The sequence below is a fragment of the Rhizobium sp. C4 genome (assembly GCF_021026315.1).
Lineage (GTDB): Bacteria > Pseudomonadota > Alphaproteobacteria > Rhizobiales > Rhizobiaceae > Ensifer_A.
The window spans coordinates 1-228536 of record NZ_JAJNCX010000002.1; the positions used below are offsets into that span (position 1 = coordinate 1).

The window sequence follows — 228536 nt, forward strand, 5'->3', positions numbered from 1 at the left end:
CGCTGTCCTCAATCGCATGCTGGCCTGCGCACGCCCGAAATCCGTCCGCTGCACAAAAGCTAACCCATAGAAGCAGCATCAAAGACGGAGTTCCGTTCTTTCAACGACCCACGCACCAAAGCCTGTCTCTACGGCACGGACGCGCCGCCAATCGAGCCCCGCAAACAGCGCCTCGAACTGGGCATGCGTCAGTGTCATCAGCCCATCCTTGATACCGGGCCAGCTGAAAGTGTGCTCTTCCAGCCTTTTGTAGGCCAGCACAATGCCGCTACCATCCCAATAGATCAGCTTCAGCCGATCTGCCTTGCGCGACCGGAACACGAAGACCGTTCCGGTGAACGGGTCCTTGTGCAGCTCGTTCTTCACCAGCGCCGCCAACCCGTCGTGCCCCTTGCGGAAGTCCACGGGCTTGGTCGCCACCATGATGCGGACGCGGTTCGAGGGAAAGATCATGTCGCCCCCGCCAATGCGCGTGCAACAGCTACGAGTCTGGCCACAGACGCCCCTTCCTCAAGGCGGATCGTCACGGGACCGACGACAATCTCTGCGCGGGAAACCGCCTTGGTTGATGGCGCTTCTGGCGTAATGGTCTGAGGTGACTTCTCGACAACCAAGGCGGCGAATTCGACAGCATCTTCCGGCGCAGGTAAAACCAGCTTGCCGCGACGAGCCATGGTTCTCCACGACGACAGGTGGTTCGCCTTGAGCCCGTAGCGCTCGGCAACCTCATTCACCGTCGCGCCCGGCCGCAAGCTCTCCGACACGATCTGAGCCTTGATCTCGTCGGGCCATTGGCGATGGGCATCACGCCGCCCACGACGCGTTGTGAGAACCTCCATTGTAGTCTCCATGGAGAAACTCCTTCCCGCTCATCCATGCGACCTCGATCACAGATCAGACGGCGAAGGGCAACGTGGGGAGAGAACAGCTGTTACCACTTAACTTGAGATTCGCCGGTTCGGTTTCCGGCGTTTGACGCTCTCGGATTCGGAGATAACACTCTGTAATATCTCGAATTTTCTGATGAAGCTTGGCCATCGGTGGTCATCTTTTTCTATGCGGTGAATCTCACATTAAGTAGCCAAATCGAACCGGCGAATCTCAAATTGGGTGCCCGATCTCAAGTTAGGTGCTGCGCTATCTTATTGAAATTATTGGATGCGGGGTCTCGCGATTAAATGCAAAACGACAAATCAGTCGTCATCGATTTGGAATGCATTTTTGAGAGGGTCTGCAGGCAAAGGACCGGTGGAGTTTAGCAGTCTCGCTACCTCAGCGCTGTACTCTGGATTGTCTCGTACAAACTCGTTGATGGTCAGCGCATGATTTAGCCCTTCGACCACCGTGTACTGGTCTCCTTCCCGGAGCATTAGTGTCGGCACAAAACCATGTTGAGACATGGTATCGATTTTCGGCTCGTTACCCTGTGCACTAAATAAACTGGCGATAGTCAAAAACGGGCTGCCATAAGCCATTGTCATATTGGTCTTTGCTTCGTTCACCCCCGGGGACGTAAAACCATCCCAAAGATAATATCCTGCGAGCATACCAACCACCGTGTCCTTCCGCCGTACAGTGATCGCAAATTCGGATAGCGCCGCTTGGCAAGAAGCCGTCGCCTGGTAGATTGTGTAGAATATATTGCTCTTATGATATGCAATCAGCTCGACGGTTAGGTTGCCAGATGTGAGCTGGCCCAAGAATTCTTCGGCGCTCTTTCTCCAGCGAGGTTCAAACGAAAGGAAGCGCAGGAAGCTGTCCCGTTCTGATTTCCACGACGAGGAATATTTGGGATTCACGGTTGCGGAAAATACATGACGGCTGAGCTGGCCACTGCCGCTCATCGAAGACTGGGCTCGTATCTGCAAAATGAGGGTTTCGTCGTCATTCACGAATTCGGACGCCGGCCAGTCGCCTAGCCTCACTATTGAGTTGACCTGGTATATAGCAAGAAGCCTGTCAATCTTCTCAGGTGTTCCACGTCTTGATTCCGCGTCAATCCTCATAATATGCGGTGCGCCGTCGCCCTCGGCGATCCAGTCGCTTACGTCTGCTTCGGCTTCCCAGCCCGGAAAACCATAGGGGAAGAGCCAGCCAATCGAGTTGCCGATGACACGCTCTATTTCGTCATCGTGGGCCGGCGCGATCCTCCATGTGAAAACGATTGTCCGGTAAGTTGTGTATCGAGGCGCCGCATTGTCTGACGGGTCAAGTAGAAGCAACGCGATGCGTACGAAGGGAAGCCTCGAGCTTCGCTCCTTCGTATAATCGATGTGCGATGCCCTATCTTCACTGGTCTCGAATTCAAGTATGCTGATTTCAGGGCTCAGTTGAGGAAGGAATTCCATGGGCAGGAGTTCGACCGGCTCGAACATGATCCGACCGTCTTGCTCCGTTACCTTGATTCCTTGGACGTCTACTCCGACGAAAGTAGCGAAATATGAGAGCGGCAGCAGCAACTCATTCCAAGAGGTGGACGCGACGATGCAGCGGATTTGCTCACGTGGGACGCGGTCCTGCTTTACAAGCAGAGTTATATACTTGCTAAGCTCGTTGAGAGTGGTGCGTTCGCTTTTTTCGCTTCGTTTGACTTCTATGCAGGTGACATGCCTCAAGGCATCGCGAGCAAGGATATCAATTCGCCCCCCCGTGCCTCCTTCATCGTTCGCTAGCGTATACTCCGTCTTCAGGTGAGTGAGCCCAGGCTCGATGGCATGAAGGTTGGCAGCAATGTAATCGCGGAGACCGCCTTCGTCTTTGAATTTCCCTAGCACTGGTAGAATGTCAGTCATCATGTTTCTCGTAAATTTTATGGACGCACTGCACGTCTGAACGGGGTTTTTCATATGACTGCAACCTATAGGGGGAGTCATTTCCCGAAGTTTAATCACTTGGAAACTGCGTGCCGGAGGCGACTGAACCAATGTCGCATAAGTTTCACTGTTGAACTAAGTGGTGGGTTTAAAAGAATAAAAAAGTCGGCATTGTTGGACTCTTCTATCTTGCTGTGCGTCGCTTGTTCCAAGGCAGCGAATAGGCTTTGATCAATCCTAATTCGAGGCCGGCGCTTCCGTGAATTGAGAGGCCGTTCCACTCCAGAGCCGGAGGCGTCGCGACAAACACCTCGTTTGGATCAGGCCCCAACAGTTCGATTATGATCATTTGATTTAGCCTCTGGCTCGTTCGCTGCGAAATCCCCAGGGTGTTCATAGAAATAAAATCGCTTCGAAAGCCCCATGGTTGCGACGCCGACGTACACAGCAGCTCCTGCCTTCACGAAGGCAGCCGCACGGTCTGATGCGAGATAATGATGCCACGCGCTGGCAACAGACCCTCGACCATCCACAGGCTCAGGGGAAAGCGGAAATAGAGGCATACCGCGTGGGCAATGATGTCAGCGGTAAAGCGGTGGCGGCGATATAGCGGATCACGGGCTGTCATGCCCCTTCATCACCAAAAAAGCTCCAAGTTCCGTTAAATTTACGATGCTCTCTAATCTGCTTCCCCAATTCTCTCAGGTGATTAGCTCATTCCGCAATTTAAGGGTCGAGGGTTCGTTTCCTTTCAAGGCGAGAGAACCGAGGCCAATTATCAGCGGAGTTATTCCGGAGTGCGTGCGACGGGTCTTTCGCATGGACAGTCGGCGCAGAAAGTTCGACTCCTCCCCAGAGAGTGAGCGGCTAGCCATCGGGGATAAGTTGCGTCATCATATTACGCTTCGGGTCCTGGGTTAAGTAACTGAAAATGACTCATATTGTGCGCCGGCGGTGGGAGCGGGCTGGTTTGCGCCAGCTCATCCTCGATGATCCGCATCCGATTGTTGTCGTAGAAGGGCCGGCGGGCATGGGCAAATCGGTGCTGCTCGAAGAGATCGCTGCCCGGACAGGTGGGGTGGTCATCCGGACGGATGACATTGAGAATACACCCGGATCGCCCTTGATCTGGGATGTGCCGGCGCGGCTTGAGCAGATAGCCTTGCCCGAAAGCATGATTGCCGGGGAGCAGCGTATTATCCTGGCCAAGCGACCTGAGACGCGGATCGATGGGCTTCATAGAGCACTTGCCTATGGAACTGCGACCCTGATCGAGCCGGATCGGCTCCTGTTTTCCGACGCTGAAATGGAGCATATTGCCGCCTCGGGCGTGGATGTCGCGTTCCTGAAAGCTGCAGCCGGATGGCCCTTGGCGGCGGGCCCGCGGCCATCCTTCTTCAAGGAATTCCTGCGGACTGAGTACCTGGCGAAACTGCGAGACAGCCAACTCGTCGATCTGCGATCTCTTCTGGATGGCGCTGCTCTTTTGGAGGCCGAAGGGTGCGCACTTCTTCCCTTTGCCAGGCGATGGCAGGACGGACGAACATATGTTCTCGCCGCGCCCGCGCTGGTTGGCGACATCAGGCCGGCGCTTGACGCGGAAATTGCCGATCGGCTCCAGACCCCCGGCGGGGCACGTGAGATCGCTGCGGCATTTTCCGAGCATGGACGTGTTCCCGATGCGATCGCCATCTTCCAGAAGGCCGGTCTCTACGACAATGCGCTGAAGCTTTTCGCTGATGCGGGTGGCCCGTACTTTCTCTATCATTTCGGTCTTGAGGCGCTCGACCGCGTGCTGAGCGGCTTTCCCTACAGCTTCGCCCATCAGAGCGAGACGATTGTCCTGGCGCTCACCCTTCAAGCTCTCAAGCGCGGCGATATTTCGCGCGCCAAGCGGCTTCTCGTCGATCGCTATGGCGACTATGCCAACGATGCCGAGGTGGTCTTTGCGCCCGATACGGTCTATTCCCGAGACTTCCGGGCACTGCGTGTTCTCATGTTCATTTATGAGGATTTCCATTTCTCGGACGACATGCTGGCCCGTGTCTTCACCTTTCTCTCCGAGTTCCCCTCGGACGCGCATCTGTTCCGTGGCATGCTCTACAATGACGTGCTCGAATACTATATCCGCACCCAGCGCTACAGTGAGGCGGAGGATGTGGCCCAACGGGCGATGTTCCATTATCGCGCCGCCGGAATACCGCTGCTCTGCTTCTACATCAGCTTGCACCGCTCGATGATGGGCCTGCTCAATGGCGACGCCGTTGCTGCACGCCAGCACGCACAGGAAAGCGCGAGCCTGCTTGCAGAGGTCCCCTTCGAGACGCCCAACGATCAACGACTCCAGAAGCTTCTGGAGGCCTGCGTCGACTACGAAGGCGGCAGGGCGGAGCCTCTGGCCCATTTCCTCAATGTCGAGATGGACGATTTCTCCCACGGCGAAATCTGGCCAACCCTGCTCGAATTCGCCCTCCGCTATGGCGCGCAGGCGATGGCAGATCACTTCTCGATCGCCGCCGCGCGTGGATTTCTGGATCGCTGGAGGGTCTATCAGATCTCCAACCGGCAGTTTCAGGCCATGATCAGTCTGCGTGAGGTCAATGTCCTGCAAAACGGGCAGCGCTGGCGCGAGGCCATGGACGTGTTGCGCCTGCAGGGCGGCGCAGATCGCAGTTGGCTGGAGGCGAGCAGCGATATCGCTGCGCTTCTCAGGGAGCCGGACGAACTGGCGCTGGCGCTTGCCTGGGTGCGGCAGTCCCTCTTCGACCAGCCGGACCATCCGGGGCTTGAGCCCTTCCTGACCCGCGTCTTCGACAGCCTTCACATCACCGAGCGGCAGCGCATCGCTGCGGGCGTCTGGCTCGCCTATCTCCACAAGCTGGCGCGCAATCTCACCGAGGCGCGCTCGGTTCTGCAAAAAGCGCTGGAAACCGCCGCGCGTCTTGGCGCGGTGGCCGCGCTGGCGGAGGAGCGGGTATTTCTGGACGGCCTCATCGACAACCAGCGCATCGGCGGCTTCGTCCTGGCGACAGCCTCGATCCGCCAGATCGTGCGCAAGCTGCGCGACAGCAGCCGGCTCAGCGACATGACAGGTGTCGGGGGCAAGCTCTCGCGGCGTGAAAGCAAGATCCTGATCATGCTGACCGAAGGGGGCGCCAACAAGGAAATTGCCGCCAAGCTGGGCTTGAGCGAGGCCACGGTGAAGTTTCACCTTGGAAACATCTATCGCAAGCTTGGATGCCGAAACAGGCAGGAGGCCATCGGCTCCGCCCGCGCACTCGGCCTGTTGAGATAGACGCGAAAAACTGGCCCAAGGCTTAGCTATTCGGCGTAAAACCTAGACTATTAAATCCGAAACCTAGACCGGACATTCATTGTCCCTTCGCATCCTGCCATGCAACGTTCATGAACGAAGATGGGAAGAGCCGGAAAGCGCCGCCCACAAACGCCGGCAGGCAAAGCCGCCGGCACAGGGGTTCCTCGTTTCAAAAACTGGAGGCATGATGAGCAAGTTCGGTTTCAAATCCTCGGCATTCGCTGCGGTTCTTCTGGCAGGGTCGGCGCTGTGCGGCCCGGCGCTCGCCGATACGGTCGTGACCATGAACACGGTGCAGATTTTCGGCACGATCGATCCGGCCAAGATTTCCGACTACACCGACTATATGGCGGCGGTGAACCTCTATGACGGTCTCGTCAGCGTCGATTCCAAGGGCAACCTGATCCCGCAACTGGCTGAAAGCTGGACCGTTTCGCCGGACGCGAAGGAAGTTACCTTCAAGCTGCGCGCGGATGCGAAGTTTACCGACGGCACGCCGGTGACGTCCGCCGATGTCGTCTACACGGTCGAGCGGCTGCTCAAGATCAACCAGGGCCCGGCCAACCTCTTCGCCGGTGTCATCGGTCCCGGCGCGATCACGGCCGTCGACGACAAGACCGTCAAGTTCACGCTCTCCAAGACCTTCTCCCCCTTCCTGTCGACCGTTCCGGCCATCTTCATCCTCAATTCCAAAATGGTGAAGGAACATGCCGGCAATGACGAGGGGCAGACCTGGCTTGCCACCAACACCGCCGGTGCTGGCGCCTATTCGCTGAAGGAATGGGATCGCGGCGCGAAGATGACGATCACGCGCAACAAGGGTTATTACAAGGGTTTCGGCCCCGGCCCGATCGACGAGGTGCGCTGGATCATCACCAATGACGAAGCGACCGTGAAGTCGCTGGCTGCCTCCGGCGAGCTGACCATGTCCAGCCAGTTCCAGTCGCCCGAAACCTACAAGGCGCTTGAAGCCATGGGCCGCTTCAAAGTCGTGGCGCAGGATACGGCCGTCGCCTTCTATCTGAAGCTCAACACCAAGGTGCCGCCGACGGATGACGTTCACATCCGCAAGGCGATTGCGCTGGCGACGGACTATGACACGATCCGCCAGCAGCTGGTTCCGGGCGGCGAGTTGACCACCCCGCTGCCGAAGACCTTCGCCGACTTCCATGCGGGCGATGTGCCGGCGGCAAAATATGATCTCGAAGCCGCCAAGGCCGAGGTCGCGAAGTCGAAATATGCCGGCAAGGAAATCCCGATCACGCTCGGCTATGTCGCGGGCACGAAGTTCGAGGAAGAGATCAGCCTTCTCATGCAGTCGAACCTCGAGCAGATCGGCTTCAAGGTGACGCAGCAGGCCGATCCTTGGAACCGCATCACCGAGATCGCCAGCAAGGTCGACACCACGCCGGCGGTCAACCAGATCTTCTTCGGCCCGACCTATCCCTCGCCGGATTCCATGTTCTTCACGCAGTATCACTCCAAGGCGGCCGGCACCTGGGCCTCGATGGAATGGTTGCAGAACCCGGAAATCGACAAGATGATCGATGCCGCCCGCGAGACGGGCGACAAGGCCAAGCAGGTCGAGATCTACAAGGATCTTCAGCGCAAGATCGTCGAGATCCAGCCTGATGTCTTCCTGCTGACACAGAAGGTGCAGCATGCGATGGACAAGTGCCTGACCGGCTTTGACGCCGTGCCGATGCAGTCCTTCGACTACAACTTCACGCGCTACAGCTGGACCTGCAAGTAAGCCTCTCAAGGCGCCGGCGGGTTTCGACAGAAGCTCGCCGGCATGACTGGATGTCACAATTGCAACGCAGGCAACCGGCAGCGCTCCGCTTCGCCGGTCTGCGGGAGCCATGAACTTGGAATTCACACTCTTCCTCATACGGCGCATCTTGTGGTCGCTTCTGGTCCTGTTCGGACTGTCGATCGTGATTTTCGTCATTGCCCGCGCCATGCCCGGCGACCCGGCGCGTCTGGCGCTCGGCCCCCGCGCCAGCGCCGAACAGGTGACGCAATTGCGGGAAGAGCTCGGTCTGAACAAGCCGCTGGTCCAGCAGTATGTGCTCTATATGGAAGGGCTGGCGGAGGGTGATCTCGGCAAGTCGCTGCTGACGCGCCGGCCGGTGAACGACGATATCCGCGAGACCTTCCCGGCGACCTTCGAACTGGTGCTTTCGACCATTACCATCGCTTTCTTTCTCGGCGTGCCGCTGGGCGTGCTGGCCTCGCGCTTCAAGGATCGCTGGCCGGATAATGCCGTGCGCTTCGTGTCGATCCTCGCCGCTGTGACCCCGAGTTTCTTCCTGGCGCTGCTCCTGCAGATCCTGGCCGGCTATGTGCTCCACATCCTGCCGACGACGGGCCGTCTGCCGCATAATATCGGCTTTGTGGCCGACATGACCGGTCTTGTGACCGTCGATGCGCTGCTGCGTGGCAGGTTCGATGTGTTTCTGGAAGCCTGGCGTTATCTTCTTCTTCCGTCCATCGCGCTGATGGCGGCCACGATGGGGCAGATCGCCCGCATCACGCGCTCCTCGATGATCGATGTGTCCAGCCAGGACTATATCGAGGCAAGCCGCGCCTTCGGCGTGCCGGAGCCGGTGCGCCTGTTCAAATACATGCTGCGCCCGAGCTTCGTACCGCCGCTCACCATCATGGGGCTCGAATTCGCCTCGCTGATCGGCAATGCCTTCGTGGTCGAGCTTGTCTTCGCCTGGCCCGGCATGGCCGCCTATGGTGTGCGCACCATCCTCCAGAAGGATCTGAACGCGGTAATGGGCGTGGTCATCGTTTCGGGCGTCTTCTTCGTCGTGGTCAATCTCGTCATCGATGCTCTGGTCGGCTTCGTCGACCCGCGCGTTCGCATCCGTGGGAGGCGCGCATGAGCGATGTGGTGAACCCAAAGGCTGCCGAGCTTCCTCGCCTGTCGAACGCTTACCAGAACTGGTATCGCTTCAGCCGCAATCCGACGGCCGTCATAGGTGCTGTGATCGTCGTGCTGGCCATTCTTGCGGCGATCTTCGCGCCTTATATCACGCCCTATCCGCAGCATGCCGGCGCGGTAGTCAATTTCCGCTTCCGCCACCTGCCGCCGTCCGGCACGTTCTGGTTCGGCACGGACGATGTCGGGCGCGACATCTTCACCCGCGTCATCTTCGGGCTGCGTGTCTCGCTTACACTCGCGCTTGTGGTTCTGGGAACGGCCGTTCCCTTCGGCACGATCATGGGTCTCATCGCCGGCTATTTCGACGGCTGGACCGAGACGATCATCATGCGCCTGACGGATGTGGCGCTGGCCATTCCGCCGCTCGTCATGGCGCTTGCGGTTGCAGCAGTGCTGTCGCCCGATCTCACGCATTCGATGCTGGCGATTGCCGCGCTCTGGTGGACCTGGCACACGCGGCTTGTCTATTCGATGACGCGACAGATCCGGAGCCAGGAATTCATCGAGGCGGCGGAAACGCTGGGCGCATCGAAATTCCACATTCTGTTCCGGGAAATCCTGCCGAACTGCATTTCGGCGATCGCGGTCAAGACGTCGCTGGACTGCGGTTTCGTCATTCTCGTCGGCGCGTCGCTCTCCTTCCTCGGTCTCGGCATCCAGCCGCCAACGCCCGACCTCGGCACGATGGTGGCCGCCGGCTCGGCCTTCCTGCCGGAACATTGGTGGGAATCGATGATGCCGGGCTTTGCCATTCTGGTGCTGGCGCTCGGCTTCAATCTTCTCGGCGATGGTCTGCGCGACCTTTACGATGTGCAGGAGGTCAAATGAGCGAGAGCCTTCTGTCCATTCGCGGGCTGAACGTGCAGTTTTCAGCCTATGGTCGCAGCCAGCAGGTGTTGCATGACGTCTCGCTGGATGTGCCGGCCCATTCGCAGGTCGCCCTTGTCGGCGAGAGCGGTTCCGGCAAGACCGTCACCATGAAGGCGATCATGGGTCTGCTGCGCGATCCGCCGGCCCGCATTCTGTCCGGCGAAATCCGCTACGAGGGGCGTGATCTTCTCAAGCTGCCACCGCGCGAGCGCAAGAAGCTCAACGGGACAGAAATGTCGATGGTGTTCCAGGACCCGATGAGTTCGCTCAACCCGGTCTTCACCATTGCCGACCAGCTCGGCACGATCCTCAAATATGCCGATCGCCGTCTCGGCCGGTCGCGCTCCGGGCGCGAGCGCATGGCCCGTGTGCTTGAGGTTCTGGCGCAGGTGCGGATGCGCGATCCCGAGCGGGTGGCAGCCTCTTATCCAGTGATGCTTTCCGGCGGCATGCGCCAACGCGTCTTGATCGCCATGGCGCTGCTCAGCGAACCGAAACTGCTGATCGCCGACGAGCCCGGCACGGCGCTCGACGTAACCACGCAGGCGCAAATCCTGAAGCTCTTGAAAGACCTCGTCGCTGATCGCGGTCTGGCGCTGCTGATGATCACGCATAATCTCGGCGTCGTGCGGGAAACGTCAGACTATGTCTATGTGATGAACAAGGGCGTGGTGGTCGAACATGCACCGGCGGCTGAACTCTTCTCCGCGCCGCGCGAGGACTACACGAGATCGCTCATCGCTGCCGTGCCGCGCCTCACCGGCGGCATGCGCTTCGGCTCGGCGGGGGCGCGCGTATGACAGTTCCCGTTCTCGAAATCATCGGCCTCAACAAAGGCTTCCCGGTGAAAAACGGCTTTGGCCGTACCGTCGATGAAGTCCGCGCCGTGGATGACGTCTCCTTTTCCATCGCCAAGGGTGAGGTCTACGGCCTTGCCGGCGAAAGCGGCTCGGGCAAATCCACCATTGCCCGCATGATCATGGGGCTGGAGCGGCCGACCTCCGGCGACATCCTGATCGAGGGGCGCAATCTCGGCGGCGGCATGGCGGCGGCAGAAAAGCGCAAGCTCGTGCAGATGGTGTTCCAGAATCCGGGCTCGTCGCTCAACCCGCGCCGCACGATCGGCCAGTCGCTGCGCGTCCCGCTTGAGGCCATGGGCCTTGCCGGGCGGAAGATCGATGCGCGCATCGGCGAGCTTCTCGACATGGTGCAATTGCCGGCCAATTTTGCCGAGCGCTTCCCGCACGAACTGTCCGGCGGGCAGAAGCAGCGCGTGGCGATTGCCCGCGCCATCGCGGTTCAGCCGCGCCTTCTGGTGCTCGATGAACCGACCTCGGCGCTCGATGTTTCGGTTCAGGCCAAGGTGATCGATCTGCTGGTCGATCTCGGGCGCGAGCTGGAACTCTCCTATCTCTTCATCTCCCACGACCTGTCGCTGATGCGCAATTTCGCCGACCGGATCGGCGTGCTCTATCGCGGACGGATCGTTGAGACGGGTCGTTCGGACGCAGTCTTCGAGAACCCGGCGCATGACTATACGCGCCTTCTCATCGCTTCCGTTCCCGTGGTGACGGCGGAGGAGGAGGCCGTCCGCCCGAAAATTCCGCTGATCGATGGAGAAATCCCGACAGCCGAGGCGCTGCTTGCACTGCGCGAGCAGGAACGCCGCAACCCAACATCTGAGTGAGGACTGACATCATGTTGAGAATTGGAATCGACGTCGGCGGCACGAATACCGATGCCGTGGTCATGGAGGGGACAAAGGTCATTGCCGGCGTGAAATCGGCCACGACCGACGATGTGATGAGCGGCGTCGTCAATGCGCTGCGCGATGTGCTGGCCGCATCTGGGATCGCAGCCTCGGCGATCGACTTCGTGATGATTGGCACCACGCATTTCACCAATGCCGTCGTCCAGCGCCGCAATCTGGCCCAGACGGCTGCCGTCCGCCTCGGCCTGCCGGCTACCGCCTCGCTGCCGCCCATGGTCGACTGGCCGGAAGACCTGAAGCAGGCGATCGGCAACCATGCCTATCTCGCGCATGGCGGCAACGAATTCGACGGCCGGGTGATCTCACCGCTGGACGAGGAAGAGCTGAAGTCCATTGCCGCCGATATCAAGGCCAAGGGCATCCGTTCGGTTGCGATTACCTCCGTCTTTTCCCCTGTCAGCAGCGATTTCGAGAAGAAGGCTGGCGAAATTCTCGCCGCCGAAATTCCGGGCGTGCATGTCACGCTTTCCAGCGATATCGGCCGTATCGGGCTTCTGGAGCGCGAAAACGCTGCCATCATGAATGCCTGCCTGCGCGATCTCTCCGCGCATGTCATGAACGCCTTCCGCAATGCGATTTCGGAAGCCGGCATCAAGGGTAAGTTCTTCCTGACGCAGAATGACGGCACGCTGATGGATGCCGCCTTTGCCGAGAAATTCCCGGTCCTGACCTTTGCGTCGGGGCCCACCAATTCCATGCGCGGCGCGGCCTTCCTCTCCGGCGTCAAGGATGCCATCGTGGTCGATATCGGCGGCACGACCTCGGATGTCGGCTCGCTGCAGAAGGGCTTTCCGCGTCAGGCGACCGTGGCGGTCGAAGTGGGCGGCGTGCGCACCAATTTCCGCATGCCCGACGTGTTCTCGATCGGTCTCGGCGGCGGCTCGCTGGTGGTGGACGGTGTCGATGGCGTCAAGGTCGGCCCTGTCTCCGTCGGCTATCGCATCAAGTCGGAGGCGCTGATCTTCGGTGGCTCGACCCTGACGACGACGGATACGGCGGTCGCGCGCGGTCTGGCTGAACTCGGCGACAAGTCCAAGGTTGCCGGCCTTTCGCCCGATCTTCTGGCGCGGACCGGCGCGAAGATCATCGCCATGCTGGAGGATTGCGTCGAGCGCTCGCGACTTTCGCCCGAACCACTGCCCGTGATCGTGGTTGGCGGTGGCTCCATCCTCGTTGATGGTGACATTGCCGGGCTCGAAGTCATCAAGCCCAATCACTATGGCGTCGCCAATGCCGTGGGGGCCGCCATTGCCCAGGTCTCGGGCGAGATCGATCGCGTCTATGCGCTGGCCGAAATCGGTCGCGAGAATGCACTGGAAGATGCCAAGGCGCGCGCCATCGACGCCGCAGTGCAAGCCGGTGCGGCGCGGGAGACAATCGAGATCGTTGATGTCGAGGACGTGCCGCTTGCCTATCTGCCTGGCAATGCAACGCGCGTGCGCGTCAAGGCTGTTGGTGAACTCCATGCGCAGTGATGGTTATCTGATCGGCGAGGCGGATCTTGTGCCGCTGTCGCTCGGCGCAGCGCTGCTCGGGACGGGTGGCGGTGGCAATCCCTATATCGGCATGCTGCGCGCCCGCGAACTCGTGCGCAAGGGCGCCGAAATCCGCGTCATCCCGCTGGAAGCGCTTAAAGATGACGAATGGGTGTCGGAAGTCGGCGGCATCGGTGCGCCGGTCGTCGGCGTCGAGAAGGTCGAGGAGGGCGGCGAATGCCTGCGGGCCATGCGCGCTGTCGAAGAGGCGTCCGGCAAGCGATTTTCGGCTGTCATCTCTGCCGAAATCGGCGGGTCAAATGCCATGGAGCCGCTGATTGCGGCAGCCTTGGCCGGCATTCCCGCCGTCGATGGTGACGGCATGGGCCGCGCCTTCCCGGAAGTGCAGATGACGACCTATATGATCTATGGCGCGGATGTCTCGCCGGCGGCGATTGCCGACGAAAAGGGCAATGTCGTCGTCTTCCGCAATATCATCGACATGTACTGGCTGGAACGCTTCGCCCGCGACGTCGCGGTCGGCATGGGGGCGGGGGCAGGCCTTGCGGTCGCGCCCATGCGTGGTGACTTCGTGCGCCGCACAGCGGTTCCCGGAACGGTGACACAGGCGCTGTCGATCGGACGAACGATCCTGGAGGCCCGTGCAAAACGCCGCAACGTGGTGGATGAGGTTTGCGCCTCGACCGGCGCGCGCCTCTGCTTCACCGGCAAGATCACCGATATCGAGCGGCGACTGGAAGGCGGCTTTGCGCGCGGCAGCGCCAAACTCGTCGGTTCAGGCGCATGGAACGGATCGGAGGCGCGGATCGCCATCCAGAACGAAAATCTCGTGCTCTGGGTCGATGGCGAGCCAGTCGTGATGGTGCCGGACCTGATCATCAATCTCGAACTGGATACCGGCGAGCCGCTGACCACGGAAGTGTTGCGCTACGGCCAGCGCGTCGCCGTCATTGCTCTGCCGGTTCATGACCTCTTGAAGACCCCGCAGGCGCTGAAGGTCGTTGGACCGGCCGCCTTCGGTTATCCCGAACTGACATTCAAGCCGCTCGAAGCGCGCTGAGCCATTTTTGTTGTCGCGCCGGTTGAGTGAAAAACCGGACTCCACTTTTTCGCCCGGCGCTGTTGCGCGGAGGACAGACCATGAAGACACTCAAGACGATCTATGCCGAAGACCTCGAAGACATTGCCATCGGCGGCGCCATCCTCGGCACGGGTGGCGGTGGCGACCCCTATGTCGGCAAGCTGATGGCGCAGCAGGCGATCCTCAAGCATGGGCCGGTTCATCTGATTTCGGTCGAGGAGCTGGCGGACGATGCACTCGTCGTACCCGTCTGCATGATGGGCGCGCCGACCGTCATGACGGAAAAGCTGCCGCAGGGCGACGAGCTGATCAATGCCTTCCGGCAGCTCGAACAGCTGCTCGGCCGCAAGATCGATGCCGTTCTGTGCGGCGAAGCTGGTGGGGTGAACTCGACCACGCCCTTTGTGGTTGCCGCCGCCACCGGCCTGCCGCTGATTGACGGCGATGGCATGGGCCGCGCCTATCCGGAACTGCAGATGGTGACCTTCACCATGCACGGTGTTTCGGCCACACCGATGGTGCTGTGCGACGACAAGGGCAATTCGCTCGTTCTGGAAACGGTCAGCAACCAATGGACCGAACGGCTGGCACGTGCCGCCACGGTGGAAATGGGCGGCTCCGCGCTGCTGGCTTTCTATCCGATGAGCGGCGAGGTCGCCAAGAAGGCCGTTGTGCGCGGAACACTGTCGCTCTGCGCCAAGCTTGGGCTGACACTGCGTGAGGCCCGCGCCAATCATGGCAATCCGGTCGATGCGGTTGCCGAGACGCTGAAGGCGGTGACGCTGTTTCATGGTCGCGTTACCGACGTTGACCGCCGCACAGTCGGCGGCTTCGCGCGGGGCACGGCAACCTTTACGGGAGTGGAAGAGTTCAAGGGGCACAGCTTCAAGCTGGACTTCCAGAACGAATTCCTGATGGCCGCCCTCGATGGCAAGATCGTCTGTACGACACCGGATCTGATCACGCTTCTCGATGCCGAAAGCGGGACGCCCGTCACAGCAGACTCCCTGCATTATGGCCTGCGGCTGAAGGCGCTCGCCTTCCCCTGCAATCCGCAATGGCAGACTCAGGCCGGCATTGCGCTCGTCGGTCCGCGCTATTTCGGCTACGATGCGGATTATGTTCCCTATTTCGGCGCGGTGGATTGATCACTTGCACACTCAGATCTGTAGCCGTTATCCCTTCGCTCGGCGGCATGATCCAGCGCAAGCGCAATGAGGCGGTTGTGGAGATCGTCTGGGATGCGGCTTTACACCCATGACGGAGCGGACGGCCGATCTTCCGGTCCTTCCACGCCTTGGGTCAGGAAGCGGTCATATAAGCCATAAATGGTCGGCCTGTAGATGCCGATCTTTTCGAGGGGTCAACTGACAGATGCGACTACTCTACCAGCCAGATGATCTCAAGTTTTCCGGTGGCGGGATATCAAATTCGTCGCCGCCCCATCCCTGATCATGCTTTTTTGAACAGGCGGTTTTCCAGGGTAATGTCGGCAAGAGATAGCCTCCTTCAGATCGCGACTTTCCCGTTGAAGTGCCTTCACCTCGTCGCTGGTTGCTGAACAGTCGGTGCCACCGGCAAGGCGCTTCTTGCCCGCTTGGAGAAATTCCTTCGACCAGCTATAAATAATGGACATCTCATAGAACTTGACGATCTGTTCGCGGCCCAGACCGTCAAATTTCCCAGAAGTTAGCCGACGTCTCATATACGTAGCATTCCAAATCACAGGGTCGTAGGTTCTTACCGGTTCAAGAGCGAAACGGAACTTCCATAAGCTGGAGAGGAGCCGCTTCCGAAGATGCGGCTGTTTGACTACCAAACTTGCAAGCGATTCAAGCCAGTACGATCTCCATGAATGCCTCGATGGCAGGCAATCCTCTGGCTTCCTTGGCCATGACGACATAGACCCCGCATGTGGCGGGCGTGGTTCCGAAGGGCATAAGCCTGACCGTATCGTGTTGTCGGAGGGTGCCGTCGAAAATCGGTCCCACGCCGATCCCTGCGGCAATCGCCTCGCTGACGGCCTCGTTGCTGCCTGCAACGATGAACGGGGCCGGATCGAAGCCGGCCTCTCTGCAGGCGGTTTCGAAAACCTGTCGCGTCACCGAGCCGCTTTCCCGCAGGATCAACGGTTCGATCATTGTCGGCAAGTTTCCGAAAAGAACGAGTTCTGCTTCGGTTGGAACGCCCAGACCGGCGAATATGGAGACCTTTTCGCCCAGGGTGTGATCGACCCAGCCAAGGTCGTGCGCACCCCGCTTCAGGACGCCGCGTCTGTTGCCGGCCTTCTGGTGACGACGGAGGCGAGGATCGCTGAAAAGCCCAAGAAGGATGCCGCCCCGGCCATGTCCGCCAGCGCCGCCATGGACTTCTAAGGCGATCGAAATGGGCTTGCCCCACTCTCAAGGGGCAGGCCTCCCGTCATCTGCCTGAAAGTGCCATGTTTGTCCCCGTCAGACGGTGACGCCATAGACTTCGGACGCACGCTCGGCCGTCAGATAGCCATTCTTGACGTCGCTGCGAACCTTTTCCGGATCGCGCTTTTTCGGATCGCCCACGCCGCCGCCAGCACCGGTGATGATGCGGATGACATCGTCCTTGTCGACGCGAATGCCGGAGCCGAAGGCGAAGCGCTCGCTCGTCCCGTCCTTGCGCATCACGAGGGCGTAGTTCTGCGAGCCTTCCTGACCGCCGGCAATCGACCACGGCGCAATGCGCGAGCGGGTATAGCCGAGCGTGAGGAAGGAATTGTCGCGGCGGATGCGATAGTCGAGCCGGATGCCGCGCCCGCCGGTGAATTCGCCTTCGCCGCCCGCATCGGTGCAGAGTTCCAGCCGGTCGATGGTCAGACCGTTGCGCGCCTCGGAAATCTCCGCCGGGCAATTATAGGTCTCGCCATGCACGCCGGAGAAGATTGCCGAATTGCCGTCACGTCCGAAGGCCGCGCCCCAGCCGCCGATCTGCGGCTCGATGATCGTATATTGCCGGCCCGTGTCGGGATGGATGCCGCCGATGAAGGTTCCGGCGATGGAGGCGAAATGCCCGGCCGGCAGCTTCTCCGGCATATGCGGCGCGAGGCAGCGCCAGATCAGGTCGTACACGCGGATGCCGACTTCATAATAGAAGCCGACAGCGGCGGGCTCCTTGGCGTGGAAGAGCGTCCCTTCCTTCGTCAGCAGTTTCAGCGGGCGGAACGAGCCGCCATTGGCCGGCGAATGCGGCGAGGTCAGCGCCTTGAAAATGACCTGCGTGGAGACGAGCGTGTCGTCGTGACCGGCATTGAACGGCCCGGTGTCCTGATCCGGATTGTCGCGCAGATCGACCGTGAACTCGCTGTCGGAGATCGTCACCTTGACGTTGAAGAAGCGGCCATCGTCCTGCTCTTCCGTCATCTCGAACGTGCCGTGCGGCAGGTCGGCGAGCGCTTTCAGCGACACCTGTTCGCCGAAATTCATGAAGTCGCGCATGGCGGCCTCGAACGTGGCGATGCCGTATTTCGCTGCCAGTTCGACCAGACGCTTCGCGCCGATGCGCACCGATGCGATTGCCGCCCAGAGATCGCCCTCGATAAAATCGGGCATGCGCGAATTGACCATGATGATATCGAAAATGCCGGGGATCGGTTCACCCTTCGAGATCATCTTGATGGCCGGCAGGCGCAGGCCTTCCTGGAAGATTTCCGTCGCATCCGCCGAAAGCGAGCCGGGCGACTTGCCGCCGACATCGGAATTGTGGGCGATATTGGCGGTCCAGGCGATCAGCTTCCCATCGGCAAAGACGGGCATGGCCACGACAAGATCGTTCAGATGCGTGACGCCGCCATAATAGGGGTCATTGGTGATGAAGACGTCGCCGGGCTCGACATCGCCGGGCTTGTCGAATTTCTTCACCAGAACCTTCACCGACTTGTCGAGCACACCGATGAAGCCGGGAATGCCGGCGCCGCTGCTTGCCAGTTCCCCTTCCGCGTCGAGAATGCCGGTGCCCATGTCGAGCACTTCGTAGATGATCGAGCTCATGGCCGTCTTGCGCATGGCCGCGAACATCTCGTCGGCGGTCGCTTGCAGCGAGTTCTGGATGATTTCGAGCGTAATGGGATCGTGTGAAACTGCAGTCATCGCGAACGCTCCTCAAGCCTTGATGTGAATGTGGATATTGCCGAAGCCGTCGACCTCGACCCCGTTGCCGGGATGGATCACGACCGTGGTGCCGGGATCTTCGATGACGGCAGGACCTGAGAACGTCATCCCCGGCTCCAGCTTCGTTCCGTCGTAGATCGTTGCGGTGTGGATGCCTTCCAGCGCGTAGTCGACCTTGCGCTCGCCCTTGACGGCAGCCGAGACGGGTGTCGCGCTTTTCGGTTTTTCCTGCATGGTGAGCTTGCCGACTTCGGCTGAGGCCACGACATGGATGCCGACCAGTTCGACAGGGGCCTTCAGGCGATAGGTATATTCGCGCTCATAGGTTTCGTGGAAGGCAGCCTCGATCTCGGCAAGCTTGGCGTCGGAAATGTTGCTGCCGACCAGAACTTCGGTCGTGTGCTCCTGGTTCTGGTAGCGGAACTTGCCGTAGCGCAGGAACTTGACCTTGTCGGCTCCGATCCCTTCCGCACCAAACTGCTTGAGAGCCAGCGCTTCCGTTTCCGTAAACAGGCCCTCGATCACAGCCCCTGAGCCCGCCTTCAGATCGGCGAGCTTGGTCACGAAATAGTCGCGTCTGAGGTCGGACATCATCATGCCCCAGGCGGAGAAGACGGAGGCGCCGGCGGGAATGACGACCTTCTTCACGCCCAGCTCCTGGCCGAGCGCCACCGCATGCATTGCGCCGCCGCCGCCGAAGGCGACGAGGGTGAAGTCGCGCGGATCATGGCCACGATTGAGCGAGACGAGCTTCAGCGCGTTGACCATGTTGTTGTTGGCGATGCGGATGATGCCGCGTGCAGCGTCGTCCGGGTTGGTGCCCAGTTTTGTGCCAAGCTCGGAAAGGGCAGTTTCGGTCGCGGCCATATCGGCGATCACATCGCCGCCGCAGAAATAGTCGCGGTTGATGCGGCCAAGCCAGAGATTGGCATCCGTGGTCGTCGCCTTCGTGCCGCCACGGCCATAGGCTGCCGGCCCCGGCATGGCGCCGGCCGATTGCGGGCCGACATGCAGCTTGCCGAAATTGTCGACCCAGGCGATCGAACCGCCGCCATTGCCGATTTCGACGAGATCCACCACCGGCACCATGATCGGATAGCCGGCCGAGGTCTGGTTCCGCTCGATCCAGTAGTCGGTCATGATCTTGACCTGACCGCCTTCGATCAGCGAGCACTTGGCCGTCGTCCCGCCGATGTCGAGCGCCAGCACATTCTTCTCGCCGATGAGCTTGCCGAGTTCGGCCGCGCCCCAGAAACCGGAGGCCGGGCCGGATTCGACCATGGTGATCGGAATTTTCGAGACGGATTCCAGCGTATCGACGCCGCAGTTCGACTGCATGATGTAGAGGCTGCCGGCAAAGCCCTTGCCGGTCACGCCGTCCTTGAGCCGCGACAGATAACGCTCCGCGGTCGGCTGGACATAGGCTGAAAGCACGGCGGTGTTGGTGCGCTCATATTCGCGCCATTCGCGGGTGATCTGGTGTGAGGCGACGGTTGCCACCTCCGGCCAGAGCCGCTTCAGTTCGGCAAGCGTGCGCTCTTCATGCGACGGGTCGGCATAGGAATGCAGGAAGGATACGGCCACGGCCTGCACGCCCTCGGCCTTGAAGTCGGCAACAATGCCAGGCAGCGCCGAGAGATCGAGCGGACGCATTTCCTCGCCCTTGTAGCTCAGCCGACCGCCGACTTCGCGGCGCAGATAGCGCGGCACGAAGGGCTCGGGCTTCACATAATGCAGATTGAAGAAATCGGGCCGGTTGCCACGGGCGATCTCGATGGAGTCGCGAAAGCCTTCCGTCGTGATCAGGCCGACCTTGACGCCCTTGCGCTCGGTCAGCGCGTTGATGACGACGGTCGTGCCATGGGCGAGGAAGTCGATCGATTTCGGATCGACACCGCCCTTGTCGAGGACGTTCAGCACGCCCTGTTCGAAATTCGGCGGGGTCGTGTCCGACTTGGCGGTAACGATGCGCGCCTCGCCGGTCGCATGATCGGTCTCGAAGCAGACCAGATCGGTGAATGTGCCGCCGACATCGGTGGCGACGCGAATGGTCTTGCCGCTCATCACAGTGTTCCCTTCTTGGTTTCATGAAGCAACATGCAGATCGCGCCGGGCAGCTTCAGCGCCTCGGCGGCGGCCACGCGGTCCTGCGTGTAGAAGCCTTGGTCATGCAGGCAGTTGATGGTGCCGACCACAGTCCCGTCGATGATGACAGGCACGTTGATGACGGATTCGCAGCCGAGCGACTTGATCAGCTCGTGGTCATCGAAGACCTTCGCGATATCGTCGATCGTGTTGGCGACGAAGGTCTGCTTGTCGCGAAGCGTAATGTCCGACCAGACATTGTCGTGATAGGGCTTGGTGCCTGATACCGGATAGGCGTCGGGCATGTTGGAATAGACCCGTTCGGACGTTTTCGATGTCCCGCTGCTGGTCATGACCGTGAAGAGCTTCACGCCGACCAGCTCCTTCGTCAGGGCTTCCAGTGCTTCAAACGCCTTTGCCGGCTGGCCGGGTGAGGCCAGTGCGTTCAGGAATGAACCGTAGTCAGTCATGCGTCATCTCCATGATGTTCTGGCGCATCTCCGCCTCTGCGTCGCTGACGACAGGCACGGCGGAAATCAGCCGCCGTGTGTAGTCATGCGTGGGAGAGGAGAAGACGGCTTCCGTCGTGCCGATCTCGATCAAGCGCCCCCGTTCGAAGACGGCGACCCGATCGGCGATGTTGCGCACGACAGAAAGGTCGTGCGTGATGAAAACGTAGGTAAGGCCACGTTTTGCCTTGAGTTCGGCCAGTAGCCGCAAGACGCGCGCCTGGACCAGAACATCGAGCGCGGAGGTTGGCTCATCGAGAACGACAAGCTCGCTTTCGCAGGCAAGTGCGCGCGCTATGGCGACGCGCTGGCGCTGGCCGCCGGAAAGGGCGGCGGGCGACCGGCGGGCATAGTCCGGCTCCAGCCCCACTTCCTGCAGGAGCGCGCCGATGCGCTCCGCACGTTCGGCCTTCGGGCCGATATCGTGGACGTCGAGCGCCAGCCTGAGCGACGCGCCAACGGTCCGTCGCGGATTGAGCGAGGAAAGCGGGTTCTGCTGCACCAGCTGGATGGCACGGCGATGGCGCTTCTCCCGCCGCTCGGGCAGCGGTTCGCCGGCAAAGGCGATCGCGCCGGCGCTGGCGCCATAGATGCCGAGGATCATGTTGGCGATGGTCGATTTGCCGGAGCCGGATTCACCGACAATGGCCAGGCACTCGCCTTTTTCGACCGAGAAGGAGACGTTGTCGACGGCAAGTGTTCGCCGGCCGTTGGCGGCGAATTCCTTGCTGACACCACTGAGTTCGAGGATCGCGCTCATGAAAGCAGCTCCTTCTCGCTCGCGCCGGGATGGGCAATCAGCGGATCGTGGAAACCTGCCGTGTCCTCCGCAATATCGGGGATGCCGCCGCCGGTAATGCGTGGCACGGCGGCCAGCAGCGCCCGCGTATAGGGATGCTGCGGATTGGAGAAGAGCTGTTTCGTCAGGCCCTGTTCGACGATCCGGCCCTTGTAGATGACGTAGACGCGGTCGGCGAATTCGCGCACCACGCCCAGATTGTGCGAGATGAAGAGCACGGACGTTCCGTGCTGCTCGACCAGATCGGACATCAGCTTCAACGTCTGCGCCTGCACCGTCACGTCGAGCGCGGTGCCGGGTTCGTCGGCCAGCAGCAGGGACGGATTATTGGCGAGCGCCATGGCGATCATGACGCGCTGGTTCATGCCGCCGGAAAGCTGGAATGCGTAGCTGTCGAGAACGCGCTCCGGCTCGTTGATGGAAACATCGGCAAGGGCCGTTATGGCCTTCATGCGCGCTTCCGCGTCGCTGATCGCCGGATTGGCGCGTGCCAGCACTTCGCGGAACTGGGTGAAGATCGGATAGACCGGGTTCAGCGACGAGGTCGGGTCCTGGAAGATCATCGACATGCGCGTGCCGCGCAGGTGGTGGCGGTCGCGCGGCTTCAGCTTGTCGAGATCGATGCCTTCGAAGGTGAGCCCACCGGAAATGCGCGCCGAGCTCATCTCCTGCAGCATGCCGAGCACGATGCGAGCCGTCACGGACTTGCCGGAGCCGGATTCGCCAACCAGCGCGACCCGCTCGCCCTTGCCGATATGCAGCGAGATACCATGCAGCACCTCGATCATGCCCGACCAGAGCTTGAAGCCCAGCTTGAGATTTTCGATTTTCAGCGTCGGGGCGGTCATTGGTCGCCTCCCAGGATTTCGCGCAGCGCGTCGCCGATCAGGTTGAAGCCGAAGACGGCAAAGAGGATCGCAAGGCCGGGGAAGACGGTGAGCCACCAGCTGTCCGGCAGATATTTCGCGCCATCGGCGACCATGGAGCCCAGGTCCGGCGTGGGCGGCTGCACACCGAGCCCGAGGAAGGAGAGGGAGGAGGCAATGAGAATGACGAAGCCGAAATCGAGCGTCATCTTGGTGACGATGGACGGTACGCAGTTTGGCAGGATTTCGCGGAACATGATGTGCAGCTTCGAAGCGCCGATGACCTCGGCCGCCAGCAGATAGCCTTCCTCGCGCTCCGACCGCGTGATCGAATAGACAAGCCGCGTGTACCAGGGCCACCACATGGCGGTGACGGCGATCATGCCATTGGTCAGCGTCGGTTCCAGCAGGCCCATGATCGACATGGCGAGCACCAGCGGCGGGATCGACAGGAAGATATCTGTGATGCGCATCAGCCCATACTCCGTCCAGCCGCCGAGATAGCCGGCTGTCAGCCCGATGGAGACGCCGATCGGCACGGCGATGATGAGCACGACGGCGGCAAGAATCAGCGAAACGCGATAGGCATAGACGACGCGGGTGAAGAGATCGCGGCCGACGAGGTCGGTGCCGAAGATGTTCGGCCAATGCGGCGGCTGGTTGAAATTGGTGAAATCGACGACCGCGCCGACATGTTCGGGAAAGGGCGTGATGAAATCCGCGAAGATGGCCGCAAGGACGATGATCGTCACCAGAATGAGACCGAGAAGCGACAGCGGATTGCGGGTCAGGATGAGGAGCGTCTTCTTCATGCCGGGCGCTCCGAGAGGCGGATGCGCGGGTTCACGACCGAGACCAGCAGATCGACGATAATGTTCACGATCAGGAACATCGCCGAGATGATCAGCACCGTGCCGACAATGGCGTTCAGGTCTTTGCGCAGGATCACGGCGACGCCGTATTTCGACAGGCCCGGCCAGGCGTAGACGGACTCGACCAGGAACGCATTGCCCAGCATGGCGGCGAAGTCGAGCCCGATAATCGTCAGCGACGGGATGAGCGAGGGGCGGAAGGCGTAGCGATTGGCAATGCGCCGCGCCGAAAAGCCATAGGCTTCGACCATTTCGATATAAGGCTTGTTGTAGGTCTCGACCATGTTGGAGCGGACAAGGCGCGCGGCCTGACCGATGCCGGACAGCGCCAGCGCGAAGGCCGGCAGGATCAGATGCCACAGTGCATCGCCGAAGGCGCGGATATTGCCGCTGATCAGCGTGTCGAAGAGGAGGAAACCGGTGATCGGCTGGAAGCCAGACCCGTCGGAGAGACGCCCCGCCACGGGGAAGATCGGCACGAAATAGGCAAAAACAAGCATGAGGATGACGGCCCAGACAAAGCCGGGGGCCGAGACGCCGAGCAGCGTCACCAGCCGGATCGTGTGGTCGATCCATGTGCCGCGATAGCGTGCCGAGAGAACGCCGAGCGGAATGCCAAGCATCACCATCATCAGCCCGGAGACGAACACCAGCTCCAGCGTTGCCGGCAGGAAGTCGGCAATGTCACGGGTGACGGCCCGGTTCGTGTAAAGCGAGATGCCGAGATCGCCATGGAACAGGTCGGCGATGAAATAGCCGTATTGGGCAATGATGCTGTCATTGAGATGCAGCTTGTCCCGCAGCACCGCCACGGCATCGGCAGTCGCGTTCGGGCCCAGCGCAATGCGGGCCGGGTCGCCGGGAATGATCCGGGCGATGGCGAAGATCAGGATCGAAACGCCGATCAAAACGACAAGCGACGTCGCGAGCCGCCTCGCAAGGATGCGGACAATAGCTGGCATGGCAAAATTCCGGTTCAAGGTGTTACCGGGCCGGCATCACGGCCGGCCCGGGCAATCATCCACTCAGTCTTTCACTTCGATCAGACGGAAGGAGAAGCCGAAGCCGGCAAGGCCGAACGCCTTCTTCGGATCGGACAGCGCCGGCGCGGTGACGCGCTTGCTGGCGGCAAAGACGGCCGTCTGGTCCTGCGCGAAGATCGTCGGCGCGAGTTCCTTCAGCCGCTTGTTCAGCTCCTGATAGATCGCGGCGCGGTCCGCCTCGGGTGCAGCACGGCCCTTGTCGAGCAATTCGTCAACCTTGGCGTCCTTCAGATATTCGGGCGACATCCAGGTGCCGGCGGCGCTGGAATGGTACATGCCATAAAGCAGCGTGTCCGGGTCGCCGGTGACCGAATTGACGAAGACCTGCGAGACGTTCGGCGTGTTTTCTGGCTTCGTCACCATTTCCGTGAACAGCGCCCACGGAACCTTCTTCACTTCGGCCTTGACGCCGATTTGCGAAAGATTGGCCTGAAGCAGCAGCGCGAAACGCTCCTCAAGGGGCACTTCGCCGATCCAGGACAGTTCGACCTTCATGTCGGCCGGCTTGTACTTGCACTTGGCGAGATGTTCCTTCGCCTTGGCCAGATCCTGCTTGATCACATCGGCTTCGGGCAGAGAGCCGAGCATGCCGACCGGCAGCGCGCCGGTGGAGGGGCTGCCCTGCGCCACCTTGTCCTTGATTGCCACCATCTTGATGCCGGCGGAATAGTCGAAGGCATAGGAGACGGCGAGGCGGCATTCGGGATCGTCAAACGGTGCCTTGGCCGTGTTGAGCTTGATGTAGAATTCCGATGTGCCCTTTTCGGTAAACAGCTGTGCGCCATCGCCGGCCAGCGCCTTGAGGACTTCCGGCGGCAGCCATTGCGAGGAGATGTCGTGCTTGCCCTGGGTGATCAGCGTGCGGACGGTCGCGGCTTCGAGGCCGTATTTGAAGTCGACCTCGTCGGGTGCCGCGGCAGGAATGCCGAGGAAATAGGCCGGGTTCTTCTTCATGATCGTCTCGGACTGCGGATTGTGCGAGACGACCGTGTAAGCACCGGTGCCGGCGGCATGGGTATCAAGCCAGGCCTGTCCCCAGTCCTTCATCTCGCCATCGCCCTTGTCCAGATGCTCCATGACGAGCTTCTTGTCGACGATTGGCAGGCGCACCAGCGAGGCAATGAAGGGGGCGGAGGGCTTTTTCAGCGTGAACTTCACCGTGGACGCGTCAACGGCTTCTGCCTTGTCGACATCGGTGAAAAGGTAGGAGAGGCCCTGGCCGATCGCCTTCATGCGGTTGAGCGAGAAGACGACATCGTCGGCCGTCATCGGATTGCCGCTCTGGAATTTCACATCCTTGCGCAGCTTGAATGTGTAGGTGCTGCCTTCCGACGTCCAGCTTTCGGCAAGCATCGGGTCGAAGCCGGTCGCGCCCTGCTTCGGCATGACGAGCGTGTCATACATGTTGAACATGAGGATGGAGTCGGCATAGTCGGTCGCCTTCGCGGGGTCGAGTTCGCCGATCGGGGATTCATCAAGTCTGAGGACGCCACCGGCGGCGGCGTAACCGTGAATGGAGGCAGCGGCAAGCAAGGCCGCAGCAAGTGTGGTCAAGCGCTTATTCATTGTCGGTTCCCTTTTTGGATTTTGAAGGTTTCGGCGCTTTTCGCCGGTCTGCAGCCCTTGTTATGACCAGGCTGGTATTGGGGTCGCCCGAGGGTTCTCCGTCGCCGAAGACATCCATCGTGCAGGTGTGAAAAATCAGCGTCGGTTCCGTCGTATGGTTCCAGGTGGCGTGGACGACGGTGGACGGGAAATGGGCGGTGTCGCCCGGGTTCAGGATCGTGCGCGCGCCATCGAGCTCGATGGTCAGTTCGCCTTCGAGGATGAAATAGATTTCCTCGCCTTCATGCGACATGGGCTCGCTGCGGAACCCCGGCGGCTCATGGATCAGCGTGCTGCGCAGGATGTTGCCGGGGAAGGAAGCCGAGAGCCGCTCATAGGTCAGCTTGTTGTCGGCAAGCCCGGTGAGCCCGAAGGCCTGACGGCTCTGCTTTCTGGTAATCGGCTGGTCGTTTTTAGGCGGCGTGAAGAACGAACCCGCGTCCATTTTCAGCACCCGGCAGACGGAGATCAGCGAGGTCAGAGACGGAACCGTAATGCCGCGCTCGATCTGCGAGATAAACCCGACGGAAAAGCCTGACGCGTCCGCCACGTCCTGAAGCGTGAGCTTCAAGTCCTTGCGGCGATTACGCAAACGGATTCCCATCGGGCTGAGTCCGTCATCGGACTCGCCCGTTTCGGCGAGCGTCTTTGGGGTCATTTTTGTTCCCGTTTTTTAGTATTACTTCAATAGTGCACGTTTCCCGAAAGCCGTCAACGATTTTTAGTATGGCTAAAATTCACTGCTGAAATACGAGACGGGAATGGCACGCGGCACATGCCCCTGGCCTTTGAGAGGCTTTCGCATCAGGCGTTTGGCGGCCTTGGTATTTCGGCGGCTCTGCACCAGCACTTCGAGAACGAAGCCATCCTGATCGACAGCCCGCCACAGCCAGTGTTTCTTACCGCCAAGGGAGATGACGACTTCATCGAGGTGCCATTTGTCGCCGAGCTTTCCGGCTGAGCGTTGCCGGATGTCATGCGCAAAGTGCCGACCAAATTTCTCGGCCCAAAGGCGCACCGTCTGATGTGAAACGTTGATCCCTCGCGCCGCCAGCAGGTCTTCAACCATCCGCAGACCGAGTGGAAAACGAAAATAGAGCCACACATCATGGGCAATCACTTCGGCTGGAAACCGGTGGCGGCGATAAAGGCGATCACGAGTGACTTGGGTCATGTTGAAAGATCGCACAGGCCGATCGCCGGCGGGTCAACTTTACGGTGCCCTATGAGGCCATGTGACCTCGAAAAGGACCATAACCCCGGCAAGGACAAAGCAGACTTGATCAAGTCCCGCAGCTAGAGGGCCGATTTACCGGCGGTGTTATTTCCGGAGAGGACGCGCGGATCGGGGTGCGATCAGGCTGTTTCGAGCGCCCTGAGGCCGGCAAGCGAAAATTTCAGCAGCAGCTGATAGGTCACGTCCAGGTCCTCGCCCTTGAACTTGCCGGAAGACAGGGTATCGACGCGGCGGTTTTTCGAGACTGTCTGCACCATCAGGATCAAGACGAAAGAGAAGCCGCGGACAAGGTTCTCCTCGGGGACATGCGGTAGCAGCAGTTTCAGCTGGCCAAGGTAAAGATTTGCCGTCTCGTCGAAATTCGTCCGCAGGTGGTCGAGCCAGCGTTCGTTGGACGAGAGCTTGGCCAGCAGCATCAGATAGGCCTGCCAGCCATCGTCCTCACTCTGCATCTGCTCGAAAAGCGGTCTTATGAAGGTTTCGAGAAGGGTCTCGACCGTCATCCCGCCGCGATCGACCAGCGCCGCCAGCCGCTCACGGCGGATGCTGTTGAGAACGTTAGCCCGTCGGGCAACCACTTCGGTAAAAAGGTTTTCCTTTGTGCCGAAATGATAGCTCGCCAGTGCGAGCGTCACCTCCGCCTCATTGGTGATATCACGCAGCGACACCGCATCGAATGATTGCTGGCCGAACAGCTTTTCAGCCGCGGCCATGATCTTCTCACGCGTCTGGTCGCCGTTCGATCGTGTCTGTATGGACTTTCCACCGCGCTTTTTCATGTTTCCCCAGCCGATCCGCGTCATCCGCGACCTTCCCGATTTCAAGCAGTTTGCTAACTGCAAATCAACCAGACCACCCATCAATGCAATGGATACGGCAATTTATACCCGGGCACTTTACCTTGTCTGGTTGATTGCATGGCCAAATAATAAGCTCAGGCAAGCGTATTCTGGGCGCGCTGCTTCAAGGTTGGAACGGGAAGATGGCGGTAACCGAAGGCCCGCCCCTGACATGCGGGCCATCGGAATGCTTGGGAGGCCGATCTCAGGTCTCGATGTCGCCGAGTTTCAGACCCTTGAGACGCTCGACATAGTCCAGCATGAACTGAAAGCTCCAGCCGCCGTTCACCTGAATGGCGAAAGAGTAGAGCAGGAATGGATGGGCACCGAGCGAGAAGATGGCCCTGATATCCTTCCCCGCCAGAGCCGAACGCTCTGCCTCGGTGAGTTCTTCAGCGGCGAGTTGAGGCATGGGATCCGCGTCGAAATGTGTCCTGTAGGCCGGGTCACGACCATAGGTCCAAAGCACCTTGTCGATGGCATAACGGGTCATGCGCGCTCTCCCTTCAGGGTGGCCTCGTTCCAGTGGAGGAAGGCGCATGCCGGCTGCGCCGTGGTCGCCACCAATTCTGCAAAGCTTGGCTTGGAGCCGCGCGCCAGACCAAGGGCAAAGACATAACCGAGAAAACCGGGCGTTCCATTACCGATCGCATAGAGCTGGTCCCAGGTGCTGCGCTCGACGATGCCGTCGACATCGTTTTTCTGGATCAGGGACCACATGGTGCGATCCCATTCGGTCTCGGGTTCCTGCAGACTGCGCATCATGCCTGGACCGCCGACACTGTTCGACATATGCCCCGTCGCAATGACGGCTACGCGCTTGTCGCTACCATCATCTTCGATGGCCTCGGCTACGATGTTGCCCACCTGCCGGTAGCGCCAGCCCGGTGGGACCGGCGGCGCCAGCAGGTTGATGAACAGCGGCACGACCGGCAGGTCGCCCTGCGGGCGCAGGAAGTCGAGCGGAATCGTGAAGGAATGATCGGCGATGAACTCGTCCGAATAGGAGAAGTCGACACCGCGTTCCAATCCGCCCTTCAGAATTTTGCGGGCAAGCGCGCCGTCGATCGGCAGATCGCTTTCCTTGAGGCCCCAGGATCCCGTTTCCGCGGGGAAGGGGCCCTTGAGACGGCTGGCCTTGCCGACCATGAAGGTCGGCATGTTGTTCATGAACCACTGCCCGAAGTGGTCGGAGCCGACCACAACGATCGCATCCGGCGCGGCCTTCTCAAGCTCGAGCCGGAGGGTTTCCATGTGGGCGAGGGCCGGCAAGGCGCCGGGATCTGCCTTGCCCAGTGCCGCAAGGCGCTGGGAAATCGGCAGGGTCGGGTCATGCGGGACCGCGGTGAGGCTGACAATACGTGCCATGACGCAGGCTCACAGATAGATGCGGACGGCGTGCAGGCGTCCCGGGTTGGAACTGCGCTGATAGAGGGCAATCGCGGGACGGCCGCTGGGCATATAGACCTCGCCAACACAGGTCTTTCCGTCGTCGGTGAACTGGCAGTAGCGGACCTGGATGCCGGTTCTGCCCATCATCTTGGAGAAATCCTGGCGCAGTTCCTCCCGCCCCTTGAAAGTTTCGCCATTGGAATGGCGGAAATAGCCGTCCGTGTCGAACAAATCGAGGACATCTTCGAGCCGGTTCTCGCCCAGTGCCTTGAAATAGGTGAAGAGGACATCCTCTTCCGAAGTCCAGGGATGGATACTCTCGACAACCTCAAGGATCGGCCCTCTATCTTCAACGAGGTGGTGGTCCGAATAGACCCGCACCACGGAACCGCCGGTGCCGTTGCTCTCGAACATGAAGCCGACCGGAAGATAGGGCCTGCTGCCGTCGCTGGGGATGAAGTGATATTCCTCAAGGCGTCGGGTGCCGGCCTCCGTCGCACCCTGGAAGCGGATTTCGCTCCACAGCGCGTTGCCGGGCCACAGCTTGCTGGAGGCCTCAAAGGTTGCGGCATCGCTGTCGCCCGTGAACATGTCGTTGACCCGATCCTGAAGCCGCAGCTTTCCGATCAATGCGTCACATGCACTCAATTCCTTGCCACTCATTTCATCCTCCCAATATCGGTGTAGCACGCGCACTATAACTTGGTTGGTCGTTCAGTCAATATAGAGTTCCGAACGATCGCCATTTGAGCATAGGATGCCTTCTTCGATATCGGAGCGCATGCGGTCGCCATGTCCTGCAGGTCTTACACGAGGGCATCCTTTAATGGCGGCGAACCAAGGCGCGGGCTTCTGAAGGTACCCGAGACACGCTGCCCGCTTTGCCCAATCGCGCAAGGGCACTTGACAACGGGCAGATCGACTGAAATTAATTGTACGATCAACCAATAAAGAAAGTGACATGATGCTGTGTGATGAGCCCGGCATCGGACGCTTCCGGTCGGAGGGGGACGCGGAAATGGGTGAGGGGTTTCGTCTATTCATCTGGCAGGGGGGCGTCGTCCTGTTCCTTGTCGCCATCTGGGCGTTGGGGAACGCAACGGGTCTCATCGATATGGCGATCCTGCCGCCTGTCCAGATCGTCGGGTATCAGATCGCTGCGGTTCTGGTACGTCCGGAATTTGCTGCGGCCATGGGGCATACGATTTTCGATGCCCTGCGCGGACTGCTCATCGGGTCGATCCTGGCCATCCCAGCGGGGATCCTGATCGGCATGTTCCCGGCGGTTGAGCGCGCAACGCGCATGCTCATCGATTTCGGGCGTTCCTTTCCGGTGATCGCGCTGCTGCCGATCCTGGTTCTGCTGTTTGGCGCCACGTCGGAAATGAAGGTCGTCGCCATTGCCATCGCCTGCTTCTTCCCGGTTCTGATCCAAACGATTTCCGGAGCCCGGCGTCTTGATCGGACCATTGTCGACACGATCAGAAGCTACCGGATTCCGGCGCATCTGCGCTTCTTCAAGGTGCTGCTGCCGGCCGCGGGACCCTATATCAGCACAGGTCTTCGCATCGCGACCACCGTTTCCATTCTCGTATCCGTCGGCGTCGAGATCGTGAGCCTGACGCCGGGGATCGGGCGGGAGATTTCACTCGCCCGCAGCTACAACGAGACGCCGACGGCCTTCGCCTACATTTTCTTCGCCGGTCTTCTCGGCGTGTTCCTGACCTTTCTGTGGGATCGACTGGAAGCACGCCTTCTCGGCTGGCACTTGCGGTCCACGGCGGAATAGGAGGGATGTTCGTGCGTTACGTCTTCGTTGATATTTTCATCGACCTCCTGCGGTCGATCTGGCTGCCGGCATGTCTGGTTCTCCTGTGGCTCTATGCTTCCAGCGGCTCGACTTCCATCTATTTTCCGCCGCTTGCCGACATCGTCGCCACACTGGTTGGTGAAATCGTCCACGGCGATCTTGTTCGCCATCTGCTTCTCAGCCTGTCCAACCTGGCAGTCGGCATGGCTTTCGCGATCGTTTTCGGCGTGGCATGCGGCCTCGTCATCGGTCGGGCCGAGACATGGCGCAGGATCTGGTCGCCAACGCTGAATTTCCTGCGCGCGGTGCCGCCCGCCGCCATCGTGCCGATCATCATCATAGCGCTCGGCGTGGGAGCCGCGCCGAAGATATTCGTGATCGCGCTGGGCAGTTTCTGGCCCATCCTGCTGAACACGATCGACGGCGTACGGGGCACCTCAACCGCACTGATCGAGACGGCGCGCGCCTACCGTATCCCGTCCTTTCTCTTCATCTTCCGCGTGGCTCTGCCCGCCGCCTTGCCGCAGATCATGGCCGGCATCCGGGTCGCGCTGGCGGTCGGGCTGGTGCTGATGGTGATATCGGAGTTCTTCGGGGCGGAGGCGGGCATCGGGTTTTACATCACCGACGCTTCCACCCGCTTCGCAATCCAGGAAACGTGGGCCGGAACTCTGCTTGTCGGAGCGATGGGCTACGTTCTCAGCTCACTTTTCCTGCAACTCGAGCGGCGGCTCCTCTTCTGGTACTTCCAGGAAGACGGGCAAGCCGCCACCAAACGCAAGGGCCGACGTAACAAGGTCGGAGGAGGACAATGAACATCATGACCCCCGTGAAGCCTCCAATGCCTGCACGAGCAAAATCGCTGTCCGTTGAAGGTCTGAGCAAAAGCTATTGCAATATCAATGTCTTGTCCGATCTTAATCTGCGGGTTGAGCCCGGCGAGGTGATTTCCATCGTTGGCCCTTCCGGAGCCGGCAAGACGACGCTTTTGCGTTGCCTGTCGGGCCTGATGCCGCCGACATCCGGCGGGGTGAAAGTCGGCGACGAGCAGGTGCGAGAGCCGGTCGCCGAGATTGGCCTTGTATTTCAGGACTATCGCGGCTCGATGCTGCCCTGGATGCGCGCCGTGGAAAACGTTGCCTTTCCCCTGCAGGGCAAGGGCGTGCCGAAAGCGGAGCGTCTGGCCCGTGCGCATGCATGCCTGGCGGACGTTGGCCTGCCGGGCGTCGGCGAACGTTATCCTTGGCAAATGTCCGGCGGTATGCAGCAGCGCGTGGCGATCGCCCGGGCGATTGCCTACGACGCCCATATCCTGCTGATGGATGAGCCCTTTGGCTCTCTCGATGCCCAGACGCGCTTCGATCTCGAAGATCTGGTTCTGTCGCTGCGCAAGCAGCTTGCCATTTCCATCGTCGTCGTCACGCACGACATCGACGAAGCCGTCTATCTGGCCGATCGCGTGATCGTTCTCTCTGGCCATCCGGCGACCGTCATCGACAACGTCGATATCGAGCTTGGTGCAAACCGGGACCAGATCACCACCAAGGCCGACCCACGCTTTGCCCAATACCGGAGCCGGATACTCGAACAGATCCGGCGGCCCCCGGCCGCATGACTGACCATAACTGAGGAGGAGAGAATGAAAAACATGACTAGCAGAAGGTATGTTCTGGGAATGGCTGCGGCCGTTCTTGCAGCGGGAATCCTGCCGGGAACCATGGCCCAGGCAGCAGAGACGGTCGTCCGCGTCCTGCGGTCGCCGGTCGGCACCTTTCAAGGACTGTATATTGCTGAGCAGCAGGGTTACTTTAAGGAAGCCGGGCTGAAAGTCGAAATCACCGTAGGCGGAGCGCCCTCGCAGAATATCGCACAGCTGCAGGCCGGCCAGACCGACCTCATCATGTCGGGTTCATTCGACGTCGTGACGGCTGCAGCAAGGGGGCTGCCGGTGCTCGCCGTGCTGAACACGCAGGATCAGGGCGATGTGCCGACGACCGGTTTGCTGGTTCCGCCTGCAAGCACGATCAAGACGGTCGCGGACCTGAAAGGCAAGGCGGTGGGCCTACCCGGTGGCGCCCAGAGCACGCAGGGGCTGATGCTTTTCAGGGTGCTGGAAAAAGTCGGGATGACGAAGGACGACGTCCGTGTCGTTAACCTGCCTTTCGATGCGATGATCGAGAGTGCCGAGCGCGGAAGCGTAGATGCGATCGTACCGATCGGCATGTTCTACTCCCTGGCAGAGGCCAAGAAATTCCGCGTCATCGATGGTGTCTATCCGGAGATCAAGGGAAGCCCGGCTGTGATCTTCGTGTCGTCCAAGAGCTTCGTGACCGAAAAGGCAGACGCGATGAAAGGCTTTGTCGCCGCCATGCTGAAGGCTTACGACTACGGCAACGCGCATCCGGATGTGATCCGCGAGATCGATGCGGCGCAGACCAAAATGCCGCCGGATTACATCAAGACCCGCTATATCGCGCCATTCACCGGGGCTTTCCAAAGAGAGATCTGGGTGAAGGCGGCGGCAGACATGCATCGCTTCGGCTTCATTCCGAAGGCCGTGACGGAAGCCGACTTCATTTGGTCCGGCGCTCCAAAGTGACGCAATGAGATGGAACGGGCCGCACCGCTTCAGGTGCGGCCCGTTCACAGGTCATACGCCAGTCCGCGATCCAGTTGCGACCCGCGCCAAGCGGCAATCCGGCCATCAGCGCTGCGGCGCCGGAGGTTGCGATCTTCAATGGCCAAAGGGCGGCTGGCCCCAGACGCGCAACCCTGCCGGCCTCGAATCGCTGGCGTTCCCCGATCAGCCCCAAGGAAATGCCCATGACCCCATCGCTCGACGGCAAGGATTACCGAATGATGTTCAGCCTCAAGGGCCGAACATCGCTTGTCACGGGTGCCTGTGGCGGGCTCGGCTCGGCAATCGTCGATCTTTTTGCCTCTGCCGGTGCGCGGCTTATCCTGTCCGATATCGTCGAGCCGGCACTCGCCGACAGGCTTGCCGCAATCAATGCGCCGCGCTCGGGCCATGCATCACTTCCTCTCGACCTTTCGGATCTTTCCGCTGTCAGGGCACAGATGAGGGCGCTGGTGGCTCGAGGCGACGTGCCAGACAGTCTCATCCTGAATGCCGGCATGCAAGGTCCGGCTGGTCCGATCGGCGAAGTCAGCCAGGATGACTGGGATCGGGTCATGACGGTCAACCTCGCCAGCGCTCATGCGATCTGTTCGGAGCTCTTGCCCGCGATGGCGGAGAGGGGCGGCGGCTCAGTCATCTTCATGGCCTCCATTGCGGGGTTGCGCGGCAACAAAGCGATCGGCCTCTATGGCCTGACCAAGGCCGCGCTCTCTCAATTCGCGCGCAACCTCGCGGTCGAATGGGGTCATCGAAATATCCGCGCCAATGCGATCGCGCCGGGTCTCACGCGCACGTCGCTCGCGCGCGATTTGATGGCGGACGCGGCCTTCATGGAGCGTCGCCTGGCAATGACCCCGCTCCGCCGCGTTGGCGAACCTGAGGAGATTGCCGCAACGGCCCTCTATCTCTCCAGTCCGGCCGGCGCCTTTGTGACGGGTCAGACGATTGTCGTGGACGGCGGCACGGTGATCACCGACGGCGGCTGAGGGTTGGACAAGAACCCTGGCTTCAGACCCTCAGCCTTGCCGCGCACCAGCGTCGAGTGGATCGACGAGAGGCTTGTGTTGAGCAGCGCGACCACGCAACGCGTTGACAAGAAAATCGAAAAAGTATTTGGTCGAACGTATGACTAATTAAACTGCAGCAGGAGTGCTCCCATGTCGAACCCACTCAAAGGCTTCACGGTCGACCGTGCCGACATCCGTTTCACGGGGCGTGACCTGCAGCGCCCGGAATGCATTCTGGCGGAGCGCGACGGCACCCTGTGGTCAGCGGACGCGCGAGGAGGCGTGATGCGGATCGCGCCGGACGGCAGCCAGGAACTCATTGTACAGACGGGTCTCGAACAGGTCGGCGGCGGCTCCTTCGAAGACCGCTATGTCAACACGCAGGGCAGTCTGCCGAATGGTTTGGCATTTGATGCCGAGGGCAATTTTCTCATCGCCAATTTCGGCACGGACCGCCTGGAATTCATGCGGCGAAATGGTGAAAGCAAGGTCCTGCTCGACCAGATCGACGGCCGACCGCTCGGCAAGGCCAATTTCGTCACCCGTGACAGCAAGGGTCGCCTCTGGCTGACGGTCACGACGCAGATGATCCCGTGGACGGACCACGTCAAGACGAACAGCCGCGACGGCTATATTGCGCTGATTGACGACAAGGGCGTGCGCATTGTCGCTGATAATCTCTGCGGCACGAACGAGTTGCGTTTCGACGCAAGGGAAGAATGGCTATATGTCGCGGAAACGACCTCCCGTAATGTCACGCGTTTCCGCGTGAATGACAATGGCGACCTGACCAACCGGGAGATTTACGGTCCCAGCAATGTTGGCGGCTTCTGCGACGGCATCGCGTTCGATGTGTATGGCAATCTCTGGTCGACGCTCATCATGACCGATCGGCTGATCGCCATCACGCCCGAAGGCGACTTGCTGACCATCCTGGATGACGGCAACCCGGAAAAGACCGCAGAGCTCGACCGCGCCTGGGAAGAGGGCCGCGTCACGCCTGACATCATGGGCGCCGCCACCGGCACGCTGTGCCCATGGATGGCGAGCCTCACGTTCGGCGGACCGGATCTGAAAACCGTGTATCTCGGATCTCTCCGCGGCGACCGCATCCCTTACTTTCGCAGTCCCGTCGCCGGGTTGCCGCTGATCTACTGGTAAGGACGGTCTGCACCCTCGCGGCGAGGACATGGTCCCGATCCGTCGTCGAGACTATCGATAAAGCGAACTCTCAAGTGTTTTCAAGTCGCTGGGGTTTGGGTTTGGGAGGATCGTCGGTTCCAATCCCTTCAAGGCGCCAACCCGAGCTGTTAGTTCAACATAGGCCATTTCACTTATCCAGCTTTCAGTGTGCCAAAGCAGGCGGTAGGGCAACAATCGATCGGGAGGCAAGCTGTCAGCGCATCCGCCTGCACAGGTGACTAGTTCGATTATGGTAAGGAAGCTGGATCAGCCATGTTCGGCGATCGGAACGGATGTAATTGGCTACACTCACCCAAACGTGAAACACCGCCCTGGATATCTGCCGAGTACATGGCTGCAGGCGTCTGGAACGCTTGAATGTTCAAGGTCTTGTGCAAAAGATCTTCGGTAAGCGCGGGCAATCAGGCGTATGTTGCTTCAAATCTGCTCCAGATCGGCCACTGTCGATCCGGAGCAGCCGGCTGCGCTTAAGCGTAAAGCCTAAAGGGCATTCATCACTGGCTGCTTGAGCCTGAATCTCTGGATCTTGCCGGATTCGGTCTTGGGCAGTTCCTTCACGAATTCGATGGCGCGCGGGTATTTGTAGGGCGCGATCGTTGACTTGACGTGAAGCTGCAGCAGTTCGACCGTCGGATCGGCGGGGATCGCCTGTTCGGCCAGAACCACATAGGCCTTGACGATCTGCCCGCGCGCCTCGTCGGCAACGCCGATCACGGCACATTCCCGGACATAAGGATGCGCCAGAAGCGCTGCCTCCACTTCCGGTCCGGCGATGTTGTAGCCGGCAGAAACGATCATGTCGTCATTGCGGGCGGCGAAGTGGAAATAGCCGTCTTCGTCCTGAATGAAGGCATCACCCGTGACGTTCCAGCCATCGCAGACATAGTCGGTCTGGCGATAGTCGGCGAGATAACGGCAGCCGACCGGGCCGCGCACTGCGAGCCGTCCGACCGTTCCCCGCGGCAGCTCGTTCATGTTCTCGTCGACCACCTTCGCCTCGTAGCCGGTCAGCGGCTTGCCGGTGCAGCCGGGCTTGTAGTCCTCGAGCCGGTTGGAGATGAAGATGTGCAGCATTTCGGTGGCGCCGATACCATCGAGGATCGGCTTGCCGGTGCGCTTCACCCATTCCTCGAAGACAGGTGCTGGCAGCGTCTCGCCGGCAGAGACGGCAATGCGCAGCGACGAGAGATCGACGCCCTCGTTCATCGCAGACAGCATGGCGCGATAGGCGGTCGGCGCGGTGAAGGAGATCGTCGCCTTGTATTTGCGGATGATCTCGATGAGGTTCGGCGGGGTCGCGTTTTCGATGAGCGCCGCGCAGGCGCCGAAGCGCAGCGGGAAGATGGCAAGGCCGCCAAGCCCGAAGGTGAAGGCGAGAGGCGGCGAGCCGTCCAACAAGACTTCCTGCGCGGCGGCATCGGGGTCAGCTACAGGCTCGGCAATGGCGACGGGTTGATCATGCTCAACACCTCCAACCAGACCGGCCGGAATACGACGTGGCTCTCAGCCAGTTATCGCGTGACGTTCTGAACGCGGTGCACGCTTTCACTCAATTTGTCCGACAAGGACCTTTCAGAAAAGTTCGCGACAGAGCCCTGACAGGACGTATGCACCTATTGCAACGAGCTTGCGCCAGACGCCACTGACTCATCCATTCCGCTGTGGCAACCAGTGGCTTGGCGCATTGCGCGCTGAGCTATCGGGAGGAGCAATGACAAACTCGCAGAGCGTGACGGAATACTTCATTGCTGGCCCTCAGTCGCTCCAAAGCATTGCTGCCGGGACCAACCGCCACGGCGCTCGTTTCAGGCGAACAGGCGGCAAGTCGGTCTCGTCAAGGCGCCGCTCCGCGACTTTGAGGTCATCCATCACACGAGCTGCGGGACTGCGGTGCGGCCATCACCTTCGCTGCCAGCAGGCCCGAGCGCAAACGCCTTTCGCCGACATTGCGCGGCGGCTTCAGCAACTGAACGCTGCAGCAGTTCGCACAATGATGTCGAGTCACTCAGGCAGAGCAGAATTGTCTTTCTGCACCGGCGCGGGATTTTCTGCGGCCAGGAGATCATCATGACGCTGCGTAGAGTGGAAGAGGCTATCTCAATCGAAGACTTCAGAAAAATGGCCCGCGCCCGGTTACCGCGCGCCGTCTTTGACTTTGTTGACGGTGGAGCAGCGGACGAATTGACACTGAAAGGAAACCGGGCGGCTTTTGATCGCCTGTCGATCGTCCCTCGGATACTGACCGATGTTTCTGCGCCCGACATTTCGTCGACGTTCATGGGACAGGAATTTCCGACACCGCTTGTGATCTCGCCGATGGGATCTTGTTCGCTCGTACGACCGGATGCGGATCTTGCGATTGCGCGTGCGGCTGCCACTCGCGGCATCCCATACACGCTCTCCACCATGTCATCGACCAGCATCGAAACGATGGCCAGATCTGTGTCTGGCGTGCTCTGGTTTCAGCTCTACGTGCTGAAGGACCGAGCGTTTAATGAGAAACTGTTGCAACGCGCCCAGGAGAATGGTTACTCGGCATTGGTTCTGACACTCGACCTTCAGGCAGGCGGAAAGCGTGAAAAGGACCTTCGAAACGGGGTCTCTGTCCCTCTAAGGCCGTCACCTGGCTTGGCTTGGTCTGCGATCCGCAAACCAGGATGGCTTTTCCGCATGATGGTTCACGGAAGTCCGCAGTTCGAGAACGTGCGTGGCTATCTGGGGAACACCAGCGCCGGCTTGACGATTGCCGCCCGAGTTGGCGCGAATCTGGATGCGGGCTTCGCTTGGGAAGACTTCGACCGGATGCGGGAGATGTGGCGTGGCAAGTTGATCGTCAAAGGCGTCAATCATCCAGATGACGCAAAAGAACTGATCCGGCGCGGGGCGGATGGACTTTGGATTTCCAATCACGGAGGGCGACAGCTTGACGGCGCAATCGCGAGCATCGAAGCCCTGTCGAATATCCGAAAGGCAGTCCCGCCTCAGACCCCGATGCTGCTCGATTCCGGCATACGGCGAGGAACCGATCTGATGAAATTGCGTGCCTATGGTGCATCGCTTGGTGCTGTAGGCCGTGCGGCTCTTTATGCGGCCGCCATGGGACCGGAAGGTCCAGCGAGAGCTCTGGATATCCTTCTTGACGAACTCCGGCTTGGCCTCAAATTGTCGGGCGCGCCGTCATTTCGCAACATCAATGACGGGTTGTTCGGACAGCCAGTGAGATGACACGTCAGTATGGCGATCGAGGCGGCCAACCATCAGGCGGCGCCTCTCTGCCATCCACCCGGCATTCTCTCAATCAGACGCGTGTCTCCGTGGCGGCCTGCCGTTCTTTCGGTTGTAGGCGCGATAGAAGGTCGAGAGGTCGTTATAGCCGACCCGATAGGCGGCCTCCGATATGGGCAGGTCGGGGCGTTGCGTCAGCAGGCGATCGACGGCGCCGCAGCGTTCGTCGTTCAGTACCTCGGTGAAGGTCGTTCCGCATTGGGCGAGATGCAATTGCAGCGTTCGCGGGCGCATCTTCAGGAGCGCCGCCACGGTATCGATGGAAAGACCCGGATCGACCATTTCCGCGGAGACGACCGCCCGCGTCCGCCTCAGCGTCTCGTTCCATGAGGAGGGCTGCGCCGCCGAAACATCGGAGCAGAAGATCGAGCTCATGAGCGCCTGCAGCGCCGTCCCCAGCCCATCGATCTCGCTGTCGTCCCAGTCGGTCTGCCGGCGGTGAACGAATTGAAGCAGGTTGGCAACGGAGGCAAAGAGCGGATGGCGATTGAGGCTGTCGGTCAGCAGTTCCGGCCGCCTTGCCTTCGCCGCCATGCTGCGCGGCATCTTGCAGACCAGAAACTCCGTGCCCCGCCCGGTGCCAAGCTGGGCGGTAAAGGGGCGCGCATTGTCGACGAGAACAACGTGCCCGACATCGGTGAGGAAGCAGGCATTGTCCTGCGAAAACCGCATCTGACCGCGCAGGATGAAGTTGAGATAGAGGTTGTCGTCATCGGCCAGCGCGATGTCGCGCTGCGTGCGCAGGATGAGATGATCGGGGACCGACAGATAGGTGAAGGCGTGGTCGTTCGTCTGCGAAAGACGCACATGTGAGTTGAACCGTCGATCGTCGGAGGGGCGATCCGGGGTCAGCCGCACGAAGGATGTGCAAAGCGCATCGCGGTAATAGTCGAAACGTCGAAAATCATCGACGTCCTCGGCCGTCCACGTCATCGAAGGCATGGTGCCGCCTCCCTCTCCCATTGCTCCCGCGCCAATTTATGCGTCATCTCGCATGGGATGACAAGAATGTGTCATGCCGGGCGGCTGGCTTTGCGTTTCTTGCAATGCGCTTGCGCCTGACGCAACTGACTCCCTTTCGCTCCGGTGGCAACCTGATGATCTGGCGTCGTACACGCCGAACCATTGGGAGGAACCATGGATAACTTGCAGAACGTGCTGGCGCGCGCCGTAGAGCAGCGCCAGCTTCCCTATGTCGTTGCATCCGTCGCTGACCGCAACGGCGTCATCTTCGAAGGTGCGGCGGGCGAGGCCGCGCCGGGTCGGAAGGCAGATCAGGACACGCTGTTCCGGATCTTCTCGATGACGAAAGCCGTCGGCTCTGCGGCTGCCGCCATTCTCATCGATCGCGGCAAGCTCGCCCCGGAAACGCCGGTCGCCGACATCCTTCCGGAATGGAACCAGCTGAAGGTTCTGGAAGGCATCAAGGACGGCAAGCCGGTCATGCGTGCGCCGAAAACCCGTGCCACGGCCCGCCATCTGGCGACACACACGTCGGGCCTCGAATACGAATTCTGGTGCCAGGGTGTCGTCGACTACATGGAGGCGACCGGGCATCCCTCGGTTCTCTCCGGGACGCGCGACGCGCTGAACTATCCGCTGATGACCGACCCAGGTACGCGCTGGGGCTATGGCCCGAGCATCGACTGGCTGGGGATGATGGTGGAGAAGGTCGATGGCCGGCGCATCGATCAGTTCTGCCGCGAGGAGATCTTCGAACCGCTCGGCATGAAGGACACCTGCTTTGAGCCAGAGGGCAAGCAGGCGCGCCTGGCGACGCCCTATATCCGGGGCGAGAACGGCGCGTTCGATGCGATCGACATCTCGCCGCCCGCCCATCCGGAAGTCTACGGCATGGGCCATGCGCTCTATTCGACGACGCCGGACTACATGCGCTTCTGCCGCATGGTTCTCAATGGCGGCAGCCTCGACGGCCAGCGCATTCTCGGCGAAAAGGCCATGACGCTGCTTTCGACCGATCAAATGGGCGGACTGAGCTTTGCAAAAATGCTATCATCCTCTCCGTTGACGGCGGATGTCGACATGTTCCCCGGCCAGCCGGTGGGCCACACGTTCGGCTATCTGCAGAACCGTACCGACATTTCGGGCCGGCGGCGCAGCGGGTCGCTCTCCTGGGCCGGCGTGATGAACACGCATTACTGGATCGATCCCAGAACCGGTCTGGCCGCCGTGTTCATGACACAGTCGTTGCCCTTCGTGGAGCAACCGCTGATGGACTTCTACGTGGACTTCGAGAAGGCGGTATACGCCGCGCGCGGCTGATGCGCATCGATCAACCTGCCGGGGCGACAGAGCCGCGGCAGGCGCGATGTGGAACAAGCGTGATCCGGCCCATTGGGAACCGGATTCGATCAAATTGCGCCCAAATTGAAGATGCAAGCGACACCAAACGCACCGACAAAACTCTGTTGGTGCGTTTGACGTGATACATGGACCGATCCCCGGCGCGGAGGAGGCGCTGTGGAAACTGGGACTGAGCTTCTGAGGAGGAGAACACATGTCCATTCCGACCCCAACCGCGCCATCAGAGCGTGCGCCGTTCATGGCTGCGTCAGCGGGTCCCGGCTCAGGCCGCCCGATCGGCGGCGTTTCGCATGTTGCTGGCCGCACCGATAGTCCGCTTCTCGATGCCACGATCCCGGCGGTTTTCACCGACACCGTCAACCGGCTCGGGATGCACGAGGCTGCCGTCTTCACCAGTAGCGGTCTGCGTTTGAGCTGGCACGAGCTCGACCGCAGGGTCGATGCCTTTGCCGCCGGCCTTCTGGCGCTCGGGCTTGAGAAGGGCGACAGGCTCGGCATCTGGTCGCCGAACAGGCTGGAATGGCTGGTGACGCAATTTGCCACGGCCCGCATCGGCGTCATTCTTGTGACCATCAATCCCGCCTATCGAACGACGGAGCTTGAATATGCGCTGGCCAAGTCCGGCTGCAAGGCGCTGGTTCAGGCGGCAAGCTTCAAGACCTCCGATTATCTGGCGATGATCCGGGAACTCGCCCCGGAACTCGAAACCTGCCGTCCGGGTGCGCTGCGGGCGGCGCGGCTGCCAGCGTTGCGCTCGGTCATCCACCTGTCCGGCAATGCGCAGCCCGGCATGTTCTCATTCGAGGAGGTCCTCGGCTTCGGCGGACCGGTGCAGCATATGCGGCTCGACACGATCACCCACAGCCTCAATCCGGACGATCCGATCAACATCCAGTTCACCAGCGGCACGACGGGTGCGCCGAAGGGCGCAACGCTGACCCATCGCAACATCCTCAACAATGCCCGCTTCGTCACCGCGGCGATCGAACTCACCGAGGCCGACAGGCTCTGCATTCCCGTTCCGCTCTATCACTGCTTCGGCATGGTGATGGGAACGCTCGGCTGCGTGACAAAGGGGGCTGCGATGATCTTCCCCGGCGAAGGCTTCGAGCCCGGTCAGGTTCTGGCAGCCGTCGAGGCGGAGCGCGCCACCGCGCTTTACGGCGTGCCGACCATGTTCGTGGCCATGCTGGACCATCCGAGTTTTGCCGACCGCAATCTCTCGACGCTGCGCACCGGGATCATGGCCGGCGCCCCTTGTCCGATCGAGGTGATGAAGCGGGTGATCGGCGACATGCATATGCGCGATGTGACGATTGCCTACGGGATGACGGAGACAAGCCCGGTTTCCTTCCAGAGCGCGGTGGACGACCCTCTGGAAAAGCGGGTCTCGACGGTGGGCCGCGTGCATCCGCATGTCGAGGTGAAGATCGTGGGCGAGGACGGTTCGACCGTTCCGGTGGGCGAGGTCGGGGAACTCTGGACGCGGGGCTATTCGGTCATGTCCGGCTATTGGGACGAGCCGGAAAAGACCTCCGAAAGCATTGCCGAGGGCGGCTGGATGCGCACGGGCGATCTCGCAACCATCGATGCGGAAGGCTATTGCAACATCGTTGGGCGGCTGAAGGACATGATCATCCGCGGCGGCGAGAATATCTACCCCCGCGAAATCGAGGAATTCCTCTATCGCCATCCCGATGTCGCGCAGGTCCAGGTCTTCGGGATACCTAGCAAGCGCTACGGCGAGGAAGTCGTCGCGTGGATTGTGCCGCATCCTGGCCATTCCACCAGCGAAGCCGGCATTCAGGACTTCTGCCGTGGCCAGATCGCACACTACAAGGTGCCTGCTCATGTCAGAATGGTGGAAAGTCTGCCAATGACGGTCACCGGCAAACCGCAGAAATTCCTCATGCGCGAGGCCATGATGGCTGAGCTCGGCCTGGAGGTTGAGAAGACAGCGTGAGCCATGCTCTGGTCTGCCTGGCCGACCGCGCCGCATACGAAGTGGACGCGAGCAGGCCGGAGCCCGCCCGCGTCCGTCCGGGAGGATTTCAACGTATTTTCAAAGGAACAGCTTGCCGGGATTGAGAATATTCGTCGGGTCCAGCGCAAGCTTGAGGCCGCGCATGAGATCAAGGCTGGCACCGGCTTCTCTTGCCAGCATCGCCCTCTTGCCCTGACCGATGCCGTGTTCTCCGGTGCAGGTGCCATTCATGCGGATAGCGCGTTCGGAAATGCGATCAATGAAATGATGCGCGCGCGCCATCTCGTCGTGCTGCTCCGGTCTGACCATCAGGATCACATGGAAGTTGCCGTCACCCACATGGCCGAGAACCGTCCCGTCGAGCTGCATCTGCGTCATGTCGGCGCGAGTTTCCTCGATCGCTTCCGCAAGGCGCGATATCGGCACGCAGGCATCCGTCACCACCGATGTTCGGCCGGGATAGGCGGCCGTCACCGCCCAATAGGCCTGATGCCGTGCCCGCCACAAGCGGCTGCGGTGATCCGCGTCGGTCGCCCAATCGACGGAGGTCGCACCACAATCCTCAAGCAGCGACTGGAAAAGCGCGAATTCCGCAAGTGCGGCGGCCTCAATGCCTGCGAATTCGAAGAACAGCGTCGGGGCTTCCTGAAGATCCAGTTTGGAGTAGCTGTTGCACGCCTTGATCTGGGCCGCATCAAGAAGCTCAAGTCGTCCGATGCCAAGCCCCAGCTGGATAGCCGAAATCACGCAGTCACAGGCCGCCGCGACGCTTTCGAACGTGGCGACGCCTGCCAGCGTATAGTCCGGAACGCCACGCAGCTTGAGCGTGATTTCCGTAATCAGCGCCAGCGTTCCTTCCGAGCCGACGATGAGGCGGGTGAGGTCGAAGCCCGCAGCTGATTTGCGGGCGCGCGTGCCTGTCCGAATAATCTCGCCGGACGCCGTGACACATTCCAACGCCAGGACATTTTCCGCCATGGTGCCATAGCGCACCGCGTTGGTGCCCGAAGCGCGGGTGGCCACCATTCCCCCGAGGCTGGCATTTGCCCCCGGATCGATCGGAAACGAAAGCCCCGTGGCGCGAAGCTCCTCGTTCAGCCTCTCACGCGTGACGCCGGGCTGCACGACTGCCAACAGGTCTTCAGGAACCACCTCGATGACCTGCGCCATATTGGAGAAATCGATCGAGACCCCTCCAAGAGGCGCATTGATGTGGCCCTCCAGCGAGGAGCCTGCGCCAAATGCAACGATCGGAATGCTATATGCGCTGCAAATGCGGGCAATCTCGGCGACTTCCCCCGTGTTGTTGGGAAAGACGACCGCGTCCGGCGGTTCCGCCTTGTGCCAGGTGGTCGAATGCGCGTGATGGAGCCTGACAGCATCGCTGGTCTGGAGCCGGCTGCCGAAGCGTGCGGAGAGTTTTTCATATCCGGCGGCCCTGTCGTGCCCGGTATCCATTTTGTTGTCCATGTCTTGCTCCTCCTCCAGCGCTGTCTTCGAATGCAGCATTTTCTAGATATGCAGCGCCTTACCCAGGCCCTTCAACGCGGCTTCCTGCACGGCTTCTGATTGCGTCGGATGGGCCTGAATGGTTGCGGCGATGTCCGTGAGGGTCGCAGCCATTTCGATCGCAAGCGCGAACTGTCCGGCCATTTCCGACACGCCGGCCCCGACCGCCTGAATCCCGAGGACGAGCCCGGTGTCGCGAACGAAGACGATGCGGACGAAGCCGTCATCGCGATCCCGCGTCATCGCACGGCCATTGCCGACAAAGGGAAAGACCGCGACGCCGGCACCGTCTGCCTGCGCGGGCAGAAGACCGACGCTGACGATTTCCGGATCCGTGAAGCAGACGGCCGGCATGGCGCGTTTGTCCCAGGCGACAGGCTCGCCGGCAATAACGCGCGCGACCAGATCGCCCTGCGCCATGGCCCGGTGCGCCAGCATGGGTTCGCCCGTGACATCACCGATCGCATACACACCGCGCATCGAGGTGCGGCATTGCCCGTCGATGGCGAGATATCTGGCATTGCGGTCGAGCCCAAGGGTCTCGAGCCCGAAGCCGTCAAGATTGGGCGCACGGCCGACCGTCACCAGAACCTTGTCGGCGGCAATAAACTCACGCGTCTCCCCGACCTGAACTTCGAGCTGCCCACCGGCATAGCCCAGCGCGCGGGCGTCGGTCAGCACTCTCACGTTCAGCGCAGCAAGCCGCTTGGCTACGGGTTTGGTCAGGTCGTTGTCGTAAAGCGGCAGCAGTCGCGGGGCCGCCTCGACAATCGTCACCTCCGCACCGAGCTTTGCCATGGCCGTTCCGATTTCAAGCCCGATATAGCCGCCGCCAACCACGCAAAGGCGCTTCGGCACCGTTTCAAGCGCCAGAACCTCGGTGGAGGACAGGATATCTCCTCCGAAGGGCAGCGTGGGGATCGCCTGGGCGCGCGAGCCTGTGGCGATCACGAGGTTTTCGCAACGGATCGTCTCAACCGCACCGTCCATCCCTGCGACCTCAACGGTCTTGCCATCCACGACCCGCGCCCGGCCTTGCACCACGCGAACCCGCGCCTTGCGCAGAAGTGCCGCGACGCCGCCAGTGAGACGCGAGACGATGCCGTTCTTCCAGGCAACGGTGCGGGCGAGATCGATCTCAGGCGCGGCGGCCCTGATGCCGAACGGGTTCTCACCCGCAAGCGCCCGCGTCTCGGCAAAGACTTCGGCCGCATGGATCAGCGCCTTGGAGGGAATGCAGCCGACATTCAGGCAGGTGCCGCCAACCGCTGCTTCCTCAACGAGAACGGTGTCTAGCCCAAGCTGACCGGCGCGGATGGCCGCGACATAGCCGCCGGGACCGCCGCCGATGATCAGGACCTTGCAGGTTTTCTCAGTCACGCCTCATCCTCCATGAAGATCAGCGCCGGAGCCTCCAGCAGGCCGCGCAGACGCTGGACAAAACTCGCGGCATTCCAGCCGTCGATCACGCGGTGATCGAAGCTGGCGGAAATGTTCATCATCCGGCGCGGCACAAACTGGCTGCCGTCCCACATCGGCCGGATCGCCATCCGGTTCACGCCGAGAATAGCGACTTCGGGATGATTGATGATCGGCGTCGTGGCGATGGCCCCGAGCGGCCCAAGCGAGGTGATGGTGAACGTCGAGCCGGAAAGCTCCTCGCGTGTCGCCTTGCCGTGACGCGCCGCCTCCGCCAGCCGGGCGATCTCGCCGGCCGCGCCAAAGAGACCAAGCGCTTCGGCATGGCGCAGCACGGGCACGACCAGTCCGTTTGGGGTCATGGTGGCAATGCCGAGATGGATGGCATTGTGGCGTTCGACAACGCCATCATCATCAAGATAATGCGCATTCATTTCGGGGTGATCGACGAAGGCGCGCTTGAGCGCCGCGGCGAGGAAGGGAAGCAGCGTCAGCTTCGGCTTGTCGCCACGGCGCTCGTTCATCGCCGCGCGCAGGTCTTCCAGCGCGCTGACATCCACCTCTTCGACAACCGTAATGTGGGGAATGCGGGCATTCGCCAGCGCCATTCGGTCGGCGATCTTCCGACGCAGACCGATGACGGGGATGCGCTCGGTCCCCTCTTTGCGCGCGCGCCGGGTTTCGCCGGCAGGCGACGGAGGCGGCGCGGCAAAGACAGCGTCGAGATCGGCATCGGTAATCCTTCCGGCCGGGCCGCTCCCGGCCACGGCCCGCAGATCGATCCCGGCGCGGCGCGCCCGGTCGCGCACCGCGGGCGAGGCAAGCGGCGCTGCGCCTTCCGGCCGCGGGGCACGCGCCGATCCCACCTGCGTCTGGCGGATAGCAGGCGCTTCACTGGCAGCGGACTTCGCGACAACGGGTGCGGTTTTCGGCGAAGCCGCTGCTGCAACAGGTTCGGCCACGGCTTTCACCGGCTCTTCGGCGATAACTTTCGCCGGCTCGGTCTCCGGTGACGCGTCCGTGCCGGCATGTTCAATGCGGCAAAGCACGCCGCCCACGGCGAGCGTCTCGCCAACGGCTCCGCCGAGTTCAACCACCGTGCCGGCGAAAAGGCTCGGGATTTCGACCGTCGCCTTGTCTGTCATCACATCGGCGAGAAGATCGTCCTCGCGCACATGATCTCCCGGCTTGACGTGCCAGGTGACGATTTCCACCTCCGCCACGCCTTCGCCGACATCGGGAACCCTGATCGTGCTGATCGTCATTTATGCCTCCATGGCCTGCTGCAAGGCGCGGGCGATCCGATCCGGACCCGGGAAATAATCCCATTCCTGCGCATGCGGATAAGGTGCGTCCCAGCCGGCAACGCGCTGTATCGGCGCGCGCAGATGCCAGAAACACGCCTCCTGAACCTCGGCGATCAGTTCCGCGCCGAAACCGCTGGTGCGGGTTGCCTCATGGATCACGACACAGCGGCCGGTCTTTGCGACGGAGGCACGGATGGTGTCGAGATCGAGCGGCAGGAGCGTGCGCAGGTCGATGATCTCCGCATCGATCCCGGTCTGCTCGACCGTCGCCTCGGCCACATGCACCATCGTTCCATAGGCGAGCACCGTCACGGCCGAGCCCTGCCGGCGGATCGCGGCCTTGCCAAGCGGAATGCTGTAATGTTCCTCCGGCACATCGCCGGCCGGATGTGCCGACCATGGCACGGATTTGCCATGCGGATCGCCGGCAAAGGGGCCATTGTAAATGCGCTTCGGCTCCAGGAAGATCACCGGATCGGGGTCTTCGATGGCCGCGATCAAAAGGCCTTTGGCGTCGTAAGGGTTGGACGGAATGACGACTTTGAGGCCGGCGACATGGGTAAACAGCGCCTCCGGGCTCTGGCTGTGCGTCTGGCCGCCGAAAATGCCGCCGCCGGTCGGCATGCGCACCACAAGCGGGCAGGTAAACTGACCGTTGGAGCGATGGCGAAGGCGCGCCGCCTCCTGCGTGATCTGGTCGTAAGCCGGAAAAACATAATCGGCGAACTGGATTTCCACGCAGGGGCGCATTCCTTGCGCCGCCATGCCGACCGCCATGCCGACGATCGCACTTTCATTGATCGGCGTGTCGAAAACGCGCTCTTCACCGTAGCGCGCCTGCAAGCCGGCGGTGCAGCGGAAGACGCCGCCGAAATAGCCGACATCTTCCCCGAAGACGATAACGGACGGGTCATCGCCCAGTTTGACATCCATGGCGCTCCGCAGCGCCTCAATCATGGTCATGCGCGCCATGTCAGTACCCCATTTCCTGGCGCTGCCGGCGCAGATGCTCCGGCATATCCGCGTAAACATTGAGGAAAATTTCCGCCGGCGAGATCGGCTGCGGATCAACGAAGGTGCCATGCGCCTCCACGGCCTTCTGAACGGCGGTCACCTCATCCAGAATTTCGGCTTCGGCCTGCACATGCCGTTCCTCGGACCAGTCGCCGCGCGCGATTAGATGCGCCTTGAGCCGGTCGATGGGATCACCGAGCGGCCAGGCACGGGCCTCGTCGCGGGGGCGATAGGCACTGGGATCGTCGGAGGTCGAATGCGCCGCAGCCCGATAGGTGAACCATTCAATGAGAACCGGGCCGTGGCCCTGTCGCGCCCGTTCGATTGCCCAGCGCGAGACCGCCATCACCGCCAGATAGTCGTTGCCATCGACACGAAGTGCCGGAATGCCGTAGCCGAGCGCTCGCGCCGCATAGGTCTCGCTCTTGCCGGCGGCAATGCCGGTATAGGTGGAGATCGCCCATTGGTTATTGACGACGTTCAGGACAACGGGCGGCATGTAGACCGAGGCGGTGAGCAACGCGCTGTGAAAGTCGTTGGAGGCCGTCGCACCGTCGCCGATCCAGCCGGCAGCGATCTTGCCCGTGCCCGTCAGCGCTGCCGCCATGGCCCAACCGACGGCCTGCACATATTGCGTGCCGAGATTGCCCGAAATGGAAAAGAAGCCATAATCGCGCGCCGAATGCATGATCGGCAATTGTCGGCCTTTGAGCGGGTCGAGCTCATTCGAATAGAGCTGCCCCATCAACTGTTCCAGCGGATAATCCGCCGCCACGAGCAGCGTCTGCTGGCGATAGGTCGGGAAGTTCATGTCGCCTTGTGACAGCTCGCGCTGGAAACAGCAGCCGATCGCTTCCTCGCCGGTACATTGCAGGTAGAAGGAGGTCTTGCCCTGCCGCTGGGCATTCAGCATCCGGCGGTCGATGGCGCGCATTTTCAGCATGTCGCGCAGCCCGAGCCGCAGACGGTCGGCAGAGAGGTCTCCGAGATAGTCCGCCCAGGGGCCGACGGGCCTGTTGTTCTTATCCAGAACCCGCACCATGCCGACCGCCAGTTCGCGGCAGCCGCTAGCATCAATGTCCAGTGGCGGAACAGGCAGGATCCCGGCCTCCGGCACGACAATGGCGGAGAAATCCGCTTTCTGATCAGGCCGCGCGGGCGGATGCGGAAACTGGAGTCGCGCCCGCGTCCCCTGCCTGCTGGACATCGTCGCGGTCTCGTCGCGACGGGATGAGGACCCCGAGTCCTGCGGTGTGCTTGAGATGTCGGCCATTGCCTCTCTCCTCCCTTTTCGGAGTGAGAGACTAGCCAGAGTCCAGAGGATCGGCTTTGCTTTTTGAGCACGATTTGAGATATGAATTAGCTAGATCAGCCAATTTTATAAATTTTTACGAGGATTTCATGCAGAAAATCGACGAGACCGACTTGCGCATCCTGCGCGCGGTGCAGGCCGACGGCAATCTGACGGTTACGGAAGTGGCCGAACGCGTGGGCCTGTCCCAATCGCCGTGTTCACGGCGACTGGCGGCACTGGAAGATGCCGGCGTAATCAGGGGCAAGCGCACGATCCTCGATGCGAAAAGCCTCGGCTTCAACACCATCGTCATCGTCCGCATCAAGCTGCAGGCGCACGAACCCGAGGGGTTGGAGAAGTTCAAGCGCGCCGTGCGGGCGATCCCGGAGATCCAGATCGCGCTTCTGGTGCTTGGCGATTTCGATTTTCTCCTGCGCGTGGTGGTGCGCGACATCGAGCACTATCAGCACCTCCTGCAAAGCAAACTGGTCAGCCTGCCCGGCGTCCGTGAAATGCAAAGTTCGGTCATTCTGGAAGTGGTGAAGAACGAGGACGTCCTGCCGATCTGAGATCGGTTGTTGACGTGTTGAAAATTCAACTGACGCGCGGGCATTTCAGCCGGGGCGTCTCTGTAGTCTGGTGACCCGCCACATTGGTCAGACGGGACACCCCGTCTGACCAAATCACGTCTCTGTTGTCAAAGCGCGGAGACCGGCGGCACGCGTCCGGCCCAGGGGGCCGCGCGCTCCAGTTCGGCGGCAAATGCGTAGAGCAGGGGTTCTCCGCCGAAGGCCGCGGCGAAATGCGAGCCGATCGGCAATCCTTGCGAATTCCAGTGCAGCGGAACCGACATGGCAGGCTGACCGGTGGCATTGAAAAGCGCCGTGAAGGGTGAGAAGCCGTGAAAGGTTTCGATCAGATCACCGAGCGACTGGTCATCGCTGACGGTCAGGGTGCCTATGCGGGCGGGCGGCTGCGCCATGGTCGGCGTCAGTATGAGGTCGAATTGCGTCATGAGTGCCGCCATGCGGCGCCCGAAGGCGTGCATGTAATCGACGGCGGCGCTGTAATCGGCGCCTCTGACGTTACCCTTTTCGCGCAGGATCACGCGGTGGCGCGGCTCCAGCGCCTGTTCGTCCATCGGGTGGCCCGCCATGCGACCCATCATGTCGAGAAGGCTGCGGGTCTGGGAGCCGATGATGGTGAACACCGTGTCGTAGAATTCCAGCGCATCGACCGGGAGAACCACCTCCTCCACGTGATGGCCGAGTTCGGCGCAGAGTTTCGCCGTCCTTGTCACGGCCTCGACGCAATCGCCGTGTGAGGTCCAGGGGCTGAGATGGGTCACAAGGCCTATGCGCAGGCCTTTTCGAACCGGGCCCGTGGCAGCCTGCAGGAACGAACCATCGTAGCTTGGTGCAGCGTAGGGCGCACCAAGGTCCGCACCGGCCAGCTGGTCGAGCGCCGCAGCACTGTCGCGCACCGACAGCGAGATGACATGGCCGGTGCTCATTCCGGCCCAGCCTTCGCCGATGGCCGGTCCCATGGGGGTGAGGCCGCGCGACGGTTTCAGGCCGAAGACGCCGCAAGCGGAGGCCGGCACGCGCAGCGAGCCGCCGCCATCATTGCCATGCGCGACGGGAAGAACCCGGGCGGCGACCATCGCGGCCGCCGCGCCACTGGAACCGCCGGCTATATGATCGGTTGACCACGGGTTCCGGCTCGCGCCGAAAAGGCGCGATTCCGTGGTGTAGGACGTGCCGAATTCCGGAGATGCCGTCGTCCCGAAGATCGTGAATCCGGCCTTGCGAATTCGGGTGACGATTTCGGCATCGAATGGCACGACGACGTCTTTGCCAAGCAGGGAGCCGTTTGTCATCTTCGCACCGGCAACCGGCGTGAACAGGTCCTTGATGAGAATGGGCACACCGGCAAACGGGCCTGTCGGCGCCTTGCGGCGGAGTTCGTCCGCCGCCTGTTCGTAAAGATTTTCGGCGAGCGCGTTGATCTGCGGGTTGACCTTTTCCACCTTCGCGTAGGCCTCGTCGAGCGCCTCGCCTGGGGTCAGTTCGCCCTTGCGGATCCGGGCCGCCATGGCCAGCCCGTCTTCAGGTTCAGTCTTTGCGATCATGTTCATCGTCATGCCTTCTTGTTTTCGGTGCTCAATGCGGGTGCGGCGTGGAGGGCGGAGCCTCTGTGGGAAAGGCCGACGCCGGCCCAGAGGATGGAGAGCAACATCGTAAATCCGGCCCAGACCAGGATGGCGGGGGAAAGACCCAGCGGCATTCCGCCAAAGGGCACCGCGAGCGCGGTGACGAGCAGCGGGCTCGCAAACTGGCCGAGATAGAGGCAGGCGGTAAAGCCGCCGACCCCGCGGGCGCGCAGCCGCGGGGGCAGGGCGACCAGCAGCGGCAGCGAGGCGTTGGAAACGAGGAAGCCTGCTCCAAAACCCTGCATGACCATGGCAATCAGCGCGATCTGGTAGGACGGGGCCAGCGCAAGGATCGTCAGGCCGCCCGCCATCAGCGCCAGCAGCATGGCATTGACGCCGGCAACGCCGATCCTGTCACGCAGGGCCGGCCAGGCGATCGACCCGCCCAGCGTGGAGAGGATGGAGAGACCGGCGGCAGCGCCTATCAGAGAGGTGGAGTTGACGCCGATGGCAACCAGGACATTGGGCGTCATGACCGTCACGACAAAGCACGTCACCATGCCGGCAAAGATCAGGAAGTAGGAGGCAACGACCGTGCGGCCCAGCCCGGAAACGGGCGCGACAACCTGCGGCCCCTCCGGTTGCTCTGCCCGCCTGTCCGGTTCCCAGAGCAGGGTCACGATGGCCGGCAGCAGAAGCAGAGGTGCAAGATAGAGCAGGAAGGGCGTGCGCCAGGAACCCTCGCCGGCGATGCCGCCGATGACGAAGAACAGGGCTCCGACGACGCCGATGGTGACGACCTGCCGGTTTATGTAGCGCATACGCTGCGCCGGCGGCCAGTAATCGGCAATCAGCGTCGTGCAGCAGGTCATAATGATGGCTTCCGCGCAGCCGAAGGCGAGACGCGAAAATAGAATGAGATGCAGGTCCGCCAGAAATACGGGCATCATGCCGAAGAGCGCATAGAGGATGGAGCCGAGGATCAGCATGGCCTTTCGGCCAAAGCGGTCGGCTAGCAGACCTGTAAACGGCGCGAAGAGCGCAATCGCCAGGGCCGGACCGCCGACGATGATCGGAATGAGTTCTGCGGCGCCCGGTGTTGTCGGAGCAAATTCGGCGGTGATCTTGGGCAGCATCGGTGCAATCATCACCGAGCCCATGATCGTCAGGCTGCTCGCGAACTGGATGACCAGCCCCTGAGCGTTGCCTGCCACGCGGGATTGTGTCGAAGAATGTGCCATGACCATCCTCCTCAGAGCCGTGTTGCCAGGCACCAGGCCTGGTCTGGCCACGGTGTCGCAAGCAGGAATGCTGTGCGGGAAGAAGAGGGTGGCGTGGCCGCAAGGCAAGCGGTCGCGCATGCGAATGCACGTTCGGGTCTATACATTGTCGTTCCCCAGGTTTCTTGAATGAACCAGCGGAGGAACTGTAAAATGACAGTTTCGTGATGCGTTATCCGTTTTGGGAACTGGCCGGCGGATGCAGGGTCTCCGACGGCAGTTCGCCAAACATGTCGCGATAGTCACCCGCAAAGCGGCTGAGATGCCAGAAGCCCCAGAGTGCTGCAACGTCGCCGATGGACACGACCCGGTTTTCCCGCCGCGCCTGACAAAGCGCGCTGCGGACGCTGTTGAGGCGCTCTGCCCGCACGAATTCCTTGGCCGGCAATCCAACGGAGCGATTGAAGCAGGTCTGCAGGTAGCGGCGGCTGATGCCGAGATGGTTTGCCACTTCGGAAATGGTCGGCGGTTCGGACCGGTTCTTCATCAGCATAAGGCGCGCTCGGTCCGTGAGCCGCTTGTTATCCGTATCGGCGACGGCCTCGATCTTCCGCGCCAGGGTGAGGGCAGCCAGAAGCTTCTCCAACACGAAAAGTTCGAGCGCCGCATGATCCGCCTGACCGGAGCCGAGGCGAGTGTCCTCATCAAAGAGGCCGCTGAAGATCTGCGCGAGACCCGCATCGCGATCGTGCCAGAGCGCCAGCGACGGGCTGTGGAGAATGTGGTCGACAAGCCCGGCCTGGCCTCGCTCCGCGGCAAATGCCGCCAGATGCTGCCGGTCGATGGCCACATAGATCAGATCGAAATGCTGCGGCGTCAGGATTTCCGGCAGCATCCTCCCGTCCACCAGAAGGCTTATCTCCGGATCGACCTCGTGTCCGGAGAGCCAGCCCGTGCCTTGCGCATCGATCGGCAAGCTGAAGACAAGCGAACCCGGCCAGCTCAGGCCGCGTTTCAGCAATGCCTTGTCCGTTCGTTCCCGGAAGACCTGAATGGAGCCGAATTGCACGACCGAAAGCGAATAGCGGATCTTGCCCGGCGACATCTGAAACAGTTCGAGCCGCCATCCGCTCATCACGCCCATGGCGTCATCAATCGAATGGACGGTCGTTCCGCCGGCCATGCGCTGCCCGGTCGAAATCTGCCGGCTCGCTGTATCGATTGCCATTTCGGCTCTCCCGACGCTACGGCCCCGAAGGTTCGTTTGAAAGCGCGCCTCACTTGAAGGACATGTGAGCGCCATAACTGTCGTCTGTCAACTGCGCTCGGACTGACCAGTCGAACGACGTTGCCACCGAGATAGGTTGCCGTGACGCGGGGATCGGTCGCCATCAATGTGTAAACCAGCGCACGGACGGCAAGCCGGCGTTGTTGCCGCCGGCTTGCCGTCCGTATCTTCGAGGCGCCTACCAGCCGCTGAGCTTGGCGAGCGACACCTTGAAGGTCCGGCCCTTGCCGGCATCGCCGGAAAGGTTGTTCTGGTATGGCTGGTTGAACAGGTTGTCGACGCCGGCGCGCAGTTCCAGACCCTTCAGCGCCCCTTCATCCGGCTTCCATGCCACGAAGACGCCGTGCAGCTGGTAAGCCTGGAACGGGCCGGTCGTCGCGCCGGTTTTGATCGGGGCCGCAAAGAACGCGTTCCAGCCGAACTCCAGGTTCTTCTCCGGCACGCGTCCGCCGAGCGTCGCGCTGACACTGTTGGCGGGAATGGTGGTGAGTGCCTTGTGGTTCACAAGGTCAGTGCCCGTTATCATGCTCCAGGCCGCAGAGGCAAACACATAGTCGGAATCGTATGCCGCCTCGACCTCGATGCCGCGGATCAGCGCCTTGCCGATGTTCACATAATAGGGAACGGCCGACCTGCTGGTTGTCAGCGGGTTGGTACTGATCATGTTGGTGAGGTTGTTGTGGAAGGCCGTGAACTTCAGCCGTCCGCTATCGCCGCTCTGCACCAGATCGTCGCCTGAGAGCGCGAAGCCGAGTTCGTAGTTGTTCGACTTCTCCTTCTGTAGCGTCAGGCTGGGCGCGCGACCGCCCGGATAGGAACCTGCGCCGGTCCCTGCAGACCAGGAATAGAGCTCGTCCAGCGTCGGCATGCGCTCGGTATGGGCGGCGGAGCCGAAGACGGACACGGCGTCGTTGATGTCGTAGAGCGCTGCGATCTTCGGCGAGAGCGCCACGTCGTTCACATCGCGTGCGCCCGCAATCCGCTTGTCGGGCGACTGCCAGACGAAGTCGGAGCGGATGCCGGGGATGATCGTCAGCTTGTCCGCCCAGACGAATTCGTCCTGAACGTAGAGGCCCATGCGGGCATCCGTCCCCTGCGGATGAAAGGATATGGCACTGCCATTGGTCGTCGTTTCCCCCACGCGGCTCTGGTGCGAGAGCTGTATGCCGGTGGTCAGGTGGTTTTCAAAGCCATCGCCGGAGGTCTCGATCGTGTTCTCAAGTCGCGTGCTGAAGGTCTTGTAGGCGTATTTCGACGGGAGGAAGAGTGCATTGGTGGCAAGGGCTGCCATGCTTGCCGGCAGCTTGGCGTCCTTCTGCTCGACCGACGTGTCGGAATAGGCAAACGAGAATTTCAGGTCCAGCCACGGATTGTCGCTCGCCGGGTTTTCGTAGGAGAAATTGAAGGTCTTGTCGGTCGTGTCGCGGTCGATCGTGCCGAAGGTCAGCGTGCCGGTCTGCGAATAGTCGGTGTCGTTCAGCTTGCTCTGCCATTGCTGGTAGGAGAGGCGTATCACTTGCTCGTTGTCATCGGCAAAATGATGCGTGACCTTGGCAAGGCCCGACCAGGAATTGAAGTCCGAACCGGAAATGCTCTGGCCCGTTGCGGTCTGGATCTTGTCGGACTGGCGATAATTGCCGGAGAAGAGGAATTCTGTGTTCTCGCCCATGCGCTGCGCCCAGGTCAGCGACCCGAGCAGGCCATTGCCGTTGGAATCGTAGCTCGTCTTGGTGCGGATGGCGGTCTTCTGGCCGAGTTCCAGGAAGTCGGAGGCATCCTTGGTTGTGAAATTGACGGTGCCGCCCAATGCGCCCGAACCGTAGAGCGTCGATGAGGCGGGGCCGCGCAGCACTTCCACCTGCTTGTAAAGCTCCGGCTCGGTGAAGAGTGAACCCATGCGGTACTGCTCATAGAACTTGTTGACGCCGTCGATATTGATGAGAATCTTCGACTCGTCTGCGGCTTCCAGCGCGCCGATGCCGCGGATGTTGAAGGCCTGGCCGGTGACGCGATCGGACCCGACGATGGTGACGCCCGGAACGCTCTTGAAGAAATCTCCGATCGTTCCGGCCTGCTCGCGGTCGAGATCGTCCTGGTCGAGAACTGTCACGGCCTGGGGCGTGTCGATGGCAACCTTTTCCTTGCCGGCACCGACCACCAGCCGCTCAAGCAGCGTGACGCGTCCCTTCTTCCTGTCGGCTGCGCCGGTTGTATCGTTTGTCGCGTCCTGGGCGGCAGCGCCCTGTGCGACGAGAATTGCGGCGCAAGCCATCAGCCATGCCTTGCGGGCGTGAAGCGTCCCCATGAAAACTCTCCTGACAAGTGTGAACGCTGGCTTGCGGAGGAGGCTGGCTGGCGGGTCAATTAAACATGATTTTTTTAGTCATGTATTGCGCCGTGTAATTAATATGACTATACGAGTCAAGTATTGAAGAAAGGACGCCCAGCCAGCTCGAAGCCAGCCAGGCCCATGGAAAAGCAAGCCCAGGCAATGCAAAGAGCTGACACAACTCTCCCCGAGCGCGACGACCGCAGCGTGACCCCGCAACGAGCGACAGCCTATTCCACGGCCGCGCTGTTTCGTGGTGCCCGCGAGATCGAGATCGAGCACAACGGTGAGATCTACAGGCTCCGCATCACCCGTCAGGGCAAGCTTATCCTCAACAAGTGAGAGAGGCTTTGATGACTGGGGCAAGACCGAACGCAGCGGCAATCCGGCAGGCGAAGATTGACAATCCGAAGATGCGCGAACGCGAACTCGCGGCCTCGCTCGGCATTTCCGAGGCGGAATATGTGGAGGCGTGGACAGGCCGTGGCGTGTTTCGCATCACGACGGATTTCGCGCGCATCTTCCCGCGGATTGAAGAGTTGGGACCTGTCACGGCCCTGACGCGCAACGAAAATGCCGTGCATGAAAAGATCGGCATCTACGACAGTTTCCGCGCCGGCAAGCATGCGGCCATGATGCTGGGTGCTGAGATCGACATGCGCATGTTCCCGCGCCATTGGGCCTATGGTTTCGCGGTCGAGAATGACACGGGCGAAATGGCGAAGCGCAGCTTCCAGTTTTTCGATGCCCATGGCGAGGCGTTGCACAAGATCCATCTGCGCGCCGACAGCAATTTCACGGCCTGGAAGGCTCTGGCGGCAGAGCTTGCTGCTGGAGAAGACGTCCCGCCGCTCGCCATCACGCCGGCAAGCTCCGAAACCTTCGAGAATGACACCGATGTGCCATTTGAAGAACTCAGGACGCGCTGGTCTGCCATGACGGACACCCATCAGTTTCCGGGCCTTCTCAATACGCTGAAGCTCTCGCGTCACAAGGCGGTTTCCAGCATCGGGTCCGACTATGCCTGGAAGCTCGATCGTACGGCCATCCTGCCGCTGCTTGAGGGGGCTGCGGCCATGACATTGCCGATCATGTGCTTTGTCGGCAATCGCGGCTGCATTCAGATCCATTCGGGTCCGGTTCAGCGCATTGCGACGATGGGCCCCTGGCTGAATGTCATGGACGAAACGTTCCATCTGCATTTGCGGCAGGACCGCATTGCCGAAGTCTGGGCCGTGCGCAAGCCGGTGGACAAGGGGCATGTCACCTCCGTCGAAGCGTTCGACGTCAACGGCGAACTGATCATCCAGTTCTTCGGCAAGCGCATCGAAGGCCAGGATGAGCGCGGTCCCTGGCGTTCGCTTGTCGAGACCTTGCCCGTCAACAGCGCCTCGCAGGCCGCCTGATGCGCCGGTCTGTCAGTACACTTGCTGCGTGGGCCGCCGCCTGCGTCATCGGCCTTTGCGCCGCCGTCTCCGCCCAAGCGGCCGAGGCGAAGGCCAGCCGGATCGTTGCCATTGGCGGCTCGGTGACGGAAATCGTCTATGCGCTCGGCGAGGAAGCAAGGCTGGTCGGGCGCGACTCGACCAGTATCTATCCGCCGGAGGCCCTGAAGCTGCCGGATACGGGCTATATCCGCGCCCTCTCGCCGGAGGGCGTTCTCTCGCTCAATCCGGATCTGATCCTGACGCTGGAAGGCGCGGGGCCGCCGCCGGCGCTCGACGCGCTGAAGGCGGCCGGCGTGCGCAACGTAATGATCCCCGAAGGCTTCGACCGCAAGGCCATTGTCACCAAGATCGGGGCCGTGGGCGCGGCGCTGGGCGTCGAGGACAAGGCCAAGACGTTTTCGGCAAAAGTCGAGGCAGAGCTGGACAAGGCCGTTGCAGCGTCAGCCACGGCCTCGCAGAAGGCCCGCGTGCTCTTCGTGCTGTCGGCCCGAGGCGGTCGCATCATGGCAGCGGGCGAGCAGACCCAGGCAGACGGCATTATCAAACTAGCCGGTGCCGAGAATGTTCTGTCCAGCATCCAGAGCTACAAGCCTGTCAGCGATGAGGCGATCATAGAGGCGGCACCCGATGTCATCTTGATGATGGCCCCTCGGGGCGATCACTCGACCGGCAGCGAGGAGCTTCTGGCCTTGCCCGCGATTGCTGCAACGCCCGCCGGCAAGGCCAGGCGGGTCGTGCGCATGGATGGCATGTATCTGCTCGGCTTCGGCCCACGCACGGCCGATGCGATCGTGTCTCTGCATGATGCGCTTTACGGCCAGCGCAAGCCGGGAGAGTGATCATGACCGGGATCGCAGCCGCTGCGGATGCTGATGCGGGGATGAGGAAGGGTTTGCGCCTTGCCTTGCCGCAGATCGTGATTGTCCTGCTCGTCGTGGCCGTTGTTCTTGCCGCCGGCGTGTCGCTGACGGCGGGGGCATCGAACGCCTCGGCGCTTGCCGTTGCCGCGCATTGGCTGGGGCTTGCCGCCCCCGATGCGATTTCGGCGCGAGACCTTCTGATCGTCGAATCCATCCGCCTGCCGCGCGTAGTCATGGGCTTGCTGGTCGGGGCCGCACTTGCGGTCTCCGGCGCGGTCATGCAGGGCATTTTCCGCAATCCGCTGGCCGATCCCGGTCTCGCCGGGGTGTCGGCGGGGGCGGGGCTCGGGGCGGCGGCGATGATCGTGCTCGGCGGCTCTCTCGCATTGCCGATGGCGGGCGTGGTCGGCTATGCCGCGCTGCCGGCGGCGGCCTTCCTCGGTGGGCTGACGACGACCGTGATCCTCTATGTCCTGTCGACGCGGCTCGGGCGCACCTCGATTGCCACCATGCTGCTTGCCGGCATTGCGCTCGGCGCGCTTTCGGGCGCGGCCACCGGGCTTCTCGTCTACATGGCCGATGACAAGCAGCTCCGCGATCTCACCTTCTGGAGCATGGGCTCGCTTGGCGGCGCGACCTGGCCGCGTATCGTCACGCTTTCTGTCGTGCTTGCAGCATCCTTTGCCGTTCTGCCCTTTCTGGCACGAGGGTTGAATGCCCTGGCGCTGGGCGAGGCGGCGGCCTGGCATATGGGCATTTCCGTTGAACGCCTTAAGCGCTCGGCCATCGTCATTGTCGCGGCGATGACCGGCGTTTCCGTTGCCGTCAGCGGCGGCATCGGCTTTGTCGGCATCGTCGTGCCGCATGTCTTGCGGCTGGCGATCGGACCCGATCATCGCTTCCTCTTGCCGGCCTCGGCGCTGCTTGGCGGCGCGCTGCTGGTGCTGGCGGATGCGGTTGCCCGCACCGTGGCCGCACCCGCCGAATTGCCGATCGGCATCGTCACGGCGCTTGCCGGCGCACCCTTCTTCCTCTGGCTGCTGCTGCGCCGCCGCAGCATTCTCGACATGTAAAGGACGGGTCCCATGAGCACGATTTCCGCAAAAGACGTGATCGTCCGATACGGCCATGAGACCATCCTGCATGGTGTCGACTTCCTCGCCCGTGCCGGTGAAGTAACCGTCGTTGCCGGTCCGAACGGGTCGGGGAAATCGACCCTCGTCAAGGCGGTGTCCGGTGAGGTCGCCTCCTCAGGCGCGATTGCGATCAACGGGCGGGCGCTCGGGGCCTACGAGGGCTGGCAGCTCGCGGCGCAACGCGGCGTGCTGGCGCAGGAAACGACGGTCGCCTTTCCCTTTACCGCCGCCGAAATCGTCGGCCTTGGCGTGACGGCAGGGGCGACGCGCGTGGCAAGGCCGGCCGAGCTGATCGAGATGGCGCTTGATCGCGTTGGCCTTGCCGGCTTTGGTGCAAGGCGCATCCAGACCCTGTCCGGCGGCGAACGCCAGCGGGTCCAGCTTGCCCGCGTGCTCTGCCAGATCTGGGAGCCGTTGAGCGCGGAAGGGCCGCGCTGGCTCATCATGGACGAGCCGGTCGCGAGCCTCGATATCCGCCACCAGATCGGGCTGATGGAGCTTGCGCGCGACTATGCGCGGGCGGGCGGTGGCGTCGTTGCCGTCATGCACGACCTCAATCTCAGCGCCATGTATGGCGACCATGTCGTGCTGATGAAATCGGGCAGGGTCGCTGCCGCAGGCGCCCCGGAGGAGGTGCTGCGACCGGACATACTGTCTGCGGTCTTTGCCTGCCCGCTTCATCCCAATCGTGTCCCCGACCGCGGGGTTTTCGTCCTGCCGCAATCGGCGCTGGCTCAGCCGGCGCTGGCGCTTGCGGCCGAGTGAAAGGAGTTTTCCCGTGCCATTTCCGACAAGCCTTTGCCGCGCCCTTGTACTCATAGCCCTCGCGCCGATCTCGGCGCTGGCTCAGGACAAGCCCGCGCTGAAGGTCGAACTCAACGCGGTGGCGGACGTCAAGGAAAGCTGCCGCGTTACCTTCCTTTTGACCAACGGCATGCCGGGGGAGATTTCCAAGGCCGCGCTGGAATTTGCCCTCTTCAACAAGGCGGGTGGCGTTGAGCGGCTGACGGCGCTCAATTTCGGGCGATTGCAGAAAGGCCGGACAGTCGTGCGCCAGTTCGACATTCCGGGCGGGCCATGTGGCGCCTATTCGCGCATCCTCGTCAACGCGGTGAAGAGCTGCGACGGAATGGCCGGCGAGACGGACGCCTGCGAGGCGGCGCTGACGGCGGCAAACAAGACCGGCGTCGATTTCGGACTCTAGACGCCATAGCGCATGAGGTCGCAGGACATGACGGATCTGCATATCGACAGCAAAATCCGCCGGTCGGGCATGCTGCCCGGTGCCGGGGAGCTTCAAAGACGCAAGGAATTGCGAAACGGTCGCCGCACCTTCCGCTCATGGCCGTTGCTGCCGGTTCCCGCGCTCCTGCCCACCGCCGGTCCGCAGCTCGGTCCCTCTGTCGATTGGCCGCCGGGCCAGACCGTCCAAGGCGAAGATGATTGGCAGGACAGGCCGGACGAGCGTGATCTTGGGCGGGATTTCGCGCCGCTCTGCGAAGCCTCGCTCTCGGCGGAAAGCATTGAGCAACCGCAAGCCGCGGCGCAATCGCGAGCCCTGAAAACCTGCCTGCTGGCTTCCGTCGCGCTGCATCTCTGCTGCGCTGTCTTCTTGATGTCCATGCCTGCGCCGGAAACGGTCGAGATCGCCGGTGGCGGTGCGGTGTCGGTCATGCTTGTCGGCGAGCAGGCGTTCGACAGTCTCGCCGCCGGCACGGCGGATGGCGAGGCCATGACGCAGCCGGTGGAGCAAGCCAAGGTCGTCGAGACGGCTGACCAACCAGTGGAGGCAACGGCGACGGAACAGTCGGTCGAACCGGTCGAGGCCGAGAAGGCAATGTCCGAGCCGGTGACGGAAACCGCACAGGCCACTGCAAGCGTACCAACCGAGCCGACCGATGCCACGCCGCCACCGGAGCAGATGGCGCAGGCGGTTCCCGAAACGCAAGGCGACGTGCCGCCGGTGGAGACTGCCCCCACAGCCGAAAATTTCGCTCTCGACCCGACGGCGGTGTCTGAAAACGGCGAGCTGCAACCGGCACCGGAGGTCGCGGTGCTGGAGCCTCAGGCGCAACAGCCGGTGAGCGAGCCGCCGTCCGAGCCGTTAAAGGCGGCAGAGCCGAAGGCGCAGCCTGAGAAGAAGCGCGTGGAGAAGAAGGCTCCGAGCCCAAAGAAGGTCGAAAAGCCGAATGCGGATGAGAAGAAGGCCGCAGCGCGCAAACAAGCGGACACCGAAAGAGAAGCCAAAGCCGCCCCGGCAAAGAATCGCAAGGGCGAGGCGGGCGAGGGCACCGCCAATGCCCAGCGTGGCGCCTCGGCCACCGCTGACAGCGCGGCGCGCTCCGATCCCGGCAATGCCGCGATGTCCAACTATCCCGGCAAGGTCGCCGCCAAGTTGCGCCGCGCCTTGAAATATCCAAAGAGCGCCGTTTCTTCGAGCAGCGGCGAAGCGCAGGTCGCCTTCACCGTGCTCGCCGACGGGAGCGCCACCGGCATCCGTGTCGTATCAAGCTCGGGGTCGCCGGTTCTGGACCAGGCCGCCGTGGAGGCCGTCCGCAGAGCCTCTCCTTTCCCGCCGATCCCGGCCGAGGCCGGCCGGCGGCAGTGGCCTTTCGCAGTTCCGGTTCTTTTCAGGCGTTGAGGCGAGCGCTGTCTAAAACTTCGCGGGGCAGGGATGCAGACACTGGGAGAGACTCACATCACGTGGGGCGCTCGGTCCGAAGGCAATTCCGCAAGATTATCTTTGCCGATCCCGGCATCCGCACGGATCGACCAGGACGGGAGATCGCGTCTACCTCGTTGGCGATGATGACGATGCCAGGCTCGCGCGTCCCGAAGGCGAAGTTGATGATCGCCGGCATGACCAGGGTCAACGGATAGAAGAGGACGGGGACGAGCCACGGCAAGGCAACCCGGACTTTCGAAATTTGGCAATTTGTTACCGGGCGTTCACCCATCGGGCTTCCTGTGTTACTGACGACCTCTCTTCGTAAGCCCCGAAGCGGGCGCAACCGTCAGCCGCAGACCGCGAGGCAACATGTCAATCCAGCCGCAGCAGCGTATCTACGCCTGCTTCTTTTTGTTCGCGATCTCCATGGGCGCCATGCTTTCACGCCTGCCGGACCTGCAGGAGAGCCTGCAGGTCAATAAGTCGGAGCTCGGGCTTACGCTGATCGGTGCTGCCATCGGTGCGCTGGTGTCGTTGACATTTTCCTCACCACTCATCGCCCGTTTGGGCGCCCGCAAGACCGCGTTCCTGACGGTCCTTGGGACTTCCGGACTGCTGGCGCTTGTTCCGTGGGCGGGCAGTGCACCTCTCGTCTTTGCCATCCTCTTCTGCGAAGGGCTGCTGTCTGGCGCGCTCGAGATCAATCTCAATGTCGAGATCGACCGCGTGGAGGCCGGGCTCGGAAAGGGCGTGATGAACCGCGCCCACGGCTTCTGGAGCCTGGGTTTCTTCGTCACCGCGCTTGTCTCTGCCGCGCTGCGCCAGGCGGAGGTATCGGTCCACTTGCATCTCGGCCTGACCTTCGCCTTTGTCCTCGTCGTCGGCAGCATCGCCATCGCAGGCATGCGGAACGCACCGGCACGTCAGGAGGCTGAACATGCCGAGGCCGGCCACATCGCGTTTCCGACCCGTGGCCTCCTGCCACTCTGCGCCATCGGCATCGCCGCCTTCCTCGTCGAAGGCGCGGGCATTGACTGGTCAGCGATCTATATGCGCGACGTCTTCCAGTCCGTGCCCTTCATCGGCGGTCTCGGCCTGACGCTCTTTACCTTTTTTATGGCCTTCACGCGCCTCTTCGCTGACCCGTTTGTCGATCGCTTCGGCTCGCGCAACGTGGCCTTTGTGCTGCTTCTGGTGTCGACGGCTGGCCTCGCCGCCGTCTGGCTGGCCCCGCATGAATATGTTGCACTCCTCGGCTTCGCCCTGATGGGTTCGGGCTGCAGCGCAGTCTACCCGCTCGCCGTCTCGGCCGCCGCGCAGCGGAATGACCGCGCCTCGCATCTCAACGTCGCAGCACTCGCGCAGATGTCCTTCGTGGTGTTTTTTCTCGCCCCACCACTCCTCGGCTTCGTCGCCGAACATTTCGGCATCCGCTCGTCCTACCTCGTTTGCCTGCCGGTGATCGTGCTGGCGTTAACCTGCGTCAAGGCACTGTCGACCCAGCGTAAGCTGGCGGTTGCCTGAGGCGAGCGTCGGCCTGGGGCATTATCAATACCCTTCGTCCACGACCTTCCTCGCCTGCGCAAGGCCTGATTTAGACCGGTATGACCATGTCACGCAGCCCGGCAGCATTGCGGACCTCAGTCGCAGGGCTCACTGGCGCGAGCGTGTAATCCCGGCGCACGCCGCTCGCGGTTTCGAAGATATGCAGCGCTTCCGCGGGCAGGAGGAGACGGACTTCACGTCCTTCCTGGCCCCGGCCGTCGGTTGGCAGGACAACGGCAAGCGCGGTATCCGCCAGTGCGCAATAGGCAATACGGCTGCCGCCCAGTTCCTCAACGAGATCGATGGTTACGGGCAAGCCTTCGGACTGATTGCCGCTGAGCAGGATGGCCTCGGGGCGAATGCCGACCGTGACCGGACCTTCGGCAATGCCAGCCGCAACCTCGGCCAGAGGCGAAGCCGGCATTCCGGTTAGGCGAAGCTGGCCATCGCGGATTTCGGCCGGCAGGAGGTTCATGGCGGGCGAACCGAGGAAGCCGGCAACGAACATGCTCGCCGGCTCGTGATAAACGACGGAGGGTGTACCGATCTGCTCGATGCGACCGCCATTCATGACAATCAGGAGATCGGCGAGCGTCATCGCCTCGACCTGGTCATGGGTGACGAAAATCGAGGTGGCTTTCAGCCGGCGATGCAACTTCTTGATCTCGATGCGCATCTGCACGCGCAGCTTGGCGTCAAGGTTGGACAAGGGTTCGTCGAAGAGGAAGACGGAGGGCTCGCGCACGATGGCGCGGCCCATGGCGACGCGCTGGCGCTGGCCGCCGGACAAATGCGCCGGGCGGCGGTCGAGATAGGGTTCGAGCCCCAGAATGGCTGCGGCCTCGTCAACACGACGGCGGCGCTCTTCTTTGGAAAGACCGGCGATCTTCAGCGGATAATCCATGTTCCTGCGCACCGTCATATGCGGATAGAGTGCATAGTTCTGGAAAACCATGGCGCAGCCGCGGTCGGCCGGCTCGACATCGTTCATCAGCTCGCCATCGATCATGAACATGCCGGACGTGATGTCCTCAAGGCCGGCGATCATGCGCAGCAGCGTGGACTTGCCGCAGCCCGACGGGCCGACGATGACAACGAACTGGCCGTTTTCGATCTCGGCGTCGATGCCATGCAGCACTTCCTTGCCGTCATAGGCCTTGCGAAGCGAATTCAACGTCAGATGGGTCATTGCGCATCTCCCGTGAGCTTGGACTTGAGGCGGCCCGCGACAGCATCGCCGAGGCCAAGAGCATTCAGATAGTGGGCGATGGAGCCATGCCGTTCGCCGATATGGGCGAGCGTCGCGCGCATGGTTTCAGGCGCGCAGGCCAGCAGCGGTCGCATGGCCTCTTCGTCCATGCCCTGCTCGGCGGCATGTGCCAGAATGTCCTCCAGAAGCGGCGCAATCATCCGCCCCGTCAATGCGTAGTCCGCGATGATATCGTCGTCGGCAACACCCGCGTTCACGAGAAGAAGGGCGGCGATCAGTCCGGTGCGGTCCTTGCCTGCAGTGCAATGGAAAAGCACGGCACCCGCCTCTGCCTCGGCAATCACGGTCAGGATCGAGGCGATAACCTCCATACGCTCCTCAAGCGCCCGGACGTAAAGCGCATGCAATGTGTCGATCTGCGGCCCATAGGTTGGCGCGAGATTTTCGAACAGCGAGACATTGACGTAGCGCACGCGGGTGTCGGCGGCGAACGGATTGGGTTGCGCCTCAAGCTCGGCAGGGCGGCGCAGGTCGATGACGGTCCGGACACCTTCGGAAACGAGTGTATCGCGGCCGGCTTCGGTGATGCGGTGCAGGCCATCGGCTCGGAGAATGCGGCGCCAGAGCGTTTCAGCTGCGCCGGCCGAATAGCCGCCGAGATCCCGGATATTGAACGTGCCATCGATCGGCAGGTGGCGGTTCGGATGCATACCCATCAGCGGATCCCCGATTTCATGAAGGAGGAGACGACCTGCTGTTGCAGGACGATATAGAGGATGAAGATCGGCAGGCTGGCGAGCGTCGAGGCTGCCATCAGCGGCCCCCATTGCGTGCCTTCCGATGTCATGAACATCTGGATGCCGATCTGGATGACGCTATGCTCCGGTGTACGAGTCAGCAGTAACGGCCAGAAATATTCGTTCCAGGTCGAGATGAAGATGAGGATGGCGAGCGAAGCAATCGTGCCGCGCAGGTTGGGTGTTACGACCTCCCACAGCACCCGCCAGCTGCCCGCGCCATCCATGCGCGCCGCCTCCAGTACCTCGTTCGGGAAACTGCGCATGGCCTGAAGCAGCATGAGGACGGCAAGCGCCGAGGCGAAATGCGGCAGGATGAGCGCTGTCAGGCTGTCGAGCAGGCCGGCATTGGCGATCAGCAGGTAATTCGGGATCATCACCACCTGCAACGGCACAAGCCAGGTCAGCGCGATCAGCACATGCACCAGCTTGTCGAAGGGGAAGCGCCAGCGGGCGAAGGCATAGGCCGCGAGCAGGCCGGTTATGAGCTGGACGACGGTGACGATTGCGGCCACGATCAGCGTGTTGACGAGCATCTGGCCGATCGGGATGGCGTTCAGCGCATAGGTATAGTTGTCGAGCGAGGCGGCGGTGGGCCAGAGGCTGCGCTCGAACACCTTGTTGGCCGGGCGCAGCGACGTGACGATCATCCAGTAGACCGGAAACAGGCAGAAGAGTGACAGCAAAGCCATCACGACATGGCCACCGGCAAGGTCGAAGCCCTTCAGCCAGCCCGAAGCCGAGCTTGCCCGGCGGGCGCGACGGGGGAGGGCGAGCGCGTCAGTTGTCATGGAACGAAACCTTGTCGATCAGCCGGAAGAGGACGAAGGCGAGCGCGCCGAAGCCGAGGAAGAGAATGACGGCGGCCGCCGAACTCCACCCGACGGAGAGGCTGGAGAAGCCGAAATCCCAGAGCACGTAATAGATGTTGGTGGAGGAGCCGAGTGGGCCGCCGCCGGTGAGCACATTGATATAGGAGAAGCTCCATTGTGCGCCCAAGAGGATCGTCATCATGACGAGGAAGAGCACGGTGGAACTCAGGAGCGGCAGGCGGATATCGCGGATGATCTCCCACTTGCTTGCCCCATCCATCCGCGCCGCCTCGATCAGCGACGGATTGATGTTTGCGTTCGCCGCAGACAGGATCAGCGTCGAAAAGCCGATCAGCTTCCAGCCGGTGAGAACTACGATGGTCCAGAGGGCGAGATTGGGATCTTGCAGGAAGCGCAACGGACGGAAGCCGAAATCACGCATCATCATGTTGACCATGCCATGGCCCGGATCGAGCAGCCAGCGCCAGATGGCGGCGGCAACGACCGGGGCAACGATCATCGGCACGAAGATGATGCCGCGATAGACCATTCGGGCGCGCGGCGGCAGATCGGCGGTGAAAATGGCAATTGCCAGCGGCAGCGCGACAGCGAGTGGCAATAGACCCGCGATGTACCAGCCGGTATTGCCGAGCGCCTGCCAGAATTTGGGCAGGGAGAAGATGTTGATGTAATTCGTCCAGCCGACGGGCACGATGGGCGAGGTCGGCAGCATGTCCCACTGGTAGAAGCTGAGACGAAACGCATCGATCAGCGGCCAGTAGATCCAGACGATGAAGGTCGCGATGACCGGCGAGAGGTAAAGCCAGGGCAGAAGCCTGCGATTGGCCGTGCGGGTGCGGCGGCGGGCAAGCGGCTTCTCGGTGCTGCCCATGGTGGCGATGGCGGCGGTCATCTCATCGTCCCTTGAAACGTTCAGGATGGTCCCGGCGGAGATGGCCCCGCCGGGTATGGTCGTGTGCCGGTCAGTTCATCGCGGCGGGCATCAGCTTCTGGGCGTTAGCCTGTGCATCCTTCATCGCCTTGGCCGGGTCGCCGCCACCGAAGACGGCCTGTTCGGCGCCGTCCATCATCGTCTTGACGATCTGGCGATAGTTGGCGCCGGGGAAGGATTCCCAAGGCTCGAGAACTGCCAGCTGCTGCAGGTTCGGCTGGATCAGCGGATGATCCTTGACCCATTCACCGAGATATTGCGGGTCGTTGACGATGTCCGTGCGCAGCGGCAGGTAGCCGATCTGCGAGGTGATGACTGTGTAGGCATGCTTGGAAGTCATGAACTTCATGAGTTCCCAGGCGGCGCGCTGCTTGACCGGGTCATGGCTCATGATGACGAGTGCCGAGCCCGAGTTGTTCGGACGCACCGGCTTGTCGCCGAAGCGCGGCATGGTCGAGGCGCGAAGCTCGAAATTGCCCTTCGCACCCTTCACCAGATAGCCCTGCACGGCAGAGGTCTGCAGATACATGCCGACCGTGCCGGCAGCCATGGCGTCCATGGCGGCGGAGATGTCGAGATTGCTGTAGACGCCGGACTTGTAGAGGTCCTGCAGCATCGAGACAGCCTCGATGCCTTCGGCGGAGGCGAAGGTCAGCGTCTTGCGGTCCTTGGAGAGCACGCTCGCACCGTTGGAACGGATCAGCCCCTGGAACAGCCAGTCGCCGGCGGACGGTCCGAAAATGCCGGTGGCAATGCCTTCGGCACCGGCCTTGTCGACGATCGCCTTGGCGGCGACCTTCACTTCGGCCCAGGTCTTGGGCGGATTTTCCGGGTCAAGGCCAGCCTTGCGGAAGAGGTCGGCATTGTAGAAGAGAACCGGCGTTGAGAACGTGTAGGCGAGACCATAGGTCTTGCCTTCATAGACGCCAAGCGCCAGACCCTTGGGCGAAATGCCCTCGAAATGCGCCTTCAGCTCTGCCGTCGGAATGATGTCTTCGAGCGCCACGGCACCGAGGTTGTGGACCATGAAGTCGAAATCCGAAAACACCATCTGGGCGACATCCGGACCGCGGCCGGCAGCGACATCGGCTTGGACGCGTGTGCTGATTTCGGCAGACGTCACGCCGACGCCGTTGACCTTGATGTTCGGATTGGCAGCCTCGAATTCGGCGATCAGCTTCTTCGTCGCCTCGCCGCCGATACCAGCGGTGGCAAGGTTGTAGTTGTAGTAGCTGATCGTGACGGGTGCCTCGACCTTGGCCGGAATGTCACCGGCAAAGGCGAAGGCGGGCAGCGCAAGGGCGCCGAGAGCCAGCGAGACGCCGGCGGAAAGAAGCGTTCTGCGGTTCATCTGTCTCTCCATCACTCAGCAGCAGCAAGCGCTGCCTGATCTTCGTAGCGTTTCAGGATTTCCGCCATGTGGGCGAAGCTGAAGCTGTGGAGTTCGCGGCGCTCCGACGGCTGCGGCACGAAGGAGATCGTCAGGCCCGACGGGCGCAGCGTGCCGATGGCAAACGACGCGCCGGACACCATGCGGAAGGTTTCCGGGAAGGCGAGAATGTCGGTGGCCGCATGCTGGCCAACGCCAACGACGACCGGAATGCCATGCCAGTTGCTGACGCGGTCATAGTGGATATGGCCGGAGAGAATGCCGACGACATTGTGGCCCGCTACGAGCTGGCGCAGCGTTTCTGTGTCGGCAAAAGACAGAGATTCCCACTCCAACGAGGCGTCGTCATCCAGCGCAGGGGCGTGATGCATGACGAGGAGCTTCGGCAGATCGGCATGCTGGGCGAGTTCGCTTTCCAGCCATTCGGCCTGGCCGGCTTCGAAGATGCCACCGACCTTGAAGGGAGCGCTGGTATCCAGCACGATGATGTGCAGGCCATCGATGACGGTCGAATGGTCGTAAGGGGCGGTGAGGTTCTCGGTCTGGCCTTTCATGGCGCGGTAGAAGCCTTCGCGCTTGTCGTGGTTGCCGAGTGCGAAAAGCACGGGGATATCGAGGTCTGCTTCATCAAAGAGACGCGTCAGCTCTTCATAGGAACCTTCATCGCCCTGGTTCGTCAGGTCGCCGCTGGCGACGATGAAGCGGGGCTTCGGCGAAATGCGCTTGACGTCGGCAAGGATCGTGGCGAGCGTCTTCGAGGTTTCGGAATAGAGGCGCTCATCGACGATGTTCGGGTTGCCGACATGGAGATCAGTCAGATGCACGAAAGTAAGGAGTTCGGTCATGGCTGGGGTTCCTGGTTGGGTTCCAAGGTGGGGATCGTCCGATCCGCCTCTTGCCTTGATGCACGAGCATTGTTAGCTTTGCCCGATGACAGATGAATGAAGGTTCATTCAGAATGGAACTAGACCCAAAGCGGCGTGCCCGCATTCTCGATGCCGCCGCCAAACTGATCGTGGCAAACGGCCTGCAATGCTCGATGGCCGCGATTGCAGAACAGGCGGGCGTGGCCACAGGCTCGATCTACAACTACTTCAAATCCAAGGATGACATGGTACGCGGCGTCTATACGCAGCTCGCCGACACGATCGCCGAACGGCTGATCTTTCCGGACGCGGAGGCGTTGAACCCCCGCGACCGCATCTTCAGGTACATCTACGACTATATCGACTTCATGTGGGAGGATCATGACAGGGCGATCCTGTTCGAATATCTCTCCAACGTGCCCCTGATCTCGCCGCAGGAGCTGGTGGACATGTTCGAGGAGACGAACGAATATTCCATCGGCCTGATGACGGCCGGCAAGGCGGCCGGGTTTCTCAGCGACATTCCGTCCGGAACGCTTGCCGGCTATATAGGCGGCGGCATTCGCAACACGCTCAAATGGCGCCGCGCCGCGCCACCGCCGCTGACCGAGGCGGAGAAGCTCCAGATTGCCCTGATCAGCTGGAACACGATCGCTGTCCCGGGGCACACGCTCGACCTCACCACGCTCCCGGCCCGCGAGCTTGCAGCCGGGTAAGGGAGAGGGCTCACCCGGGTCGACAGTTCCAGCGGTTGTCGCTGGAGTGCCGGCGGCGCTATCTCACGAGGCGGAGAAATAGAGGCGGCGCGCGGTTCGCGCGTTGCGGTCGCCGGGCGTGAAATAGTCCTGCGTCCAGTCGCCTTGATCCTGCAGGAACCTCCGCTCGAAATCCTCCGGCGACGCGCCGGGATTCTTTTCGAGGAAGATGCCCACGGCCTGCCGGAAGGCGTAATGCGAGTGCAGGCGGAAGAACTCGCCCATGTAGATATCAGCGACGCGCGTGCTGCCCCGGATCACCACCATGTTCTCGTCATTGGTCTTCGTGCTGGCATCGCTGAAATTGGCCGATCCGGTGACGACGACCGGATCCGTACCGAGCGGATCGACGAGCATGAACTTGGTGTGGACCCAATGGACATTCACGCGCGAGGTGACACGTTCGAGTTCTCCCAGCCATTGGTCGAAGCCGGACAGCGGGATGCGGTTTCCGATGGCGATGACGACATTGGGAAGGGCCTGAAGGGCGCGAACCTTCGCGATCTGCGCCTCCTTGTTGCGACCGTTCCACTCCTGCTCCATCAGCGCCATGCGCAGAATACCGTCCTGCTGGCCATAGATATTGGCGAAGAGGTCGTTCATGCCGAAGGCAAAGGTCATGAACAGGCCCTTGTCGGCCTCGTCCGCCAGATCGACATACCATTGCAGCGCCTTGAGATCGGGCCGTGGCGAGAAGACGGGCGCGAGATGCTGCGCTTCGAGCTCGACCGGCGCCGGGCTGCGATCGACATTGTCCTGCTTGTAGCGCGATTCCCTCGTGGTCAGCGGGTCGCCGGTCAAGGCATCAAAATAGGCGAGATATTTGCGGGCCGGATCGTCGCCCTCGATCACATGCACGCAATTGGCGTGACCGAAAATCCCGTTCTCCGTGAGGTTCGTCGAACCGAAGAGCAGCGCCTGCGGCGTCTCATCCTTGCTCAGCACCAGAAACTTGTTGTGCATCAGCGTGCCATTCGTGCGCGGGATCACGATATCGCTGAGCTTTGCCGCCTTGATCGCCGTCTCGTTGTCCGTCCAGGGCCCGGTGGCACTCTCGATATCGTCGAACACGATCTTGACGGAGACACCGCGATCACGGGCGGCGCCAAGCTCTTCAAGCACGGATTTCCACTGAAACTCGTAGAACGCGCCGCGCAGGCTCCAGCCCTTGCCTTCGGCACGGCGGATGAAGGCGAGGATGCTTTCCTCCAGTCCGCGCGACAGCCATTGATAGGCGCCCGGTCCAGCCACGGACGGCTTCTTGTTCTGGAAGCGGCGCGCATATTCCTGGGTCGCAGGCGATCCCCGATTGAAGAACACACTGTGATCGGACCCATGGGTGGATTCGGTGTGCACGTCGACGGAAACTGATGGGTGGGCTTCCAGCGCATTCGGGTCGCCATACATGGGCACGAGTTCATAGGTATAGGGACGGTCCGGCTTGGCCGAATAGTCGGCCCACTGGAAGGACTGGAATGGGTGCTGCAGGCTCGAGAACTGTTCGCCGGGCGCTGGATAGGGATTAACGGACTTGAAGGTCTTCGCGCCCTTCATCCAGTAGGTCTCCTGCTCGACCGGGTCGGTGCGCTTGACCGCGAAGCCGCGCAAACCGGGGCGCAGCCGCTCCTCGATCGTCCAGCCCAGCAGCACGACATAGGTGCCGGCGACGGCGTTTACGGTAATGCCATTGTCAGTCTTGCGAGTTCTCATGGTTCCATCCGGGATCTGGGTGGCGCGGGGCCACGCGTTGCACGCTGTCGCATTCGCATCGGGACGCCGGAGAAGCCGGACGACATTCACGCATTCATCTCAATCGGACGACACCACCCGTTATGCGGAGTGGTCGCTTGCAGACCGGACGGCACAGCACATGACGCGCAATCGCGCGGCTTAAACCTGTCGGTGTGTCGGACTATAAATCTACCCTGGATTTATTTCAATGTTGTGGCAGTACCGATTTTTGCCGCCACTCAGCCCAGATAGGCGGCAAGCTCTTCCGGCGTGCCGTGGGGGAAGGCCTTCTTCAGATAATCGAGAAAGGCGGAGACGCGAGCACTCAGCAGGCGCCGCGAGGGGTAGAGCGCCCAGAGCGCGACCTGCATGCCCTCGACCTCGCCCCAGCGCACGAGCTGCCCGGAGGCGAGGGCACGGCTGACCAGCGAAAGCGGCAGACGCGCCACGCCAGCCCCCAGCAGGACCGCATCGCGGATCATCGTGTTGGACGACATGCTGAGCACCGGCAGAATTGTCAGCGCCTTTGGCCCGTCCGGTGTCGCCAGCGTCCAGGTCTCGGCTCTGCGGATAGGTCCGCGCACCACGGCGGGGACTTCCGCTCCGTCCTGCGGCCATGCAAGACCCGGGGCCGCGACGACGACCTGCCGGTCGTGCAGGAAGGGGCGGCCGACGAGATTGACGTCCGGCTCCGGATTGACACGGATGACGAGGTCATAGGCCTCCTCGATCATGTCCACCGGACGGTCCTCGACGACGATCTCCACCCGCACGTCCGGATATTGCATCACGAAACCCGCGGCGAGCTTGCCGAGCGCGGCCTGCGAGAACATCAGCGGCGCACTGATGCGCAGGCGGCCACGCGGCGACTGGCCGCCCGAGGCGATCGCCGTCGTCGTTTCCTCAAGTTCTGTCAGCAGCTGGCCGGTCCGCTCGAACAGCGCCTGTCCCTCTTGCGTCAGCTTCAGGTTCCGCGCGCCGCGCTCGAAGAGCCGGAGATCTAGACTAGCCTCCAGTTCGGCGACACGGCGGGAGAGGGTGGCCTTGGGTCGGCCGGACATGCGTGCGGCCTTTCCAAACCCGCCATGGCGGGCCACGAGATTGAAATCGGCGAGGGCTAGAAGATCCATATGTTCCACCTGTGAGACAATGAGTCCAGATATAGCGTCTATTGGAACGAATGTGGATCAGTAAATTGAGACGTGTCTTTCGACACCGCGCCGCTGGCCGGTTGTCCCGTTTCAAGTTTCGAACCGCATTCACAGGAGCACAAAATGACCGATCTCTGGAGCCCGATCACATTCGCCGGCAACACGCTGCCGCATCGCCTGGCCATGGCGCCGATGACCCGCAGCCGCGCCAAGCCTGACGGCACGCCGGGCGATCTCGCTGCCGAATACTATGCCCAGCGCGCTTCAATCGGTCTGCTGATCACCGAGGGAACCCAGCCGTCGGAAGACGGGCAGGGCTATCTCGCAACACCCGGGATCTACACGGATGCGCATGTCGCGGGCTGGCGCAAGGTCGCAGACGCCGTGCATGCCGGCGGCGGGCGCCTGTTCATCCAGCTCATGCATGTCGGCCGGCGGTCGCATCCCGACAACACGCCGCATCACCGCCAGCCCGTGGCGCCGTCCGCCCTCTCGGCAGGCGACGAGATGTTCACGATGACGGGCATGCAGCCGGTTCCGGTGCCGCGGGCACTGGAAACCCCGGAGGTCCGCCAGACGATTGCCGCCTTTGCCCATGCCGCCAAGCGTGCCGTCGAGGCCGGGGCAGATGGTGTCGAGATCCATGGGGCCAATGGCTATCTGGTGCACCAGTTCCTGGCGCCCAACGCCAACCGGCGGACGGATGAGTATGGCGGCTCGATGGAGAACCGGGCGCGTTTCGCCATCGAGGTCGCGCGTGCGGTCGACGAGGCGATCGGCCCAGATAAGACCGCGATCCGCCTCTCGCCCGGCGTGCCGACCGGCGGTATTGCCGAAGGCGAGGGTAATGACGATCTCTATCGCTATCTGGCGGCGGAACTCGGCAAGATGGACCTCGCCTATCTGCATGTCCTCCATGTCCGCAGCGATGCATTCCTGCAGGAGATCCGGGGCGCCTTTGGTGGCACGCTGGTGGTCAACCGCCCCGCCCGCCCGCGCGACCAGATCGGCGCAGACGTGGCGGCAGGTCGTGCGGATATCGAGGCGCTTGGCGCCATGGCGCTCGCCAATCCGGATCTCGTCAATCGCCTGAAGACCGGCGCCCCGCTCAACGAGCCGAACCGGGCCTTCTTCTATGCCGGCGGCGGTGCGGAAGGCTACACCGACTATCCCGTGATCGCCGCGGCCTGATCGCTGACCGCAACGTGCAGACTGCCGCGCCTGCCTGAAATTTAGGCAGTGCAGTTCCTCGCGCCGACCGCTCACACTCCGCCACCCCTGAAAAACAGGTGGCGGAGTGTGCTGGCATGCGGATTGCTTGTTCTTATCTGGTTCACCGGAGAGAGACCTTGGCAGCCTATTTGCCGTTCCTATGTCTTGCGATTGCCTTCAGCTGGTCAGCCTTTGCTTCGGGCTACAGGATGGAGGCTGCTGTTTCTCGGATGGAACTCGCCACGATCGTGCTGGGCTCCAGCATATTCCTGGGCGCCATCGCCATGCTTTTCGTGAACGGCACGGCTCTTGTTGCTGTGGCTCTGCTGGCCTGCGGCATCGCCCTTGCGCTTCTCGGCGAACGCTTCATCGCCTCGCGCTGGTCTCTCCTCGCCGCCGCGACCAGTTTCGGCTCCTACCTTGTCGGGACGGTGCATTGAGCGGGTCGAAGATCACCGCGGACCTGACGATCCTGGTGATCGACGAGAACGCGATCCGCGCCTCGATCATCGAGGAGGGACTGGCCGAGGCCGGCCATTGCAGGGTGACGGTCATTCACGAGGTCAACGGCGTGGCGCGGCTCATTGAGACGCTGCAGCCGGACGTCATCATAATTGATATTGAAAGCCCGAACCGCGACATGATGGAGCACATGTTCCAGCTCACCCGTTCGGTCTCGCGGCCGATTGCCATGTTCGTCGACCGCTCGGACACGGCTTCCATCGAAGCGGCCGTCGATGCCGGCGTCTCGGCGTACATCGTCGACGGTCTGAAGAAGGAGCGCGTCAAACCGATCCTCGACATGGCGGTCAGCCGTTTCAACGCCTTCAGCCGCCTGCAGCGCGAACTCGCCGAGGCGCGCAATGCGCTGGAGGAGCGCAAGATCATCGAGCGCGCCAAGGGCATTCTGATGAAGATGCGCGGCTTGAGCGAGGAAGAGGCTTTCGCGCTGCTGCGACAGTCCGCCATGAACGAAAAGAAGAAGATCGCCGACATCGCGCAGAGCGTGGTCACCGCAGCGGGGCTGTTGCTGTGATGGGCGAGGCGATCCGGAGACTTTGCGATGAGTGAGATGTTTTCCATGAGCGCTATAGGGTCTGTCGCTGCGCCGCCACGGGTGTCGAAAGAGCAGAAGACGCTGCGCGCCGGCTTCATTCCGCTGATGGATGCCTCGATCCTCATCGTGGCGGCTGAACTCGGCTTTGCGGAGAAGGAAGGGCTGCGGCTCGATCTGGTGCGCGATGTCTCCTGGGCCAATGTGCGCGACCGGCTGGCGTTTCGGCAGTTTGATATCGCCCATATGCTTTCGCCCATGCCCGTTGCCTCCATGCTCGGGCTCGGCTCCAACCCGTCGCCGACCATCACGCCCTTCTCGCTTGGGCGCGGCGGCAACGCGATCACGCTTTCCACCCGCATCTTCGAACGCATGCAGGCGCTGACTGGCCTGCCGGACGATGCGAGCGCGCTCGCCAACGCGCAGGCACTTGCGGCTGTGCTTTCAGACATGCGGGCGCGCGGCGAGGCCACGCCGACGCTCGGCATGACCTATCCCTTCTCCTCGCATAACTACGAGTTCCGCTACTGGCTCGCCGCCGGCGGCATCGACCCGGACCGGGACGTAAAGCTCGTCGTCGTGCCGCCACCGCTCACCTCCGATGCGCTGGCCGCGGGCGCCATCGACGGGTTCTGCGTCGGCGCGCCTTGGAACATGGTGGCGTCTGAACGCGGCATCGGCCGGATCGTGGCGGCAAAGCAGGATATCTGGCCTCTCGCGCCCGAGAAGGTGATCGGCCTGCGCCCCGAATGGGCCGAGGCGAATGCCGATACGGTCTCCCGCCTAATCGTGGCCCTCGACCGTGCGGCGCGCTGGTGCGATGATCCCGGCCATCACGATCAACTTGCCGAAATTCTCAGCTCGCCGCCCTATATCCCGGCTCCGCGCGACATTATCCGCCGGGTGCTCGATGGCGAGTTCAGCCTGGATGCGCGCGGCAACAAGCGGATCATCCCCGACTACTTCCTCTTCCATCGCGGCGCGGCCAATTATCCGCGTCCCAATCAGGCGCTCTGGATCTATAGCCAGATGATGCGCTGGGGGCAGGCGGGCTTTTCGGAAGAAAACTGCGCCCGCGCCGAAAACGCCTATCGCCCCGACCTCTATCGCAATGCGCTGGGCGCTGACGCTTCCCTCCCGGACGCCACGGAAGAGGTCGCCATGCTCTCCGCTTTCATGGATGAACAGGCCTTCGAACCGCAGCATATGCAGGACTATGTCGCCCGCTTCGCGGTGAAGACGGGCGCGTCGCCTGCCCCGAATGCCCAAGAGGACTGACCACGCTGCACTGCACAAAAAATACGCATGAAATCTGCACTGCTGAATTATTCATCGCTATTTGCGCCGTATCGGCCTGTGGCTGATGAGCCGGCCAGAACAGAAATTCGTTTCGATTCCAGCCAGATAGGGCAGTCGCCGACAAACTGGCACGGTGTTTGCATTGCTAATCACATCCGGTCAACGGCGACCGGACACAAGAGCGCCTGAAGCGCGCTCACCAGAGACATCGACGTCGCTTGGTTCTGCACACGGGAACACCTCCATCCCGTTGTTGCACTAACCAGCGGCGTCTTTTTGTTTTTCCGCATCTCCGTCACATCACCAGAGGGACACGAAGCAATGACGAAGACGACAGGAACAGGGATTGGCCGCCGCGATCTGCTCAAGGTCACATCCGCAGCAGCGCTGATCAGCGCAGTGAAAATGGCATTTCCGTCCGGAGCCTTCGCGCAATCGGCCGGCCCCGAAGTCAAGGGCCTCAAGCTCGGTTATATCGCGCTCACCGATGCCGCGCCGCTGCTGATCGCCAAGGAAAAGGGCATTTTCGACAAACATGGGCTCACCGAGGTCGAGGTCATCAAGCAGGCCTCCTGGGGCGCCACCCGCGACAATCTCGTGCTCGGTGGGGCCGCCAACGGCATTGACGGCGCGCATATCCTGACCCCCATGCCGTACCTCATCTCGACCGGCAAGGTGACGCAGAACAATGTGCCCGTGCCGATGTCGATCATCGCCCGCCTCAATCTCGACAGCCAGGGCATTTCGGTTGCGCAGGAATATGCCCAGACGGGTGTGCAGATCGACGCTTCGAAGCTGAAGGAAGCCTTCGCGGCCAAGAAGGCAAAGGGCGGCGAAGTGAAGGTCGCGATGACCTTCCCCGGCGGCACGCATGACCTCTGGATCCGCTACTGGCTCGCCGCTGGCGGCATCGATCCGGACAAGGACGTTTCCACCATCGTCGTTCCGCCGCCGCAGATGGTTGCCAACATGAAGGTCGGCAATATGGATGCCTTCTGTGTCGGCGAGCCGTGGAACGAACAGCTCGTCAACCAGGGCATCGGCTTTACCGCCTGTACGACGGGCGAACTCTGGAAAGGCCACCCGGAAAAGGCGCTGGGGCTGCGCACCGACTGGATCGAGAAGAACCCGAATGCGGCGAAAGCCCTGATGATGGCCGTGATGGAAGCCCAGATGTGGGCCGACAGCATGGACAACAAGGAAGAGATGTCGGCGATCCTTGGCAAGCGCCAATGGTTCAACGTGCCGCCAAAGGACGTCGCCGGCCGCCTCAAGGGCACGATCAACTACGGCAACGGTCGCCTCGTGGAAAAGACCGGGCTCGAAATGAAGTTCTGGAAGGACCATGCCTCCTATCCGTTCAAGAGCCACGACGCCTGGTTCCTCACCGAGAATATCCGCTGGGGCAAGTTTGCGCCCGACACGGATATCAAGGCGCTGGTCGACAAGGTGAACCGCGAAGACATCTGGCGCTCGGCCGCCAAGGATCTCGGCGTCGCCGCCGCCGACATTCCGGCCTCGTCCTCGCGCGGGAAAGAGACCTTCTTCGACGGCAAGGTCTTCGATCCGGAAAATCCCAAGGCTTATCTCGACAGCCTGAAGATCAAGGCGATGGCCTGACGGTCATGCGGCCCCGCCCGCTGCTTTCCCCTCGCAGCGGGCGGGGCTTTCACCCGAACCCAAAGCAATTCCAGCGAAAGTGGGAACCGGTTTCGCGTCCGGAATTGCGTAAAACCAAAGCGACGAAACAGGATGAACCCCATGACCGCAACTGCCCTCAAGGCTCAACCCGTGTCCGAGGCGACGCCCGCGACCAACACGGCGACGGTCGTCGTGATGCCGCGTGCCGCGCGCCGCACCTTCCAGCCGCAGGCCATGCTGGCCGCTGCTGCCCGCAATATCGTGCCGCCGTTTGTCGTGGTTCTGATCATCCTCGGCGTCTGGCAGCTGGCCTGTTCGCATCCGGGCGCCAGCCTGCCGGCCCCGTCGCAGATCTGGACCGACAGCGCCGATCTCATCACCTCGCCCTTCTTCAACAACGGGCCGCAGGACATTGGGCTTGCCTGGCGTGTGCTGATCTCGCTGGAGCGCGTGGCCATCGGTTTCGGCCTTGCGGCCATTGTCGGCGTTATCCTCGGTGCGGTCGTCGGCCAGTCGGTCTGGGCGATGCGCGGGCTTGATCCGATCTTCCAGGTGCTGCGCACCGTGCCGCCGCTCGCCTGGCTGCCGCTGTCGCTTGCCGCCTTTCGCGACAGCAGCCCGTCAGCCATTTTCGTGATCTTCATCACCTCGATCTGGCCGGTGATCATCAACACCGCCGTTGGCGTCCGCAATATTCCCGATGACTATCGCAACATCGCCCGCGTGCTGCGTCTCAACCAGCTGGAATTCTTCTTCCGCATCATGATCCCGGCTGCCGCTCCTTACATCTTCACAGGACTTCGCATCGGCGTCGGCTTGTCGTGGCTCGCCATTGTTGCGGCGGAAATGCTGACCGGCGGCGTCGGAATCGGCTTCTTCATCTGGGATGCGTGGAACTCGTCGCGCCTCTCCGACATCATCGTGGCGCTCGTCTATATCGGCGTCACCGGCTTCATTCTCGACAAGCTCGTTGCCTTTGTCGGGACCATCGTCACGCGCAGCAATTGAGGGAGGTCGTCATGACGAGCTATCTGAAAATCGACCATATCGACAAGAGTTTCGAGCGCGGCGGCGTGCGCACCGATGTCCTGAAGGACGTGTCGCTGACCATCGAGAAGGGAGAATTCGTCTCCATCATCGGCCATTCCGGCTGCGGGAAATCGACGCTGCTCAACCTCATCGCGGGGCTGACCCGCGTCACCACCGGCGCGATCCTGCTCAGCAATATCGAGGTCAACGCGCCGGGCCCGGAACGCGCCGTCGTCTTCCAGAACCATTCGCTGCTGCCCTGGCTGACGGTCTACGAAAACGTCAATCTCGCCGTCTCGAAGGTCTTTGCCGGCCGTAAGAGCAAGGCCGAGAAGCATGAATGGGTGATGCACAATCTCGACCTCGTGCAGATGGCGCATGCCAAGGACAAGCGACCTTCGGAAATCTCCGGCGGCATGAAGCAGCGCGTCGGCATTGCCCGCGCGCTTGCCATGGAGCCGAAAATCCTGCTGCTGGACGAGCCCTTCGGCGCGCTGGATGCGCTGACCCGCGCCCATCTTCAGGATGCGGTGATGGAAATCCACGCCCGCCTCGGCAACACGATGATCATGATCACCCATGACGTGGACGAGGCCGTGCTGCTTTCCGATCGCATCGTCATGATGACCAACGGGCCGGCTGCGCGCATCGGCGAGGTTCTGGAGGTTCCGATCCCGCGGCCGCGCGACCGCATCGCGCTTTCCGCCGACCGCACTTACCTGAAATCCCGCGAAGCCGTGCTGAAGTTCCTCTACGAACGCCACCGCTTTGTCGAAGCCGCGGAGTAAGCACCATGACGCAAAAGCTTGTGATCATCGGCAATGGCATGGCTCCGGGGCGCATGCTGGAAGAGCTCTTCGAAAAGGCGCCCGGTCTTTACGAGGTAACGATCTTCAACGCCGAGCCGCGCGTCAACTATGACCGCATCATGCTCTCGCCCGTTCTGTCCGGCGAGAAAGCCTATGAGGATATCGTCATCCACAATGACGACTGGTATGCCGCAAACAATGTCACGCTCCACAAGGGCGCGAAGGTGACGGAGATCGACCGCCACGCAAGGACCGTGACGTCTGCCAACGGTATCATGGCCGGATACGACAAGCTGGTCATCGCCACCGGCTCGCTGCCCTTCATCATCCCGGTCCCCGGCCATCAGCTGCCCGGCGTTCTCGCCTATCGCGATCTCGACGATGTCGAGCAGATGCTGGAGATCTCCAAGGGCAAAGGCCGCGCCATCGTCATTGGCGCAGGTCTTCTCGGGCTCGAGGCCGCCTATGGCCTGAAGCGGCAGGGCATGGATGTCACCGTTATTCATCTCATGCCAACGATCATGGAACGCCAGCTCGACCCCGCCGCCGCTTATCTTCTCGAAAAGGCGCTGACCGAGCGCGGCATCGACATCATCACCAAGGCCAACACCAAGCAGATCCTCGGCACGGACAAGGTCGAGGGCATCGAACTGGAAGACGGGCGGGTGATTGAGGGTGACATGGTCGTCATGGCCGTCGGCATCCGCCCGGCGTCGGGACTTGCCAAGGAGGCCGGCCTTGCGGTCAATCGCGGCATCGTCGTGGACGACGGCATGTTGACCTCGGACGCCTCGATCTATGCGCTCGGCGAATGCGCCGAACATCGCGGCCAGTGCTACGGGCTCGTAGCGCCGCTTTATGAAAGCGCCCGCGTGCTGGCGGATCGACTGACCGGCGGCGAGGCTGAATATCACGGCTCCGTCACCAATACGAAGCTGAAGGTGACGGGTATCAACCTCTTCTCCGCCGGCGATTTCGCCGACGCGCCCGACCGGCAGGAAATCGTGCTGCGTGATGCCGCCGCCGGCGTCTACAAGCGGCTCGTGCTGAAGGAAGACCGCATCATCGGCGCGGTACTCTATGGCGAGACTGCTGACGGTTCCTGGTTCTTCGATCTGATGAAGAAGGGCACCGACATTTCCGCCATGCGCGACACATTGATCTTCGGCCAGTCATTTCAGGGGGGCGCTCCGCTGGACCCTATGGCGGCCGTTGCAGCCTTGCCGGATGATGCGGAAATCTGCGGCTGCAACGGCGTCTGCAAGGGCAAGATCACGTCTGCCATCACCGGTAAGGCCCTGACGACGCTCGATGGCGTCAGGGCGCATACCAAGGCGTCCGCCTCCTGCGGCAATTGCACGGGGCTGGTTGAACAGCTGATGTCACTGACGCTGGGCGACGCCTATAATCCGGCCGCCGTCACGCCCATGTGTTCTTGCACCGAGCTTGGCCATGACGATGTGCGCCGGCTGATCAAGGCCAAGGGGCTGAAGTCCATTCCCGCCGTCATGCAGGAACTGGAATGGAAGACCTCCTGCGGCTGCGCCAAGTGCCGCCCGGCGCTGAACTATTACCTCGTCTGCGACTGGCCGGACGAATATGCCGACGACTATCAGTCGCGTTTCATCAACGAGCGCGTTCACGCCAATATCCAGAAGGATGGCACCTATTCGGTCGTGCCCCGCATGTGGGGCGGCGTGACGAATTCAGCGGAACTGCGCGCCATTGCCGATGTGGTCGACAAGTTCGAAATCCCAATGGTGAAGGTGACGGGCGGCCAGCGCATCGACCTTCTCGGCATCGAGAAGGAAGACCTGCCGGCCGTGTGGGCCGATCTCGGCAAGGCGGGCTTCGTCTCCGGCCAGGCCTATGCCAAGGGCCTGCGCACCGTGAAGACCTGTGTCGGCTCCGACTGGTGCCGTTTCGGCACGCAGGACTCGACCGGGCTCGGCATCCGCATCGAGAAATTCATGTGGGGCTCATGGACACCGGCCAAGCTGAAGCTCGCCGTCTCGGGGTGTCCGCGCAACTGCGCCGAGGCGACCTGCAAGGATATCGGCGTCATCTGCGTGGATTCAGGCTTCGAAATCCATTTCGCGGGTGCTGCCGGTCTCGACATCAAGGGCACCGACGTTCTGGGGCTGGTCAAGACCGAGGACGAGGCGCTGGAGCATATCGTGGCACTGACCCAGATGTATCGCGAGCAGGCCCGCTATCTGGAGCGCATCTACAAATGGGCGAAACGCATCGGCCATGACGAGATCCGCCGGCAGATCATGGAGGATGGCGACAAACGCCGCGCCTATTACGAACGCTTCGTCTTCTCCCAGACATTCGCCCAGGTCGATCCATGGTCGGAGCGTGTCTCCGGCAAGGACAAGCACGAGTTCAAGCCGATGGCGACCATCAGCTTTCATCAGGCAGCGGAGTGAGATCATGACCACCAACTGGATCGCCATTGGCCATATCGACGACATTCCGCTGCGCGGCGCGCGCTGCGTAAAAACGCCGGAGGGCAAGATCGCCGTCTTCCGCACGGCCGACAACGAGGTCTTCGCCATCGAGGATCAATGCCCGCACAAGGGGGGACCGCTGAGCCAGGGCATCGTCCACGGCAAGGCCGTCACCTGCCCCTTGCACAATTTCGTCATCTCGCTGGAAAGCGGCAAGGCGCTGGGGGCCGATGAGGGTGCGGTGCGGACGATCCCGCTGAGGAATATCGACGGGCAGCTTTCGATTGCGTTTGAGGCTGCGGCTCTGGTTGCGGCGGAGTGAGGCGGCGATGATGGTGGACGAGTTACCCCCCTCTGCCTTGCCAGGCATCTCCCCCGCAAGGGGGGAGATTGACCCGGAGTGGCCGTACCGCCCGGTTAAAGCCCTTGGAGCAGAATGCGAGAGCGTTAGAGGGGGAATGGCGCGCACGCTCCATCCAATCTCCCCCCTTGCGGGGGAGATGTCCGGCAGGACAGAGGGGGGTAGCCCCTCCAAACTCCGGAGCCATCCCCATGCCCACTGAAACCCGCACCACTTGCCCCTATTGCGGCGTCGGCTGCGGCGTGATTGCCCGTGTCGGGGATGACGGCAAGGTCAGCGTCAAGGGCGACCCGGACCATCCGGCGAATTTCGGCCGGCTCTGTTCCAAAGGCTCGGCGCTGGCCGAAACGCTCGATCTCGAAGGCCGCGTGCTTTACCCGCAGGTCGATGGCGCCCGCGCCAGCTGGGACGACGCGCTTGATCTCGTCGCGCAACGTTTCAGCCAAACGATTGCCGCGCATGGACCGGATTCGGTTGCCTTCTATGTCTCCGGGCAATTGCTGACGGAAGATTATTATGTCGCCAACAAGCTGATGAAGGGCTTCATCGGCTCGGCCAATATCGACACGAATTCGCGCCTCTGCATGGCCTCCTCGGTCGCCGGCCACCGCCGCGCCTTCGGGGCGGATACGGTTCCGGGCTGCTACGAGGATCTGGACGAGGCCGAGCTTGTCGTTCTCACCGGCTCAAACATGGCCTGGTGCCACCCAGTCCTCTACCAGCGGATTGTCGCCGCCAAGGCGGCCCGCCCGGCAATGAAGATCGTGGTGATCGATCCGCGCCGCACCGCCACTTGCGACATTGCCGATCTGCATTTGCCCGTCCGCGCCGATGGCGATGTGGCGCTGTTTACCGGCCTCTTCCACCATCTGGCCGATACCGGCCGGGTCGACGAGGACTTTGTCGGCGCGCACACATCGGGTTTCAGCGAGGCGCTGATGGCAGCAGCCCGGCTGAATATGGCCGATCTGTCCGAGGCGACCGGCCTTACCGGCATGGCGCTGCGCCAGTTCTTCCGGCTCTTTGGCGAAACGGAAAAGGTCGTCACCTGCTACAGCCAGGGCGTCAACCAGTCGGCGGTCGGCACGGACAAGGTGAATGCCATTCTCAACTGCCATCTCGCCACCGGCCGCATCGGCCGGCCGGGGATGGGGCCGTTTTCGCTGACGGGCCAGCCGAACGCCATGGGCGGGCGCGAGGTGGGTGGGCTGGCCAACATGCTCGCCGCCCATATGGAGATCGGCAGCGCGGCGGATTGCGACACCGTGCAACGTTTCTGGAACGCGCCCGTCATCGCACGCGCACCCGGCCTCAAGGCCGTCGAGATGTTCGAGGCGGTGGCGGATGGGCGGATCAAGGCGATCTGGATCATGTCGACCAACCCTGTCGTCTCCATGCCGGATGCCGATGCGGTGCGGGCAGCGCTGAAAGCCTGTCCCTTTGTCGTCGTGTCCGACATCCAGGCGGAGACGGACACCGCGCGGCTTGCCCATGTGCTCCTGCCCGCGACCGGCTGGGGCGAGAAATCCGGCACCGTCACCAATTCCGAACGTCGCATCTCGCGACAGCGTCCGTTCCTCTCGGCCCCCGGCGCGGCGCGGCCGGACTGGTGGCAGATGGCGGAGGTCGGCAAGCGCATGGGCTTCGCATCCGCCTTCGATTTCGCCTCGCCTGCGGCGATCTTTGCCGAACATGCCGCGCTCTCCGCCTTCGAGAATGAGGGCAAACGCGATTTCGATATCGGCCACCATGCCGGGATCGACGAGGCCGGCTATGAAGGGCTCATCCCGTTTCAATGGCCGCAGCCGACGGGCGCGTCTCCACGGAAGCGCTTCTTCGCCGACGGACGCTTCTATCACACGGACGGCAAGGCGCGTTTTGTGCCGGTGACGCCGCCGGCCCCTGCCGCACGGGATGCGGAGTTCCCCTTCACGCTGAACACCGGCCGCGTGCGCGACCATTGGCACACGATGACGCGCACGGGCAAAAGCGCGCGCCTTTCCGCCCATATGGCCGAACCGTCTTGCGAGATGAACCCACTGGACGCACAGGCGCTTGGCATTGCCGATGCAGACCTCGTGAGGGTCGCTGCTCCTTCGGGACGCGCGGTCATCGTCCGCGCACTCTTGACGGACAGGCAGGCGCAGGGCGCGGTCTTCGTTCCGATGCACTGGACGGGCGAGACGGCCGCCGCCGCGCGGGTCGATACGCTCGTGCCCGGCCGTGTCGATCCGATTTCCGGCCAGCCGGCGCTGAAACTGGCTGCCGTTTCGGTTGCCCGGTATGCGGCATCGGCTCATGGGTTTCTCGTTTCATCGTCCATGCCTTCGTCGCTGCCCTTCGATTACTGGGCCATTGCCAGGGCGGATGGCGGCTATCGTCTGGAACTTGCGGGCGATGTGCCTGGGCAGGGGTGGGAGGCCTGGCTGCGGGAAAGTCTGGCACTTGCCGGCGGGGTGGAGATTTCCGGCTATGCCGATGCCGAAAGCGGCGATCATCGCCTGCTTGTCTTCGAGGGAGACCGGCTTGTAGCGGCACTTTTCATCGCGCGTGGCCCGGTCGCGGTCTCGCGGCAATGGGCCGTCGAGCAATTGACGGTCAGCCACACAGACCCTTCGTCCCGCTTCATGCTGATCGCCGGGCGTCCGGCACCCGGCCGGCCGGACAAGGGCGCCATCGTCTGCTCCTGCTTCTCGGTCGGCATCAACGAGATTGCCTGCGCCGTGCGCGGGGGCTGCTGGTCGGTCGAAAAGATCGGCGAAAGCCTGAATGCAGGCACCAATTGCGGCTCCTGCCGCCCCGAAATCAGGAGGATCATCGATGCGACGCAAGTCCTTGCCGCCGAGTGACGGCAGGGAGCGCATCACGCGGCTCGCCTAGCTGCCGGTCTTCTGGCCGCTGACGACAGGCCGCCTTGCCGAGTTGCCGTGGGGCCTATGACGATCGTGGCATGGCTTGGGGAATGTCGGACATTCTGCCGCCGGCGTCGAGATCGACGGCGTGCTGCCAGATCGTGCGCGCTCGTTGAAGCGGAGTGTCGCGAAGCTTGATCGTCTTTCCCATGAGGTCGGTCACTGACAGGTCCCAATCGCCTTCGCTCAGGTCGCGCCATTCGACATTCAGATGAATGGCGGAATGTTCGAACAGGTAGCGCAGCGCGCGTGAGGGCTGGGTAACGCCGAATTCGAGATCATCGGGCGAAATGGCCGCCTGTTTGGGAAAAGGGCCGGTCTGTCCGGTTCTCGCCCAGGCGACGATTTCGCTCAGCAGCCTTGCCTGATAGCCCACCGAGGCAATCAGCCTTCGCCTGGAAAACCCGAGGATCCTGCTCGGCGCGTCCAGCGCCTCATCCGGCAGATTGTTGAGGAGGCGGGCAAAATAGGCGGTGCCGCGACGCGCCCAGTCGAGTTCGCGAGAGGGCGCGCCGGGCGCATCGTAACGCGCGCCCAGACCCTGACGCGCGCGCAGGGCTGCGCGCGCTTCGTTAAGCGCGGTGCTCATCGCTCCGGCTCCGCAACATGGGTGCGCATGAAGTTCAGCCGCTCCATGATCGGCGCATCGGAGAAGCGGAAGAGATCGAGCTGGGTCTCGGCCTGGAACGACCACGAGATCCAGGACGGGATGACGAACATATCGCCGACATCGAGCGTCTGCGTGACGCCGTCGATGACGACTGCGCCCTTGCCCTGAAACACCTGAAACACATTCGATCCCACTTCGCGCCGCACCGGCGTTTCGGTGCCTTCGCGCAGGCGATGGAACTCGCAGCGGATCGTCGGCATGACATCGCCGCCGGTCGTCGGGTTGACATAGCGGATTGCCGCATGCCCCTGTTCGACGGTTGCCGGCTGGCCTTCCTCTTCGAGCAGCAATTGTTCGGTCAGCGCCCGGTCAGTATGTTCCCAGCGATAGGCGCCGATCGGCGAATTGACGGTGTCGCGCAGACCCGAGAGCGGGCGCAGGCCCGGATGGCACCAGAGCCGTTCGCCGCGCGAGAATTTCGGCGTCGAATAATCCGTCACCCGGTCCGAGCCGAATTCGAAGAAGCCGACATCCATCTGCTGGCAGAAGGGAATGTCGAGCCCGTCGATCCAGGCCATCGGGTGGTCGGTGTCGTTATGGTGGCCATGGAAATGCCAGCCGGGGGTGAGCAGAAGATCACCGCGGCTCATGCGAACCGGATCGCCATTGACGACAGTCCACACGCCTTCGCCTTCGATGACGAAGCGGAACGCGTTTTGCGAATGGCGGTGTTCGGGCGCCGTCTCGCGCGGTCCCAGATACTGGATCGCGGCCCAGAGCGTCGGGGTGATATAGGCATTGCCGCCGAGGCCGGGATTGGCAAGGCCGAGTGCACGGCGCTCGCCGCCACGGCCGACGGGAACGAGTTCGCCCGCCTTCTGCGCCAGCGGCAGAAGATCGGCCCAGCGCCACAGATGCGGCACGGCCTTCGGCATCGGATGACGTGGCATCAGGTTGCCCACCTGCGTCCAGAGCGGCATCAGCTGCTGTTCTTCGAAGGCCTGGTAAAGGGCGCGCAGTTCCGGCGTGTCGTCGGGCATCATCGCATTGGCATGGGCTTTTTTGGCCTGATCGAGCATAACGAATTCCTCCTTGTTGACGGCCTCGGTCTCACGCCGCATCGGGCTGGTTGGGCGGGGCGGCCTTGTTGAATGCGGGGATTGCGTCGAGGCGCTTGAAGATGCGGTCGATCTCCGGCCAGGTGTCGGTTGCGATATCGAAGCGGCGATTGTTCCAGACCTGTGCATAGAGGCAGAGATCGGCCATGGTCGGCGTGTCGCCATGGCAGAATGCGCCGGTGCGGGGATTGGCGGCAAGTTCCGCCTGCAAGGCGTCGAAGGTGAGCCCGACCCAATGGGTGAACCACTCCTTTTGTGCGGCCTCGTCCGCGCCGAAACGCTCGCCGAGATAGCCAAGCACCCGCAGATTGTTGAGCGGATGGACTTCGCAGGCGATCATCAGGGACAGCGCGCGAACGCGTGCCCGCCCATCCGCATCAGCCGGCAGGAGAGGGGGCTCGGGATGCGTCTCCTCCAGCCACTCGATGATCGAAAGCGACTGCGTCAGATAAGACCCGTCCTCGCGCTCCAGAACCGGTACGAGACCGGCCGGGTTCATGGCGAGGTAATCCGGCTGGCGGGTATCGCCCCGGCGCAGCACATAGGGAATGTAGTCGTAATCCAGACCCTTCAGGTTCAGCGCCGCGCGCACGCGCACCGAGGTTGAAGAGCGGAAGAAATTGTGAAGCTTCAGCGTCATGCGCGCGGCCCTATCCTCGTTTCGATGGCGCCGAGCCCTTCGATCGACACGACGCAGACATCGCCGGGAACGAGAGGTCCGACGCCGGCCGGCGTGCCGGTCATGATGAGATCGCCGGGGGCGAGCGCAATCGAATGCGACAGGAAGGAAATCACGTCCGGCACCGACCAGATGAGTTCCGCAAGATCGGCATCCTGCTTGACCGTCCCGTTGACGGTGAGCCGGATCGAACCCTTGTCCGGATGGCCGACATCGGTCACCGCATGGATCGGGCCGATGATGGCGGAGCGGTCGAAGGCCTTGCCGAAATCCCACGGCCGACCCTGATCGCGGGCGGTGAGCTGCAGGTCGCGGCGCGTGAGGTCATTGCCAACGGCATAGCCCCAGACGTGATCAAGCGCCTGGTCAAGCGCGATGTCGCGTCCGCCCTTGCCGATGGCAACGACCAGTTCGGCCTCGTAATGGAAATTCTCCGTCTGCGGCGGATAGGCGACCGTCTCGCCGCTGTCGACCACGGCATCGGCGGGCTTCGAGAAGAAGAACGGCGGTTCGCGATCCGGATCCTTGCCCATCTCGCGGGCATGGGCCGCATAGTTGCGCCCCACGCAGAAAATGCGCCGGACAGGGAAGCGCGCGTCGCCACCGGAAACGGCAACCGTGGGCGTTGCGGGAGCGGGAAATACGAGCGTCATGACAAGTTCCTTCTGCATGTCCGGCGTTCCGCCTCGCCGTGCGGAACGCGCATTTTGTGAAAAGGTCGAGGTGGGAGGTCAGTCCCTGCCGGCTTCCATGATCTTCTGGGCCGTGAGCGCCGGGGCGGTGACGAATGTCGAGTGGCTGCCGGGCATCGACACCAGCCGGTAAAGCCCCAGCTTTTCGGAAAGGCGCGGATGGAAGGGCAGCGATTGCGGCAGCGACGTATCCTCGGTGCAATGCAGGAAGGACTTGCCGATCTGCATTTCCGCCGGGTTCTTCGACAGCGCTATGCGGTCGTTCATCGTGTTGAACGGTTGCGGGTTCAACGAGTCGAAAAGCGCCTTTGCATCCGCCTCGCTGCCATCGTTGAAGAAGGCTTCGCGCAGGATCGGAAGTGGGAACAGGACCTCGCCCGTGTCGCCGGCCAGCGCCGGGAACAGCGCCTGATAATGCGGCGGGCACATGTCCATCAGGCTCTCGCCATTGTTGGGAACGAAGGCGCAGTAATAGATCAGGCGACGGACGCGGCCGGGTGCCAGCCGGTCTGCGGCACCGGTGATCGGAAGGCCGCCCCAGCTGTGGCCGAGCAGGATGGCGTCATGGATATTGTTCTCGTCGAAATAGTCGACGAGCGAGTTGATTGCATCCTCAAGGGTCGTCGTCTTCCTGCTGTCGCCGGGACGGTTGCCCTTCAGGGTCGGCAGGAACACGGTGTGTTCGGCGGCGCGAAGATGCTTGGCGCATTCTTCGAAATGTTGCCCCTCATGACAGGCGCCGTGAACCAGTACGTAAGTTGCCATAAAACTCTCCTCCTGTTTATGACGTTGAAATTCAGGCCACGATCTTTTCGTCGCCTCTGATCGGTGCTGCCGCGATGGCTTGCCGGTCGATCTTGCCGGTGCCGGTCTTGGGCAGGTCGGTGACATATTCGACGATGCGCGGATATTTGTAGGGCTGAAGCTGCGACTTGATATAGGCGCGCAGCGCCTCGCTCTGCGCCTCATTGCCCTGCCGGCCCTCCCGAAGCCGGATCACGGCGCGCAGCGTCATCCGCCTGTCCTCCATCTGGTGGCCGAGCACTGCGCATTCGTGAACGTCCGGGTGCTCGTTGAGGCAGCGTTCGACCTCAAGCGGCCACACCCATTGACCCGACACCTTGATCAATTCGTCGGCGCGGCCCTGGAAATAATAGTAGCCGTCCTTCTCGATGAAGCGGTCGCCGGTATAGATCCAGTCGTCGCGCATGGTCTCGCGCGTCTTGTCCGGGCGGTTCCAGTAGGTTGGGGCGGAGGAATGTCCGCGCACGAACATCACGCCCTCTTCGCCCGGTCCCGGCACTGCGCCATCCGGCGTTTCCAGCCGGATTTCATAGCCCGGCACCCGCGCGCCGGCCGAGCCGATGCGGTGGTCTGTCAGGCTGTTCGACAGATAGATATGCAGAAGCTCGGTCGAGCCCAGCCCCTCCGTCGGTCCATGACCGGTCAGCGCCTTCCAGGCCGCGTAAATGTCCTCGGACAGAATTTCTGCCGCCGACATCGATTGGCGCAGCGAACTCAGGTCGCGATGCTTGGCCGCATCGGCGCGCGCCAGCGAGGTGTAAAGCGTCGGCAGCCCGAAGAGCACGGTCGGCCGGAAGGTCTCGATGGTTTCGAGCACAGCATCCGCACGTGGCTGGCCGGGCATCAGAACGGTGGTCGCGCCGATCGAGAAGGGGAAGGTGAAGGCATTGCCGAAGCCATAGGCGAAGAACACCTTCGGCACCGAGAAGCAGATATCGTCTTCCTTGAGCTTCAGCACATGGCGACCGAAGGAGGCCTGCGTATAGGCCATGTCGTGATGGAGATGAACGATGCCCTTCGGGCGACCTGTCGATCCGGAGGAATACATCCAGAACGCCATGTCGTCCGGGCCGGTTGCGGCTGAGGCGAGGCTTGTGGCGTGTCCGGCCACAAAATCGGTCGCAGCGATATGCTTGTAACCCTTGGCCGATCCATTGGCGACAACAATTGTCTTGAGCGATGTGCCCTTGAGGACATCTTCGGCAAACACGCCGAGGAAGGTTGCCTCGCACAGTGCGACCCGCGCGCCCGTGTCCTGAAGAAAGTAATTCAGCACGTCCGGCGGGGTCTGCGTGTTGAGGAGCACGGGGACGAAGCCCGCGCGCACCGCGCCGAAGAAGGCTGCCGGATAGACGGGCGTGTCATCGATGAAAAACGCGATGCGTTCGCCCTGTTCAAGGCCTGCTGCGGTAAAGGCATTGCCCCAGCGGGCGGCTTCCGCGATCAGGTCCGCATAGGTTATGGTGCCGGCGGGGCCGGTGACGGCGATCTTATGAGGGTTGCGCTCCAGATTGTCCCACAGGATGCTGGAACAATTGCGATGGGCGGCCTTGTCGAAGCCGATTTCGGCGCTGCCAGGCGTGTTGGCGGCAACCGGATCGGAGATGGATGTGGAGGGCTTGCGTCCCTCTGCCTCATATCGGGCCGCAAATTCCGGGGCCATGCGGCGCAGGCGCTCCATGTCGATCCGGCCCGAGCGGGTGATGTAGTCGAAGGCGAAATCGACCGGCGGCAGATCCATCTTGGCCGCGAAGCTCTCATACCATTTGGCTGAGGTGTTCGCCGCATCGACGATCTTCTTGGCAATCGGCTGGCGTTCGGCCTGATAGGCGGCGAGTGCTTCGTCGACGTCGTCATGGCTGGCGAGTGCCCTGACCAGTGCAATGGCATCTTCCATGGCAAGGCGCGTTCCCGAACCGATGGAGAAATGGGCGGTGTGGACGGCGTCGCCGAGAAGCACATGGCGGCCGGACACCCATTTATCGCACCAGAGCCGGGGGAATTGCCGCCACATGGACTTGTTGGTGATCAGCGGTGCGCCGGCCAGCGTATCGGCAAAAATGCCCTCGCAAAGCCTTGCGCTTTCATCCTCGCCCATATGCTCGAAGCCATAGGCCTTGAAGGTCTCGTCGTCGCATTCGACGATGAACGTGCTGCGGTTGGGCTGGAAGCGATAGTGGTGGGCGTTGAACGCGCCCTTGTCGGTCTTCACGAAGGTCTGCGTCAGCGTGTCGAACGGCCGTTCCGTGCCGAACCAGGCAAAATGATTGCTGAAATGGTCGAGATGGACGCCAAAGCCCGCTTCATCCGAGCGACGCACCAGCGAGTTCAGCCCGTCCGCGCCGATGACGAGATCCGCGTCGAAGTCGGCAAGCGAGTCGATATGCTGCGAAAACCGGATTTCGACGCCCAGCGCCTCGGCGCGCTTGCGCAGGATTTCGATCAGCTCGAGACGACCCACGGCCGAAAAGCCGACGCCATCGAGCACGACCTGACCCGCCGGCAGGTTGAGCGTCATGTTGCGCCAGCGCTCCATGGCCGGCGTCACCAGATCATGCGTTTCCGGATCGTCTGCTTTCAGGAAATCCAGTGCCTGATCGGAAAAAACGACACCGAAGCCGAAGGTCGCACCCTTGGCATTCTGCTCCGTCACGCGGAGCCGGACATGCGGCATCATGCGCCGCAGCAGGATCGCCGTATAGAGCCCTGCCGGACCGCCGCCCAGAATCTCAACTGTTGTCAGCTTTGACATGAAACCTCCCTAAATCCTCAAAACTCCCTGAAATTGAGAATATGCAATTTTCCATTCTGTGCAATAAGTTCCGTATAGTGAAATTCAAGAAAAACAGCATTTGCCTGAATCCATTCGATTTTCTTTTTCGAAAGCCGATGTGAAACAGGTGATTTGGAGGTCAAGTTGGCATATTCAGGCAGCGGGATTGACCGCAATCACCTCGGATCGGGCGGTCCGTGGGGACCTGTTCAAACCGGGCGGCGATGGGTATCGTCAAACAGGAAATTTGAAAGTTCGAGGCAGGATCTGTGGGCGTGATGGACAATGAAGATGACAGCGAACGCCAGTCCGGTGGCATCCAGTCCCTGGACGCGGCGCTGAAATTGTTGAACACCATGCAGGCCTATGCGGGGCCGGTTTCGCTGTCGGAACTGGCACGCGATTGCGGCATGCCGCCCAGCAAGGTCCACCGCTATCTGACGTCCTTTTCCAATGCCGGGCTGGTGGCTCAGGCCGGGCGTTCCGGCAAGTATGATCTCGGCCATGGCGCCGTCATGCTGGGTCTGGCGGCGCTTGCCCGGCACGACTTCGTCAACCGGGCGGCGGATGTGTTGCCGGAACTATGCCAGGAAACGGGCCTGACCGTGCTTCTTTCGGTCTGGGGCACGCATGGCGCAACGGTGGTTCGCTGGGAGCGCGCGGCAACGCCTGCCGTCACCTCGATGGGCCTGGGGACAATCCTGCCGCTTCTCAACTCTGCGACCGGGCGGGCGTTTCTGGCCTGGGCGCCGCAAGCGCCGCTTCAGAACATCCGCAATGCCGAACTGCGGGAAGCTCGCCGGACATCCACCACGGCGGATCAGCGGATCACGAGCGAAAAGGATATCGAAAAGCTGGTCGCCGAGACGCGCCAGCGCGGCTACGCCTCTGTCGAAGGCCGTTATATTCCGGGGCTGGTTGCCATCGCTGCGCCCATTCTCGACTGGCAGGGCGAGGCGCAGGCGGTTGTCACACTCATCGGAACCGATCCCGAGGTGATGCAGCCGGATTCACCCTTGACGAAATCGCTGATCGCCTGCTGCCAGCGCCTGTCCTACGCCAAGATCGGGTGAGTGAAGCACCTGCAAAAGCTGCGTGATCCCTTGAGCAGGGCGCGTTGGTGCCGCAGGACGCCTCGTCCACACTATACCTCAAAGGTATAAAAACGCACTTAAACGGTGTTGGACGCCGGGGCTGCGGTTTCGCAATATTTGCCCATGAACGTTACCTTTCACGCACCTTTCGCCACGCTGAGCAGTGGCCCTGTTATCGAACGCATCGAGACGATGCTGGTCGATCTGCCGACGATCCGGCCGCACAAGCTGTCTGTCGCCACGATGACCGGGCAGACGCTGATGCTGGTTCTGGTCCATTGCAGCGACGGCATTGTCGGCATCGGCGAAGGCACGACCATCGGCGGGCTGGCCTATGGCGGCGAAAGCCCGGAAAGCATGAAACTGGCGATCGACCGCTATTTTTCGCGGGTCATGATCGGTGAGGATGCGAGCCGGATCCAGGCGCTGATGGCGCGGATCGGCAAGATGGTGAAGGAAAACCGCTTCGCCAAGAGCGCGGTGGAAACGGCGCTTCTGGATGCCCAGGGCAAGCGCGTTGGCCTGCCTGTCAGCGAATTGCTCGGCGGTCGCCGGCGCGATCGGCTGCCTGTCGCCTGGACACTCGCCTCCGGTGATACCGCCCGCGATATTGACGAGGCCGAACGGATGCTGGCGCTGCGCCGCCACTCGATCTTCAAGCTGAAGATCGGCTTGCGGCCTGTGCGTGAGGATGTGGCACATGTTGCTGCCATCAAACGGGCGCTCGGCGACCGTGGCGCTGTTCGCGTCGACGTCAACATGGCCTGGAGCGAGACGGAGGCAAGCCTTGGTATCCCCGCCCTTGCCGATGCGGGTTGTGAGCTGGTCGAACAGCCCGTCCAGTCGACGGCGGCGCTCGCCCGTCTCGTCCGTCGCTTCCCGACGGCAGTGATGGCGGATGAATCGCTGCACGGACCCGAAAGCGCGTTTGAAATTGCACGCATCCAAGGGGCCGATGTCTTTGCGGTCAAGGTCGAACAGAGCGGCGGTCCGTTCAATGCGTTGCGGGTGGGTGCCATTGCCGACGCGGCCGGTATCGAACTCTATGGCGGCACGATGCTCGAAGGCGCGGTGGGTACGATCATCTCCGCCCATGTCTTTTCGACCTTTGCCCATCTGCATTGGGGAACCGAGCTTTTCGGTCCGCTTCTGCTGACGGAGGAGATCCTGCAGACGCCGCTCGATTACAGCGACTTCTCGCTCGGGGTTCCCGCTGGGCCCGGTCTCGGCATTGCTCTCGACGTGGAGAAGCTTGACCGTTTCACCCGGGATGGTTCCCGGTCGATCACCAGCGCGAAAGGCTGAGGAGAAACGCGCCATGCTCTTTCACGTCAGGATGAACGTCAATTTGCCCCACGATCTGCCCGCCGAGGAGGCGGCCGAGATCCTGAAGCGGGAAAAGGCCTATTCTCAGGATCTGCAACGCCAGGGCAAATGGCGGCATATCTGGCGGATTGCCGGACAATACGCAAATATCAGCATCTTGGACGTTGCTGATAACGACGAGCTGCATCAGCTCCTGTCCGGCCTTCCGCTTTTCAAGTTCATGGACATCGAGGTCATGCCGCTTTTGCGCCATCCCTCCGCTGTCCGCGATGACGACCGCTGAATTCAAAACTCCGGGGATCTCCCGGCTCATACGCACCATGTGAGGAGGACATGACATGACCGTACAAATCTTCAACCGGCCCGATATTCAGGAATTCCTGAAGACGCTGAGCGGCTTCGACCAGAGCGGCGGCAATTCGCGCGTCAAGGAAATCACCCACCGCATCGTCTCCGACCTTTTCAAGGCCATCGACGACCTGAACATCACGCCCGACGAATACTGGGCCGGCATTGCCTGGCTCAACGAAATCGGCGCGGCCGGGCAGGCGGGCCTCATTTCGCCCGGCCTTGGCATCGACCATTTCCTCGACGAGCGGCTTGACGCGATCGACGCCGAACTGGGCATCGAGAACCCGACGCCGCGCACCATCGAAGGTCCACTCTATGTCGCCGGCGCTCCCGTTTCGACCGGGTTTGCCCGTCTCGATGACGGCGCTGACGAAAACGGTCACACGCTGATCATGCATGGCACGGTCTATGGTGCCGATGGCAAGCCGATGCCGGGTGCGAAGGTCGAGGTCTGGCACTGTGACACGCGCGGCTTCTATTCGCATTTCGATCCGACCGGCAAGCAGGCACCCTTCAACATGCGCCGCACGATCATTGCCGACGACAAGGGTGGTTACAAGTTCCAGAGCATCCTGCCGAGCGGCTATGGCGTTCCCCCGGGCAGCCCGACCGAACAGCTGCTGTCGGCCCTTGGCCGCCATGGCCAGCGCCCGGCGCATATCCACTTCTTCATCAGCGCCGACGGTCACCGCAAGCTGACGACGCAGATCAATATCGAAGGCGATCCGCTCATCAATGACGACTTCGCCTATGCAACGCGTGATGGTCTGGTGCCTTCGGTGATCGAACGGACGGATGAAGCGAGCATCCATGCCAACAACCTGAACGGCCCCTTTGCCGAGATCGTCTTCGACATCCGCCTGACGGCGCTGATCGACGGCGTCGACAATCAGGTCAACGAGCTGCGCAAGCGCGCTGCCGCCTGAAGACTGCTTCCGATCGGCTCGGCCTCTGAGCCGGGCCGATCGGCCAAGCCTTCTGACATTGCAGACATTGTTACATCGGTCGAGCCGGACGCTCTGCCGGGGAGGGAGAAACCATGTCCAAAATCATCGACACCTATTCGGCCCTGCAGGACCTGCTCGCCAATGCCGTCGAGGACGACAAGGAAACCGGTGTTTTCCGGTGCCGTCGCGACATCTTTACAAATGCGGACCTGTTCGAGCTGGAGATGAAATACATCTTCGAAAGCAACTGGGTCTATCTGGCGCATGAAAGCCAGATCCCGGAGCCGAACGACTATTACACGACCTCGATCGGTCGCCAGCCCGTCGTCATCACACGCGACAAGACGGGTGTTCTTCACGCCGTGATCAATGCCTGCGCGCATCGTGGTGCGATGCTTTGCCGCCGCAAGCACGGTAACAAGAGCTCCTTCACCTGTCCCTTCCATGGCTGGACCTTCTCCAACAATGGCAAGCTGTTGAAGGTGAAGGACGAGAAGACGACGCAATATCCCGAACAGTTCGCCAAGAACGGCTCGCACGACCTGACCCGCGTCGCCCGTTTCGAGAACTATCGTGGCTTCCTGTTCGGCAGCCTCAATCCCGACGTTGCACCGCTTGAAGCGTTTCTCGGCGAGACCAAGGCGATCATCGACCAGATCGTCGATCAGGCGCCGGAAGGCCTGGAAGTTCTGCGCGGCAACTCGTCCTATATCTATGACGGCAACTGGAAGCTCCAGATGGAGAACGGCTGCGACGGCTATCACGTCAGCTCCGTTCACTGGAACTATGCCGCGACCATGGGCCGCCGCAAGGAAGAAGGCACCAAGGCCGTCGATGCGAACAGCTGGAGCCGTTCGGTTGCCGGCGTCTATGGGTTCGACAACGGCCACATCCTGTTGTGGACCAACACGATGAACCCCGAGGTGCGCCCCGTCTATCACCGCCGTGAGGAAATCAGCGATCGGGTCGGCAGCGACAAGGCCGATTTCATCATCAACCAGACGCGCAACCTTTGTCTCTATCCGAACGTCTTCCTGATGGACCAGTTCAGCACGCAGATCCGCGTGACGCGCCCCATCAGCGTCGACAAGACGGAAATCAGCATCTTCTGCTTCGCGCCAAAGGGCGAAAGCGCTGCTGATCGCGCGCTCCGCATCCGCCAGTACGAAGACTTCTTCAACGTCTCAGGCATGGGAACGGCAGACGATCTGGAAGAATTCCGCGCCTGCCAGAACGGCTATGCGGGAACCGCCGCGCTCTGGAACGATCTGTCGCGGGGCGCACCGCTCTGGATCGACGGACCCGATGAGAATGCCCGCCGCATGGGCATCAACCCGCTCCTGTCAGGTGAGCGCAGCGAAGACGAAGGCCTGTTTGTTCGCCAGCACGAATATTGGGCGACCGTCATGCGCAATGCGCTGACTGTGGAAATGGAAGGAGCCGAGGCATGAGCACGATCCAGGAATCCGTCTCGACCTTCATCTATCGCGAGGCCCGCTTTCTCGATGACAGGGAATGGGACAACTGGCTGACCTGTTATGCCGAGGACGCCACCTACTGGATGCCGGCCTGGGATGATGACGACAAGATCACCGAGGATCCGCAGAGCGAAATCTCGCTGATCTATTATCCGGATCGCGGCGGGCTTGAGGACCGGGTGTTCCGCATCAAGACGGAGCGTTCCGGGGCCTCCACGCCGGAGCCGCGCACGACCCACATGATCTCCAATATCGAGATTCTTGCGGACGCGCCGGCCGGGATCGAGCTTCGCTATAATTTCCACACGCTCAATCACCGCTACAAGGTGACGGACCATTTCTTCGGTACGGTGTTCCTGACGCTGCGCCGCAGCGGTGACACGTTCCTGATCGCGGCCAAGAAGATCGTGTTGAAGAACGACTACATCCGCCAGGTGATCGACGTCTACCACGTTTGACGTCGACCCCCGGTTTGATTTGCAGAGGAGGATGAACCATGAGCACTTACCGCATCGCACTGAATTTCGAAGATGGCGTAACGCGCTTCGTGGATTGCCGCGAGGGTGAAAAGCTTCTCGACGCGGCTTATCGCAGTCAGATCAATCTTCCCATGGATTGTTCGGACGGCGTTTGCGGAACCTGCAAATGCCGTTCGGAAACCGGAACCTACGATCTCGGCGACGACTATCTGGAAGATGCGCTGTCGGCGGACGAGGCGGCAGAACGCCTCGTTCTGACCTGTCAGATGCGGCCGACCAGCGACGGCGTGATCGCGGTGCCGGCCAATTCCTCCGTCTGCAAGACGGCACAGCAGAAGATTGCCACCACGGTCGTCCGGGTGGAGGCGCATAACGACGCCGCAGTCGTCCTGGAACTCGAGGTGGATGGCGGCGCGACGCCGGCATTTCTGCCGGGCCAGTATGTCAATATCGACGTTCCGGCAAGCGGGGCGACACGCTCCTATTCCTTCACCACGCCGCCCGAACAAAATCGCCTTGGTTTCCTGATCAAGAAACAGCCGGGCGGTTTGATGAGCAATTGGCTTGCACATGCCAAGCCGGGCGACCGCCTGTCGCTGACCGGCCCCATGGGCAGTTTCTATCTGCGCGAAGCAGCGCGTCCGCTGCTTTTCCTGGCCGGCGGAACGGGTCTTGCGCCCTTCCTGTCCATGCTGGACGTACTGGCACAAAAGCAGTCGCAACAGCCGATCCATCTTGTCTATGGCGTCACGCGCGACGAGGACCTCGTGCTGGTCGACGTGCTGGAAGCTCATGCGGCGCGCCTGCCGGGCTTTGCATTCACAACCGTCGTGGCCGACAAGGCATCCTCTCATCCGCGTAAGGGTTGGGTTACGGAACATATGCCTCAGGATCTGCTCGGCGCCGGCGAGATCGATGTCTATCTCTGCGGCCCGCCGCCGATGGTGGATGCCGTGCGCACCTGGCTTGCCGACAAAGGCGTCACGCCGGTGAGCTTCCACTATGAGAAGTTCACGCCGAACCTCGTCTTGAAGGAAAGCGCATGACCAGCCCTGTGTTCGAAGGTCGGTTCCGGGACAAGGTTCTCGTCGTCACCGGGGCTGCCCAGGGCATCGGCCTTGCGGTCGCCACCCGGGCGGTTGCGGAAGGGGGCCGTGTCCTCTTCGTGGATCGTGCCGAATTCGTGCATGACATCGTGGCCGATCTCGCCACCGAGAAGGCTGCCGCTTTTGTCGCCGATCTTGAGACCTATCAGGGGGCAGAGGCTGTCATGCGTCATGCCGCCGAGCAGTTCGGCGGCATCGACATCCTGATCAACAATGTCGGCGGCGCGATCCGCATGCGCCCCTATGAAGCCTTCGAGGCGGAGCAGGTCGATGCGGAAATCCGCCGTTCGCTGATGCCGACGCTCTATTGCTGCCACGCAGTCCTGCCGCATCTCTTCGAGCGCGGCGCGGGAACGATCGTCAACGTCTCGTCCAATGCCACGCGCGGCATTCATCGCGTGCCCTATTCGGCTGCCAAGGGCGGCATCAATGGGCTGACGCAGTCGCTCGCCATGGAAGTTGCCGAGCGCAACATCCGGGTTGTCGCAACGGCACCCGGCGGCACGGAAGCGCCGGCAAGGCGTGTACCGCGCAATGCGGCCGGCGACACTGCCGAGGAGCAGGCCTGGATGCGCGACGTCGTCGCGCAGGTGAAGCAATCGAGTTTCATGAAACGCTACGGCACGCTGTCGGAACAGGTCGCACCGATCCTGTTTCTGGCATCCGACGAGGCGTCCTACATCACCGGGTCCATTCTGCCGGTCGCAGGGGGCGATCTCGGGTAGGGACAGACCCGCAATATGCATCACACCTGGGAGGAGGAAACATGCGTAATATCGATATCAATGAAGCCATAGACGGAGGTCCGTTCGGGCGCTTCCAATGGATGATCGTCGCCCTTTGCGGGCTTCTGCTCATCGTCGACGGCTATGACGTCTTCGTCGCCGGCACCGTGCTGCCGAAGCTCATTGCCGAATGGGGACTGACAAAGCCGCAGGCCGGCGCGCTTCAGGCCTGGGCGCTTTTCGGCATGATGTTCGGGGCGCTGGTCTTCGGTCCGCTGGCCGACCGGATCGGCCGCAAGAAGGGCATCGCCATCAGCTTCGTCCTCTTTACCTGCGCAACGATCGCCACGGGCTTTGCCCGCTCGCCGCAGCAGTTTGAAATCTTCCGCTTCATCGCCGGTCTCGGTTGCGGCGGCCTGATGCCGAACGCGGTTGCGCTGATGAACGAATATGCGCCGAAGAAGCTCCGGGGTACGATGGTGGCCATCATGTTCTCCGGCTATTCGGTCGGTGGAATGGTGGCGGCCGGTCTCGGCATCGCGATCATCCCGGCCTTTGGCTGGCAGTGGATGTTTCTGGTGGCAGCGCTTCCGCTTGCCATGCTGCCGCTGATCCTCTGGAATCTGCCGGAATCGCCCGGTTTTCTCATCCGTCAGGACCGGCAGGCCGAAGCCCGCGTGATCTATGGAAAACTGTTCCCGAATGAACATCTGGCCGATGGCGACAGGCTTGTCTTCAGCGAGGCAAAGGGTGCGTCTGCTTCCGTGATGGAACTGTTCCGCCAGAAACGCGCGGTGCCCACCGTGCTGCTCTGGGTCGCCTTCTTCTGCTGCCTCCTGCTGGTCTATCTGCTGTCGTCCTGGCTGCCCAAGGTGCTTCAGGAAGCGGGCTATGCCGAAAAGGCGAGCTTGCTCAGCCTGTTCTCGCTGAATTTCGGCGGCATGGCGGGCGCGATTGTAGGCGGCTTCCTGGGAGACCGTTTCGGTCTGCCCAGGGTCGTGTTCTGCTTCTTTGCAGCGGCGGCCGTTTCCATCGGCCTGATCGGCAGCGGCCTGCCCGCAGGTCTGCTCTTCGTCAGCGTCTTCGTGGCCGGTGCCACGACAATCGGCACGCAGATCCTGCTCTATGCGAGCGTCGCCCAGCTCTACACGCTCTCCATCCGCTCGACCGGGCTTGGCTGGGCATCCGGGGTTGGACGTATCGGCGCGATCGTGGGTCCGACACTGGGCGGCTATCTGCTTGCGCAGGAATTGCCCCTGCAGCAGAACTTCCTGCTGTTTTCCGTGCCGGCCGTCGCTTCCGCTCTGGCAATGCTGGTCTATGCGGCGCTGAGCCTTCGGCCCGAACGTGAACTGGCAACGGCCTGAGGCTCACGCACGCGCAACACTCTGAGGCCCGCTCTGCGGGCCTCTTTTCCGGCTCACCATTGCCGGGCTTTCGCAATCACGCCTCGCCGGTATCCAGACGGAGGTTGGACAGCTGAAGCCAGGGTGGATTGTCGGCATACATTTCCCGAATGAGCTGCTTGATCGTGTCCATCCTGCTTTTGGCGTCGCTGCGCCGGTAACTCATGATGATCGGTGAGGTGGCTTTCTCATCGGCGATGATCCGGTAGACCACGTCGTCCGGGCGCTGGCGCTGCGAGGCCACCGGGATGATGCAGATGCCGGCGCCGGCAGCGACCATGCCAAGCGCCGTCTGAATTTCACGCACTTCCTCGACGCGGCGAAGGGGCACGCGGTTTTCCTCGAAGAGGTTCAGTACTTCATCGGCAAAACTCGGCCGCGGCATGCCGGGATAGACGATCAGGCTTTCCCCCTCCAGATCCCGAAGCGCAAGCGGCTCCTTGTCTCCGGCCTTGGCATGCGATGGCGGCAGGGCGACGGCAAGCCGCTCCTCACGAAGCGTGATGCGCTCCACCTCCTTGTCATTGAAGCGCACCCGGCCAAAGCCGAGATCGATATGGCGCTCCTTCAGCGCCGCAACCTGTTCCGTCGACATCATTTCCCGGATTTCGATGTCGAGATCGGGCCAATGCTGGCGCATTCGCCGCACAAGATCGGGAATGCCACCATAAAGTGTAGACCCGACGCAGCCGATCACAAAACGCTCGCGCTGGCTCTTGCCGATCCTCTGCGTTTGATCGCGCACATGGTCCAGCCGCCGCAGGATCTGCGAGGCTTGGTCGAAGAAGAAGCGCCCTGCCTGCGTCAGGGTCAGTGGCCGGTTCGTGCGATCGATGAGGCTGACGCCCAGCTCCTCCTCCAGCTGCTGGATCTGCCGGCTGAGCGGTGGCTGCGCGATATGCAGGATTTCGGCAGCGCGCGAGAAATTGCGTTCCGTGGCGACCGCGACGAAATACCGGAGTTGGCGAACTTCCATACGAGATGCCCTTGCTTCATTCCCCGGAACGACAGTCTTGTTTCCCGAGCCCTGCGGTGTTGATTTTCACTGAGAGCTGCCCCGGCGTTTCCACCGAGAATTGACCCGCCTTCAAATATCCTTCGTATTGATCGTCGCGGTCAAGTTCCTGCGTTTCTCCTTTGCTCGCTTCGGCTCACAAGCCGAGCTGTTCTCCAAGCGGAAGCTGCCGCTTCCGGCTTCCAGCAGGTGACAGTGGCGGGTTAGAACGTTTCCCCGTTTTTCTGAATCGGGTTGGATTCCCAAATCAGCTTTGTTCTGGGTCATTGATGCTGGCTGGATGGAGGCCAGCATCACATGACCGCACCGATCTCAAACGATCTTCGTGAGCGTGTTGTCGCCGCCGTGTCTGGCGGCGAGAGCATTCGGGCCGTGGCGGCGCGGTTCGGAGTGGCCGCGTCCTCAGTGGTGAAGTGGTCGCAGCGCCATCGCGCGACCGGATCGGTTCGCCCGGCCAAGATGGGTGGTTATCGAAAGCGCATCCTTGAGCCGCATCGCGACTTCATTGCCGAGCGGCTCGCTCAAAATCCACATCTGACGCTGCATGGACTGAAGGCGGAACTGGCTGCACGCGGCATTACCGTCTCCCATAATACGATTTGGGAATTCCTCCGCAGCCAAGGGCTACGCTTCAAAAAAAACACTGTTTGCCCTTGAGCAGGCTCGTGCCGACGTCGCCCGCAGAAGACAGCGATGGAAGGCCCTGCAGCAGCACCTCGATCCCGACCGACTGGTCTTCATTGATGAGACCTGGATCAAGACCAACATGACACCGATCAGAGGCTGGGGGCCAAAAGGCATGCGTCTGCGGGCGTTTGCGCCGCACGGTCACTGGCGCACACTGACATTCCTCGGTGCCTTGAGAAACGACCGGCTGACAGCACCTTGCGTCTTTGACGGACCGATCAACAGTCAGTGCTTCCGCGCCTATGTCGAACAGCAGCTGGTGCCCGTCCTCAAGCCCGGCGACATCGTCATCATGGACAACCTCGGCAGCCACAAGGCGGCTGCCATCAGAAGCGCCATCAAAGCTGCAGGCGCACGCCTCTGGTTCACGCCGCCCTATTCGCCCGACCTCAATCCCATCGAACAGGCCTTCTCGAAGATTAAGCACTGGATGCGTCATGCGCAGAAACGCACCATTGAAGATACCTGGCGACAAATCGGCGCGCTCGTTCAAACAATCCAACCAGACGAATGCGCCAACTCTCTCCAAAACGCAGGATATGTTTCTGTTAAAAGGTGAAACGCACTAGGAATGTGGAAGAGATTGGCGACCTTGGCATGGATGGGAGCCGGCCTCAGCCCCGGTTGCAGTTCTACTCAGAACTCCGCCACCTTGCCCCAGGCCGAGGCCGCGAAGCGGGACGGGTGGTAAGGCTTCGGATCAACGATCGGCTCCGCCCCCGTCACGATATCGGCGATGAGATGACCGGCGCCGGGGCCGATGCCGAAGCCGTGGCCGGAGAAGCCGGCGGCGAGGATGAAGCCCGGCAGGCTCTCGACTTCGCCGATCCCCGGCACGCCGTCCGGCGTGGAATCTATATAACCGGCCCAGCTTGCGGCGATCTTCGTCTTCTTCAGTTCAGGAAGCAGTTCCAGCGCGCGCTGATGCGTGAGGCGGATCGTCGCCTGATCCGGCGCGGGGTCGAGAATGCGCATCGCTTCCATCGGCGTCGGCCGGTCGAGCCGCCAGCGGGCCAGCGTCTCGTGGCCGCTTCTGAACCCTTCGAGCCCGCCGGGGGCAAGGCTCTTCCAGCGCTTGAGGAACATCGGCAGGAATTGCGGCGAGAAGCGGAGTTGCTGCGGCGTCACGTCGACGCGCCCGCGTCCGCTGATTGCCAGCGTATGCCCGCCATCGCCGCGCGCCGTGATGGAAATCTCGGCCGTGTGCAGGGCGGCCGGAATGCCTTCTGCCCCGCCCGAAACGGACAGGATGGAGGAGCGGATCGAGGCCTGCGGGAAGCGGATGCCCAATTGCCGGCAGAAGGATGAGGCCCAGGCCCCGCCGGCAAGGATGGCCGTCTTGGTCAGGATCGTGCCGCGTTCGGTGACGACGGCACTCAAGCGACCGCCTTCCGTCTCGATGCCGCGCGCCGCGCAATTCTGGATGACGGCACGGCCGAGCTTGACGATGGCGCGGGCCACGGCGGGCGCGGCACTGGCCGGATCGGCAATGCCATCGGTCGGCGAGAAGACGCCGCCCTTCCAGGAGCGACCCGTGGCGCGACCCTTTTCAGCGGCTTCCGATGCGGAGAGCATATGCGTGGTCACGCCGACGGTCCTGGCGAAATCGCGCCAGCGCGCCCAGCCGGCAATCTCGGCTTCGTTGTTGCTGAGATACAGGAGGCCGCATCGGCGGAAGCCGGTATTCTCGCCGGTCTCCGTGGCGAAGCGCTCCCAGAGATCGAGGCTCTTGGTCGAGATCGGCAGTTCGCGTGCATCGCGGTTCTGCTGGCGGCACCAGCCCCAGTTCCGGCTCGACTGTTCCGCGCCGATGCGGCCCTTCTCGATCAGCACGGTCTTGAGGCCGCGCTGCGTGAGATAATAGGCCGTGAAGACGCCGATGATCCCGCCGCCGATCACGACGGCATCGGCAGTCTTCGGCAGGTCGGACGGGGTGTCGATCAGGGCAAGCGGCGCGGGCATGGCAATCTCCAGTTCTTACCCCCACACTAGGCGCTCACCGCGCGCATGCGAAGCCGCAGTTTCTGTCGTGACGGCAGAAAATTGCGAGGCCCGCCCGCCCATCGCAATCTTCTGCGCCATTTCCGATTTCCCGGCTTGGTGGACAACGGATCAGTCTATGCTAACGTTGTTTGGGACAGGCGGCAGAATTTTATGCTGCAAGAGAATGGGGACACGGCAAGCCGATGATGAAACTCGACCGGACGGACATCAAGATCCTCTACGAACTGCAAAAGAACGGCCGCATCACCAATGTGGAATTGGCCGACCTCGTGCATCTGTCGCCGAGCCCCTGTCTCATGCGTGTGAAGCGTCTGCAGGCGGAAGGCTATATCGAGGGCTATTCCGCGCAGATCAATCTCGGCAAGCTCGGCCAGACGCTGACCGTCTTTACAGAGATCACGCTGAAGAACCACCGTCAGGTCGATTTCGCCCGCTTTCTTGCCGTGGTCGACAAGATCGACCAGGTGATCGAATGCCATCTGGTCTCGGGCGGCTACGACTATCTCTTGAAATTCGTCACCGCCGGCATCGGCGAATACCAGACGATCATGGAGCGGCTGACCGACATGGATATCGGCATCGACAAATATTTCAGCTTCGTCGTGCTGAAATCGCCGATCGTCAAATCGCACCTGCCGCTGACGAGCCTGTTTCCGGTGTGAGGTGCAGGTTGGTGGGCTAGAACCCCTCATCCGGCCCTTCGGGCCTCCTCTTCCTCTTCTCCCCAAGGGGAGAAGAGGAAGAGGAGGCCTCACGCCCCGCCATACTGCCGCACCAGTTCCGGCTCCAGCACGAGATTGTCGAGCCAGGTCGGATCGAGTTTCGGTACCGAGGAGAAGAGCAGCTTCGAATAGGGATGGGTGGGTGATTTCACATCTTCCCGCGTCAGGTGCTCGACCTTCTCGCCGCGGTACATGACCATGATCTCGTCGCAGATCGCCTCGACCACCGATAGGTCGTGGCTGATGAAGATGTAGGAGAGGTCGAGTTCGCGCTGCAATTCCTTCAGCAGTTCGATGATCGCAGCGGCGACAACCGTATCAAGCGCCGAGGTGATCTCGTCGCAGATGATCAGCTTCGGATTGGCGGCGAGCGCCCGGGCGAAGTTGATGCGCTGCTTCTGTCCGCCGGAGAGTTCGGCAGGGTGGCGGTAGCGCAGCGCCTTCGGCAGGCGCACCATGTCGAGAAGTTCATCGACGCGGGCGTCGCGCGCCTTGCCCTTGAGGCCGTGATAGAAGCTCAAAGGCCGGCCGAGAATGTCCTCGATGGGCTTGGCCGGGTTCAGCGCCGTGTCGGCATATTGGAAGACGATCTGCATTTCGCGCAGCGCGTCGCGTGATCGCCGCCGAGCGTTGTGGTCGAGTTCCTTGCCGTCGAAGACGATATTGCCGGCATTCGCGGGCAGGATGCCGGCGATGCAACGCGCCAGCGTCGACTTCCCGCAGCCGGATTCGCCGATGATCCCGAGATTGCGGCCCTTTTCGACCGAGAGGCTGACCGAGCGCACGGCCGTCATGAACGGCAGGCCATCGGCCTGGATCGGGCCATAGCCGGCAATGACGTTCTCGATCTCAAGCAGCGGGCGCGCCTTGTCGGTTCGTTTGCCGGCAAATTGTGTTTCCTTCGGCTCGAAGGCGGCCAGAAGTTCCTGCGTATAAGGATGGGTGGGCGTTGCAAGGATTGCTTCCGTCGTGCCTTCCTCCTGCACCTCGCCGCCCTTGAGCACGACGATGCGGTCGGCGATCTGGGCGACGACGGCGAGATCGTGCGAGACATAGACGCCGGCAATGCCGCCGGCTTTCATCACCGACTTGAACGCCTTCAGCACGTCGATCTGCGTCGTCACGTCGAGCGCCGTGGTCGGCTCGTCGAAGATCACGAGCTTGGGATCGCCGATCAGCGCCATGGCGGCGGCAAGCCGCTGCAACTGCCCGCCGGAGACCTGATGCGGATAGCGCCCGCCGATGGTTTCGGGCGAAGGGAGCGACAGGGCCTTGAAAAGTTCGATGGCGCGGGCGCGTGCCTGGTCCGGGGTCATCAGGCCGTGAATGCGGGTCACTTCGATGACCTGATCCATGATCGTCTGCGACGGGTTGAAGGCGGCAGCCGCACTTTGCGGCACATAGGCGACTTTGGTGCCGCGAATGTCGGCCCGCTCCTGCTCGGAAAGCTTCGCCATGTCCTTGCCGTCCACCAGCAGCGCGCCGCCGGAAATGCGGCAGCCGGGGCGGGTATAGCCCATCAGCGTCAGGGCGATCGTCGTCTTGCCCGAACCGCTTTCGCCAATCAACGCCACGATCTCGCCCTTCGCGATGTCGATATTGACGCCCTTGATGATCTCGATGCGGCGGCCGGCATCAGTCTTGGCCTCTACATGCAGGTTCCTGATTTCGACAAGCTTGCTCATATCAGGCGCTCCGGTCGCGGATCTTGCGGGGAAGGTTGTCGATCAGCAGGTTGACGCTGATCGTCAGGCTGGCAATGGCAATCGAGGGTGCAATCACCGCAGCCGAGCCAAAGGACAGGCCTTGAATGTTTTCATGCACCAGCGCGCCCCAGTCGGCGAGCGGCGGCTGCACGCCGAGGCCAAGGAAGGAGAGGCCGGAAAGCAGCAGTACGATGAAGACGAAACGGATGCCGAAATCGGCGAGAACCGGCCGGATGATATTGGGCAGGATTTCCGAGACGGCAAGATAGAGCGTGTTTTCACCGCGAATGCGGGCAACCGTGATGAAATCCATCGTGTTGACGTTCACTGCCAGCGCACGGGCGAAGCGATAGGAGCCCGGCGTGTAGATGAAGGCGAGTGTCAGGATGAGCGATGGCAGCGAGGAGCCGACGGCGGCCACGACAACGAGGCCGAACAGCTTGCTGGGAATGGAAATCATCGCATCCATGAAACGGCTAAGCGCTGCATCGAACCAGCCGCCGATGACGGCAGCCGCCATGCCGAGGATCACGCCGCAGGACGAGGCGATCAGCACGCCGGCCAGCGCAATGCCGAGTGTGTAGCGCGCGCCATAGATGATGCGGGACAGCATGTCGCGGCCGAGATAGTCCGAACCCAGCCAGAGCTTGGCGCTCATCGGGCCGAAATAGTCCATGTCAACGATCTTGCCGACCGGATAGGGGGCGAAATGCGGGGCGAAGAGCGCCACCACAGCCCAGAAGAGGATGACCGCGAAGGCGAGAACGCCAACGAGACTGAACGAGTAGCCGTAGAAGCCGGCGGAGGTCGACGGGGCGCTTTGCGTCATCAGCGGAGCCTCGGATTGGAGATGATGGCGATGATGTCGGCAATCGTGATCAGGATCAGATAGCCGGCGCAGAAGATCACCGCGCAGGTCTGGATCAGCGGCAGGTCGCGGGTGGCGACCGCATCGACCATGAGCTTGGCGATGCCGGGATAGTTGAAGATCGTCTCGATGATGATGACGCCGCCGATGAGATAGGAGAGCGAGAGCGCCAGCGCATTGACGATCGGCCCCAGCGCATTGGGCAGCGCATGGCGCAGCACGATGCGGCTGCGCGACGCCCCTTTGAGCAGTGCCATTTCGACATAGGGCGTCGAGAGCGTTTCGATCACGGCGGCGCGCGTCATGCGGATGATCTGCGCGGAGACGACGAAGGTCAGCGTGACGACCGGCATGGCATACATGCGCAACAGGTCGGAAAGCGAATGCACCTCGTTGACGAAGGAAATGGCCGGCAGCCATTTGAGATAGACGGCGAAGAGGAGAACAGCCGTCGAGGCGACCATGAATTCCGGCACGGAAATGACACCGATGGTCAGCACCGTAACGATGCGGTCGTAAACCGAGCCGCGCATGACCGCCGAGGTAATACCGAGTGTCAGCGCGAAGGGAATGGAAATGAGTGCGGTGATGCCGGCCAGCTCCATCGTGTTGACGAAGCGCCCGCCGATCAGCGTCGTGATCGGCATGTCGTTCGCATAGGACTTGCCCAGATCGCCGGTGATGAAGCCGCCACCCCAGCGCAGGAAGCGCAGGATGGCGGGATCGTCGAGATGCATGGCCTGGCGCAGGCCCGCCACGGCTTCGGGCGTTGCCGATTGGCCGAGCAGAATGGTCGCCGTGTCGCCCGGCAGCATGCTGGTGGCGAAGAAGACCGCGAAGGAGACGATGAGAAGGGTGATGACGGCAATCACCAACCGCTTGGCGATCATGTTTGCGATTTCTGAATTCATGTCAGACCTCCAGCCGCGTTGTCTGTTGACGGCAGCCACACCACTTTTTCATCAAATGGCCACTGAAAGAAGAGCCGTCTGCGGCCGGCGGCGAAAGTCTCGCAGGACCGGGTTCATGCGCAGTGTCAAAACGGCGATCGGGTCCGGAGGGCTTTGGCCCTCCGGACGGGGTCAAGGTAGTCAGGCCTCGAGCCAGATATATTCAGCCATGGCATAGCCCATCATGCCGCCGAGCGGGTTGGGCAGCAGGCCTTTCACCTTCGAGGAAATGGCGTCCGCATTGGTGATATAGGCCGGGATGATCGTGCCGGCTTCGTCCGAGATCATGGTCTGCATCTCGTTGTAGATCTCGCGGCGCTTGGCCTGGTCGAGCATGCCGCGGGCCTCAAGCAGCATGGAGTCGAACTTGGGCGACTTGTACTGGCTTTCGTTCCACGGTGCGTCGGACGAGTAGAGCAGCGAGAAATAGATGTCCGGCGTCGGGCGCGGGTTGATATTGCCGAAATGGATCGGCGCCTTCAGCCAGTACTTGCTCCAGTAACCGTCGGAGGGCACGCGCTGCACGTCGAGCTTGAGGCCGATTTCGGCAGCCGAGGCCTGCATGATCATCGCCATGTCGATGGAATTGTTGGCCGCGTCCGAGGCAATGACCGGGATCGTCTGGCCGAGAACGCCGGCCTTTTCGAAATAGTGCTTGGCCTTGTCGGGATCGTAGGCCTTCGGCTTCAGGTCCGCATTGTGGAAGAAATTGGCCTTGGAGATCGGCTGGTCGTTGCCGACTTCGCCGAAGCCGCGCAGCGCTGCCGTGACGATCTGTTCGCGGTCGACCAGATATTTCATGCCCGTGGCAAAATCGGGCTTGTTCATGTCGAGGCGGATGTTGAGGTTGGTATAGTTGCCGGAGGTCGACTTGGAGAGTTCAAAACCCTTCTGGGCTTCAACCAGCTTGGCCGAACGCGGGTTGATGGCCGAGGCGAACTGGATGTCGCCGGCCAGCAGCGCGTTGACGCGGGCATTGTCGTCGCCAATGGCGAAGAATTCGAAACTGTCGAGATGCGGCAGGCCCGGCTTCCAGTAGTTCTTGTTCTTCTTGACGATGGAGCGGACGCCCGGCTCGAATGTTTCGAGAACGAAGGCGCCGGTGCCGTTGCCCTTGGAGAAATCGGTTGTGCCGTCCTGGACGATCATGAAGTGATGCAGCGCCAGGATGAAGGGAAGGTCGGCATTGGCGGCCGTGAGAACGATCTCGACCGTGTTCGGGTCGATCGCCTTGATCTCCGACATCTGGGCGGCGATCTTGGCAACCTTGGAGCCGACATTCGGATCAAGGTGGCGTTTCAGTGCGAAGACGACGTCGGCAGAGGTCATCGTCTTGCCGTCATGGAAGGTGACGCCCTTGCGCAGCGTGATGGTCCAGGTCTTGGCGTCCTTGGTGTCCATCTTTTCGGCCAGTTCCATCTGCGGAACGCCGGCGGCGTCGATGAAGGTCAGGCGGTTGTAAAGCGAGCAGCAGCGCACATAGTCGGTGCCGAGCGACGCCTTGGCCGGGTCAAGCGTGTCGGCGTTGGAGGCGGAAAGGCCGGCCGCCTTGAAATGGCCGCCCGAAACCGGGGTTGCGGCAACGGCGCGCTCGGCGCGGCCGAAAACAGCGCCACCGGCGGTCAATGCAACGCCGCTTGCCAGCATCATCTTCAGGAGATCGCGGCGGGAGGCGCCACGACGGATGGCGTCTTCGACGCGGGCGTCGTCGGACTTCGTCCAGTTGGTAATCTTGTCGGTCATGTCATTCCCCTTCTTTGCTTCGGTTTGGGCGGGTATCCGTCTTTCGCGGACTTTCCGGCCCTGGTGATCGGTTCACTCGCGGCGTTTTTTGCCTTTTCTTAAAAATCAGTCTGGCATGTCCGCCGGGGCGTATCGTTCGATTTGGCCGTGGGCGGCAGCATAAAATTGCGAACTTGCTTCCTCCGGCGACATTTCGGTCAAATGCCGCCGGACTTCTTCGTTCCCGTCAGGCCATGGCCTTGCGGATATCCGCGTCCTGCAGCGTCTCATCGAGCGTCTTGCGGGTGCGCTCGACAATGGCGTCGATGTCGGCATCCGTGCAGCAAAGCGGCGGCGCATAGCCGAGCACGCCCTGCGGGAAGGCGCGGATGACGAGGCCATTGTCCCAGGCACGGTCGAAAATGCGGCGCGCCGGCTGGGCGGCTGCGGGAAGCGGCGTCTTCTTCGCCTTGTCCGTCACCAGCTCGACGCCATAGAGCATGCCGCGGCCGCGAATGTCGCCGACCAGCGGGTGGTCGCTGAGGCTCTGAAGGCCCGCCAGCAGACGCGCACCGGCCTTGCGGCCATTCTCCAGAAGCCCGCCTTCATAAAGTTTCAGCACTTCCAGCGCGACGGCGGCGCTGACCGGATGGGCGGAATAGGTGAAGCCATGGCCAACGGCCGCTTCGCCTGCGCCATCGGCAATCACGTCATAGACATGATCGGCCATGAAGACCGCGCCCATCGGCACATAGCCGGAGGTCAGGCCCTTGGCGACGGTCAACATGTCCGGCACGATGCCTTCGTCGGCACAGGCAAAGAGCGGGCCGGTGCGGCCGAAGCCGGTGATGACTTCGTCGGCAATGAAGAGAACGCCATATTCCTTGCAGAGATCGCGCATCGCCTTGATCCAGCCCTTGGGCGGCACGATGACGCCGCCGGAACCCTGGATCGGTTCGGCATAAAATGCTGCGACGCGATCCGCGCCGATTCCTTCGATCTTGGCCTTCAGGGCCGCAAGCGAAGCCGCGATGATCGCAGCATCGTCTTCGCCGACCGGGTTTCGATAGGGATAGGGCGAGGGGATCTTGTGCTGCCAGTCAAAGGGCAGGCCGAAGCCGGCATGGAAGGCCGGCAGTGCGGTGAGCCCGGCGCCGACCGTGGTCGAGCCGTGATAACCCTGCTGGATCGAGATGAACTGATCGCGCTGCGGCTGACCCTTGGCGTGCCAGTAATAACGGACGAAGCGGATGGTGGAATCCACCGCATCCGAGCCGCCGAGCGTGAAATAGACACGGTTGAGATCGCCCGGCGCGCGTTCGGCCAGTTCCGCAGCAAGCCGGATCGCCGGCTCGGAGCCGAGATCGAAATAACCGGTCGCATAGGGCAGCTCGCGCAATTGCTTCGTGGCCGCCTCGATGATGCTCTCATGGCCGTAGCCGGCATTGACGCACCACAGACCTGCAAAGCCATCGACCAGCTGATGGCCATTGGCCTCGGTGACGGTTGCGCCGGAGGCGGATTTCAGCACCCGCACGCCCTGGCGCTCATGCCCGCGATAGGACGAGACGGGGTGGATCAGGTGGGCGCGATCGAGTTCGATCAGGGAGTTGGCGAGCATGGGTGGTCTCCGGTTAAGCGTTTTGGGCCGGATCAGCGGCCGGATCGGGTTCAGCCGAGCGCCTGGTTGGCGAGCGCATAGACTTTTCGGCGTGCCTGTTCGGCATCCTCCTTGGGCGGCCGGCGCATGGCGATGCCGCCGCCGACATGGGCAAGGCCGATTTCGGTGAGCCAGGGCGCAATTCCGGTCTCGCTGCCGGTATCGACGCGCAGGAAGGCGCCGGGGCGGGAGGATGCGTGCCAGGCAATGAGCGCGCAGGCGGTCTTGGCATCCGGCGCGATGACCGGGCCGATGACCTCACCGCGGCCGAAGGGGCGGATCGCCGCCCAGGCCTCGATCGTCTCGCCCTTGCGGATGACGGCGATCTCGCCGCGCTCGACCAGGGCATCGATCAGCGCCGAGCGGTCCGCGCCATAGGCTTCCCTGTCGAGCGCCTTGAGCGCATCAAGGTCGCCGGCCTGCATCTCTTCGATGCCCTCGGGGCGCTCGAGCCGGCGAACCTCGCCCTGATGCTGGCGGATGAGACCGGTCGTCACGAAGCCGAGCTTTTCATAAAGCGGCAGGCCTTCCTTGGTGGCGACGAGGCGGAGCGGCCGGCCATCGGCAAGGGCGACCGCTCGTTCCATCAGCGTGCGACCCAGGCCCAGCCCGCGCATCGACTTGTCGACGATGACCATGTTGATCGTTGCGCAATCCGTGCCATAGGGCGTGACCAGCGTTGTGCCGGTGACGCGGCCGTCTGCATCCATTGCAGCAACGCCCTCGCTCAACGCATGCGCCAGGACCCAGTCCTCGCGGCGATGCGGCCAGCTTTCGGCGCGCGACAGCGCCACTGCGCCGTCAATATGCTCAGGCCCGAAGGCGACGATGTCGATTTGGCTCTTCTGCATGGCATTTCCTTTCCTGACATGAAGTCTCGTGCAGGATGGGGAAGCTAATCATCTGAATGGAGAGGCTGGCGCACTATCTTTCGCCGAAGCGTCGGGGTGGCGCCGCATCTTATGCTGTAGCCCCGGCAAGGCAGGGGGTTGAAAGGGGTGTGACCGGCGGCCGGACGAGGGCTTTCGTGCAATAGTGTGCCAAACCGGATGGCAGATTAAAAACTTTGTGCTTCCCGGACGGGTCAATTCGGCCCGCGAGCGTTGGCAGGCCCGTCCTATGATCAGGTCAACGAAACATCAAAGCCAGAGGAAGAACGTCATGGCCCCCATTCGTCCGAAATATGTGTCCTTCGACTGCTACGGCACGCTGATCAATTTCGACATGGCGGGAGCCGCCCGAGATCTCTATGGCGATCGTCTCGACGAGCAGGCCATGCAGAAGTTCATCAAGAACTTCTCCGCCTACCGTCTTGACGAGATCATGGGCGCATGGAAGCCCTATGCAGAAGTCGTTCACAACTCGCTGTCGCGCACCTGCAAGGCCAATGGCGTGACCTTTAAGGACGAAGACGCGCAGATGGTTTATGAGCGCGTGCCGACCTGGGGTCCGCATGCCGACGTGCCGGCAGGCCTTGCCAAGGTGGCCAAGGAGATCCCGCTGGTCATCCTGTCCAACGCGATGAACTCGCAGATCATGTCGAATGTCGAAAAGCTCGGCGCGCCCTTCCATGCCGTCTACACCGCCGAACAGGCGCAGGCCTACAAGCCGCGCTTCAAGGCCTTCGAATATATGCTCGACATGCTCGGCTGCGGTCCTGAAGACATGCTGCACGTCTCTTCTTCCTTCCGCTATGACCTGATGTCGGCCCATGATCTCGGCATCAAGAACAAGGTCTGGGTCAATCGCGGCCATGAGCCGGCCAATCCCTATTATGGCTATACCGAGATTGCCGACATTTCCGGCCTGCCGGGTGTTGTGGGTCTCTGAGAAAGCGTGAGCGCGATGAAATTCGTCTCCTATTGGCATGACACGGCACCGGCCTTTTCCGGTGCTGCGCAAGGCCCGGTCAGCGGGCATTATGATGTTGCCGTCATCGGCGCGGGCTTTACGGGTCTCGCGGCGGCGCGGCAGCTGGCGCGAGCGGGGGCGAAGGTCGTCGTGCTGGAGGCCGAGCGCGTCGGCTTCGGCGCGTCGGGCCGCAATGGCGGCCATCTCAACAATGGTCTGGCACATAGCTATCTCGGCGCGAAAGCCGAGCTTGGCAAGGAGCGCGCGATTGCGCTCTATCATGCGCTGGACGATTCCATCGATACGATCGAGGCGCTGATTGCCGAAGAAGGCATCGACTGCAGTTTCCGCCGCTCCGGCAAGCTGAAGCTTGCCTCCAAGCCGAAGCATTTCGAGGCCATTGCCCGCAATTTCGAGGCGCTTCACCAGGAATGCGATCCCGATACGGCGCTTCTCTCGCCGGAAGAGCTGACGCGCGAAGTCGGCTCGCCCTTCCATGGCGCGATGCTGTCGAAGAAGAGCGCCATGATGCATATGGGCCGCTATGTCGTCGGCCTGGCCGAGGCCGCCGCGCGCCATGGCGCGACGATTTTCGAAGGCACGACCGTTACCGAGCATCGCGAGACCAACGGTGTTCACTCGGTGCAAACATCGAGCGGCACCGTCACCGCCACCAATGTGATCGTGGCGACCGGGGCCTATACGACGAAGAATTTCAGCTGGTTCCGCCGCCGCATCATCGCGGTGGGCAGTTTCCTCATTGCCACGCGGCCGCTGACGGAAACGGAAGTGCAGGCGGTGATGCCCGGCAACCGCACCTGCGTCAACACGATGAATATCGGCAATTACTGGCGGCTTGCGCCCGACAATCGCCTGATCTTCGGTGGACGCGCCCGTTTCTCGGCCACATCCGACCAGCGTTCGGACGAAAAGAGCGGCGCGATCCTGCGCGAAAGCATGGAGCGCATCTTCCCGCAATTGAAGGGCGTCGATATCGATTATTGCTGGGGCGGCCTCGTCGACATGACGGCCGATCGCTATCCGCGCGCCGGCTTCCATGACGGGCTCTGGTACGCCATGGGCTATTCCGGCCATGGCGCGCAGCTCTCCACCCATCTCGGCATGATGATCGCCGACGCCATCCTCGGCCGCACCGACCGCAACCCGATGCGCGACTACCCCTGGCCCGCAGTGCCTGGCCATTTCGGCAAGCCCTGGTTCCTGCCGCTGGTGGGGCAGTATTACAAGATGCTCGACAGGTTTCAGTGACACGCCTCCCAAGGTAAACAGAAGGCGCGGATTGGAAACGATCCGCGCCTTCTTCTTTTCATGAGATCGAATGCAGAGGGCAGCCTTTCGACCGCCCTTTGCATGTTCTCAGGCGAGCCCACCCATGTGGAAGCTCTTCGTTTCCAGATATTCCTCGACGCCCATCTGCGCGCCCTCGCGGCCGAGGCCGGATTGCTTGACGCCGCCGAAGGGGGCGACTTCCATCGAGATGAGGCCGGTGTTCAGCGCGACCATGCCGAATTCCAGCGCTTCGCCGACGCGCCAGGCGCGTTTCATGTTCTCCGTGTAGAAATAGGAGGCGAGGCCGAAGGGCGTGCCATTGGCGATGGCGATGGCCTCTTCTTCCGTTTCGAAGCGGAAGAGTGGGGCGACGGGGCCGAAGGTTTCTTCGGTGGCAAGCTCCATCTCGGTCGTCGCACCCGTCAGCACGATCGGGGCCGTATATTGGTGGCCGTTCGGCATGGCGGGCGTTTCGGTGATGATCTTCGCACCCTTCGACAGCGCGTCGGCCACGTGGCGTTCGATCTTGTCGATGGCGGCGGCGTTGATCATCGGGCCGATGGTGACGCCGGCTTCCGTGCCGGGGCCGACCTTCATCGCGTCAACGCGGGCCTTCAACTTGGCGGCGAATGTATCGTAGACGCCGGACTGCACGAGAATGCGGTTGGCGCAGACGCAGGTCTGGCCGCCATTGCGGAACTTAGATGCAAGCGCGCCTTCAATGGCAAGGTCGAGATCGGCGTCATCGAAGACGATGAAGGGCGCATTGCCGCCAAGCTCCAGGCTCAGCCGTTTCACGCTGTCGGCAGCCCCACGCATCAGCAGCGAGCCAACGCGGGTCGAGCCAGTGAAGGAGATCTTGCGGACGGTCTCGTTGGCCATCAGCTCGTTGCCGATCTCGGTCGGCATGCCGGTGACGATATTGATGACACCAGCCGGAATGCCGGCACGTTCGGCAAGTACGCCGAGAGCCAGCGCCGAATAGGGCGTGAATTCGGAGGGCTTGATGACAACCGTGCAGCCGGCGGCAAGTGCCGGGGCCACCTTGCGGGTGATCATCGCATTGGGGAAGTTCCATGGCGTGATGATGCCGCAGACACCGACCGGTTCCTTCAGGACGATGATGCGGCGGTCGCGCGTGGGCGCGGGGATGGTGTGGCCGTTGATGCGGCGGGCTTCCTCTGCAAACCATTTGACGAAGGAGGCGCCATAGCGGATTTCGCCGCGCGCCTCGTCCAGCGGCTTGCCCTGTTCCGAGGTCAGGATCAGCGCCAGATCCTCAAGGTTTTCGATCATCAGACCGAACCACTTTTCGATGAGCTGCCCGCGCTCGGCATTCGTTTTCGCCTTCCAGATCTTGAAGGCGGCTTCGGCGGCGACAATCGCGGCGCGTGTCTCGTCACCGCCCATGTCGGGAACGGTGCCCATGACGGCCTGCGTTGCCGGATCGATGACATCGACCGTCTTGCCCGAGCGGGCGGCGACCCATTCGCCATTGATGAGGCCGGCCTGACGCAGCAGGCTCTTGTCCTTGAGGTTCAGCATGGAATTATCCTTCAGAAGAACTGATTGCATTGATGACCGCTGCCGTAATCGCATCGGTCGAGTCCTTGCCCGGCACGGTGCCGATGCCTTGCGCGGTGACGGTTGAAAGCGCGGTCATGAGGCGGGCGGCGGCATCCGTTTCGCCCAGATGTTCCAGCATCATCGCGCCGGACCAGATGGCTGCCATGGGGTTGGCGATGCCCTTTCCGGCAATGTCCGGGGCCGAGCCGTGGACGGGCTCGAACATGGAGGGGGCGGAGCGGTCGGGATTGATATTGGCGGAGGCCGCGAAGCCGAGGCCGCCCTGGATGGCGGCGCCCAGATCGGTCAGGATATCGCCGAAGAGGTTGGAGGCGACGATGACGTCGAGGCTTTCCGGCGCCATGACCATGCGGGCGGCGAGCGCATCGACATGATAGCTCGTGACCTCGACATCCGGATATTCGGCTGCCAGCGTCTTGGTGATCTCGTCCCAGAAGACCATGGAATATTTCTGCGCGTTGGACTTCGTCACGGAGGCAAGCTTGCCGCGCCGCGCGCGCGCCTGTTCGAAGCCGAAGCGGATGATGCGCTCGACACCCTTGCGGGTGAAGATCGAGGTTTCGACGGCGACTTCATTGTCCATGCCCTGATGGACACGCCCGCCGGCGCCTGAATATTCGCCTTCCGTATTCTCGCGGATGCAGAGAATGTCGAAGCCTTCCGCCTTCAACGGACCCTGCACGCCCGGCAAAAGCCGGTGCGGGCGGATATTGGCATATTGGACGAAGGCCTTGCGGATCGGCAGCAGAAGCCCGTGCAGCGAAACGGAATCCGGCACTTCCGCCGGCCAGCCGACCGCGCCGAGAAGGATGGCGTCGAAGGCGCGCAGCGTCTCGATGCCGTCTTCCGGCATCATCCGGCCGGTCTCCTTGTAAAAGGCGCAGGACCACGGGAATTCCGTACCTTCCAGCCCGAAGCCGGAGCTTTTGGCAACGGTTTGCAGCACGGCCCAGGCGGCGTCGGTGACGTCGCGGCCGATGCCGTCGCCGGGGATCAATGCGATCTTGTGGATTTTCATGGCTGTGGCTTCCTTAGAGGCTGATGAGAACACTCTTGCTCTTGCGATTGGCCTCATAGGCCTCGCGGCCGAGATCCTTGCCGATGCCGGAGCGCTTGTAGCCGCCGGTCGGCAGGATATGGTCGCGCGAGCGGCTGTAGCGGTTGACCCAGACCGTGCCGGCCTCCAGCGCACGGGCAAAACGCAGCGTGCGCGAGAGGTCCGAGGTGAAGAGGCCGGAGGCAAGGCCGTAGACCGGGTGGGCGGAGAGGGCGAGCGCCTCCTCTTCCGTCTCGAAGGTTTGCACGGTCAGCACCGGCCCGAAGATTTCCTCGACAATGGCCGGATTGTCCTGCGCCACGCCACCGATCAGCGTCGGCTCGTAGAAATAGCCGACCCCTTCCATGCTGTTTCCGCCCGTCAGGCATTCGCCGCCAGCGGCTTTTGCCGCGTCGACGATGCTGGCAATGCGGCCGCGCTGGCGATCGGAAATGATCGGCGAATATTGGGTCGCGGCATCCCAGGTCGGACCGGGGCGGGCGGTTTGCATCCGCGCGATGATCGCGGCGATGAGTTGGTCGGCGACGGATTTCTCCACGATCAACCGCGTGCCGGCCACACAGGCCTGGCCGGCATTGAAGATCACGCTGCCGGCAATGGCCGCCGCCGCCTTGTCGATATCGGCATCGGCGAAGACGAGTTGCGGGCTCTTGCCGCCCAGTTCCAGCGTCATCGGCTTGACGCCGGTGCGGGCGATATTTTCCATGATGGCGGAGCCGGCGCGGGTCGAGCCCGTGAAGCTTACCTTGGCGATGTCGGTGTGACCCGTCAGCGCATTGCCGGTCGTCGGGCCATCGCCGAGGACGACATTGATCAGGCCTGCCGGGATGCCGGCCTTGATGGCCAGTTGCGCCATGTAGACGGTCGAGAAGGGCGTCATTTCGGACGGCTTGATGACGACGGCATTGCCGGCGGCGAGCGCCGGCCCAAGCTTCCAGCCGGCCATAGAAATGGGAAAGTTCCACGGCGTGATGGCGCCGACGACGCCATAGGGCTCGCTGATGGTCATGCCGAAGGTCTGGTCGTCGGTCGGCACGACATCGCTGCCTTCCTTGTCGGCAAATTCGGCAAAGAAGCGGATCTGCTCGGCCGTGACGGCGATATCGCCGGCAACAAGCTGGCCGACGGGGCGGGTGGAGGATAGCGCCTCGATCTTCGCCAGCGTCTCGGCCTCAGCCTCGATGAGGTCGGCCCAGGCCTGCAGGGCCTTGGTGCGCTCGCGCGGGCGGACACCGCCCCAGTTGCTGGACTTCAGCGCCGCCTTGGCGTTCTCGATGGCGTGGTTCACCAGTTCGGCACCGGCGACCGGGCAGTGCGCATAGGCCTTGCCGTCGGAGGGGCGATGCATGTCGAGCCCGTCCGAAGCTTCAATCAGCGTGCCGCCGATGAAATGGCCGATCGGCAGGGCAAGCGTGTCGGGGTTGAAGCTCAGGCTCATGGCGGCAGGTTCCTTCTCGGTCTTTGAAAGGAGACTAGCCGGAACTGCCGAGCAGGAATGGTTGCGTCTGCCATCGCTGCCCGACGTTTCTTGCGTTTTAGGGGTGGGCGGCAGACAAATCTTTTGCCGCGCCGCCACGCCTTGGCATTGACCGGAAGGTGTCTTGCGTCAGTTGACGACGACGTAGATCTTGCGAACGGTCTCGATCGTCTTCCAGACGCCGACAAAGCCCGGCTTCATGACAAAGCTGTCGCCGGTCTTGTAGATGACCGGTTCGCCGCCATCGGGGGTGATTTCGACCACGCCCGAGAGGATATGGCAGAATTCGAAGACTTCGCCCTTGATCGATTTTGTTTCGCCGGGTGTTGCTTCCCAGACGCCGGAGAGCACCTTGCCATCCTTGGCCTCGTCCATTGCCCAGGTCTTGAAGGTGGGCGTGCCGGCAATCAGCCGTTCCGGCAGCGGGCCGGATTCGCGCGGCGTGGACGTCGGGTTCGGGTCGAGGGTTTTCAAGAGAGACATGTCATTCCTTTCAAGATGTTGGTGCAGTTCAATAGCCACGCGCCCGGTCGACAAGGCCGATCGGCTCCTGTCCGGCGAGATGAAGCTTGATGTTTTCGATGACGGCACGCGCAGCACTTTGCGGCTGCGTGACGCTGGCGATATGCGGGGTGAGTATGATCTTCGGATGTGTCCAGAAGGCGTGATCGGCCGGCAGTGGCTCCGGCTCGGTGACGTCGATCATCGCAGCAGAGAGCTGCCCGCTTTCAAGTGCCTCCAGCAGGGCGGCCTCATCCAGCTGCGGGCCGCGTCCGACATGGACGAGGGCGGCGCCCTGCGGCAGTTTGGCGAAGAGGTCGGCATTGAGAAATCCGCGCGTCTCCGGCGTCAGCGGCAGCAGGCAGACAAGGATGTCTGTTTCCGACAAGAGCGCCTCAAGCCCGGCCTCGCCGTGACGGCAGGTGACGCCGTCGATGGCGCGCGGGCTGCGGCTCCAGCCGGCAAGCGGAAAGCCGAGCGGCTTCAACCGTTCCAGAACCGCCTGTGCCAGCATGCCGAGGCCGAGAATGCCGATGCGTCGGTCTTCCGCCTGCATCTGCGGCAGGGGCGACCAGACGCCCTGCCGCTGCTGCGCAAGATAGGCCGGGAGATTGCGGTGGAGCGCAAGGGCTGCCAGCAGCACATATTCCTGCATCATCCGCACGATCCCGTCCTCGACCATGCGCACCACCTTCACATGGTCCGGAACGGCTGCGAGATTGAGCTGGTCGACACCGGCCCCGATGGAAAAGAGGATTTCGAGATTGCGATAGCGCGCGAGATCGGTGGGCGCTGTCCAGGTGATCAAGTAGCGCACCGCATCCGGATCGACCTGTGCTGCATCCATGTGAAAGGGCAGGTCCGGCAGCGCCTTGGCGAAAGCGTCGGCGAAGATCGCGCCGCGCCTGGCATCAGAGTTGAAGAGAAAGGTCATCCTGCTTTTCCCGTCACGCCGTGCAGCGGTCGCCGAGCGCTTCGATGAAGCGCTGGCAGGCAAGGAGCTCGGTTTCGAGGATGAATTCGTCCGGCTTGTGGGCGCGACCGATATCGCCGGGGCCGCAGATCAGGGCATCGATGCCGGCGGCCTGATAGAGCCCGGCCTCCGTGCCGTAGCTCACGGCGTCGAGCGGCGTCTCTCCGCTCAGTTCCGCGACGAGATGGGCGAGCGGGCTTTGTGGTGAAAGTGCCAGCGCCGGATAGGCGCTCATCTCTTCCCAGTCGACCTCGAAGCCCTCCGCGCGTAGCGCTTCGGCTCTCGTGCGGATCGGCGCGAGCAGATCACGGGGATTGACGCCCGAGATCGCGCGGGCTTCCAGCTCCAGCGTGCAGAGGTCGGGTATGATATTGATTGCCTTGCCGCCGGAAATCACGCCGGCCTGCAGCGACGAATAGGGGGGCTCGAAGGCCGCGTCGAAGGGGCCTTGCGTCAGCTTGGCTGCCTGTTCGATGGCGGCATTGAGGACACTGGCCATCGCATGGATGGCATTGAGCCCGAGGTCCGGACGCGAGGAATGGCCGGCGCGGCCGCGCACGGTCACCCGCGCGGCTGCCTTGCCCTTGTGGGCGAGCACGGCGCGCATGTTGCTGGGCTCGCCGATCACTGCGCCGGCTGGCGGCGCGCAGAGGTCGGGCAGGCGGGCAAGCAGATGCGGCACGCCGCGGCAGCCGGCCTCTTCGTCATAGGAAAAGGCGAGATGGATCGGCCGCGCAAGCTCCGCCTTCACCAGATGCGGCACGGCGGCGAGGGCTGCGGCGAGATAGCCCTTCATGTCGGTCGTGCCGCGCCCATAAAGCGCGTCGCCTTCACGCCGCAGGCGGAAGGGCGAGGTGGTCCATTCGCTCGCCGCGGCCGGAACGACATCCATATGTCCGGAGAGGATATAGCCTGGGACCTCCGCGGGCCCGATTGTCGCGAAAAGATTGCTGCGGTCGCCTTCCGGCCCGGCAAGCACCGTCGCCGTGATGCCATGGTCCGCGAGATAGGCGCTGATCCAAGAGACGATCGCGCCGTTCGGCGTGCCGACCACGCTTTCAAAGGAAACCAGCTTTTCCAGAATTTCGGTCGCGTTCATGAATTCCCCGGTGCGGCCTGCAGCCGTTTGTGACATGGTTCGGCAGGTCTTCAGAATGGCCGTTTTCAGCGGGATTCCATGCCGAACCTGTGCTCGTTTCGGTCGAATGTTGTGTGGGATGTGAATTTTCAAGCAAATTCTGCGGTAGCGCGGATTTATGATGGTTGTGCAGGCTTGCATGGTTGCATGCCGCGTTGTCTGAAATATTTCGAGGATTGATCGGTGGCCGAGACATTGATGCCGAGCGACAAACTCCAGATTGACGCCTTCGCGATGCAGATCGGCGATGTCGCGGAGGCGGATCTTGAGCAGCTTCACGCGTTGTCGATTTCAGTCGGCTGGCCGCATCGCGGCGCGGACTGGCAGTTCCTCCGTGAAGTCGGCAAGGGAGTCGTCGCCACTGACGAAATCGGCCGGATCATGAGCTCGGCCATGTGGTTTCGCCAGGCGCCGGAACTGGCGACGATCGGCATGGTCATCACCTCGCCGCGCCTGCAGACGCAGGGCACCGGTCTCTGGCTGATGGAATATGCGCTGAAGGATCTTGAAGGCGTCAATCTGCGCCTGAATGCCACGCGTGCCGCCCAGCGGCTTTATCTCTCGCTCGGTTTCAAACCGGAAAAGACGGTCTATCAATGTCAGGGCGTCGTCACAGATGCTCCTGCGGTGCAGACAGTTGCTGGCGAGTTGCGGGCCCTGACAGATGGTGATCTCGCGGCGGCGATCGCTCTGGACGCGGCCGCCTTTGGTGTGGCGCGAGCCTCTCTCTTGGAAAAACTATTCCAGCATTCGCGTGGCTACGGTCTTTTCCGCGACGGCGCGTTGAAGGCCTTCGCACTCTGCCGCCGCTTCGGCCGGGGCCATGTCGTCGGCCCGATCGTAGCCTCCGGCGACGAGGACGCCATCGCCGTCGTATCTTCGCATATTCGCGATCATGAGGGACGGTTCCTGCGTCTCGACACGCATTTCGAAACGGGTGATTTCGCACTCCTCGTCGTGCGGAGCGGCCTTGCGGTCTTCGATACGGTGCTGACCATGTCGCTTGGCAAGTCACTGAATGACTTTGCCGCCGAAGGAAGCGAGCCGCCCGTGACCTATGGGCTCGTCAGCCAGACGCTGGGATAAGCCTGTCGACATCCCTCGCTGAGCTGGTGAGGCATCATCGCGTAGTTCGTGAGCCCGGCTGTCCAAGCCGGACCCCATTTCATCGAGCATCTCACGGGAGGCGATAGGCGATGACGTAGTCGCCTGCCTTGGTCCCGATCGAACCGTGGCCGCCGGCCACCAGCACGACATACTGATTGTTGTCGCTTCCCGTATAGGTCATTGGAGTTGCCTGCCCGCCGGCGGGAAGGCGGGCTTCCCACAGCTGCTTGCCTGTCGTCAGGTCGTAGGCGCGGAAATAATTGTCCACCGCTGCCGCCAGGAAGGCAACGCCGCCCTTGGTGATGATCGGTCCGCCGATGCCCGGAACGCCGAGCTTGAAGGGGAGGGGCAGAGGCGTCATGTCGTAGACCGTGCCGTTCTTGTGCTTGTAGGCAATCTGGCCGGTGCGCAGGTCCGCGCCAGCCACATAGCCCCATGGCGGAGCCTGGCATGGGATCTGCAGAGGTCCGAGGAAGGGCTTCAGGATTACCGCGTAAGGCGCGCCTTCATTGCGGTTCAGGCCCTGCTCGCTTCCCTTGACCTGCCCCTTCGGCGGGACTTCGGCGCGGGGAACAAGCTTGGAAATGAAGGCGAGATAGGTTGGCATGCCGAACATCACCTGACGGGTCGGATCGACGGCGATGCTGCCCCAGTTGAAGGTTCCGAAGTTTCCGGGATAGACGATGGTGCCGGTGAGGGATGGCGGCGTGTAGCGCCCCTCATAGCGGTACTGATGGAACTCGATCCGGCAGGCAAGCTGGTCGAACAGGGTCAGCCCCCACATGTCGCGTTCCTGAAGCGGAGGCGGGTTGAACCTGAGCGTGGACACCGGCTGGGTGGGCGCAGCGTGGTCCTCAGGGATGGTGCCTCCGGGGGCCGGCACTTCCTTGACGGGCAGGATCGGCTCACCGTTGCGGCGATCAAGAACATAGATATCGCCCTGTTTCGTCGGCGCCACAAGCGCCGGAACGGTGGTTCCGTTCTTGGCCGTCAGGTCGATCAGGGATGGCTGTGCGGGGACGTCCATGTCCCACAGATCGTGATGCACCGTCTGGCGAACCCAGCGCGCCGCACCGGTGTTGATGTCGAGTGCGACAACCGAGGAGGCGTATTTCTCCACGCTTTCGCTCCGGCCCATTCCAAGCTGATCGGGAACCTTGTTGCCGAGCGGAATATAGACGAGACCGAGTGCTGGATCGGCACTGAAAACCGACCAGCTGTTCGGCGAATTTGTGGTGTAGGTCTGGCCCTGCGGCAGCGGGGCCGTCTGGTCGGGATTGCCGGAATCCCAGTTCCAGAGCAGGGCGCCGGTTGTCACGTCGAAGGCGCGGATCACGCCCGACTGCTCGGTCGTCGAATAGTTGTCGTTGACCGCACCGCCGATGATGATCTTGTTGTTGACGATGAGCGGCGGCGAGGTGGAATAATAGTAACCTGCAGGATCATATTTCATGCCCTGCTCAAGGTGCAGTTCACCGTTGGTGCCGAATGACCTGCAGACCTGCCCGTTGGTGGCATCCAGCGCGATCAGGCGCGCGTCCGAGGTTGGCAGATAGACACGTTGGGAGCAGGGCGCATCGGTAGCCGCTGCGGCATCGCGATAGTAGCTGACGCCGCGGCACGTCTGATGCTGACGGTTGCCATTCAGGCCAACCTTGGGATCGAAGCGCCATCTTTCCTTGCCGGTCGTGGCCTCAAGCGCAATTGCCTGATTATGCGGTGTGCAGAGGTAGAGCGTGTCGTCGATCTTGAGAGGCGTCACCTCATAGGTCGTCTCGCCGACGTCGTCCGGTCCCTTCATGTCGCCGGTCTGGACACGCCACGCCTCCTTGAGCGTGGCGACATTCGTGGCGTTGATCTGGTCGAGCGGCGAATAACGTTGTCCGAATTCGGTGCGCCCATAGGCTGGCCAGTTGCCGGTCTTCGTTTCCTCGCCGAGGTTCGGGTTCTGCGCGACGACATCGGTCGGCAGGATGCCGTCAATGGTGTGCGGGTCGTTGAACATCGCAACGACGGCAGCGACGATGGCAATCGCGACGCTGGCAACGAGAGGGACTGCGGATGCACTACGACGGGTGTGCTCGGGCTCGGTGCGCAGCGCGCGGGTAATCCACGGCATGGAAAGCCAGATGCCGAGAAGGATGATGATGCCGCCGCGCGGCAGCAAGGCCCACCAGTCGAGGCCCACTTCCCAGATCGCCCAGAGAAGGGCGAGGAGCACGAATACCGCGTAAATCCGCAGCGCCGCTGCGCTGCGACGCCACAGAAAAATGGCTGTCAGCAGGAAGAAGATGCCGGCAACGGCATAGAACCAGCTTCCTCCCAACAGAAGAAGCCAAACACCGCCGCCGCCGATCACGAGGCCCAACGCTGCGAGAACAAGGGATGTGACTGCAATGATCATGATCTGCCTCAGCCCTGATTGATCGCGTGGGGCGTCGGCCGCTGGTTTGCAGGCTGGTCGATGGTGGCGCTGGTGGGGAAATAGAAGATGGCGGCGACGATCAGAACCAAGGCGATCGCGGCCCATAGAAGCCTGTTGTCCATGAGGTGCTCCCGATTGGTTATCGGTAAAACACTCCCCAGGGGCAAATGTTCCTGAAACGGCAGCCGAGTTTAATTTAATATGGCATCAGGCATTTGAGGCACCCGTACGCTGCCTCGATATCAGGAATGAGAGGTAGGTCGGAGACCGGTTCGTCGCACCGGAGCCCCCTGCCGAACAAGCGCCGGCGCATGCCCGGATGCTAGATCACACCCATCCGCAGGATAAAGCAGCCATAGGGTCCCGGATCGGATGTCCGGACGATGGCGTAAGCCTTCTTCGCCGCCTCATAGAAATCGAAGCGCTCCAACGCGCCCATCCCGACGGATCGGCCTTCGACGCGATCAACAACCTGCTGGATGCTGGTGTGGATCGGCATGATCCGTTCCGGATCGTTCACGACCTTCATGCGCAGGACCGGGGTCTCTACAAACGTGTCCAGAGGCATCAGGGACAGGATGACTTCGGCGGCGCGGGGCAGATCGCACCCGGCCAGGTCAACCACCTTCCCATGGGTCGTTTCCCTGGCGATCGTTGCGGCGGGATGGTTGATGTCGCAGATGACGATATCGTCGCCATGGCCCATCGACATGAGCACCGTCATCAATTCGGCCGTCACCGCAGGATTGATGCCCTTGAGCATAAAGTCACTCCCCCCTTTTCGGCCTCAGGCGGTCGGGCCGGCTGACGCAGGCCCAACCTAGATCCGGTTGCCCGGCAGACGCAACCGTCAGGCGCCGTAGCGGTTCTTGTACCAGGCCTTGAACAGCTTGTACTGGTTCTCGATCTGGCGCTGCTGCGACGGGCTGAGCTTGTCGGTCTCGTTGAAGTGCAGTTCGTATTCGCGCTCGCCGTTCAGTACCATCAGGTACTTGTAGTGGAGCACGAGATCGGCGCCCTCGTCATAGGAAGAAAGCACCATCAGGGCTTCTTCCAGTTCGCGGGCTTCGGCACGCGCGGTCGCATCGCCCTTCGCCGCCTTTTCGCAGAGCGCGATCAGGTGGAGGACTTCCTTCGGGAGCGCGTTGCCCACGCCCGTGATCGCGCCGCCGGCGCCGCAATTGACGAAGCCGTGATAGACGCCGGTGTCGACGCCCACCATGAGCGTCAGGCTGTCATCGCCCGAGGTGATGTGCTCGGCGGCATAGGTCATGTCGGCCTTTCCGCCGAATTCCTTGAAACCGATGAGGTTCGAATACTTGGCGCGCAGCTCGAAGAAGAGATCGGCGCGAGTGGCAAAGCCATAGTAGGGGCTGTTGTAGATGACGCAAGGCAGGCCCTTCGCGGCTTCGAGAATGGCCGAGAAGTGGTGCTTCTGTGCGCTCACAGACGTGCCGCGCGACAGAACCCGCGGGATGACCATGAGACCGACCGCGCCAACCGCAGCGGCATGGGCTGCGTGGGCGGCTGCGGTCTTGGTGTTGACGGCACCTGTGCCGACAACCACCGGGACGCCGGCTTCCGCCAGACGTCGCACGCCTTCCTGACGATCGGCATCGGTGAGCAACGGCCAGTCACCCATGGAGCCGCAATAGACGACAGCGGACATGCCGAGATCGATCAGCTCGCGCCCCTTGCGGACCAGCGCATCGAAATTCGGCGTGCGATCAGGATTGCAGGGCGTCATCAGTGCCGGGATGCAGCCCTTGAAAACGGATTCGGTCATGTCGGCTTCCTCTGGATTGTGCAGGCCGGGACGGATGGCCTGTCGGATTTTGGTTCTATAGCAAGTCGGCTCGGATTTGTCGACAAATAAAATACAAAAAGGGATGGTCGTGAAAAACCGTCCTGAAAACGGGCATTCGGCCAGGAGGCGCAGAATCAGGAAGGCGGTTTCGGATCAGATCTTGAGGTCGGCGCTCTGGCGACCGTCGCTTGCGATGTAGGATCGGATTTGCCGCACGATCTGGTCGGCATGCGCCTTCGCCAGACGATCCGCCGCTTCGGCGTCGCGGTTGATGATCGCCTGGATCATGTCCTCATGCTCGCTCACATACTGGCGGGGCAGAACATCGTTGAACGATGAATAATAGAGCCGGAGAATGCGGCGCCCCTCATCGAGAAGGCGCGTGAAGAGATCGACATAATAGCGGTTCTTGCCGGCGCAGGCGATGGCGACATGGAAGTCGCGGTTGGTCGAAATCATGCCCAGCACGTCCCGCTCAGCGACCGCAAGCGCAAAGTCCTTTTGAAGCTCGCGGATCTTGGCGATATCGTCAGCCGTCCGGTTCAATGCGCCCAGACGTGTGGTCACGCGATACATCAAGGTAATGGCATCGAAAAACTCGGAAAGGCCCAGGAAGTCGATGTTCGAGACGATCGTCGCGCGATTGGTCAGCGTCGTGATCAGTCCCTCGGCGGAGAGGCGAACAAGGGCTTCGCGGATTGGCGTGCGGGAAAGCGAAAAGCGGTCCGACAGCTGCTGCTCGTCGATCGGGCTGCCCGGTGCGAGTTTCAGTTCGATGATCTCGTTGCGCAGCGTTTCATAAACCGTCGATACGCCATAGCCACGCCGGTGGGTCACTTTGTCAGTCTCTTCCACGCCTTAGCCCTTATCGCGACGGTTGTTTTTATGCATTTCTAATGCAATGAGTAGCGAAAGATGGGCACTACTGCAAACAGTATATTTCTTGTCGACAGAGAGAATTGAGGCCTAGACCAGGCTCTGGATGGTGTCGATCAGTTGCTGTTGGGCCGGCGTCGGCATCCAGCCGACGCGGGTGGTGATGCCGATCGGGCGCCGCGTCGTGCTGAGGTCAAAGCCGATCTCCCTCACGAGACCACGGGCCACCTCCGCGCGTGCCTGCCCGCCGGACGTAAAGCCGAGATAGTCGGTCTGGCTCAGGATCTCGCGCATGAGGATCAGCGAGCCGGTTTCCACCAGTTGCCTTGGGGCAAGGCCATTATCTGCAAACAGCCGGTCGAAATGGTCGCGGATCGGGGTCGACGGGGCGCTGACGATCCAGGGGTAGTGTGCAAGTTGGGTAAGAGTGGGCGAGGCGCTCTGAAAGATCGGATGGTTGACGCGCGCAATCATCATGGCCGTATCCTGGAACAGCTCGACTTGCTCGATGTCATCGACCGGCGCGGGGTGGCGCAATGCGCCGATCAGAAAATCGATCTCGCCGTGCCTCAAGCCCGAAAGAAGCTCCGCATAGGCACCTTCCGTGACCTGGATCGTCTGCAATGGCCGCTCCTGCTGGAACCGGACGATCGCGGTCGGCAGAATGTGTGAGCGGGAGAGCGGCATGGCTCCGATGACGATCTTGCCGGTGGCCTCCGCGCGCAGCTCGGCAAGTTCGGCTTGCGCCTGCGACAGTTCGCTTAAGGCAAGGCGGGCGGCCTGGGCGAGGCTGTGGCCGAGCCGCGTTGCCAGAGTGCCACGCGCCGTGCGCTCGAAAAGTGCTCGCCCCGCCTCTTCTTCCAACTGGGCGACGGCGCGGTGGACTGTGGGCTGCGCCAGACCCAGTTGTCGGGCGGCCAGCGAGATGTTTTCGGTGTCGCGGACGGCGATCAGGGCTTCGATCTGCGCGGCGGTCACGGTGAGGCGAAGGCGCGGCGCGATAGCGTTGAGCACCGGATCGAGAATGGCAAAGACGCGCGCCGCGCGGCGACGAAATACCTCGCCTGCCGGGTTGAGGAAAAGGCCATGCGGCGTGCGGGTGAAAAGCGCCGCGCCCAGCATCGCCTCCAGCCGGGAAAGCGCCTGCGTGACCGCCGGTTGCGAGACCCGCACAGCCTCCGCAGCGCGGGTGACCGAAGCGGTTTCCGCCACCGCGAGGAAGACGCGGAGATGCCTCAGATTATGGCGCATCGGATTGCATAGCCAGCGCGGCAAGGATGCGGTCGGCCCGCCCGGCAAGCGAGCTCTCGCCGCCCTCCAACTGCAGCGCGGCAATCTCTGCCTGCCAGTCGACAATCGCGCTGGACATCCGGTCGGGCAGGCCAAGTTCGCGCAGCGTCACGACCACCTCGCGCATTTCGGCGGCGCGGCGTTCGCCATGCACCATCATGCGCTCAAGATTGTAAGCGCTGCGCTTTTCCCAGTCGATGCCGGGGTCGGAGGCTTGCAGCGAGGCAATCACGGCGGCTTCGACGCCGGCCTTGCGCGCTGCGAGCATTGCTTCGGCGGTCAGCGCCTCCAGCCCCTTGATCATCACCGAGCGCAGCATCTTGATCGAGGAGGCCTCGCCGATGCGGGCACCCGCCACGCGCGGCTGCATTCCGAGGTCGGAAAGAACAGTGACGGCAGCTTCCGCGTCCGGGCCGCTCAACAGGAGCGGTGTTTCGTGCCGCTTCGGATGGACAGGTGCCATGACGGCGACATCGACATAGCGCCCGCCGGCCTTGCCGATGACCTCTGCCGACGCAAGTTTGGTGGCGGGGGAGCAGGAGTTGCAGTCGAAAAAGTAGGCGCCGGGGGCGATGGAGCGCGCAGTTTCGCGCGCGGCGTCATGCGCGCGGTCCGCAGTGACAAGGCTGAAGACCGCACGGGCGCTCGCCACGGCCTCCGTGTTGGAAGCAGCCAGTGTGACCTGCGCCGCCCCGGCGGCAGCCTCGAAGGCGGAGCGTGTCTCGGCCGCTTCTGCCTTCGGATCGAAGGCGGCGATTTCCATGCCGTCAAGCCGCCGCCAACCGGAGGCGAAGGCACGGCCGGCCTCGCCAAAGCCGATGACGGCGAGCTTCAAATGGTTGGTTTGCATGTCTCCTCCGGCCTCTCCCGATTTGCGGGAGGATGCGCCGGAAGGCACCGTAAATCCAGTGCCTATAGCAAAAACTTATGAGTCTTCACGCGCTTTGAAATTGGCAAAGGCGGCTTCAGGGTCGAGATTGATAGTGAGGATTTAGTCCCGGGAGGACACGATGGGAGAGAAGAAGACCGCGCTGGTCATCAGCGCACATGCCGCCGATTTCGTCTGGCGCTGTGGCGGTGCGATCGCGCTTCATGCGGCTCAGGGCTATGAGGTGACCGTTGTCTGCCTCTCCTTCGGCGAGCGCGGCGAATCCGCCAAGCTATGGAAGCAGAAGGACATGACGCTGGAGCGCGTCAAGGTGGCGCGTCGGGCCGAGGCGAAAAAGGCGGCGGAAGCGCTGGGCGTTCACGATCTCGTCTGCTTCGATCTGGGTGACTATCCGCTGCGGCTGACGGAGGAGGACAAGTTACGCCTCGTCGATGTCATCCGCGCCGTGCAGCCGGCCTTCATGATGAGCCATTCGCACTATGACCCCTATAATACCGACCACATGTATGCGACGCAGGTGACTCTGGAAGCGCGGATGATCGCGCAGGCCTGGGGCCACAAGCCGGGGGAGAAGGTGCTGGGCGCACCGCAGCTCTATCTCTTCGAGCCGCACCAGACGGAGCAGATGGGCTGGAAGCCGGATGTCTTCCTCGACATCACGCCTGTATGGGACAGGAAGCGCGCGGCGATCGAGTGCATGGAAGGCCAGGAACATCTCTGGGACTTCTACACCCGCGTTGCGCAGAACCGCGCCAACCATTTCCAGCGCAATTCCGGCGGCCAGTCCAGCGGGCGCGCCGCCCAATATGCCGAAGGCTTTCAATCCGTTTTCCCGCGCACGGTGGACACGCTATGACCGAACCCTGCTTTGACATCGCCCATCTCGCCCATGTCGAGATGTATACGGACCGGTTCGAGGAAAGCCTCGCCTTCTTTGTCAATGTCTACGGCCTCACCGTCTCCGGCCAGGATGAGACCTCCGCCTATCTCCGGGCCTATGACGACTATGAATTCCACACGCTGAAGCTCACCCGGCATCACACGACCGGCGTCGGCCATATCGCCTATCGCACCTCGTCGCCGGAAGCGCTGGAACGGCGCGTGAAGGCCATCGAGGCAAGCGGCTACAAGGTGCTCGGCTGGGTAGACGGCGATCTGGGCCACGGCCGCGCCTTCCGCTTCGAAGATCCCTTCGGCCATGTCTTCGAGATCTATTGGGATACGGTGCGTTATGAGGCGCCTGAGGGCGAGCGCCCGGCGCTGAAGAACATCGCCCAGCGCTATCATGGCCGCGGCGCAAACCCGCGTCGGCTCGATCATCTGAACCTTTTGGCCGCAGACGTCAGCAAATTCCGCGATTTCATGATCACCTGCCTCGGCTCGCGGGTGACGGAATATATCCAGCTCGACAATGGCCGGATCGGCGGCTGCTGGTTCACCATCAACAACAAGACCTACGATCTGGCCTGCACGGAAGAACATGGCGGGGCCTCCGGGCGGCTGCATCATGTGACCTATGCCACCGATACGCGGGAAGACATTCTGCGTGCCGCCGATATCTTCCTCGAAAACGGCGTTCATATCGAAACCGGGCCGCATAAGCATGCCATTCAGGGCACGTTCTTCCTCTATGTCTGGGAGCCTGCAGGTAATCGTGTGGAGCTCGCTAATTCCGGTGCACGGCTGATCCTCGCACCCGACTGGAAGCCAGTCTGCTGGACCGAGACCGAGCGGAAGAAGGGCCAGGCCTGGGGCCTGAAAACGATCGAGACCTTCCACACCCACGGCACGCCGCCGGTCGCGAAAAAGGATCACTGAACATGGGCGTCGTGGTGCAGAACATCCCACGCGCCACGCGTGAGGTCATCGACGGTCTTGCCCGTGCTGGTGTTGCGACCGTTCATGAGGCGCAGGGCCGGAAGGGCATGCTGGCGAGCTATATGCGGCCGATCTATCTGGGTGCGTCCGTCGCGGGCTCGGCCGTGACGATCTCCGCCCCGCCCGGCGACAACTGGATGCTGCATGTGGCCATCGAGCAGGTGCGCGAGGGCGATCTGCTCGTGCTGGCCCCGACCTCGCCCTGCGACAATGGCTATTTCGGCGATCTGCTTGCGACATCCGCCAAGGCGCGGGGCTGCCGAGGTCTGATCATCGATGCAGGCGTGCGTGATATCCGCGACCTGACGGCGATGGGCTTTCCGGTCTGGTCGAAGGCAATCTCGGCGCAAGGCACGGTCAAGGAGACGCTGGGCTCGGTCAATGTGCCGATCGTTTGCGCTGGCGCGCTGATCGAGGCTGGCGATGTGGTCGTTGCCGATGACGATGGGGTCTGCGTCGTCAAATCTGCCGAGGCGGCGGACGTGCTGAAGGCGGCGGAGAAGCGGCTTGCCAATGAGGAAATGAAGCGCAAGCGTCTTGCCTCCGGCGAACTGGGCCTCGACATGTACGACATGCGCGGCGCGCTCGCTGCCAAGGGGCTGACATATGTATGAGGATGGAATCCCCTGCCTCTGGATGCGGGGCGGCACCTCGAAGGGCGCCTATTTCCTCGGCGAAGACCTGCCAGCTGATGTAAGCGAGCGCGATCGGCTTCTCCTCTCCATCATGGGCTCGCCCGATCCGCGCCAGATCGATGGCATTGGCGGGGCGGACCCACTGACCTCGAAGGTGGCGATCCTGTCGCAATCGAGCCGGCCGGATGCCGATGTGGACTATCTCTTCCTGCAAGTCTTTGTCGATCAGGCGCTGGTCAGCGGTGCGCAGGGCTGCGGCAATATTCTGGCCGGCGTCGGGCCGGCGGCGATCGAGCGCGGGCTGATGAAGGCCGAGGATGGGGAGACCGAGGTTCGCATCCATATGGTCAATACGGGTGAGGTCGCCGTGGCGCGGGTGGCGACGCCGGGCGGCCGTGTGACCTACAGCGGCGAAACGGAGATCGCCGGCGTGCCGGGCAGACATGCAGCCGTGCCGCTTCTTTTTACCAATATCGCAGGCTCGATGTGCGGCGCGCTGTTGCCGACGGGGCAGGCAGTGGATGTCATCGACGGCATCGAGGCGACGCTGATCGATAACGGAATGCCTTGCGTCATCCTCCGCGCGTCCGATGTCGGCCTGTCGGGCGCGGAAAGTCGTGACGAACTGGAGGCGAATGCGGCGGTCAAGGCGCGTATCGAAGCCATCCGCCTTCAGGCAGGACCGTTGATGAAACTGGGCGATGTCACGACGGCGTCCGTGCCGAAGATGGTTCTGGTTGCCCCGCCGAGCGCTGGCGGTGCGATTTCGACGCGAAGCTTCATTCCGCACCGTGTCCACGCCACGATAGGCGTCTTTGCCGCGATTACGGTGGCGACTGCGACACGACTGAAGGACGGTCCTGCCGCGGCGCTGTCTGTTCAACCCGACGGCGGGCGCTATCTCATCGAACATCCGACCGGATTGACGGAGGTGTTTCTCGATCTCGACGCTGCGGGCAATGTCAAAGGCGCCGGCTCGATCCGCACGGCCCGCAAGCTTTTCGACGGGCGGGTTTTCCCGGTGGTGTGATCCCGTCTGCTGCCTGCGTCTCGCGCCACGGGGTGGCGTCGCCCCGCATTGTCGGAGGGGGCGGTTTCGGTGGCTGGATTTTCAGGCACCCATTGATTTGGTGGGCTGCCGTCATTCCCTCACAGCATGGGACACGATGTGCCGACGATCTGCTGCGGCCCGCCTTTTGATCAAGCCACCTTTCTTGGGGATGCCATCACCATATCAACGTGGATGTTTTCAAACGGGCAATTCAGCTGACCGCGCTCATTCTTCTCGATCAGCCCCAGTTCGATCAGCGCCGCTGCATCTTCATGGACACGCTTGACGTCCCGGCCCAATCGCCGCGCAAGTTCCCGTACGCCGACCGTACCGCTTCCCAAAAGCGCGTCCAGCATTTGCCAACGGCGTTCGGTCAGCCGCGAGAAAAATGCGCCCGGCGTCTCGAAATTGAGCGTTTCGCCCTGATACTCCCCGGTCTTGACACCGGTTTCAGCGCGTTTTCCGGCTGCACGCAATGCCGATTTCCAGTCTGGTTCCGTGGTGATCGTCAATGCTCTCATGACTGCCTCCGCTTTTCGACTTCGGATAGAAAGTCTTCGATAAGTTGTTCCAGCGTCGTGAACCGATAGGGAAATTCCTCACCGTCCAGATGCATATGATCGCCTTTTCCCCGCTCGTTGTCGAAGCGACGACACGAACACCGTTGCGAATGTAGGCCAATCGATATTTGAAGCCATACTCCGTCGGCGGAACGGGTGTTGGCACTTTCCAAACGACGAATTGGACAATGCTTCCGTCTGCCTGGACGCTCTTTTGTGTTCCGTGATCTTCTCCGCCTTCATGTTGTCTAAAATGCCAACAGGAACTGCCGTTGTCACGTTCGCCAACACCTGTTTCCCAAAAGTTAGCGTGGCAGATCGATGGTCTACGGCCTTCGCCGTCGCGCTGCCTTTACCCGATCGCCGCCTGGGGCTCGGCCGGCGTCTGCCGGTTCATCCAGTCGGTCGCATTGCGGATGCCGCCGAGCGGGAAGACATGGACCTGTGAAATCAGGCTTTCCGGATTGCGGGCCTTGTATTGCGCCAGACCGGTCACAACCTCCGTCGGCTCGTAGGGTGTGAGCAGGCGGGTGACATCCATGGCGCGCTTCTGCAAGACTTTCAGCGACGGACCGACGCCGCAGGACAGTGCAAACTGGATCAGCGTCTGCAGCTTCGCCGGCCCGGCAATGCCGACATGGATCGGCAGGCGGACGCCGAGATCGGCGATGCGTTCGGCCCATGTCGTGACGGCAGTAGCGTCGAAAGCAAATTGCGTCACGATGGCCATGTCGGCATCGGTGCGTGCGGAGAAATCCTGCTTCCATAGCAGGCTCGCATCGACCTGCGCGGTGGAACCATCCGCATCGATATCCCGATTGCCTTCCGGGTGGCCGGCAACATGCAGGTGCGTGAACCCGTAATGATCGAACAGGCCGGTCTCGATGAGCTGGATGGCGCTTCCCAGTGCGCCTTCCGGCTTGGCGATGCCGCCGCCCAACAGCAGCGCCTGCGTCACGCCGGCCTCTTCGCGATAGCGGCGGATCCAGGTTTCCAGCGTCGCGGTATCGGGAATGATGCGGGCGGGGATATGCGGCATGACCGGAAAACCTTCTTCGGTCAGTCGCCGGGCGGTGGCCAGCATGTCATCGAACGGCGTTCCGACGATATGGGCGACATAGACCCTTGTTTCGGGTGGCAGCAGGGCCTTGAAGCTCTCGATCTTGGCGGCCGTGCGCGGCATGACTTCGATCGACCAGTTGTCGAGAAAGCTGGCTGCCTCCGGCGTCACGCCGCCCGGCATGGCTCTGGAGTCCACGCGACTTCCGAAATTCAACAAAGCCATCTTGCTCCTCCTCGATGCCCTTCAAAATGTATACATCGCAATGCCATCGGCAATCAAGATACCAATGAATTTCGCGCAAAATGCAGCATATCCGGCAAGATTGCACAGTGAAATGTGTACGTTGGGTGGTCCGTGGACGTGTGATGTGTCAGCTTGGTGGCTTGAGGAAGGAGGGTGGTGGCTGATCAGCCTTTGTTGTCCAGCGCCGCGCGGCAGCCGCTTCGCAGTCGCGTTTTTGAATGCTATAGCGAGGGCGTGAAGGGGATTTGCCATGAAAGTCAGCGAAGCAGCCACGCATGGCCGCAGGGCCGTTATCGAACTGCGCGAAAAGATCGTCAGCGGCGAATTGCCGGGCGGCATGCGCCTGTTCGAGGTGTCGCTGGCTGAAACGCTGGAAATTTCGCGCACGCCGGTGCGTGAGGCACTATCCCGACTGGCCGAAGAGGGGTTGCTGGACCGGTTGCCGAATGGCGGCTTCGTCGTACGCCGTTTCGGCTATGCCGACGTGATCGATTTCATCGAGCTGCGCGGGGTCATGGAGGGCACGGCGGCGCGGCTTGCGGCCGAGCGCGGGGCCTCGACGGAGGGGCTGGCCCGGCTGCATGACATCGTCGCCCGCATCGATGCCTGTTTCGGCGAGGGTGACGACGTCGATTTCGACGCCTATTCGGACCTCAACGAGGACTTCCATCGCGAGCTCGCCGGACTGTCCGGCAGCGAGGTGATCCGCCGCGAGGTCGAGCGCGCCTCGGCGCTGCCATTCGCCTCGCCCTCGGCGTTTCTGCCCAACAGGCTGGAAATCGTCGCCTTCCGGCGCTCGCTCCGCTCGGCGCAGGAGCAGCACAAGGCGATCGTCCAGGCGATTGTGTGCCGGGAGGGCGCGCGGGCGGAATTCGTTGCACGCGAGCACGCGCGCACAGCCCGGCATAACATTGAATACATTTTCAACAAGGACCCGGATCTTCTGGCCAAGATCCCCGGTCTTGCGCTGATCCATCGCTAAGAGTCCGAAAACTCCGCGCCTTGCGCGGCGGTGGCTCCTGTCTCCACCCCATATTCGCCGTCTGGACCCTACGAGGCTCGTGAAGAACAGACTTGCATTCCGCGCGGCAATGCGCATGAATGTATACATAAGCGATATTGCCAATGGGAGGAACCACTATGGCTGCATCCAGTCTGTCCGACATCATGAAAGAAAACCCCGACATTGTCGGGCGGCTCCGCAATTCGAAGATCGGGATGTATGTATACCCGGTCGTCGCGCCGGAATTTGCCAACTGGCGCGATGAGCAGGCGGCTTGGCGCCATTCGGCCGTTCTGTTCGATCAGTCGCATCACATGGACGAACTGATCGTGGAAGGGCCGGATGCCGAGGCATTTCTCGCCTATCACGGCATCAATTCCTTCTCGAATTTCGATCTCAACCGCGCCAAGCATTTCGTGCCGGTGACCCCGAACGGCCATGTCATCGGCGACCACATCATCTTCCGCGAGCGCAAGGACAAGTTCATCCTCGTCGGCCGCGCTCCGACCTCGAACTGGCTGATGTTCTGCGCCGCCTACGGCAAGTGGAATGTCCGCATCAAGCACGATCCGCGCTCGCCGTCGCGGCCCGAGGGCGAGCGCGTGTTCCGCACGCATTACCGCTACCAGATCCAGGGGCCTGAGGCCTACAAGATCTTCGAAAAGCTGAACCGCGGCCCGATCCCGGAAATCAAATTCTTCCATGTTGATCAGATCAATGTCGGCTCCAAGAAGGTGCAGGCGCTGCGCCACGGCATGTCCGGCGCGCCGGGCCTGGAAATCTGGGGTCCCTATGACGACAAGAACTACATCCTGAGCTGCATTCTCGAAGCCGCAAAGGAAGCCAATGTCGATCTCGTTCGCTGCGGCAGCCGCGCCTATTCGACCAACACGCTGGAATCCGGCTGGATCCCGTCCCCGCTGCCAGGCATCTATACCGGCGACGGTATGCTGCAGGCCTATCGCGAATGGCTGGGTGCGGATTCCTACGAAGCCACGGGCGCCATCGGCGGCAGCTATGTCTCGAACAATATCGAGGACTATTACGTTAACCCGTTCGAACTCGGCTATGACTTCTATATCGGCTGGAAGAAGGACGACTTCATCGGCAAGCAGGCACTCCTAAAACAGAAGGAGCAGAAGAACCGCAAGAAGGTGACCTTCGAGTGGAACGCCGAAGACGTCGTCGAAGTCATCGCCTCGGCCTTCCGTCCGGGTGAGGATCACTACAAGTGGATCGACTTCCCGCAGCCGAACTATGCTTCCACCAGCGCTGACCTGATCCTCGACCAGAGCGGCAAGCGCGTCGGCATGTCGATGTTCAACGGCTATTCCTATAACGAACGCTGCCTGCTTTCGCTCGGCATCGTCGATCCGGATATCAACGAAGGCGACGTGCTGACGCTGGTCTGGGGCGAGCCCGATGGCGGTTCGGGCAAGACGTCGACCGAGCGCCACAAGCAGGCCAAGATCCGCGTCCGCGTTTCGCCGACGCCTTATGCCCGCGAAGCCCGCGAGAACTATGCCGATAGCTGGCGCACCAAGCGCTGATGCCTGAGACCGGCGCGCCGCGGGAGCGTTGCGCCGGGTCTTCTCATCGGGAAAAGACTGATAAAACGAAAACGCCGAAGGCAAGCGTTGCCTTCGGCGTTTTCGTTTCTGGCTGATCTCACGAAACGCTCAGCAGCGAATCCAGCCTCTCCGGATCGTCCAGCAGTGCCTGCGAGGTCCCGCGATAGGTGACTGCCCCGCGATCGAGCACGACGGCCTCATCGGTCAGCGGCAGGATCTTACGGGCCTTCTGCTCGATGATGATCGCCGACATGCCTTCGTCTCTCACGATGCGACGGAGTGCTGCCAGCAATTCGTCGACGATGATCGGCGCGAGGCCTTCCAACGGTTCGTCCAGCAGAAGCAGCTTGGGGTTCAGCATCAGGGCACGGGCGACGGCGAGCATTTGCTGTTCGCCGCCGGAAAGCTGGTTGCCCATATTGCGTCGCCGTTCTTTCAGGCGCGGAAACATCTGGTAGGCGCGCTCAAGTGACCAGGGGCCGGGCCGGGCGGTGGCGGTCAGGTTTTCCTCGACGGTGAGCGATGGGAAGATGTTACGCTCCTGCGGCACCCAGCCGATGCCGAGAGGAGCGCGCTGCTCGGGCCGCAGGCGTGCGATGTCGCGGCCTTCAAAATGGATTGCGCCGGCGTGGTGGGTCGTGACGCCGGCAATCGTGTCCACCAGTGTCGTCTTGCCGGCACCGTTGCGCCCAAGAAGGGCGAGCGACCGGCCGGCCTCCACGGTCAGATCGACATGCGACAACACGCGCGCCTCGCCATAGCCGGCAACCAGTTTCTCGATGCGAAGCAGGGCCGCCATCACGCGTCCTCCCCGAGATAGATGGCTTTGACCTGCGGGTCGCGCGCGATTTCCTCGACCGTGCCTTCGGCGAAGAGCGCACCGGCCGCCAGAACCGAAATGCGGTCGGCAAAGGAGAAGACGAGGTCCATGTCATGTTCGATCAGCACCACGGTCACGTCCTCAGGCAGAGACCGCACGATGGCGAGAACTTCCTCGCGCTCCTCTTCCGGCACGCCGGCAGCGGGTTCATCGAGCAGCAGCACCTTGGGCTTTGCGGCGATGGCAAGGGCGATTTCAAGCAATCTTTGCTTGCCATATGGCAGCAAATTTGTCGATACTGCCATAACGTGCGCGAGACGGAAGCGTTCCAGCGTCGCGAGGGCCTCTTCGGCAACATCGCGATCGGCAGCAAGCGTTCGCCAGAAGCGACGGCCATGCCCCTTGCGCTCGCCGATGGCCAGCATCATCGACTCAAGCGGCGTCAAGTCTCCGAAGAGCTGGTTGATCTGAAATGTCCGTGACAGGCCGCGCGCGACACGGGCGTGCGCGGGCAGCGTCGTGATATCCTCGCCGCCGAGCAGGATCTGTCCGCTGGTCGGTGCGAAGACCCCGGTGAAGAGATTGATCAGCGTCGTCTTGCCGGCGCCGTTCGGGCCGATGAGGGCGTGGCGCGCACCCTTCCGGATCGAAAGCGAGACGTCATGCGTCGCAGTAAAGCCGCCGAAACGCTTGACGAGGTTGCGGGTCTCCAGCGCCATCATCGCGCATCCTCCGCCGGTTTGCCCCGCAGGCGCGCGGCAAGGAGAAGAGGCCAGCCAGTCAGCCGTTCGCGGCCGATCATGACGATCGCAACGAGGATCAGGCCGATCCAGAACATCCAGTATTGCGGTGTGGCGACCGACAGCCAGTCGCGCAGCAGCGTGAAGATGATCGCTCCGAATATGCCGCCATAGAGATAGCCCGCCCCGCCAATGACGAGGACGAGGAGAACATCGGCGGAGCGGTGAAAGGCCAGCACGTCGGGCGAGACGAAATTGGTCGTCTGTGCGAGCAGCGCGCCAGCCATTCCCGCATAGGCCGCCGAGACCGAATAGATGGCGACGATCCGTCGCTTCGGCGAGATGCCCAGCATGGCGGCACGACGCGGGTTGCGCTTGATCGCCATCAGCGAGAGGCCGAAGGGCGAGTTGACGATGCGTCGCGCGACGAAAGTCAGGACGATCAGCACGGCGAGGCAGTAGATGTAGCCGTTACGTCCGTAGAGATCGAACTCGAAGAGGCCGAGAATGGGGCTCATCGAGATGCCCGAAAGCCCGTCCGCCCCGCCGGTCAGCCAGGTGGCCTGGTTGCCAAGCTCGGCCAGCAGCATGGCCACCCCGAAAGTCGTCATCAGCCGTGTGAGGTCCGAGCCGCGCAGCACGAGGAAGCTTGTGGCAAGGCCGAAGAGGCCGCTGATGAGACCGGCGAAGACAAGGCCGGTGACGGGTTCGCTGACATAATCGCGCGCCAGAATTCCAGCCGCATAGGCCCCGAGCCCGAAGAAGGCGGTATGGCCGAGTGAGACGATGCCCGCATAGCCGAGGATGAGGTCGAGCGACACGGCGAAGAGCGCCAGGATCGCAATCTCGGTCAGGATCAGCAATTGTGAGGGCAGGATGAAGATCGCGGCGACGGCCAGAAGCCAGAGTGCGATTTCCCAGAGGCGCCACCGGTGCCTGGCATTCAGGAATTCGGAGGCCTGTGTGTGGTGGGTCATCGACGGCCCTCCCGGCTGAAGAGGCCGTTGGGCCTCAGGATCAGCACGAGGATCATCACCGCATAGATGATGAAGGCGCCGGCCTGCGGCAGATAATATTTGCCGGCGACATCGGCGATGCCGAGAAGGAGCGCGGCGATGAAGGGGCCGGTGATGGAGGACGTTCCGCCGACCGTGACGACGATCATGAAATAGATGAGGAATTTCAGCGGGAAATTCGGATCGAGCCCCAGCATGTCGGCGCCCAGCGCGCCGCCGAGGCCGGCAAGGCCGGAGCCGAGCGCGAAGGTGAGCACGAAAATCGTCGAGACATTGATGCCGAGCCCGCGCGCCACGCGCCCGTCATCGACGGCGGCGCGGAGCTGGCTGCCGAAGCGCGTTCTGGTCAGCGCAAGCTGGAGCGCGACGACAAGAACGGCGCAGATGAGGATGACGAAAAGCCGGCTGCGGCCGATGCCGATGCCAAAAAGATCGAGCCGGCCGCGCAGTTCGGCGGGCAGGTTGATCAGCTGCTGCTGGCCGCCCATGAAGTAATCCGCCGCCGCAATCGCCATGAAGACGAGGCCGATGGAAAACAGCACCTGGTCGAGATGCGAGGCCCGGTAAAGCCGTCGATAGAGTGTGACTTCGAGGATGGCGCCGACGAGCGCGGTCACCAGAAAGGCCGCCGGCAGGCACCAGTAGAAGGAGATGCCATAGCGGTTCATCAGGATCACGGTGACATAGCCACCCGCCATGGCGAAGGCGCCGTGGGCGAGATTGACGAAATTCATCAGCCCCAGCGTGATCGACAGGCCGCAGGCCAGGATGAAAAGCAGCATTCCATAGGCGACGCCGTCGAACAGGATCGTCAGCATGGTCTCTCCCGGTTACACGGCGGGAGCTTCACTCCCGCCGCCGGTTTCGGAAAGATCAGTGACCTTCAGATCACTTGGCGACGAAGGGGTCGTGGATCTTCTTGAAGGTGTCGAACTCGATGTTGTAGAGCTCGCCGTCCTTCTTCTCGACCTTGCGGATATAGATATCCTGCACGATGTCGCGGGTGGCGGGATCGATGGAGATCGGCCCGCGCGGGCTTGTCCATTCCGCGCCCTTCATGGCCGTGATCAGCTTCGTTCCATCCGTGTCGCCATTGGTCTTGGCAAGCGCGGCATAGGCCAGATGCATGGCATCAAAGCCACCAACGGCCATGAAATTCGGCCTTATCTTGGCGGTGTCCTTCACCTGCTTCACGAAGGCCTTGTTTTCCGGGCTGTCATGGGCGGCCGAATAGAAATGGCCGGTGATGACCCCGAGCGCCGGATCGCCGATGGCGCCGAGCAGATCGTCGTCCGTCACGTCGCCCGTGGCGATCAGCTTGATGCCTGCATCCGCCAGACCGCGATCGACGAACTGCTTCATGAACAGCGAGCCGACGCCTGCCGGCACGAAGACGAAAACGGCATCCGGCTTGGCGTCGCGCACACGCTGCAGGAAGGGCGCGAAATCAGGGTTCTGCAGCGGCACACGCACCGCCTCGACAATCTCGCCGCCATCCTTCTTGAACTCGTCGGTGAAGCCCTTTTCGATATCATGACCCGGACCATAATCCGTGACGAGGGTGACGACCCGTTTCAGGCCATTCTTCGCCGCCCAGGTGGCGACGGGAACGGCCGATTGCGGCCCGGCCATGGAGGTGCGGGCGAAGTAATCCGACTTCGACATGATGGCCGATGTCGTGGCAGAGGTGATGATCGCCGGGACCTTCGCCTGGCTGATGACCGGGGCGACCGCCATGGCGAGCGGCGTGAGGCCGAAGCCCATCAGCATCGATACCTTGTCGTTGACAATCAGCTCCTGCGCGATGCGGCGTGTCTGGTCCGCCGTGCCGGCATCGTCGCGCAGCACGATCTCGACCTTCTTGCCGCCGGCCGTGTCGCCATTGAGTGCCATGTATGCACGAACGCCGGCTTCAACCTGCCGGCCTGTCGAGGCGAATGGTCCGGTCATTGGCAGGATCAGGCCGATTTTGACCGTATCGGCCGCCATTGACGGTGCTGCCGCCGACAGCATGGCAATTGCCGCTGCGCTTGCGATGAGATGACGTCTGGTGATCATGTGCATTTCCTCCCGTTTGTCGTTTCGACAAGCTGATCGCCAGCGGCAAATCCGGAACGGAAAGAGCGCTCCTCCAAGCACTTTCCCTGAGCGATCGCTCCATGATGGTTGTCAATGTATACATACATATCAGGGGTGCACAAGATACGTTCTTGAGCCACGGGCCGGTTGTGGGCGCCCCGCTGACCGGGCAACCTGCGAAGAATTTGCCGTCCGGCCGCCGTGTTCCACATTCAGGCCGCCCCTGCCGGCGGTCCGCAAGGCATGTGCTGGCAACATCGAGAAATCGGTGCCATTCCGGGGCGAGGGCCGGGGCGTTGTGTTGTGCTGGCAGGCAATTTGCCCGGATTGCATTGGATGCTGGCAGATGAGACTGTCAGGTCCGGAACACGCAACTCTGTTTGATGGAAGGTTGGCAGGCGCAATGGACCTCGGCTTGGATCGCAAAATCGTTCTGGTCACCGGCGGATCGAAAGGCATAGGACTGGCGACTGCGTCGCTGTTCTCCAGCGAAGGGGCTGCCGTTGCCATCTGCTCACGCAATGAGGCCAATATACATGCGGCACTGACCCGTCTTCCGGGCGCCCGTGGCTACGCCGCCGATCTCTCCCGCGACGAGGATGCCCGCCGCATGGTGGAAGCGGTCGAGGCCGAGATGGGACCGATCGATATCCTCGTCAACTGTGCCGGTGCGGCAAAGCGCACGCCCGTTGACGACCTGACGCCTGCCGCGTGGCGGGCGGCCATGGATGCGAAATACTTCACCTATATCAATGTCATCGACCCTGTCGTGAAGCGCATGGGAGCACGAGGGACCGGTGTGATCATCAACGTGATCGGCAATGGCGGCAAGACGGCCTCGCCCACACATCTCGCCGGTGGTGCGGCCAATGCGGCGCTGATGCTTGCGACCGTCGGGTTGGCAACGGCCTATGCCAGCAAGGGCGTGCGCGTCATCGGGCTCAACCCCGGCCTCACCGAGACGGATCGCGTGGCCGAGGGGCTGAAGGCCGAGGCACGACAGGGAAATGTCAGCGAGAAGGAGGCGCGCGAGGCAGCACTCAAGCGCATTCCCATGGGCCGTCTGGCTTCACCGGAAGAGATTGCGCAGATGGCTGTCTTCCTGGCCTCGGGGCAGGCGAGCTACGTGACGGGCGCCATCATCGGCATGGACGGTGCCCAGACTGCGACAGTCATCTGAGCGTCTGCGAGGCCATCGCGGATCTGGTCCGGACCGTCAGTCCGCCGTCCAACCCCCGTCGACGACGAGTGACGTGCCGGTCATGAGCGACGAGGCGTCGGACGCCAGGAAAACGACGGCGCCCATGATGTCCTCGACCTGGCCGAGCCTGCTGAGCTTGATCTTTTCGAGCACGCTTTGCAGGAAGGCCCTGTTCTCGAAGAAGGGTTTGGTCAGCGGCGTTTCGATGAAGGTCGGCGCGATCGTGTTGGAGCGGATCCCATACTGTGCGAGGTCCAGCGCCATGGCCTTGTTCAGGCCTTCGATCGCCCATTTGGACGCGCAATAGAGCGTCCGGTCTGGTCCGCCCACATGGCCCATCTGTGAACCCATGTGGATGATCGAGCCTCTGATGCCAGCCGTGACCATGCCTTTGGCGACGGCCTGGGCAACGAAATAGGCGGCCTTAAGGTTGAGATCGAGAACGGCATCGAAGTCGTCCTCGCTCGTCTCGGTCATCGGCTTGGGCCTGTTGGTTCCCGCGTTGTTGACGAGAATATCAAAGGGCCCGCAGGTTTCGATCCGCGCCGAGGTTTCCCGGATGTCCATGACATCGAGGGGCAGATGCTCGGCACTACCATTCGCCTCCCGAATGGCGTTGGCGGCTGCGGCAATCTCGCTCTCCGACCGTGCCGCAAGCACGACATGGGCGCCGGCTTCAGCCAGCGCTGCGGCCGCCGCAAGGCCGATGCCGCGGCCCGCCCCGGTCACCAGCGCCCGGCGGCCATCGAGCCGGAAGGACGGCGTTTTCGGCAGCGCGATCACGCTGCCCCCTTTTCTTCGGCGCGGCCAGCGTAGGGAACGTTGTCACCACCGTAGCGACGGACGCGGACGTTCGCCTGTTCGGCATGACCCTTGAAGCCTTCGAGATCGCAAAGCCGCGAGCAGTAGCGGCCGATCATCGCCGAGGCCTCGTCAGTCAGCACCTTCTGGTAGGTGCAGGTCTTGAGGAACTTTCCGACCCAAAGCCCACCTGTATAGCGCGCAGCCTTCTTCGTCGGCAGCGTGTGGTTCGTGCCGATCACCTTGTCCCCATAGGCGACGTTGGTGCGCGGACCGAGGAAGAGCGCGCCGTAGTTCTTCATGTTGGTGAGGAAATAGTCCGGATCCCGGGTCATGACCTGAACGTGTTCCGAGGCGATTTCGTCGGCGATCTTCACCATCTCCTCGTCGCTGTCGGCCACGATGACCTGGCCGAAGGCGGCCCAGGACTTCGATGCAATATCAGCCGTCGGCAGGATCTTCAGGAGCCGATCGATCTCTGCCATGGTTTCGCGGGCTAGCTTCTCCGAAGTCGTCAGAAGGATGGCCGGGCTGTCCGGGCCGTGCTCCGCCTGACCGAGAAGATCGGTGGCGCACATTTCGCCATCGACAGTTTCATCGGCAATCACCAGCGTTTCCGTCGGACCGGCAAAGAGATCGATGCCGACGCGGCCGAAGAGCTGGCGCTTGGCTTCCGCCACGAAGGCATTTCCGGGGCCCACCAGCATGTCGACGGGCGCGATCGACTTCGTGCCGAGCGCCATCGCGCCGACCGCCTGGATGCCGCCAAGCGCATAGATTTCATCCGCGCCGCCGAGATGCTGGGCCGCAACGATGGCAGGCGCGAGTGCGCCCTTGTAGGGCGGCGCGCAGGTGACCACGCGCGGCACCCCGGCGACCTTGGCGGTGATGACGGACATGTGCGCGGAGGCGAGGAGCGGGTACTTGCCGCCCGGCACATAGCAGCCGGCAGCCTGTATCGGGATGTTCTTGTGGCCCAGAATGATGCCCGGCAGCGCCTCGACCTCGACGTCCTGAAGTGCTGCGCGCTGGATCTGCGCAAAATTGCGCACCTGCGCCTGGGCGAACTCGATGTCTTCGATATCGCGCTTCGACAGCGAATTCAGACAGCCGTCGATCTCCGCCTTGGTCAGCCGGTAGTCGTCGCGGTCCCATCCGTCGAACTTGATGGACAGCTCGCGCACAGCCTCGTCGCCGCGCTTTTCGATGTCGGCCAGCGTCGCTTCGACGACCTCGCGAACCTTGCGATCGTTTTCGGCGACGCTGCTCGCCTCCATGCCGCGCTTCAAATATTTCATCGTCTTCCTCCTCAATGTGGTGGCACAGGCAGGCTGGTGTCAGTTGATGGGGTCCGGAACGTCGCGCTTCATGCGGCGCAGCGCCAGGATGCGTCCGTCGCGCCAGGCCTGACGGGCTGAAATGGCGTCGAGTGGTATCCGTTCGCAGAGGCTTGCATGGGCGCTTGCGATCTGTTTGTCGGTCCATTCATAATTTGTGCGGGCCGATTGTCCGAGATGGCGCATCATGGGACCCAGGCGATCCACAAATCCCTGCATCCCGTCCGGTGCATTGAGATGCGCGACCTCGAACGGACCGATCGAGGCCCAGCGCAGGGCCAGTCCGTCGGTGAGGACCGCATCGATATCTTCCGGATCGCAATAGCCCTCGCCGACAAGATGAAGCGCCTCTGCAACAAGGGTGAATTGCAGGCGATTGAGGATGAAGCCGTCGATTTCCTTCTTGAGCACGATCGGTTTCATGCCGATCTTGCTCATGAACGCCCTTGCCTTCGCAATGGTCTCGGCCGAGGTCCATGTCGTGCCGCAGAGCTCGACGAGCGGGATCAGCGAGGGCGGGTTCACCGGATGGACGACCAGCGCGCGTTCCGGATGCGCAATTGCGCCCATGAAATCCGAGCCGGGCAGGGCCGATGTGGAGGAAGCCAGAATGCACGCGCTGTCGGCAAGGGCGGCAATTTCGGCAAAGACTTGCCGCTTGACGTCGAGATCCTCGCGGACGCTTTCCTGAACGTAGGTCGCGCCGGAGACGGCCGCACCGATGGACGCGACCGGTTCAATGCGTGCCATCACGGTCTCCACGGGGTCGTCGAGAAGACCGTTTTCGGCAAAAAGTTCGAGGGTGCGCCGCGCGCCGGCAAGAGCCCGCCCGGCGGCTTCGCCGGGCAGACTGTCATAGAGGCGAACATCATGGCCGGCGCGGGCAAAGACGACGGCCCAGGCGCGCCCGACCGTGCCGGCCCCGATGCAGGCGACGGTCGTCATTTTGCCACCACGGCGTCGCGCGCCCAGCGACGTTCGAAGCTCCAGACATCCTCGAAGCCGATCAGCGAATTGAATTCGGAGAAGTTGAACAGGGGGGATTTCGGCGAGTCCGACGTGCCTTCGGTCTTCAGGATGCTCAATGCGTTCTCTGCAGCGGCAGCTGCGGCAAGGCCAGTGGCCGAAGGGTAGATCGCGAGCTTGTAGCCGATGTCTGCAAGTTCCTTTGCCGACCTGATCGGCGTGCGTCCGCCATCGGCCATGTTTGCCATCATCGGCTGCGGCACCCGGCGGCAGGCGTCGCGCATTTCCTCTTCGCTTTCCAGCGCTTCCAGGAAGACGATGTCCGCGCCCGCCTCGCCATAGGCGAGCCCGCGCTTCAATGCGCCCTCGAAGCCCTCGGGCTGACGCGCGTCGGTGCGGGCGATGATGAGCATGTCGGGGTTCTTGCGCGCCTCGACCGCAACCTTGATCTTTTCGACCATGTCGATGGTCGGCACGACACGCTTGAACGGCGTGTGCCCGCATTTCTTCGGGAATTCCTGATCCTCGATCTGGATCGCCGCGACGCCAGCCTCTTCGTAGCCGCGCACCGTGTGGTGAACATTGAGAAGTCCGCCATATCCGGTGTCGGCATCGGCGATGACGGCTGCATTCGTTGTCCGGCACAGGGTGGCGACGCGATCGAGCATCTGCGTATAGCTCGCAATGCCGGCGTCCGGCAGGCCGTAGGCCGAAGCGGTCATCCAGTAGCCTGACGCATAGACGAAGTCGAAGCCGACCTTGTTGGAGACCACCGCCGTGATCATGTCATGGATGCCCGGTGCGACCACGAACTGGCCGGATGCGAGGGCTGCTTTCAGATTGGGCTTGCTCATGCTGTCTTTCCTAGATTTGCAAGATAGGTGAGCACTTCGGCCTCCCGCACGACGTCGCCATACTTGGCATCCATATCGAACAGGTTGGCTTCGTGCGGCGCGGGGTGGCGATCACCGACCGCGTCGCGGACGATGATCGGGATGAAGCCGTGGGAGCAGCAATCGACGCAGGTGGCGCGGACGCAGCCGGAGGTCGAAACGCCGGTGTGAATGACCGTGTCGACGCCGAGCGTCGTCAGCGTGGACGCGAGCGATGTGCCGAAGAAGGCGGAAGGGTACTGCTTGGAGATGACGAGTTCGTCTTCCCGCGGAACCAGGCCCTTGGGCCAGGCGCCCATGGGGCTGCCCTCGACGAAGTTATGCAACGTCATCGATTTTTGATAAAAGCGACCGCCATTGAGCACGCTCTTGTTGTAGACGACATTGGTATAGATGACCGGCACGCCTGCATCGCGTGCGGCGGCCTGGAGCCTGAGCGCGGAGGCGAGTGCGTCCTCGACATCGGCAAAAAGCGCGCAGCCACGGTCGAAATAGGCCTCTACAAAGTCGATCATCAGGAGAACGGGCCGCTTTCCGAAGCCGATCCGCTTGCCGAAAGCGCCCTGATAATTGGATGAAAGGTCCTGGTCGGTCATTTGCCATCTCCCTGGCTCAAAAGCTGTTCCATCCGTCCGTCATCAAGGAAGAGCCACGGATTGTCGACGCGGTGGCGGGCCTCGAAGGCGGATATGTCTTCTGCATCATCGGCGAGAATGCCCCCGATCTCGTCCAGCCCGAGAAGAAGGGCCCGCTTGCGCCACGGATCGATGTCAAAGGAGAGTGCCGGGCCGTTTGGCAGCAAGACCGTCTGCGCTTCGAGGTCGACGGTGAACGGCTGGCCGGTGCGCGCCGCCGCCATGACATTGGCGTGGGCCTCTCCGGTGATGACGATGGGCAGAACGCCGTTCTTGAAGCAGTTGGAGAAGAAGATTTCGCCGAAGCTCGGTGCGATCACGCAGCGTATGCCAAAATCTGCAAGCGCCCAGACGGCCTGTTCGCGGCTCGATCCGGATCCGAAATTGGCGTCGGCGACGAGGATGCGGGCTTCGTTGAACGGGGGCGTGTTGAGAACGAAATCCGTCATGCCGCCATCGCGGCGATGACGCCGTTCATGAAACAGATGCTTGCCGAGACCTGCCTTGTCGAGCAGCAGAAGGAAACGGGCGGGAAAAATGATGTCCGTATCGACATCGGCCTCCGCAAGCGGCGCGGCGACGGATGTCAGTCGAGTGAACTTTTCCATCAGTGCATGGTCTCCAGTTTGCGGATGTCGATCAGGTGGCCCGCGATCGCGGCGGCTGCCGCCATGGCGGGGCTCATCAGATGCGTTCGCCCGCCGAGACCCTGACGGCCCTCGAAATTGCGGTTGGAGGTGGAGGCGCAGCGTTCTCCCGGTTTCAGCCTGTCGTCATTCATGGCAACGCACATCGAACAGCCCGAGTCGCGCCATTCAAAGCCGGCGTCCCGGAACACCCTGTCGAGACCTTCCGCTTCAGCCTGCAGCCTGACAGTGGCTGAACCCGGGACGACAATGGCGGCTACGTTGTCGGCGACCTTGCGCCCCGAAACCACGGACGCTGCAATGCGAAGATCTTCAAGTCGGCCGTTTGTGCACGACCCGATGAACACCCGGTCGATCGCGATTTCTTCCAGCGGCGTGCCGGGCTTCAGATTCATATAGGCGAGGCTGCGCTCCATCTTCTGCCGCTTCACCGGGTCGGTTTCCACGGTCGGATCCGGCACGAGGCCGGTCACGGAGGCTGTCTCGCCGGGATTGGTGCCCCAGGAGACCTGTGGTGCAAGGGCGGATACATCGAGATCGACCTCCCGGTCGAAGACGGCGCCCGTGTCGCTCGGAAGGCCCTTCCAGTACGTGATTGCCCGGTCGAGCAGCGCGCCGGCGGGCGCGAGCGGGCGGCCGGACACCCAGGCGATCGTGGTTTCGTCAGGGGCGACCATGCCCACCCGGCTGCCCGCCTCGATCGACATGTTGCAAAGCGTCATGCGCGCTTCCATCGACAATTGGCCAATCACGGGGCCCGCATATTCAATCGCATAGCCGACGCCGCCGTTCGTTCCGATGCGGGCAATCAGCGCCAGGATGATGTCCTTCACCGTCACGCCGTCACCGAGCCGCCCGACGAGATTGACGCGCATGGTCTTCTGTTTCCGCTGACGCAGAGACTGAGTTGCGAATACGCATTCACATTCGCTGGCGCCGATGCCGAATGCAATCGCCCCGAAGGCGCCATGCGTCGATGTGTGGCTGTCGCCGCAGACGAGCGTCGCGCCCGGCAGCGTGAACCCGAGTTCGGGACCCATGACATGCACGATGCCGTGCCGCGCGTCATTCATTCCAATATAGCCGATGCCGAAGCGTGCGCAGTTGTCCTTCAGGCGCGCGACCTGCCTGGCTGCAAGGCCTTCGGGCAGCGGCAGATGCCTGTCCGTGGTCGGGACGGCGTGATCCGCAACGGCAATGTGTGCGTCGGGGCGCCTGAATTTCCGGCCTTCTGCTGCCAGTCCTGCAAAGGCTTGCGGGCTGGAAACCTCCTGGACGAGATGGCGGTCGATATAGAGAAGCGACGTGCCATCCTCGTAGTTCTTGATGACGTGGCTATCCCATACTTTCTCGTAAAGCGTTCTTGCAGTCATTTCCGATGTGATGTCCGATGAGGCTTGTAAAGCAGGCGAATGAGCTGGCGCTTTGGCTGCTGTCAGAAAAACTGGCGAGACCCGAATGTTTCCTCTTGCAGAAGAGCCGGGAGCCAATTTATGCTGAAATGAATACGCATGCAATACGCTGTTGTGTGCGGATTGAAAAAAGGAGACAATGATGCGCGTAGGGGAACTGAAATGAGACTGGGCGTCGATGTAGGTGGCACGTTCACCGATCTCTTGCTTCATGACGAAAAGACCAATCGAACCTTCCAGGCCAAGACACCGTCGACGCCGGAAGATCAGTCGATCGGTGTTGCTGCGGGCGTGAAGCTGATTTGCGAGAAGGCCGGGATCTCTCCGTCGGATATCGATCTGATCCTTCACGGCACCACGGTGGCGACCAATGCAGTGCTGGAGGGCAAGGGATCTCGCGTTGGCCTGCTCGTCACCGAAGGGTTCGAATACACCCTGCATCTGGCGAAGGCCTGGACGCCGGGTCCGCTTTTCGGCTGGATCAACATGGAAAAGCCGGATCCGCTGGCATCTCTGGCCGATACCCGCGGCATTCCCGAGCGCATGAATGCGCGCGGCGAAGTGGTGCGCGAACTCGATCTCGATGTGGCGACCAGGATGATCGACGATCTCTGCTCGTCGGGCATCGAGGCGCTGACGATCTCTCTCATGCATTCCTACGCCAATCCGGCGCATGAACGGGCACTTCGCGAGATTGTCGCTGCCCGCTTCCCGAATATTCCCGTATCGCTCTCTTCCGAGATCCTGCCGGAATTCCGCGAATATGACCGTGCAATCACGACGGTGATGAACGACTATGTCCGCCCGATCATGAAGCGCTATCTGTCGCGCATCGAGGATCGGCTGAAGTCGGATGGCGTGCGCGCACGTCTCCATATCGTTCGCTCCGACGGCGGTCTCATGAGCGCCTCTGCTGCTTCCGAGCGGCCGGTGCACACGGTTCTGTCCGGTCCTGCCGGTGGCGTGACCTCGACCATGATGCTGTCGCGTCGGTCGGGCTTCTCCAAGCTGCTGGCCTTCGACATGGGCGGCACGTCGACCGACGTTGCGGTCATCATCGATGGTGAAGCGACGATTTCGCGCTCGACGGAAGTCGGCATGTTTCCGGCCAAGGTGCCGACGCTCGACGTCCGCTCCGTGGGTGCCGGCGGCGGCTCCATCGCCGACGTTTCGGAACTGACCGGTTCGCTGCGCGTCGGCCCGCGTTCGGCAGGTGCCCGGCCGGGTCCTGTCTCCTATGGTCGCGGCGGCACGGAACCTGCCGTTTCGGATGCCAACGTTGTTCTCGGCTATCTTCCGCCGGTCCTGCTCGGCGGCGACATGACTCTCGATGTCGAGGGCGCACGCGCGGCCGTCGCACGGGTCGGTGCGCAACTCGGCTTGTCGCCCGAAGACGCGGCCAAGGGCATCATCGACATCGCCAACGAGGTGATGCTCGGTGCCCTTCGCGTCATCACCGTGCAGCGCGGGCTTGACCCCCGCGAATTCGGCATCGTTGCATTCGGTGGAGCAGGTCCGCTCCATGCCAATGCCATGGCCGAACTGCTCGGCTGCTATCCGGTTCTGGTGCCGACCAATCCGGGCGTGCTTTGCGCACTTGGCTTCCTCGAAGCCGATTTCCGCAACGAATTCGTCCAGACCTATATCCGCTCGACCGTCGGGCTGGCCCCCGCGGAAGTCTGGTCGCGCTTCGATGAACTCGAAGCCAAGGCCCAGGAATGGCTGATCGAACAGGAAGTCTCAAAGGCCGATGCCTCGATCACCTTTGCTCTCGACCTTCGCTATGAGCAGCAGGGCTTCGAAGTGTCGGTGCCGGTGAGTGCGGATGACGTGCGCAAGCGCGGCGATCTTGCCCGCACGCTCGCCGACTTCCACGACATCCATGAGCGGCTCTACGGGGTTCGCTTCCATGTGCCGGTCGAACTCGTCGCCCTGCGTGTTGTGGCTCGTGGCGCCACGCCGCCGGTCGAAGAGGCAAAGCTCGCCTCTGCAGGCGGTGACGTCAAGAACGCCATTCTCGAGACCCGTCCGGCCTATTTCAACGGCGCCTGGGTTGATACGCCGCATTATGATCGCGCCAAGCTCGGTGCGGGCGCTCGCGTCGAGGGCCCGGCCATCATTCGCCAGTACGATACGACGACGGTGCTCCTGCCGGCGCACTACGCCGAAATCGACCCGCACGGCAATATCCTGATCTGGCCTGTTTCGAAGGGGGCATGAGCACCATGGCTGTCAAAGTAGATCCCATTACACTCGACATCATCGAGAACGCCCTGAAGAACGCCCGTTTCGAGATGGACGGCGTCGTGGTCCGCATCTCGCTGTCGCCCGTCATTCGCGAGCAGCATGATGAATTCCCGATGATCTGCAACGAGCGCGGCCAGATGATCGTCGGCCAGTTCGGCTCCTACATCCCGTCCGTCGTGGAGAAGTTCCAGGGCGACATCAACGAGGGCGACATCTTCGTCTGGAACGATCCCTATGCCTGCAAGGGCTCCATCTCGCACAACAACGACTGGTGCGTGATGATGCCGATCTTCCATGAGGGCGTTCACGTCGGCTTCTCGTCGATCTTCGGCCACATGGTCGATGTCGGCGGCTCGGTTCCGGGCTCGATGCCGGCAAATGCCCGCACAATATGGGAAGAAGGCCTGCGCATTCCGCCGGTCCGCATCTATTCCAAGGGCGTGCTGAACGAGGGCGTGCTCGACATCATGCTCAACAACACCCGCACCCCGGACATGAACCGCGCCGACCTCATGGCCCTGATTGCGGGCTGCCGCACCGCGTCGACCCGCGTGAAGGAACTCTGCGACCGTTTCGGCCGCGAGACCTACATGTCGGCCTGCGACATGCTGCTCGACCGGACGCGCGAAGCCATGCGCGTCGTCATCCGCAAGTACATTCCCGAGGAGCCGGTCAGCTTCACGGACTATGTGGATGATGATGGTCTCGGAAATGGCCCGTTCCGCATGACGCTGACCATTTCCCGGCGTGGCGATATTGCGGTGTTCGACTTCACGGGAACCGATGGGCAGGCAGAAGGCCCGATCAACTTCCACATCCATGAAGGTCTGTGCAAGCTGTTCTTCGGCGTCTACATGATCATGTCCTTCGATCCGTCGGTGCTTTTCAACGAAGGGTTCTACGACCTTTTCGAGATCGTGCTGCCGGAGGGAAGCCTGCTCAACCCGCGGTTCCCCGCCGCGCTGTCGAACCGGCTGAACACGCATACGCGCTTCTTCGACTGCCAGGCCGGCGCGCTCGGCAAGTTCGTGCCGCAGCTGTCCATGGCAGCCGGTTACGGCACCAGCCCGCACTTCATCTTCTCGGGTCACGACAAGGACAACAAGTATTTCCAGCTGATGGAGCTTCTGTTCGGCGGCGTGCCGGGTCGCCCGAAGGGTGACGGGTTCGACGGTCATGCGTGGTGGCCGCTTTTTTCCGCCACGCCGATCGAATACATCGAAAACTACTATCCGGTGCTGGTCGAGCGTTACCAGCCGATCCAGGACTCCGGCGGGCCGGGGCTCCATCGCGGTGGTGCGGGCATCGAGAAGGTCTATCGTGTCCTCGAACCGGGTCAGGTATCGATCCACGATGACCGCGAAGTGGTTCCGCCGTGGGGCATCAACGGTGGCCTTCATGGTGGCACGTCGAGCAAGTGGGTTATCCGTGCGGGCTCGGACGAGCCTACCCGGATCCCGTCCAAGATCGACAATCTCAAGGTAAAGCCCGGCGATCGCGTCGTCTTCAAGACGGCAGGGTCGGGCGGCTGGGGTGATCCTCTCGACCGTCCCGCAGCCACCGTTGCGCGCGACGTCCGCTATGGCCTGGTCTCGGCCAGGCAGGCTGAAGAGGGTTACGGCGTACTCCTGACCGTGGAAAACCTGGCCGACGAAAAGGCCACGGAGGCTCTGAGAGCGAAGTTGAAGGAGGAGCGCGGCGCACCGCCGCCATTCGATTTCGGTTTCACGCCGCCGGAGCGTCAGGCTGCGGAATGACGAAACGAAAATGGGGCCGAAAGGCCCCATTTTCATATGCTCGTTTCACGATAACGCGGCGGCTATTCACTATCCCGAGGCGCCGGGACGGTACTGCGCCAGATCAGGCGTCCGGGAATGCGCTTGTCGATGCCGCGCTCGATGGGGCGGGTCGGTTCATCCAGATGCAGGATCGCCAGAGTTTCGTCCACCATCTGATCGATCGGCTGTCGGACTGTGGTCAGATGATAGGGCGCGCGCCGTGCTTCCGGAATGTCATCGAATCCCCCGAGCATCAGATCCTCGGGGACCTTCATGCCCAGCCGCAACTGAAGGGCATCCATGACGCCCATCGCCATGATGTCGTTCACGCCAAAGATCGCGTCGGGACGCTTCACGTCGGGCGAGGAGAAGTACCGGATGGTGGCACTGAAAGCGCCCTCGTAGGACGAGTTGCCCTCGATCTGGCTGATGTCGCTGCGCTTGATGCCGCCCTCGATCAGCCGGTCCATGAAGCCGTGCATGCGGTCGCCGCTTGTCGTTGCCGTCGGATCGCCCGTGACGATCAGATAGCTCTTTGCGCCTGCAGCCAGGAAGGCTTCCGCGATCAGGCGTCCACCGCCGTTGTTGTCGCAGCGCACACCGGAGGCATCCGAGCCCGGAATGTAGCGGTTGAAGAGAACGATCGGGATGCCGCGGTCGTGGCACATGCTGGTCATGCGCGTCGACAGCTGCGCGGATGTGAGGATGACGCCGTCGACCTGATATTTCAGCACCTGCAGGATCGCGTCATCGCTTTCGGCGCCGGCATCCACCGTGAAAATCAGAACCTGCCGTCCGTGCTCCTGCAGTTTCCTGCTGAAGGCGTGCATGACATGAACGTAGAAGGGATTGGCAAGATTGCCGAGGATCAGCGCCACGATGTTGGACCGCTTGGTCGTCAGGCTGCTTGCGATCGAGTTTGGTACGTAGTTCAGCTTTCGCGCCGCCTCCAGAACCTTCTGGCGGGTTTCTTCGGCGATGCTGGAGCCAGGCGTGAAGGCGCGGGAGACTGCCGACTGGGAAACGCCCGCCAATGCAGCCACTTCAAACGATGTCGTCCTGTTTGAGCTGCGCGTCATTCCTGTCAAGACTCCTTCGGGTTGCTTCAGAATGCGTATTCAAAGCCTCGCTGCATTCCATGCAACGTAACCTTCCTGCCGGTCTCTTTCAATAGCAAAGCTCCGTGCATCCCCAGCGCCCGTGGTAACCGGCATATGGCGGGTCAATCTCGAAATCCGACAAAAAGGATGAGAGGCGCAATTGACTTATGGGCGACTTTGCGCAAACAATGCATACGCATTCAAGAATAATCCCTGCCGAGGGGGTAGGGCTTCACTAAAGTCTGGGAGACTACCGATGAAGAAAAGCGTTCTGCTGGCATCACTCACCTCCGCTGCCGCCCTGTTGTGTCTGGCGGCTCCTTCCTTTGCCGATGATGCCGCCGACGGCCTTGCCCGTGCGAAGGCCAACATTGCCAAGTATCAGTCCAAGCCGCAGTTCACGGCGCCGGGCGAGCCTTTCGATGCGAAATCCTGCGCGAAGGGCAAGAAGATGCTCTCGATCCCGAACAACAGCGGCAATCCCTTCCTCAAGGGCATCATCGACCGCATGAAGACGGCCGGTGCCGAGGTCGGGCTTGAGGTTCGCGAATGGGAAAACCAGGGCCAGCCGAGCCAGTGGGTCCAGGGCGTTGAGATGGCGACGCGCGAGAAGTACAACATCATCGACCTGATTTCAGGCATCGACCCGGGCACGATCGAGCCGCAGCTGAAGGCGGCGAAGGAAGCGGGTGTGAAGGTCATGACCTCGCACTTCTACGATCCGAGCTTCAAGCAGAACCCCGTCGTATCCTCCTCGCTGACGATCGGCTTTGGCGAGATAGGCACGATCCTTGCCGACTGGTCTGCCGTCGCGACCGAAGGCAAGGCCAACATCGCGCTGGTCATCTCCAAGGAAGTGCCGCCGACCATCCCGCTCGTCGAAAACTTCAAGAAGCAGCTCGCCGCCAATTGCCCGACCTGCAAGATCGTCCAGGAAATCAACGTGGGCGTGACGGAGTGGGGCACCAAGATCCAGCCGGCAGTCCAGTCGGCCGTTCAGGCCCATCCGGAAATCAACGTCGTCATCCCGATCTACGATTCGATGTCGCAGTTCGTCATTCCGGCGCTCCGTCTTGCCGGCAAGACCGGTCAGGTGAAGGTCGCGACGTTCAACGGAACGCCTTTCGTGCTGGATTATATCCAGCAGGGTCTCGCCGACATGGATATCGGCGAAAGCCTCGACTGGATCGCCTATGCGACGGTTGACGGCCATCTGCGCGATGCCTGCGGCCTCAAGACGCCGACGGCGCTGAATGTGCCCTTCTACATCTTCGACAAGAGCAATGCTGCCGAAGCCGGTACGCCTGCGAAGTTCGACACCGGCTACGGCGATGCCTACAAGGCCGGCTTCCGCAAGCTCTGGGGCATTCAATAATGACGTTGTCGTCTGGTCAGGCCGGACACGATCCGTCAACCGATCCGGGAGCGCCGCGCGCGCTCCCGGTCCTCTCCGTGAAGAACTTCTCCAAGACATTCGGCGGTGCCAGGGCGCTGCAGAATGTATCCTTTGATGTGATGCCCGGTGAAGTACACGGACTGCTCGGCAAGAACGGCTCCGGCAAATCGACGCTGGTGAAGATCCTCGCGGGGTTCCACACCCCGGACGAAGGCGGCAGCCTGTTCTTCAACGGCGAAAAGGTGAGCCTGCCGGTCCGGGGCGGCGATGCGCGTCGGCTGGGCATGGCCTTCGTTCACCAGAATCTCGGCCTCGTGCCGTCGCTGACGGTGCTCGAGAACCTGCGCGTCGTCCAGCTCACGGGCGGCGGCCGATCGTTCATCAACTGGGCCGCGGAAGAGGCGGCCGCCGTCGGCGCGCTGAAACGCTTCGGGCTCGACCTTGATCCGCACGAGCGTGTCGATCGATTGAGCCCGGTCCAGCGTGCGCTGCTGGCCATCGTCCGCGCCTTCGAGGAAATCGAGGCGGCACGCGCGATCACCGGCAAGCCGGGCCTCGTCCTGCTGGACGAGCCGACACCCTTCCTGCCGGCAAGCGGCGTGCAGCAGCTCTTTTCTCTCGTGAGATCGATTACGGCAGCCGGCTGCAGCGTCATCTTCATCTCCCACGATATCGACGAGGTGATGGAAATCACCGATCGCATCACCGTCCTGCGGGACGGCAGACAATCCGGTGAACTGGATCGCAAGGACGCCACCCACGAAAAGATCGTGGAGATGATTGTGGGCCAGAGCATGAGCCGGGCGGGCCACATCAAGCGGGATCCAGCGAGCCTGCCGGTCTATGCCCGTTTCCGCGACCTTGCCGGGCAGATGCTCCAGCCGTCGAACTTCCATGTCGGAAAGGGAGAAATCCTGGGCCTGACAGGGCTGATCGGTTCGGGCTATGAGGAGGTTCCCTATCTTGCCTTCGGTGCGCGGCCGGCTTCCGGCGGAACCATCCAGATTGCCGGCGAGCAGGCCTTCGATCAGGTCACGCTCACGCCGAAGGCTGCCATCGACCGTGGTTTTGCACTGCTTCCGGGAGACCGTCAGGGCGCCAGCGGCGTCGACAGCCTGTCGATCGTCGACAACATGTTCCTGCCCGATGTCGGACGCTTCTTCCGCGGCGGCTGGCTGAGAAACCGGGCGATGATCGACGAGGCCCATATCCTCGGAACGCAATACGAGGTCCGGCCGAACGATCCCTATCTCAAGTTGTCGGCGCTTTCGGGCGGCAACGCCCAGAAGGTGCTGATCGCCCGCTGGATGAACCGCTCGCCGCATCTGCTTATGCTTGATGAGCCCACGCAGGGCGTCGACGTCGGAACGCGCCAGCAGATCTTTTCAGCACTGCGCAAGGCTGCGGCGGAAGGCATGTCGATTATCTGTGCGAGCTCCGAGGCCGAACAGCTTGCCGACATCTGCGACCGTGTGCTTGTTTTTGCCAAGGGCCGGATTTGCCACGAACTCAGTGGCGACGCACTCACGAAGGAAGGCATCTCCGAGGCGTGCTACGCCTCTGCAGCGCTTCCCCATTCCAATCACATTTCGCAGCGAGCCGCTCCATGAACGACACTGCCAAGACCGGGCCGAGTGCCTCCTCCCGCCGTCATCTCCTGCGCCTGTTCGAGCGCTACGCGCTGTTGCTCGTCTGGGTGATCATCATTGCGCTGTTCAGCGCCGCCATGCCCAGTTCTTTCTTCAGCTGGGGCAATTTCTCGATCATGTTCGCCTCCTATGCGCCTGCAGCGCTGCTGGCGCTGGCGATCATCGTTCCGCTGACGGCAGGCGATTATGATCTTTCTGTCGGGGCGACACTGACGCTGTCCGCGTCCACCATCGGCGTTCTGAACGTCTGGCACCAGATGCCGATCCTGCTCGTGCTCCTGATCGTCATCCTGATGGGTGTGGTGGTCGGCTTGGTGCATGCGCTCTTCATCATCTATTTCCGCGTTCCCTCGCTGGTGGTTACGCTGGGTTCGACTTCGGTGATGAGCGGTCTGGTCCAGTGGATGACCAATTCGTCTACGATCGGAGGCATCGACAACAGCCTGATCATGGCTGCCGTCGGCTACAGGCTTTTCGGCATCCCTTATGCCTTCTACTACGCCATCCTGGCAGCTCTGATCATGTGGTACATTTTCGACTACATGCCTCTCGGACGCCGCCTCCTCTTCGTCGGGCGTGGACGGGAAGTCGCACGGCTCAACGGCATTTCCGTCGACAAGGTGCGGCTTGGTGCTCTGATCATGTCTGCGGTTCTCTCGTCGGCTGCCGGAATTCTCTATGCGGGCGTGCTCGGTTCGGCCGATCCGTATTCCGGTCTGAACTTCCTCCTGCCTGCCTTCGCGGCCGCGTTTCTCGGTGCGACCACGATCCAGCCGGGGCGCTTCAATCCCTGGGGGGCGATCGTCGCAGTCTATTTCCTGGCGACCGGCATCACCGGGCTTTCGATGCTCGGCATTCCTCTCTGGGTCACCAACGTGTTCAATGGCGGTGCGCTGATCCTGGCGGTGACGATTTCGCAGATCACGCGCGGTCGCGAGGCTTCGGACATCGGCTAAGAAGAGACCTCAGACCCCGGGGCCGTTCGTGGCCCTGGGGACTGCTCGATTGATGGAATTCAGGATCATGAACCAGTTTACGTTCAGCACGACGAAAAGTGTTGTCTTCGGCGCGGGCTCTCTCGGGCGTCTCGGGGAGGCGGTTGCCGCGACCATGGGGCAGCGTGTGATCGTCGTCACCGATCCGGGCATGATGACAACCGGGATCGTCGACCGCGCCCTGGCCGCGCTTGCCGGAGCCGGCGTCGAGGCGACCGTGTTTGCCGATGTTGAGGCGGACCCACCGGAAAGCGTCGTGATCGCGGCTGCGGAACTGGCCAGAGCAAACGGGGCAAAGGGTGTCATCGGCATCGGCGGCGGCTCGTCCCTGGATGTCGCGAAGCTCGTTGCTCTTCTTGCTATCGGGCAGGAGCGGCTGGCGGAGGTCTACGGCGTCGGAAAGGCGAAGGGCCCCAGGCTGCCGCTGGTCCTCGTGCCGACCACCTCCGGCACCGGATCGGAAGTGACGCCCATCGCCATCGTGACGACGGGGGCGTCGGAGAAGATGGGTGTCGTGTCGCCTGTCCTGCTCCCGGACATTGCCCTGCTCGATCCCGAACTGACTTACGGTCTTCCGCCCCATGTGACGGCTGCCACAGGTATCGACGCGATGGTTCATGCCATCGAGGCTTACACCTCGAGCAGCCCGAACAATAATCCGCTGTCGCGAACGCTTGCGGTGCAGGCGCTTGAGTTGATGGCGCCGGCCATTCTGTCGGCCGTTCGCGACGGGCGGAACGAGAAAGCAAGAGCCGACATGCTGCTCGGCTCGATGCTCGCAGGCCAGGCGTTTGCAAACTCGCCTGTGGCTGCCGTGCATGCGCTCGCCTATCCGCTCGGCGGGCATTTCCATATACCGCATGGACTTTCCAATGCGCTCGTCCTGCCGCATGTCCTGCGCTTCAATGCGGTGACGGCGCATCACGCCTATGTCGAGCTTGCGCCGCATGTCTTTCCAGACCTTGCCGCGCTTACGGGTCAGGAACGCGTTGCGGCCTTTTGCGACAGGCTCGCCCAGCTTTCGACCGATTGCGGTCTGCCGCAAACCCTGCGTCAAATGCAGATTACCGAGGACTGGCTGCCGAGGCTTGCGGCCGACGCCATGCGCCAGACCCGCCTGCTCGTCAACAATCCGCGCCCGCTGACGGAAGCCGACGCGTTGTCGATCTACAGGGCGGCCTATTGAGGCCGGATGCGGCCCTAGTCATGTGATCGTAGTTTAATCCATGCGAGTCCGGCAGCGTTTGCCGGGCTGGCGCCGGTGCGCGCCAATGCCATAATGACGGCTTCACCTACCTTGAAGATCCGCCCTTCCGACTTTCCCGCGTCGGTCCAGATTTTCGCCCGGCCGGTCTTGGATGATCCAACGGGTCGTCGAAGGCGTAAGCGTCAATAGTAGACGATCATTACAAGATGTGCATCTCGTCCGGGTCAGTGCGAGGGCAAGGCGGGCTCTTGCGCGAACCGGTGGATGAGTGCTTTGTTTGGGGGCATTCGGATTGTCGGCCGCTGGCACCGGGGCTCCGGATACGCTTCACGCCTCATGGTTCCCTCAGGATGGGGGGCGCGAACCACCAGATTGTCGAGACGCGCATCAACCGGATATCCGGTATTATTTTTAGCCCCCTCCCGTGAAAGCAAAGCATGTTCAGCTTCATATTTGGATTGCCCTGGGCGATTGTCGCCGTTCGTTTCATTCAGCCGCTTCCCTGGCACTGGTCGTTGAAGATCGCACTTGCCGTCCTGCTGCTGATTGCCTCGCAGTATCACCTGTTCAGCCGTCTCTCCTCCGGTTCCGTCTTCTCGCCGGAATTTCCCCGCCCGCTGGTCATCGCGTTCAACGTCGTCTTCGCGGCAATCATCTTCCTTGCGGTGTTTCAGATCGTGCTGGACATCGCCCTGCTTGTCCTTGCCCTCGTCAAAACCCAGTTTGTCTACCCTCCCGCAGCCCTGCGCTATTCGATGGGCGCGCTGGCACTGCTCCTTTCCGCCTATGGCGTCAGCCAGGCGATCAGGGTTCCGGCATTGAAGGACGTCGAGTTTTCCATAGCGGGCCTGCCGGCCGAATTCGACGGCTACCGTCTCGTGCAACTGACCGATCTTCACATCAGCCGTTTGTTTCCGGCTTCCTGGGCAGGCGAAGTCGTCGCGCGGACCAATGCGCTTGGCGCCGACCTGATTGTCGTTTCCGGCGACTTCATCGACGGCAGCCTGGAAAGCCGAACGGCTGACGTCGCGCCCCTCGCGAAGCTGCGCGCGCCGGACGGCGTCTTTGCCATCCCGGGTAACCACGAATATTTCTTCAGCTATGCGCAATGGATGAGCCACTTGAACTCTCTCGGCATGCAGATGCTGCCAAATGCCCATGTGGTTCTGACAAGAGGCGGGAGCCGGATCGTTCTTGCTGGTGTGACCGACCTTTCGGCCGCGCGCTATGGGCTGCCGGCACCCGATTTTGCGACCGCTCTTGCCGGCGCCCCGGCCGATGCGCCGGTCATCCTGCTTGACCACCAGCCCATGCGGGCGAAAGAAGCCGCCGCCGCGGGGATCGCCCTGCAGCTCTCGGGACATACGCATGGCGGAATGGTGGCTGGCCTGGACCGGCTGGTCGCGCGCGCAAACAATGGGTTCGTTTCCGGCGTCTATCAGGTCGGAAACATGTCGCTCTATGTCAATAACGGCACCGGCCTCTGGCCCGGCTTTGCGGTGAGACTGGGCGTGCCATCCGAACTGACCCGGATCACCCTGCGGCGCGTCTAAGCCCTTTTGACAGCGGGGTGGGCCTTACCGGGAACCACCTCCCGGCGCTTGGGCACGTCCGCTCAATGCGGTTCCAGCGGGTGGAAGGCCCGGTCGAACCAGACAAGGCCATTGGCCTCGCCCTCGGCGACTTCGGTCGTGTTCACCTCGCAGAAGAAGACGCTATGGGTTCCGCGTGACTGCTGATCGATGATGCGGCAGTCGAAGGCGACGGCAGCGTCGGCCAGAACCGGCGCGCCGGTTGCCCGCGTGTGCCAGTCCGTCGTGGCGAAGCGGTCCTCGCCGGTCCAGCGGGCAAAAGCGCGGGAGAGATCCTGATGCGCGGGGCTCAGGACATTGACGCAGATCGTGCCGTTCTGAACGAAGGCGTCATGCGAAAAGGCCTTGCGGTTGATGCAGACGAGCAGCGTCGGCGGCTGGTCGGTGACGGAGCAGACGGCCGAGACGGTCAGCCCGTGGCGACCCGCCGGGCCGTCCGTGGTGACGATGTTCACTGCAGCGCCCAGACGGCTCATGCCGTTGCGAAAGGCGAGCGCTTCAGGCGAAGGGGTGGCAGGCATGGCTTCTTGGGTCATGATCAAACATCCAATACCAGGGTGGGGGTGGCAGCACGCGAGCAGCAGGCACAGATCATCGTGCAGTCCTCGCGTTCTTCATCGGTCAGGAACTTGTCGCGGTGGTCGGGTATGCCTTCGAGCACGTCGGTGACGCAGGTGCCGCAGACACCTTCCTCGCATTTGACCTCGATCTTCACCCCGGCAGCGGCCAGCGCCTTGGCAATCGTGTTGCCGGCCTCGACGCGGACCGTCACGCCCGAACGCTTGGCGACAACTTCGAACCCGCCGCCGGACTGGTCGACCTCGGCGGAGAAATATTCGCGATGAACATTCGCCTTGGCATGGCCTGCAGCTTCTGCGGTATTGATCACCCAGTCCATAAAGCCCTGCGGGCCGCAGACATAGAGATGCGTGTCCGCTGAGGGGGCGGGCAGGTCCCGCGCAAGATCCAGCCGCTGGTCTGCCGCCTGATCGTCAAAGTGGAAGACCACCTTGTCCGCCCAGGGCGCTTTTTCGATCAGCGACCTGAACGCGGTGACACTTTCCGAGCGCGTGCAGTAATGCAGCACGAAATCCTGGTTCAGCGCGTGAAGGCGCTGGGCCATGGCGAGCATCGGCGTGATGCCGATACCGCCGCCGAGAAGCACGGTGGTGCCGGCCGTTTCCTCCAGCGGGAAATGGTTGCGCGGGCCTTCGACCTCGAACACGCCGCCCACCTGCGCAAGCTTGTGAACCGCCACCGAACCGCCGCGCGATTTCGGATCGCGCAGAACGCCGATCTCGTAGGCGCCGCGTTCTGCCGGATCGGAGCAGAGCGAATATTGCCGCCACAGATCCGTGGAACCATCGACGAGGCGCAGATCGAGATGCGCGCCGGCCTCGAAGGCCGGAAGGGCCGCCCCCGATGCCTCGACAAGCCGCAGGCGCAGGATATTGCCGGGCTCTTCGATGCGTTCGGCGACTTTCAGTTTCAGCGTGTTCGTGCCCATCGTTCTCCCCTCATCGCATGTAGATGCCGCCATTGACGTCCCAGCAGGCGCCATTGACGAAAGACGCTTTCGGCCCGGCCAGCAGCGCCACCAGTTCGGCGACGAAGACCGGATCGCCGAGTTCGCCGACCGGGATATTGGCGAGCGCCGCCGCCATCTTGTCCGGCGTGATCACCGAGCGGACCATGGGCGTATCCATGGGGCCGGGGGCAATCGCATTGCAGGTCACGCCGAAGGGGGCGAGATCGCGGGCAAACACCTTGGTCAGCGTCAGGATCGCGCCCTTGGAGGCGGCGTAATGCGCGCCCGTCGCCGTGCCGCCGTTCTGCCCCGCAAGCGAGGCGAGATTGACGATGCGGCCATAGCCGCGTTCCTTGAAATGCCGGCCAAAGATCTGGCTGCCGGCAAAGGTGCCACCGGCATTGGTGGCCAGGATCGCGTTGAAGTCGGCTGGATCAATTTCGAGCACCGGCTTGACGGCGGTGCGCGCCGCATTGTTGACCAGCACTTCCACCGAGCCCCAGCGCTCGACGCTTTTGTCGAGAACATCCTGGAAATCGCCCGGCTTGTTGACGTCGAGCGTCGCCGTCACGGCCGTCTCGCCGGCGAGATCGAGTTCGGAGGCGAGGTCAGCCCCCGCATCCGCCTCGATATCGGTAATCACGACCCGGAAGCCTGCGCGGTGGAGCGCGCGCACGATCTCGGCGCCAACGCCGCGTGCGCCGCCCGTCACCACGGCGGTCTGGATCTTTTCAGGCAGAGGGGCCACCATCAGAACAAATAGCTGAACGAATTCAGCATCCCATCCGAGTTAAGCAGCCGCACGACCTTGGCGCGGATCTTGAAGCCGTCGCCGGAGGCAACGAGCGTGTGGCGCATATTGCCGGCCCAGACGCGCTGGCGGCCGAACTTGTCCTCGATCACATGCTCGGCGCTCGAAACCGTCACCGTATCGCCCTCGACGCTTTCGATGACGAAGCGGGAGACGGTGCGCACGGTGCGGGCCGGGGGGGCCGACGAGATCGAGAAGCCCTGCTGGAAACGCTGGATGCGGTCGCGCCGCATCCGGTCATTGTCGTGGCAGAGGTTCAGCTGGTTGTCGAAGTCGTCGCCCTCGCCGATCGGCAGCGTGTAGAAGCCTTCCGTCAGCCAGAGCGCCAGCCACGTGTCGTAATCCTTGGCGTCGAGCAGGTCGGCCTCGGTCCAGAGGAAGGCGCTGACCTTCTGGAGAAGCGCCAGATCGTTGGTTTTTGTCATCATATTCATAGCGACATCATCCTCTTCCACATCTTGTAGGCAGCGCGCATGCCGGTTTCGGCGCTGATATGGCCGCGGGGGCCGAGTGCGCCGGGCTGTTCATCGATCAGGCCGCGATTGACGAGGATCGGCAGGTCCTCACCGCCCTTGGTGCCGCGCTGTACGCGCTCCCACACTTCCGCATCATCCGGCGAGCCGAAGCCCATCGGGCCCTGGAAATGCTCATGCAGACGCATGCGCATCCGGTTGGCCGCAGCCGGGCCGCCCTCCATGCCGAGGGCGATGTGACGGATATCGGTCCGCTCGACATTGACCGGGGTCAGCACGCGGAAGAAGGCAAGCGAGAAGGAGACATTGGGGAAGAGGTTGAGGTTGAAGCCCGCGCCGCCGACGGCGCGCACGATCTTCTTGACCTGATCTTCCGGATAGCCCTCGTCGCGCAGCTCCTTGGCGAGCGGCAGGAAGCGCTCTTCCATCGGGTCGTCCAGATGTTCGTCCAGATCGATGCGCTCGGGGATCATCACCATGACGGAATGGCCATTGCCGAGATCCTCGACATAGCCCTTGCCGGTCTCGAGGAACTTGAAGGCCTCTTCGGCATCGCCGTCGAGCGATTGCATGAAGCTCTTGTGGACGACCGGGAAGTGATAGGCGTCGGTCGTGTTTTCGAGCTGCACCTTCCAGTTCATCGGCACGGTGAACTGATGTTCGCCGAGAACCTTGACCGGGAAGCCGCCGCCCTGCTTCATGAACAGGTCGATATACCGGCAGACTTCGGTCCCGAGGAAATCGACAAGCGGCTCGACCTCGTCGTTGAAGGTCGCGAAGATCATGCCGTTATAGCTTTCGGTGCGCAGCCGCTTCAGGCCATGCGCGCCCTTGTCGAAATCATCGCCATACTGTTCCGGATAGGGCAGGCCGCGCAGCGACCCGTCCAGACCATAGCCCCAGCCGTGATAGGGGCACTGGAAGGACGAGGTCTTGCCCTTCTTCACCTCGCAGACGGTGGCGGCGCGGTGGCGACAGCGGTTGACGAGGACGTTCACATCGCCCTTGCGGTCGCGCACCACGATGACGGGTTCCAGCCCGACATTCGACAGTTTGAACGCGCCCTTGTCGGCGAGTTCGCTGTCATGGGCGACCCAGACCCAGGTACGCTTGAAGATGCGCTCCATCTCTTCGTTGAAGAGATCGGCATTCTCGTACATCGAGGTTGCGACCTTTGACTCCGGCGAATAGAGCGCGTCGAGATCGCTGAATTTCTCTGCGGTATGCAACATGGTTGCTCCTCTCAAGTCTCAAACTTCGGGAATGGTGAGCGCCCGGCCCATGCGGGCCTCGACGCGCATGTATTTCCACAGGCGGTGATCCTCGTCGTCGACGACGATCGTGCGCAGCAGGTTGCAGGCGGCAATCACCGACTGGCGGCTCGGGAAATCGCACAGCATGTACCAGGTCCAGGGGAAGGACGGCGAGGTGCCGACCTGCGTCTGGTCGTCGTCGAGCGTCCCGAGAACGGTCACGCCTTCGAGTTTCGCAACGCCGGACATGAAGGCCTCGGTTGCTTTCCAGACGCCGCCGATCTTGTTGAAGGGCAGGTCGAAAAAGGAAGGCTGAACGGCGAGGCAAAGAAGCGTGCGGATGGGTGTCGGTTCTGACATCAGTTTGTTCCTTTTCGAAAATTGTTCACGGATAGCCGGGTGGGGTCTGCTGGCCGAAGAGGGCGGCACCTGCCGCCTGCCAGCTGCCGGAATTGATGAAGGCATGCTGGGCGACGCAGGCGGCGTCGATCATCTTGCGGCCGAGCGGATGGCCGGTTGCCATGGCCTCCGAGCCGCCCATGACGAAGGCGAGGCGGGCGGCCTCTGCTCCATCCTGTGCTGCCTTGGAGGCGGTATGGCGCAGCCGCACCAGCGTCGGCCGATCGACCTCGCCATTCACCTGCATCTGCCGCCAGCCTTCCTCGATCGCATCGTAGAAGGCAGATCGTGCGCCCATCAGCAGGCCTTCGGCCTTGGCAAAATCGATCTGGATATAGGCACGGGCCGCAGGGCTCGGCGCGCCGGTGACGGAGGCGCGGGCAAGCGCGTTGGTGTGAACCCAGTCGAGCGCCGAGCGGGCGGTGCCAAGCGCCACGACAGCGAGCACCTGGGCGGCGAGCGCCATGGCGGGGTAGCGGAAGATCAGGTCGTCCTGCTGCGGCGTGCCGCCGCGAATGAAGGTCCATTCCTCCGGCACGATCGCCTTGTCGACGACGATGTCATGACTTCCGGTGGCGCGGAGCCCCACCGTGTCCCAGGTCTCGGCAACTGTTGCCTTGGCACGCGGCAGAACGGCGGTGCGGGGGAGCGGGCTGTTCTCGCCCTCGATCTTGATGCCCGCGCCGACGATATCGGCGCCCATGACGCCCGAGCCCCAGGGCCAGCGGCCCGAGACTTCCAGGCCGCCTTCCACGCGCCGCGCCGGCTGCGGCGGGAACATGGCACCGGCAAAGACCGTGTTCGGATCAGCGCCGTAGATCGCCGCATAGGTTTCCTTCGGAAGGGCTGCGAGATAGGTCGCCGAGACGCCGAAGCTTGCCACCCAGCCGGCGGATGCGTCGGCGGTGGAGATCTCCTCGATGAGGCGACAGAAATCCTGCGGAGCCAGTTCATCGCCGCCGAAACGCTTCGGCACGAAGGCGCGGTAGACGCCGATGGTCTGGAACTGCCGCACAATGTCCTTCGGAATGTGGCGCAGCGCCTGGAATTCCTCGGACCGCGCACGGATCTCGCCTTTCAGCGCGTCAAGCGCTGCGGCCGGGGCCGGAGGGGCATGATAATTCATCGTCTTATTCCTCCATCTGGAAAATCGGATTTGTGCTGGCGAGCCGGTGCGCCATGGCGATCAGCCGCGCATCAGCGCCTTTCGGCCCCACAAGCTGGATGCCGGAGGGCAGGCCGTCCGACGTTGCCGCCGGCAGCACGAGGGCCGGGTGGCCCGAGAGATTGAACGGGCGCAAATATTGCGTCAGCGTCAGCACTTTCGCCGGCTCGCCCGCTTCCGCCAGCAAAGGCGGCGCCAGCGGCAGGGCGGGCGTCAGCAGCAGGTCGAAACGCTCGAAAAGCGCATCGACATCCGCCGTGAAACGGGTCCGGATATCTTCCGCCTTTGCCATGTCGGCATCGGTGACGTTCCGCGCGCCCTCAAGGCGCTTGCGCACATCGTCGCCGAGCAGGTCGGGACGCTCCATCAGCGCCGCATTGGCGACAAGCGTTTCGCGGGCAATGATCGTCATGCCGGCCTTGAAGGCCTCAGCCAGCAGCGGCAGGTCGATATCCTCGATCACACCGTCTTCTCCGACCTCGACGGACAACATCGCCTCGGCCATGCGTGGCTCAATGCTTCCATCCAGCCGCAGGCGGGCGATGCGGAGCGGGCCGTTACATGTCTCTGCCTGAAAACTTGGATCGATGGCGCGCATGGCGCGCTCGATCATGGAAAGCGTGCGGGCGAAGGGGCCGATGCAATCGAGTGTCGATTGCGCCGGCAGCGCGCCCTTGCGGCTGACACGGCCAAATGCCGGCTTGAAGCCGATTACGCCGCAGCAAATGGCCGGCTGGCGCACCGAGCCGCCCGTATCCGTGCCGATGGCGAAATCGACGAGGCCGGCGGCAGTCGCGGCAGCGGACCCCGAGGACGAACCACCGGGAATGCGGTCGGGAAAGCGCGGATTGACCGGTGTTCCCTCGAAACCGTTAATGCCGGTCATGCCATAGGCCAGCTCATGCATCTTCGTTTTGCCGATGATGTGGCAGCCAGAGGCGATGAGGTTCGTGACGACATCGGCATTTGCGTTTGCGGGTGCGGCATCAGCCAGCGCTTGCGAGCCGCAGCGCGTCACCATGCCCTCGATATCGAGGCAATCCTTTATGGCGACCGCAGCGCCGTCCTTTGCGCCGATCGCAAAACGGGACACGAATGCGCCATGGGCGTCTTGATGGCTGGTTTCTTCTGACATTGCACAGTCGGACGTTTTGCCCGTTCCCCATTTATTACGTGAAGATTACCGTAACTTTGAGGACTGTCAATTGACGAAGTTGAGAAATTTAAAAATTATTATTCTAAATCAATTACTTGAAACACAGAAAGCGGCACCGCCTTTTTGGCGGAACCGTTCATGGAGTGCCTGATCATGCTCAAATTTCCTGCGCCACCGCTTCAAAAAGAGTAGCGCGCAGATAAATCTATAACACGCTTGCTGCGCGATCATTCTTGCAGAATCCGGAAAAGTGTTTTCCATCCGCCCGGCAAATTACGTGAATATTACCGCTTGACGCTTGTCATGCCGGGGCTAGGATTTTCGCGGAAGGCGCGCCCGCTGACGGGCCGAAGCGTCCGTGAACGGGATAACCATCATGACTCTTGAGACAGATATCGCGGCACTCGTGCGCCGCATCGAAACGCTGGAAGCCGAGGCTGATATCCGCCGCATTCAGGCGCGCTACATGTTCCTCTGCGATACGCCCAACCCGGAATTCGGCGTGGCGGACGATGCCGAACGCATCGAACTGATCATGCAGCTCTACACCGAAGACGCGGTATGGGAAGGTGTCGGCGAATATTACGACAACCAGTTCGGCCGCGCCGTGGGCGCTGCCGCCATCCGCAAGCATTTCCAGGGCTTCTGGGGCGGCAAGACCGATCCGGCCCTGATCCTGAACTGCCATTATCTGACCTCGGAACAGATCCACGTCCACGCAAACGGCACGACGGCGGACGGCCAGTGGGTGCATATGCAGCCCTGGCTCTTTTCCGACGGCAAGGCGCTGCTGCGCTCCTCGCGTCTGAACAACACGTTCCGCAAGGAGCCGGATGGCGTGTGGAAGATCACCCGCACCCGCACCGAAAACGTCTTCGTCGCGCCGCTGCCCGCCACCTGGGCCTCGGACTATCCGTCGAAATCGATGCTCATGAAGCCTTGATGAGGCAAGGGCCGCGCCCCGGAACGAACCGGGCGCGACCCTTCATCCCTGTATTCAGTGCGTTCCGTGACGTGCGGCCTTGATCATGTCTGCGGCCTTTTCCGCAATCATGATTGTGGGCGCGTTTGTGTTGCCCGATGGGACCGACGGGATGATGGAGGCATCGACCACCCTGAGACCCTTGACGCCACGGACCCGCAATTGCGGATCCACCACCGAATTGGCGCTGACGCCCATGGCGCAGGTGCCGACCTGATGGTGATAGCTGCCGACGGCCGAGCGGGCGTAATCGGCGAGGCTGGCATCGTCGTCACGCATTGGACCCGGATAGACCTCCTGTTTGACCCAGCTCTTCAGCGCTGGCTGGGCGACGATCTCCCGGATCTGGCGCATTGAGGTGATCAGCGTGCGCACGTCATAGTCGGTCGCCAGCAGATTGGGGTCGAGATGCAAGGGATCGTTGACATCGGCACCCGTCAGTCGCAATTCACCGCGCGATGTCGGCCGTATACCGGCGGCATGCAGGGTGAATGCGTTCATCGGCCCCTCCTGACCCGGCGCATAGGCGGGCACGGAGAAGAACAGCGGCTGAATGTCCGGGACCACCACGGACGGATGGGACTTCAGGAAGGCGTGAACCTGCATCGGAGGCACAGACGGATCCGTCGGGAAAGGATAATCCTCGCGCGATTCAAAGATCATCGGCAGGAAGGTGTGGTCGTGCAGGTTTTGACCCACGCCCGGCAAATCGACGATGGTTTCGATATCGAATTCGGCCAGATGCGCGGCCGGGCCGATGCCGGACAGCATGAGGATACGCGGGCTCTCCATCGTTCCGGACGAAAGCACCGCCTCGTGGTTGACGCCAACCTCGAAACTTTCATGGCCACGGCGGCATTTTACACCCGTCACCTGACCATTCTTGATCAGCAGCTTTTCGACCCGCGTCCCGGATGCGACGGTGAGGTTCGGTCGATCCCGGACCGGGTTGATGAAGGCTGCTGCAGTGGAGGCGCGCTCGCCATTGCGCGTGTTGAACTGGATCCGGCTGATGCCGTCCAAGGCAGCGCCGTTATAGTCCGGATTGTAAGGAACGCCCGCCTGTTGCGCCGCTTCGACCAGCGCATCCATGACGGGATGCGCGGCATAGTCGGTGGTGACGTGCAACGGACCACCGGCACCGTGCCATTCATCCGCACCACGATCAAAATCTTCCGACTTGCGGAAATAGGGTAGAACGTTGGCCCAGTCCCAGCCATGGCAGCCGGCATGCGCCCAGGCATTGTAGTCTGCCGCGTGGCCACGGACGTAAATCATGCCGTTCATTGCCGAGGAACCGCCGATGACCTTGCCGCGCGGCCAGTAGATCTGGCGGCCGTGACAATGCTTTTGCGGCGTCGTGGAGTAGCCCCAGTCATAATCCGAAAACCAGATTTCGATAACCCGCAGCGGTGTCGAGACCATGCCGGGCGTGTCGCCATGGCCCCCTTCCAGCAGGAGAACGCTGACATTCTCGTCCTCGCTGAGCCGTGCGGCCAGTGTGCAACCCGCAGAACCACCACCGCAGATCACGTAGTCGAATGCCTGCCCCGCGATAGGGGCCGGTGTAAAGTTGGCATTGTTTGTCATGATCGAGTTCCCCATTATGAACATGTTTCATCGAGCGCCTGGACGAACCAGCCGCTTGGAAATACCCGACCGGACTTGCCGGTCGGGCCAATGTTTCGGGTGTCAGCGGTAGGCGATGCAGACCGACTTGGTTTCCAGATAGTTCTCCAGCGCGCGGCTGCCGTGTTCGCGGCCGATGCCGGATTGCTTGAAGCCGCCGAAGGGCATGTTCTGGTCAGGGATATTGTGGCTGTTGACCCAGACCGTGCCGGCCTGGATCTTCGGCACATAGCGCATGACCTTGTTGAGATCGTTCGTCCAGATCGAGGCGCCGAGACCGTAGCGGGTATCGTTGGCAAGGCGGACCGCCTCATCGGGATCCTCGAAGGGCGAGATCGTGACGACCGGGCCGAAGACCTCGTCCTGCATGAGCGCCATGTCCTGCCGCACATCGGTGAAGAGTTCGGGCGCGACGAAGAAGCCCTTGTCAGGTGCGCTTGCGCCGAGCAGCGGCGTCGCGCCTTCATCGATGCCGCGGGCGATGCAGGCCTTCACATGGGCCTGATGCTTGGCGGAGACGACCGGGTTGATGTGGTTGCGCGGGTCGAGGCCGGAGCCGATGGAAAGGCTGCGCGTGACATTCGTAATGACGTCGAGCGCCTTTTCGTAAATGCCCTTCTGGATGTAGATGCGCGTGCCGGCACAGCAGGTCTGTCCGGTGTTGAAGAAGACGCCGATGCCGGCGGCAGCGCCCAGAAGCTCGAGATCCATGTCGTCGAACATGATCATCGGCGCCTTGCCGCCGAGTTCGAGCGTCACGCGCTTCATATCCTTCATGGCCTGCACGCCGATCAGCTTGCCGGTCTCGGTCGAGCCGGTAAAGGTGATCTTGGCGACGCCGGGATGGGCGACCAGAGCCGCGCCCGCCGTCTCGCCCATGCCGGTGACGACATTGACGACACCTTCGGGGAAACCGGCCTCGCGGCACAGTTCGACAAGGCGGATCGAGGTCAGCGGCGTTTCCTCGGCCGGCTTCAGCACGACCGTGCAGCCGGCAGCCAGCGCCGGCGCGATCTTCCAGCTCGCCATGTTGAGCGGGAAGTTCCACGGTGTGATGGCCGCGACGACGCCGACGGGCTCCTTGCGCGTCTGCGCCTGATAGCGCATGCCCGGCGGAATGGCGATCGAGACGTCGAGCGTCGTGCCTTCGATCTTCGTGGCGGCGCCCGCCATGTAGCGGAAATATTCGGCCGAAGACTGCACTTCGATCAGGCGCGACAGCATGATCGACTTGCCCTGGTTCAGCGTTTCAAGCTGCGCCAGTTCTTCGCCATTGGCCTCGATGAGATCGGCCAGCTTGAGCATGAGAGCCTGGCGCTGGACCGGCAGCATTCTGGACCACGGGCCTTCAAAGGCTGCGGCGGCTGCCTTCACTGCGCGGTCGACATCGGCGGCGTCGCAGGACGGTACATGGGCCAGAACCTCGCCCGTTGCCGGGTTGGAAACCGGATAGGTGGCACCGGACACTGCACCGGAAGACTGGCCTCCAATGAGGACCTGCGGCGATTTCAGAAAGTCGCCGACGGTTGCGGACACCGTTTCGACGACGCTGTCGGGTTGGGAAATATGCATGTTGGTCCCTCTGTAAGTTCTTGTTGTTTGATGTTTTCTTTGTTTTCAGGAAAGGCTTGAGCCCTTTCATGCTCGGGCTTTAGCCTCTCATTGTCTTGATGAGTGATAAATCACGTAAGTTGGAAAACTCTGTTGCGGCGTTCGCAAAAATTCCGCTGCTCTTCTCAGACAGCTCTTGCGCTTCATCAAAATTTAGATGAACATTACCGTAATAAAAGGGGAGCTAAGAATGCCATGGATCGCTTTACCGAACTGGAAGTGTTCACCCGGATTGCGGACGAGGCCAGCCTGACGCGGGCGGCCGATCTGCTCGGGCTCTCGGTTTCCGGCGTCAGCCGCTGTCTGACGAGCCTCGAAAACCGGCTGGGTGTGCGCCTCGTCCAGCGCACGACGCGGCAATTGTCGCTGACGCTGGAGGGCGAACGCTTTGCCTCAAAGGCGCGCGAAATCCTCGGAACTCTCAATGCCGCGGAAGAAAGCATCAGCGTCGTCAAGGCCGAACCGCTCGGCACGCTGAAGGTCGGCGCGTCGCTGGCCTTTTCACTCCTTCATCTTCTGCCTGTCATCCGGCAGTTCAAGATCGATCACCCGGCGGTGCAGGTCGATCTGCAGATCTCGAACCGCTATTGTGATCTCATCGAAAGCGGGCTCGATCTGGCGATCCGGACACGGCGTGTCGAGGCGGACAGTTCGGTCACCATGCGAAAGCTCGCCGAGGTGCCGCGGATCCTGGCTGCATCGCCGGCCTATCTTGAGGCCCATGGTGTGCCGGGCGATCCGGACGAGCTGGAGCATCATGCCATGCTACTCTACACGCTGTCCGACGACTGGGAGAATCTGACCTTTCAGCGCAACGGCGTGACCAGACGCGTGGCTGTGTGTGGCGAGATGACCTGCAATGATGGAGTGGCGCTGAAACATGCGGCCTTGGACGGCATGGGCATCATGGTCCAGCCTGCCTATGTCGTTCAGGCCGAACTGGAGGCCGGGCGGCTTGTCGAAGTCCTGCCGGGCTGGCGGCTGCAGCCGCTGACCATGAATGTAGCCTTCCCGACGCGCGCGCATCTGCCGGCGCGCACCCGGCTTTTCATCGACGCGCTGGTGCGCTACGTCCGCGAAAACGATCTCGAACAGGCTTGGAGCAGCGAACCTGACCTTCCGGCCCGCGCCTCCGCCTGACCTTGCATTCACAACCATTCAAAGGCCTGCCCATGTCTGCCACCACCGCCTATGTCGAACACACGGCTTTCTTTGTTCGCGATATCGTGCCTCTCATCGACTTCTTCGCCGAGGTGCTGGGCATGGGTGTCACCAAGCTTGATGGCGATCCGAGCGCCCCGAGCCAGGTCTGGCTGCAGGGCGGCATCCAATTGATCGCGGCCCCGGATTTCGCCGGCCCCGAAGGCCGCTTCGGCCATCTCGGCATTGTCTGCAAGGATGTCCCGGCGGCCATCGCAGCGGCGCGTGCGCGGGGAGCGGTCTCGACCGCCAAGGGCGATCACTGGCTGCTTCTGGAAAACGGCATCCTGCTGGAACTCCTGCCGGAGAAGAACAACGCGGTCGAGATCATCCGCAGCCTCGATCCGCGGATCTAGATCTATTTTCCTGTCCGTGACGGAGCATGGCCGGTCCAGGTCTTGAAGGCCCGGCCGAAGACGGCGCTGTCGGCATAGCCGAGCGTCTGGGCGACTTCGGCAATTGATGTCTTCTTGCCAGCCGAAAGCAGATGGTCGGCGAGATCGCGCCGATGCGCCTCTGTCAGGCTGCGCACGCTTGTGCCCTCGCGCTCAAGCTGCCGCTGCAGCGTGCGCGCATTCATCCCCAGTTCCTCCGCCAGAAAGCCGACCGTCACAGGGCGACGACCGACATAATGTTCGATCAGCGCGGTTACCTTCGACGTCAGGCTCTGCCCGACTTCCGTTTCCCCGATCAGATCCTCGACATGGCGCTCAAGGATGGCGGCCAGTTCTCTGTTGTCGCTGCGATAGACGCGGGTTATGTCTTCCTTGCGCATGATGATGCGGTTGCTCGACTGCCGGAACAGGACGGGCGCGCGGAAAATCCGGCGCAGGATATCGGCGTCCGCCGGCGCATCATGCTCGAAATGCACCTCTTCCGGCTTCCAGCCTGAGGAGAAGTTGGAGCGCACGAGCTGACAACTCGCGGCCAGCGAATATTCCGCATCCTGCCGACGTGGCCAGATCGACTGGTCGGCAATCCGGTAGGTCCAGACATAGCTCTCGCCGTCCTCGACGAAATTGGAGCTCGTGGAATTCTGCAATGAGTTGACGAATTTCGAGATCCGCTCGAAGCCATCCTTGATGGTCGGCGACAGCGAGAACAGCATGCCAAGCGGGCCGATGTCTGCCGGCTTGAAGGCCGAACCGAGCTTGGCACCGAAGAAGGGATCGTCCAGCGCCTCTGCCGCATCCTCGAAAAAGGCAATGAAGCGCTGCAGCGGGATCACGGCGTAAGGGTCTTCGAGCAGAGATTGCGAGAGCCTGTGGCGCGCCAGAAGCACGCGCGCCTTCTCCTGCCGCTTGTCAAACTGGTGGATCAGCGGCGTGATCGCGGCCACGCGAATGAAGGCGACATTTCCGGTCCGGCGGTGCGCTTCCTTCATGCCACGGCTCCAAGCCTGTATGAATAATACGTGAATGGTGACGTAAATTATCAAATTCACGGCATAGATTGCAATATTGCACCGCAAAAATCTTCCCTAGATTTCTCAAATAACAAATAAACACATAAAAGGGGTTCAACATGCAAACTGGTGAGAGTCCAACTGCGTCCAGCGGTAAGCTGGCGAGCAATTCCGTCGGCATTGCCCACATCGTCTTCTTCGTCGTGGCAGCTGCAGCACCTTTGACGGCCGTCGTCGGCGCCACACCGCCGGCCTTCGCCTTCGGCAACGGGGCCGGTGTTCCCGGTGCCTTCGTGCTGGCCGGCATTCTCTATCTGATCTTTTCCGTCGGCTACACGGCCATGAGCCGCCATATCACTGGCGCCGGCGCATTCTACACCTACATCGCCAACGGCATCGGCAAGCCGGCCGGCGTTGCCGGGGCCTTCATTGCCCTTCTGACCTACAGCGCCGTCCAGATCGCCGTCTACGGCCTGATTGGCGTCTTCACCAATGGCGCGATGGCAGCCCTTGGCCTTGATCTGCCCTGGTGGGTCTGGTCCTTCGTCGTGCTGGTCATCGTCCATCTGGCAGGCCAGCGCAACATCGCCTTCTCCGGTGCGATCCTCGGCGTCTGCATGCTTGCCGAAATGCTGATCCTGCTGTTGCTCGACATCGGCATCATCCTGCATGGCGGCGGGCCGGAAGGCATGACGGCCTCGGCTTTCATGCCCTCGACCGTGTTCACCCCCGGTCTCGGTGTCTCGCTCGTCTTCGTTGTCGGCTCCTTCATCGGTTTTGAAGCAACCGCCATCTTCGGCGAGGAAGCCCATCGCCCGGAAATCACCATTCCGCGCGCCACCTATGTCTCGGTTCTGCTGATTGCGGTCTTCTATGCCTTCTCGACCTGGGCGATCGTGCAATATTACGGCCCGTCCAAGATCCAGGAGACGGCAAATGGCGCGCTGAACACGCTCTATTTCGATGCCGCCTCGACCGTCATCGGCCCCTGGGCAGCGCATGCGATGAACATCCTGCTGATCACCAGCCTGTTTGCCTGCATCCTGTCCTTCCACAACACGCTGAACCGCTATTTCTTCGCGCTCGGCCGGGAAGGGCTTGCCTTCAAGGTTCTCGGTAAGGTGCATGAGATCCACGGTTCGCCGCACGTCGCCGGCATGCTGCAGTCGGGTATCGCTGCCTTCTTCCTCGCCGCTTTCGCGATCACCGGACAGGATCCCTTCGCGGTCGTCTTCTCCTACATGTCGGCGTTGGCCGTGCTCGGTATCCTTTCGGTGCAGGCGCTGGTGTCGATTGCCATCATCATGTTCTTCCGCAAGGACAACAAGGGCTACGGCCCGTGGCGGACCACGATTGCTCCGCTGCTGGCGCTGGTCGGTCTGGCTGGTGCCATCGTCCTCGTCATCTCGAACCTCGGCCTTCTGGCCGGTGCGTCGAACATCGTTGTCGACTCCTTCCCCGTGCTCGTGGTCGTGGTCGGCGTGATCGGTGCCTTCTTCGCCCTGTCGATCAAGAAGGCGAGCCCCGAGCGCTATGCGGCGCTCGGCCGGGTCTTCGCGGACTGAAACAGATCGGGCATGGCGAAAGCCATGCCCGCCACCCCTCCGGAACAAAGCCATCAACACGACCAGACTGACCCGCGGCGCATGCGCCGGACACGGGCAGACCGGCGAAGCCTTATCCAAGCGAGAGCAAGAACCATGACCGAGAACACCAAGATCGATTTCATCTATCTCTCCGAGCAGGACATGATCCGCGCCGGCGTCACCGAAATGCCGGCCTGCGTCGATGCCATGGAGGAAATGTTCGGCCTGCTCTATCACGGCGACTACCGCATGGCCGGCCCGAACAGCGACAGCCACGGTGCTGCGATCAGCTTCCCGGAAAATTCGCCCTTCCCGGACATGCCGAAGCCGACGGCCGACCGTCGCTTCATGGCCATGCCCGCCTATCTCGGCGGCCGGTTCCGCACCGCCGGCATGAAATGGTATGGCTCCAATATCGAGAACCGCGAAAAGGGCCTGCCGCGCTCGATCCTGATGTTCTGCCTCAATGACGCCGATACCGGCGCGCCGCTGGCCTTCATGTCGGCAAACCTCCTGTCAGCCTATCGCACGGGTGCGATCCCGGGCGTCGGCGCACGCCATCTGGCGCGCAAGGATTCCCGCGTCGTCGGCGTGCTCGGACCGGGCGTCATGGCCAAGACCACGCTTGCCGCCTTCATCGCGGCCTGCCCGAATATTGATACGGTGAAGGTCAAGGGTCGCGGCCAGAAGAGCCTCGACAGTTTCCTCTCCTGGCTCAAGGAAACCTATCCGCAGGTCACGAAGGTCGAACTCGTCGATACGATCGAGGACGTGGTGCGCAATTCGGATCTCGTCACCTATTGCAATTCCGGCGCGGTCGGCGATCCGTCCACCTATCCGATGGTGAAGCGCGAATGGGTCAGCCCCGGCACGTTCCTCGCCATGCCGGCGCTGTGTAATATCGATGAGGGCATGGAAAGCCCGGATGTCCGCAAGGTCGTCGACAATACAGGCCTCTACGACGCCTGGTTTCATGAACTGCCGAAGCCCGCGCATGTGCATGTTCCGATCATTGGCGTGAAATTCATGGACATGATCGAAGAAGGCAGGATGAGCCGCGATCAGCTCGAGGATATCGGCAAGATCGTTGCCGGCGATGCGCCCGGCCGCAAGAACGATGACGAGATCATCATCATGTCGGTCGGCGGCATGCCGGTGGAAGACGTTGCCTGGGGCACGATCGTCTACCGCAACGCCATCGAGCGCGGCATCGGCGTCAAGCTCAACCTCTGGGACGTTCCCGTTCTGCGCTGACCTCCAGCGCCAACTTGGCCGGGTGGCCTCGTGCTGCCCGGCCTCTCTTTCTTTCCGCATCAAGCAAGGAGTGATCATGACCAAGGTCGTGAAGATCAAGACCGGTTCGAAATTCGAGGACCATGGCAGCTATTCCCGCCTTGTCTCCGTCGACAACTGGATTTTCGTGTCGAACACCGCAGGGCGTAACCCCGACACGAAAGAAATCCCCGAGGATGTCGGTGCGCAGACGCGGCAGGTCTTTGCCAATATCGAACGGGCGCTTGCCGCCGTCGGGTCGAGCCTTGCCGATGTCGTCATGTCCCGCGTCTTCATTCAGGAGCCGAAGGACACCGAGACCGTCATGACCATTGTCGGCGAGACGTTCCGGGGTGTCGATCCGGCCTCGACCGTCACCTGCCCGCCGCTCGGCTCGACCGTCTACAAGGTCGAGATCGAAGTGACCGCCTATCGCGGTGCGGCAACCGCAGACATCGAAAAGCGCACCATTTCCCTCTGACGACGGGCCTTGCCCGTTTCTCAACCCTTACCCAAGGACACTGCCATGGCTCCCGCAACTTCACCCGTTCAGACCTCCACCGAACTTCCCAAGGAGACGACCGTCGTCGTCATCGGCGCGGGGATCGTCGGATTGACGGCGGCGCTGACGCTGGCGGAGCGTGGCATTCCGGTCGTCGTTCTGGAAAAGGGCAGGGTGGCGGCCGAGCAGTCGTCGCGCAATCTCGGCTGGTGCCGCAAGATGGGCCGCTCCGCCCCCGATGTGCCGATGGCGGTCGCCGCCGACCAGCTTTGGGCGGAGATGCCGCAGCGCGTCGGCGTCGATGTCGGCTATCGTCAGGCCGGCATCATGTATCTCGCCCGCACCGAAGCCGAGATGGAAATGCATCGTGGCTGGATGAAATCGGTGAGCGACCTTTCGCTGGATTCGAAGCTGCTCAGCGCCGGCGAAATCGACGGACTTGTGCCGGACGGCAAGGGCCAATGGGCCGGCGGCATTTTCACCGCCTCGGATGGCCGTGCCGAGCCGACGCTGGCGCCGAGCGCCATTGCCAATGCCGCTGCCCGTCTCGGCGTGCCGATCATCGAGAACTGCGCGGTCCGCACCCTGTCGCGCTCCGGCGGCCGGGTGACGGGCGTCGTCACCGAGCGTGGCGAGATTCGCTGCAGCGAAGTTCTGCTCGCTGCCGGCCTCTGGTCGCGCAAGTTCCTCGCCAATCTCGGCATATCGCTGCCGACGCTGCCTTTGGTCTCCTCCGTCATGCGCACCGCGCCGATGGATGGCCCGACGGAGATTGCCGTCGGCGGCCCGGATTTCTCCTTCCGCAAGCGACAGGATGGCGGCTACACGGTCACGCAGCGCGGGGCGCTCGGCGCGCCGCTGATGCTCGACCATCTGCTGATCGGCATGCGTTATCTGCATATGCTGCGCCAACAGCGCAGCCTTCTGCGCATCAGCCTTGGCAAGGACTTCCTCGACGATATCAAGATGCCGCGTCGCTGGGGCCCGAAGAGTGTTTCCCCCTTCGAGCGCATCCGCACCATGGACCCGCCGGCCGACGAAGGGATCAATGCGGAAGCGATCCGCAATCTCGTCGCCGCCTGGCCGGCCTTCAAGGACATGGTGGTGCAGGAAGTCTGGGCCGGCATGATGGATATCACGCCGGATTCGCTGCCCGCGATCGGCCGCATCGACAGCATTCCGGGCTTCACCATCGCCACCGGCTTTTCGGGCCACGGCTTCGGCACCGGCCCTGCCGCCGGTCAGCTTGCCGCTGATCTGGTGACGAACGCGCCGCCGATTGTCGATCCGAGGCCTTACAAGCTGGAACGTTTCGGTTGACGGATAGGGAGGTCCCGCCAATACCAGCGGGTCATCCCGTCAGAGCGGGTCCTCGCCATCCATGTCCGCGATCAATTGCTTGATGAGGTCGATATGTGGGGAGCGATCGCTCATCCGATGGCTGAGGATAACGGGCGACGTGGCGCGCTCCTCCGCGATGAGACGACAATGGACGTCGGCACGCATCTGTCTGGCAGAAGCCGGGATGATGCAGATGCCGGCATCGGCGGCCACGAGCCCCAGCGCGGTCTGGATTTCGCGCACTTCCTGCACCTCCGACAGGCGCACATCTTCGCTTTGCAGGAGGTTGAGAACCTGGTCAGCGTAGCTCGGGCGCGGTTCCTTGGGGTAGACGATGAGCCTTTGCCCCGCCAGCTCCTTCATCGAAATCGGACCTGTCTCCTGCGCAAGCGGCGTTCCCTTTGGAGTCGCGACGACAAGGCGTTCCTCGCGCACGACCGTCGAGGCAATGTTCGGATCATTGTGGCGAAGACGGCCAAAGCCGATATCGATGCGACCTTCCTTCAGCGCCGGGATCTGTTGAACGGAAATCATGTCCAGAAGCTGGATGTCGAGTTCCGGCGCATGCTGGCGCAACCGTCTCAGCAGCGAAGGCAATCCGCCATAGAGTGTCGATCCGACAAAGCCGATGGAAAAGACGCTGTTCTGGTTGAGGCCGACGCGCCGCGTCGCCGCTCGCACCTGGTCGACGCGGCCGAGAATCTGCAGGGCCTGCTCGTAGAAGAGGCGACCCGCCTCGGTGAGCTTCACGGGACGGCTCTTGCGGATGATGAGCTCGACGCCGAGATCTTCCTCCAGAAGCTGGATCTGCCTGCTGAGCGGCGGCTGCGCCATGTTGAGCACTTCCGCCGCGCGGGTGAAGTTCCGCTCGCGTGCGACCGCGACGAAATAGCGAAACTGGCGAAGATCCATCGTGTTTACGCCTCCTCTGAAACTCGCCCCAAGCCAACTCCCGCGATATGCTGTGGCGCAACGCCCCGGAATTTTTGTCAATTCGTACCAACACTATATCATTTCGGTATGGTTGTAGACGCAAATAATCTTGGACGAAGGTGGCGTCTGCAGCGCAATCTTCCGCACATGAACACAGCCGTTGCATCACCCGTTGCCGCATTGAGCGCCGCGCCCCTCGTGGAGCGGATCGAGACCATGCTTGTCGATCTGCCGACCATTCGCCCGCACAGGCTGTCGGTGGCGACGATGAACGGCCAGACGCTCATGCTGGTCCGCATTATCTGCAACGACGGTATTGTCGGCATCGGCGAGGGCACGACCATCGGGGGGCTCGCCTATGGCGGCGAGAGCCCGGAAAGCATGAAGGTTGCCATCGATACGCATTTTGCTCCGACGATGATCGGGCAGGATGCGACGCGCATTCAGGCGCTGATGGCGCGGGTCGGCAAGATGGTCAAGGAAAACCGTTTCGCCAAGAGCGCCATCGAAACCGCACTTCTCGACGCCCATGGCAAACGCGTGGGCCTGCCTGTCAGCGAATTGCTCGGCGGGCGCCGTCGCGACCGGCTGCCGGTCGCCTGGACGCTGGCCTCGGGCGATACGGCGCGCGACATCGATGAGGCCGAAAACATGCTCGATCTGCGTCGCCACAATATCTTCAAGCTGAAGATTGGCGCCAAGAGCCAGAAGGAAGACATCGCCCATGTCGCCGCCATCAAGCGGGAGCTGGGCGAGCGGGCGGCAGTCCGCGTCGACGTCAACATGGCCTGGAGCGAGACGCAGGCCGTCTATGGCATGGCGGCGCTGGCCGATGCGGGTTGCGAACTGGTCGAACAGCCGGTTGCCTCGGCCGCAGCCCTTGCCCGGCTGATGCGTCGTTTCCCCGTGGCGCTGATGGCGGACGAGTCCCTGAGCGGACCGCAATCGGCTTTCGAACTGGCGCGCGTGCATGGAGCGGATGTCTTCGCCGTGAAGATCGAGCAGAGCGGCGGCCTCTACAATGCCCAGCGCGTGGCGGCGATTGCGGATGCGGCGGGCATCGAACTCTATGGCGGCACGATGCTCGAAGCGGCGGTGAGCACGGTCGCCTCGGCACAGGTGTTTTCCACCTTCGCCAATCTGCAATGGGGCACGGAACTCTTCGGTCCGCTGCTTCTCACCGAAGAAATTCTGGCGACGCCGCTGGATTACAGCGATTTCGGCCTGACGGTTCCGACCGGTCCGGGGCTCGGGATCACACTGGATGAGGATCGCGTCGCCTTCTTCGCCCGCAACGCATCGCGCAAGTCCATTCACGTCGCGCTTTAGGGAGAGCCGAAATGCTGTTTCATGTCCGCATGGACGTCAACATTCCGCATGATCTGCCGAAGGCGGACGCCGCGGAGATCATTGCCAGGGAGAAGGCCTATTCGCAGGCGCTCCAGCAGAGTGGCAAGTGGCGCCATATCTGGCGCATCGCCGGCGAATACGCGAATTACAGCATTTTCGACGTGAGGGACAATGCGGAGTTGCACGAGGTGCTTTCGGGCCTGCCGCTGTTTCCGTTCATGAAAATCGAGGTGAAGCCGCTGCTGCGGCACCCTTCCTCGATCCGCGAGGACGATGCCTGACATCAGCGCCGCCGGGAGGCAGCGCATCCAAGTTTCAAGATAACCCATGTGGAGGAAGCACAATGACCGTAAAAATCTTCAACCGGCCCGATATCCAGGACTTCCTGAAGACGCTGAGCGGCTTCGACCAGAGCGGCGGCAATCCGCGCGTCAAGGAAATCACCCACCGCATCGTCTCCGACCTTTTCAAGGCCATCGACGACCTGAACATCACGCCGGACGAATACTGGGCCGGCATTGCCTGGCTCAACGAAATCGGCGCGGCCGGGCAGGCGGGCCTCATCTCGCCCGGCCTTGGCATCGACCATTTCCTCGACGAGCGGCTTGACGCGATCGACGCCGAACTCGGCATCGAGAACCCGACGCCGCGCACCATCGAAGGTCCGCTTTATGTCGCCGGCGCTCCCGTTTCGACCGGGTTTGCCCGTCTCGATGACGGCGCTGACGAAAACGGCCACACGCTGATCATGCATGGCACGGTCTATGGTGCCGATGGCAAGCCGATGCCGGGTGCGAAGGTCGAGGTCTGGCACTGTGACACGCGCGGCTTCTATTCGCATTTCGACCCGACCGGCAAACAGGCGCCGTTCAACATGCGCCGCACGATCATTGCCGACGACAAGGGTGGCTACAAGTTCCAGAGCATCCTGCCGAGCGGCTACGGCGTGCCCCCGGGCAGCCCGACCGAACAGCTGCTGTCGGCGCTTGGCCGCCACGGCCAGCGCCCGGCGCATATCCACTTCTTCATCAGCGCAGACGGTCACCGCAAGCTGACGACGCAGATCAACATCGAAGGCGATCCGCTCATCAATGACGACTTCGCCTATGCGACCCGCGATGGTCTGGTGCCTTCGGTGATCGAACGGACGGATGAAGCCAGCATCCATGCCAACAACCTGAACGGCCCGTTTGCCGAGATCGTCTTCGACATCCGCCTGACGGCGCTGATCGACGGCGTCGACAATCAGGTCAACGAGCTGCGCAAGCGCGCCGCCGCCTGACACCGCTGCGTTCCCTTCATGCCTCGGCGTGAAGGGTGCCCGATCAACAAGAAGCGCAACCGGGGACCCTGCAAGGCGTTGGGTCTTCGGTTGCGCAAATTGACTCCAGGACACCGGGTCAAGGCCCAGCTCCCGAGGAGTGACCTGCTGCGATCCGAACGAAATAGGTCGTAGAAACGGACTTCGGTCCCGACTGGCTAGTCACAGGTGGGGACTGCGGCTCTGCCGCTTTGACCTGACATTGCCGCATGCCTGCCGCCATGCCGGAAGGCGTCAGAAAACACGTCCTCGTTTTTTGCCGGCCGCCTGTCTCCATCCTTTTTTCTTCCTGTTAGGACCTGTCACAGTCGAGTGAAGGCGGGGCGACCTTATCGGTGCGCTGGCTGCAGCAGTTGGCTGCACAGATCAAAACAAGGAATTCAGGAGTTCACATGCGTCGAGCCGCGATCGTTTCTCCCAAGCGCACCCCAGTGGGAGCATTCGGTGGTGCAATGCGTTCTCTCAGTGTCGAGGCCATGGGTGCGGCCGTGGCAAAGGCTGTTGTCGCCGAGGCCGGCATTGATCCCGGTCTCATCGATGACGTGGTCTTTGCCCAGTCTTACGCCAATGGCGAGACACCGTGCGTTGGCCGGTGGATTGCGCTGGAGGCCGGATTTCCCATCGAGGTGCCGGGCATGCAGCTTGATCGCCGCTGTGGCGGTGGTCTGCAAGCTGTCATCACCGCGGCCATGATGGTGGAGACGGGTGCCGCGGACGTCGTGCTGGCAGGCGGCGTCGAGTCGATGAGCAACGTGGAATATTACACGACCGCCATGCGCTGGGGTGCGCGGGCCGGCACACAGGCTCTGCATGACCGGCTTGATCGTGGTCGCGAACGGTCGCAGCCGGTCCACAGGTTCGGCCAGATCTCCGGCATGATCGAGACGGCAGAAAATCTCGCAAAGGAATTTCAGATCTCCCGGGAGGAAGCCGACGCTTATGCCGCGCGTAGCCAGCAGCGGGCATCACAGGCCTGGGAAAATGGTGCTTTCGCCCGTGAAATCGTGCCCTTGAGCATTCCGCAGAAAAAGGGAGAGGCGATCACGGTCGACCGCGATGAGGGCGTTCGGCCCGGAACGACTCTCGAGACGCTTGCGAAATTGCGCCCCGTGATGAAGGACGGCACTGTCACGGCCGGCAATGCGGCGCAGCAGAATGATGCCGCAGCCGTTTGCCTTGTCGTGGCCGAGGACAAGCTTGCGGAACTGGGACTTGAGCCGCTCGCCTATCTCAAGGGCTGGGCTGCCGCCGGCTGCCATCCGGCGACCATGGGCCTCGGGCCTGTGCCTGCGGTGAAAAAGCTGCTCAAGAGAACAGGTCTGAGCCTCGACCAGATGGATCTGGTTGAAATCAACGAGGCTTTTGCCTGCCAGGTGCTTTCGGTTCTGAAGGGGCTTGAGTGGAACGATCCGGACCGTCTGAACGTCAACGGCTCCGGCATCTCGCTCGGTCATCCTGTCGGGGCGACCGGAGTTCGAATTCTCGCCTCGCTGCTTTACGAACTGGACCGTCGCAAGGGGCGGTTCGGGCTGGAAACCATGTGCATTGGCGGGGGGCAGGGCCTCGCTGCCGTGTTCGAGCGGCCGTAATCATGGTGGAGGCGGAACTTTCCGATATCGACTTTCGCCGTTTCGTGCCGCCGGGCGGGCTGGTCGCCTGGGGGCAGGGCTGTGCGGAGCCGGTCCCGGTGACGCAGGCCCTGATGGCGCAGCGGCGTCAGATCGGACGCTTTCGGGTCTTCATCGGCGGCAGTTTTGCCGACAGTGTCGATCCGGACCATGCGGACGACGTTGCCTACATGTCTTATATCGGGATGGGCCGGAATGCGGATCTGGCACGCGCCGGAAAGCTGGCCATCCTGCCTTGCGCCTATTCGCAGATTGCGGATGCGCTTTCGCCGGTCGACCTTCTGATCGTTCAGGCGGCGCAAGGCCCCGATGGCCGATTGCGCTATGCGATCGCCTGCGAATATCTCGGCGATCTGGAACGACGTGCCCGCGCGATCATCGTGGAGATCAATGCCGATGCGCCGTGGAGCCCGGATGCTCCGGAAATCGATAAGACCAGAATTGTTGCGGTCGTCCGCACGGCGCGCGCCCCCATTGAACTGCCCCCCAGCGAGCCGGACGATACGATGCAGCAGATCGGCGCGATTGTTGCCGGACTGGTCGAGGACGGCGCGACGTTGCAGATCGGGGTCGGCACCTTGCCCGAGGCCGTGTTGCGATCGCTCGGCTCCCATCGTGATCTCGGCATTCACTCAGGCGCCATCGGCGATGGCGTTGCGGCTCTGATCGAAGCCGGTGTGGTGAATAATGCGCGCAAGACCGTCGACACGGGCGTCAGTGTCGCGGGCGTCTTCTTTGGCGGGGCGCGGCTGAACCGTCTCGCACACGCCAACCGCGCCATCCGATTGGCGCCGACCTCCTACACGCATGATCCAAGGGTCATTGCGGGAATTGACCGGTTCGTCTCGCTCAACAGCGCCATCGAGGTCGATCTCTACGGCGCGGTGAATTCCGAGGTTGCGAATGGGGCCTATCTCGGCGGGGTCGGCGGGGCTGGCGAATTTACCCGCGCGGCCGCCCTCTCCCGGGGAGGCTGCCCGATCATCGCCATGTCGTCGACCGCCGCGCGCGGCAAGGTCAGCCGGATCACGGCGAAATTGTCCGGACCAACAACCATATCGAGGTCTGATGCAGGCATTGTCGTGACCGAGTTCGGCGCGGCGGATCTGCGTGGCCGGTCGCTCGAAGAGCGACGCCGCCTGATGGTGAGCCTCGCCCATCCCGATTTTCGCGAGCAGCTGGACGCTGTCTCAATGATCTGAACCCTTCGTCAACCAGGTGACACCATGAGCTTTGATAGTATTGGCGATCGTTATGCCCCCGAAATCCGCGAGGCTGTGCGGGCACTCTGTGCGGAATTTCCGCCGGAATATCATCGCAAGATCGATGAGGAGCGCGGCTATCCGGACGCATTTGTCGATGCCCTGACCAAGGCCGGCTGGATGGCAGCGCTGATACCCGAGGACTATGGCGGGTCGGGCCTCGGTCTGACGGAGGCCTCCGTCATCATGGAGGAGATCAACCGCTCCGGCGGCAATTCGGGCGCGATGCATGGCCAGATGTACAACATGAACACGCTGATCCGCCACGGATCGGAGGAACAGCGCAAGCGCTATCTTCCGAAGATCGCGACGGGTGAATTGCGCCTGCAGGCCATGGGCGTCACCGAGCCAACCACGGGGACGGACACGACCAAGATCAAGACGATGGCGGTGAAGAAAGGCGATCGCTATGTGATCAACGGCCAGAAGGTCTGGATCTCCCGCGTGCTTCATTCCGATCTCATGATCCTACTTGCGCGCACCACGCCGCTCGATCAGGTGAAGAAGAAGTCGGAAGGCATGTCCATTTTCCTGGTGGACATCAAGCAGGCCACCGGCAACGGCCTGACGATCAATCCGATCCGCAATATGGTCAATCACGAGACCAATGAACTCTTCTTCGACAATCTGGAGATCCCGGAAGAAAACCTCATCGGCGAGGAGGGGCAGGGGTTCAAGTATATCCTGACAGGCCTCAATGCGGAACGCGTGCTGATTGCGGCCGAATGCATCGGCGATAGCTATTGGTTCATCGACAAGGTCTCCAACTACGTCCGCGAGCGCGTGGTATTCGGCCGGCCGATCGGGCAGAACCAGGGCGTGCAGTTCCCGATCGCCGAGACCTATATCGAGACCGAGGCGGCCAATCTCATGCGTTTTGAAGCCTGCCGGCTTTATGACGAAGGTCTGCCCTGCGGGGCGCAGGCAAACATGGCGAAGTATCTCGCGGCCAAGGCCTCGTGGGAAGCGGCCAATGCCTGCATCCAGTTCCATGGCGGCTTCGGCTTTGCGGCAGAATACGATGTCGAGCGCAAGTTCCGCGAGACGCGTCTGTATCAGGTCGCACCGATTTCGACGAACCTCATTCTCTCCTATGTCGCAGAGCATGTGCTCGACCTGCCAAGGTCGTTCTGACGAGACCTGCGGGCGACTTGAGGGCGGGCTGAAAGGACAAAGATGAGCGAAGACGACAGCACACTCGACGAGGCGTTCCTGCGCACCTGGATCGGACGCGAGCAGGTGATCGAGGACACGATCTCGGCCGATCTGGCAAACCGGTTCGCGGCAACGTTCGACCTGAACGAGGATTTCTCGTTTGGTGATATCGTTCCGCCGCTCCTGCATGTCTGCCTTGCCCAGCCCATAGCCCCGTCGCGGCAGATCGGAGCGGACGGGCATCCCAGGCGTGGCGATTTTCTGCCTCCGGTCCCCCTGCCAAGGCGCATGTGGGCGGCCGGCAGCATGCGATTTACCGGAGACCTGCATGTGGGCGAGACGGTCAGGCGTGTGTCCCGGATCGCCGATCTGACGATCAAGGAGGGCCGATCCGGGACGCTTTGCTTCGTGGCCGTGGATCATCAGATCGAGGCGCGGGGTCGCGCCATCGTCACCGAGCGGCAGGATATCGTCTACCGAAGCGCGGAGACTGGGACGGCACCCCCGAAGGCCGCTCAACCCGCAGCCGAGGGCGCTTACCGCGAGACGTTCGATCCGTCTCCGGTTGTCCTCTTCCGATATTCGGCCGTCACCTTCAATGGCCACCGTATCCACTACGACAAGCCCTATGCGACGGACGTCGAGGGCTATCCCGGTCTCGTCGTCCACGGGCCGCTGCAGGCAACATTGCTGATGCATTTCGCCGCGAAGATCAGGGGCGGGCGGCCTGCACAATTTTCCTTCCGCAGCCAGTCCCCGCTTTTTGGCGATGGACCCATTGTCCTGCATGCTGAGGAGGCGGGCGATACCTTGAAGCTCTGGACGGCGGCCGAGGGCGGGCCTGTTGCCATGTCGGCGGAGGCCGGCTGGGCATGAAGACCTGGCTCGATTTCACCACCGCGCTTTTCGTTCCGGCGGATCGGCCGGAGCGATTTGCCAAGGCGGCCGCTGCCGGCGCAGATGCCGTGATCATCGACCTGGAGGACGCCGTGGCTCCTTCCAGCAAGGCGAGTGCGCGTGAGACGCTTTCTCCCGGCCAATTGAATGTGCCGCTCATCCTTCGGATCAATGGAGCGGGCACGCAATGGCACGCGCAAGACATTGCCGTGGCCGCCCAACTCGACCTTGTGGCCATCATGCTCCCCAAGGCGGAGATGGACGGCACGCTGGAGGCGCTGCAGCAAGGCCCGGCGCGTCATCTGCCGGTGATTGCCCTGATCGAAACCGCGCGCGGGCTTGATGAGGCGCGTGCCATTGCCGCCAGCCCCGGCATTGCCCGGCTGGCGTTCGGTTCCATCGACTTCTGCGCGGACCTTGGCTGCGCGCATCAGCGAAACGCCCTGCTGCTGGCGCGCTCCTCTCTGGTGCTGGCGTCGCGACTTGCCGGCCTTCCCGCGCCGATCGATGGCGTCACGACCGCGATCGATGATGACGGTCTGGTTGCGGACGACGCCCGTTATGGCCGCGCCCTCGGTTTCGGGGGCAAGCTCTGCATCCATCCCAGGCAGATCGGTCCGGTGAAAGCCGGCTACCATCCAGACGAAGCAGAGATCGCATGGGCCGAAAAGGTGTTGAACTCCGGCGATGCGGCGGTGGCTGTCGATGGGGCCATGGTTGACGAACCTGTGAGAATTCGAGCGCGGCGGATTCTGGCATTGGCGGCCGTCGGGCGCTGACCCGCAGGATTCTTTCTGTAAGTTGATCGCTACGGATTGCGGTCGCAGACTGCCCTGTCCACTTCCGGGATCGCATGTATGTGCGATCCGGCAGCTTCCTCCGCCGCCGCGATTGATTGAATGCCTCCGCCCTGTTTTCAATTGCCCCGAGGCTCCGTACAGCGACGTTCATCTTGGCGCTGTTCGGGGATGGGAACCAAAAACAGTGAGGAACCGCAATGAAAAAAGCTGCAATGTGGCTGGGTCTGGCGTTGGGAGCGCTCGCCTCGTCGACAATCGCTCATGCCGGTGAGGTTGATCCCAAAATCAAGGCAGTGTTGCCTGACGACGTGAAGGCCAGCGGCGTCATCAATGGCGGCAGTTCGTTTACGACTCCCCCGATGTATATGTTCGAGGATGACGGCAAGACGCCGACCGGTGTTCTGGTCAAGATCATCGAGAATGCTGCGACCTATGCCGGGGTCAAGATTGCATGGCAACAGACGCCCTATGCCGGGATCATCCCTGCGATGCAGGCCGGGCGCATTGACATCAGCGGCTCGCAATTCTCGGCGACCGAGGAAAATGTTCAGCGCACCGATATCGTTTCGGTCTACCACAGCACCTCGTCCATCGTGATGCTCAAGGCGAATGCCGACAAGTTCAAGAAGCTGACCGACCTTTGCGGCAAGGCCATCGCGCATTCGCGCGGCGAGGCCCAGGGCCTTGCGAGCTTCCAGCTGCTCAATGAGAAATGCAAGGCCGCTGGCCTGCCGCTGGTCGAAATGCGGGACTTCGCCGGCAGTCCGGACAGCCTCACCTCCGTGCGGGCCGGCGTCACCGATGGTTACGTCTATTCCGTCGGACCTGCGTCTTACATCGCGGCCAAGAACCCTGAATTCACCTATGTCTATGGGGGCGAGTTCCAGATCTTTAACGCCGGCTTCGCTGTCGCCAAGGGCAGGGACGGCATTGCCCAGGCCCTGATCATGGGCATCGACAAGAGCATTGCCGATGGCAGCTATGACAAGATCATGCGCCAGTTCAACATGCCGAAGACGGTCTACGTGGACGCGGCGACCTTGAACCTGAAGCCGCTCTAATCCTGCGAAAGGTGAGGTCGAGCCTGTGTCGGCAACGCATATCGAAGATCTTGCTATCAAACCCATCCGGGACTTGCCTGACGAGCACGCGCGCAAGCCGTGGCTCGGTCAGGCGGTCGGCTGGCTGGCGCTTGCCTTGTTCACAGTCTGGTTTCTGAGGCTGTTCCTGGCCAACCCGAAGCTGAAGCCCGAACTGATTTGGAAATATCTTTTCAATGAACGGATCCTGGAAGGGCTCTGGAGCACCTTGCTCCTTGCCTTCTACAGCATGATCGGTGCGCTGATATTCGGCACGGTCATCGGCTTTTGCCGGATATCGGCCAACCCGGTGCTCCGCGCCACGGGCTGGCTTTACGTCTGGGTGTTTCGTAGTACGCCGCTGGTGGTTCAGGTCCTGCTCTGGGGCAATCTTGCCCTTTTGATGCCTGTTCTGGGTATCGGTCCGTTCACGGTGAAGACAAACGACGTCATGACCCCGTTCCTGGCTGGCGTCATCGCCCTGATGCTGCACGAGGCCTCGTATGTCGCGGAAATCGTGCGCTCAGGCGTTCAATCCGTGCCGCGTCCGCAACGCGAGGCCGCTGACGCCCTGGCGCTCAGCTGGTGGGAAACGCAACGCTACATCATCATGCCGCAGGCTCTGAAGGTGATGATCCCACCGCTGGGCGGCGTCTTCGTCCTTCTCCTCAAGTCCACCTCGCTGGTCATCGTGATTTCAGGCGGCGATCTTCTGACGGAGGCGCAGAATATCGCATCGCTCAATCTCTACACGATCGAATTGCTTCTGGTTGCCACCGTGTGGTTCCTGATCATCACCAGCATTGCCTATGCCGGACAACATTACCTGGAATGGCGGTTCAACCGCCAGAACCACGCACATGCCGGAGGCGTCAATGAGCACGGTTGAACTGTCGGGTGTCCGGCTGAGCTACGGCGCGCTGGAAGTGCTCAAGGGCATCGAGACGTCTATCCCATCGGGCCAGATCGTCGGCCTGATCGGAGCCTCGGGTTCGGGAAAGAGCACGCTTCTGCGGCTTGTCAACGGATTGCTGCTGCCGAGCTCTGGCCATGTCCTGGTTGACGGCGAACTGGTGGGCAGAAAAGCCAAGAACGGAAAACTGCATCCGATGACGCTGGCCGAAATCCGCCGCCAGCGTCGGAAGATCGGCATGGTCTTCCAGCATTTCGAGCTTTTCCCCCACATGACCGTCGAGGAAAATCTCTGTCTCGCCCCGATCCTGCACAAGGAAATGGACAAGTCCGAGGCACGCCAACGGGCGATGCGGCTTCTCAGCCGTGTTGCCTTGAGCGACAAGTCGCGGTCCTATCCCGGCCAGCTTTCCGGCGGGCAGCAACAGCGCGTCGCCATTGCACGCGCCCTGATGCTCCAGCCGAGCATCATGCTTTTCGATGAGCCGACATCCGCCCTCGACCCGGAACTGGTTGGGGAGGTCCTGACCGTCATGCGCGAACTTGCAAATGACGGGATGACGATGATCGTCGTCACGCATGAACTTTCCTTCGTCCGCGAGGTCGCCGATCGGGTGATCTTCATGGACAAGGGCGTGATTGCCGAAGACGGCGCGCCCAAGGACGTCCTGGACAATCCCAAAACCGAGAGAGCAAAGGCGTTTCTGGCGCGGGCCTGATCGCGAAGATCGGACATCTCGACAGGGAGCGGCGTCGCCTTTGGTCGCATGCCCCCCGGAGCCATGTCCTTCGCCACCGTCACGGCGAAGCTGATCGACAAATTCATGCATTCTTTTGTCCGTCATTCCAACAGGGGGCCGGGCAGGGAGATTCTTGACCAAACTAAAACAGGAGGGGGCAATGAGCGAGCTGTCAGAGAAGCCAGAGGCCAGGAAGAAAGCGCTGCGTCCGCGTGATGCCGCGACGCTGATCGTCTACAGGCGCGATGCCGATGGCATTCGGCTTCTGATGGGCCGCCGGTCGATGAAGCATGTCTTCATGCCCGGCGCGCTGGTCTTTCCAGGCGGTGGTATCGAAAATCAGGATCGGTTTGCACCGGCGGTCGATGGTCTCGATCCCGCCGTCGAAGCCACGCTTTGCCGTCGGTCCAAGGTCACGCCTTCCCGTGCCCGCGCTCTGGCGCTGGCCGCCATTCGGGAAACCTTCGAGGAAACCGGCTACCTGATTGGTGTCGAGCAGAAAGCGGTGAAGTCGCCGCCGGGTAGCTCCTGGCAGAGTTTCGTCGGGCATGGCGTACTGCCATCTCTCAACGGCATGCGGTTTCTGAGCCGCGCCATCACGCCGCCGACCCAGCCGCGCAGGTTTGACGCGCGCTTCTTCGTGGTAGAGGCCGGCGCCATCGCCAAGCAGGTGGATGTGCCTGACGAGGAGCTGGAGAACCCCGCCTGGGTGACGTTCAACGAGGCGCGTGACTTCAAGAAACTGCCCGCCGTGACACGGATGGTTCTGGATGAACTGGAGCAGAAGCTGGCCGAGGGCGCTCTGGCCGCCGACGCGCCGGCAGTCCTGCGGCGCATGCGCCAGGGCCGATTGCAGGGCGAGCCGCTCTGACGCTGGCGGAGGTGTGTGGTGTCGGGGCTTTGAAAACACATTCTTGCGGAAGGTTCGAATTCAACCGGCTCGCATCTGATTTGGTTGGCCGAAGGCCCGTCGGGCCTGTTAGCTAGGGGAAATTGGCGGAGGTTGCGGCAAATGGCGATTGCCGGCGCTTATTTCGAGAATGGAACGAAGCGGCGTCGCGGTCCTCGTCTCCGGGAGGCAGAGCATGAATTTTGAGCCGGACTATGTGGATACGCAGTTTCGTGAAGAGGTGCGTGCGTTTCTGAAGGCGAAGTTGCCGGCGGAGATGGCCGCACGCGGCAGAAGCGGGTTTCTGACCGGCAGGGACGATGCGCTTGCCTGGCAGAAGATCCTGGCGGAAAAGGGCTGGTCGGTTCCGCATTGGCCGGCCGAGTTCGGAGGGCCGAGCTGGACCGCGCGGCAGCGTTATATTTTCGACGAGGAATGCTATCTCGCCGGTGCGCCCGTCACCAATATCGGTGGTGTCGGCCTTGTCGGACCGGTGATCTTTACATTCGGCACGGCGGAACAGAAGGCGCGCTTCCTGCCGGGGATCCGCAACGGCGATACGTTCTGGGTTCAGGGCTTTTCCGAGCCGGGTGCGGGCTCCGATCTTGCGTCGCTCAGAACAAGCGCGGTGCGCGACGGCGACCACTATGTCGTCAACGGCCAGAAGATTTGGACATCCTTCGGGATATTCGGCGACTGGAACTTCCTGCTCGTTCGCACCGATCCGGACGCCAAGAAGCAGGCAGGCATTTCCTTCCTCCTCCTCGACATCAAGTCACCCGGTGTGACCGTCCGCCCACTCGACAGCCTCGAAGGCTCGCATCACCTGGCGGAAGTCTTTTACGACAACGTCCGCGTTCCGGTTGAAAACCTCGTCGGGGAAGAGAACAAGGGCTGGAGCTACACCAAGTTTCTCCTGTTCAACGAACGCGCCTTCTATGGCGCCGAAGCCCCGGCGCTCAAGCGCTACCTGCAGAAGATCAAGCACATCGCCTCGATTGAGCGCGCGGGTTCGGAACCCTTGATCAAGCGGCCGACATTTGCCGCGCGGCTCGCAGAAATGGAAATCGAGGTCGCGGCCATCGACATGACGGTTTCGCGCGTCATCGCGCATGGGCTCGACCCTCGCAATGGTGGCGATGCCGTCGGTTCGATCCTGAAAGCGCGCGGCACGGAGCTGGCGCAGCGACTGACCGACATGCTGGTGGAGATCGTTGGCGACTACGGGGCCTATCATTACCCCGATACGAACGAAGAGCCGGACTTGCGCAATGATCCCTTCACCGGGCCCGATTACGCGCCGGGACTGATGGCCGAGCTCGTCTATCGGCGTGCTGCCTCCATCTATGGCGGCGCGAACGAAGTTCAGCGCAACATCGTCGCCAAGACACTTTTCGGCTTCTGACAGGAAAATTCGCATGGAACTGCAACTCAGTGACGAACAGAAGCTCATCCTGGAAAGCGCCGAGCGCTTCGCCTCGGAGAAATACACCTTTGCCGACCGACGCAGCCGTGTCACACGCGGGGAGACCTTCAACCGTGACACCTGGCGGCAGTTGGCCGACCTCGGCTGGTTTGGCATCGGCGTCCCGGAGGAAGCCGGCGGCTTTGGTGCTTCCACGATCGAAAATACGCTGATTGCCGAGGCACTGGCCAAGGCGCAGGCGCTCGAGCCCTACACGATGTGCGCGGTCCTGCCGGCGCGGATTCTGGCCGCCTGCCCGGAGGTCGAGTGCGCCCAGGCCGCGCTTGCCGCGCTCATTGCCGGCGAGCAGGTCTTTGCGCTCGCCTACTCGGAAACGATCTCTCGCGGCGATCCGGCAGCCATAACCACCCGGGCCTCGAAAACGGCTGATGGATGGGCGATCTCCGGCCGCAAGACGCTGGTTGTTGGCGGCGACGTTGCCGATCAGGTTCTGGTGACCGCGTTGGACGCCGAGACCTCGGCATTGCATCTGTTCCTGGTCGATGGTTCGGCTAAGGGCATCTCGCGCGAGGGCGACAAGCTGGTCGACTGGACCTCGGGTCTCGATCTCGTGTTCGATGGCGTTCAGGTCACGGAAGGCGAGCGGCTGGCATCGGGTGATGACGCTTTGGCCATCATTCGGGCAGCGCTCGATGACGCCGCTGTCGTTCTCTGCGCGGAGGCTGTCGGCGCCATCGAGGGCGCCATCGAGGTGACTGCGCCCTACATCAAGGAACGCCATCAATATGGTGTCTCCCTGTCGAGCTTTCAGGTTCTGCAGCATCGCATGGCCGACATGGCCATGGAACTGGTGCTGGCGCGCTCTGCGGTCATGTGCGCGCTGCACGCTCTTTCCAATGCCGAGCCGGTCGAACGCAGCGCCAGGGTGGCCGGCTGCAAGGCTTATGTCACCCGCATCGGAAAATGGGCCACCTCTCAGGGCATCCAGCTGCATGGCGGCTACGGTATTACCGAGGAATACAGCGTCGGCCAGTATTACAAGCGGCTGCTGGTGATCGATGCCCTGCTCGGGCGCCAGGATTTCCAGCTCGGCCGCTACACCGAGTGGATGACCGCGCAATTGCCGGCGGCATGAGCGCGGCGTCTCATTTCGAGCCGGGCAGAGAGCTTCCGCCCCTGTCGACCGGCCCGATCCTGCGGCATCACCTCGTCGAGTGGTGTGCCGCTGAGAATGACTATTTTAACATCCATTACGATGACAAAGCAGCAACCGCCATGGGCCTTGCGGGGTGCCCGATCCAGGGCACCTACAAGTTCGCGCTGTTTTCGAAAATGATCGAAGTCTGGCTTGCCGGACGTGGCCGTATTGTCGGGCTTTCCGCGCGCTATCGGATGCCTGATTTCGAGGGTGCCAGCCTGAGGATCGAAGGAACGGTCCTTAAGCGGGAAGCGCGCAGGCTGACGGTTGAGCTTTCCCTCACGAACGAGGCGGGTCAGCGGACGACGGACGGTCTGGCGCAGATCGAGCTCTATGACGAGTTGTGATTCAGGTGGATGAGGCGACAGCCCTGTCGCCGCCAAAGCCGGTACCCAATAATTGCAGAGACTGCCGAACGCTGCGCCTCAACGCGCCGCTGGGCCGTTTCTGCCGCTCGCCTATCCCGATCTTGCAACGACCGGAACGCTGGATTGACGAGATAGAGCCTCCGACGGTTGGGCTGCAACGCGCCGGAGGACTGTCTCTTCAGGCGTTCTTGTCGCCGCCGGTTCTGAATTCATCGGCCGTGCCATTGAAGACGATGCTGCCGCGTTCCATCAGCAAGGCACGGTCGGCAACCGTCAGGGCCAGGTCGACATGCTGCTCCACGATGACGATTGCTGTCCCGGTTTTTGCCCAGGTTCGCAGGAACTCCATGATGGGCGGCATGAGGGCGATGGCAAGGCCGAGCGAAGGTTCGTCGCAGAGCAGCACTTTCGGCTGCGACACGAAGGCTTGGGCCAGAGCGAGCATCTGCTGCTGACCGCCGCTGAGGCTTCTTGCCTTGTCGCGCGATTTCTCTTTCAGGATCGGGAACACCGAGAAGATCTGCTCGACAGCGCCATCGAACGTGGCCTTCGGCGTGTTGGACGCGACCGCGCCGAGGCGAATGTTGTCGAAGACGGAAAGCTCCGGAAACACACGGTGGCCGTCGAGAACGAGCCTGAGCCCGGCAGGCACCAGCTTTTCGGGGATCGTTCCGGCAACGTCCTTGCCCTCAAACCGGATGTTCCCGGCCGTGGGTCTGATGAGGCCCCCGATGGTCTGCAGAAGCGTTGTCTTTCCGGCGCCGTTCTCTCCGGCAATCAGCACGATCTCGCCCGCAGACACGGAGAAACTGACGTCGCGAAGGACAGGAAGCTTGCCGTAGCCGGCGCAAAGTCCAGATATTTCAAGCATGACGCACCGTTACGAAGAGGGGTTTCACTTTGGGGTCGTTCCAGACGCTGGCGACATCGCCGGACGCCACGACGCTGCCGCTTTCAAGCACCGTGACGCGATCGGCGACACGGGCCACCAGATCCAGGTCGTGCTCCACGAAGACGATCGTCAGGCCGAGCTTGTCGCGCAGGTCACGCAGCAGGGCCGCAAAGGCAATGCGTTCGTCGGGTGAAAGACCCGCGGCCGGTTCGTCAAGCAGCAGGATATCGGCATCCGTCAGGATGACGCGGATCACTTCGAGGAGACGGCGCTGCCCATGCGGGATCGATTCCGTCCGCAGACGGCTGAGCATGTCGCGCAGGTTGCCGACGAATGCAGGTGAAACAAGCGTCGGATTGTCGGAGAGCTTGGCATCCAGGCCGATCTGGACATTGTCCCAGGCCCCGAGCTGTTCGAAGATGCGCGGCGTCTGGAAGGTTCGGCCGACGCCAAGCTTTGCCACCTGGCGCGCATTCAGGCCGGTTATCTCCTTGCCATTGATCCTCGCCGTTCCCCCGTCGATGCGTGTGAAGCCGTTGAGCACGTTGAGCAGGCTTGTCTTCCCGGAACCGTTGGCACCAACCAGACCGTGGATCTCGCCACGGCGCACGTTCAGGGTCACATTGTTGATGGCAACGACGCTTCCGAAGGTCTTGCGAACGTCGACAAGCTCGATCGCGTTTTCATCTTTCACGCGTTCGACCGGCTTCACGTTGTCGACAATCTGCGAAAACTGCAGTGCCGGCATGGTTTGAGGCTTCTGGCGCAGGTTGATCCAGCGGACGATGCCGCCGACCACGCCGCTCGGCATCAGCAACATGACGACGAAGGCGACGATCCCGTAGACGAGTGCCCGATATTCGACGAGCTGCGCCAGGAAGACGTTCGGCACGAGATAGAGCAGGGTGATGCCGGCCATCGTGCCGAGCGGCTGTCCCTTGCCGCCGACGATCACGGCGAAGAAGAACAGGATCGACATGTCGAGATGGAAGGCATTCGGGCTGACAAAGCCGACGGTCGGCGGATATAGAACCCCGGCCAGTCCTGTGCCGAAAGACGCGATGATGAAGGCCAGGAAGCGCATTTTTCCGGGGCTGATTCCGAGCGATTGCGCCGCCTCCGGGCTGGCCGCCGCGACGCGCATCCGCCGGCCGAGTGTCGTCTTCGGAAAGACGGCGGAGGTGATGAGCGCGGCAATGCCGAGGATCAGAACCAGAAGAGAGAGCGTTGAAATCCCGATCGGCAGGTCTTCGCTCATCCAGGCAAGCGGGATCGAGATGCCGCTGATGCCCTTCGTATATTCGTTGAAGGCGAAGAGCATCTGCGGGAAGACCATGGCAGCGCTCAGCGTCACGAAGCCGAGATAGAACCACTGCACCCGCAGCGCCGGAAGGGCGAAAAGAATGCCGATGAACAGTGCCGCAACGATGCCGCAGAGCACGCCGACCGGAAACGGCAGGCCGTGCATGCCGCAGGCGATGCCGACCGCATAGGCGGCGGCTCCGAAGACGGCGCCATGTCCGAACGAGACCTGGCCTGCATCAACAAGCAGTAGGCTCATGAAAACGCTGGCGACGATGTAGATGATCGCCAGATTGACGATGCCGATCCAGTAGGAAATGCCGAAAATGTGCGGCACGATCGTTGCGACCACCATGGCGGCGATGCCGATGGCAAGTTGAACCACCGACGAGCGATCCAGAAGATGGCGAAGTTTGAATGTAGGGTTTGGTTCTGCAGTGTAAGCTGCGCTGGTCGATGTCCGGGTTGTCATACGCGCCTCGCTGCAGTGTCACCGAAAATACCCTGCGGACGAATGAGCAGGATCGCCACAAGCATCAGCATCGAAAACAGTCCCTGGAATTCACCGCCGATCTTGAACGTCGCCAGCATGGCGACGACGCCGACCAACGGACCGGCGATCAAGGCGCCGGTGTTGCTGGCAACGCCGCCGATGACGACGGCCACGAAGCCGTTCAGCACATAGGCAACGGCGGAATCCGAAGCGAGCGTGATGATCGGGGCGGCGACGAAGCCGGTCGATCCCACCACCAGTCCGGAAATGCCGAAGGCCAACAGCTGCAGGCGGCGCACCTTCAGGCCGGCGGCGCGCGCCGCAACGGGATCCTGCCAGAGTGCGCTGATCGCCAGGCCGACGAGCGTTTTAGACATGAATAGCTGCAGCGCGAAATACCAGAAGATCGCCAGCCCGATCGCCAAGAGAAACGGCGCGGGAACCCGCATGCCGAAAAGCGGAATGTTCGGAAAGATCGAACGGACCATCAGGGCATTGGGCCCCTGCGCCAGAAGAAGAACGGCGCCGATGATGATCGACACCGCCATCGTCGTAATCAGCCAAGACTGCTGGTCCTCGGAATGACTGAGGGGGAGAAGCGTCAGATAACCCTGGATCGTTACGACAACGCCGATGATCAGCGCGGATGCGATCATCACCAGAAACCAGATCACGGGCGAAAGCGCACCGAAATAGGCTGTTGCCGCATAGGCGATCATTCCACCAAGGACCAGCATGTTGCCTTGCGCGAAATTGAGGATCCCGCTCGACACCTTAACGATATTGAAGCTCATGGCCATGAGCGCATAGACCGATCCGAGGCCTATGCCGCGAACCAGAATAATGGCGTATTCCTGCCACATAGACGTCTCCCGAATTGAATAAAGGGCGGACCGGACGAAGCGCCGGTCCGCATGCTGGCGAAAGCCTATTTGCAATCTGCCCGCTTGAAGAGGCCCTGCTCGTTTGTCATGAGCGGGTCCAGGATCGGGGTCATGACGTCGCGACCCGCGAGGAAGTGGCTTTCTGCCGAAGCCTTCATCGGACCGGACACCGTGGCGACCTTGTCGGCGTTGCCCTCGATCCAGGTCTTGAGCTTCTCGGGATCGGTGCCGCCGGTCGCCTCGATCGCAGCCTTCATGATCATGATGCCGTCATAGGCATAGCTGGAGATCGTCGGCAGGAGGTCCTTGTACTTGTCAGGGTTGGCGGCCTTCAGCCTTTCCTTGAACTTGACGTAAGGACTATTGGCGACATCCTCGCCGGGGCAATAGGTCCAGCCGCGATAGGCAACGCCTGCGACCTTCGTAAACAGCGCCTTGTCGGCGATCTTTGCCGCGCCGGCAGCCTGCATCACGGTCGCGTTCGGCCCCGAGATCGGCAAGCCGTCCCAGCCCATGTCAGCCATGTTGTTGAGAACCACGCCGAGGTCTTCGGGCGTGTTGGTCCACAGGATCATCGCATCAGGGTTGCCGGCCTTGAGTGACAGGAGCTGTGCCGTCTTGTCTTCGGAGCGGAAGGGGAATTCCTGCGTGGCGGTAACAGTCGCACCGCCCTTTTCCAGTTCCTTCTTGATATAGGGAACGGCGGAAAGCGCCTGCGCGCCGTTGTCGGTCAGGATGCTGACTTTCTTGGCCTTCATCACATCCGTGAGGTAATGCGCCATGTGATAGCCCTGATCGGCGGCATTGCTCTGCGTCGAGAAGTTGTACGGACCGATCTTGGGATTGATGTCCAGCGAGCCACTGGTCGAAATCTGCGGGATTTTCGCAGCGGTCAGGACTGGCAGCACGGCGAGGGTACGCTGGCTGGCCTGTGGTCCGAAAATGAAATCGACCTTTTCCTGTGTTGCCAGACGGCGTGCTTCATTGACGGCTGCGGTCGGATCGCTCTGGTCGTCAGCGCTGACGATCACGATCTGGCGGCCAAGAACGCCGCCTGCCTTGTTGATCTCGTCGACAGCGAGGCGAACGCCTGCCCCCCCGTTCAAGCCGTTGATCGCATCGCCTCCCGTCAGCGCAATCAGCAGGCCCAGCTTGATGGGCTCCTTCGTCTGGGCCATCGACGGTGCTGCGGCCATCACCGCAGACAGCGCAACAGCGCTCATGAGTTTCACATGGCCAGCCTTGACCACACTTTTGTTTTTCAATCCCATCACGTTCCATCCTCCTCTTGAACTATGCGGATTGCTTGAGAGCACACATGAAGCGCGGATGATGTTCAACAGCCTCCCACCGCCTGAACCTCACACATCACATCCGTAGCGTTTGAAGCTCGGCAGGGCTTTGCCCGGCGACTGCGACATGTCCTGCATATCCGTGTTTTTCAATCGCACTTCTATGTTCCACCGCCGTCCTTGTCTTAAGGTGCCTTCATCTGCGAGGAGGAGCCAGCAACATGACGACAGCTCAACTGTCCGGTAAACGCGTCATCGTGACGGGAGCGGCCTCCGGCATAGGTCTGGCCGCCGCGGCTCTCTTCGAAGCGGAAGGCGCCATCGTCGCCCGCTTTGACCGGGACGCCAAAGGCCTGGAAGCCGCCAAGGGGCAGGGGCCGTGCTTCGTCGTCGACCAGACGGATGCCGAAGCGGTCAGACTGGGTGTTGCGCAGGCCGCCGAGGCCCTGGGCGGGCTGGATGGGCTGCTGAACGCCGCCGGGATTGCGGATACCACGCCGACGGCCGCGTTGACGCTCGAGCGATGGAATACGGTTCTGGCCGTCAATCTGACGGGCCCGTTCCTGATGTCTCAGGCAGCGTTGCCATTCCTGTCGCAATCGCCTGCGTCTGCCATTGTCAACATCGCGTCCGCAAGCGGGTTGCTACCCTCGGGTGCCGGTTCCGTCTACGGAACCTCCAAGGCTGGCGTGCTGATGCTGACCAAGAGCCTTGCTGCCGAGTGGGGACCTGCCATCCGTGTCAACGCCATCTGCCCCGGCACGGTCGATACGAACATGCTGAATGGCCTGTTCGAGAAGGATGAAGCCTTCTTCGAGCGGATCAAGAAGACCTATGCGCTGCAAAGGCTTGCCACGGCAGAGGAAATCGCCAAGGCTGCCCTCTTTCTCATCTCTGATCAGTCATCCTTCGTCACCGGCGTCAGTCTTGCGGTCGATGGCGGTCGGACCTTCCACTGACATGAACATGGAAACTCAAATGGACATCTCTGTTCGCGACGCAGCTCTCCGTCCCGTCCGTCTTGGCTCGACGGCTGCCACGGCCCGTGCGGGTGCGGACGGAAGCACGATCCTGTCGCTTGACCAGCCGCTTGACAGCTATCCCGCCAACCTGACGGACCGTCTGGTCAAATGGGCCAATGAGAAGCCTGAACAGGTCTTTCTGTCCATGCGGTACGAAGACGGGTCCTTGGTGGAACTGACCTATGCCGAGACCTTGAAACAGGTGGAAGCCATCGGCACCGCGTTGCTGGAGCGAAATCTTCCGCTTGATCGCCCCCTTGTCATCCTGTCCGAAAACGACATCGAGAACGCGCTTCTTGTGCTGGCCGCTCTCCATGTCGGCATCCCCTACGCACCGGTCTCTCCGGCCTATTCCCTGCTTTCGACGGATTTTCTCAAGCTCAGGGGCGTCTTTCAGCTGCTTGATCCGCCGCTCATTTTTGCGTCAGACGGCGAGCGCTATGGCCGTGCCATTCGCGCGGTTGCTCCGGCCGGGGCCGAGATCATCACGGTCCGCAATCACCTTCAGGCCCCCGCCTCGACGCCGTTCGAGACCTTGCTGGGGAACACGGATCGGGCGGCGATCGAACGGGCGCATGCCGCGATCAGACCGGACACGCTCGCCAAGATTCTCTTCACATCGGGGACAACCGGTGCCCCCAAGGGCGTTGTGTATCCGCATCTGATGATCGCAAGCCAGCGCCAGCAGGTCGCACAGACATTTGCCTTCACGATGGACGAGCCTGCCGTCATGGTTGACTGGCTTCCCTGGCATCACACCTTCGGCGGCACCCAGAATTTCGGGACGGCGCTTTACTCCGGTGGCAGCCTACGCATTGATATCGGCCGGCCGACACCGGAACTTGTCGGCCCGACCGTCCAGAATCTGCGCGAGGTCTCGCCCACGATCTATCTGAACACGCCCCAGGGTTTTGCGTCACTCCTGCCGCATTTCCGGCGCGACCCGGCCCTTCGCGAGAGCTTCTTCCGCCGGCTGAAATTCATCTATTACGGCGGTGCCGTGTTGCACGAGCATATCTGGGATGAGCTTGATCGCTTGGCACTGGAAACCGTGGGCGCCCGGATCATGATTGCTTCAGGGCTTGGATGCACGGAGGCGGGACCGGTGCCCGCAAGTGCCAACTGGGATCCCCAGCGCAAGGCGGTTGTCGGCCTTCCCGTTCCGGGCATCGAAATCAAGGTGGCGCCTGTCCAGGGAAAGCTGGAATTCAGGCTGAAAGGTGCGTGTGTCACGCCGGGATATTGGAAGAACCCTGATCTGACGAAAGCGGCCTTCGATGAAGATGGCTTCTACAAGACCGGCGATGCCGTCCAGTTCCTCGACCCGGATCATCCCGAGAAGGGCCTGCGCTTTGACGGCCGGATCGCCGAGAATTTCAAGATCGCCAACGGTACCTGGGTTCATGTCGGCGATCTTCGGGTTAAGATCGTGGATGCGCTTGCGCCGCTGATCGTCGATGCTGTGATCACGGCGCCGAACAGGGACTATCTCGGCGCCATCCTTTTCCCGAATGCGGATGCCTGCCGGAATCTTGCAGGCCTTGGGGACGATGCCTCCGTCGAGGCGGTGCTGAGCGCGCCGGCCGTCGTGGACAAGCTGCAGTCGGGATTGGACGCTTTGGCCCGATCTGCCTCGGGCGCGGCCAACACGGTGCAGCGAATGATCGTGACCGCCGAACCTGCCACGCTCGACACCGGTGAGCTGACCGACAAGCGATCGATCAGCCAGAGGGCGGTTCTCGAGCGCAGAGTGGATCTGGTCGAAAGCCTTTATCTTGAAGCAGCCGGAGCCGGTGTCCTTGTCGCCCGGATCTGAAGGGGAAGACAGGTCTCGCCAGCCGCATTCGGTGCGCGCGCAATCCTATGCCATGGTGTTTGGCAATCTGGGCGTGCTGGCCGGCGGCTTCATGATCGTTGCGTTCCTGCCGGATGTGCGGCGGGAGCTGAACCTCTCGGCCACACAGGCCGGCCTTCTCATGGCGATCTATGCGATCACCTATGCGTTGACGTCGCCGCTTCTGGGGTGGCTCGCAACAAGAGTGTCCTACGGTCTGGTTCTGCAACTTGCCACCCTCGTTGCCGCCGCCGGATGTTTCATGGCGGCCTATGTTGAAACACCTGCCTGGTTTCTGGCGAGCCGCATTGTCTCTGCGATGGGGGCTGCCGTCTTCACACCCACGGCCGCTGCCTATGCGGTGGCAATCCACCCGCTGGACCAGCGCGGAAAGGCGCTGTCGACGGTTGCGCTTGGCGTATCGCTGTCGCAGGTGCTGGCACTTCCGGCGGCCGCATGGGCCAGCCACATCTGGGGCTGGCGCGCCACGTTCGTGATCGGTGGCGGCTTTCTGATCTTCATGACGATCATTCTTCGTCTGTTCACCTCCGGTCGCGAGCGACCCGTGCCCCTGAAGTTTGACGTCCTGCGCGCCGCCCTGCTCGACAGGTGGCTGATGACCAATGCCAGCCTGACCATCCTGTTCAGCAGCGTTGCCAACATGATCTATGTTTTCCAGGCGGAGATCTTCATCCAGCGGGCCGCCCTGTCAGCATCGGTGCTGGGCTTCGTCCTGTTGGCTGTCGGGATCGGAACGATGGCCGGGACCTGGGCGACAGGCCGGGCGATCGACAAGATCGGGCCCTCGGCCACTCTGGTCGCACAGGAGACCATCGCCATCTGCACCGTGCTTCCGATGACGATGTTGCACTATGATTTTGCGGTTGCCTGCGTTCTGGCCATCATCGCGGGAGCGGCGCTCTTCAACCACATTCCGCCCCTGCAGATGCGACTGATGCGACTGATGCCGTCTTCCGTCGGCATGATCTTCTCGATCAACGCGTCATGTGTCTATGTCGGCGCGGCGATCGGGTCTTTCCTGTCCGGCTGTATCGTTGACCTGTTGGGCCTGTTCTGGCTTGGTCCAGCAACCGCGGTCATGGCGCTTTGCGCAATGCTGTTTCTCAGGCTGCTGGACCGGGAGCCTTAAAACGAGATGGTGTAGCCACCGTCCACGTTGATGACCTGGCCATTCACATAGGCACCCGCCGGCGAGCAGAGCATCACGGCAACGCCGGCAATTTCGTCGGGCTCGCCAAGCCGCTGCACGGTGTTCCGCCGCATTTCCTGCGCCATGAACTCTTCGTTTTCGGTCATGTTGCGTGCCATGTCGGTCAGGACCGTGCCCGGCGCGATCGTGTTGACGCGAATGCCGTTCCGGCCGTGCTCGACAGCAAGGGCGCGCGCCATCTGCATGTCGGCCGCCTTGGTCATCGAGTAGGAATAGAATTTGTCCGAACCGAAGTGACCGGCAATGGAGGCGATCAACACGATCCGTCCGAACCCCCGCTCCAGCATGCCGGGCAGCGCCTGCTGGATCAGCCAGTGATTGCCCATGATGTTGGCGTCGATCACCTTGCGCATCGCCTCGTCGCTCGTGCCCATGGCAGGGCCGACATAGGGATGGATGGCTGCATTGCAGACGAGGATGTCGATTTTGCCGAGCGCCGCAGCGCTCTTGGCATAGAGATCCACCAGATCCTCACGCCGCGAAACGTTTGCGGCAATCGGAACTGCGGCATCGGGTCTGCCCCGGCGCCGGTTGATGTCCGCGGCGGTGGCTTCGCAGGCTTCCAGCTTGCGGCTGGAGATGATCACGCGCGCCCCGTGCTGCACGAAGCGATCGGCGATCGCCCGGCCGATCCCGCGACTGGAACCTGTCACGAGGGCGTTGAGACCGGTGAGATCGAAAAGCGAATCCGTCGTCATCACGCAACCTCGTCAAGGATGAGCTTTGCCCTGCTGCGCATGATGTCGCGTGCTTCGGCGACCATGCGATCGAGGAGCTCGGCGCAGGACGGGATGTCCTTGATCAGGGAGGCCGCGAGACCCGCCGTCCAGACACCGGCTTCCATGTCGCCGTCTTCGTAGACCTTCCGGCCACGCTGTCCGTTCACCAGCGGTGCGATATCCGCGATATTCAGGGCAGCGCCCTTTTCCTGCTCGATCTGCCGGGCCTGCTCGGCGATCGAATTGCGGAAATAGCGGGATGTGTTCTTCAGCGTCCGGTAGAGATGGATCGTGTCCAGTTCGTTGGCTTCCACCAGGCGGTTCTTCACGTTTTCGTGGATGGGCGCTTCCTTGGTCGCCATGAAGCGCGTTCCCATGTTGACGCCATCGGCACCCAGGATCAGGGCCGCTGCCAGCCCTCTGCCGTCACCGATGCCGCCGGAGGCAATGATCGGGATGGTGAGCGCATCGGCTGCACGCGGCAGCAGGATGAGATTGGGAATATCGTCTTCGCCCGGGTGGCCGGCGCATTCGAAACCGTCGACGCTGACAGCCGCGCAGCCGATCTTCTCCGCCTTCAACGAATGGCGCACCGAGGTGCATTTGTGGATGACCTTGGCACCCACCTCGTTGAAGATCGGCATCAGTGCCTCGGGGCTCCGGCCTGCCGTTTCGATGATCCGGACGCCGCTTTCCATCGCTGCGCGGGCATATTCGTCATGGGCGATCGGCCGCAGGGACGGCATGATCGTGATGTTCACGCCAAAGGGCTTGTCGGTCATGTCGCGGCAGCGCGCGATTTCCTTTGCAAGGTCTTCCGGTGTCGGCTGCGTCAGCGCAGTCAGGATGCCGAGGCCTCCGGCATTGGAAACGGCTGCCGCAAGTTCTGCGCGGCCGACCCATTGCATGCCCCCCTGAATGATGGGGTAACGAATGCCGAGGAGTTCCGTGATGCGCGTTTTCATTTCAGTGCCTTTCTTTAAAATTCAAAATGCGGTGACCTTGCTTGGAATGCGTAAGGGCGGCGCCAAGCGATCTCCAGGACTGGCTCAGCCCTGGGCGGTGCCGTTGAAAGACGACAGCTGTGTCTCGACGCGGATGGTTTCGTGGAATGTGTTCATGCCGGTCACGAGCGCGCCGCGCAGAAGGGCAAGCGTGGTGGCCGGGGTTGCAGCCAGATCGCGCGCGCGGGCGATTGCGGTCGTCAGCGCTTCGCCTTCCGGGACTTCTTCGTCGACGACTCCGAGTTGCACCGCCTCGCTGGCGGTCATCATTCGGCCGGACAACATGAGTTCGCGTGCCCGGCCGGCGCCGGCGCGTTGCGAGAGCGTCCACATGACGCCGGTATCCGGAATGAGGCCCATCTTGACGAAGGTGCAGCCGAGCTTGCTGCCTGTTCCGACAATGGCAATGTCGGCAACACAGGCCATTGAGAGACCGGCACCGATACAGGATCCTTCGACTGCCGCCAGCAACGGCTTGCGGCCGGCGCAGATGATGCGGACGAGGTCACTGGCGACCGCGATCTGCGCGCGTTGCTGCAGAAAGGTCGGCGTTGCCGCCATGCCGGAAATATCGCCGCCGGCGCAGAAATGGCCACCCTTGCCGGTCAGCACGATGGCGCGGCTCGTCGTGTCCTGATCGAAGAGATAGCGAAACGCATCGGTCAGCGCATGGCGCATATGCACCGAGAACGGATTGCGTCGCTTCGGTTCGTTCATGGTGAGGATGGCGACGTCACCGTCGTGCTCGATCGTCACGAGATCTGTGGGGTGCTTGTACATGGGTCAGTTTCTCCGTTCAGTTCGACACGCTGCTTTCACTGGGCGGAAAAGCGGGGCGGGCGCTTTTCCAGGAAAGCATTCACGGCTTCCTTGTGGTCGGCCGTCGCGCGCAGCACGGACTGATATTCAATCTCGATATTGAGCGACTCGTTCAGCGAGTGGTTGAAGTTCGTCAGCGCCGACTTGATGAGCGCGGTCGATATCGGCGGGTTCGCCGACAGGCTCTGCGCCAGCGCCAGCGCATCATCCAGCGCCCGGCCTGTCTCCGAGAGCTGTGAAACAAGACCCATATGCATGGCCTCTTCCGCACTGAACTCGGTTGCCAGCGAAAGCAGTTCCGTCGCCTTTGCCCGGCCCACCTTCTGCGGCAGGGTCCACAGGATACCGATATCGGGGAGCAGGCCGATCTTCATGAAGGCGGCGCAGAAGCGTGCCGTGCGGGCGGCGACCACGAAATCGGCGGCACAGGCGAGCGACAGGCCGCCGCCGAAGGCAACACCCTCGACCGCTGCAATCACCGGCTTCCGGCCGGATGTCATCTGCAGGATCGGCAGGCTCGATTCGACATGAAGTTCGCGATATTCGGGAATGACGCGCTCGCGCATTTCCGAAATATCGGCCCCGGCGCTGAAATGCTCTCCGGCGCCGGTCAGGACAATCGCCCCGACCTCTTCGTTCTCCATCGAGGCTTTCAAAGCCTGATGCAGCCCCTGACGCAGGCTGCGCCCAATGGCATTGCGGCGGCTTGGATTGTCGATCGTGATGATGGCGACGCGGTTGAGGGTCTCGACCTTGATGCCCGGCTTGGTCGTGTCGGTCATGTGATCCTCCTTACTGGCCCACGAAATGGGGAGCGCGCTTCTGCAGGAAGGCCTGCACAGCTTCATTATGGTCCCTGGTGAAACGCAGGAGCGGCTGAACGTTTGTCTCGGTCTCGATCGCCTGGTCGAGCGTGTCGCTGCCTGTTGCCATGGCGGCCTTCAGTGCGGCCATGGCGACGGGTGGCATGACCGCATATCGGGCGGCAACGCCCGCGGCCTTCTCCAGTGCCTCTCCGGGCGCGGCCAGCTCATTGGCAAGTCCGATCTGCAGCGCATGTTCGCCGCTGATCAATCGGCCGGAGAGCAGGGCCTGCCGGGCACGCCCCGCGCCAATCCGCCGTGCAAGCGACCAGTAAATCCCGCCCTCGGGAAGCAGACCGGCGGTGCCGAAAGAGCAGGAGAACTGCGTCCTCTGCGTGGCGATCACATAGTCGCAGGCGGCGGCAAGCGACAGGCCCGGCCCGGCGGCAAGTCCTTCGACTGCCGCAACAACCGGTCTCCTGCCGGCTGCGAGGGCTCTGAACAGGCTGAGGGCAAGCGGCCCCGCACTTTCCTCTTCGTGGCCACCGGCACAGAATGTGCCGCCTGCGGAGGTGAGAACGATCGCCCGGCAACGGCTTGTTTCGCTGTCGAGGTCACGGAGCGTGGAAAGCAAAGCCTCACGCGTCGCGTTCGTCAGTCTCTGCGTCGTGGCCGTCATCGTGACGATAGCGACATGGCCCCGCCATTCGATGCCAATGGGGTCTGCGGCCGATTGCGGTTTGCTCATGGGGTCCTCAACAAGGTTCATCATCGAATGTGTCAGGGTTCGCTCTGGAGGGGTGGAACGACCACCACCGCCTTTGATTCAAGCAGCGGCTCCGGCTTGATGCCGAGTTCCGACAGGATGTCCGGCCCCTCCATGGAAGGTCTCAGCGGCTGTCCGGGAACGAGCGGCGTCCGCGACATGTTCGGAATGGGGCCGATTGTGATGCTGCGGCCACCGTCCGGATGGGGTCGGTCGAGATAGATGCCCCGCATCGCGGCGCTCGGGTCTGCCATCACCTGCTGCACGGTCTGAACACGATGGACGCCGATCTGGTGCGGCAGGAGACGCGCCGACCATTCATCGACTGTCGCGTGCTGCAAGCGATCCTCGAGGCATGTTTCAAGCGCGCCGGCTTCCAGCGCGCTCACACCTTCCAACCCCTCAATGTGTTTGAGCGCTGGAAGCTTTTCCGGACGCGCGGCCACGAACATCCAGCCGTCCGATGCCTTGTAGCAACGGTGCAGCGGGCTGCTGCCAAGGCTTTCCTGCCCGCGCGGCTCGCTCCAGCTTTTGCCGTCATAGGTGTTCATGACGATGGACTGGAGCAGCGAGGCCGTGAAGACGAGGCCGGTCGAGACCTGCTGGGCAGGTGCCGTCTTTCCCTCGGCTCTCAAGCTGTTGCGATGATAGACGGCGAGCGCGACCCCGAACGAGCCGGTGAGCGCCGTGCCATAATCGTTGACGGGGAAGGGTTCCATGGCCGGAACGCCGTCGCCGAAGCGTTCCATCATTCCGGTTGCCGCCTGCGCCTGGTTTTCATAGCCCGGACGCCAGGCCCAAGGGCCATCAAGCCCGTAGAGCGAATAGGAGATGTAGATCACATGCGGATTGAGCTCCCGCAGCTTGTCGAAGCTGATCCCCATCTTGTCGGCAACGCCAAGCCGAAAATTCTGCAGGAAGAGATCACAATTCCCGGCCAGCGCTTCCAGCACCGGCTGCGTGCCGGGTTTCTTCAGGTCGAGAAACATGCTGCGCTTGCCGCGATTGACATCGGGACCGGCGCCAACACCGTTTGGATCGTCTATCTTGATGACGTCAGCACCAAACTCGGCGAGTGTTCGCCCGCAGGCAGGGCCGACAAGCACGGAGCCAAGATCGACGAGCCGCAGCCCGGCCAGCGGCGGCCGGTTGTCCGGTTCAGTGGCAAGCGGAAGCGAGAGCGGCGGCCGTGTCTCGAGTTCAGACAGGATTTCATCGCGATGTTGATCGGGAAAGGGCGCCGGCCGCGTGATCGCTCCGGGCGTCTCACTCAGGCGCGCCTGAATGCCGGGTTGTAGCATCGGACCCAGCTCGGGGTCGTTGATCTCCACGATGCAGCCCGACTCGCGTGCCTCCTGAAGTTCCATCCACTCCTGACTGGTGCGAACCATGGCGATCGGGACGCCGGCGCGGTTCAGGGTCTCTTCCCACTCCACAGCCGGGCGCGCGGCGAAAAGGGCTTCCATGCGGGAAAGAAGTTCCCGGACCTTTACGGGGTCGGTGCGGAAGACCTTGTTGATATCGTTCATGAAGGGCTGGCCGAGCCAGTCTTCGACCCCGGCCCCCTTCAGGAAGGCGCGGACATGCTTGCCGTGATAGCAGAGCATATCGACCCAGCGGCCGTCAGCGCATTGGTAGCTTCGAACCCAGGGCGTTCCCGGCAGGCCTTTCCATTTCGGGCTGCCGATCGCCATGAATGTCGCGTCGTGGAGCGGAACCTCGATATGCTGCCCGCGCCCGTCTCTCTGACGCGCCACCAGGGCCATTGCGATACTGAGCGCGCCCATGCAACCGGCATATACGGAGGAAACGGGCGTCATCGTATAGATCGGACGCCCGTCATCGGCGGGGAGTTCACGCCTGCCGCCATCGGTGCGCAGCCGCTGGGCCTTGAGCAGGAAATTGCCGGTCGCCGCACCAAGCATGCCCTCCCACCCCGGCATGGCGGCGCGCGCGTCGCTGCTCGCGAATCCCGGCAGGCTGCACCAGACGAGATGGGGGTGAAGGCGCGTCAACTGATGCGGGTCGAGGCCGAGCCGGGTCATGACACCCGGCCGGAAGTTCTCGATGACGACATCGGCGCCTGCGATGAGGCGTCTTGCGATATGAAGATCGGCGACCTGTTTGAGATCGAGCACGATGGAGCGCTTGCCCCGGTTCCACATGGCGTTGCCGGGGCCTTTCATGAAAGGCCCGCCCGGCGGCTCGACGCGGATGACATCGGCACCGTGATCGGCAAGCTGCATCGCCGCCAGCGGTCCGGCGATATATTGGCCGAAATCGATGACCCGCAGGCCCTGAAGCGCTCCTGTCCCAACCATGGATTATCGATCATCCCCTGAAAGCTCGTGAGCAAAGATTAGTTGCTTCGTGAAGCGTGGCCAGTTCTTTGCGGGCGGGGCCTCCAACACGTCACATACATGTTGAAAGGCAGGATGCAGGCCTTCGAAGGTCGATTTGAGCAGCGTCCCGTCGCGCGCGTGATTAAGTCGGTAGCCAATGCGAAGCCGCTGCGAATGACGCCACGGCCGCCATGGTCATGACGAAAGGGTGACGGATGCCTGTGACATCGCGAGGACCGGATTTTTCTCTCAATACCGACTTTACCCGGCTCGTGGGTGTCCGCTTTCCCATCATGAACGCGGGAATGGGCTGGGTTTCGCTGCCGAAAATGGTAGCCGCCGTCTCGAATGCAGGCGGGCTCGGGATGCTGGGGGCGGGCGTTCAGCCGCCGTCGGTCGTCGCCGAGCAAATCCGCGAGATCCGCGCGCTGACCGACAAACCGTTCGGCATCAATTGCCCGCTTGCCCTGCCGAACGCGGTCGAAAACGCCAGGCTGGCGCTTCTTGAAGAGGTGCCGGTGATCAACTACTCAATGGGACGCGGCGACTGGATTGCCGAAGCGGCGGCGCGCTATGGCGGCAAGACGATTGCATCGGTCAACTCCGTCAAGCTTGCGCAGAGTGCCGAGCAGCGCGGGGCTGATGCCGTGATTGCAACGGGGTTTGAAGCCGCAGGTCATGCCGGCGAAATCGGCACCTTCGTGCTTCTTCAGAGGCTTCGCGAAGTGCTGACCATCCCGATTGTCGCCGCCGGCGGGGTCGCCAGCGGTGCGGGGCTCGTTGGCGCTCTGGCGCTGGGGGCAAGCGCCGTTTCTCTCGGAACCCGCTTTGCCGTGTCGGCGGAAAGCACCTGGCACGACAATTTCAAGCAGACCGCCCTTGGCAAGGATGTTCATGACACGCTTGTTTCGGAGAAGTTCGGCGGCTCGCCCAACCGTCTGATGCGCACGCCGCAGGCAGAGAAGATCCTTGCCTCGCAACTCAACCCGATCTCGGCCTTTCTCTATTCCTTCAAGATCGCCCGGCAGATGGATGTCTCCTATCTCAAGCTTGCCGCCGACACGTTGCGCCAGGGGCCGAAGCGGGCTTTCGACATGCTGAGCATGGCGTCCATGCAACGTTACAATCGCCTCAGTTTCGAGGGCGATGTGACGAAGGGGACGATCCATGCAGGCCAGAGCGTCGGCCTTCTGCATGACGTTCCGGACAGCGCCGACATCATTCGCCGGATCCTGTCCGAGGCAGAGGAAACGATGGCACGTCTCAACAGGACGTTTGCAGGTTGAAACGCGCTGCAGGTCAAAGGGGGGCGATCATGACCGATGTGATTGGGGAACGGTTTCTTTCCGAGCAGGAGAAGCGCCATGGCGCGCCGAAGACCGAGCGGGTCGAGGCCGGACGTGTCCGTGACTTTCTGGCGGCGATCGAAGCCGGACCATTCGATCCGGCCCTGCCTGTCCCGCCGCTTTTCCTGCTGACGCTCGGCCGAACGCGGCGACCCCATCTTGACCGTCTTCCGGGCGGAACGGTCAACGCCAATGATGCGTTCGAGTTTTACGAGGACGTCTTCGTCGGAGACGAAATCACGATCGAAACGAGAATGGTTTCGGTCGAGAAAAAGGCCGGCAGCAAGGGCGACCTCTATCTCATTACCGCAGAGAAACTCTATCGCAGAACGCCGAAAGGCGAGCTGGTTGCCAAACGCACCAACAGCGTTCTGCGCTGGGAATAGTGGCGGCAGCTCTTATCTGCTCTGCCGCCACCTGCCTTATTTTCCGGTGAAGACCGGCTTGCGCTTCTCGAGAAAGGCATGTGCCGCCTCTGCATGGTCCGCCGAGAAGTGGGACATCAGCTCAAGTCCGCTATGGGCCTCGATGACCGCTTCGAACTGGCTGCGCAACACCATGTTGATCGCCTGCTTGGTCGAATTGATTGCGAAGCTCGCGCCCGAGGCCAGGCGCTCGGCCATGCCATAGGCGGTTTCATCAAGCTTGTCGGCAGGCACCGCACGCGTGATCAGGCCGATTTCGGCTGCATCCTTGGCGATGATCGGATCGCCTGTCAGCAGATACTCGCGGGCCCGCTGGTAGCCGATCAATTGCGGCCATATCAGCGCGCCGCCATCGCCTGCGGTATAGCCGACAGCGACATGGGGATCGCCGAGCTTGGCGGTTTCGACGGCATAGGTCAGATCGCAGAAGAGTGCCAGGGTCGCGCCAAGGCCGATGGCATGGCCGTTGATCCGCGCGATGATGGGCTTTTCAAGCCGCAGCAGTCCGTAGAGCATGTCGGAGGCTTCGCGCATGGCAAGGACTGCAGCCATGGGCTGGTCGAGCAACCGGACCATCTCGTTGACATCGCCGCCGGCCGAAAACGCCCGGTCGCCGGCGCCGGTGACGACCACGACCTTGGTGTCCGGATCCTGGTTGATCGTGATGAAAACCGTCTTCAGGTCTTCATGCATGCCGGCGGTGACGGCATTGGTCGGTGGTGCGTCCAGGGTGATGGTCAGGACACTGCCGCGCGATGAGAACTTAAGGTGCTTGTATCTGTCGTAAACGCTCATGCTCATTTTCCGGTAAAGACCGGCCTCCTCTTTTCGATGAATGCCATCGACGCTTCCCTGTGGTCTTGCGAGCGCGTCAAAATGCGGCTGCCTTCCCGCTCCAGCGTCAGTGCCGCGGCGAGCGGCGCTTCGGCGCCATGGTTGACGACATCCTTGATCTGGCGAACGGAAAGCGGTGGTTGTTCTGCAATGCGCTGCGCCACGGCAAGAGCTGCGGCGAGGGCTGTTCCCGCTTCAACAACCTCGCTCACCAGCCCCATGTCGGCAGCCTCCCGCGCGGAGAAGCGGTCTCCGGTCAGCAGATAGCGCATGGCCTTGAATTTGCCGACCGCGCGCGGGAAGCGTTGCGTTCCTCCATTGCCGGGCAGGATGCCGAGCCGCACTTCCGGGAAGGCGAACTCGGCCTTCTCTCCGGCAATGATGATGTCGCAGAGCATTGCGAATTCGGCGCCGCCGCCAAGCGCGATACCGTCGACCGCCGCGATCAGCGGAACCCGGCAGCTTGAAAGCGGCGCCCAGATCCGTTGCGAGACAAAGGCGCTGTCCTCGCGGTTGGCCGATTCCGGAAACTCCTTGATATCGCCACCGGCCGAAAAGCAGGTCTCGTTTCCCGTGATCACGATTGCCCTTGTGTTGGGATCGCCATCGCTTTCCAGGATGGCCGCCGCGATCGCCTTGCGCAGTGCCAGGCTGAGCGCGTTGCGGGCCTGCGGTCGGTTCATCCGCAGGATGCGAACGTGGCCGACAATGTCCGTAATCAGGTCTTGCGTCATGGCGTCGGTGTCTCCTCCGCGAGGCGTTGGCGTCCAAGCCGGTGCTCGCGACGTGCGACCACGATGCCGGCTGCAATGATGAGCGCTGCGCCCGCGAATGTCGAAGCGCTTGGATGTTCCCCGAAGAAGAACATGCCGATCAGCGTGGCCCAGAGCAGGGTTGAATATTCGAAGGGTGCGATCAGTGAGATCGGCGCATATTTGTAACATGCCGTCAGCAGCAGCTGCCCGAGACCGCCCAACGCACCGATGCCGATGAGCATGAGCCACTGCAGCGGATCAGGCCAGAGCCAGCCGAAGGGCATGGTCGCAAGCGCCATGAGCGACGAGAAGAACGAGAAATAGAAAACGATTGAGGTCGGGGATTCCGTGCCGGACAATTGCCGGATCTGGATGAGCGAAAAGGAGAAACAGATGGCATTGCCGAGGCAGCAGGCGATGCCGATCAGGGCTGCGGTGTCATAGCTGCCGCTGAGCTTCGGCAGCATGATGATGAGAACGCCGACGATGCCGACAATGACGGCCGTGCCTCTCCAGATGCCGACAGTCTCTTTCAGAACCAGCATTGCGAGGATGACATTGAGGATCGGCGTCAGATAGAGAATGGCTGTCACATCGGTGAGCGGCAGGTAACGCAGCGCAACGAACCAGAAACCGAGCGCGCCGCAGCCGAGTATCGAGCGAACGAGATGGCCGTCTGGCCGTTTCGTCTTCAGGCTTTGCAGTTGGCCTCGAAACGCCAGTGACACGAAAAGAACCGGAACGATGACGAAGGAGCGGGCGAACAGGATCTGTCCGGTGGGCAGCGCATCGGCTGCTTTGACGAGGCCCGCCATGGCGACGAAACACAAGGCAGCCATCATGCGCATGCCGATGCCCAGATAGACACGGCCGGCCAGTTCGTGTCGCGTATTCATGCCACCAGTCGCTTCCACGCTGCGTGCCTCTCTTGATTGCCGGGGTCGACTAGCGCCCCTTGAAGCGGGGTGGGCGCTTCTCCCGGAAGCTGTCGACGCCTTCCCTGGCGTCTTCGCTCCCACGCAGCCGCACTCGAATATCGTCAAAGCCCGCGATAGCGGCCGCCGGTCCGTCTTCCAGTGCCGCGCGCGCGTTGGCCATGGTGGCTTCCACGGCAAGCGGTGCAACGGTGTGTGCGATCTTCAATGCGATCTCGCGGGCGCGATCGAATTCCTGCCCGGCGGGGACGACTTCCTGCACGAAATTGAACCGCAGCGCCGTTTCGGCGTCCCATTCGTCGCCGGTCAGGAGATAGCGCATGGCATTGCCCCAACCGGCCCGCTCGACCATCCGGATCGTCGCGCCGCCTGCCGCCATGATGCCGCGCTTCACCTCCATCTGGGTGAAGCGGCAGTTGTCTGCGGCAATCACGATATCGGCGGAGAGCATCATTTCCACGCCGACTGTGTAGCAGATGCCCTTGACCGCGACCACGAGCGGCTTCTTGCGGAAAGGCGGGCGCAGGTTCCAGACATCAAGCGCATCAGAAGGGTAGGGGGATTCTCCGCGCGCCCACACCTCGGCGAGCTTCGGAAGATCAAGCCCTGCGGTGAAATTGGCGCCTTCCGCGTAGACGAGCCCACAGCGCGCTTCAGGGTCCTGGTCGAACGCGGTGAGGGCGTAAGCATATTCGCGCAGCATTTTCGGCGTGAAGCCGTTGAGCTTTGCGGGACGGTCTATGCCGATCAGCCGCAGCGCACCTTCGCTGCACACATTGATCCGGCCATCGCTATTGTCATCGGTCATCAGATACCTCCCCAAATCCCTGCAAGACGATTTTTCCAACTGCCCGACGGGAGGCGATCTTTTCGGCTCCCTCGGCAAACTTCGAGAACGGCAGCACGCTGTCGATCTCTGCTTCCATTTTGCCGGCGGCCAGCGCCTCGAATGCGTCTTCAATGCCGGCGGCAAGTTCGGGGTCGCGCAGGCGGAAGAGCCGATCAAGGGTTGAGCCGAGCACGACGAGATCCTTGACCAGAACATAGTTGGCCGGAATTTGAGGGATTTGGCCCGACGCGAAGCCGACAACCACATATCTGCCGCCGGGCACGAGGCAGCGGATTGCACCTTCGAAGGCATCTCCACCCACGACATCCACCACGGCATCGACGCCCCTGAGCCCCTGCTCCAAAAGCGCCTCCTTCATGCCGTTGCGCGAAGGCTCCAGCTTGTCCGAGCGCAGCACGATTTCGGCCCCCAATCTCCTGGCGGCCGCCTCTTTCTGGTCGGACGAGACGAGTGCGACGACGCGGGCGCCGAGATGGCGGGCGTACTGAATGCCAGCCGATCCGACGCCCCCGGTTGCTCCCGTCAGCAGGACCCATTCGCCCGGTTTCAGCCTGGCGCGCAGGCGCATTGCGCCGACGACCGTCGCGATGACCGTGCCGCATGCCGCCCCGTCGGCGAAGCCGATCCTGTCCGGCAGGCGAATGCAGCTCCAGTCCGGTGCAGCAACATATTCGGCAAAGGCACCGAACTGAGGCTGCGCCGCGACGCGGTCTCCGACCTTGAAGCCCCGAACGTCGGCACCCGTGGCTATGATCGTACCGGCCACGTCGCGGCCCGGCACGAAGGGAAGGGCCGGCTTGACCTGATATTTGCCCTCGATCATCAGCAGATCGGGAAAGTTGATCGCGGCGGCCTCGGTGCGGATCAGGACCTGATCGGCCATGGGCTGCGGTCGGGCGCTGCGGCCGAAATGCGCCTCTCGCCAGTCGCCATAGGCCGAGACGATGACGGCGCGCATGTCTTCTTCGTCTGCCATGATCACTCAGCCTCGCCGGAAAAATTCGGCGCGCGCTTTTCCTTGAAACTGGCCGTGCCTTCCTTGAAGTCGGCGCTGACATTGCTGATCATCATGTCCTGATTGGCCATGCGGACCGCTTCGGCGAGGTCCTGGAAGGGCGCCTCGTAAACCTGTTCCTTCAGCACGCGCAGCGAACGAGGCGAGCACCAGACGGCCATTTCCTTCGCATAGGCATAGGTCTCTTCCGCCAGTTTTTCAGCGGGAAAAATGCGATTGACGAGGCCAAGTTCCTTTGCCTCCGGGGCGTGAAACTTGCGGGCGGAAAGGAGCAGTTCCAGCGCATTCGCGTGACCGACGATCAGCGGCAGCATCCATGACATTCCATACTCGCCGGAAAGGCCGCGGCGCGCGAAGGCTGTGGTGAAGACGGCGCTGTCGGCTGCAAAGCGGATGTCGCAGCAAAGTGCGTAGACGAGGCCGAGACCGGCGGTCGCGCCGTTCAGCATGCCGATCACCGGCTTGCTCAGCCTCGGGAAATAGGTGTGGCGGGTCTGGTAGTCCGGCCGCTTGTTCATGTCGAAAGGCCGGGGCAGTTTTGTAATCAGCTGCTTCGGCGTCTGGCCGCCGAAGCCGGAAATGTCGCCGCCGGCGCAAAAGGCACGACCGGCGCCCGTCAGCACGATGACGCGCGTGCCGCGGTCTGCATCCGCCTGCCACATCGCGTCATACAGTTCGGCGACAATCTCATCGTTGAGACTGTTCATCTGCTCGGGCCGGTTCAGGGTGATCGTCGTCACGCCGTCAGCGGTGTCGTAAAGAATTGTCTTGAAGCTCACAGTCTGCCTCCCGTCTTCGGACCCTTTATCGCTGCCCTTTGCGGAAACCGCCACCGGGTCGAGAGGTGGCCAACCGTCAAATTACATATGTGCAGCTTGGAAGGTCCGGATTTGCCGTCGCGGCAAAGCAATCCACTGTTGGGGGAAAGATACGAGGACATCATGCTTTCCACATCCATGACCGACATGTTCGGGATCGATTATCCGATCATGCAGAGCGGGTTTCGTTACATCTCCCGTGCGCCCTTTGTCGCCGCCGTTGCCAATGCGGGCGCGCTCGGCACACTTTCGGCGCATACGCAGCCGACGGGCGAGGCGCTGCGAGAAGAAATCCACGAGACGCGGCGTCTGACGGAACGCCCGTTCGCCGTGAACCTCACTCTGCTGCCGGCCAACATCGCCTCCTATCCCTATGACGATTATGTCGCGGTGATCATTTCCGAGGGTATCGGCATCGTCGAAACGTCCGGCGCAAAGCCGGCCGCCTATATCGAGCGATTGAAGAAGGCTGGCGTGAAGGTCATCCACAAATGCACTTCCGTGCGTCATGCGCTGTCAGCCGAGAAATATGGTGCCGATGCGGTCTGCGTGACGGGCTTCGAGTCGGCCGGTCATCCCGGTGAGGATGATGTTCCGAGCCTGGTCCTCGTTCCCCGCGTCGTCGACGAGGTGAAGATCCCGGTGATTGCTTCGGGGGGATTTGCCGATGGGCGCGGGCTTGCCTCCGCATTGGCGCTTGGCGCGGTCGGCGTGAACATGGGGACGCGTTTCCTCGTCACCCAGGAAAGCCCGATCCATGCGGATGCAAAGGCCGGTCTTGCCGCAGCCAGCGAACGAGACACGACACTGATTGCCCGATCGCTCGGCGATTCCGTCAGGGTGCTGAAGACCCCGGCGACTGAAGAGGTGCTGGAGCTTGAGCGCGCCGGTGCAGACAAGACCGCGCTCTTCCCATTGATCGCGGCGGACGTTTGGCATCAGGCGCTCACATCAGGGCGGCTCGCCGATGCGCCCGTGCCTTCCGGTATTGCGCTTGGGCTCATCCACGACGTCCCGACCTGCAAGGACCTCGTTCAGCGCATGATGGCGCAGACCGTTGCAACCATCGACCGGCTCGGCAATCTCAAAATCTGAAAGACGTTTTCGGTGCTGGAGCTGGATATTACAATCCGGCGCCGTAGCGCTCGCGCAGGATCACCTTGCTGACCTTGCCGCTCGGCAGTCGCGGAAGCTCTTCGACAAAGATAACCGACTTGGGGCATTTGTAGCGGGCGATCAGGCTGCGTGCGTGTTCGATCATCTCCTGCTCGGTCGCCTGCTGGCCGGGGGCCAGGACGGCGATTGCCTTGACGGATTCGCCCCATTTTTCGTCCGGAACGCCGATCACGGCGACATCCGACAAAGCCGGATGGGTGATCAGCGCTTCCTCGACCTCGCGGCAGTAGATGTTCTCGCCACCCGAGATGATCATGTCCTTCTTCCGGTCGACCAGAAAGATGAACTTCTCCTCGTCCATGTAGCCGATGTCGCCCATGTGGAACCAGCCGTCGCGCAGCGTTTCCGCCGTCGCCTTGTCGTTGTTCCAGTATCGCATGAGCGCCGTGTCGGACCGGACGACCACTTCACCGGCGACGCCCACAGGGCATTCATGGCCTTTTTCGTCGAGGATGCGGATGTCCGCGTCGGTTGCCGGCTGCCCGACGGAACCAAGCCGCCTGATGTCGTCTTCCGTGCCGTCGATCTTGTGCTGATGGGGATAATGACAGGAGCAATTCGTCTCGGTGGAGCCGTAGCCATTGGCAAAGACCGGCCCGAAAACCGCAAGCCCGCGCTTGAGAACCGGAACGGGCATGGGGGCGGCCGCATAAAGGATTGTGCGGACGCTCGACAGGTCGTGGTTGCCGATTTCCGGAGCGTCGAGCACGTTCTGGACCATGACGGGTGCCAGATGCAGATGCGTGATCCGCTCCGCCTCGATGGTTCTGAGGATACGCTGGGGATCGAAGCTGCGGTGCATGTAGACCGCGCCGCCTTTCCAGAAGGCGCCGACATATTGGCTTCTCGAGCCGGCGTGAAAGAACGGCATCATCAGCAGTTGCCGGCTTGCGCTGGTCGTCCCCAGCTGTCCCGCCATCACTTCGGCAAGCCGCGCCTCGCCCCATTGGGAGCGCAAGACGCCCTTCGGCCTGCCGGTTGTGCCGCTCGTATACATGATGAGCGCGCCATCGTCCTGCCTTGCGCGGAAGGGCGGACCGTCCGGCGATCCGGCGGCAATGACGTCTTCATAGGAGGCAGCCCAGGCCGGGATGTCCGGGCCGAGGCAGATATACTGCTCGATGGTGAGGCTGTCGCGCAAACCGTCGATCATCCCGGCATATTGCGCCTCGAAAATCAGCGCCTGCGGCGCGGCGTCGTTCAGAACGTAGAGGATTTCGGGGGCGGCGAGCCTGAAGTTGACGGTCGTCGTGATGTAACCAGCCCGCTCGCAGGCGCTGTAGACCTCGATATATTCCGGCGTGTTCATCGCCAGGATGGCAACGCGATCCTGCCGCTTTGCGCCACCTTGATGCAGCCCATGCGCCAGCCGGTTGATCCTGTCCCAATGCTGGCCGAAGGTCTTGACCTGATCGTCAAAGACGATGGCGGGTGCATTCGGAAACAGAGAGGCGTTTCGCTCGTGAACGTCGGCAAGTAGTTTCATGAAATCCTCCGGATCGCCCTTCTAGCATCGAAACGAAGGCTGGAATCCAGAAGTGCAGGCCGCTCTCCCGGCAGACAACACAAATGTAATGTGTTTGGGCGGGGTACTGGCTGCCGCCGCGGGACCGGCGGAAAACTGAGCCTCATCGACATGACGAGGGTGCCATGAGGCCGCAGATTTTCCAGACTTCCATCACCGAGCTTCTCGGGATCCGCCATCCATTGCTGTGCGGAGGGCTCGGACCCGGTGTCTCCGACGGCCGCTATGTCGCCGCCGCGGTCAATGCGGGCGGAATGGGGTTCATCGTTGCCACGGGCCATGACGACCCGGCCCAGTTCGAGGAAGAACTGAAAATCTGCCGCGATCTGACGGGTGGAAAGCCTTTCGGCGTCAACCTCTACATTTCCCGCTTTGCCGGCGGCGCGGACCGGGTCAGCAAGCAGCTTCCGCTTCTGGAAAAATACGGAGTGACCTGCGTGGAAACGGCGGGCGCAAGTCCTGAACCCATCATTCCGATGCTCAAGGACATGAACATCAAGGTGCTGCACAAGGTTCCAGCCGTCCGATACGTCCAGACGGCCGTGCGCGCGGGCGCCGATGCGGTCATCATCGTCGGCTCGGAATGTGGCGGCCATCCCGGCATCTACCAGATCGGTTCGATCGTGCAGGCGACGCGCGCCGCCGAGATCGCCGGCATTCCCGTCATCGCGGCCGGTGGTTTCGGCACGGGCCGCCAGCTGGTGGCGGCGCTTTCCATGGGATGCGATGCCATCCTCATGGGCTCGCGCATGATGGTCTCGTCGGATCTCTGGGTCCATGACGACTACAAGCGCCGCGTGGTCGCCGGAGACGGCACGGAAAGCAAGATCGTCAAGCAGCTCCTGGGCGATCACCACCGGGTCCTCGACAATGACAGCGCCAAAGCCGTGCTGGCACTTGAAGATGCCAAGGTCACCGATTTCGAGCAATATCGCCCGCATGTCTCGGGATCTCTCACCCGCGAGGCCTACCACACCGGCGATTTTTCGAAGGGCATGCTCGACTATGGTCCGGCGGTGGTGTTCGCCGACGAGATCAAGTCCACGGAGGCGATCTTCGACGAGATCCTCGACGACGCCGTGACGGCGCTTGATCGCGTCAATACGCTGCGCCTGCCGGCGGCGAACGCCGCGACGGCAGCAGAGCGGCACGCATGGCGCCTGCGAAACTGACGATGGGGCTCGCCTCAAGGGGTGAACCAGCAAAGTCGAGACCAATGGCAACCCAGATACGGAGCGGCAACGATATGAGCGCCATGCCAAACTTAACAACAACGACGGGCGAGCGCGCTTTCGATCTGGTTCGCCGCTGGGCACAAGACACACCTGACGCAGCGGCGCTTCTCAGCGGATCGAGCAGCCTGAGCTATGCCGATCTGGAGCGGGCTGTCGGAGAAACGGCGCGGTTTCTGACAGAGCAGGGGGCAAGGGCAGGCGACCGGATCTTCATCGTTGCGGAAAACGATCTCGTCGCACCTTTGATGATGTTCGCAGCCCAGGTGCTGGATGCCTGGCCCTGTATCGTCAATGCACGGGTGGCGGCCACGGAAATGGAGGCGCTGCTTCCGGTCGTCGATCCGCGCTTGGTCATCATCGCGCCGACGCCGTCCAGGGAAGCAGCCACGTTCAGTGGACGTGTCGGCACGACAGTGGTGGATGCCGGTGCTGCCGGCGAGGTTTCGGTGGCGACCCTGCGATGTGGGGAGCCCGAGCCGGTCAAGCAGGACCCTGCGGAGCAGACGGCGCTGATCCTTTTCACCTCGGGCACGACCGGCCTGCCGAAGGCGGTCATGCTCAGCCATGCGGCGCTCGTCGGCATTGGCAGGACACTGGCGCAAGTCCGACAGGTCCGGGCCGGCGGACGCTATGACGGCGGATCGCCGCTTTCGCATGTGATGGGGATCAGCACGCTGATGTCCTCAATGGCCGGAGGTGCCAGCCTGTCCTTCACCGGCAGGGTCAATGTGCCGGACGTGGTGCAGCGGATTGCCGACGGTTCGCTGACGCATCTGTCCTTCGTGCCAACGGTCTATGCGCGCATCGTCGATCACATCCTGACCGAGGGGGTCGACATTTCGCGCTCGCGCCTTGAATATATATCATCCGGCGGCGCACCCCTCGACCCGACCCTGAAGGCCGCAATCGAGCGGCTTTTCCGTGTCCGGCTGGTCAACGGATACGGCATGACCGAATGCTGCCCGGTAGCACGAACGAAACCCGATCGAGACTATGATCATGACAGTATCGGCTATGCGGAACCCGGCGCGGCGGTCCGCGTCGTCCGTGAGGATGGCAGTGACGCGGCAGCCGGGGAAACAGGCGAATTGTGGGCGCAGGCGCTTGGCATGATGCAAGGCTATTACCGCAATCCGCAGGCCACGTCGGAAGCGCTGCGCGATGGCGGCTGGATCGCGACGGGCGACCTTGCCACCCTCGCCGAGGACGGCGAAATCCGCATCGTCGGGCGCAAGAAGGAAATGATCATCCGCTCCGGCTTCAATGTCTATCCCGCCGAAGTCGAGGCCGCGATCAACCGGCATGCCGGTGTGCTGCAGTCGGCAGTGCTTGGCGTCAAGCGGCCTGATGGCAACGAGGAAGTGGTCGCGTTCGTCCAGCCCCGGCAAGATCTTGAGGTCGCGGAAGATGACCTGCTGCGCCACTTGCGCGCTGAACTCGCGCCTTACAAGATCCCGACGCGCGTCTTCATGCGTGAGGCGCTGCCGCTCGGGTCGACGGGCAAGATCCTGAAGCGCCAGCTGCTTGATGAATTGCTGGCGGGCTGACCTCGAAAGAAAACCGCCCGCCACGGCCTTTAAGGGCTCTGGGCGGGCGGTTTGATTCCTGGCAGGCTTTCAGAATTGCAGGGACTTTGTCTCGACGAATTCCTCGATGCCGAATTCACCCAATTCGCGGCCATAGCCTGATTGCTTGAAGCCACCGAAGGGCGCGAGTGCATTGAAGCGGCCGCCATTGATCTCGATCTGGCCCGTCCGGATGCGCCGTGCCGCTGCCGTTGCCCGTTCTTCGCTTCCAGCCCAGACCGAACCCGAAAGCCCGTAACGGGAATTATTGGCAATCGCCACCGCATCATCGTCGTCTCTGGCCGTCAGGATCGCGAGCACGGGACCGAACACCTCCTCCTGCGCCAGGGTTGCATCGGGGGAGACATCGGCGAAGATGGTGGGCTTGACGTAGTAGCCGCCGTCCAGTCCCTCCGGCGCGTCTGCCCCTCCCGTCACCAGCGTCCCGCCTTCATTCTGCGCTGTCTGGATCAGATGCCGGATACCTTCCCGCTGCTTGTGGGAAATCACCGGGCCGAGGCGGGTTGCCGGATCGAGCGGATTGCCAAGCACGAAGGCGCGCGTGGCCTCACGCGCGATTTCGACTGCTTCGTCTTTTCTGGCCTGCGGGACGATCAGGCGCGTCAACGCCGAGCAGGTCTGCCCGGAATTGAGGAAGCAGGCGTTCACGGTGGCTTTCACCGCTTTGGCAAGATCGGCATCCTCCAGCACCACGGCTGCGGACTTGCCGCCGAGTTCCAGCGAAATTCGCTTGATCTGGCTGGCCGCCTCGCGGGCGAGCATGGCGCCGGTCTTGGTCGAGCCGGTAAAGGAGATCATGTCGACATCGGGGTGCGTGGCCAGATGCAGGCCGATTTTCGCGCCGGGGCCGGTCACGACGTTGAAGATGCCGGCAGGCGCACCAGCCGCCTCGAAGAGATCGGCCAGAAGAAGGGCATTGAGGGGCGCGAGGTCGGCTGGCTTCAGGACCACCGTGCAGCCGGCGGCAAGGGCAGGGGCCACTTTCGCGGCGATCTGATGAAGAGGATAGTTCCACGGCGTGATCGCCGCAACGACGCCAACGGCTTCCTGGATGACGGTGGAATTGCCGACCTTTCGTTCGAAGGGAAACGCATCC

General features: G+C 62.1%; 203 protein-coding genes and 5 pseudogenes (1 of these 208 running past the window's edge). 96 read left to right on the forward strand and 112 right to left on the reverse strand.

The window, feature by feature from the left end:
- Window positions 1–78: 78 nt before the first annotated feature.
- The 4 genes and pseudogenes from tnpB to LQK84_RS03640 all read right to left on the reverse strand — a co-directional run.
- A complete protein-coding gene (gene tnpB, locus LQK84_RS03625; protein WP_230827291.1) occupies window positions 79–453 on the reverse strand; it encodes an IS66 family insertion sequence element accessory protein TnpB in 375 nt (124 codons plus the stop codon).
- Window positions 450–839, reverse strand: coding sequence for an IS66-like element accessory protein TnpA (tnpA, locus tag LQK84_RS03630; RefSeq protein WP_230827292.1), 390 nt, complete (start codon window positions 837–839; stop codon window positions 450–452). Before tnpA ends, tnpB begins: the two co-directional genes overlap by 4 nt.
- Window positions 840–1193: 354 nt before the next feature.
- Window positions 1194–2795 carry an endonuclease NucS domain-containing protein gene (locus LQK84_RS03635; RefSeq protein WP_230827293.1) on the reverse strand — a complete coding sequence of 534 codons (1602 nt, stop codon included), beginning with the start codon at window positions 2793–2795 and terminating at the stop codon, window positions 1194–1196.
- A 493-nt stretch (window positions 2796–3288) separates the two neighbouring features.
- Window positions 3289–3441, reverse strand: a pseudogene (locus tag LQK84_RS03640) (IS6 family transposase); the annotation flags it as partial.
- Window positions 3442–3783: 342 nt separating this feature from the next.
- Between LQK84_RS03640 and LQK84_RS03645 the strand changes: the two are divergent.
- The 8 genes and pseudogenes from LQK84_RS03645 to LQK84_RS03685 all read left to right on the forward strand — a co-directional run bounded on the left by LQK84_RS03645 (window position 3784) and on the right by LQK84_RS03685 (window position 15448).
- A complete protein-coding gene (locus LQK84_RS03645) occupies window positions 3784–6108 on the forward strand; it encodes a LuxR C-terminal-related transcriptional regulator (RefSeq protein WP_230827294.1) in 2325 nt (774 codons plus the stop codon).
- A gap of 208 nt (window positions 6109–6316) precedes the next feature.
- On the forward strand, window positions 6317–7882 hold the full coding sequence (locus LQK84_RS03650; RefSeq protein ID WP_230827295.1) for an ABC transporter substrate-binding protein: 1566 nt from the start codon (window positions 6317–6319) through the stop codon (window positions 7880–7882).
- 109 nt (window positions 7883–7991) lie between these two features.
- Window positions 7992–9023, forward strand: a complete 1032-nt coding sequence (locus LQK84_RS03655) for an ABC transporter permease (RefSeq protein ID WP_230827296.1) — start codon at window positions 7992–7994, stop codon at window positions 9021–9023.
- Window positions 9020–9910 carry an ABC transporter permease gene (locus tag LQK84_RS03660; protein ID WP_230827297.1) on the forward strand — a complete coding sequence of 297 codons (891 nt, stop codon included), beginning with the start codon at window positions 9020–9022 and terminating at the stop codon, window positions 9908–9910. The genes LQK84_RS03655 and LQK84_RS03660 overlap by 4 nt, the downstream gene beginning before the upstream one ends.
- Window positions 9907–11639, forward strand: a pseudogene (locus tag LQK84_RS25305) (dipeptide ABC transporter ATP-binding protein). The gene LQK84_RS03660 and the pseudogene LQK84_RS25305 overlap by 4 nt, the downstream one beginning before the upstream one ends.
- 11 nt (window positions 11640–11650) lie before the next feature.
- Window positions 11651–13198 carry a hydantoinase/oxoprolinase family protein gene (locus LQK84_RS03675; protein WP_230827300.1) on the forward strand — a complete coding sequence of 516 codons (1548 nt, stop codon included), beginning with the start codon at window positions 11651–11653 and terminating at the stop codon, window positions 13196–13198.
- On the forward strand, window positions 13188–14279 hold the full coding sequence (locus tag LQK84_RS03680; RefSeq protein ID WP_230827301.1) for a DUF917 domain-containing protein: 1092 nt from the start codon (window positions 13188–13190) through the stop codon (window positions 14277–14279). The genes LQK84_RS03675 and LQK84_RS03680 overlap by 11 nt, the downstream gene beginning before the upstream one ends.
- Before the next feature lie 80 nt (window positions 14280–14359).
- Window positions 14360–15448, forward strand: coding sequence for a DUF917 domain-containing protein (locus tag LQK84_RS03685; RefSeq protein WP_230827302.1), 1089 nt, complete (start codon window positions 14360–14362; stop codon window positions 15446–15448).
- A gap of 254 nt (window positions 15449–15702) precedes the next feature.
- Here LQK84_RS03685 and LQK84_RS03690 read toward each other — a convergent pair whose 3' ends face one another.
- Together LQK84_RS03690 and LQK84_RS03695 are read right to left on the reverse strand one after the other, a co-directional pair.
- Window positions 15703–16005, reverse strand: coding sequence for a hypothetical protein (locus tag LQK84_RS03690; protein ID WP_230827303.1), 303 nt, complete (start codon window positions 16003–16005; stop codon window positions 15703–15705).
- Window positions 16006–16132: 127 nt separating this feature from the next.
- Window positions 16133–16441 (reverse strand): LysR substrate-binding domain-containing protein, encoded by a 309-nt coding sequence (locus tag LQK84_RS03695; protein ID WP_230827304.1) that lies wholly within the window; start codon window positions 16439–16441, stop codon window positions 16133–16135.
- Here LQK84_RS03695 and groEL point away from each other — a divergent pair.
- Window positions 16431–16675: pseudogene (gene groEL / locus LQK84_RS03700) on the forward strand (chaperonin GroEL); the annotation flags it as partial. The gene LQK84_RS03695 and the pseudogene groEL sit on opposite strands and share 11 nt — an antisense overlap.
- A 78-nt stretch (window positions 16676–16753) precedes the next feature.
- On the opposite strand, the gene LQK84_RS03705 reads toward groEL, so the two are convergent.
- From LQK84_RS03705 to LQK84_RS03770, 14 genes and pseudogenes are all read right to left on the reverse strand, one after another.
- Window positions 16754–18418: a hydantoinase B/oxoprolinase family protein gene (locus LQK84_RS03705; RefSeq protein ID WP_230827305.1), complete on the reverse strand. Its 1665-nt coding sequence runs from the start codon at window positions 18416–18418 to the stop codon at window positions 16754–16756.
- Window positions 18419–18430: 12 nt separating this feature from the next.
- Complete coding sequence (locus tag LQK84_RS03710; RefSeq protein WP_230827306.1) at window positions 18431–20503, reverse strand: hydantoinase/oxoprolinase family protein; 2073 nt, start codon at window positions 20501–20503, stop codon at window positions 18431–18433.
- The gene (locus tag LQK84_RS03715) at window positions 20503–20994 is read right to left on the reverse strand and encodes a GAF domain-containing protein (protein ID WP_230827307.1); all 492 of its coding nucleotides are present in this window, start codon (window positions 20992–20994) and stop codon (window positions 20503–20505) included. Before LQK84_RS03715 ends, LQK84_RS03710 begins: the two co-directional genes overlap by 1 nt.
- A complete protein-coding gene (locus LQK84_RS03720; RefSeq protein WP_230827308.1) occupies window positions 20987–21793 on the reverse strand; it encodes an ABC transporter ATP-binding protein in 807 nt (268 codons plus the stop codon). Before LQK84_RS03720 ends, LQK84_RS03715 begins: the two co-directional genes overlap by 8 nt.
- Window positions 21790–22680, reverse strand: a complete 891-nt coding sequence (locus LQK84_RS03725) for an ABC transporter ATP-binding protein (RefSeq protein ID WP_230827309.1) — start codon at window positions 22678–22680, stop codon at window positions 21790–21792. The genes LQK84_RS03720 and LQK84_RS03725 overlap by 4 nt, the downstream gene beginning before the upstream one ends.
- Complete coding sequence (locus LQK84_RS03730) at window positions 22677–23510, reverse strand: ABC transporter permease (protein WP_230827310.1); 834 nt, start codon at window positions 23508–23510, stop codon at window positions 22677–22679. The genes LQK84_RS03725 and LQK84_RS03730 overlap by 4 nt, the downstream gene beginning before the upstream one ends.
- On the reverse strand, window positions 23507–24532 hold the full coding sequence (locus tag LQK84_RS03735; RefSeq protein ID WP_230827311.1) for an ABC transporter permease: 1026 nt from the start codon (window positions 24530–24532) through the stop codon (window positions 23507–23509). The genes LQK84_RS03730 and LQK84_RS03735 overlap by 4 nt, the downstream gene beginning before the upstream one ends.
- Window positions 24533–24595: 63 nt before the next feature.
- A complete protein-coding gene (locus LQK84_RS03740) occupies window positions 24596–26179 on the reverse strand; it encodes an ABC transporter substrate-binding protein (RefSeq protein WP_230827312.1) in 1584 nt (527 codons plus the stop codon).
- Window positions 26172–26876 (reverse strand): helix-turn-helix domain-containing protein, encoded by a 705-nt coding sequence (locus LQK84_RS03745; protein ID WP_230827313.1) that lies wholly within the window; start codon window positions 26874–26876, stop codon window positions 26172–26174. The genes LQK84_RS03740 and LQK84_RS03745 overlap by 8 nt, the downstream gene beginning before the upstream one ends.
- A 102-nt stretch (window positions 26877–26978) precedes the next feature.
- Window positions 26979–27392 (reverse strand): annotated as a pseudogene (locus tag LQK84_RS03750) (IS6 family transposase); the annotation flags it as partial.
- A 182-nt stretch (window positions 27393–27574) separates the two neighbouring features.
- Entirely contained in the window at window positions 27575–28258 is a 684-nt protein-coding gene (locus LQK84_RS03755; protein ID WP_230827314.1) for a TetR/AcrR family transcriptional regulator, read from the reverse strand.
- A gap of 241 nt (window positions 28259–28499) precedes the next feature.
- Window positions 28500–28787, reverse strand: coding sequence for a hypothetical protein (locus LQK84_RS03760; protein ID WP_230827315.1), 288 nt, complete (start codon window positions 28785–28787; stop codon window positions 28500–28502).
- Window positions 28784–29662, reverse strand: a complete 879-nt coding sequence (locus LQK84_RS03765; RefSeq protein ID WP_230827316.1) for a 2,3-dihydroxybiphenyl 1,2-dioxygenase — start codon at window positions 29660–29662, stop codon at window positions 28784–28786. Before LQK84_RS03765 ends, LQK84_RS03760 begins: the two co-directional genes overlap by 4 nt.
- 9 nt (window positions 29663–29671) lie before the next feature.
- Window positions 29672–30349, reverse strand: coding sequence for a nuclear transport factor 2 family protein (locus tag LQK84_RS03770; protein WP_230827317.1), 678 nt, complete (start codon window positions 30347–30349; stop codon window positions 29672–29674).
- Window positions 30350–30647: 298 nt separating this feature from the next.
- On the opposite strand from LQK84_RS03770, the gene LQK84_RS03775 reads away from it, so the two are divergent.
- From LQK84_RS03775 to LQK84_RS03800, 6 genes are all read left to right on the forward strand, one after another.
- On the forward strand, window positions 30648–31475 hold the full coding sequence (locus LQK84_RS03775) for an ABC transporter permease (RefSeq protein WP_230827318.1): 828 nt from the start codon (window positions 30648–30650) through the stop codon (window positions 31473–31475).
- Between the two features lie 11 nt (window positions 31476–31486).
- Window positions 31487–32311 carry an ABC transporter permease gene (locus tag LQK84_RS03780; protein WP_230827319.1) on the forward strand — a complete coding sequence of 275 codons (825 nt, stop codon included), beginning with the start codon at window positions 31487–31489 and terminating at the stop codon, window positions 32309–32311.
- A complete protein-coding gene (locus tag LQK84_RS03785; protein WP_230827320.1) occupies window positions 32308–33111 on the forward strand; it encodes an ABC transporter ATP-binding protein in 804 nt (267 codons plus the stop codon). The genes LQK84_RS03780 and LQK84_RS03785 overlap by 4 nt, the downstream gene beginning before the upstream one ends.
- Window positions 33112–33144: 33 nt before the next feature.
- Window positions 33145–34095, forward strand: coding sequence for an ABC transporter substrate-binding protein (locus tag LQK84_RS03790; RefSeq protein WP_230827321.1), 951 nt, complete (start codon window positions 33145–33147; stop codon window positions 34093–34095).
- A 224-nt stretch (window positions 34096–34319) separates the two neighbouring features.
- Complete coding sequence (locus LQK84_RS03795; RefSeq protein WP_230827322.1) at window positions 34320–35120, forward strand: SDR family NAD(P)-dependent oxidoreductase; 801 nt, start codon at window positions 34320–34322, stop codon at window positions 35118–35120.
- 171 nt (window positions 35121–35291) lie between these two features.
- Complete coding sequence (locus tag LQK84_RS03800; protein ID WP_230827323.1) at window positions 35292–36302, forward strand: SMP-30/gluconolactonase/LRE family protein; 1011 nt, start codon at window positions 35292–35294, stop codon at window positions 36300–36302.
- Window positions 36303–36824: 522 nt separating this feature from the next.
- Here the strand turns inward: LQK84_RS03800 and LQK84_RS03805 are convergent.
- A pseudogene (locus LQK84_RS03805) lies at window positions 36825–37763 on the reverse strand (AMP-binding protein); the annotation flags it as partial.
- A 648-nt stretch (window positions 37764–38411) separates the two neighbouring features.
- Here LQK84_RS03805 and LQK84_RS03810 point away from each other — a divergent pair.
- Window positions 38412–39569 (forward strand): alpha-hydroxy acid oxidase, encoded by a 1158-nt coding sequence (locus LQK84_RS03810; RefSeq protein WP_230827324.1) that lies wholly within the window; start codon window positions 38412–38414, stop codon window positions 39567–39569.
- Between the two features lie 69 nt (window positions 39570–39638).
- Here LQK84_RS03810 and LQK84_RS03815 read toward each other — a convergent pair whose 3' ends face one another.
- On the reverse strand, window positions 39639–40571 hold the full coding sequence (locus LQK84_RS03815) for an AraC family transcriptional regulator (RefSeq protein ID WP_230827325.1): 933 nt from the start codon (window positions 40569–40571) through the stop codon (window positions 39639–39641).
- Between the two features lie 195 nt (window positions 40572–40766).
- Here LQK84_RS03815 and LQK84_RS03820 point away from each other — a divergent pair, with 195 nt between their 5' ends.
- Both LQK84_RS03820 and LQK84_RS03825 read left to right on the forward strand, forming a co-directional pair.
- Window positions 40767–41912, forward strand: coding sequence for a serine hydrolase domain-containing protein (locus tag LQK84_RS03820; RefSeq protein ID WP_230827326.1), 1146 nt, complete (start codon window positions 40767–40769; stop codon window positions 41910–41912).
- A gap of 280 nt (window positions 41913–42192) precedes the next feature.
- Window positions 42193–43917: an AMP-binding protein gene (locus LQK84_RS03825; RefSeq protein ID WP_230827838.1), complete on the forward strand. Its 1725-nt coding sequence runs from the start codon at window positions 42193–42195 to the stop codon at window positions 43915–43917.
- Between the two features lie 99 nt (window positions 43918–44016).
- On the opposite strand, the gene LQK84_RS03830 is transcribed toward LQK84_RS03825, so the two are convergent.
- The 5 genes from LQK84_RS03830 to LQK84_RS03850 are packed head-to-tail and all read right to left on the reverse strand — an operon-like array spanning window position 44017 to window position 50394.
- Window positions 44017–45408 carry an FAD-binding oxidoreductase gene (locus LQK84_RS03830; RefSeq protein ID WP_230827327.1) on the reverse strand — a complete coding sequence of 464 codons (1392 nt, stop codon included), beginning with the start codon at window positions 45406–45408 and terminating at the stop codon, window positions 44017–44019.
- A 42-nt stretch (window positions 45409–45450) separates the two neighbouring features.
- Window positions 45451–46827 carry a dihydrolipoyl dehydrogenase gene (gene lpdA / locus LQK84_RS03835; RefSeq protein ID WP_230827328.1) on the reverse strand — a complete coding sequence of 459 codons (1377 nt, stop codon included), beginning with the start codon at window positions 46825–46827 and terminating at the stop codon, window positions 45451–45453.
- Window positions 46824–48131: a dihydrolipoamide acetyltransferase family protein gene (locus tag LQK84_RS03840; RefSeq protein WP_230827329.1), complete on the reverse strand. Its 1308-nt coding sequence runs from the start codon at window positions 48129–48131 to the stop codon at window positions 46824–46826. Before LQK84_RS03840 ends, lpdA begins: the two co-directional genes overlap by 4 nt.
- A complete protein-coding gene (locus tag LQK84_RS03845) occupies window positions 48132–49145 on the reverse strand; it encodes an alpha-ketoacid dehydrogenase subunit beta (protein ID WP_230827330.1) in 1014 nt (337 codons plus the stop codon). It lies immediately after the preceding gene.
- A gap of 1 nt (window position 49146) precedes the next feature.
- Window positions 49147–50394 (reverse strand): thiamine pyrophosphate-dependent dehydrogenase E1 component subunit alpha, encoded by a 1248-nt coding sequence (locus LQK84_RS03850; protein WP_230827839.1) that lies wholly within the window; start codon window positions 50392–50394, stop codon window positions 49147–49149.
- Between the two features lie 194 nt (window positions 50395–50588).
- On the opposite strand from LQK84_RS03850, the gene LQK84_RS03855 reads away from it, so the two are divergent.
- Window positions 50589–51050 (forward strand): Lrp/AsnC family transcriptional regulator, encoded by a 462-nt coding sequence (locus LQK84_RS03855; protein ID WP_230827331.1) that lies wholly within the window; start codon window positions 50589–50591, stop codon window positions 51048–51050.
- A gap of 128 nt (window positions 51051–51178) precedes the next feature.
- On the opposite strand, the gene LQK84_RS03860 is transcribed toward LQK84_RS03855, so the two are convergent.
- The 4 genes from LQK84_RS03860 to LQK84_RS03875 form a co-directional block, all read right to left on the reverse strand.
- Window positions 51179–52618: an amidase gene (locus LQK84_RS03860; protein WP_230827332.1), complete on the reverse strand. Its 1440-nt coding sequence runs from the start codon at window positions 52616–52618 to the stop codon at window positions 51179–51181.
- Window positions 52619–52620: 2 nt separating this feature from the next.
- Complete coding sequence (locus LQK84_RS03865; protein ID WP_230827333.1) at window positions 52621–53874, reverse strand: MFS transporter; 1254 nt, start codon at window positions 53872–53874, stop codon at window positions 52621–52623.
- Window positions 53875–54085: 211 nt separating this feature from the next.
- Window positions 54086–55081: a helix-turn-helix domain-containing protein gene (locus tag LQK84_RS03870; RefSeq protein WP_230827334.1), complete on the reverse strand. Its 996-nt coding sequence runs from the start codon at window positions 55079–55081 to the stop codon at window positions 54086–54088.
- A gap of 238 nt (window positions 55082–55319) precedes the next feature.
- Entirely contained in the window at window positions 55320–57446 is a 2127-nt protein-coding gene (locus LQK84_RS03875; RefSeq protein WP_230827335.1) for a TonB-dependent receptor domain-containing protein, read from the reverse strand.
- A gap of 186 nt (window positions 57447–57632) precedes the next feature.
- Here LQK84_RS03875 and hemP point away from each other — a divergent pair, with 186 nt between their 5' ends.
- From hemP to LQK84_RS03915, 8 genes are all read left to right on the forward strand, one after another.
- The gene (gene hemP, locus LQK84_RS25310; RefSeq protein WP_230827336.1) at window positions 57633–57812 is read left to right on the forward strand and encodes a hemin uptake protein HemP; all 180 of its coding nucleotides are present in this window, start codon (window positions 57633–57635) and stop codon (window positions 57810–57812) included.
- 11 nt (window positions 57813–57823) lie between these two features.
- Window positions 57824–58876: a hemin-degrading factor gene (locus LQK84_RS03885; RefSeq protein WP_230827337.1), complete on the forward strand. Its 1053-nt coding sequence runs from the start codon at window positions 57824–57826 to the stop codon at window positions 58874–58876.
- Window positions 58876–59757, forward strand: a complete 882-nt coding sequence (locus LQK84_RS03890; protein WP_230827338.1) for a heme/hemin ABC transporter substrate-binding protein — start codon at window positions 58876–58878, stop codon at window positions 59755–59757. Before LQK84_RS03885 ends, LQK84_RS03890 begins: the two co-directional genes overlap by 1 nt.
- A gap of 2 nt (window positions 59758–59759) precedes the next feature.
- Entirely contained in the window at window positions 59760–60851 is a 1092-nt protein-coding gene (locus LQK84_RS03895; protein ID WP_442966879.1) for a FecCD family ABC transporter permease, read from the forward strand.
- 12 nt (window positions 60852–60863) lie between these two features.
- On the forward strand, window positions 60864–61679 hold the full coding sequence (locus LQK84_RS03900; protein WP_230827339.1) for a heme ABC transporter ATP-binding protein: 816 nt from the start codon (window positions 60864–60866) through the stop codon (window positions 61677–61679).
- Window positions 61680–61692: 13 nt separating this feature from the next.
- A complete protein-coding gene (locus LQK84_RS03905; protein ID WP_230827340.1) occupies window positions 61693–62118 on the forward strand; it encodes a hypothetical protein in 426 nt (141 codons plus the stop codon).
- A gap of 27 nt (window positions 62119–62145) precedes the next feature.
- Entirely contained in the window at window positions 62146–63555 is a 1410-nt protein-coding gene (locus tag LQK84_RS03910; RefSeq protein ID WP_230827341.1) for a cell envelope integrity protein TolA, read from the forward strand.
- 396 nt (window positions 63556–63951) lie between these two features.
- On the forward strand, window positions 63952–65106 hold the full coding sequence (locus LQK84_RS03915; protein WP_230827342.1) for an MFS transporter: 1155 nt from the start codon (window positions 63952–63954) through the stop codon (window positions 65104–65106).
- Window positions 65107–65176: 70 nt separating this feature from the next.
- Here the strand turns inward: LQK84_RS03915 and LQK84_RS03920 are convergent, their stop codons facing one another.
- The 6 genes from LQK84_RS03920 to LQK84_RS03945 all read right to left on the reverse strand — a co-directional run bounded on the left by LQK84_RS03920 (window position 65177) and on the right by LQK84_RS03945 (window position 71133).
- Window positions 65177–66316 carry an ABC transporter ATP-binding protein gene (locus LQK84_RS03920; RefSeq protein ID WP_230827343.1) on the reverse strand — a complete coding sequence of 380 codons (1140 nt, stop codon included), beginning with the start codon at window positions 66314–66316 and terminating at the stop codon, window positions 65177–65179.
- Window positions 66313–67053, reverse strand: a complete 741-nt coding sequence (locus LQK84_RS03925; RefSeq protein ID WP_230827344.1) for a tyrosine-protein phosphatase — start codon at window positions 67051–67053, stop codon at window positions 66313–66315. The genes LQK84_RS03920 and LQK84_RS03925 overlap by 4 nt, the downstream gene beginning before the upstream one ends.
- On the reverse strand, window positions 67053–67925 hold the full coding sequence (locus LQK84_RS03930; RefSeq protein WP_230827345.1) for a carbohydrate ABC transporter permease: 873 nt from the start codon (window positions 67923–67925) through the stop codon (window positions 67053–67055). Before LQK84_RS03930 ends, LQK84_RS03925 begins: the two co-directional genes overlap by 1 nt.
- Window positions 67915–68859 carry a carbohydrate ABC transporter permease gene (locus tag LQK84_RS03935; protein ID WP_230827346.1) on the reverse strand — a complete coding sequence of 315 codons (945 nt, stop codon included), beginning with the start codon at window positions 68857–68859 and terminating at the stop codon, window positions 67915–67917. Before LQK84_RS03935 ends, LQK84_RS03930 begins: the two co-directional genes overlap by 11 nt.
- 70 nt (window positions 68860–68929) lie before the next feature.
- A complete protein-coding gene (locus LQK84_RS03940; protein WP_230827347.1) occupies window positions 68930–70249 on the reverse strand; it encodes an ABC transporter substrate-binding protein in 1320 nt (439 codons plus the stop codon).
- Window positions 70250–70260: 11 nt separating this feature from the next.
- Window positions 70261–71133, reverse strand: a complete 873-nt coding sequence (locus LQK84_RS03945; protein ID WP_230827348.1) for a metallophosphoesterase — start codon at window positions 71131–71133, stop codon at window positions 70261–70263.
- Window positions 71134–71246: 113 nt separating this feature from the next.
- Here LQK84_RS03945 and LQK84_RS03950 point away from each other — a divergent pair, with 113 nt between their 5' ends.
- Window positions 71247–71870, forward strand: a complete 624-nt coding sequence (locus LQK84_RS03950) for a TetR/AcrR family transcriptional regulator (protein WP_230827349.1) — start codon at window positions 71247–71249, stop codon at window positions 71868–71870.
- 63 nt (window positions 71871–71933) lie between these two features.
- On the opposite strand, the gene LQK84_RS03955 is transcribed toward LQK84_RS03950, so the two are convergent.
- Both LQK84_RS03955 and LQK84_RS03960 read right to left on the reverse strand, forming a co-directional pair.
- The gene (locus LQK84_RS03955; RefSeq protein ID WP_230827350.1) at window positions 71934–73619 is read right to left on the reverse strand and encodes a phospholipase D-like domain-containing protein; all 1686 of its coding nucleotides are present in this window, start codon (window positions 73617–73619) and stop codon (window positions 71934–71936) included.
- A gap of 260 nt (window positions 73620–73879) precedes the next feature.
- On the reverse strand, window positions 73880–74770 hold the full coding sequence (locus LQK84_RS03960) for a LysR family transcriptional regulator (protein ID WP_230827351.1): 891 nt from the start codon (window positions 74768–74770) through the stop codon (window positions 73880–73882).
- Window positions 74771–74914: 144 nt separating this feature from the next.
- Here LQK84_RS03960 and LQK84_RS03965 point away from each other — a divergent pair, with 144 nt between their 5' ends.
- The 10 genes from LQK84_RS03965 to LQK84_RS04010 all read left to right on the forward strand — a co-directional run bounded on the left by LQK84_RS03965 (window position 74915) and on the right by LQK84_RS04010 (window position 87498).
- Entirely contained in the window at window positions 74915–75982 is a 1068-nt protein-coding gene (locus LQK84_RS03965) for an alkene reductase (RefSeq protein ID WP_230827352.1), read from the forward strand.
- A 158-nt stretch (window positions 75983–76140) separates the two neighbouring features.
- Window positions 76141–76443, forward strand: coding sequence for a hypothetical protein (locus tag LQK84_RS03970; RefSeq protein ID WP_230827353.1), 303 nt, complete (start codon window positions 76141–76143; stop codon window positions 76441–76443).
- Window positions 76440–77039 carry an ANTAR domain-containing response regulator gene (locus tag LQK84_RS03975; protein ID WP_230827354.1) on the forward strand — a complete coding sequence of 200 codons (600 nt, stop codon included), beginning with the start codon at window positions 76440–76442 and terminating at the stop codon, window positions 77037–77039. The genes LQK84_RS03970 and LQK84_RS03975 overlap by 4 nt, the downstream gene beginning before the upstream one ends.
- Window positions 77040–77075: 36 nt before the next feature.
- On the forward strand, window positions 77076–78335 hold the full coding sequence (locus LQK84_RS03980) for a CmpA/NrtA family ABC transporter substrate-binding protein (protein WP_442966892.1): 1260 nt from the start codon (window positions 77076–77078) through the stop codon (window positions 78333–78335).
- Window positions 78336–78677: 342 nt separating this feature from the next.
- Window positions 78678–79976, forward strand: a complete 1299-nt coding sequence (locus tag LQK84_RS03985) for a CmpA/NrtA family ABC transporter substrate-binding protein (RefSeq protein ID WP_230827356.1) — start codon at window positions 78678–78680, stop codon at window positions 79974–79976.
- Between the two features lie 141 nt (window positions 79977–80117).
- Entirely contained in the window at window positions 80118–81005 is an 888-nt protein-coding gene (gene ntrB, locus LQK84_RS03990; RefSeq protein WP_230827357.1) for a nitrate ABC transporter permease, read from the forward strand.
- Between the two features lie 11 nt (window positions 81006–81016).
- Window positions 81017–81814, forward strand: coding sequence for an ABC transporter ATP-binding protein (locus LQK84_RS03995; protein ID WP_230827358.1), 798 nt, complete (start codon window positions 81017–81019; stop codon window positions 81812–81814).
- Between the two features lie 5 nt (window positions 81815–81819).
- The gene (gene nirB, locus LQK84_RS04000) at window positions 81820–84267 is read left to right on the forward strand and encodes a nitrite reductase large subunit NirB (protein WP_230827359.1); all 2448 of its coding nucleotides are present in this window, start codon (window positions 81820–81822) and stop codon (window positions 84265–84267) included.
- Between the two features lie 4 nt (window positions 84268–84271).
- The gene (gene nirD, locus LQK84_RS04005) at window positions 84272–84610 is read left to right on the forward strand and encodes a nitrite reductase small subunit NirD (RefSeq protein ID WP_230827360.1); all 339 of its coding nucleotides are present in this window, start codon (window positions 84272–84274) and stop codon (window positions 84608–84610) included.
- 230 nt (window positions 84611–84840) lie between these two features.
- Window positions 84841–87498 carry a nitrate reductase gene (locus LQK84_RS04010; protein ID WP_230827361.1) on the forward strand — a complete coding sequence of 886 codons (2658 nt, stop codon included), beginning with the start codon at window positions 84841–84843 and terminating at the stop codon, window positions 87496–87498.
- 85 nt (window positions 87499–87583) lie between these two features.
- Here LQK84_RS04010 and LQK84_RS04015 read toward each other — a convergent pair whose 3' ends face one another.
- The 6 genes from LQK84_RS04015 to LQK84_RS04040 all read right to left on the reverse strand — a co-directional run bounded on the left by LQK84_RS04015 (window position 87584) and on the right by LQK84_RS04040 (window position 94216).
- Window positions 87584–88150, reverse strand: a complete 567-nt coding sequence (locus LQK84_RS04015) for a maleylpyruvate isomerase N-terminal domain-containing protein (protein WP_230827362.1) — start codon at window positions 88148–88150, stop codon at window positions 87584–87586.
- Complete coding sequence (locus LQK84_RS04020) at window positions 88147–89250, reverse strand: cupin domain-containing protein (RefSeq protein ID WP_230827363.1); 1104 nt, start codon at window positions 89248–89250, stop codon at window positions 88147–88149. Before LQK84_RS04020 ends, LQK84_RS04015 begins: the two co-directional genes overlap by 4 nt.
- Before the next feature lie 31 nt (window positions 89251–89281).
- Window positions 89282–89929: a maleylacetoacetate isomerase gene (gene maiA, locus LQK84_RS04025; protein WP_230827364.1), complete on the reverse strand. Its 648-nt coding sequence runs from the start codon at window positions 89927–89929 to the stop codon at window positions 89282–89284.
- Window positions 89926–90621 (reverse strand): fumarylacetoacetate hydrolase family protein, encoded by a 696-nt coding sequence (locus tag LQK84_RS04030; protein WP_442966893.1) that lies wholly within the window; start codon window positions 90619–90621, stop codon window positions 89926–89928. The genes maiA and LQK84_RS04030 overlap by 4 nt, the downstream gene beginning before the upstream one ends.
- Before the next feature lie 78 nt (window positions 90622–90699).
- Window positions 90700–91425, reverse strand: a complete 726-nt coding sequence (locus LQK84_RS04035; RefSeq protein WP_230827366.1) for an alpha/beta hydrolase — start codon at window positions 91423–91425, stop codon at window positions 90700–90702.
- A 31-nt stretch (window positions 91426–91456) separates the two neighbouring features.
- Window positions 91457–94216, reverse strand: coding sequence for a benzoate-CoA ligase family protein (locus LQK84_RS04040; protein WP_230827367.1), 2760 nt, complete (start codon window positions 94214–94216; stop codon window positions 91457–91459).
- Between the two features lie 299 nt (window positions 94217–94515).
- Between LQK84_RS04040 and LQK84_RS04045 the strand changes: the two genes are divergently transcribed.
- The 9 genes from LQK84_RS04045 to LQK84_RS04085 all read left to right on the forward strand — a co-directional run bounded on the left by LQK84_RS04045 (window position 94516) and on the right by LQK84_RS04085 (window position 103110).
- Window positions 94516–95310, forward strand: a complete 795-nt coding sequence (locus LQK84_RS04045) for an IclR family transcriptional regulator (protein ID WP_230827841.1) — start codon at window positions 94516–94518, stop codon at window positions 95308–95310.
- A 144-nt stretch (window positions 95311–95454) separates the two neighbouring features.
- Window positions 95455–96636: a muconate/chloromuconate family cycloisomerase gene (locus LQK84_RS04050; RefSeq protein ID WP_230827368.1), complete on the forward strand. Its 1182-nt coding sequence runs from the start codon at window positions 95455–95457 to the stop codon at window positions 96634–96636.
- 13 nt (window positions 96637–96649) lie between these two features.
- Complete coding sequence (gene catC, locus LQK84_RS04055) at window positions 96650–96940, forward strand: muconolactone Delta-isomerase (protein ID WP_230827369.1); 291 nt, start codon at window positions 96650–96652, stop codon at window positions 96938–96940.
- Window positions 96941–96995: 55 nt separating this feature from the next.
- The gene (gene catA / locus LQK84_RS04060; protein ID WP_230827370.1) at window positions 96996–97934 is read left to right on the forward strand and encodes a catechol 1,2-dioxygenase; all 939 of its coding nucleotides are present in this window, start codon (window positions 96996–96998) and stop codon (window positions 97932–97934) included.
- A gap of 113 nt (window positions 97935–98047) precedes the next feature.
- Window positions 98048–99406 (forward strand): Rieske 2Fe-2S domain-containing protein, encoded by a 1359-nt coding sequence (locus LQK84_RS04065; RefSeq protein ID WP_230827371.1) that lies wholly within the window; start codon window positions 98048–98050, stop codon window positions 99404–99406.
- Complete coding sequence (gene benB, locus LQK84_RS04070) at window positions 99403–99891, forward strand: benzoate 1,2-dioxygenase small subunit (protein ID WP_230827372.1); 489 nt, start codon at window positions 99403–99405, stop codon at window positions 99889–99891. The genes LQK84_RS04065 and benB overlap by 4 nt, the downstream gene beginning before the upstream one ends.
- 38 nt (window positions 99892–99929) lie before the next feature.
- Window positions 99930–100958, forward strand: coding sequence for a benzoate 1,2-dioxygenase electron transfer component BenC (gene benC / locus LQK84_RS04075; protein WP_230827373.1), 1029 nt, complete (start codon window positions 99930–99932; stop codon window positions 100956–100958).
- Window positions 100955–101743: a benzoate diol dehydrogenase BenD gene (benD, locus tag LQK84_RS04080; protein ID WP_230827374.1), complete on the forward strand. Its 789-nt coding sequence runs from the start codon at window positions 100955–100957 to the stop codon at window positions 101741–101743. The genes benC and benD overlap by 4 nt, the downstream gene beginning before the upstream one ends.
- A gap of 41 nt (window positions 101744–101784) precedes the next feature.
- Window positions 101785–103110 (forward strand): MFS transporter, encoded by a 1326-nt coding sequence (locus LQK84_RS04085; RefSeq protein WP_230827375.1) that lies wholly within the window; start codon window positions 101785–101787, stop codon window positions 103108–103110.
- Window positions 103111–103186: 76 nt separating this feature from the next.
- Here LQK84_RS04085 and LQK84_RS04090 read toward each other — a convergent pair whose 3' ends face one another.
- On the reverse strand, window positions 103187–104125 hold the full coding sequence (locus LQK84_RS04090) for a LysR family transcriptional regulator (RefSeq protein ID WP_230827376.1): 939 nt from the start codon (window positions 104123–104125) through the stop codon (window positions 103187–103189).
- A gap of 336 nt (window positions 104126–104461) precedes the next feature.
- Between LQK84_RS04090 and LQK84_RS04095 the strand changes: the two genes are divergently transcribed.
- Window positions 104462–105410, forward strand: a protein-coding gene (locus tag LQK84_RS04095) for an IS630 family transposase (RefSeq protein ID WP_230827377.1) whose coding sequence is annotated in 2 segments (ribosomal slippage) — window positions 104462–104797 and window positions 104799–105410 — 948 coding nt in all. Because the reading frame shifts where the segments join, the coding sequence is not laid out codon by codon here.
- Between the two features lie 77 nt (window positions 105411–105487).
- Here the strand turns inward: LQK84_RS04095 and LQK84_RS04100 are convergent.
- The gene (locus LQK84_RS04100; protein WP_230827378.1) at window positions 105488–106813 is read right to left on the reverse strand and encodes an NAD(P)/FAD-dependent oxidoreductase; all 1326 of its coding nucleotides are present in this window, start codon (window positions 106811–106813) and stop codon (window positions 105488–105490) included.
- A 227-nt stretch (window positions 106814–107040) separates the two neighbouring features.
- Here LQK84_RS04100 and LQK84_RS04105 point away from each other — a divergent pair, with 227 nt between their 5' ends.
- Window positions 107041–107517, forward strand: a complete 477-nt coding sequence (locus LQK84_RS04105; protein WP_230827842.1) for an Lrp/AsnC family transcriptional regulator — start codon at window positions 107041–107043, stop codon at window positions 107515–107517.
- Between the two features lie 89 nt (window positions 107518–107606).
- On the opposite strand, the gene LQK84_RS04110 is transcribed toward LQK84_RS04105, so the two are convergent.
- From LQK84_RS04110 to LQK84_RS04135, 6 genes are all read right to left on the reverse strand, one after another.
- Entirely contained in the window at window positions 107607–109262 is a 1656-nt protein-coding gene (locus LQK84_RS04110) for an ABC transporter ATP-binding protein (RefSeq protein WP_230827379.1), read from the reverse strand.
- Between the two features lies 1 nt (window position 109263).
- Window positions 109264–110112, reverse strand: a complete 849-nt coding sequence (locus tag LQK84_RS04115; RefSeq protein WP_230827380.1) for an ABC transporter permease — start codon at window positions 110110–110112, stop codon at window positions 109264–109266.
- On the reverse strand, window positions 110112–111062 hold the full coding sequence (locus LQK84_RS04120; protein ID WP_230827381.1) for an ABC transporter permease: 951 nt from the start codon (window positions 111060–111062) through the stop codon (window positions 110112–110114). The genes LQK84_RS04115 and LQK84_RS04120 overlap by 1 nt, the downstream gene beginning before the upstream one ends.
- Before the next feature lie 180 nt (window positions 111063–111242).
- The gene (locus tag LQK84_RS04125) at window positions 111243–112844 is read right to left on the reverse strand and encodes an ABC transporter substrate-binding protein (protein ID WP_230827382.1); all 1602 of its coding nucleotides are present in this window, start codon (window positions 112842–112844) and stop codon (window positions 111243–111245) included.
- 226 nt (window positions 112845–113070) lie between these two features.
- Window positions 113071–114444 (reverse strand): aspartate aminotransferase family protein, encoded by a 1374-nt coding sequence (locus tag LQK84_RS04130; RefSeq protein WP_230827383.1) that lies wholly within the window; start codon window positions 114442–114444, stop codon window positions 113071–113073.
- 50 nt (window positions 114445–114494) lie between these two features.
- On the reverse strand, window positions 114495–115334 hold the full coding sequence (locus LQK84_RS04135) for a GNAT family N-acetyltransferase (protein ID WP_230827384.1): 840 nt from the start codon (window positions 115332–115334) through the stop codon (window positions 114495–114497).
- A gap of 310 nt (window positions 115335–115644) precedes the next feature.
- On the opposite strand from LQK84_RS04135, the gene LQK84_RS04140 reads away from it, so the two are divergent.
- Together LQK84_RS04140 and LQK84_RS04145 are read left to right on the forward strand one after the other, a co-directional pair.
- Complete coding sequence (locus LQK84_RS04140; protein WP_230827385.1) at window positions 115645–116313, forward strand: haloacid dehalogenase type II; 669 nt, start codon at window positions 115645–115647, stop codon at window positions 116311–116313.
- A gap of 15 nt (window positions 116314–116328) precedes the next feature.
- The gene (locus LQK84_RS04145) at window positions 116329–117603 is read left to right on the forward strand and encodes an NAD(P)/FAD-dependent oxidoreductase (RefSeq protein ID WP_230827843.1); all 1275 of its coding nucleotides are present in this window, start codon (window positions 116329–116331) and stop codon (window positions 117601–117603) included.
- Between the two features lie 108 nt (window positions 117604–117711).
- On the opposite strand, the gene LQK84_RS04150 is transcribed toward LQK84_RS04145, so the two are convergent.
- The 6 genes from LQK84_RS04150 to argE form a co-directional block, all read right to left on the reverse strand.
- Window positions 117712–119169 (reverse strand): NAD-dependent succinate-semialdehyde dehydrogenase, encoded by a 1458-nt coding sequence (locus LQK84_RS04150; RefSeq protein WP_230827386.1) that lies wholly within the window; start codon window positions 119167–119169, stop codon window positions 117712–117714.
- Window positions 119170–119173: 4 nt separating this feature from the next.
- Window positions 119174–120229 carry a tartrate dehydrogenase gene (locus LQK84_RS04155; RefSeq protein WP_230827387.1) on the reverse strand — a complete coding sequence of 352 codons (1056 nt, stop codon included), beginning with the start codon at window positions 120227–120229 and terminating at the stop codon, window positions 119174–119176.
- Window positions 120230–120242: 13 nt separating this feature from the next.
- Window positions 120243–121706 (reverse strand): aldehyde dehydrogenase family protein, encoded by a 1464-nt coding sequence (locus tag LQK84_RS04160; protein WP_230827388.1) that lies wholly within the window; start codon window positions 121704–121706, stop codon window positions 120243–120245.
- 168 nt (window positions 121707–121874) lie between these two features.
- On the reverse strand, window positions 121875–122228 hold the full coding sequence (locus LQK84_RS04165; protein ID WP_230827389.1) for a cupin domain-containing protein: 354 nt from the start codon (window positions 122226–122228) through the stop codon (window positions 121875–121877).
- A 28-nt stretch (window positions 122229–122256) separates the two neighbouring features.
- Window positions 122257–123180 carry a 2-hydroxyacid dehydrogenase gene (locus LQK84_RS04170; protein WP_230827390.1) on the reverse strand — a complete coding sequence of 308 codons (924 nt, stop codon included), beginning with the start codon at window positions 123178–123180 and terminating at the stop codon, window positions 122257–122259.
- Between the two features lie 13 nt (window positions 123181–123193).
- Window positions 123194–124318, reverse strand: coding sequence for an acetylornithine deacetylase (argE, locus tag LQK84_RS04175; protein WP_230827391.1), 1125 nt, complete (start codon window positions 124316–124318; stop codon window positions 123194–123196).
- Window positions 124319–124555: 237 nt separating this feature from the next.
- Here argE and LQK84_RS04180 point away from each other — a divergent pair, with 237 nt between their 5' ends.
- A complete protein-coding gene (locus LQK84_RS04180) occupies window positions 124556–125443 on the forward strand; it encodes a GNAT family N-acetyltransferase (protein ID WP_230827392.1) in 888 nt (295 codons plus the stop codon).
- A 91-nt stretch (window positions 125444–125534) separates the two neighbouring features.
- Here the strand turns inward: LQK84_RS04180 and LQK84_RS04185 are convergent, their stop codons facing one another.
- The 7 genes from LQK84_RS04185 to LQK84_RS04210 all read right to left on the reverse strand — a co-directional run bounded on the left by LQK84_RS04185 (window position 125535) and on the right by LQK84_RS04210 (window position 132712).
- Window positions 125535–127868, reverse strand: coding sequence for a glucose/quinate/shikimate family membrane-bound PQQ-dependent dehydrogenase (locus LQK84_RS04185; protein WP_230827393.1), 2334 nt, complete (start codon window positions 127866–127868; stop codon window positions 125535–125537).
- 8 nt (window positions 127869–127876) lie between these two features.
- Complete coding sequence (locus LQK84_RS25065) at window positions 127877–128011, reverse strand: hypothetical protein (RefSeq protein ID WP_269071803.1); 135 nt, start codon at window positions 128009–128011, stop codon at window positions 127877–127879.
- 200 nt (window positions 128012–128211) lie between these two features.
- Window positions 128212–128652, reverse strand: a complete 441-nt coding sequence (locus LQK84_RS04190; RefSeq protein ID WP_230827394.1) for an RbsD/FucU family protein — start codon at window positions 128650–128652, stop codon at window positions 128212–128214.
- Between the two features lie 87 nt (window positions 128653–128739).
- A complete protein-coding gene (locus tag LQK84_RS04195; RefSeq protein WP_230827395.1) occupies window positions 128740–129675 on the reverse strand; it encodes a dihydrodipicolinate synthase family protein in 936 nt (311 codons plus the stop codon).
- A 174-nt stretch (window positions 129676–129849) separates the two neighbouring features.
- On the reverse strand, window positions 129850–130533 hold the full coding sequence (locus LQK84_RS04200) for a GntR family transcriptional regulator (RefSeq protein WP_442966881.1): 684 nt from the start codon (window positions 130531–130533) through the stop codon (window positions 129850–129852).
- A gap of 129 nt (window positions 130534–130662) precedes the next feature.
- Window positions 130663–131823, reverse strand: a complete 1161-nt coding sequence (locus tag LQK84_RS04205; RefSeq protein ID WP_230827397.1) for a LysR family transcriptional regulator — start codon at window positions 131821–131823, stop codon at window positions 130663–130665.
- Window positions 131813–132712: an NAD(P)-dependent oxidoreductase gene (locus LQK84_RS04210; RefSeq protein ID WP_230827398.1), complete on the reverse strand. Its 900-nt coding sequence runs from the start codon at window positions 132710–132712 to the stop codon at window positions 131813–131815. The genes LQK84_RS04205 and LQK84_RS04210 overlap by 11 nt, the downstream gene beginning before the upstream one ends.
- A gap of 160 nt (window positions 132713–132872) precedes the next feature.
- Here LQK84_RS04210 and LQK84_RS04215 point away from each other — a divergent pair, with 160 nt between their 5' ends.
- Genes LQK84_RS04215 through LQK84_RS04230 form a run of 4 tightly spaced genes read left to right on the forward strand, consistent with a single transcriptional unit; the run spans window position 132873 to window position 136294 of the window.
- On the forward strand, window positions 132873–133607 hold the full coding sequence (locus LQK84_RS04215) for a PIG-L deacetylase family protein (protein ID WP_230827399.1): 735 nt from the start codon (window positions 132873–132875) through the stop codon (window positions 133605–133607).
- The gene (locus LQK84_RS04220) at window positions 133604–134569 is read left to right on the forward strand and encodes a VOC family protein (protein WP_230827400.1); all 966 of its coding nucleotides are present in this window, start codon (window positions 133604–133606) and stop codon (window positions 134567–134569) included. Before LQK84_RS04215 ends, LQK84_RS04220 begins: the two co-directional genes overlap by 4 nt.
- A gap of 2 nt (window positions 134570–134571) precedes the next feature.
- On the forward strand, window positions 134572–135243 hold the full coding sequence (locus tag LQK84_RS04225; RefSeq protein WP_230827401.1) for a 4-carboxy-4-hydroxy-2-oxoadipate aldolase/oxaloacetate decarboxylase: 672 nt from the start codon (window positions 134572–134574) through the stop codon (window positions 135241–135243).
- Entirely contained in the window at window positions 135236–136294 is a 1059-nt protein-coding gene (locus LQK84_RS04230) for a 4-oxalomesaconate tautomerase (RefSeq protein ID WP_230827402.1), read from the forward strand. Before LQK84_RS04225 ends, LQK84_RS04230 begins: the two co-directional genes overlap by 8 nt.
- A 170-nt stretch (window positions 136295–136464) precedes the next feature.
- Here LQK84_RS04230 and LQK84_RS04235 read toward each other — a convergent pair whose 3' ends face one another.
- The 3 genes from LQK84_RS04235 to LQK84_RS04245 form a co-directional block, all read right to left on the reverse strand.
- Window positions 136465–136836, reverse strand: a complete 372-nt coding sequence (locus LQK84_RS04235) for an HVO_A0114 family putative DNA-binding protein (RefSeq protein ID WP_230827403.1) — start codon at window positions 136834–136836, stop codon at window positions 136465–136467.
- Entirely contained in the window at window positions 136833–136931 is a 99-nt protein-coding gene (locus tag LQK84_RS04240) for a hypothetical protein (RefSeq protein ID WP_230827404.1), read from the reverse strand. The genes LQK84_RS04235 and LQK84_RS04240 overlap by 4 nt, the downstream gene beginning before the upstream one ends.
- A 296-nt stretch (window positions 136932–137227) precedes the next feature.
- The gene (locus LQK84_RS04245; RefSeq protein ID WP_230827405.1) at window positions 137228–138160 is read right to left on the reverse strand and encodes a methylenetetrahydrofolate reductase; all 933 of its coding nucleotides are present in this window, start codon (window positions 138158–138160) and stop codon (window positions 137228–137230) included.
- 271 nt (window positions 138161–138431) lie between these two features.
- Here LQK84_RS04245 and LQK84_RS04250 point away from each other — a divergent pair, with 271 nt between their 5' ends.
- Entirely contained in the window at window positions 138432–139163 is a 732-nt protein-coding gene (locus LQK84_RS04250) for a GntR family transcriptional regulator (protein WP_230827406.1), read from the forward strand.
- A 158-nt stretch (window positions 139164–139321) separates the two neighbouring features.
- Window positions 139322–140734 (forward strand): vanillate/3-O-methylgallate O-demethylase, encoded by a 1413-nt coding sequence (gene ligM, locus LQK84_RS04255; RefSeq protein ID WP_230827407.1) that lies wholly within the window; start codon window positions 139322–139324, stop codon window positions 140732–140734.
- 118 nt (window positions 140735–140852) lie between these two features.
- Here the strand turns inward: ligM and LQK84_RS04260 are convergent, their stop codons facing one another.
- From LQK84_RS04260 to LQK84_RS04280, 5 genes are all read right to left on the reverse strand, one after another.
- The gene (locus tag LQK84_RS04260; protein WP_230827408.1) at window positions 140853–141554 is read right to left on the reverse strand and encodes an ABC transporter ATP-binding protein; all 702 of its coding nucleotides are present in this window, start codon (window positions 141552–141554) and stop codon (window positions 140853–140855) included.
- On the reverse strand, window positions 141554–142297 hold the full coding sequence (locus LQK84_RS04265; RefSeq protein ID WP_230827409.1) for an ABC transporter ATP-binding protein: 744 nt from the start codon (window positions 142295–142297) through the stop codon (window positions 141554–141556). The genes LQK84_RS04260 and LQK84_RS04265 overlap by 1 nt, the downstream gene beginning before the upstream one ends.
- Window positions 142294–143292 (reverse strand): branched-chain amino acid ABC transporter permease, encoded by a 999-nt coding sequence (locus LQK84_RS04270; protein WP_230827410.1) that lies wholly within the window; start codon window positions 143290–143292, stop codon window positions 142294–142296. The genes LQK84_RS04265 and LQK84_RS04270 overlap by 4 nt, the downstream gene beginning before the upstream one ends.
- Entirely contained in the window at window positions 143289–144149 is an 861-nt protein-coding gene (locus LQK84_RS04275; protein ID WP_230827411.1) for a branched-chain amino acid ABC transporter permease, read from the reverse strand. The genes LQK84_RS04270 and LQK84_RS04275 overlap by 4 nt, the downstream gene beginning before the upstream one ends.
- A 70-nt stretch (window positions 144150–144219) precedes the next feature.
- Window positions 144220–145389 carry an ABC transporter substrate-binding protein gene (locus LQK84_RS04280; RefSeq protein ID WP_230827412.1) on the reverse strand — a complete coding sequence of 390 codons (1170 nt, stop codon included), beginning with the start codon at window positions 145387–145389 and terminating at the stop codon, window positions 144220–144222.
- 436 nt (window positions 145390–145825) lie between these two features.
- Here LQK84_RS04280 and LQK84_RS04285 point away from each other — a divergent pair, with 436 nt between their 5' ends.
- Entirely contained in the window at window positions 145826–146590 is a 765-nt protein-coding gene (locus tag LQK84_RS04285; protein WP_330166395.1) for an SDR family oxidoreductase, read from the forward strand.
- Between the two features lie 36 nt (window positions 146591–146626).
- Here the strand turns inward: LQK84_RS04285 and LQK84_RS04290 are convergent, their stop codons facing one another.
- From LQK84_RS04290 to leuC, 7 genes are read right to left on the reverse strand one after another with little or no spacing between them, the layout of a single operon-like run.
- Entirely contained in the window at window positions 146627–147394 is a 768-nt protein-coding gene (locus LQK84_RS04290; protein WP_230827414.1) for an SDR family NAD(P)-dependent oxidoreductase, read from the reverse strand.
- Window positions 147391–148710: a histidinol dehydrogenase gene (gene hisD / locus LQK84_RS04295; protein ID WP_230827415.1), complete on the reverse strand. Its 1320-nt coding sequence runs from the start codon at window positions 148708–148710 to the stop codon at window positions 147391–147393. The genes LQK84_RS04290 and hisD overlap by 4 nt, the downstream gene beginning before the upstream one ends.
- Before the next feature lie 39 nt (window positions 148711–148749).
- The gene (locus tag LQK84_RS04300) at window positions 148750–149694 is read right to left on the reverse strand and encodes a 3-hydroxyacyl-CoA dehydrogenase (RefSeq protein WP_230827416.1); all 945 of its coding nucleotides are present in this window, start codon (window positions 149692–149694) and stop codon (window positions 148750–148752) included.
- Window positions 149691–150569 carry an isocitrate lyase/PEP mutase family protein gene (locus tag LQK84_RS04305; protein WP_230827417.1) on the reverse strand — a complete coding sequence of 293 codons (879 nt, stop codon included), beginning with the start codon at window positions 150567–150569 and terminating at the stop codon, window positions 149691–149693. The genes LQK84_RS04300 and LQK84_RS04305 overlap by 4 nt, the downstream gene beginning before the upstream one ends.
- Complete coding sequence (locus LQK84_RS04310) at window positions 150566–151204, reverse strand: isochorismatase family protein (protein WP_230827418.1); 639 nt, start codon at window positions 151202–151204, stop codon at window positions 150566–150568. The genes LQK84_RS04305 and LQK84_RS04310 overlap by 4 nt, the downstream gene beginning before the upstream one ends.
- Complete coding sequence (leuD, locus tag LQK84_RS04315) at window positions 151201–151851, reverse strand: 3-isopropylmalate dehydratase small subunit (RefSeq protein WP_230827419.1); 651 nt, start codon at window positions 151849–151851, stop codon at window positions 151201–151203. The genes LQK84_RS04310 and leuD overlap by 4 nt, the downstream gene beginning before the upstream one ends.
- Window positions 151851–153263, reverse strand: a complete 1413-nt coding sequence (gene leuC / locus LQK84_RS04320) for a 3-isopropylmalate dehydratase large subunit (RefSeq protein ID WP_230827420.1) — start codon at window positions 153261–153263, stop codon at window positions 151851–151853. The genes leuD and leuC overlap by 1 nt, the downstream gene beginning before the upstream one ends.
- A 201-nt stretch (window positions 153264–153464) precedes the next feature.
- Here leuC and LQK84_RS04325 point away from each other — a divergent pair, with 201 nt between their 5' ends.
- Together LQK84_RS04325 and LQK84_RS04330 are read left to right on the forward strand one after the other, a co-directional pair.
- Window positions 153465–155522 (forward strand): hydantoinase/oxoprolinase family protein, encoded by a 2058-nt coding sequence (locus LQK84_RS04325; RefSeq protein ID WP_230827421.1) that lies wholly within the window; start codon window positions 153465–153467, stop codon window positions 155520–155522.
- A 5-nt stretch (window positions 155523–155527) separates the two neighbouring features.
- Window positions 155528–157306: a hydantoinase B/oxoprolinase family protein gene (locus LQK84_RS04330; RefSeq protein WP_230827422.1), complete on the forward strand. Its 1779-nt coding sequence runs from the start codon at window positions 155528–155530 to the stop codon at window positions 157304–157306.
- 62 nt (window positions 157307–157368) lie between these two features.
- Here LQK84_RS04330 and LQK84_RS04335 read toward each other — a convergent pair whose 3' ends face one another.
- On the reverse strand, window positions 157369–158406 hold the full coding sequence (locus tag LQK84_RS04335; RefSeq protein WP_230827423.1) for a LacI family DNA-binding transcriptional regulator: 1038 nt from the start codon (window positions 158404–158406) through the stop codon (window positions 157369–157371).
- 277 nt (window positions 158407–158683) lie between these two features.
- Here LQK84_RS04335 and LQK84_RS04340 point away from each other — a divergent pair, with 277 nt between their 5' ends.
- From LQK84_RS04340 to LQK84_RS04360, 5 genes are all read left to right on the forward strand, one after another.
- On the forward strand, window positions 158684–159802 hold the full coding sequence (locus LQK84_RS04340) for a sugar ABC transporter substrate-binding protein (protein WP_230827424.1): 1119 nt from the start codon (window positions 158684–158686) through the stop codon (window positions 159800–159802).
- Complete coding sequence (locus LQK84_RS04345; protein ID WP_230827425.1) at window positions 159802–161433, forward strand: sugar ABC transporter ATP-binding protein; 1632 nt, start codon at window positions 159802–159804, stop codon at window positions 161431–161433. Before LQK84_RS04340 ends, LQK84_RS04345 begins: the two co-directional genes overlap by 1 nt.
- Complete coding sequence (locus LQK84_RS04350; RefSeq protein WP_230827426.1) at window positions 161430–162428, forward strand: ABC transporter permease; 999 nt, start codon at window positions 161430–161432, stop codon at window positions 162426–162428. Before LQK84_RS04345 ends, LQK84_RS04350 begins: the two co-directional genes overlap by 4 nt.
- A 67-nt stretch (window positions 162429–162495) precedes the next feature.
- Window positions 162496–163653, forward strand: coding sequence for an iron-containing alcohol dehydrogenase (locus LQK84_RS04355; RefSeq protein ID WP_230827427.1), 1158 nt, complete (start codon window positions 162496–162498; stop codon window positions 163651–163653).
- 458 nt (window positions 163654–164111) lie between these two features.
- Window positions 164112–165227, forward strand: a complete 1116-nt coding sequence (locus LQK84_RS04360; RefSeq protein WP_230827428.1) for a metallophosphoesterase — start codon at window positions 164112–164114, stop codon at window positions 165225–165227.
- A 62-nt stretch (window positions 165228–165289) separates the two neighbouring features.
- Here the strand turns inward: LQK84_RS04360 and LQK84_RS04365 are convergent, their stop codons facing one another.
- Genes LQK84_RS04365 through LQK84_RS04400 form a run of 8 tightly spaced genes read right to left on the reverse strand, consistent with a single transcriptional unit; the run spans window position 165290 to window position 172030 of the window.
- On the reverse strand, window positions 165290–165802 hold the full coding sequence (locus LQK84_RS04365; RefSeq protein ID WP_230827429.1) for a flavin reductase: 513 nt from the start codon (window positions 165800–165802) through the stop codon (window positions 165290–165292).
- A 2-nt stretch (window positions 165803–165804) separates the two neighbouring features.
- Window positions 165805–166773 carry a PDR/VanB family oxidoreductase gene (locus LQK84_RS04370; protein ID WP_230827430.1) on the reverse strand — a complete coding sequence of 323 codons (969 nt, stop codon included), beginning with the start codon at window positions 166771–166773 and terminating at the stop codon, window positions 165805–165807.
- Window positions 166774–166783: 10 nt separating this feature from the next.
- Complete coding sequence (locus LQK84_RS04375) at window positions 166784–167545, reverse strand: SDR family NAD(P)-dependent oxidoreductase (RefSeq protein WP_230827431.1); 762 nt, start codon at window positions 167543–167545, stop codon at window positions 166784–166786.
- Window positions 167545–168039, reverse strand: a complete 495-nt coding sequence (locus tag LQK84_RS04380; RefSeq protein WP_230827432.1) for an aromatic-ring-hydroxylating dioxygenase subunit beta — start codon at window positions 168037–168039, stop codon at window positions 167545–167547. Before LQK84_RS04380 ends, LQK84_RS04375 begins: the two co-directional genes overlap by 1 nt.
- Window positions 168036–169310: an aromatic ring-hydroxylating oxygenase subunit alpha gene (locus tag LQK84_RS04385; RefSeq protein WP_230827433.1), complete on the reverse strand. Its 1275-nt coding sequence runs from the start codon at window positions 169308–169310 to the stop codon at window positions 168036–168038. Before LQK84_RS04385 ends, LQK84_RS04380 begins: the two co-directional genes overlap by 4 nt.
- An 18-nt stretch (window positions 169311–169328) precedes the next feature.
- Window positions 169329–169691 carry a hypothetical protein gene (locus tag LQK84_RS04390; protein WP_109855150.1) on the reverse strand — a complete coding sequence of 121 codons (363 nt, stop codon included), beginning with the start codon at window positions 169689–169691 and terminating at the stop codon, window positions 169329–169331.
- A 25-nt stretch (window positions 169692–169716) separates the two neighbouring features.
- Complete coding sequence (locus LQK84_RS04395) at window positions 169717–170856, reverse strand: acyl-CoA dehydrogenase family protein (protein WP_230827434.1); 1140 nt, start codon at window positions 170854–170856, stop codon at window positions 169717–169719.
- A 4-nt stretch (window positions 170857–170860) separates the two neighbouring features.
- The gene (locus LQK84_RS04400; RefSeq protein ID WP_230827435.1) at window positions 170861–172030 is read right to left on the reverse strand and encodes an amidase; all 1170 of its coding nucleotides are present in this window, start codon (window positions 172028–172030) and stop codon (window positions 170861–170863) included.
- Window positions 172031–172427: 397 nt separating this feature from the next.
- On the opposite strand from LQK84_RS04400, the gene LQK84_RS04405 reads away from it, so the two are divergent.
- Window positions 172428–172994: a nuclear transport factor 2 family protein gene (locus LQK84_RS04405; protein WP_230827436.1), complete on the forward strand. Its 567-nt coding sequence runs from the start codon at window positions 172428–172430 to the stop codon at window positions 172992–172994.
- Window positions 172995–173048: 54 nt separating this feature from the next.
- On the opposite strand, the gene LQK84_RS04410 is transcribed toward LQK84_RS04405, so the two are convergent.
- Entirely contained in the window at window positions 173049–174623 is a 1575-nt protein-coding gene (locus tag LQK84_RS04410; protein ID WP_230827437.1) for a GMC family oxidoreductase, read from the reverse strand.
- Between the two features lie 102 nt (window positions 174624–174725).
- Window positions 174726–176234 (reverse strand): aldehyde dehydrogenase family protein, encoded by a 1509-nt coding sequence (locus LQK84_RS04415; RefSeq protein ID WP_230827438.1) that lies wholly within the window; start codon window positions 176232–176234, stop codon window positions 174726–174728.
- A 234-nt stretch (window positions 176235–176468) separates the two neighbouring features.
- Here LQK84_RS04415 and LQK84_RS04420 point away from each other — a divergent pair, with 234 nt between their 5' ends.
- Window positions 176469–177413: a LysR family transcriptional regulator gene (locus LQK84_RS04420; RefSeq protein ID WP_230827439.1), complete on the forward strand. Its 945-nt coding sequence runs from the start codon at window positions 176469–176471 to the stop codon at window positions 177411–177413.
- A gap of 32 nt (window positions 177414–177445) precedes the next feature.
- Window positions 177446–177829: a VOC family protein gene (locus LQK84_RS04425; RefSeq protein WP_230827440.1), complete on the forward strand. Its 384-nt coding sequence runs from the start codon at window positions 177446–177448 to the stop codon at window positions 177827–177829.
- 2 nt (window positions 177830–177831) lie between these two features.
- Here the strand turns inward: LQK84_RS04425 and LQK84_RS04430 are convergent, their stop codons facing one another.
- A complete protein-coding gene (locus LQK84_RS04430; protein WP_230827441.1) occupies window positions 177832–178857 on the reverse strand; it encodes an AraC family transcriptional regulator in 1026 nt (341 codons plus the stop codon).
- A gap of 140 nt (window positions 178858–178997) precedes the next feature.
- On the opposite strand from LQK84_RS04430, the gene LQK84_RS04435 reads away from it, so the two are divergent.
- The 4 genes from LQK84_RS04435 to LQK84_RS04450 all read left to right on the forward strand — a co-directional run bounded on the left by LQK84_RS04435 (window position 178998) and on the right by LQK84_RS04450 (window position 183558).
- Window positions 178998–180443, forward strand: coding sequence for an APC family permease (locus tag LQK84_RS04435; RefSeq protein ID WP_230827442.1), 1446 nt, complete (start codon window positions 178998–179000; stop codon window positions 180441–180443).
- 135 nt (window positions 180444–180578) lie between these two features.
- Window positions 180579–181718, forward strand: a complete 1140-nt coding sequence (locus tag LQK84_RS04440; RefSeq protein WP_230827443.1) for a tyramine oxidase subunit B — start codon at window positions 180579–180581, stop codon at window positions 181716–181718.
- A gap of 76 nt (window positions 181719–181794) precedes the next feature.
- A complete protein-coding gene (locus LQK84_RS04445) occupies window positions 181795–182217 on the forward strand; it encodes a RidA family protein (protein ID WP_230827444.1) in 423 nt (140 codons plus the stop codon).
- Between the two features lie 45 nt (window positions 182218–182262).
- Window positions 182263–183558 carry an NAD(P)/FAD-dependent oxidoreductase gene (locus LQK84_RS04450; RefSeq protein WP_230827445.1) on the forward strand — a complete coding sequence of 432 codons (1296 nt, stop codon included), beginning with the start codon at window positions 182263–182265 and terminating at the stop codon, window positions 183556–183558.
- A 39-nt stretch (window positions 183559–183597) separates the two neighbouring features.
- Here LQK84_RS04450 and LQK84_RS04455 read toward each other — a convergent pair whose 3' ends face one another.
- Entirely contained in the window at window positions 183598–184491 is an 894-nt protein-coding gene (locus LQK84_RS04455; protein WP_230827446.1) for a LysR family transcriptional regulator, read from the reverse strand.
- A 168-nt stretch (window positions 184492–184659) separates the two neighbouring features.
- On the opposite strand from LQK84_RS04455, the gene LQK84_RS04460 reads away from it, so the two are divergent.
- The 15 genes from LQK84_RS04460 to LQK84_RS04530 all read left to right on the forward strand — a co-directional run bounded on the left by LQK84_RS04460 (window position 184660) and on the right by LQK84_RS04530 (window position 199516).
- Entirely contained in the window at window positions 184660–185841 is a 1182-nt protein-coding gene (locus LQK84_RS04460) for a muconate/chloromuconate family cycloisomerase (protein WP_230827447.1), read from the forward strand.
- 11 nt (window positions 185842–185852) lie between these two features.
- Window positions 185853–186143: a muconolactone Delta-isomerase gene (catC, locus tag LQK84_RS04465; protein ID WP_230827448.1), complete on the forward strand. Its 291-nt coding sequence runs from the start codon at window positions 185853–185855 to the stop codon at window positions 186141–186143.
- Window positions 186144–186205: 62 nt separating this feature from the next.
- Complete coding sequence (gene catA / locus LQK84_RS04470; RefSeq protein ID WP_230827449.1) at window positions 186206–187144, forward strand: catechol 1,2-dioxygenase; 939 nt, start codon at window positions 186206–186208, stop codon at window positions 187142–187144.
- Window positions 187145–187575: 431 nt separating this feature from the next.
- Entirely contained in the window at window positions 187576–188772 is a 1197-nt protein-coding gene (locus LQK84_RS04475; RefSeq protein ID WP_269071804.1) for an acetyl-CoA C-acetyltransferase, read from the forward strand.
- Between the two features lie 2 nt (window positions 188773–188774).
- Window positions 188775–190013, forward strand: coding sequence for an acetyl-CoA hydrolase/transferase family protein (locus tag LQK84_RS04480; protein ID WP_230827451.1), 1239 nt, complete (start codon window positions 188775–188777; stop codon window positions 190011–190013).
- Window positions 190014–190037: 24 nt separating this feature from the next.
- A complete protein-coding gene (locus LQK84_RS04485) occupies window positions 190038–191207 on the forward strand; it encodes an acyl-CoA dehydrogenase family protein (RefSeq protein ID WP_230827452.1) in 1170 nt (389 codons plus the stop codon).
- A gap of 42 nt (window positions 191208–191249) precedes the next feature.
- A complete protein-coding gene (locus LQK84_RS04490) occupies window positions 191250–192104 on the forward strand; it encodes an FAS1-like dehydratase domain-containing protein (protein ID WP_230827453.1) in 855 nt (284 codons plus the stop codon).
- Window positions 192101–192904 carry an HpcH/HpaI aldolase/citrate lyase family protein gene (locus tag LQK84_RS04495; protein ID WP_230827454.1) on the forward strand — a complete coding sequence of 268 codons (804 nt, stop codon included), beginning with the start codon at window positions 192101–192103 and terminating at the stop codon, window positions 192902–192904. The genes LQK84_RS04490 and LQK84_RS04495 overlap by 4 nt, the downstream gene beginning before the upstream one ends.
- A gap of 218 nt (window positions 192905–193122) precedes the next feature.
- Window positions 193123–193986, forward strand: a complete 864-nt coding sequence (locus LQK84_RS04500; RefSeq protein WP_230827455.1) for a transporter substrate-binding domain-containing protein — start codon at window positions 193123–193125, stop codon at window positions 193984–193986.
- Between the two features lie 73 nt (window positions 193987–194059).
- Window positions 194060–194893, forward strand: a complete 834-nt coding sequence (locus LQK84_RS04505; protein WP_230827456.1) for an amino acid ABC transporter permease — start codon at window positions 194060–194062, stop codon at window positions 194891–194893.
- Complete coding sequence (locus LQK84_RS04510) at window positions 194880–195635, forward strand: amino acid ABC transporter ATP-binding protein (protein WP_230827457.1); 756 nt, start codon at window positions 194880–194882, stop codon at window positions 195633–195635. Before LQK84_RS04505 ends, LQK84_RS04510 begins: the two co-directional genes overlap by 14 nt.
- 181 nt (window positions 195636–195816) lie before the next feature.
- The gene (locus tag LQK84_RS04515; protein WP_230827458.1) at window positions 195817–196527 is read left to right on the forward strand and encodes an NUDIX hydrolase; all 711 of its coding nucleotides are present in this window, start codon (window positions 195817–195819) and stop codon (window positions 196525–196527) included.
- A 214-nt stretch (window positions 196528–196741) separates the two neighbouring features.
- Window positions 196742–197950, forward strand: coding sequence for an acyl-CoA dehydrogenase family protein (locus LQK84_RS04520; RefSeq protein WP_230827459.1), 1209 nt, complete (start codon window positions 196742–196744; stop codon window positions 197948–197950).
- A gap of 13 nt (window positions 197951–197963) precedes the next feature.
- Window positions 197964–199106, forward strand: a complete 1143-nt coding sequence (locus LQK84_RS04525) for an acyl-CoA dehydrogenase family protein (protein WP_230827460.1) — start codon at window positions 197964–197966, stop codon at window positions 199104–199106.
- Window positions 199103–199516, forward strand: a complete 414-nt coding sequence (locus LQK84_RS04530; RefSeq protein ID WP_230827461.1) for a MaoC/PaaZ C-terminal domain-containing protein — start codon at window positions 199103–199105, stop codon at window positions 199514–199516. The genes LQK84_RS04525 and LQK84_RS04530 overlap by 4 nt, the downstream gene beginning before the upstream one ends.
- Window positions 199517–199715: 199 nt before the next feature.
- Here LQK84_RS04530 and LQK84_RS04535 read toward each other — a convergent pair whose 3' ends face one another.
- The 4 genes from LQK84_RS04535 to LQK84_RS04550 all read right to left on the reverse strand — a co-directional run bounded on the left by LQK84_RS04535 (window position 199716) and on the right by LQK84_RS04550 (window position 204379).
- Window positions 199716–200408, reverse strand: coding sequence for a branched-chain amino acid ABC transporter ATP-binding protein (locus tag LQK84_RS04535; RefSeq protein WP_230827462.1), 693 nt, complete (start codon window positions 200406–200408; stop codon window positions 199716–199718).
- Window positions 200401–202116 (reverse strand): branched-chain amino acid ABC transporter ATP-binding protein/permease, encoded by a 1716-nt coding sequence (locus LQK84_RS04540; RefSeq protein WP_230827463.1) that lies wholly within the window; start codon window positions 202114–202116, stop codon window positions 200401–200403. The genes LQK84_RS04535 and LQK84_RS04540 overlap by 8 nt, the downstream gene beginning before the upstream one ends.
- Window positions 202117–202199: 83 nt before the next feature.
- Complete coding sequence (locus tag LQK84_RS04545; RefSeq protein WP_230827464.1) at window positions 202200–203087, reverse strand: branched-chain amino acid ABC transporter permease; 888 nt, start codon at window positions 203085–203087, stop codon at window positions 202200–202202.
- A 65-nt stretch (window positions 203088–203152) separates the two neighbouring features.
- A complete protein-coding gene (locus LQK84_RS04550) occupies window positions 203153–204379 on the reverse strand; it encodes an ABC transporter substrate-binding protein (RefSeq protein ID WP_230827844.1) in 1227 nt (408 codons plus the stop codon).
- A gap of 242 nt (window positions 204380–204621) precedes the next feature.
- Here LQK84_RS04550 and LQK84_RS04555 point away from each other — a divergent pair, with 242 nt between their 5' ends.
- Genes LQK84_RS04555 through LQK84_RS04565 form a run of 3 tightly spaced genes read left to right on the forward strand, consistent with a single transcriptional unit; the run spans window position 204622 to window position 208406 of the window.
- Window positions 204622–205359, forward strand: a complete 738-nt coding sequence (locus tag LQK84_RS04555) for an SDR family NAD(P)-dependent oxidoreductase (RefSeq protein WP_230827465.1) — start codon at window positions 204622–204624, stop codon at window positions 205357–205359.
- A 19-nt stretch (window positions 205360–205378) separates the two neighbouring features.
- The gene (locus LQK84_RS04560; protein ID WP_230827466.1) at window positions 205379–207238 is read left to right on the forward strand and encodes a feruloyl-CoA synthase; all 1860 of its coding nucleotides are present in this window, start codon (window positions 205379–205381) and stop codon (window positions 207236–207238) included.
- Window positions 207222–208406, forward strand: coding sequence for an MFS transporter (locus LQK84_RS04565; protein ID WP_230827467.1), 1185 nt, complete (start codon window positions 207222–207224; stop codon window positions 208404–208406). The genes LQK84_RS04560 and LQK84_RS04565 overlap by 17 nt, the downstream gene beginning before the upstream one ends.
- Here LQK84_RS04565 and LQK84_RS04570 read toward each other — a convergent pair.
- The 6 genes from LQK84_RS04570 to LQK84_RS04595 form a co-directional block, all read right to left on the reverse strand.
- Window positions 208403–209185, reverse strand: a complete 783-nt coding sequence (locus LQK84_RS04570; protein ID WP_230827468.1) for an SDR family NAD(P)-dependent oxidoreductase — start codon at window positions 209183–209185, stop codon at window positions 208403–208405. The genes LQK84_RS04565 and LQK84_RS04570 overlap by 4 nt on opposite strands.
- The gene (locus tag LQK84_RS04575) at window positions 209185–210171 is read right to left on the reverse strand and encodes an NAD(P)H-dependent flavin oxidoreductase (protein WP_230827469.1); all 987 of its coding nucleotides are present in this window, start codon (window positions 210169–210171) and stop codon (window positions 209185–209187) included. The genes LQK84_RS04570 and LQK84_RS04575 overlap by 1 nt, the downstream gene beginning before the upstream one ends.
- 84 nt (window positions 210172–210255) lie before the next feature.
- The gene (locus LQK84_RS04580; protein ID WP_230827470.1) at window positions 210256–210990 is read right to left on the reverse strand and encodes an enoyl-CoA hydratase/isomerase family protein; all 735 of its coding nucleotides are present in this window, start codon (window positions 210988–210990) and stop codon (window positions 210256–210258) included.
- A gap of 35 nt (window positions 210991–211025) precedes the next feature.
- On the reverse strand, window positions 211026–211811 hold the full coding sequence (locus tag LQK84_RS04585) for an enoyl-CoA hydratase/isomerase family protein (RefSeq protein ID WP_230827471.1): 786 nt from the start codon (window positions 211809–211811) through the stop codon (window positions 211026–211028).
- 10 nt (window positions 211812–211821) lie between these two features.
- Complete coding sequence (locus LQK84_RS04590; RefSeq protein ID WP_230827472.1) at window positions 211822–212580, reverse strand: enoyl-CoA hydratase/isomerase family protein; 759 nt, start codon at window positions 212578–212580, stop codon at window positions 211822–211824.
- Window positions 212581–212612: 32 nt separating this feature from the next.
- Window positions 212613–214919 carry a CaiB/BaiF CoA transferase family protein gene (locus LQK84_RS04595; protein ID WP_230827473.1) on the reverse strand — a complete coding sequence of 769 codons (2307 nt, stop codon included), beginning with the start codon at window positions 214917–214919 and terminating at the stop codon, window positions 212613–212615.
- Window positions 214920–215155: 236 nt separating this feature from the next.
- Between LQK84_RS04595 and LQK84_RS04600 the strand changes: the two genes are divergently transcribed.
- Window positions 215156–216226 carry an NAD(P)H-dependent flavin oxidoreductase gene (locus tag LQK84_RS04600; protein WP_269071805.1) on the forward strand — a complete coding sequence of 357 codons (1071 nt, stop codon included), beginning with the start codon at window positions 215156–215158 and terminating at the stop codon, window positions 216224–216226.
- Between the two features lie 29 nt (window positions 216227–216255).
- The gene (locus tag LQK84_RS04605; protein WP_230827475.1) at window positions 216256–216672 is read left to right on the forward strand and encodes an FAS1-like dehydratase domain-containing protein; all 417 of its coding nucleotides are present in this window, start codon (window positions 216256–216258) and stop codon (window positions 216670–216672) included.
- Between the two features lie 36 nt (window positions 216673–216708).
- On the opposite strand, the gene LQK84_RS04610 is transcribed toward LQK84_RS04605, so the two are convergent.
- Genes LQK84_RS04610 through LQK84_RS04635 form a run of 6 tightly spaced genes read right to left on the reverse strand, consistent with a single transcriptional unit; the run spans window position 216709 to window position 221879 of the window.
- Window positions 216709–217506, reverse strand: coding sequence for an enoyl-CoA hydratase/isomerase family protein (locus LQK84_RS04610; RefSeq protein WP_230827476.1), 798 nt, complete (start codon window positions 217504–217506; stop codon window positions 216709–216711).
- A 2-nt stretch (window positions 217507–217508) separates the two neighbouring features.
- A complete protein-coding gene (locus tag LQK84_RS04615) occupies window positions 217509–218279 on the reverse strand; it encodes an enoyl-CoA hydratase-related protein (RefSeq protein ID WP_269071806.1) in 771 nt (256 codons plus the stop codon).
- A complete protein-coding gene (locus LQK84_RS04620) occupies window positions 218276–219196 on the reverse strand; it encodes a DMT family transporter (RefSeq protein ID WP_230827477.1) in 921 nt (306 codons plus the stop codon). The genes LQK84_RS04615 and LQK84_RS04620 overlap by 4 nt, the downstream gene beginning before the upstream one ends.
- Before the next feature lie 49 nt (window positions 219197–219245).
- Complete coding sequence (locus tag LQK84_RS04625) at window positions 219246–220043, reverse strand: crotonase/enoyl-CoA hydratase family protein (protein ID WP_230827478.1); 798 nt, start codon at window positions 220041–220043, stop codon at window positions 219246–219248.
- Complete coding sequence (locus LQK84_RS04630) at window positions 220033–221061, reverse strand: NADPH:quinone oxidoreductase family protein (RefSeq protein ID WP_230827479.1); 1029 nt, start codon at window positions 221059–221061, stop codon at window positions 220033–220035. Before LQK84_RS04630 ends, LQK84_RS04625 begins: the two co-directional genes overlap by 11 nt.
- Before the next feature lie 2 nt (window positions 221062–221063).
- On the reverse strand, window positions 221064–221879 hold the full coding sequence (locus tag LQK84_RS04635; protein WP_230827480.1) for an enoyl-CoA hydratase: 816 nt from the start codon (window positions 221877–221879) through the stop codon (window positions 221064–221066).
- A 162-nt stretch (window positions 221880–222041) separates the two neighbouring features.
- On the opposite strand from LQK84_RS04635, the gene LQK84_RS04640 reads away from it, so the two are divergent.
- Entirely contained in the window at window positions 222042–223013 is a 972-nt protein-coding gene (locus tag LQK84_RS04640; RefSeq protein ID WP_230827481.1) for an NAD(P)H-dependent flavin oxidoreductase, read from the forward strand.
- A gap of 28 nt (window positions 223014–223041) precedes the next feature.
- On the opposite strand, the gene LQK84_RS04645 is transcribed toward LQK84_RS04640, so the two are convergent.
- Window positions 223042–224580: a class I adenylate-forming enzyme family protein gene (locus LQK84_RS04645; protein ID WP_230827482.1), complete on the reverse strand. Its 1539-nt coding sequence runs from the start codon at window positions 224578–224580 to the stop codon at window positions 223042–223044.
- A 164-nt stretch (window positions 224581–224744) separates the two neighbouring features.
- On the opposite strand from LQK84_RS04645, the gene LQK84_RS04650 reads away from it, so the two are divergent.
- Window positions 224745–225791: an NAD(P)H-dependent flavin oxidoreductase gene (locus tag LQK84_RS04650; protein ID WP_230827483.1), complete on the forward strand. Its 1047-nt coding sequence runs from the start codon at window positions 224745–224747 to the stop codon at window positions 225789–225791.
- A gap of 83 nt (window positions 225792–225874) precedes the next feature.
- Window positions 225875–227401 carry a class I adenylate-forming enzyme family protein gene (locus LQK84_RS04655; RefSeq protein ID WP_230827484.1) on the forward strand — a complete coding sequence of 509 codons (1527 nt, stop codon included), beginning with the start codon at window positions 225875–225877 and terminating at the stop codon, window positions 227399–227401.
- 69 nt (window positions 227402–227470) lie between these two features.
- On the opposite strand, the gene LQK84_RS04660 is transcribed toward LQK84_RS04655, so the two are convergent.
- Window positions 227471–228536, reverse strand: partial view of an aldehyde dehydrogenase family protein gene (locus LQK84_RS04660; protein ID WP_230827485.1) — the 3' portion only. 353 nt of this gene lie beyond the right edge of the window; only the last 1066 of its 1419 coding nucleotides appear in the window; its start codon lies beyond the right edge, outside the window — the gene reads right to left on this strand; its stop codon occupies window positions 227471–227473.

Excerpts from the sequence above, each read along its gene's own strand:
- tnpB (WP_230827291.1), bottom strand. The coding sequence starts at position 453 with ATGATCTTTCCCTCGAACCGCGTCCGCATCATGGTGGCGACCAAGCCC.
- tnpA (WP_230827292.1), bottom strand. The coding sequence starts at position 839 with ATGGAGGTTCTCACAACGCGTCGTGGGCGGCGTGATGCCCATCGCCAA.
- LQK84_RS03635 (WP_230827293.1), bottom strand. The coding sequence starts at position 2,795 with ATGATGACTGACATTCTACCAGTGCTAGGGAAATTCAAAGACGAAGGC.
- LQK84_RS03650 (WP_230827295.1), top strand. The coding sequence starts at position 6,317 with ATGAGCAAGTTCGGTTTCAAATCCTCGGCATTCGCTGCGGTTCTTCTG.
- LQK84_RS03655 (WP_230827296.1), top strand. The coding sequence starts at position 7,992 with ATGAACTTGGAATTCACACTCTTCCTCATACGGCGCATCTTGTGGTCG.
- LQK84_RS03660 (WP_230827297.1), top strand. The coding sequence starts at position 9,020 with ATGAGCGATGTGGTGAACCCAAAGGCTGCCGAGCTTCCTCGCCTGTCG.
- LQK84_RS03675 (WP_230827300.1), top strand. The coding sequence starts at position 11,651 with ATGTTGAGAATTGGAATCGACGTCGGCGGCACGAATACCGATGCCGTG.
- LQK84_RS03680 (WP_230827301.1), top strand. The coding sequence starts at position 13,188 with ATGCGCAGTGATGGTTATCTGATCGGCGAGGCGGATCTTGTGCCGCTG.
- LQK84_RS03685 (WP_230827302.1), top strand. The coding sequence starts at position 14,360 with ATGAAGACACTCAAGACGATCTATGCCGAAGACCTCGAAGACATTGCC.
- LQK84_RS03690 (WP_230827303.1), bottom strand. The coding sequence starts at position 16,005 with ATGAGACGTCGGCTAACTTCTGGGAAATTTGACGGTCTGGGCCGCGAA.
- LQK84_RS03695 (WP_230827304.1), bottom strand. The coding sequence starts at position 16,441 with ATGATCGAACCGTTGATCCTGCGGGAAAGCGGCTCGGTGACGCGACAG.
- LQK84_RS03705 (WP_230827305.1), bottom strand. The coding sequence starts at position 18,418 with ATGACTGCAGTTTCACACGATCCCATTACGCTCGAAATCATCCAGAAC.
- LQK84_RS03710 (WP_230827306.1), bottom strand. The coding sequence starts at position 20,503 with ATGAGCGGCAAGACCATTCGCGTCGCCACCGATGTCGGCGGCACATTC.
- LQK84_RS03715 (WP_230827307.1), bottom strand. The coding sequence starts at position 20,994 with ATGACTGACTACGGTTCATTCCTGAACGCACTGGCCTCACCCGGCCAG.
- LQK84_RS03720 (WP_230827308.1), bottom strand. The coding sequence starts at position 21,793 with ATGAGCGCGATCCTCGAACTCAGTGGTGTCAGCAAGGAATTCGCCGCC.
- LQK84_RS03725 (WP_230827309.1), bottom strand. The coding sequence starts at position 22,680 with ATGACCGCCCCGACGCTGAAAATCGAAAATCTCAAGCTGGGCTTCAAG.
- LQK84_RS03730 (WP_230827310.1), bottom strand. The coding sequence starts at position 23,510 with ATGAAGAAGACGCTCCTCATCCTGACCCGCAATCCGCTGTCGCTTCTC.
- LQK84_RS03735 (WP_230827311.1), bottom strand. The coding sequence starts at position 24,532 with ATGCCAGCTATTGTCCGCATCCTTGCGAGGCGGCTCGCGACGTCGCTT.
- LQK84_RS03740 (WP_230827312.1), bottom strand. The coding sequence starts at position 26,179 with ATGAATAAGCGCTTGACCACACTTGCTGCGGCCTTGCTTGCCGCTGCC.
- LQK84_RS03745 (WP_230827313.1), bottom strand. The coding sequence starts at position 26,876 with ATGACCCCAAAGACGCTCGCCGAAACGGGCGAGTCCGATGACGGACTC.
- LQK84_RS03755 (WP_230827314.1), bottom strand. The coding sequence starts at position 28,258 with ATGACGCGGATCGGCTGGGGAAACATGAAAAAGCGCGGTGGAAAGTCC.
- LQK84_RS03760 (WP_230827315.1), bottom strand. The coding sequence starts at position 28,787 with ATGACCCGTTATGCCATCGACAAGGTGCTTTGGACCTATGGTCGTGAC.
- LQK84_RS03765 (WP_230827316.1), bottom strand. The coding sequence starts at position 29,662 with ATGGCACGTATTGTCAGCCTCACCGCGGTCCCGCATGACCCGACCCTG.
- LQK84_RS03770 (WP_230827317.1), bottom strand. The coding sequence starts at position 30,349 with ATGAGTGGCAAGGAATTGAGTGCATGTGACGCATTGATCGGAAAGCTG.
- LQK84_RS03775 (WP_230827318.1), top strand. The coding sequence starts at position 30,648 with ATGATGCTGTGTGATGAGCCCGGCATCGGACGCTTCCGGTCGGAGGGG.
- LQK84_RS03785 (WP_230827320.1), top strand. The coding sequence starts at position 32,308 with ATGAACATCATGACCCCCGTGAAGCCTCCAATGCCTGCACGAGCAAAA.
- LQK84_RS03790 (WP_230827321.1), top strand. The coding sequence starts at position 33,145 with ATGACTAGCAGAAGGTATGTTCTGGGAATGGCTGCGGCCGTTCTTGCA.
- LQK84_RS03795 (WP_230827322.1), top strand. The coding sequence starts at position 34,320 with ATGACCCCATCGCTCGACGGCAAGGATTACCGAATGATGTTCAGCCTC.
- LQK84_RS03800 (WP_230827323.1), top strand. The coding sequence starts at position 35,292 with ATGTCGAACCCACTCAAAGGCTTCACGGTCGACCGTGCCGACATCCGT.
- LQK84_RS03810 (WP_230827324.1), top strand. The coding sequence starts at position 38,412 with ATGACGCTGCGTAGAGTGGAAGAGGCTATCTCAATCGAAGACTTCAGA.
- LQK84_RS03815 (WP_230827325.1), bottom strand. The coding sequence starts at position 40,571 with ATGCCTTCGATGACGTGGACGGCCGAGGACGTCGATGATTTTCGACGT.
- LQK84_RS03820 (WP_230827326.1), top strand. The coding sequence starts at position 40,767 with ATGGATAACTTGCAGAACGTGCTGGCGCGCGCCGTAGAGCAGCGCCAG.
- LQK84_RS03825 (WP_230827838.1), top strand. The coding sequence starts at position 42,193 with ATGGCTGCGTCAGCGGGTCCCGGCTCAGGCCGCCCGATCGGCGGCGTT.
- LQK84_RS03830 (WP_230827327.1), bottom strand. The coding sequence starts at position 45,408 with ATGGACAACAAAATGGATACCGGGCACGACAGGGCCGCCGGATATGAA.
- LQK84_RS03840 (WP_230827329.1), bottom strand. The coding sequence starts at position 48,131 with ATGACGATCAGCACGATCAGGGTTCCCGATGTCGGCGAAGGCGTGGCG.
- LQK84_RS03845 (WP_230827330.1), bottom strand. The coding sequence starts at position 49,145 with ATGGCGCGCATGACCATGATTGAGGCGCTGCGGAGCGCCATGGATGTC.
- LQK84_RS03850 (WP_230827839.1), bottom strand. The coding sequence starts at position 50,394 with ATGTCCAGCAGGCAGGGGACGCGGGCGCGACTCCAGTTTCCGCATCCG.
- LQK84_RS03855 (WP_230827331.1), top strand. The coding sequence starts at position 50,589 with ATGCAGAAAATCGACGAGACCGACTTGCGCATCCTGCGCGCGGTGCAG.
- LQK84_RS03860 (WP_230827332.1), bottom strand. The coding sequence starts at position 52,618 with ATGAACATGATCGCAAAGACTGAACCTGAAGACGGGCTGGCCATGGCG.
- LQK84_RS03865 (WP_230827333.1), bottom strand. The coding sequence starts at position 53,874 with ATGGCACATTCTTCGACACAATCCCGCGTGGCAGGCAACGCTCAGGGG.
- LQK84_RS03870 (WP_230827334.1), bottom strand. The coding sequence starts at position 55,081 with ATGGCAATCGATACAGCGAGCCGGCAGATTTCGACCGGGCAGCGCATG.
- LQK84_RS03875 (WP_230827335.1), bottom strand. The coding sequence starts at position 57,446 with ATGGGGACGCTTCACGCCCGCAAGGCATGGCTGATGGCTTGCGCCGCA.
- hemP (WP_230827336.1), top strand. The coding sequence starts at position 57,633 with ATGCAAAGAGCTGACACAACTCTCCCCGAGCGCGACGACCGCAGCGTG.
- LQK84_RS03885 (WP_230827337.1), top strand. The coding sequence starts at position 57,824 with ATGACTGGGGCAAGACCGAACGCAGCGGCAATCCGGCAGGCGAAGATT.
- LQK84_RS03890 (WP_230827338.1), top strand. The coding sequence starts at position 58,876 with ATGCGCCGGTCTGTCAGTACACTTGCTGCGTGGGCCGCCGCCTGCGTC.
- LQK84_RS03895 (WP_442966879.1), top strand. The coding sequence starts at position 59,760 with ATGACCGGGATCGCAGCCGCTGCGGATGCTGATGCGGGGATGAGGAAG.
- LQK84_RS03900 (WP_230827339.1), top strand. The coding sequence starts at position 60,864 with ATGAGCACGATTTCCGCAAAAGACGTGATCGTCCGATACGGCCATGAG.
- LQK84_RS03910 (WP_230827341.1), top strand. The coding sequence starts at position 62,146 with ATGACGGATCTGCATATCGACAGCAAAATCCGCCGGTCGGGCATGCTG.
- LQK84_RS03915 (WP_230827342.1), top strand. The coding sequence starts at position 63,952 with ATGTCAATCCAGCCGCAGCAGCGTATCTACGCCTGCTTCTTTTTGTTC.
- LQK84_RS03920 (WP_230827343.1), bottom strand. The coding sequence starts at position 66,316 with ATGACCCATCTGACGTTGAATTCGCTTCGCAAGGCCTATGACGGCAAG.
- LQK84_RS03925 (WP_230827344.1), bottom strand. The coding sequence starts at position 67,053 with ATGGGTATGCATCCGAACCGCCACCTGCCGATCGATGGCACGTTCAAT.
- LQK84_RS03930 (WP_230827345.1), bottom strand. The coding sequence starts at position 67,925 with ATGACAACTGACGCGCTCGCCCTCCCCCGTCGCGCCCGCCGGGCAAGC.
- LQK84_RS03935 (WP_230827346.1), bottom strand. The coding sequence starts at position 68,859 with ATGACCGCCGCCATCGCCACCATGGGCAGCACCGAGAAGCCGCTTGCC.
- LQK84_RS03940 (WP_230827347.1), bottom strand. The coding sequence starts at position 70,249 with ATGAACCGCAGAACGCTTCTTTCCGCCGGCGTCTCGCTGGCTCTCGGC.
- LQK84_RS03945 (WP_230827348.1), bottom strand. The coding sequence starts at position 71,133 with ATGACCGAACTCCTTACTTTCGTGCATCTGACTGATCTCCATGTCGGC.
- LQK84_RS03950 (WP_230827349.1), top strand. The coding sequence starts at position 71,247 with ATGGAACTAGACCCAAAGCGGCGTGCCCGCATTCTCGATGCCGCCGCC.
- LQK84_RS03955 (WP_230827350.1), bottom strand. The coding sequence starts at position 73,619 with ATGAGAACTCGCAAGACTGACAATGGCATTACCGTAAACGCCGTCGCC.
- LQK84_RS03960 (WP_230827351.1), bottom strand. The coding sequence starts at position 74,770 with ATGGATCTTCTAGCCCTCGCCGATTTCAATCTCGTGGCCCGCCATGGC.
- LQK84_RS03965 (WP_230827352.1), top strand. The coding sequence starts at position 74,915 with ATGACCGATCTCTGGAGCCCGATCACATTCGCCGGCAACACGCTGCCG.
- LQK84_RS03980 (WP_442966892.1), top strand. The coding sequence starts at position 77,076 with ATGTTTTCCATGAGCGCTATAGGGTCTGTCGCTGCGCCGCCACGGGTG.
- LQK84_RS03985 (WP_230827356.1), top strand. The coding sequence starts at position 78,678 with ATGACGAAGACGACAGGAACAGGGATTGGCCGCCGCGATCTGCTCAAG.
- ntrB (WP_230827357.1), top strand. The coding sequence starts at position 80,118 with ATGACCGCAACTGCCCTCAAGGCTCAACCCGTGTCCGAGGCGACGCCC.
- LQK84_RS03995 (WP_230827358.1), top strand. The coding sequence starts at position 81,017 with ATGACGAGCTATCTGAAAATCGACCATATCGACAAGAGTTTCGAGCGC.
- nirB (WP_230827359.1), top strand. The coding sequence starts at position 81,820 with ATGACGCAAAAGCTTGTGATCATCGGCAATGGCATGGCTCCGGGGCGC.
- nirD (WP_230827360.1), top strand. The coding sequence starts at position 84,272 with ATGACCACCAACTGGATCGCCATTGGCCATATCGACGACATTCCGCTG.
- LQK84_RS04010 (WP_230827361.1), top strand. The coding sequence starts at position 84,841 with ATGCCCACTGAAACCCGCACCACTTGCCCCTATTGCGGCGTCGGCTGC.
- LQK84_RS04015 (WP_230827362.1), bottom strand. The coding sequence starts at position 88,150 with ATGAGCACCGCGCTTAACGAAGCGCGCGCAGCCCTGCGCGCGCGTCAG.
- LQK84_RS04020 (WP_230827363.1), bottom strand. The coding sequence starts at position 89,250 with ATGCTCGATCAGGCCAAAAAAGCCCATGCCAATGCGATGATGCCCGAC.
- maiA (WP_230827364.1), bottom strand. The coding sequence starts at position 89,929 with ATGACGCTGAAGCTTCACAATTTCTTCCGCTCTTCAACCTCGGTGCGC.
- LQK84_RS04030 (WP_442966893.1), bottom strand. The coding sequence starts at position 90,621 with ATGACGCTCGTATTTCCCGCTCCCGCAACGCCCACGGTTGCCGTTTCC.
- LQK84_RS04035 (WP_230827366.1), bottom strand. The coding sequence starts at position 91,425 with ATGGCAACTTACGTACTGGTTCACGGCGCCTGTCATGAGGGGCAACAT.
- LQK84_RS04040 (WP_230827367.1), bottom strand. The coding sequence starts at position 94,216 with ATGTCAAAGCTGACAACAGTTGAGATTCTGGGCGGCGGTCCGGCAGGG.
- LQK84_RS04045 (WP_230827841.1), top strand. The coding sequence starts at position 94,516 with ATGGACAATGAAGATGACAGCGAACGCCAGTCCGGTGGCATCCAGTCC.
- LQK84_RS04050 (WP_230827368.1), top strand. The coding sequence starts at position 95,455 with ATGAACGTTACCTTTCACGCACCTTTCGCCACGCTGAGCAGTGGCCCT.
- catC (WP_230827369.1), top strand. The coding sequence starts at position 96,650 with ATGCTCTTTCACGTCAGGATGAACGTCAATTTGCCCCACGATCTGCCC.
- catA (WP_230827370.1), top strand. The coding sequence starts at position 96,996 with ATGACCGTACAAATCTTCAACCGGCCCGATATTCAGGAATTCCTGAAG.
- LQK84_RS04065 (WP_230827371.1), top strand. The coding sequence starts at position 98,048 with ATGTCCAAAATCATCGACACCTATTCGGCCCTGCAGGACCTGCTCGCC.
- benB (WP_230827372.1), top strand. The coding sequence starts at position 99,403 with ATGAGCACGATCCAGGAATCCGTCTCGACCTTCATCTATCGCGAGGCC.
- benC (WP_230827373.1), top strand. The coding sequence starts at position 99,930 with ATGAGCACTTACCGCATCGCACTGAATTTCGAAGATGGCGTAACGCGC.
- benD (WP_230827374.1), top strand. The coding sequence starts at position 100,955 with ATGACCAGCCCTGTGTTCGAAGGTCGGTTCCGGGACAAGGTTCTCGTC.
- LQK84_RS04085 (WP_230827375.1), top strand. The coding sequence starts at position 101,785 with ATGCGTAATATCGATATCAATGAAGCCATAGACGGAGGTCCGTTCGGG.
- LQK84_RS04090 (WP_230827376.1), bottom strand. The coding sequence starts at position 104,125 with ATGGAAGTTCGCCAACTCCGGTATTTCGTCGCGGTCGCCACGGAACGC.
- LQK84_RS04100 (WP_230827378.1), bottom strand. The coding sequence starts at position 106,813 with ATGCCCGCGCCGCTTGCCCTGATCGACACCCCGTCCGACCTGCCGAAG.
- LQK84_RS04105 (WP_230827842.1), top strand. The coding sequence starts at position 107,041 with ATGAAACTCGACCGGACGGACATCAAGATCCTCTACGAACTGCAAAAG.
- LQK84_RS04110 (WP_230827379.1), bottom strand. The coding sequence starts at position 109,262 with ATGAGCAAGCTTGTCGAAATCAGGAACCTGCATGTAGAGGCCAAGACT.
- LQK84_RS04115 (WP_230827380.1), bottom strand. The coding sequence starts at position 110,112 with ATGACGCAAAGCGCCCCGTCGACCTCCGCCGGCTTCTACGGCTACTCG.
- LQK84_RS04120 (WP_230827381.1), bottom strand. The coding sequence starts at position 111,062 with ATGAATTCAGAAATCGCAAACATGATCGCCAAGCGGTTGGTGATTGCC.
- LQK84_RS04125 (WP_230827382.1), bottom strand. The coding sequence starts at position 112,844 with ATGACCGACAAGATTACCAACTGGACGAAGTCCGACGACGCCCGCGTC.
- LQK84_RS04130 (WP_230827383.1), bottom strand. The coding sequence starts at position 114,444 with ATGCTCGCCAACTCCCTGATCGAACTCGATCGCGCCCACCTGATCCAC.
- LQK84_RS04135 (WP_230827384.1), bottom strand. The coding sequence starts at position 115,334 with ATGCAGAAGAGCCAAATCGACATCGTCGCCTTCGGGCCTGAGCATATT.
- LQK84_RS04140 (WP_230827385.1), top strand. The coding sequence starts at position 115,645 with ATGGCCCCCATTCGTCCGAAATATGTGTCCTTCGACTGCTACGGCACG.
- LQK84_RS04145 (WP_230827843.1), top strand. The coding sequence starts at position 116,329 with ATGAAATTCGTCTCCTATTGGCATGACACGGCACCGGCCTTTTCCGGT.
- LQK84_RS04150 (WP_230827386.1), bottom strand. The coding sequence starts at position 119,169 with ATGCTGAACCTCAAGGACAAGAGCCTGCTGCGTCAGGCCGGCCTCATC.
- LQK84_RS04155 (WP_230827387.1), bottom strand. The coding sequence starts at position 120,229 with ATGAAAATCCACAAGATCGCATTGATCCCCGGCGACGGCATCGGCCGC.
- LQK84_RS04160 (WP_230827388.1), bottom strand. The coding sequence starts at position 121,706 with ATGAGCCTGAGCTTCAACCCCGACACGCTTGCCCTGCCGATCGGCCAT.
- LQK84_RS04165 (WP_230827389.1), bottom strand. The coding sequence starts at position 122,228 with ATGTCTCTCTTGAAAACCCTCGACCCGAACCCGACGTCCACGCCGCGC.
- LQK84_RS04170 (WP_230827390.1), bottom strand. The coding sequence starts at position 123,180 with ATGACCTTTCTCTTCAACTCTGATGCCAGGCGCGGCGCGATCTTCGCC.
- argE (WP_230827391.1), bottom strand. The coding sequence starts at position 124,318 with ATGAACGCGACCGAAATTCTGGAAAAGCTGGTTTCCTTTGAAAGCGTG.
- LQK84_RS04180 (WP_230827392.1), top strand. The coding sequence starts at position 124,556 with ATGCCGAGCGACAAACTCCAGATTGACGCCTTCGCGATGCAGATCGGC.
- LQK84_RS04185 (WP_230827393.1), bottom strand. The coding sequence starts at position 127,868 with ATGATCATTGCAGTCACATCCCTTGTTCTCGCAGCGTTGGGCCTCGTG.
- LQK84_RS25065 (WP_269071803.1), bottom strand. The coding sequence starts at position 128,011 with ATGGACAACAGGCTTCTATGGGCCGCGATCGCCTTGGTTCTGATCGTC.
- LQK84_RS04190 (WP_230827394.1), bottom strand. The coding sequence starts at position 128,652 with ATGCTCAAGGGCATCAATCCTGCGGTGACGGCCGAATTGATGACGGTG.
- LQK84_RS04195 (WP_230827395.1), bottom strand. The coding sequence starts at position 129,675 with ATGACCGAATCCGTTTTCAAGGGCTGCATCCCGGCACTGATGACGCCC.
- LQK84_RS04205 (WP_230827397.1), bottom strand. The coding sequence starts at position 131,823 with ATGCGCCATAATCTGAGGCATCTCCGCGTCTTCCTCGCGGTGGCGGAA.
- LQK84_RS04210 (WP_230827398.1), bottom strand. The coding sequence starts at position 132,712 with ATGCAAACCAACCATTTGAAGCTCGCCGTCATCGGCTTTGGCGAGGCC.
- LQK84_RS04215 (WP_230827399.1), top strand. The coding sequence starts at position 132,873 with ATGGGAGAGAAGAAGACCGCGCTGGTCATCAGCGCACATGCCGCCGAT.
- LQK84_RS04220 (WP_230827400.1), top strand. The coding sequence starts at position 133,604 with ATGACCGAACCCTGCTTTGACATCGCCCATCTCGCCCATGTCGAGATG.
- LQK84_RS04225 (WP_230827401.1), top strand. The coding sequence starts at position 134,572 with ATGGGCGTCGTGGTGCAGAACATCCCACGCGCCACGCGTGAGGTCATC.
- LQK84_RS04230 (WP_230827402.1), top strand. The coding sequence starts at position 135,236 with ATGTATGAGGATGGAATCCCCTGCCTCTGGATGCGGGGCGGCACCTCG.
- LQK84_RS04235 (WP_230827403.1), bottom strand. The coding sequence starts at position 136,836 with ATGAGAGCATTGACGATCACCACGGAACCAGACTGGAAATCGGCATTG.
- LQK84_RS04240 (WP_230827404.1), bottom strand. The coding sequence starts at position 136,931 with ATGCATCTGGACGGTGAGGAATTTCCCTATCGGTTCACGACGCTGGAA.
- LQK84_RS04245 (WP_230827405.1), bottom strand. The coding sequence starts at position 138,160 with ATGGCTTTGTTGAATTTCGGAAGTCGCGTGGACTCCAGAGCCATGCCG.
- LQK84_RS04250 (WP_230827406.1), top strand. The coding sequence starts at position 138,432 with ATGAAAGTCAGCGAAGCAGCCACGCATGGCCGCAGGGCCGTTATCGAA.
- ligM (WP_230827407.1), top strand. The coding sequence starts at position 139,322 with ATGGCTGCATCCAGTCTGTCCGACATCATGAAAGAAAACCCCGACATT.
- LQK84_RS04260 (WP_230827408.1), bottom strand. The coding sequence starts at position 141,554 with ATGGCGGCCCTGCTTCGCATCGAGAAACTGGTTGCCGGCTATGGCGAG.
- LQK84_RS04265 (WP_230827409.1), bottom strand. The coding sequence starts at position 142,297 with ATGATGGCGCTGGAGACCCGCAACCTCGTCAAGCGTTTCGGCGGCTTT.
- LQK84_RS04270 (WP_230827410.1), bottom strand. The coding sequence starts at position 143,292 with ATGACCCACCACACACAGGCCTCCGAATTCCTGAATGCCAGGCACCGG.
- LQK84_RS04275 (WP_230827411.1), bottom strand. The coding sequence starts at position 144,149 with ATGCTGACGATCCTGTTCGACGGCGTCGCCTATGGAATGCTGCTTTTC.
- LQK84_RS04280 (WP_230827412.1), bottom strand. The coding sequence starts at position 145,389 with ATGATCACCAGACGTCATCTCATCGCAAGCGCAGCGGCAATTGCCATG.
- hisD (WP_230827415.1), bottom strand. The coding sequence starts at position 148,710 with ATGAAATATTTGAAGCGCGGCATGGAGGCGAGCAGCGTCGCCGAAAAC.
- LQK84_RS04300 (WP_230827416.1), bottom strand. The coding sequence starts at position 149,694 with ATGACGACCGTCGCCTGCATCGGGGCCGGCACGGTCGGGCGCGCCTGG.
- LQK84_RS04305 (WP_230827417.1), bottom strand. The coding sequence starts at position 150,569 with ATGAGCAAGCCCAATCTGAAAGCAGCCCTCGCATCCGGCCAGTTCGTG.
- LQK84_RS04310 (WP_230827418.1), bottom strand. The coding sequence starts at position 151,204 with ATGACCGACCAGGACCTTTCATCCAATTATCAGGGCGCTTTCGGCAAG.
- leuD (WP_230827419.1), bottom strand. The coding sequence starts at position 151,851 with ATGGAAAAGTTCACTCGACTGACATCCGTCGCCGCGCCGCTTGCGGAG.
- leuC (WP_230827420.1), bottom strand. The coding sequence starts at position 153,263 with ATGACTGCAAGAACGCTTTACGAGAAAGTATGGGATAGCCACGTCATC.
- LQK84_RS04325 (WP_230827421.1), top strand. The coding sequence starts at position 153,465 with ATGAGACTGGGCGTCGATGTAGGTGGCACGTTCACCGATCTCTTGCTT.
- LQK84_RS04330 (WP_230827422.1), top strand. The coding sequence starts at position 155,528 with ATGGCTGTCAAAGTAGATCCCATTACACTCGACATCATCGAGAACGCC.
- LQK84_RS04335 (WP_230827423.1), bottom strand. The coding sequence starts at position 158,406 with ATGACGCGCAGCTCAAACAGGACGACATCGTTTGAAGTGGCTGCATTG.
- LQK84_RS04340 (WP_230827424.1), top strand. The coding sequence starts at position 158,684 with ATGAAGAAAAGCGTTCTGCTGGCATCACTCACCTCCGCTGCCGCCCTG.
- LQK84_RS04345 (WP_230827425.1), top strand. The coding sequence starts at position 159,802 with ATGACGTTGTCGTCTGGTCAGGCCGGACACGATCCGTCAACCGATCCG.
- LQK84_RS04350 (WP_230827426.1), top strand. The coding sequence starts at position 161,430 with ATGAACGACACTGCCAAGACCGGGCCGAGTGCCTCCTCCCGCCGTCAT.
- LQK84_RS04355 (WP_230827427.1), top strand. The coding sequence starts at position 162,496 with ATGAACCAGTTTACGTTCAGCACGACGAAAAGTGTTGTCTTCGGCGCG.
- LQK84_RS04360 (WP_230827428.1), top strand. The coding sequence starts at position 164,112 with ATGTTCAGCTTCATATTTGGATTGCCCTGGGCGATTGTCGCCGTTCGT.
- LQK84_RS04365 (WP_230827429.1), bottom strand. The coding sequence starts at position 165,802 with ATGACCCAAGAAGCCATGCCTGCCACCCCTTCGCCTGAAGCGCTCGCC.
- LQK84_RS04370 (WP_230827430.1), bottom strand. The coding sequence starts at position 166,773 with ATGGGCACGAACACGCTGAAACTGAAAGTCGCCGAACGCATCGAAGAG.
- LQK84_RS04375 (WP_230827431.1), bottom strand. The coding sequence starts at position 167,545 with ATGGTGGCCCCTCTGCCTGAAAAGATCCAGACCGCCGTGGTGACGGGC.
- LQK84_RS04380 (WP_230827432.1), bottom strand. The coding sequence starts at position 168,039 with ATGAATATGATGACAAAAACCAACGATCTGGCGCTTCTCCAGAAGGTC.
- LQK84_RS04385 (WP_230827433.1), bottom strand. The coding sequence starts at position 169,310 with ATGTTGCATACCGCAGAGAAATTCAGCGATCTCGACGCGCTCTATTCG.
- LQK84_RS04390 (WP_109855150.1), bottom strand. The coding sequence starts at position 169,691 with ATGTCAGAACCGACACCCATCCGCACGCTTCTTTGCCTCGCCGTTCAG.
- LQK84_RS04395 (WP_230827434.1), bottom strand. The coding sequence starts at position 170,856 with ATGAATTATCATGCCCCTCCGGCCCCGGCCGCAGCGCTTGACGCGCTG.
- LQK84_RS04400 (WP_230827435.1), bottom strand. The coding sequence starts at position 172,030 with ATGTCAGAAGAAACCAGCCATCAAGACGCCCATGGCGCATTCGTGTCC.
- LQK84_RS04405 (WP_230827436.1), top strand. The coding sequence starts at position 172,428 with ATGACTCTTGAGACAGATATCGCGGCACTCGTGCGCCGCATCGAAACG.
- LQK84_RS04410 (WP_230827437.1), bottom strand. The coding sequence starts at position 174,623 with ATGACAAACAATGCCAACTTTACACCGGCCCCTATCGCGGGGCAGGCA.
- LQK84_RS04415 (WP_230827438.1), bottom strand. The coding sequence starts at position 176,234 with ATGCATATTTCCCAACCCGACAGCGTCGTCGAAACGGTGTCCGCAACC.
- LQK84_RS04420 (WP_230827439.1), top strand. The coding sequence starts at position 176,469 with ATGGATCGCTTTACCGAACTGGAAGTGTTCACCCGGATTGCGGACGAG.
- LQK84_RS04425 (WP_230827440.1), top strand. The coding sequence starts at position 177,446 with ATGTCTGCCACCACCGCCTATGTCGAACACACGGCTTTCTTTGTTCGC.
- LQK84_RS04430 (WP_230827441.1), bottom strand. The coding sequence starts at position 178,857 with ATGAAGGAAGCGCACCGCCGGACCGGAAATGTCGCCTTCATTCGCGTG.
- LQK84_RS04435 (WP_230827442.1), top strand. The coding sequence starts at position 178,998 with ATGCAAACTGGTGAGAGTCCAACTGCGTCCAGCGGTAAGCTGGCGAGC.
- LQK84_RS04440 (WP_230827443.1), top strand. The coding sequence starts at position 180,579 with ATGACCGAGAACACCAAGATCGATTTCATCTATCTCTCCGAGCAGGAC.
- LQK84_RS04445 (WP_230827444.1), top strand. The coding sequence starts at position 181,795 with ATGACCAAGGTCGTGAAGATCAAGACCGGTTCGAAATTCGAGGACCAT.
- LQK84_RS04450 (WP_230827445.1), top strand. The coding sequence starts at position 182,263 with ATGGCTCCCGCAACTTCACCCGTTCAGACCTCCACCGAACTTCCCAAG.
- LQK84_RS04455 (WP_230827446.1), bottom strand. The coding sequence starts at position 184,491 with ATGGATCTTCGCCAGTTTCGCTATTTCGTCGCGGTCGCACGCGAGCGG.
- LQK84_RS04460 (WP_230827447.1), top strand. The coding sequence starts at position 184,660 with ATGAACACAGCCGTTGCATCACCCGTTGCCGCATTGAGCGCCGCGCCC.
- catC (WP_230827448.1), top strand. The coding sequence starts at position 185,853 with ATGCTGTTTCATGTCCGCATGGACGTCAACATTCCGCATGATCTGCCG.
- catA (WP_230827449.1), top strand. The coding sequence starts at position 186,206 with ATGACCGTAAAAATCTTCAACCGGCCCGATATCCAGGACTTCCTGAAG.
- LQK84_RS04475 (WP_269071804.1), top strand. The coding sequence starts at position 187,576 with ATGCGTCGAGCCGCGATCGTTTCTCCCAAGCGCACCCCAGTGGGAGCA.
- LQK84_RS04480 (WP_230827451.1), top strand. The coding sequence starts at position 188,775 with ATGGTGGAGGCGGAACTTTCCGATATCGACTTTCGCCGTTTCGTGCCG.
- LQK84_RS04485 (WP_230827452.1), top strand. The coding sequence starts at position 190,038 with ATGAGCTTTGATAGTATTGGCGATCGTTATGCCCCCGAAATCCGCGAG.
- LQK84_RS04490 (WP_230827453.1), top strand. The coding sequence starts at position 191,250 with ATGAGCGAAGACGACAGCACACTCGACGAGGCGTTCCTGCGCACCTGG.
- LQK84_RS04495 (WP_230827454.1), top strand. The coding sequence starts at position 192,101 with ATGAAGACCTGGCTCGATTTCACCACCGCGCTTTTCGTTCCGGCGGAT.
- LQK84_RS04500 (WP_230827455.1), top strand. The coding sequence starts at position 193,123 with ATGAAAAAAGCTGCAATGTGGCTGGGTCTGGCGTTGGGAGCGCTCGCC.
- LQK84_RS04510 (WP_230827457.1), top strand. The coding sequence starts at position 194,880 with ATGAGCACGGTTGAACTGTCGGGTGTCCGGCTGAGCTACGGCGCGCTG.
- LQK84_RS04515 (WP_230827458.1), top strand. The coding sequence starts at position 195,817 with ATGAGCGAGCTGTCAGAGAAGCCAGAGGCCAGGAAGAAAGCGCTGCGT.
- LQK84_RS04520 (WP_230827459.1), top strand. The coding sequence starts at position 196,742 with ATGAATTTTGAGCCGGACTATGTGGATACGCAGTTTCGTGAAGAGGTG.
- LQK84_RS04525 (WP_230827460.1), top strand. The coding sequence starts at position 197,964 with ATGGAACTGCAACTCAGTGACGAACAGAAGCTCATCCTGGAAAGCGCC.
- LQK84_RS04530 (WP_230827461.1), top strand. The coding sequence starts at position 199,103 with ATGAGCGCGGCGTCTCATTTCGAGCCGGGCAGAGAGCTTCCGCCCCTG.
- LQK84_RS04535 (WP_230827462.1), bottom strand. The coding sequence starts at position 200,408 with ATGCTTGAAATATCTGGACTTTGCGCCGGCTACGGCAAGCTTCCTGTC.
- LQK84_RS04545 (WP_230827464.1), bottom strand. The coding sequence starts at position 203,087 with ATGTGGCAGGAATACGCCATTATTCTGGTTCGCGGCATAGGCCTCGGA.
- LQK84_RS04550 (WP_230827844.1), bottom strand. The coding sequence starts at position 204,379 with ATGGGATTGAAAAACAAAAGTGTGGTCAAGGCTGGCCATGTGAAACTC.
- LQK84_RS04555 (WP_230827465.1), top strand. The coding sequence starts at position 204,622 with ATGACGACAGCTCAACTGTCCGGTAAACGCGTCATCGTGACGGGAGCG.
- LQK84_RS04560 (WP_230827466.1), top strand. The coding sequence starts at position 205,379 with ATGGACATCTCTGTTCGCGACGCAGCTCTCCGTCCCGTCCGTCTTGGC.
- LQK84_RS04570 (WP_230827468.1), bottom strand. The coding sequence starts at position 209,185 with ATGACGACGGATTCGCTTTTCGATCTCACCGGTCTCAACGCCCTCGTG.
- LQK84_RS04575 (WP_230827469.1), bottom strand. The coding sequence starts at position 210,171 with ATGAAAACGCGCATCACGGAACTCCTCGGCATTCGTTACCCCATCATT.
- LQK84_RS04580 (WP_230827470.1), bottom strand. The coding sequence starts at position 210,990 with ATGTACAAGCACCCCACAGATCTCGTGACGATCGAGCACGACGGTGAC.
- LQK84_RS04585 (WP_230827471.1), bottom strand. The coding sequence starts at position 211,811 with ATGACCGACACGACCAAGCCGGGCATCAAGGTCGAGACCCTCAACCGC.
- LQK84_RS04590 (WP_230827472.1), bottom strand. The coding sequence starts at position 212,580 with ATGAGCAAACCGCAATCGGCCGCAGACCCCATTGGCATCGAATGGCGG.
- LQK84_RS04595 (WP_230827473.1), bottom strand. The coding sequence starts at position 214,919 with ATGGTTGGGACAGGAGCGCTTCAGGGCCTGCGGGTCATCGATTTCGGC.
- LQK84_RS04600 (WP_269071805.1), top strand. The coding sequence starts at position 215,156 with ATGCCTGTGACATCGCGAGGACCGGATTTTTCTCTCAATACCGACTTT.
- LQK84_RS04605 (WP_230827475.1), top strand. The coding sequence starts at position 216,256 with ATGACCGATGTGATTGGGGAACGGTTTCTTTCCGAGCAGGAGAAGCGC.
- LQK84_RS04610 (WP_230827476.1), bottom strand. The coding sequence starts at position 217,506 with ATGAGCGTTTACGACAGATACAAGCACCTTAAGTTCTCATCGCGCGGC.
- LQK84_RS04615 (WP_269071806.1), bottom strand. The coding sequence starts at position 218,279 with ATGACGCAAGACCTGATTACGGACATTGTCGGCCACGTTCGCATCCTG.
- LQK84_RS04620 (WP_230827477.1), bottom strand. The coding sequence starts at position 219,196 with ATGAATACGCGACACGAACTGGCCGGCCGTGTCTATCTGGGCATCGGC.
- LQK84_RS04625 (WP_230827478.1), bottom strand. The coding sequence starts at position 220,043 with ATGACCGATGACAATAGCGATGGCCGGATCAATGTGTGCAGCGAAGGT.
- LQK84_RS04630 (WP_230827479.1), bottom strand. The coding sequence starts at position 221,061 with ATGGCAGACGAAGAAGACATGCGCGCCGTCATCGTCTCGGCCTATGGC.
- LQK84_RS04640 (WP_230827481.1), top strand. The coding sequence starts at position 222,042 with ATGCTTTCCACATCCATGACCGACATGTTCGGGATCGATTATCCGATC.
- LQK84_RS04645 (WP_230827482.1), bottom strand. The coding sequence starts at position 224,580 with ATGAAACTACTTGCCGACGTTCACGAGCGAAACGCCTCTCTGTTTCCG.
- LQK84_RS04650 (WP_230827483.1), top strand. The coding sequence starts at position 224,745 with ATGAGGCCGCAGATTTTCCAGACTTCCATCACCGAGCTTCTCGGGATC.
- LQK84_RS04655 (WP_230827484.1), top strand. The coding sequence starts at position 225,875 with ATGCCAAACTTAACAACAACGACGGGCGAGCGCGCTTTCGATCTGGTT.